Here is a 223,907-nt window from a genome sequence, read left to right as displayed (position 1 = left end):
GAGGCGCTCCTGGTCTGCCGGCCGGCCCACACGGTGATGCCGAGGGTCGCGGCGACGAACACCGCGAACAGGGTGATGATCAGGGGCCGGTGCTCGGTGGAGGCGGCGGCGAGCACGGTGTGCGCGGCGGGTGCCGGGTGGTTCATGCGTCGGCCTCCGTACGGGACTCCATGCGCTGCTTGATGGCCTCGGCCTTCGGGTCGAGCTTCGCGGCGGCGTGCCGCGAGTAGAGCCAGGCGATGAGGAACGTGGTGGCGAACTGGGCGAGGCCGAGGACGAGGGCCACGTTGACGTTGCCGAAGAGCCTGGTCCCCATGAAGTCGCCCGCGTAGTTGGAGAGCAGCACGTACAGCAGGTACCAGGCGATGAAGGCGATGGTCAGCGGGAAGGCGAACGAGCGGTAGGTGCGGCGCAGTTCGCCGAACTCCTCGCCTTCCTGGACCTCGGTGAACTGCTCCGTCGTGGGCTGGACGGGGCGGGGGTCGGTCTCCGCTCCGTCTCTCGGCGGCGGCGGTGCTTCGGTAGCCACGGAATCTCCTCGTGACGCGGGGGCGGACGGCTTGCTCAAGGGGGCCTCACCAGGGTGCGGAGACGGGGGTCCCGGACGGATCCCCTCCCCTGCACAACGGCACGGGGCGCGGTGCGAAGTGGTTCACGAGGGTGGATTTGTTTCGTCGGATCTTCATGAAGTCTTCTCAACTCATTGATGGGCGGGGAAGATCGGCGATAGCTTCACTCGTCATGCACCTGCCCGCGCGCAATCGGCGCCCGGGCAGTACATACGGATGATGTGGAGAACCCATGGCTCATCTGGGATCGAGGCGCGGCCGAGTACTCGCTCTGCCGGCCGGTCTCGCGCTCACGGCCTCGCTCGGCTTCCTGCCCTCCGGCGTCGCCTCCGCCGCGGAGCTGAGCGACGTGCCGGCGGCCGCCGTGGCCACGAACGGCCCGAAGCTCTCGTACGTCGTGAACGTCGACAACGCCCGCTGGGCGGCCGATTCGGTGCGCAAGGCCATCGCGGCCGCCGGCGGTGAGGTGGTCGTGTCCTACGACCAGATAGGCGTCATCGTCGTCCACTCGCAGAACCCCGACTTCGCGAAGACCATCCGCCAGGCGCGCGGTGTGGTGTCGGCGGGCGCGACCCGTACGGCTCCGCTGAAGGCGGCGGCCGACGACTCCCTCGCCGAGGGCGACCAGGCGCTGACCCCGGCCGAGATGAAGGCCGCCGAGGCCGCCGCGACGGACGGCCAGGACCCGTTCGAGCCGCTGCAGTGGGACATGCCCGCCATGAAGGCGGACAAGGCCCACAAGATCACCCTGGGCAGCAGGGACGTCACCGTCGGCATCATCGACACGGGCGTGGACGACACCCACCCGGACCTGGCGCCGAACTTCGACGCCGCCGCCTCCGCCAACTGCGTGAGCGGCGTGGCCGACACGACCCCCGGCTCGTGGCGCCCGAACAAGGGCGAGAGCGACCACGGCACGCACGTGGCGGGCACCATCGGCGCCGCGAAGAACGGCATCGGCATCACCGGTGTCGCGCCGGGCGTGAAGCTCGCGGGCATCAAGGTGGCGAACCCGGACGGCTTCTTCTACACCGAGGCCGTCGTCTGCGGCTTCGTGTGGGCGGCCGACCACGGCGTCGACGTCACCAACAACAGCTACTACACCGACCCGTGGATGTTCGCCTGCAAGAACGACGAGGACCAGAAGGCCCTCATCGAGGCGGTCACCCGCGCGACCCGCTACGCGGAGCACAAGGGCACGGTCAACGTGGCGGCGGCCGGCAACTCCAAGTTCGACCTGGCGGCCGACTCCATCACGGACACCACCAGCCCGAACGACACCACCGCGGTCAACCGCACCGTCGACCCGACGCAGTGCTTCGACTACCCGTCGATGCTGCCGGGCGTGGTGACGGTCTCCGCGACCGGTGCCAAGGGCCTGAAGTCGTCCTACTCCAACTACGGGTACGACGTCATCGACATCGCGGCGCCGGGCGGCGACCGCACCGAGTGGCAGACCCCGGACGCCCCGGCGGTCAACGGCCGCATCCTGTCGACCACGGTCGGCGGCGGCTACAACTACAAGGCCGGCACCTCGATGGCCTCGCCGCACGTGGCGGGCGTCCTCGCGCTGCTGAAGTCGACCCACCCGAAGGCCAGCCCGGCCGCCCTGAAGGCGCTGCTGTACGCGCAGGCGGACGAGCACGCGTGCACCGACCCGTACGACATCGACGGCAACGGCACCGTCGACGCGGTGTGCAAGGAAGGCGCCGACAAGAAGAACGGCTTCTACGGAGCCGGCATCGCGGACGCGCTGGCCGCGGTCCGCAAGTAGTCTCCCGCGGCTGTGACGAACCGCCCGTGGCACTGAGTGCCACGGGCGGTTCTACTGTGTGTCTATGGACGACACAGTGCACACGGGTACGGAGTTGTTGTGGTCGGCACTGGGCGGCGATCCCGCCCTGCTCGGCCGGGTGGCGTACGGCGGTCCCGCGGGGCTGCTCGGGGCGCGGCTGCCGGTGATGGACCTGGCCCGGGCGACGGTCGCGGTGGCCGGGCTCGCGGCGGTGGAGCACGCGGGGGCCCCGGGACGGGTGCGGGTCGACGACGGGGCGGTGGCCACGGCCTTCGTCAGCGAGCGGCATCTGCGGGTGGACGGGCGGGCGCCGGTGAACTTCGCGCCGCTGTCCCGGTTCTGGCGGGCGGCCGACGGCTGGGTCCGTACGCACGCCAACTACCCGCACCACAGGGCGGCGTTGCTGTCGGCGTTGGACATTGGATCCGACGTATTGGATCCAGGATCCGATGCGGTGGAGGCGGTGACGGCGGTGGCGGCGGCGATCGGCGAGCGGAAGGCCGTCGAGGTCGAGACCGCGGTGTACGGGGCCGGGGGCCTCGCGGTCGCCCTGCGCACACCGCAGGAGTGGGCCGCGCACGAGCAGGGCCGCCAGGTGGCCGCGCGCCCGCTGCTGACCCGGGAGCGGCTGGACGAGGCGGCGCCGCGGCATCCGGGCGGCCGCGAGGGGCGCCCGCTGCGGGTGCTCGACCTGACCCGGGTGATCGCGGGCCCGGTCGCGACGAGGACGCTCGCGCTGCTCGGCGCGGACGTGCTGCGGATCGACCCGCCGGCCAACCCCGAGCTGCCGGACCAGCACGCCGACACGGACATCGGCAAGCGCACCGCGGCCCTGGACCTGGACCGGCCGTCCGACCGGCGCGCCTTCGGCGAACTCCTCGACGCGGCCGACGTGCTGGTGACCGGCTACCGGCCCGGCGCCCTCGACCGCTTCGACCTGCACCGGCCGGGGCTCGTGACGGCCCGGATCTCGGCCTGGGGCGACTACGGGCCCTGGCGCGAGCGCCGCGGCTTCGACAGCCTGGTGCAGGTGGCGACGGGCATCGCGGCCGTGGAGGGCTCGCCGGAGCAGCCGGGCACCCTTCCGGCGCAGGCCCTGGACCACGGCACCGGCTATCTGCTCGCCGCCGCCGTGCTGCGCTCCCTGACCGAACAGCGCGAGCAGGGCGGCACCCGGGTCGTCCGACTCGCGCTCGCGCAGACCGGCCACTGGCTGACCCGGACCCTGCCGCGGTACGAGCCCGGCCGTCACCTCACGGAGACGGACGGCCCGCTCGGCCGGCTGCGCCACGCGCTGTCGCCGGTGTCGTACGAGGGCGGCCCGGCGGGCTGGTCGCGCCCGCCGGGCGTACAGGGCGGGGACGCGCCGGAGTGGCTTACGGCTTGACGAGGACCTTGAGGGCCGTGCGCTCGTCCATCGCGCGGTAGCCGCCGGGGACGCCGTCGAGGCCGACGGTCAGGTCGAAGACCGGGGAGGGGTCGATGGTGCCGTCGAGGACGTCCGGGAGCAGCTCGGGGATGTAGGCGCGGACGGGGGCGACGCCGCCGCGCAGGGCGATGTTGCGGTCGAACATGACCGAGAGGTCGAGGCCGGTGCCGGAGCCGTGCGGGACGCCGACGTAGCCGATGGCGCCGCCGTCGCGGGTGATGTTCACGGCGGTGCGCATGGACTGCTCGGTGCCGACGGCCTCGATGACGGCGTGGGCGCCGTGGCCGCCGGTGAGTTCGCGCACGGCGTCCTCGGCGGCCTCGCCGCGCTCGGCGACGACGTCGGTGGCGCCGAAGGCGCGGGCGATGTCGGTGCGGGCGGTGTGCCGGCCGAGCGCGATGATCCGCTCGGCGCCGAGCCGCTTGGCGGCGAGCACGCCGCACAGGCCGACGGCGCCGTCGCCGACGACGGCGACCGTGGCGCCCCGGCGCACGCCGGCGCCGAGGGCCGCGTGGTGGCCGGTGCCCAGCACGTCGGAGAGCGCGAGGAGCGCGGTGAGCAGGTGGTCGTCGGAGGCGGCGTCGGCGGGGAGCTTGACGAGGGTGCCGTCGGCGTAGGGGACGCGGACGGCCTCGCCCTGGCCGCCGTCGGAGCCGACCGAGCCCCAGAAGCCGCCGTTGGGGCAGGAGGTCTGGAGGCCCTCGGCGCAGTAGTCGCAGCGGCCGTCGGACCAGACGAACGGCGCGACGACGAGGTCGCCGGCCTTGAAGTCGCGCACCTCGGCGCCCGCCTCCTCGACGATGCCGAGGAACTCGTGGCCGATGCGCTGGCCGGGCTGCCGGGCGGACTCGCCGCGGTAGGCCCACAGGTCGCTGCCGCAGATGCAGGCGCGGACCACACGGACGACGACGTCCGTCGGCTCCTTGACCGCGGGGTCCGGCACCTCCTCCACGCGCATGTCGAAGGGGGCGTGGATGGTGGTGGCGCGCATGACGGACGTTCCTTGCTGTGCTCAGAGCCCCGCTGGGGCTGTTGTACGACGTTCACCGTACATCGTGCGCAGGGTTCCGGCCGTGAGCAGGTACTGCGCCACGATGTACGTCAGCATGACCCAGAAACCGGGCGCGGGCAGCTGGGGCCGGCCGGCGATGCCGGTGGCGATGAGCGTGTCGGACAGCAGGAACAGCGCGCCGCCCGCCCCGGCCGCCCCGCCGAAGGAGCTCGACCGGTACGCCGTCGTGGTGAGCAGCAGCGAGTAGCCGGCCACGGGAATCCGCAGGTCGGCGGGGAGATCGGGCCAGAGCGCGGCGACGGTGACGCCGAGCACGACGCCGTAGCCCAGACCGAGGAGCGGGGACGTCCGCCCGCGCCCGAAGAGGACCAGGTAGCAGACGTGTCCGGCGGCGAAGGCGGCCATGCCGGCGAGGAAGGCCCCGTCGGCGTTGGAGAGCAGCAGGACGTCGCCGGCCCAGCCGCAGAGCAGTGCGGCGAGCAGCGGCGCGGGGGCGCCCCGGCTGCCGGCGTACGCGGCGAGCAGCGGCATGAGGAGGGACTTGGCGACCGCGTGCCCCGGCTCCGCGCCGGCGAGCAGGGAGACCAGGTCGACGGCGGCGGCGAGGACGAAGGCGCCCAGGAGGACGCGCGGGACCCGGCTCACGCGGCTCCCTCCGGCGCGGCGCCGGGCGACGGGTCCTGCGGCCCCGGCCGCCAGCCCGGTCCCCGCAGCAGCCGTCCGGCCCGCTCGCCCCAGCCGCGCGCGGCGCGCAGGTCGCGGGCGATGGCGGCGTACTCGTGGGTGGCGACCCGCAGCGGGTTGTACGTGCCGATGTTCTTGGTGAGCCCGTAGACGGGCCGCTCGGTCTCGGGCACGAACGAGCCGAAGAGGCGGTCCCAGACGATCAGGATTCCTCCGAAGTTGCGGTCCAGGTAGCCGCCCTGGGAGGCGTGGTGGACCCGGTGGTGCGAGGGCGTGTTGAGCACGTACTCGAAGGGCCCCGGCAGCCTGCCGACCCGTTCGGTGTGGATCCAGAACTGGTAGACGAGGTTGACCGAGTAGCAGAAGGCCAGCGCCGCCGGGTGCACGCCGAGGGCGACGAGCGGCAGGTAGAACGGCCAGGACGTGAGGCCGGTCCAGGGCTGGCGCAGCGCGGTGGAGAGGTTGAACTTCCGGCTGCTGTGGTGGACCACGTGGCAGGCCCACAGGACGCGGATCACATGGTGGCCGCGGTGCTGCCAGTAGTAGCAGAAGTCCTGGGCGAGCAGCATCAGGAGGACGGTCCACCAGACGACGGGCACGCGCAGCGGCGTCAGCTCGTGGACGGCGGTGTAGATCGCCACGACCGGGATCTTCCACAGCGCGTCGAAGAAGAGGCTCCCGAGCCCCATCCCGATGCTGGTGGCGGCGTCCTTCGCCGCGTAGCCGGCGGCGTCCTCGTCCGGGTGGAGGCGGTAGCTGACCATCTCCAGGACGGTGAGCACGACGAACGCCGGTATGGACCAGAGAACGACATCGGGCAGACGGGGCATGCGGACGACGGTAGGCGCGGCGGGCGGGCACGGCTAGACGTCATTACTTACAAGTAAGAAAGACTGTTTGTCAGCAAGCGTTGGCGACTTCTCACAAGGGCTACACGCCCGCCGCGCCGAGCAGCGACCCCGCCGCGTAGGTCACCGCCATCGCCAGGGCGCCGCCGAGGACGTTGCGCGTGACGGCGCGGCCGGCCGGGGCGGCGCCGAGGCGGGCGGACCACCAGCCGGTGAGGGTGAGGGCGGCCAGGACGGAGACGACCGTGACCCAGAGCCGGTGGGCGGGCGGCGGCAGGACGATCGCGAGAAGCGGGAGCAGGGCGCCGACGGTGAAGGCGAGGAAGCTGGCGCCGGCCGCGTGCCAGGGGTTGGTGAGGTCGTCGGGGTCGATGCCGAGCTCCACGCGCGCGTGGGCGCGCAGGGCGTCGCGTTCGGTGAGCTGGACGGCGGCCTCGCGCGCGACGTCGGGGGTCAGGCCGCGGCGGGCGAGCAGGTCGGTGAGTTCGGCGAGCTCGGCCTCGGGCTGTTCGCGCAGTTCGCGGCGTTCCCTGGCGAGCGCCGCCCTCTCGGAGTCGCGCTGGGTGGAGACGGAGACGTACTCCCCCGCCGCCATCGACATCGAGCCGGCGAGCAGGCCGGCGAGGCCCGCGGTGAGCAGGGCGTCGCGGGAGCCGGTGGCGCCGGCCACGCCGACGACGAGGCCGGCGGTGGAGACGATTCCGTCGTTGGCTCCGAGCACGGCGGCCCGGAGCCAGTTGAGCCGGGAGCCGAGGCCGCCGCCGTGGGCCTCGTCGTGTGCGGGGACGGGGACGGGGGCGGGGGCTTCGGTCACCCCTGGAGGGTCGCACCCGGCGGGTCACCAGACGCGGACCGACCCGCCCTTCGCGAAGGCCGGGCTGGTGGCGCCGGCCGGGACCTCGGTGAGCGGACGGGCGATCTCCTCGACGGTCGGGCCGTGGACGGCGGCGAGGGTGTCGAGGTGGGCGAGGTCGAAGCCGTAGACGCGGGCGGCGTTGCCGCCCACCATGGCCGCGACCTCCTCCCGGGGCAGGCCGGCGTAGGCGATCCGCAGGCCCTCGCGGGAGTAGGGCGTGGTGCCCTCGTCGTGCGGGTAGTCGGTGCCCCACATGATCTTGTCGAGGCCGATCTCCTCGCGCAGCGGCACCTCGTGCGGCCGCATGAAGCTCGCGCCGACGAAGCAGTTGTCGCGCCAGACCTCGCTCGGCCCCCGGCCCATGGACTCGGCGAGCCCGACGCCGAACTTGGACTCCGCGGTCGGGGCCACGGGGGCCGAGGCCGCGACGAGCCGGCCGTGGTAGTAGTCCAGCATCCGCAGGACGCCGGGGATCCAGCCCGAGCCCTGCTCGGTGAGCACCAGCTTCAGCCCCGGGTGGCGCCGGAAGGCGCCGCCGAAGATCAGGTGCCACAGGGCCCGGTGCGAGAACCAGGTGGTCTCCACCATGAACACCGCCCGGGCGGCCGGTTCGTCGCCGAGCGGCGGCGAGGCGGAGCCGCCGTGGTGGTTGACCGGGACGCCGAGCTCGGCGCAGACCGCCCAGATCGGGTCGTAGGTCTCGGAGTACAGCTCCGGGACCGTCGAGCCGGGCGGGACGCCGGGCAGCAGGATGCCGCCGGTGAGTCCCGCCTCGCGGGTGCGGCGGATCTCGGCGACGGCCGCGTCCACGTCGTTGAGCAGGATCTGCGCCACGCCCGCGCGGCGCCCGGGGGCGTCCGCGCAGAAGTCGGCGAGCCAGCGGTTGTGCGCCTGGAGTCCGGCCCAGCGCCGCTCGTACTCGGCCCGGGTCGGCGGCTGGGCCATCAGGGACGCCTTGGGGAAGAACGGCGGGATGGTGTTGGGGAAGACGACCTCGGCGACGACGCCGTCCGCCTCCAGCTCGCTCAGGCGGCGCTTGGAGTTCCAGTTGCGGTCGGCGGTGTCGGCGAGCAGGTCCTCGTACGGGTTGACGTAGCCGGCCGCCCAGGCGTCGAAGTCGTCGTGATGGCGCTTGTCCAGGTACGGCTTGTAGTCGAGGAGGTCGGCGCCGGCGTGGCAGTCGGCGGAGATGACGGTGTAGCGGTCGGTGGCTTCGGGACTCATGGGTTCACCCCCAGGACCGGGAAGTCGTGGTCGGTGAGCCAGTGGCGGCCGACCTCGCGGGAGCGGGCCCAGGAGGCCTCGACGGCGGCCTGGTCGGCGGGCTGGCCGAGGTCGGCGGGAGTGGGGCCGATCCGCTTGGATATCGGATCCAGTATTCGGAGATCGAATCCGAAGACCTCCGCGGCGGCCAGCCCGAGGATCCGCCGCGTCTCCGCCACCGGGATGTCGTGGAAGGTGTTCCGCAGCCACGCCCGGGTGTTCGGCCAGGTGCCCTCCGGGTGCGGGAAGTCGGAGCCCCACAGGATGTTGTCGACGCCGATCTCGTAGCGCTGCGCCAGCTCCCGCCGCTTGGTGTTGGTCGCGCAGATGAACACCTGCCGGTCCAGGTACTCGCTCGGCGGCCGCTTCAGCTCCGCGAACGGGGACAGCTTCTTGCCGCCGTGCGCGCCCAGGTAGAGCCGGTCCATGAACCACAGCAGGTTCGGCAGCCACCAGCAGCCGGACTCGGCGATCCCGAAGCGCAGCCCCGGGTGCCGCTCGAACACCCCGGACCACAGCAGGAACCACAGCGGCCGGGCCGGCCACCAGGTCACCTCGGAGACGTAGATCCCGAGGTGGTCGCCGTACTCCTGGCGCGGCGCCGCGCCCGAGTGGGTGACCACGGGCATCCCGGTCTCGGCGGCCGCCGCCCACACCGGGTCGTAACGCCGGTCGTGGTAGGGCGGCTTGTCCACCCACATGGACGGGATCATCAGCGCGCCGAGCCCGGACTCCCTGGCCCGGTGGATCTCGGCGACCACCTCGGCCGGCTCGGCGGTGACGGGGAGCAGCGCCACCCCGCAGTGCCGGGCCGGGTTCTGCGCCACGAAGTCGGCGAGCCAGCGGTTGTGCGCCCGCGCGCCCGCCATGCCGAGCTCCGGGTCCTGGTCGCCGGAGAGCCCGAGGCCGACGCCGAAGGGCGCGGCGGTCTGGCTGTCGACGGCGTCCGCGTCGGGGAAGACGACCTCGGCGGCCACGCCGTCGCCGTCGAGCTCCTTCATCCGCTGCGCCGCGTCCCAGCCGCCGCGCAGCCCGTCCTCGTGGTCGGTGAACCACTTGTTCGCGAAGTCCTCGTTGCGCACCCCGAGCCGGGTCATGGCCTCGCGGCGGGCGCCCTGCCCGGCGAGGAACTCGTCGAAGGCGCGGTGGTGGCGGGAGTCGAGGTAGGGCCGGTACTGCTCGGTGGGCAGCCCGGCATGGCAGTCGGACGAGATGATCAGGTACGGGTCGTTCGAGTCGGTCATCACGGCCCCTCAGTCGAGGATGAAGCTCTCCAGGTACGACGGGTTGGCGCGGTCGAGCATCGACTGCGAACGCGCCCTGATCTGCCGGTCGCTGTGCTCGCTCGCCGGGAGCATCCAGAAGCGGTCCGCCCGGATCCCGTCGACGACGTGCCCGGCGACCTCCTCGACCGGCGTGAAGGCGACCTCGTGCCCGGCGTCCTTCATGGCGGCCTCCCACTGGTCGAGGCTGCGGTACGGGGTCCTGCGCGGCCGCTGCTTGGCGTACCGCTCCGGCCGGTTGCGGTGCGACTCCCACAGTCCGGTGCGCAGCATGTGCGGACCGGGGAAGAGCACGGAGGCACCGACCGGCGCCCGCTCCGCCTTCAGGTGCGCGTAGAGCGACTCGGTCATGGTGACGACGGCGGACTTGGTGACCGCGTAGACGGAGGCGGTGGGCAGCGGGGCGATGCCGCCGTCGCCGGAGGAGGTGTTGACGACGTGGCCGGGCCCGCCGGCCGCGAGCATCCGCGGCACGAACGCCTGGATGCCGTGGAAGACGCCCCACACGTTGACCGCGAAGGCCCACTTCCAGTCGTTGGGCTCGTGCTCCCACATGCGGCCCTCGGCCCCGGAGCCGACGCCCGCGTTGTTGCACAGCACATGGACGGCGCCGAAGGTGTCGTACGCGGCGTCGGCGAAGGCCCGTACGGAGCCGGCGTCGCTGACGTCGACGGTCCGGGCGAGGATCTGCGCCCCGCCCTCGATCAGCTCCTCGGCGGCCTTGGCCAGCGGCGCCTCCTCGACGTCGCCGAGGACGACCGCGAGGCCCTCGGCGGCGAAGCGGCGGGCCATGGCCAGTCCGATGCCGCTGGCGGCGCCGGTGACGACGGCGACCTGTCCCTCGCGCAGTTCCATCAGACGCTCCCCTTCGCGGAACCCTGGGGCGCGGAGCCCTCGGGCACGGAGCCCTCGGGCGGGGCGTCGAGGGCCTGCTGCGGGTCGTCGTAGCGCTGGTGGAGGTACGGCAGCAGGGACTCGGCGCTGACCCGTTCGACGACCCGGCCGCGCTGGTCGGTGGTCTTCTCGCCGATGGTGATCTCGACGAGCCGGCGCACCGGCAGATCGGCCACCGGATCGAACATCGACTCGCGCAGCACGACGTCGCCGGTGACCCGCTCCAGCCTGCGCACCTTCTCGTTGCGCAGGCAGTGCACGAGGACCGGGTCGCCGTCGAAGCCCGAGCCGTCGACCGCGGGCAGGAACTTGAAGTAGAAGTCAGTCTTCTCGGTGGGCTCGGGCAGCGGCAGCGCGCCGGAGACCGCGCCGCGCACCTCGACGAAGGCGATGCCGTGCCGGGCCAGGGAGGAGCGAACGACCATTCCGTCGCGCTCGACGAGGACCTCGCCGAGCTTCTTCGGCTCGCCGAAGACCTCGCGCCCACCGGTCAGGGCGCGTTCGTGGGTCATCGGCATGACCAGCGGGTACCAGCCCTCGGTGGCGCCGTGGGCGGCGGCGACGGCGACGGAGCCGGCGCCGAGCGGATAGCCGGGCAGGTCGACCTTGCTGATGTTGGCGCGGACCAGCGGGCGCGCGGTGGGCTTCAGCGGCGGCGGCAGGACGGCCGCGACCACGTCCGGGTCGGTCTCCCAGACGGCGACGACCCCGGTGGACCAGATGTCGGGGAGCCCGGCGCTCTTCTCGCGCGTCGCGGCCAGCTCCGCCGCGCTGCGCGCCCCGTACCGTACTCGTGCCATGACGTACCACCCTTCGGGAATGCGGGAAGGTATCGGCCTGTAACACAGTTACACCGACCCGCCCGAGGGGTAAAGAGCCGTGCACACACGGGAGTTGGGGGACTGATCGGATGGCACGCAGCGCGTTGACCCGCGACGAGGTCCTGGACACGGCGGCCGCCCTGGTCAGGGAGCACGGCCCGGCCGCCCTCACCATGCGCCGGCTCGCCGCCGAACTCGGCACCGCCGTCACCTCGATCTACTGGCACGTCGGCAACCGCGAGTCGCTCCTCGACGCCCTCGTCGAACGCACCGTCGCCGACCTCGGCACGCTGCGCCCGCACGGCGCCGGCCCGGCCGAGCGGATCGTCTCCGTCGCCCTGCTGCTCCGCCGCGCCCTGCGCGACCGCCCGCACCTGGTCGCCCTGGTCCACGAACGCGGCCTCACGGAACGCATGTTCCTGCCCGCCCAGCGCGCCCTCGTCCACGAGGCCCACGCCGCCGGCCTGCGCGGCGCGCGGGCCGCCGAACTCGTGCGCGCGGTCCAGTTCCAGGTCGTCGGCCACGTCCTCGTCGAGCGCAACCGCGAGCGCGCGCCCGCCCAGTCCCCCGCCGAGACCGAACTGTGGGCGGACGAGGCGACCGCCGGCACGGCCGAGCCGGACCCCGGGCTCGCCCGCGCGCTCGCCGCGCCGGTCGACACGGAGGCCCTGTTCGCGACGGTGGTACAGGCGCTGGTGGCGGGGCTGCTGCACCACGTGGCACCGCCGGCGAGGTGATGCGGAGGCACGCCGATGCGGACACACGTCGATGGGCAGGCACGTCGATGCGCAGGCACGTCGATGCGAGCCGGCTGCGGATCCGCCATCTGCCGGGCGGGCGGCGGGTGCTCCTCCCGCACGGCCGGGTCACCCATGCCTACGCACTGGACGACACCCGGGCGCCGCTGCCGGCCGCGCTCACCGCCGAGGTGTGCGCGCTCCTGGAGGCGGAGGCGCTGCGCCGGCTCGCGGCGGCGCCGCGCTTCGACGTGGCCGTGCTCGACGCGGACCTCGCGGGGCCCTTCCCTCCCCGGAGGGGAGGGACGCGGTGTACGACCCGCGGACGGTGCGGCAGCGCTACGACCTCACGGGCGACGCCGTCATCCATGTCCCCCCCTGATCGTCGACCTGGCTCGGCGCACCTTCCTGTGGACGGATCTGCATCTGCCCGCCGCCGAGGGCTTCCAGGACGTCGACGCGCACACCGCCGACCTGGGCCGGGTGGGCCGCGATCTGTACGGCTACTTCGCCGCGGGCCGCACCACCCTGTGGGACCTGGCGGTCTGGCAGGCGGCCGCCGGTACGGACGCGGTGACCGTGCTCCGGCGCGGGCGGGGTGCGCTGCCCGACGAGGTGTGGGAGTACCGGCGGGGCGACGGCGAGCCGGTGGCGCGCTTCGCGGACCGGATCCGGACCGGCGCCGCGCCCGAGCGCCGGCGCCCGGCCGACGACGACGGCGGCCCGGCGCTCGCCGCACGGGCCGCCGCGGGCCGGCACGCGTTCCTGGCGCTGCTCGACGGCGACGTCGTCCCGGCCGGGGCGACGGGCACGGTCTACCGGCTGCTGCCCGGCCCGGTGGACGGCTGCGGTCTCCAACCGGCCGCGGCCGGTGACCTCGTGGCCGCTCTGGGCTGGGGGATCGCGAAGGGCCGGGCGGCTGCCGGCCCGACCGGAGCCGACTTTTGGCCATGAACCGGACACCGGGGACCACGCTGTCGGTGCGGGCCCGTATTCTCAGTGACCATGCTCGACGACCGTACGACAGCAGCGACGTGGCCGGCCGCCTACCCACAGGGGTACGCGGTCGTCGACGTGGAGACCACCGGCCTCGCCCGCGACGACCGGATAGTGTCGGCTGCCGTCTACCGGCTGGACGCGCAGGGCAACGTGGAGGACCACTGGTACACCCTGGTCAACCCCGAGCGGGATCCGGGGCCGGTGTGGATCCACGGGCTGACCAGCGACATGCTGGCCGGCGCGCCGCTCTTCCCGGAGATCGCCGAGGAGTTCTCGGCCCGTCTCGACGGCCGGGTCCTGGTCGCGCACAACGCGATGTTCGACTGGCAGATGATCGCCCGTGAGTACGCGCGCGCCGAGGCCACCGCGCCGGTGCGGCAGCGGCTGTGCACGATCGCGCTGTCCAAGGAGCTGTCGCTGCCGCTGCCCAACCACAAGCTGGAGTCGCTGGCCGCGCACTTCGGCGTGGTGCAGCAGCGGGCGCACGACGCGCTGGACGACGCCCGGGTGCTCGCCGAGGCGTTCCGGCCGAGCCTGCACGCGGCCGCCGAGCGGGGCGTGCGGCTGCCGCTGCTCGAATGCCGTCCGCTGACCGAGTGGGCGTCGGCGCCCGCGCAGCCGCGGATCGGCTACCAGGCGTCGTACCGGACGAACGGCTGGCGGCCCTCGCGGAAGCGGCCGGCGTGCCCGCATCCGAACCCCGGACGTTACGAGTCGGACAAACCGCTCAAACAGGGCATGCGGGTGGCGTTCTCCGGCGACACCTCCATCGACCGCGAGCTCCTCGAGGACCGCACGGTCGAGGCGGGCCTGCACGTCGCGTCGAGTGTGTCGCGGCTCACCAGCCTGCTCGTCACCAACGACCCCGACGCGGCCACCTCCAAGACCGTCAAGGCCAAGTCCTTCGGCACGCCGATCGTCGACGAGGCCGCGTACACCCAGCTGCTGCGGGACGTGGCCCCGGCGGACGGGTGACGCACCCGCGGAAACCGGGCGTGCCGCCCGTTCTTCCGCCGTGCCTGGCGCCACCCTGTGGCGCATGGCACGTTGTGAGGTCTGCGGAAACGATTACGGCATGTCCTTCGAGGTGCACGCGCAGGGCGCGGTGCACGTCTTCGACTGCTTCGCCTGCGCCATCCACCGCATGGCGCCCATCTGCGAGCACTGCCGGGTCCAGGTCATCGGACAGGGCGTCGAGGTGGAGGGCCACTGGTACTGCGGCGGTCACTGCGCCCGCGCCGAGGGGAAGGTGGGCATCGTCGACAAGGTGTGAGTGCCGGGGCGGTGCGCCTACCGGCAAGCCGTGAGCGTCCACACCGTCCGGCGAAACGATCCTCCGGCCGCTCGCCGGCGACCGGAACCCCCTGCGGTCACCCCATGAGGCCAAGATGTACCGTCATGGGGTGTACCGCTTCCTGTTGTCCCGGCAGTGGGTGATCCTCACCCTCATCGCCGTCCTGCTCATCCCCGTGATGATCAAGCTGGGCTTCTGGCAGTTCCACCGGCACGAGAGCCGGGTCGCCCAGAACACCCTGATCGCGGACAACCTGGCGGCGGAGCCGGTCCCCGTCGAGCAGCTGACCTCACCCGGGCACACCGTGCCGCGCGCCGACTACTGGCGCCAGGTCTCCGCCACCGGCACCTTCGACACCGCGCACGAGGTCGTCGTGCGCCGCCGCACCTCCTCCGACGACAGCGTCGGCGTCCACGTCCTGACGCCGCTCGTCCTCGCGGACGGCAAGCTCGTCCTGGTCAACCGCGGCTGGATCCCGGCCGCCGACGACCAGCGCGCCTACCCGAAGGTGCCGCCCGCGCCGAAGGGCCGGGTCACCGTCACCGGGCGGCTGATGGCCGACGAGACCAGCGGCGCCAGCGGCATCAAGGACCTCAAGGGCCTGCCGGACCGTCAGGTCATGCTGATCAACAGCGCCCAGCAGGCCGCGCTGACCGGCCGCACCGTCCTCGGCGGCTACATCGAGCAGGCCGCTCCCGAGCCGGCCGGCGGCTCGCCCGAGCTGATCCCCGGACCCGACCACGAGTCGATCGGCCCCCACATGGCGTACGCCGTGCAGTGGTGGCTGTTCGCCGTCGGCGTGCCCGTGGGCTGGGTCGTCCTGGCCCGCCGCGAGCGGCGCGACCGGGAGGCCGCGGCCCGCGGCGCCGACGCCCCGGACGGAACGCCGGAACCGGCCGCCGCGGCCGTCTGACCCGCCGCGCTCCCGTTCCCTCCTGATTGACCGTCGCCGCTTCCGGGAACAGCCCAAAGCGTGACGCAACGTATCGACGACTACGCCCTCATCGGCGATCTCCAGACCGCCGCGCTCGTCGGCCGCGACGGGTCGATCGACTGGCTGTGTCTGCCCCGCTTCGACTCCGCCGCCTGCTTCGCCGCCCTCCTCGGCGACGAGAACAACGGCCACTGGCGCCTCGCCCCCAAGGGCGCCACGAGCTGCACGACCCGGCGCTACGCCGAGGACAGCCTGGTCCTGGAGACGTACTGGGAGACCCGTACGGGCACGGTCAAGGTCGTCGACTTCATGCCGCAGCGCGACCGGGCGCCCGACGTCATCCGGATCGTCGAGGGCGTCAGCGGCAGCGTGGAGATGAGCGGGGCGCTGCGGCTGCGCTTCGACTACGGCTCGATCGTGCCGTGGGTGCGCCGCGCCGACGGCCACCGGGTGGCGGTCGCCGGGCCCGACTCCGTATGGCTGCGCAGCGAGCCGCCGGTGAAGACGTGGGGGCAGCAGTTCGCGACCTGCTCCAGCTTCACCGTCGCGGCCGGCGAGAAGGTCGCCTTCGTGCTCACCTGGCATCCCTCGCACGAGCCGCGCCCGGATCTCGTCGACCCCTTCGAGGCCCTGGAGCAGTCGCTCGCCGACTGGCGCGAGTGGGCCGCCCGCTGCACCTACGAGGGCACCTACCGGGACGCGGTCGTCCGCTCGCTCATCACCCTGAAGGCGCTCACCTACGCCCCGACCGGCGGCATCGTCGCCGCGCCCACCACCTCCCTGCCCGAGGACCTCGGCGGTGTGCGCAACTGGGACTACCGGGCCTGCTGGCTGCGCGACTCCGCCTTCACCCTCGACGCGCTGCTCTCCACCGGGTACGTCGAGGAGGCGGCGGCCTGGCGCGACTGGCTGCTGCGCGCGGTGGCCGGCGACCCGGCCGACCTCCAGATCATGTACGGGCCGGCCGGCGAGCGCAGGCTGCCCGAGACGGTGCTGCCCTGGCTGCGCGGCTACGCCGACTCCGCTCCGGTGCGGACCGGGAACGCGGCCGTCGACCAGCTCCAGATCGACGTCTACGGCGAGGTGATGGACTCCCTGAACCGGGCGCGGGAGGCCGGCATCCCGGCCCAGCGGCACGCCTGGAACCTCCAGCTGAGCCTGCTCGGCTTCCTGGAGTCGACCTGGCGCGAGCCCGACGAGGGGCTGTGGGAGGTGCGCGGACCGCGCCGCCACTTCGTGCACTCCAAGGTGATGGCCTGGGTGGCGGCCGACCGGGCGGTGCGCACGCTGGAGGCCGATCCGTCGCTGCCGGGCGACGCGGCGCGCTGGCGGACGATGCGCGACGAGATCCACGCGGAGGTGTGCGTGAAGGGCTTCGACCCGGAGCGCAACACCTTCACCCAGGCGTACGGCTCGGCCGAGCTGGACGCGGCGACGCTCCTCATCCCCCGGGTGGGCTTCCTGCCGCCGGACGACCCGCGGGTGGTGGGCACGGTCGACGCGGTGCGGGCGGAACTGATGCAGGGCGGTCTGGTGCGCCGCTACTCGGCGCCGGGGGCGGGGCCGGCGCTGCGGGCCGGGCTGAGGACGGGGCCGCCGGGGCCCGGGGCCGGGGCGCCGGGGCCCGGGAGTGCGGTGGACGGACTGCCGGGCGAGGAGGGCACGTTCCTGGTGTGCTCGTTCTGGCTGGCGGACGCGCTGCGGCTGACCGGGCGGGTGAAGGAGGCGCGGGAGCTGTTCGAGCGGCTCGTGGGGCTGTGCAGCGACGTGGGTCTCCTCGCGGAGGAGTACGACCCGGTGGCGGGCCGGCAGCTGGGCAACTTCCCGCAGGCGTTCAGCCACATCGGCCTGGTGGGGGCGGCGCTGGCGCTGGACGCGGAGGACGGCGCGTAACGCACAAAGGGCCCGGCCCGCGTGACGCGGGCCGGGCCCCCGGGTGCGCTGAGGGTCACTCAGGCCGTCAGGCGGTGCCGTTCCTGCGCCTGCGCATCCACCACACCAGGCCCGCCCCGGCGACGATCACCGCCGCGGCGATGCCCGCGATGGTGCCGACGGGCGTGTCGGAGCCGGTGCGGGCGAGGTCGCCGCCCGGGCCCTTCGGTGTCTCGCCCGGCGCCGGGGTCTGGCCGTGCGAGGGCTGGGCGGTCGGGGTGCCCGGGTGGGTGGGCTGCCCGGTCGGCTTGGGCTCGGTGGGCTTGGGCGTCGGGGTGCCGCCGCTGGTGTCGCCGGAGGAGTCGCCGCCGAGGTAGAGGGTGTCGGTGTCGCGGTACGAGGTGTCGTCCGACTGCATCGACGTCCGGGTGGTGGTGTCGAGGGTGCGGTTCTCGGTGGTGAAGCGGGTCTTGCTGATGTTCTTCTTGGGCTGCCGGGAGAAGTCGACGCCGCCGACGATGTAGACCGTGACGCCGTGGTCGGTGTCGATGTCGTACGTGAACTCGCCCTCCGTGAAGATCTTCCGGTAGCGCTTGAAGAGCTCGTCCTTGTCCCAGTTCTGGTTGGGCGCGCGCAGCGGCCAGCGCTTGACGTCGCCGCTGTTGATGATCTTCCGGAAGTCGGACTCCTGCTTGGCGTCCTGCTGCCGGATCCACTCGGCGGCGACCCGGGAGGTGTAGACGCGGCGCAGGTCGGCGTACTGCGGTGCGGTGTTGATGATCTTCTCGACCTCGGGGACGATCATCGCGTCGACGACCTTCTGCGCGGCCTTGATCTCGGCGTCGCTCGGGTCGCAGATCGGCTCACCGGGACCGTGGGTGACGGTCTTCTGCGCGGTGGACTTCAGTGCCAGCGGGGCGTCGAGGATGTAGACGCCGCCGTCCTGCTCGCGCACCTGGGCGGGCTTGGGCTCGATCCAGTTCCGCAGGCCCGGCATGCACGGGTTGCCGTTCTGCTTGGGCAGGGCCGCCCAGTAGCGCTTGCCGAGCTCGGTCTTGGGGTCCATGGCCTTGTAGAAGTCGTGCTTCATCTGGAGGTCGGCCTCCAGGAGGACGCGGCCGGCGTCGGTGCTGGCGAACTTGGCGTCCATGACGCGGTCGGGCTCGTCCGGGTTCAGGTTGACCCAGAACTTGTCCGGCGTCAGCGCCAGCCAGGTGAACAGCGCGTCGGACGCGAGCTGCATCTTCTCCTGGCCGCCGTAGCCCGGGTTCTCGTCCGGGTCGGGCATCATGTCGGCCTTCATCGAGTACTGCATGCCCTTGCCCTTGGCGAGGCCGCCGACGTAGCGCAGTTCGAGGGTGGTGAAGTCGACGCCGCCCGGGCCTCCGCGCGGCAGGGTGCCGCGGGTGTCGAGCCGGCGGGCCTCGGCCTGGATCTGCCGGGCCTCGTTCAGGGTGCGGCCGGAGCCGTTGACGCGGTCGTTGAGCGGGCCGCGGGTGCCGCAGTTGCCGGCGGCCGCGAGCTGCGGCTGTCCGGCCGGGCCGCCCTGGCAGCCGGGCGCGAACCAGGTGTCGTAGCGCGAGTAGCCGCGGATCGGCTTGGTCTGCGGGATCGCGTTGTACTGCCGCTGGAAGCCGCGGACCTGGTTGGTCTTGCCGGGCCGCATCTGCTCGACGTCACGGTTGAAGTCGTCGATCAGCTTGCGCTGCCGGGCGTCGAAGTTCTTGGCGCCGGTGTAGCGGAAGGTGTGGTCGGGCATCGACTTCGCGATGACCCGGTCGTTGCCCAGCTGCTTCTTGGTCAGCGTGCTGTTGGACTTGAACTCGTTGAATTCCTTGGTGCGCTGGTTGTACGCGTCGTACTTGCGCGTGGCGACCTTGTTGCCGTTCTCGTCGAAGATGTCGACGTAGACCTCGCACAGCCAGTCGGGGCCGACCAGCTGGAAGTCCCGGACCAGGCGCGCCTCGAAGCCGGCGCCCTTGTTGAGGTTGATCTCGTTGCGGATGTACGTCTTGTCGAACCAGCGCTCGAAGCTCTGCGAGCGCTGCTTCTCCAGGTAGCGGGCGTAGATCTCCATGGCCTTGTCGGCGGGGTCACCCGTCGCCGCGGCCTGCTTCTTCCACGCCTCGACGTTCTTCACCGGGTCGCCCGGGACCTTGGAGAGCGCCTTCGCCTTCTCGGCCGCGGTGGGCGTCTTCAGTCCGTCGAACGCCTTGCCCGGGAGCGGGTAGTTGAAGTTCTTCGGGTCGCCGTTCCACTTGTCGAAGTTGGTGCCGGCGGTGGTGGGGAAGCCGGAGTTCGACGGGGTGCTGCCGTAGCTCTTGTTCAGGTGCTTGGTGTCGCACCGCTGACCGGTCCCCGGGCGCAGCTTGGCCGAGGTGGGGACGGCGGCGGAGTCGTGGACCGGGACACCGGGGAGTCCGGTGAGGGTGACGGCCCCGGCGAGACCGAGCGCGGCCGCGAAGCGCGCGACCAGCCGCCACCGCCGGGGTATGCGTATCTCCCTGTTCGTCATCCTGCTCTTCGCCCTGTTCAAATGTCGTGCCTTCCCTCGCTGTGGGGGCGTTGAGGGGGTGAGGGGGCGGCGCGCGAGGCCCCCGTGACGTTGGCGCCGCCCCGTTTCACCCTAGACCGCACGACCGTCAGACATGACAGGGTCATGCCCGTATCGGCGTGTCAATCCAGCGAAGAACCAGGCGAGTTGTCACACATCCGGAAGGAACAGCTCCTCCATGCGGAGGGTGTGCGACTCCGTGCGCCGGACCCGGAAGGCACTCACCCGGTGCCGCGGCCGGGTCCACGGGTCGGCGTCGCCCAGCGCCAGCGAGACGAGGTCGGCCCACTCCACCTGCTCCGGGTCGTCGTCCAGGTCGAGGTCGGCGCCCGCGAGCATCGCGTCCGTGATCCCGAGCGCGGCCGCCACCTCGTACGGATCCCCGGTCAGCTCCCACGGGTCCATGCCGGGCCAGCCGGACGCGTGGAACAGCGTGCCGTCCGGCAGCCACACGAGGTCCTCGGTGTGCGAGTCGCCTCGGTCGAACGACACCCGCCCGAAGATCCGCGCGTCCGGGAACCGTTCGCGCAGCCGCCCCGCCTCGCGGCGCAGCGGCTCGTCGTTGCCGTCGTCGGCGAGCGCGAGATCACTGACCCCGAGCACGCTCCCCCACGCCCCGGCCAGCACCACGTCGAGATCCGACCGCTCGGCCGGAAAGTGCGGCGTCTCGATCGCGGCGCGCTCCCCCAGCTCCGCGAGCACCTCCTCCACACTCCCGAAGGAGGCCGCGAACTCCCGTGCGCTCACGGGGTCGTTGGCCGCCAGGTCATGGACGTCCCGGGCGAACGGGGGCAGGAGGACGGTGAGATCGCAGCGACCGAGCGCACCGTGCACCGGGCGGTCGGACGGCGAGGACCAGTAGTCGGTGATGTCACTCATGGCGGACACGGTACGGGGGGTGGTGCTTGGGGTTCAGGGGTTCGAGGGCCAAGGGCCGGAGAGCCAGGGGTCCGGGTGTCCCAGGGCCGGCAGTCCGGGGTCCGGGTGCACGAGGACCGGGAGTCCCGGGTCCGGCAGTCCGGGGTCCGGCGGTGCCAGGACCGGGAGTGCCGGGTCCGGGAGCCCGAGGCCCGGCGGTGCCAGGACCGACGGTCCCAGGTCCCAGGCCCTGGTGTCCGATTCCGGCCCGGCGGCCCGGAACCTAGAATCGGGGCATGGATCTTGGGCTGAAGGACCGTGTGTACGTGGTGACCGGCGCGACGCGAGGGCTCGGCCGGGCCTCGGCGGAGGCGCTGCTCGCCGAGGGCGCGAAGGTGCTGATCACCGGGCGCGAGGAGAAGACGGTCGCCGACGCGGCCGCCGCCCTCGGCCCGGACGCGGCGGGCATGGCCGCCGACAACACCGATCCGGAGACCCCGGCCCGGCTGATCGCGGAGGCGCGGACCCGGTTCGGCCGGTTCGACGGCGTCCTCATCAGCGTCGGCGGCCCGGCGCCGGGCTTCGCCGCCGACAACACCGACGAGCAGTGGTCGGCCGCCTTCGACACCGTCTTCCTCGGCGCGGTGCGGCTCGCCCGCGCGGCGGCGGAGACGCTGCCCGAGGGCAGCGTCATCGGCTTCGTCCTGTCCGCCTCGGTGCACGAGCCGATCCCCGGCCTCGCCATCTCCAACGGGCTGCGCCCGGGCCTGGCCGGCTTCGCCAAGTCCCTCGCCAACGACCTGGGCCCGCGCGGCATCCGGGTGGTCGGCCTGCTGCCCAGCCGCATCGACACCGACCGGGTGCGCCACCTCGACGCCCTCTCGGGCGACGCGGACGCGGCCCGCGCGGCGAGCGAGGCGTCGATCCCGCTCCGCCGCTACGGCACGCCGGAGGAGTTCGGCCGCACGGCCGCGTTCCTGCTCTCGCCGGCCGCCTCGTACCTCACGGGCGTGATGCTGCCGGTGGACGGCGGGGCGCGCAGCGGCTTCTGACGGTTCGGATCGCCGGAGGCCGGGGAGATCGGCGCAGCCCCGGCCCGGTCCCTACACCACCCGGCGGGCCCGGTGCTTGACCGCCCGCAGCCGGGCCTCGGTCGGCAGGGCGGGCAGGCCCGTGGAAGTGCGGGCGTTGCCGAGCGCCGTGTCGGCGAGGGCACTGAGGGCACCGGCCGGGGAGGCGTACGGCTCCAGGAGCAGCGCGACCCGGGTACGGGGCGCGCCGCGCCGGCCGGTGAGCGCCACCCGGGCCCGGGCCACGCCCTCCTGGGCCGCCGCGTCCGCCTCCAGGACCGCCTCCAGGGACCGGCCGTGCACCACGGCCTCCTCGCCGTCGCCGGTCTCGACCACGACCTCGCGCAGCCGGGCCCGCCGGAACTGGGCGATCAGCCACCACAGCGCGAGCAGCACGACGAGTCCGAGCACGGCGATGACCACCGGCCACCACCAGCCCTCGGCGCGCCAGTGCTGCCGCTCGGCGCGGCTGAGCAGCACGTCGTCGGGGCCCGACCAGGGCCACCACGAGGGCAGGGACACCCCGAGACCGGCCACGAGCACCGCCCCGCCGCCCACGACCAGGAGCAGTCCGGCGAGGGCGAGCACGATGCGGTTGACGCGCCGCAGCACCCTGGTCACGGTGTCACCTCTTCCTGGGCGGCCGGGCCACCCGTACGGTCACGGCCGGCGGCCGGGCCAGGGCCAGTTCGTCGACGCCGGTGGCGAGAACCGCTTCGAGGTCGGCGCGCACCTCGTCCAGCTCGCGGAAGTGCGACACCGCCCGCACGGCCACCTTGGCGCGGCCCGCCTTGACGCGCACCGACTGCACGCCCGACACCTCGATCGCGCGGTCCCGCAGCGCGAGCGCCGCGGCCTCCCGGTCGAGTCCGGCCCGCACATCGGGGTGCCGGCGGCGCATCGGCAGCACGGCCCGCAGCCCCGGCGTGAGCGCAAGCAACAGCAACCAGATCCCGAGCACCACGGCGACGGACGCGCCGGCCAGCACCCACGTGTCGTCCAGCGGACGGGTCGCGAGGTCCTGGGCGAGGGAGCGCCGCCAGGCCATGGCGGTGTGACCGGCACGGACGGCGGCGACGTCGTACAGCAACAGCCCGGCGCCGCCGAGCAGCACGACGGCGAGTACGGCGGCGGGGATGCGCCGCACGGACCAGAAGCGCCGCACGGGCCCGGCCGCGCCGTCGGCCAGGACGGGCACGCCGTCCGGGGCCGCGGGGTCGGCGGGCGACCCGGAAGCGGGGCCGGACGGAGGGTGCGCGTGGGGCGGCGCCGGGGGCCCGGCCCCCGGTCCCGCCTCGCCCTGCGGCTCTCGTTCCTCCGTCATTTCAGCCGCCCCCGTCTGCGGTCGTGGCCGTGCCCGGCCGTGTACGCGGAGTGGAGGCGCTCGACGTGCACCAGGACCTCGTGGACCTCGATGCCGGCCAGTTCCTCCACGCGGTGGCGGACGCGTCCGCGCACCGCGCCGCACTGGCGGCCGATGTCGGCGGGGTAGTCGAGTTCGAGGCTCACCGAGACATGGGCGATGTCACGGTGGACGACCACCGAGGCGTGCGGGGGCGAGCCGTCCGCGGGGACGGCGTCGATCGCCTCCCGGGCCGCCTGCGCGGCGATCTTCGCGACGACCCGGTCGGCGACCGTGGTCGCGCCCCGGGTGGCCGCCCCCACCCGCTCCTTGACCAGCGTCGGCACCCCGGGTCACCGCCGCCGTTCGCCGCGCTCGCGGCCCCGGAAGAGGTCGCCGGGTTCCAGGTCCCCGTCGGCGAACCGGCCGACCACGAAGCCGATCGCGCCCAGCGCCGCGACCAGGACGAACGCGCCGAAGCCACCGAAGTACCCGGCGAATCCGAGCGCCATGCCGGCCACCAGGCCGATCACCGCCATGCTCATGTTGAGCCCTTGCCCTTCCGCTCGCGCCGACCGGGGCGGCTACTGGAGCCGCGACTCCGGCTCGTCTTCCTCTTCGTCCGGCAGCTTCACGTCGCTGACGGCGATGTTGACCTCGACGACCTCAAGGCCGGTCATCCGCTCGACGGCGGCGATGACGTTCTCCCGGACGGCGCCGGCGACGTCGGCGATGGAGACGCCGTAGTCGACGACGATCTCCAGGTCGAGCGCGGTCTGCACCTCGCCGACCTCGGCCTTCACCCCACGGGTGACCGATGTCGTCTTGCCGCCGCCGCCGGGGACGCGGTCGCGCATGGCGCCGAGGGTGCGGGACAGGCCGCTGCCCATGGCGTGGACGCCGACGACGTCCCGCGCGGCGAGGCCGGCGATCTTCTCGACGACGCCGTCGGCGATCGTGGTGCGCCCGCGGGTGGCGGGATCACCGCCGCCGCGTTTGATCACCGGGGTCTGGGTCTTCTGGTCGGAGCGCGTGGTGTCAGCCATAGCCGCCATATCCCTTCCGTTACCATTTCCCCTCTTTCGCCCACACTAAGGGCGCTTGCCCGCTCTCGCGTCAGGAATGCGGCAGGCTGGGGCAATGACGACGGCGGAGATGTGGCGCGTGACGGACCGGCTGCTGCCGCTCGGCGACGCGGCGGACGGCGCGTGGATCGCGGAGCGGGCGGTACGGGCACTGCTGACGGAGGCGGCTTCGGGGGTGTGGGGCGTGGTGCCGAAGCGCCCACGCTTCACCCTCGTGGGCGAGGCGGCGGACGGGGCCGGACGCGGGCACGCCGGCGGGGCCGCCAACCACGCCCCAGGCGAAGCCACGACGGCAGACGACACCACGACAGCCGGCGAGGCCGCGGACGCCTCGGCAGGGGGCGGCCCGGGCCGCGCCGCGGACGAAGCCGGCGGCGCGGGCGGGCGTCCCGCCACGGCCTCCGGCCTCGCCCCGGATTCGCCCTTCCCCGTACCGCCGGGCGGGCTGCCGCCCGGGCCGCTGCGCGTCACGCTGGACTTCGCGGCCGTGGCCGGCCGGCCGCTGCCGCAGCTCGCGGCCAGGCTGCGGGGCGCGCTCCTCGACGTGGCGGAGCGGGCGCTCGGGCTCACGGTCGCCGAGGTGGACCTGCGGGTGACGGAGCTCCTCGACGCGCCCCCGAAGCCGGCGGACACCACTGGGCCACCCGGGCGAACCTCGCCTCCGGCCCCCGACGACCCGGGCGCCCTCGCCGCGCTCGCGGTCCCGGGCGTGGCCGCACTCACGGACGCGTTCGGCGCCCCGCTCCGGCGTGACGCCGCCGGCCGGCTGCGGATCGAGGTGGCGGTGACGGCGGGGCACCGCGCGGTGGACGTGGCGCGGGCCGTCCGTACGGCCGTGACCGCCGCCGCCCCCGGGGCGACGACGGTCACGGTGCTGGTGTCGGAGGTCCGGTGAGCGAGGCCCGACGGGCTCCGGCTCAGTCGCCCAGGCCCGCCAGGTCGCGCAGGCGCCGCCCCTGCGCCGCACGCTCGGCGACGCGCTGCTCCTCGTACGAGCGGCCGGAGACGCCCTGGAGCAGCGCCTTGGTCTCGATGACCGCGTCGCGCGGCGCGGCGAGCAGGGCCGCGGCCAAGTCGCGCACGGCGGCGTCGAGTTCGGCCGTCGGCACGGCGATGTTGGCGAGGCCGATGCGCTCGGCCTCGTCGGCGTGGACGAATCGTCCGGTCGCGCAGATCTCGAGCGCGCGGGCGTAGCCGACCAGCGAGACGAGCGGGTGCGTCCCGGTGAGGTCCGGGACGAGACCCAGGCTGGTCTCGCGCATGGCGAACTGCACGTCGTCGGCGACGACCCGCAGGTCGCAGGCGAGGGCCAGCTGGAAGCCGGCCCCGATGGCGTGGCCCTGGACGGCCGCGATCGACACGAGGTCGCTGCGGCGCCACCAGGTGAACGCCTCCTGGTACTCGGCGATGGTCGCGTCGAGGTCCGCGTCGGACCCGCGCGCCATCTCCAGGAAGGACGGCTCTCCGTCGAAGCCCTCGGGCGTGAACGCCTGCCGGTCGAGGCCTGCGGAGAAGGACTTGCCCTCGCCGCGCAGGACCACGATCCGTACGCTGCCCGGGAGTGACCGGCCGGCTTCCGTCAACGCCCGCCACAGAGCGGGAGACTGGGCGTTGCGCTTCGCCGGATTGGTCAGGGTCACCGTGGCAACGGCGTCCTCGACGGTGAGCCGTACACCGTCCTTGTCGAAAACGAGCTCAGTGTGCTCGGAGTCGTCGAGCGTAGTCATGGGGCGCCTCCCGGTCACGGTGCAGCACTGCATCCGATGCTAAGTGACTGCACAGTAACCACCCGGTCGACCGCACGGTCGACCGGGTGGCCACCGAGAGACCCGGTAGGCCGGTCGAGCCGCCCCTGTCAGGCCGAGGCCGCCTTCTTGCCCCGTGTCGCTCCGCCGCGTCCACGCAGCGTGACTCCGGACTCACTGAGCATCCGGTGGACGAATCCATAGGAGCGACCGGTTTCCTCGGCCAGCGCCCGGATGCTCGCACCGGAGTCGTACTTCTTCTTCAGGTCTGCCGCGAGCTTGTCGCGCGCGGCGCCGGTCACCCGGCTGCCCTTCTTCAGAGTCTCGGCCACCCGTGCCTCCTCATGGGAAGTGCGCTCTGGACTTCTCATGATCACCCCTCCCGTCCGTCCTGGCCACCCATTCGACAAGGTCCGTGCCATTCGCTTGCCTCGGGCGGTACGCACCGTCACGACCGGAATTGATCGTTCCGGTGGGCTCGCCGACCGCCCGGAAGCCGCCGTGGCGGGGAAGTGCCAGGTCAGCGGCGCGCGTGGCGGAAAAACGCCACGCGGGCCCTGGCGGAAGGATTCCGCAGGGCCCGCGCAGGGGGTATGAGACGCACTCACTCAGATGAAGGATCACCCATGAGCCGAATGATCCAGCCCGACATGATCCGACCGCGGCCGGGAGACCACGGAGAGCGCCGGGAGGCGGTCAGGCCAGGGCGACCAGGTCCGCGTAGTCGGCGCCCCACAGGTCCTCGACGCCGTCCGGGAGCAGGATGATCCGCTCCGGGTCGAGCGCCTCGACCGCGCCCTCGTCGTGGGTGACGAGCACGACCGCGCCCTTGTACGTGCGCAGCGCGCCGAGGATCTCCTCGCGGCTGGCCGGGTCCAGGTTGTTGGTGGGCTCGTCGAGGAGCAGCACGTTCGCCGAGGAGACGACCAGGGTCGCGAGCGCGAGCCGGGTCTTCTCGCCGCCGGAGAGCACGCCGGCCGGCTTGTCGACGTCGTCGCCGGAGAAGAGGAAGGAGCCGAGCACCTTGCGCACCTCGACGAGGTCGAGGTCGGGCGCGGAGGAGCGCATGTTCTCCAGGACGGTGCGCTCGGGGTCGAGGGTCTCGTGCTCCTGGGCGTAGTAGCCGAGCTTGAGGCCGTGGCCCGGGGTGACCTCGCCGGTGTCGGGCTGCTCGACGCCGCCGAGCAGGCGCAGCAGCGTCGTCTTGCCGGCGCCGTTGAGGCCGAGGATGACGACGCGGGAGCCCTTGTCGATGGCGAGGTTCACATCGGTGAAGATCTCGAGGGAACCGTACGACTTGGACAGACCCTCCGCGGTGAGCGGGGTCTTGCCGCAGGGCGCGGGGTCCGGGAAGCGCAGCTTGGCGACCTTGTCGGAGACGCGGACCGCCTCCAGGCCGGAGAGCAGGCGCTCGGCGCGCTTGGCCATGTTCTGCGCGGCGACCGTCTTGGTGGCCTTGGCGCGCATCTTGTCGGCCTGCGAGTTGAGCGCGGCGGCCTTCTTCTCGGCGTTCTGGCGCTCGCGCCTGCGACGCTTCTCGTCGGCCTCGCGCTGCTGCTGGTAGAGCTTCCAGCCCATGTTGTAGACGTCGATCGTGGAGCGGTTGGCGTCCAGGTAGAACACCTTGTTCACCACGGTCTCGACGAGGTCCACGTCGTGGGAGATGACGATGAAGCCGCCGCGGTACGTCTTCAGGTAGTCGCGCAGCCAGACGATCGAGTCGGCGTCGAGGTGGTTGGTCGGCTCGTCGAGGAGCAGGGTGTCGGCGTCCGAGAAGAGGATGCGGGCGAGCTCGATGCGGCGGCGCTGACCACCGGAGAGGGTGTGCAGCGGCTGGCCGAGCACCCGGTCGGGCAGCCCGAGGGCGGCGGCGATCGTGGACGCCTCGGCCTCGGCCGCGTACCCGCCCTTGGTGAGGAACTCGGTCTCCTGGCGCTCGTACTGCCGCAGGGCCTTCTCGCGGGTGGCGCCGCTGCCGGTGGCGATGCGCTCCTCGTTCTGCCGCATCTTGCGGATCAGCACGTCGAGGCCGCGGGCGGAGAGGATCCGGTCGCGGGCGAGGATGTCGAGGTCGCCGGTGCGCGGGTCCTGCGGGAGGTAGCCGACCTCGCCGGAGCGGGTGATGGCGCCGGCGGCGGGCTGCCCCTCGCCCGCGAGGCACTTGGTGAGGGTGGTCTTGCCCGCTCCGTTGCGGCCGACGAGGCCGATGCGGTCGCCCTTGGCGACGCGGAAGGAAGCGGACTCGATGAGGACACGGGCGCCGGCGCGCAGCTCGATGCCGGAAGCGGTGATCACGGACAGACTCCAGGGCGGTGGGAAACGGCGGAAGGACGGCTGGGCGGAGCTTCGACGCCGCTAATGCACAAGGAGAATGGCCATGCGGCAAGTCTAACGGGCACGTGCAACTGGTTTTAGGCCACGCGATATACCTCACATGCACCACAAAAAGGGTGACAGACGGCGGATCCCCCGATACTCGGCAATGACGCGGAGGGCGGTGGGCATGCAGTTCGACGACGACGCCGATCTGGACACCTCGGAGGTCAAGGACGTCCGGGGCAGCCGTATTCCCGGCGGCCGGGCCACCGTGGGCGGCGGGATCATCGGCCTCGTCGCGCTGGTCCTCGGCCTGTTCTTCGGCGTGGGCCCCGAGGAGCTGGGCCTCTCCTCCACCGGCGACGAGCCCGCGTCCGCGACCTCCTCGTCGGCCGCCCAGGTCGCCCAGACGTGCAAGAAGGGCTCGGACGCCAACACCCGCGACGACTGCCGGATCGTGGCGGTCGTCAACAGCGTGCAGGACTTCTGGCGGAGCGAGTACGCGCGGCACGGCGGGCGGTACGCGGCCGCCTCGACCGTCGTGTTCAGCCGGCAGGTCCCGACCGCGTGCGGCACGGCGAGCTCGGCGGTCGGCCCCTTCTACTGCCCGGCCGACCGGCAGGTCTATCTGGACCTGGGCTTCTTCGACGAGCTGCGCACCACGTTCGGCTCCACCGGTGGTCCCTTCGCGCAGGCGTACGTGGTGGCGCACGAGTACGGCCACCACGTGCAGAACCTGATGGGCACGCTGGCCCGGGCCCAGGACGGCCGCACCGGCGCGAATTCCAACGCGGTCCGGGTCGAGCTCCAGGCCGACTGCTACGCGGGGGTGTGGGCGCGGCACGCGACGACCACGCCCGACGAGAAGACCGGCAGGCCGCTGCTCACCCGGCTCACGGAGCAGGACGTCCGCGACGGCCTGGACGCGGCGGCGGCGGTCGGCGACGACCGGATCCAGGAACGCTTCCAGGGCCGGGTGACGCCGGAGAGCTGGACGCACGGCTCGGCGGCGCAGCGGCAGCAGTGGTTCTCCACCGGCTACGGCAGCGGCGACATGGCGCGCTGCGACACCTTCCGGTGAGCGACGGACGGCCCGGAACGGTTCGGAACGGTTCGGGTCGGGTCGAACCCGGCCGGGACGGGCCGAGTAGATCCAGTCAGATCAGATCAGATGTGGTCAGAAAGGAAACGATCACGATGACCGACGCACCCGACATCTCCCCGACCCTGCTCTACGACGACGCGAAGGCGGCCGTCGCCCTCCTCACCGGCGCCTTCGGCTTCACCGCGGACGCCGTCTTCGAGGGCGAGGACGGCCGGGTCATGCACGCCGAGCTGTCCTACGGCAACGGGACGGTGATGCTCGGCAGCAGGGGCACGGGCAGCGCGTTCGACAAGGCGATGTCCGGCGCGGGTCCCGTTGGGGTGTACGTGCGCGTCGACGACGTGGACGCCCACCACGCCAGGGCGGCGGCGGCCGGCGCGGAGATCGTGATGCCGCCGACCGACCAGGACTACGGCGCCCGGGACTACATGGCCCGGGACGCCGAGGGCAACGTCTGGAGCTTCGGGACGTACGCCCCCGGCAGCTCCGCGTAGGTCGCCCGCGCGGATCCGCCCGCGCCGGTCAGGCGCCGCCCGTGTGGACCTGGAAGGCGGCGCGGCGCAGCGCCTTGGCCAGGGCCGGGTCGGGGTGCGCGGCGGCCAGGGCGACCAGGACCTGGACGGTGCGCGGATGGCCCACGGCCCGGACCTCGTCGAGCAGGGCCGGGACGGTGCCCTGGACCGCGGAGTCGAGGTGGCGGACGAGCAGCGTGCTCTCGCCGTGATCGGCGACGGCGGCCGCGGTGTCCACCCACAGCCAGGTGGCCTCCTCGCGGGTGAGCACCTCGGGCGCCTCGTCCGGGTCCGCGCCCTCGTACTCGGCGAGCCAGAGCAGCGCGTACGGGCGCAGGGACGGCTCCGCGAGGGCGGCGCGGACCTCGGGCTCGGCCGGGGCGCCGACGACCCGCAGCGCCTCGAAGGCGAGGCCGCGCAGCAGGGCGTCCTCGCCCCGGGCGACGGCGATCAGCTCGGCGACGGCGCTGGAGAGCGTCCGGGCGGCGAGCCAGGCGCGGTACTCGTCGCGGGCCGGGCCGGGGGTGAGCCGGGCGCAGCCGCGGAGCATGTCCTCGGCGGCCTGCTCGATGTTGCCGGCCGGGCTCTGGGCGGCGACGCAGATCTGTTCCAGCTTGACCCAGACCGCCCAGTTGCCGAGCGGGGTGAGGGTGGCCTGGCCGCCGTCGGGGCCGTCGCCGAGGGTGAGGGCGCCGACGTCGGCGAGGCCCGCCAGGGCCCAGTCGAGCAGCGCGGGCAGGCCCTCGGCGGGGTGCGGCGGCTCGGCGGGCTCGCCGGGCACGGCGGGGACCTCGCAGCGCTCCTCGCGGAGTTCGGCGACGCGCTGGCGCAGCAGGTCGAGCAGGCCGGTCACGGGGACGGGCCCGGCGGACAGCTGGAGCAGCGAGAGGACCTGGGGGACGGCCTCGACGACCTCGGCGACGGCGCCGGCCGCCACGTCCTCGGGCGCCGGGTGGGCGAGCGACCAGGCGTCGAAGAGCGCGACCCAGCCGCGCAGCACGGCGGAGTCGTCGCGGTCCCAGGCGGTCAGCCGCCAGCCGGGGCGGGCGGTGCCGCCGTGCAGCTCGACGAGCCCGGCGAGCCGCGCGCGGTCCCAGCCGGCCCGGACCTGTCCGGGGGTCAGATCGAGTGCGGCGGCGGCCTGTTCGCCGTCCGGGAGGGCGGGGAGTGCCGTCTCGGCCCGCCGGCCGGCCGCGGCCCAGCGGGCGATCCGCACCGCGTCGGCGAGCACGGCCCGGGCCTGCAGGGCGAGTTCCGCGCGGGGCGGGGTCCCCTCGGGCGGCCGGGGCGCCGGGCGGGTGCGCCGGGTCGTCACGGCCTTGCGCGCGGTGGCGAGCGGCCGCGGACGGACGAGTCGGAGTCTGGAGTTGCGCGCCAATGGTTCATCGGGCTTTCGAGACGTCACGGGGGCAGTCTTCCCGTTGACGGCCCGAAAGCCCAATCGGAATGCGGGGCGCCGCCGTACGGGCCCGGGATTCCGGGCCGGGAGGGCGGACGCGAGCCGTGGCGGCGCTCGGGGCGGGTTACACGAGCGGGGTCAGGAAGCGGCGCAGCGCCTCCTCGTAGCGGACCGGGTCCGCGTTCCACATGGCGGCGTGCGGGGCGTCGCGGACCGTGGTGAGGGTGACGAGCTCGGGGCGGAGCTCGGCGAGGCGGCGCGAGCGGTCCCAGGGGGCGAGGGTGTCGTCCGGGCCGTGGAAGAGCAGGGTCGGCACGCGCAGCCCGTGCGGGTCGGCGGCCTCCTGGAGCCGGTCGCCGTGGTAGCCGGTGCGGCCCTGGGCGGCGCGCACGGCGAGCGGGACCAGCGGGGCGGGGACGCGGTGGGCGGCGGCCAGGCCGCGCAGGGTGGCCTCCCAGTCGAGGACCGGGGAGTCGAGGACGAGGCCGCGGATCCGGTCGCGGACGCCGGAGCTCTCGGCGGCGTGCAGGGCCATCGAGGCGCCGGTGCCCCAGCCGAGCAGGACGACGCCGGTGGCGCCGCGTCGTACGGCGTAGCGGATGGCGGCGTCGGCGTCCCGCCACTCGGAGTCGCCGAGGTGGCCGAGTCCGTCGGGGGCCTCGGGCGCGCCGGCGTCGCCGCGGTAGGCGGGGACGAGGACCGGGACGCGCCTGCGGTGCAGGAAGGGGACGAGGTTGAGCGCGTGCTCGCGGGTGGTGCCGATGCCGTGCAGGGCGATCACCCAGGTGGTGCGCGGGCCGGGCACGACCCAGGCGGGCAGGCTGCCGAGTTCGCCGGGGATCTCGACGTCCTCGTAGGGCAGGCCGAGGGCGGTCCGGGGGGTGCCGCGGTGCAGTTGCGGGGTGAGCCTGACCCGGACGCCGGGGGCGAGGGCGCCGAGCTCGACGCGTTCGAGCCGGCGCACCACGGTGTCGGCGGTGTGCGGGACCCGGTCGAGCACCGGGCCGACGACGGCGTGCAGCCCGTCGGCCTCGATCCCGTACGTACCGGGGCGCAGCGCGGCGAGGCTGCGGGTGAGGCTGATCCGCTCCGGTCCCGTGGCGTGCACGGTGAGCCGGGGGTCGCCCGGGAAGGGGCGGCGGGAAGGCACGCGGAGGGCGGCGTCGCTGGCGTACCGGCCGGCCACGAGGGCGGCCGCGCCGAGACCGAGCACGGTGGTGACGGCCGCTGCCGTCGCGGTAACGGGGCGCACGGTCCCAGTGTCGGCAGCCGGGCCGCGCCCTGCCACCCGGCGGCGCCTCCCGGGGACTCCTTCGAGTGACGTGGGTCTCGTCCGCCGGGTCCTCCGTGGGGCTGAAGCGGTCCACGGGGCGATACGGGACGGAAGCGGCGGACGCTACGCGCGTTGCGTCGGGCCCGGAACGGCACGGTTTACCCGGGGTTGCACGGTGACCGCATCGTGGACAACAGGTCCGTCCGACGCATAAGCGGAATGCCCTGACCCCGGAACGGGACACCACTGCGCCCGACCCAGTTCACCTTCCGTTCACCCAGGTTGCTTACGTTCAACGCGCCACTGACGTCAAACGATTGCCTGGGTAAATGGAACACATCACGCTGCTGCTCGCCATTGTGGTCGTGACAGCTCTAGTGTTCGATTTCACGAACGGTTTCCACGACACCGCCAACGCGATGGCCACGACCATCTCGACCGGTGCACTCAAGCCCAAGACGGCGGTGGCCATGTCCGCCGTGCTGAACCTGGTCGGCGCGTTCCTCTCCGTCGAGGTCGCCAAGACGATCTCCAAGGGGCTCGTCGACGAGACGGGAATCCAGCCCGAAGTCATCCTCGCCGCGCTCGTCGGCGCGATCCTGTGGAATCTGGTGACCTGGCTGGTCGGACTGCCGTCCAGCTCCTCGCACGCCCTCATGGGCGGCCTCATCGGCGCGACCGTCGCCTCGATCGGCTTCAGCGGCGTCAACGGCGAGAGCGTCGTGACCAAGGTCCTCATCCCGGCGGTCGCCGCCCCGATCGTCGCCGGCATCGCCGCGACGATCGCCACGCGCCTGACGTACCGCATCGGCAAGGGCACGAACGACAAGGCCACGGAGAAGGGCTACCGGGCCGGTCAGATCGCCTCCGCCGGTCTCGTCTCGCTCGCCCACGGCACCAACGACGCCCAGAAGACGATGGGCATCATCACCCTCGCCCTGGTCGCCGGCGGCGTCCTCGCCCCCGGCTCCAACCCGCCGGTCTGGGTCATCGTCTCCGCCGGTGCGGCCATCGCGCTCGGCACCTTCCTCGGCGGCTGGCGCATCATCCGCACCATGGGCAAGGGCCTCACCGACCTCCAGCCGCAGCAGGGCTTCGCCGCCCAGACCAGCGCCGCCACGGTCATCCTGGCCTCCTCCCACCTGGGCTTCTCCCTCTCCACCACGCACGCCGTCTCCGGCTCCGTGATGGGCGCGGGCCTGGGCCGCAAGGGCGGTGTCGTCCGCTGGTCGACCGCCACCCGCATGTTCGTCGCCTGGGGCCTGACCCTGCCGGCCGCCGGCCTGGTCGGTGCCGGCGCCGAGTACGTCGCGCGGCAGGGCCAGTGGGGCGTCTACGTCGTCGCGGCCTTCCTGGTCGCCTCCTGCGCCGCCATCTGGCTCGTCTCGCGCCGCCAGGTCGTCGACCACACCAACGTCAACGACGTCGAGGACGCCCCCGCGGCCGAGGCCGAGAGCGCGGGCGTCGTGACCACCGCCATCGCGGCCGTCACCCCGCCGCCGGCCGGCTCCGTCGCCGCCGTCGCGGACGAGGACCTGAAGGCCACCATCCCCGCCCCGAACCCCGCGGACCCGGCCGCTCCGGCCGCCCCCGCCGCCGCGGTCTGACGGATCTCACGGAACTGGAAGCACGGACATGAAGATCGACTGGGCAGCTCTCGGCTCCGTCTTCGGAGTCAGCCTCGTGGTGACCGTCGCCCTCGTGGGCTTCTTCACCCTCGGCGTCGCCGGCCTCTCCAAGCAGGAGCGGGCCGCGGCCGGCGGGGGCTCGGCCCCGCTGGCCCGCACCGGCGCCTACGCCTGCTTCGCGCTCTGCGCGGCGGCCGTGGCGTACGGCATCTACCTGATCGTCGCCTGACCCGACGACCCCGACGGCCGGGCGGCCCGCACCTCGCGTGCGGGCCGCCCGGCTTTCGCGTACCGGTGCCGTGTTTGTGGTGCTTCGCACAGTGACGCGACGCAGGTCAAGGGTGAGTTGACGGCTGTTCGCGGAGCGTGGTGGACTGCCGAGGCCATTACGGCGGCAAGGAAGAGGAAGTCCGGTGCGATTCCGGCGCGGTCCCGCCACTGTGACCGGCCCCCACGGGCCGGGAGTCAGGAACTCTCGCCGCCGGTCACGTCGACCCAGGGCGCGGACCCTGAGTGAGGACACAGCGCCATGCCCGGCCGCGGCCCGAGCCCGTCCCGCACCACCGCCGTCTTCGCGTACGGAGCGGCCGCCGGCCTCGCCGCCGACCTGCTCGTCGGCGACCCGCGGCGCGGCCATCCGGTCGCCGCCTTCGGCCGCGCCGCCGCCGCCGTCGAGCGGCGCCTGCACCACGACCACCGCGCCTGGGGCGCCCTGCACACCGCCGTCTGCGCGGGCGGCGCCGTCGCGCTCGGCGCCCTCGCCGCCCGTACGGTACGGGGCGGCGGCAAGGCCTCCGTCGCCCTGACCGCGGCCTCCGTGTGGGCCGTCGTCGGCGGTACGACCCTGGGCCGCGAGGCCCGCGCGATCGGCGGCGCGCTCGCCGCCGGCGACCTGGACGTCGCCCGGGAACGGATGCCGCACCTGGTCGGCCGCGACCCGCAGGCGCTCGACGGGCCCGCGATGGCCCGCGCGGTCGTCGAATCGGTCGCCGAGAACACCTCCGACGCCGTCGTGGGCGCCCTCTTCTGGGGCGCGGTCGCGGGCGTGCCGGGCCTCCTCGGCTTCCGGGCGGTCAACACCCTGGACGCGATGGTCGGCCACAAGTCGCCGCGCTACCGCCGCTTCGGCTGGGCCTCGGCCCGCCTCGACGACCTCGCCGGCTGGCCCGGCGCCCGGCTCACCGCCGCGCTCGCCGCCGTCGCCGCCGTCCCCGGCGGGAATCCGCGGGGCGCGATTCGGGCCTGGCGGGCGGATGCCGGCAAGCACCCGAGCCCCAACGCGGGCCCGGTGGAGGCCGCCTTCGCGGGCGCGCTCGGCGTACGGCTCGGCGGCACCCTGTCGTACGGCGGCCGGATCGAACACCGGCCCGTCCTCAACGCGGACGGACGGGCCGTCGAGGTGGCCGACATCGAGCGGGCGGTCACGCTGTCGCGCCGGGTGACCTGGCTGACCCTGGCCGCCTGCGTGGGCGGCCGGACGATCATCAGTGCCGTACGCGGCAGGAAGCGGAGGGGCGCATGAAGGGCGGGGGGCTGCTCGTCGCCGGGACCACGTCCGACGCGGGCAAGAGCGTCGTCACGGCCGGCATCTGCCGGTGGCTGGTCCGGCAGGGCCTGAAGGTCGCGCCGTTCAAGGGACAGAACATGTCCCTGAACTCCTTCGTGACCCGGGAGGGCGCCGAGATCGGCCGCGCCCAGGCCATGCAGGCGCAGGCCGCGCGCGTGGAGCCGACCGCGCTGATGAACCCGGTGCTGCTCAAGCCCGGCAGCGACCGCTCCAGCCAGGTGGTCCTCATGGGCAAGCCGGTCGGCGAGCTCAGCGCCCGCGGCTACCACGGCGGCCGGCAGCAGCAGCTCTTCGAGCCGGTCCTCGGCTGCCTGGAGGAGCTGCGCGCCACGCACGACGCGGTGATCTGCGAGGGCGCGGGCAGCCCGGCCGAGATCAACCTGCGGCGCACCGACATCGTCAACATGGGCATCGCGCGGGCGGCCCGGCTCCCGGTGGTCGTGGTCGGCGACATCGACCGCGGCGGCGTCTTCGCCCAGTTCTTCGGCACGACCGCGCTCCTCGCGCCCGAGGACCAGCGGCTCGTCGCCGGCTACCTGGTGAACAAGTTCCGCGGCGACGTCACGCTCCTCGAACCGGGCCTCGACATGCTGCACGGCCTCACCGGCCGCCGCACCTTCGGCGTCCTGCCGTACGCCCACGGGCTCGGCATCGACGAGGAGGACGGCCTGCGCGTCTCGCTGCGCGGCACCGTCCGCGAGTCCGTCGTCGCGCCGCCCGTCGGCGAGGACGTGCTGCGGGTCGCCGTCTGCGCCGTACCGCTCATGTCCAACTTCACGGACGTCGACGCGCTGGCCGCCGAGCCGGGCGTCGTCGTCCGCTTCGTCGACCGCCCGGAGGAGCTGGCCGACGCGGACCTGGTCGTCGTGCCGGGCACCCGGGGCACCGTGAAGGCGCTGGCCTGGCTGCGCGAACGCGGCCTCGCCGACGCGCTCGCCCGGCGCGCCGCCGAGGGCCGCCCGGTCCTCGGCATCTGCGGCGGCTTCCAGGTCCTGGGCGAACACATCGACGACGAGGTCGAGTCGAAGGCCGGCCCCGTCGAGGCGCTCGGCCTGTTGCCCGTACGGGTCCGCTTCGCGCCCGAGAAGACCCTGGCCCGACCGGTCGGCGAGGCCCTCGGCGAGCACGTCGAGGGGTACGAGATCCACCACGGCGTCGCGGACGTACGCGGCGGGGAGCCGTTCCTCGACGGCTGCCGCGTCGGCGCGGTCTGGGGCACCCACTGGCACGGCTCCCTGGAGAGCGACGCCTTCCGCCGCGCCTTCCTGCGCGAGGTGGCATCGGCGGCCGGCCGCCGCTTCGTGCCCGCGCCCGACACGTCGTTCGGCACCCTGCGCGAGGAACAGCTCGACCGCCTCGGCGACCTGATCGAGGAACACGCGGACACGGACGCGCTGCTCCGGCTGATCGAGAAGGGCGCGCCGGAGGGGCTGCCGTTCGTGCCGCCGGGGGCGCCGTGAGCGCGCGACCGAGCCGCGCTGGGGCCGCCGGTGGCATCCCCGCGGGTGCGGGGAGCACGCCAGGACTCCGTCCACAGCCGGGCTCACGGCGGGATCATCCCCGCTCGCGCGGGGAGCACCGCGCCATAGTGGCCCGGCATGGCCACACAGACACTTTCGATCGCAGCAGTTCCCTCGAAAGGGGTATCGGTTAATGGCCTCCGTTCCCTATCCGTTCACCGCCGTCGTCGGCATGGACGACATGCGGCTGAGCCTGCTGCTCAACGCCGTCTCACCCGGCATCGGCGGTGTGCTGGTGCGAGGTGAGAAGGGCACAGCCAAGTCGACGCTCGTACGCGCCCTCTCCACCCTGCTGCCCACCATGGACGTCGTGGCGGGCTGCCGCTTCTCGTGCTCGCCGGAAGCGCCCGACTCGGAATGCCCTGACGGGCCGCACGAGCCCGCGGCAGGCGTCTCGCGTCCGACGCGCCTGGTCGAGCTGCCGGTCGGGGCGTCCGAGGACCGGCTCGTCGGCGCACTGGACATCGAGCGGGCGCTCTCGGAGGGCGTCAAGGCCTACGAGCCGGGGCTACTCGCGCAGGCTCACCGCGGCATCCTGTACGTCGACGAGGTCAACCTCCTGCACGACCACCTGGTGGATCTTCTCCTCGACGCGGCCGCCATGGGACAGTCGCACGTCGAGCGCGAGGGCGTCTCCGTGCGGCATGCCGCTCGCTTCCTGCTCGTCGGCACGATGAACCCCGAAGAGGGCGAGCTGCGGCCGCAGTTGCTCGACCGGTTCGGCCTGACCGTGGAGGTGGCCGCCTCCCGCGACCCGGAGCAGCGAGTGGAGGTCGTGCGGCGGCGGCTGGCGTTCGAGGACGACCCGGCCGGGTTCGTGGGCCGCTGGGCCGGCGAGGAGGCGGCGCTGGGGGAGCGGATCGTCGCCGCGCGCGAGCTGCTGCCGCGGGTGGTGCTGGGCGATGCCGCCCTGCTCCAGATCGCCGCGACGTGCGCCGCCTTCGAGGTGGACGGCATGCGCGCCGACATCGTCATGGCGCGCACGGCGACCGCGCTCGCCGCCTGGGCGGGGCGGACGGAGGTCACCTCCGAGGACGTACGGCAGGCGGCGCTGCTCGCGCTCCCCCACCGTCGCCGGCGCGCACCCTTCGACGCGCCCGGCCTGGACGAGGACAAGCTCGACGAGACCCTTGAGCAGTTCAAGGGCGACGACGAGCCCGATGACGAGCCCGAGCCGGACGGTCCGGGCGACGGAGGTCCCGGCGGGGGCGGCGGGGGCGGGGGCGGGATTCCGCCGCAGGGCGACGCGCCCGCGTCCGAGGAGTCCCCGGCTCCCGCGCCGGACAGCACTCCGGACGGTGCTCCGGACGGCGCGCCCGCACCGCAGAACGCCGGCCCCGGCGCCGGCGCCGGCGAGCGCGCCGCCGTGAAGGCCGCTGAGCCCTTCCGTACGAAGATGCTCAGCGTGCCCGGACTGGGCGAGGGCGCGGCCGGGCGCCGTTCCCGGGCCCGTACCGAGCACGGTCGGACCACCGGCGCGACCCGGCCCAAGGGCGCGCTGACCAAGCTGCACCTGGCCGCGACCGTGCAGGCCGCCGCCCCGCACCAGAAGGCGCGCGGCCGCGCCGGCCGGGGGCTGGTGGTGCGCCGGGACGATCTGCGGCAGGCAGTCCGCGAGGGCCGGGAGGGCAATCTGGTCCTGTTCGTCGTGGACGCGTCCGGGTCGATGGCGGCGCGGCAGCGGATGGGCGCGGTGAAGGGCGCGGTGCTTTCGCTGCTGCTCGACGCGTACCAGCGGCGGGACAAGGTCGGTCTGGTGACCTTCCGGGGCAAGGGCGCGGAGGTCGCCCTGCCGCCCACGTCGTCGGTCGACGCGGCCGCCGCCCGGCTCGAACTGCTTCCCACCGGCGGCCGTACGCCGCTGTCCGCGGGGCTGCTCAAGGCGCACGACGTGCTGCGCGTGGAGCGGCTGCGCGATCCCTCGCGCCGTCCGCTGCTCGTCGTCGTGACCGACGGCCGGGCCACCGGTGGCGGCGCGGACCCGGTGGCGCTCGCGGCGCGGGCCGCGCGGCTGCACGCCGCCGACGGTACGGCCGCGGTGGTCGTGGACTGCGAGTCGGGCCCGGTGCGGCTCGGTCTCGCCGGGAACCTCGCCCGTGAACTCGGCGGCACCGCCGTCACCCTGGACGAGCTGCGCGCCGACTCGATCGCCGGGCTCGTCCGTTCCGTACAAGGCAATCACTCCGCCAACCGCTCTGACGCCAGGAGGGCCGCGTAATGCCCAAGGGACAGCCGACCGTCGTTCCGGACGACGGTCTCACCACCCGTCAGCGCCGCAACCGGGCGCTGGTGATGGTGCACACGGGGGTCGGCAAGGGTAAGTCGACCGCCGCGTTCGGCATGGCGCTGCGCGCGTGGAACCAGGGCTGGCCGATCGGGGTGTTCCAGTTCGTCAAGTCCGCGAAGTGGCGGGTCGGCGAGGAGAACGCGCTGAAGGCGCTCGGCGAGACCGGCAAGGGCGGCACGGTCGTCTGGAACAAGATGGGCGAGGGCTGGTCCTGGATCCAGCGCGAGGTCGCCGAGGGCGAGCAGTCGCACGAGGAGAAGGCGCGCGAGGGCTGGGAGCAGGTCAAGCGGGACCTGGCCGAGGAGAAGTACCGGTTCTACGTCCTCGACGAGTTCGCGTACCTGCTGCACTGGGGCTGGATCGACACCAAGGAGGTCGTCGAGGTGCTGGCGAACCGTCCGGGGCAGCAGCACGTCGTCATCACCGGCCGCAACGCCCCGCAGGAGCTGGTGGACTTCGCGGACCTCGTGACGGACATGTCGAAGGTGAAGCACCCGATGGACGCGGGTCAGAAGGGCCAGCGGGGCATCGAGTGGTAGCACGTCTCGTCATCGCCGCCCCGTCCTCGGGCGCGGGCAAGACCACGGTCGCGACCGGTCTGATGGCCGCGTTCGCCGGCCGTGGTCTCGCGGTCTCCCCGCACAAGGTCGGCCCGGACTACATCGACCCGGGCTACCACGCGCTGGCCACCGGCCGCCCGGGCCGCAACCTGGACGCGTTCATGTGCGGTACGGGGCTGGTCGCGCCGCTCTTCGCGCACGGTGCGCGCGGGGCGGACCTGGCGGTCGTCGAGGGCGTGATGGGCCTGTACGACGGGGCCGCGGGCCAGGGCGAACTGGCGTCCACCGCGCAGGTCGCGAAGCTGCTGCGGGCGCCGGTCGTCCTCGTCGTGGACGCCTCCTCGCAGTCCCGGTCGGTCGCCGCGCTCGTGCACGGCTTCGCGTCCTGGGACCCGGAGGTGCGGCTCGGCGGGGTGATCCTGAACAAGGTCGCGACGGACCGGCACGAGGCGCTGCTGCGGGAGGCCCTGGAGGAGTCGGGCGTGCCGGTGCTCGGCGTGCTGCGGCGGGCGCCGGCGGTGGAGACGCCGTCGCGGCACCTGGGTCTGGTGCCGGTGGCGGAGCGGCAGGCGCAGGCGGTCGCCGCGGTGGCGGCGCAGGCGGAGCAGGTGCGGCAGGGGTGTGACCTGGAGGGCCTGCTGGCGCTCGCGCGGTCGGCGCCGCCCCTGCCGGACGAGGCGTGGTCGGCCGATGTCGTCGCACCGTCCGCCGGTGGTCCGGTCGCGCCCGCGGCCCGACCGGTGGTCGCCGTGGCCGGCGGGGCCGCCTTCACCTTCTCGTACGCCGAGCACACCGAGCTGCTGACCGCGGCGGGCGCCGACGTCGTCACCTTCGACCCGCTGCGCGACGAGGCGCTTCCCGAGGGCACGTCCGGGCTGGTCATAGGCGGCGGCTTCCCCGAGGTGTACGGGGAGCAGCTGTCCGCGAACGAGCCGCTGCGCGGGGCCGTCGCCGGGCTCGCCGCGTCGGGCGCGCCGGTCGCCGCCGAGTGCGCCGGGCTGCTCTATCTCGCGCGGTCGCTCGACGGGCGGCCGATGTGCGGGGTGCTGGACGCCGACGCGCGGATGTCGTCGCGGCTGACGCTGGGGTACCGCGACGCGGTCGCGGTGGGCGACAGCGCGCTGGCCGCGGCCGGGACGCGGATGCGGGGCCACGAGTTCCACCGGACGGTGATCGAGCCGGGCGCGGGCGCCCGGCCGGCGTGGGGGCTGCGGCAGCCGGAGACGCGCGTCGAGGGCTTCGTACAGGGTGGTGTGCACGCCAGTTATCTGCACACGCACTGGGCGGGGGCTCCGGAGGTCGCCGCCCGGTTCGTGGCGCACTGCCGGTGAGTTCAGCCGCCGGAGAGGCCCACGACGAGCCAGATGAAGGCGACGCCCGCCACCGTGCAGAGCAGGGTGGTGCGGGCGGGGTGTTCGTGGTGGGCCTCGGGCAGGATCTCGGCGGCGGCGAGGTAGAGCAGGGCGCCGCCGAAGAAGCCGAGATAGCTGCCGAGCAGTTCCACCGGGAGGGTGAACAGGGTGGCGAGGCCCGCGCCGAGGAGCGGGGCGAGGGCGTCGGCGAGGAGCATGGCGAGGGCCTTGCGGCGGTCGTTCCCGTAGAGCGTCGTGATCGTGTACGTGTTGAAGCCGTCGGCGAAGTCGTGGGTGATGACGGCGATCGCGACGGTGGCGCCCATGCCGCCGCTGACCTGGAAGGCGGCGCCGAGGGCGATGCCGTCCATGAGGCTGTGCAGCACCATGGCGGCCGCGGCGGTGAGGCCGACCTGCGGGACGCGGCCGCCTTCCTCGGCGCCGTGGGCGGCGCGGCGGGTGGCGAGGAGCCGTTCCACCACATGGGCGAAGAGGAAGCCGCCGACGAAGAGCAGCAGGGCCTGGGGAACGCCGAAGACCTTCCGGCCGGCGGCGTCGAGGGCCTCCGGCAGCAGGTCGAGTCCGACGACGCCGAGCATGAGGCCGCCGGCGAGGCCGAGGACGAGGTGGCGGCGGTCGGTGACGCGCTGGGCGGTCCAGCCGCCGAACAGCGTCATGAGGAACGCGCCGAGCGCGACGACTACAGCCATGGGCCCTTGCTATCCGATGCGCCCTCTCTCCCGCACCTCGGCCCGCGGGAGCCGGGCGTGGTGGTCGTCGGGGTCGGCGCCCGGTCCGGTGTCTCGGCGGGCGAGGTGCTCGCTCTGGTCGGGGCGGCGCTGCGGGAAGCGGGGCTGTCGGGCGCGGACGTGACGGCGCTGGCGACGCTGGACGTGCGGGCGGGCGAGCCGGGGATCGCGGGGGCGGCCGCGCTGCTCGGGGTGCCGGTGCGGGCGTTCGGGAGCGCGGAGCTGGCCGGGGTGGACGTGCCGCATCCGTCGGCGGTGCCGCTGGCGGCGACGGGAACGGCGTCGGTGGCGGAGGCCGCGGCGCTGCGCGGGGCGGGGCCGCCCGCGGCGGTTCTCCTGGTGCCGAAGCGCAAGAGCACGCGTGTGACATGCGCCATTGCCCGATCCGCACCATTTCGTCCGAACGAAGTCTCCCCAGCCGCACGCTTGTTGCCCGATACTCACGGGTAAATCGCTGACGAGCTCCACCCTTCCCCCACACGCGCCACCCACCCGCACCACCCTTCATCCCCTCCCCCCACACGACGGCGGCCATGGACATCCACACTTCCGCGGACAGTTCCGCTGACACGCACGACCTCAGACACCACGGCGACGCCGAGGTGCGCGACGAGAAGCTGACCGACCTCGCGGTCAACGTCCGGACGAACACCCCGCCGGCCTGGCTGCGGGAGCGGATCGCCGACTCGCTGACGGGACTCGCGGCCTATCCCGACGGGCGGGTGGCGCGGGCCGCGGTGGCCGAGCGGCACGATCTGCCGGCCCGTCGGGTGCTGCTCACGGCGGGCGCGGCGGAGGCGTTCGTGCTGCTCGCGCGGGCGCTGCCGGCGCGGCGGCCGGTGGTGGTGCATCCGCAGTTCACGGAGCCGGAGGCGGCGCTGCGGGACGCCGGGCACGAGGTGGAGCGGGTGCTGCTGCGCGAGCGGGACGGCTTCCGTTTCGATCCGGCGGCGGTGCCGGAGGACGCGGATCTGGTCGTGATCGGCAACCCGACCAACCCGACGTCCGTGCTCCACCCGGCGGCGGCGATCGCCTCGCTCGCCCGGCCCGGGCGGTGGCTGGTGGTCGACGAGGCGTTCATGGACGCGGTGCCGGGCGAGCGGGAGTCGCTGGCCTCTCGGACGGACGTGCCGGGCCTGGTGGTGCTGCGGAGCCTGACGAAGACCTGGGGTCTGGCGGGGCTGCGGATCGGCTACGTGCTGGCCGAGCCGGAGACGATCGCCGCGCTCGAGCGCGTCCAGCCGCTGTGGCCGGTGTCGACGCCCGCGCTGGTGGCGGCGGAGGCGTGCATGTCGCGGGCGGCGCTCGCGGAGGCGGAGGAGGCGGCACACCGGATCGGCGTGGAGCGGGCGCATCTGCTGGCGGGGCTGGCGGAGTTCGACGAGGTGCGGGCCGTCGAGGCGGCGGAGGGTCCGTTCGTGCTGGTGCGGATCGAGGGCGCGGACGCGGTACGGGAGCATCTGCGGGCGCTCGGTTTCGCGGCCCGGCGCGGGGACACGTTCCCGGGGCTCGACCGGCACTGGCTGCGGCTCGCGGTGCGGGACCGGGTGACGACGAACCGGTTCCTGCAGGCGCTGGACCAGGCGCTGTTGCTGCTGGGCTGAGGGCCCGGCGACCGGCCCGCGGCCGGCTGATGCCGCGATGCGGGTGAGGGGTGGTGCCGGGCCGGCACCACCCCTCGCCCGTCCCCTCGTTGTTCCCCCTCGGACCGGTCAGCCGCGGGCGCGGGCCCGGCCGCGCGCGAGGACGAGCGCGCCGCCGCCCACGCCGAGCAGCAGCACGGCGCCGCCGGCCAGGTACGGCGTCATGGAGCTGCCGCCGGTCTCGGCGAGGTTCTGGGTCGGGGTGGTGCCGCCGTTCTGCGTCGTCACGCCGGTGTCGTGGCTGGGCCGCCCGGACGGCTGGTGCGAGGGCTGCCCGCTGGGCTGGTGCGAGGGCTGCTCGCTCGGCTGGTGGCTCGGCTCGGTGCCGGCCGGGGTGGCACAGGTGGCCTCGGCGAGGGTGACCTTGCCCTTGACCTCGGCGACGCCGAGCTTGAGCGGGTTGACCTGCACGGACAGTTCGAGCGCGGTCGCGGCGGCGGTCCTGGAGGTGGTCGACGTGCGGGAGAGGTCGAGGACGACGTCGCCGACGCCCGGGACACTGACCTTGGTCCGGCCGCCGGTGGACAGGGTGGTCTTCTTGCCGAGCACGGTGACGTGGCCGAGCAGGTTGGACTCCGCGACCGGGCGCTTGCCGGCCTCGCAGACGGCCTTGGAGGTGACCTTCTCCAGCTCGATCAGGGAGAGCAGCGGGAGCCCGGGCACGTGGATCCGGGCCTTGGCGAGGTTGACGTAGCCCTTGGCCGTGCCGCCCTCCACGGTCGCCTCGGAGGTGGCGACGTCCGCCTTCAGGATGTCGACGGGGTCGCCGTCCTCCGCGCCCTGCACCTTCACGCTGAGCGCGGTCTTCTCGGCGCTGGCCGGGGCCTCGACCTCGTTGAGGGAGGCGCGCACGGGCACGCTCACCGTCTTGCCGAGCAGGTCGACGTCGAGGGTGGTGCGCAGGACGACGGCGGTGGCGTGGCCTTCGCCGCTCTCGGCCCCGTCGGCGTGGGCGGCCGGCGCGGCGAGGACCAGGGGCCCCACGGCGAGGGCGGCGACGGTGGCCGCGGCGGCGGAGCGGCGCACGGGACGGTGCGCCGGCCGGCGTGCGGGCAGGCGGAAGGTGTTGCTGTTCAAAACGGTGGAACCCCCACAAGAGACATGGCGTCGCCGGCCGCTCGCCACGGGGACTGTGGGTCGTTGCGGCTCCGGCGACTTGAGACACCGGAATCTTTACGCACTGTGGGTGAACTGGCAGACACCTGGCGTGAGTTCACTCCAAAGGGTGGTTTCCGTGCTCATTTTCGAATGAAAACGACACGGACGCCGCCACGAGCCCCGCGCGTCACGGCGCGGGCGGGCTCCGGGGCGCGCGCGACCGAAGAGCAACAACGACCCATGCCGGGCCGGAGTAACGAATCGTCAACGCCCCGCACGGCACCCTGCCGCACCCCTGATAGGTTAATTTAGGGCAGGCTAACCTAACCGAGCATGGGGAGTGCGGGAGCGCAGTGAGCATCGAGGTCTTCCGGGACGCGTACGGCGTCCCGCATCTGCGCGCCGCCGGACCGCGCGAACTCGCCCGCGCCCAGGGGCGGGTCACCGCCCTCGACCGGGCCTGGCAGCTGGAGGTCGAGCGGCACCGGGCCCAGGGCACCACCGCGGAGTTCCTCGGCGCGGCCGAGACCGGCTGGGACACCTTCGCCCGGCAGGCCCGGCTCACCGACACCGCGCGCCGCTGCCACGACCGGCTCGACGCGGAGACGGCCGCGTGGGTGCGGGCGTACGTGGCCGGGGTCAACGAGGGTCTGACCGAAGGGGCCGGGCGGGCACCCGAGTTCGCGGCGACGGGGCTCGCGCCCGGCCGCTGGGAACCGTGGACGCCGCTCGCCGTCTGGCTCTCCACCCACATCCTCTTCGCCGGCTTCCCCACCAAGCTGTGGCGCGAGGAGGTCGCCCGGCGCCTCGGCGAGCGGTGGACCGAGCTGTTCGCATCGGACGGCCCCGGCACGGCCGGCTCCAACGGCTGGCTCGTCTCCGGCGCCCGTACGGCGAGCGGCGCGCCGCTCGTGGCCGGCGACCCGCACCGGTTCATCGAGGCACCCGGCGTCTACCAGCAGATCCGCCTCGCCTGCCCCGACTACGACGTCCTCGGCCTCGCCGTCCCCGGCGTCCCCGGCCTCGCCCACTTCGGCCACGCCGGCCGGGTCGCCTGGGCCATCACCAACGCCATGGCCGACTACCAGGACCTCTACCGCGAGCACCTGCGCCGCCTGGCCGACGGCCGCGTCGAGGCCCTCGGCCCGGACGGCTGGGAACCGGCCACCGCCCACACCGAGACGATCCGGATCGGCGACACCACCGGGCCTGCCGTGACGGAGGCGTCCGAGGTGATCGAGGTGATCGAGACGGCCCGTGGCCCGGTGATCATCGGCGCGGACGGCCGGAGTGGGGGCTCCGGCGCGGGGACTGCGGACGGCCGGAGTGGGGGCTCCGGCGCGGGGACGACCGTCGGCACGGGAACGGCCGTCGGCACGGGAACGGCCGTCGGCACGGGAACAGGCGTCGGCACGGGAACAGGCGTCGGCACGGGAACAGGCGGGACGAGAACGGGTGGCACGGGAACAGGCGGGACGGGAACGGGCAGCGGCACGGCGGGCCGCGTCTCGGCCCCGGACGCCGAGCAGGCGATCGGTGCCGAGCGGGCCGCCGGCCCCGGACAGGCGACCGGCTCCGACTCCGCCGTCGTCCACGAGTGGGAGGCCGTCAGCCTGCGCTACCCGCCCCGCGTCACCGGCGAGCTGGGCTTCTCCGTGCTGCCGGCGCTGCTGCGGGCGCGGACCGTCGCCGACGTCGACCGGGCGCTCGACCGCTGGGTCGAGCCGGTGAACGTCGTGCAGGCCGCCGACGCCGACGGCGGCCTGCTGCACCGGGTGGCCGGGCACGTGCCGGTACGGGACCGGGCCAACGTCCTGCGGGTGGTGCCCGCGTGGGAGGCCGCGCACGCCTGGACCGGCCGGGCCGCCGCCATGCCCCGGGCCGCCGTCGACGGGCACGCGGTGATGGCCAACGCGCGCGGGCTCGCCGCGCCGCTCGGCGTCGAGTTCGCGCCACCGCACCGGGCCGAGCGCATCGCCGCGCTCCTCGGCGCCTCGGACGCCTGGACGCCGGACGCGATGGCCGCCGTGCACGCCGACACCGACAACCCGTCGGCCCGCCGGCTCCTGGACCGGGTCCGTGCCGCGGACGGGTCCGCCCTCTCCCCCGCCGCCCGCCGGGTGCGCGCCACGCTCCTCGCCTGGGACCGGCGGATGGCCGCCGACAGCACGGACGCCGGGCTCTACGCGGCGGTGCGCGGGGCGGTCGTACGGCGCCTGGCCGCGCACCCGGCGTTCGCGGAACTGCGCGAACCGGCCCCGTACCCCGCGCTGTTCCGGCCGTGGCTGGCGCTCGGCGCGCGGGTGGGCCTCGCCCTGGAGACGCTGCTCGTCACCGGGCCCGTACCGGACGCGGACGTGGCCGGAATCGTAGGGGCGGCGCTGGAGGAGGTCGCCGCCGGGGACGCGCCGCCCGCGTGGGGCGTCACGCACCGGCTCGCGCCCTGGCAGGCGCTGCCGGACCCGGACGACGAGCAGTGGCCGGGGCTCGGCGGCGACCACGACTGCGTGCTCTCCACCTCCAGCGTGCCCGGCTACACCGACCGCAGCGCCCGCGCGTCCGCCGCCCGCTACGTGTGGGACCTCGCGGACCGCGAGCGCAGCCGGTGGATCGTGCCGTTCGGCGCCTCCGGCGTGCCCGGCGACCCGCACCACCGCGACCAGCTGCCCCTGTGGCTGCGGGGCGAACTCGCCCCCGTCATCACCGACTGGAACGACCTTGTGAGGGAAGACCTTGAGCAGGACTGAGCACCCGCGGACCGCGCACCTACAGCACGTCGAGGGCTTCGGCACCGTCCGCGTCGACCGCATCGACCCGGACGCCGACGCGCCGCTCGTCCACCGCTGGGTGAACGAGGAGCGCGCCCGCTTCTGGGGCATGCACGGCACGACCGTCGAGCAGGTGCGGGACATCTACGCGCACCTGGACTCGCTCACCACCCACCACGGCTTCCTCGTCCACCGCGACGGCGAGCCGGTGGCCGTCTTCCAGACGTACGACCCCGAGGCCGACCGGATCTCCGAGTGCTACGAGGCCCGCCCCGGCGACATCGGCGTGCACCTGTTCGTCGCGCCCACGGCCGCGCCGGAACGGGGCTTCACCGAGGGGCTGCTCACGGTGCTTCTCGATTTCGCGCTGACCGGGCGCACCCGGATCGTCGGCGAGCCGGACGCCGCCAACGAGAAGGTGCTCGCCCGGCTGGCCCGGACCGGCTTCGAGCTCGGCCCGGAGATCACGCTGCCGGAGGTGGACCTGCCGGAGGTCTTCATTCCGGAGAAGAAGGCCCGGCTGGCCTTCTTCACGAGGAGCTAGCCAGGCGATCACACGGCCGTTGAAGAGGGCGCGGCTGGCCCTCTTCACGAGGAGCCGGCTAGGCGATCACGCGGCCGTTCACCACCACCCGGCGCGGCGCCGCCAGGACGCGGACGTCGGCGCGCGGGTCCTCGCCGTAGACGACGAGGTCGGCCGGGGCGCCCTCCTCCAGGGCGGGGCGGCCGAGCCAGGCGCGGGCGTGCCAGGTGGTGGCGGAGAGGGCGTCGAGCGCGGGAATGCCGGCCTTCGTCAGCTCCTCGACCTCGGCGGCGACCAGGCCGTGCGGCAGCGAGCCGCCCGCGTCGGTGCCGACGAAGACCGGGACGCCCGCGTCCCAGGCGGCGCGGACGGTGTCGTACCGGCGCTCGTACAGCCGGCGCATGTGGGCCGACCAGCGCGGGAACTTCTCCTGGCCGCCGTCCGCGAGGTGCGGGAAGGTGGCGATGTTGACGAGCGTGGGCACGATGGCGACGCCGCGCTCGGCGAAGAGCGGGATGGTCTCCTCGGTGAGCCCGGTGGCGTGCTCGACGCAGTCGATGCCCGCCTCGACGAGGTCGCGCAGCGAGTCCTCGGCGAAGCAGTGCGCGGTGACGCGGGCGCCGAGCCGGTGGGCCTCGGCGATGGCGGCCTCGACCTCGGGGCGCGGCCAGGACGGGGCCAGGTCACCGAGCCCGCGGTCGATCCAGTCTCCGACCAGCTTGACCCAGCCGTCACCGCGCCGGGCCTCGCGGCCGACGTACGCGACGAGCTCGTCGGGCTCGATCTCGTGGGCGTAGTTGCGGATGTAGCGGCGGGTGCGGGCGATGTGCCGGCCCGCGCGGATGATCTTCGGCAGGTCCTCGCGCTCGTCGATCCAGCGGGTGTCGGACGGCGAGCCGGCGTCGCGGATCAGGAGCGTGCCGGCGTCCCGGTCGGTCAGCGCCTGCTTCTCGGCCTCGCCCTCGTCGACCGGCCCGTGCTTGTCGAGCCCGACGTGGCAGTGTGCGTCGACCAGTCCGGGCAGCGCCCAGCCCTCGACGGTCAGCGTCTCCCCGGCCGGCCGCTCGAAGGTGATCCGCCCGTCGACGCACCACAGTTCGTCCCGTACGTCCTCCGGGCCGACGAGCACCCGCCCCTTCACATGCAGCACCACGTGATCGCTCATACCCGCACTCTACGAGCCGCCGCCCGGGGCCCGGGCGGCGGTCTTCGTCACGCCGCCGGGCCGCCCTACGGGCGCCAGTCGGCTTCCAGGTCGTGGGTGGCGGCGTGGGTGAGCTGGGTGAGCCCGGTGCCGTCGGCCCGTACCAGGAAGAGGTGCTCGGGATCCGCGTCGTCGGTGCCGCCCCGGGTGAAGACCAGCCGCCTGCCGTCCGGCGACCAGGAGGGGTTCTTGTCGTTGGCGCGGGCCGAGGTGATGCGATGCAGTCCCCCGCCGTCGGGGCGGACGACGTAGAGGTGCGCGAAGCCGGTGGCGTCCACGCGGCTGAAGACGATCCGGTTGCCGCGCGACCAGTCGGGCGCCCAGTCGTGGGAGCCGGCCAGGGTGACCGGCGTCTGGGCCAGGGTGGACAGTTTGATCCGCATCAGCCTGCTGTGTCCGGAGGCGTCGGCGCGGTTGAAGGCGAGGGAGGTGCCGTCCGGGGACCAGGAGGGGTGGAACTCGTCGGCGGCGGTGTGGGTGAGCCGGGTGGCGGGCGTGCCGTCGGTGTCGGCGACGTAGATCTCGCGCTGGGTGCCGACAGGCCTGGCGTAGGCGATCCGCGTGCCGTCCGGGGACCAGGCCGGGTCGGAGGCGCCCTTGGTGCCGGGCACGGACTTCAGGTCGGTGCCGTTGCTCTTCATCGTCCAGATGCCGTCGATCGCGCCACCGGCGCCGTAGCGGAGGAACGCCACCCGCTTGCCGTCCGGGGACCAGCTGGGCATCACGTCGCTGACGGTGGACGTGTGGGTGAGCTTGACGGGCGCGCCGCCGCTCGGGGAGATCGCGTACAGGTCCTCGACGGGCGCCGCGGCGCTGTAGCGGGCGAAGACGATCGGGTGGTCCATGACCACCGGCACCACCGCGGCGGGGCCGGCCGGCCCGGCCGCGCCCGCGTCGCCCGCGGCGCCGAGGGTCAGCGGCGCGGCGACGGCGAGCACGGCCGCGGCAACGGCCGCCCGGCGCCCCGGCCTTCGGCCGCCGGCGCCGACCCGCCCGGTTCCTGCGATTCGCACGGTTCGCGCGGTTCGCGAGGATCCGTCCGCCCGCTCGGCTCCCGCGGCTCTCTCGGCTCTCTCGGCTCTGCGGTTCATGGTGTCCACCCCGTTTCGTCCCGGCGGCCTCCCACGGCCGCTCCGGCCCGCAACATCCCACCGGCGGGGCTCCGGCGGAAGCGTCCGGACCCGGCGGTGCGAGCCCTGTGACACGCTCCGGACACCGCTGTCACAGCCGTCACGCGCACGGCACCGAGCGCTTACGCTGGCACGAGCTCCACCCCGATGTATGCGACACGCATTCGACACCGAAGAAGGCACCGCCGTGACCGTGACACACCCGCTCCTGGACCTGGCCCCGCTGACCGCCGCGCACTTCGCCTCGATCGAACGCCGGGTCGCCGCGCTGCTCTCCACCGAGCAGGACGTGGTGATCACCCAGGGCGAGGCGCTGCTGCCGCTGGAGGGCTGCATCCGCAGCGGGGCCCGGGCGGGCTCGACGGCGCTGAACATCGTCACCGGCCCGTACGGACAGACCTTCGGCAACTGGCTGCGCGACTGCGGCGCCACGGTCGTCGACCTGGAGGTGCCGTTCCACGCGGCGGTGACCGCGGAGCAGGTGGCGCGCGCCTTCGAGGAGCACCCGGAGATCGACTTCGTGTCGCTCGTGCACGCGGAGGCGGCGACCGGCAACACCAATCCCGTCGCGGAGATCGGCGAGGTCGTGCGGGCGCACGGCGCGCTGTTCTACCTGGACGCGGTGGCGTCGATCGGCGCCGAGCCGGTGACGCCGGACGCGTGGGGCGTCGACATGTGCATCATCGGCGCGCAGAAGGCGATGGGCGGCCCGGCCGGCGTCTCCGCGGTGTCGGTGAGCGCGCGGGCCTGGGAGCGCTTCGCCGCGAACCCGGCGGCGCCGCGCCGCTCGTACCTCTCCCTCCTCGACTGGAAGGAGCGGTGGATCGACGGCGGCCGCAAGGCGCTGCTGCACGCTCCGGCGCAGCTGGAGATGCTGGCCCTGGAGGCGTGCCTGGACCGCATCGAGGCCGAGGGCCTTGACGCTCTGATGGCCCGGCACGCGGCGGCCGCGGCGGCGACCCGCGCGGGCGCGCTGGCGCTGGGCGGCGGGATCGAGCCGTACGTGTACGAGGCGGCGGACGCGGCTCCGGTCGCGACGACGCTGCGCGCGCCGGCCGGGGTGGACGCCTCGGAACTGGTGGCGAAGGCGCTCGCCGCCGACCCGTCGCTGCCGCTGATCGCGGGTGGCGGGGCGCTGGCGAAGGAGATGATCCGGGTGAACCACTACGGGGTGGACGCCACCCCGGGCGCGGTGCAGTCCTCGATTGCGGCGCTGGGCGCGGCGCTCGCGGAGACGGGCCGCCCGGTGGACCTGGAGGGTGCGCGCCGCGCGGTGACGGAGGCGTGGGGGCGGTAGGGCTTCGCGGCCCATGCGGTTGGATCCAATGTCCGGGATCCAGGATCTCGGACATTGGATCCATGGTGCGGATCGTGGTTCGTGGATCTTGGATCCGAGTTCTTGGAGCCAGGATCCAATGTCTTCCAGGAACCCGGAGCCAGGATCCTGGACCTTGGATCCGGGAGCCGGGATCCGGGACCTTGGATCCAGCATCCGGGATCCAGGAGCCGGGAACCAGGACCTGCACCATGGATCCGGGATCCGGGATCCGGGATCCGGGATCCGGGATCCGCCGCCCCGCTTACAGCGACGGGTAGTCGGTGTAGCCGCGGTGGTCGCCGCCGAAGAAGGTGGCGGGGTCCGGGGTGTTGAACGGGCCGCCGGCCTGGAGGCGGGCCGGGAGGTCCGGGTTGGCGAGGAAGAGCGCGCCGAAGGCGACGAGGTCGGCGGTGCCGTCCTCGATCAGGGCGAGGGCGTCGGGGCCGGTCGGGCCCTCGGTGGCCGGGTTGAGGATGAAGGTGCCGGTGAACGCCTTGCGCAGGGCGAGGGTGAGTTCGCGGACCCCGGCCGTGGGCTCGGTGACGTGCAGGTACGCGAGGCCGAGGGGCTCGATGGCGGCGACGAGGACCGGGTAGAGCTCGTCGGTGTCGGTCTCGGCGATGTCGTTGTAGGTGTTGGCCGGGGAGATCCGCAGGCCGGTGCGCTCGGGGCCGACGGCGGCGGCGACGGCCTTGGCGACCTCGACGGCGAAGCGGATGCGGTTCTCGACGGAGCCGCCCCACTCGTCGGTGCGCCGGTTGGCGTTGTCGGCGAGGAACTGGTGGACCAGGTAGCCGTTGGCGCCGTGGATCTCGACGCCGTCGAAGCCGGCCTCGACGGCGTTGCGGGCGGCCTGGGCGTAGCCCTCGATCGTCTCGTGGATCTCGTCGACGGTGAGTTCGCGCGGGGCGAGGAAGTCCTTCATGCCGGGGCCGGCGAAGAGCTGTCCGGACGGCGCGACGGCGGAGGGGCCGACGGGGTGCAGACCGTTGCCGAGGACGTCGGGGTGGCCGATCCGGCCGGCGTGCATCAGCTGGGCGAAGATCCTGCCGCCGCGCGCGTGGACGGCGTCGGTGACCTCGCGCCAGGCGGCGATCTGCTCGGCGCTGTGCAGGCCGGGGGTGTCGGGGTAGCCCTGGCCGACGGCGGTGGGCTGGATGCCCTCGGTGATGATCAGGCCGGCGGTGGCGCGCTGCGCGTAGTACTCGGCGACCAGCGGGGTGGGGACGCGGCCCGCGGTCTCGGCCCGGCTGCGGGTCATGGGGGCCATGGCGATGCGGTTGGCGAGGCGGGTGCCGGCGAGGTCGACGGCGTCGAAGGCGGTGGTCATGGCGGTCCTTCCGGAGCGGGCGGGGGCAGTCGGGGCAGGTATGTGGTCGACCAACCATCTCATTACATTGGTCGGCCAACTATCTCCGCGGAAGTCACTGTAGCGCATTGTTTGGCTAGCCAAGATATTCTCTGGAGGAGAGAACACGCCCGAGGAGCCGAACATGCCCGGAACCGACCCCGCCTGTACCGTCCCGGCGGACCGCCTGCCGTCCGCCGCCCGCGGCGGCCCGGTCAGCCACGCCCTGTCCCGGGTGGCCCGGCTGCACCGGATCGCGGCCGGCCGGCTGCTCAAGGAGCTGGGGCTGCACCCGGGGCAGGAGTTCCTGATGATGGCGCTGTGGGACTGCGGGCCGGTCCGCCAGTCCGTGCTGATCGACCGGCTCGGGCTCGACCCGTCCACGGTCACCAAGATGCTCCAGCGCCTGGAGCAGTGCGGCTTCGTCCAGCGCCGGCCCGACCCCGACGACCGCCGGGCCGTGCTCGTCGAGCCGACGGAGAAGGGCGAGGAGCTGCGTACCGCCGTCGAGGGCGTCTGGCGCGACCTGGAGGAGCACTCCCTGACCGGCCTCGACCCCGCCGAGCGCGCCGGCCTCACCCGGCTGCTCGCCCGCCTGGAGGAGAACCTGTGCCGCGAGGCGGGCGACTGCGCGGGCCCGGACAGGTCCTAGCCGGCCCCGGGAGAGGCCCAGACCCTAGGCAGCGATGACCTCCAGGGCCCGGTCGACGTCGCCCGCCGAGTTGTAGAGGTGGAACGAGGCCCGCAGATTGCCCGCGCGGGCCGAGAGCAGCACGCCGGCGTCGCGGAGCGCCTCGGCGCGGTCACCGAGGCCGGGGACGCCGACGACCGTCGAGTCGTCCGCGACCGGGGTGTGGCCGAGCGCGGTGAGCCCGGCGCGGAAGCGGGCGGCGAGGGCCTTGTTGTGGGCCTCGATGCGCTCGATGCCGATCTCTTCGAGCAGGGCCAGCGACTGCGCCGCCCCGTGGTACGACATGAAGGCCGCGGGCTCGTCGAACCGCTTGGCCGAGCGGGCCAGTTCGCGCACCGGGCCGTAGCTGTTGACCCAGCGCTCCTCGCCGGTGACCCAGCCCGCGTGGATCGGCAGCAGCGCGTCCTGCGCCTCCTCGGTGACGGTGAGGAAGGAGGCCCCGCGCGGGCAGAGCAGGTACTTGTAGCCGCCGGCGACGGTGAAGTCCCACTCCCCCGCGCGCATCGGCAGCCAGCCGGCCGACTGGGTGGCGTCGAAGAGGGTGCGGGCGCCGTGCGCGGCCGTGGCGGCGCGGATCGCGGCGAAGTCTGCGGTGCGGCCGTCCTTGGACTGCACGGCGGAGAAGGCGACGAGCGAGGTCTCGGGCCGGACGGAGTCGGCGAGCCGCTCCAGGGGCACGAAGCGGGTCTTGAGGTCGCCGCGGATCGTGAACGGGGTGATGACGGAGGAGAACTCGTCCTCCGGGAACAGGATCTCCGCCCCGGCCGGCATGGACTGCGCCACCATGCCGACGTGGACGGAGACCGAGCTGCCGATCGCGACCCGCTCGGGCGTGACGTGCGCGAGCCGGGCGAAGGCGGCGCGGGCCTCGTCGACGATGTCGAAGCTGCCGGCGCCGTCGGCGCGGCCGGCCGCGGTCTCCTCGGCGAGGAGGGTGACGGCCTCGATCGTGCGGCGGGGCAGCAGCCCGCAGGCGGAGGTGTTGAGATAGGTCCGCGTGGGCGCGAACTCGGCGCCGCCGAGCGGGGCCAGGACGTCGGTGCTCTCCAGGGATTCCATGGCCTCAGCCTGGATTCCCCACGATCTCACGTCAATTGGCGACGATCATGGGGAATCCCCAAGCCCTGCTTATCCGCGCTGCTCGGCGGTGCTGCTCATCCGCGCCGCTTGTCCGCGCCACCTGTCCGCGCCGCTTGTCCGTGCCGCGCCTCCGTGCTGCTGGAGCGCGTGGCTCAGCAGTTGCCGCCGTCGACGTCACAGGCGGCCGCGTCGCCGCCGACCGGCTGCAGGGCACGGCCGGCCCACGCCTGCTCCAGGGCCTGGGTGAAGACCTCGGCGGGCTGGCCGCCGGAGACGCCGTACTTGCGGTCGAGGACGAAGAACGGCACGCCGTTCGCGCCCAGTTCGGCCGCCTCGGCCTCGTCGGCCCGGACGGCGTCGGCGTACGCGCTCTCGTCGGCGAGCACCGCGCGCACTTCGGCCTCGTCGAGACCGGCCTCGACGGCGAGCGCCACCAGGGTCTCCGGGTCGAAGACGGAGCGCTCCTCGGCGAAGTTGGCGCGGTAGGCGAGGTCCAGGAGCTCGTTCTGCAGGCCGCGGTCCTTGGCCAGGTGCAGCAGGCGGTGGATGTCGAAGGTGTTGCCGTGGTCGCGGCCCTCGGCGCGGTAGCCGAGGCCCTCGGCCTGAGCGTTGGAGGCCACGTGCGCCTCCATGGCGCGGGCCTCGTCGAGCGTGCGCCCGTACTTCTGCGCCAGCATGTCCAGGACCAGCGCGGTGTCGCCCTTGGCCCGGTGCGGGTCGAGCTCGAAGGAGCGGTGCACGACCTCGATCTCGTCGCGGTGGGCGAAGGCCGCCAGGCCCTTCTCGAAGCGGGCCTTGCCTATGTAGCACCAGGGGCAGGCGATGTCGCTCCAGATCTCGACGCGCATGGTGGTGTTCTCTCCTGGACGGTGGACGACGGTGCGGGCGGGGTGTTCCGTGACGGGAACGTCCCGGCCCGCCGGATTCATTCCGTCCCGGCCGCGAGTGTGAGCCGGAGCACGAGGTGGGCGCCGGAGCGGGGGGTGTCGGGGTCCGGGGTCCAGCCGTGGGCGGCGTAGAAGGACTGGGCGCGCCGGTTGTGCTCGTACACCTCCAGGCGGGCGGTGGTGACGCCGGCCGCGCGCCAGGCCTCGGTGCACGCCGTGTGGAGCGCGGTGCCGATGCCCGCGCGCCAGTGGGCGGGGCGGACGTGGAGCTGGCTGAGGGTCATGATCCCGTCGCGGATCCCGTACGCGGCGATGCCGACGATCTCACCGCCAGAGCCGCCGGAGCCGCCAGAGCCACCGGCACCGTCCGATCCACCGGTGCGGTCCGATCCACCGGTGCCGCCGGTACGGGCCACCAGTACGCGGCCCGCGTCGATCGCTCCCGCCCAACCCGCGCGGGAGCGGGCCAGCTCCTCGGGGCCCTCGAACGCGGCGTCCGGGATGTGGCCGCGGTAGTAGGTCGCGCGGGCCTCCGCGTGGAGGTCGGTGACGGTGTCGAGGTCCGTGGATATTGCGTATTGGATACGAATATTGGATCCGATCATGCTCCCTCAGGACGCGCCGGCCGGCACTGCGGTTCCGGTCAGCCTGCTGAAGGAGGCCCGGTACGCGCTCGGCGTCAGCCCGGTCCGGCGCAGCAGGTGCTGCCGCAGCGAGTCCGCGGTGCCGAGCCCGCAGCCCCGCGCCACCTGGTCCATGGGCAGCGAGGTCGTCTCCAGGAGCTCCTTGGCCCGCTCGACGCGCTGGTGCAGCAGCCACTGGAGCGGGCTGACCCCGGTCTCGGCGTGGAAGCGGCGGGAGAGGGTGCGCACGGAGACGCCGGCGTGCCGGGCGAGGTCGGTGAGGGTGAGCGGCTCGTCGAGGTGCGCCATCGCCCACGCGCGCGTGTCGGCGAAGGAGATCCCGCGCTCGGGCGGCAGCGGGGTCTGGGTGAACTGGGTCTGGCCGCCGGGCCGTACGGGCGCGACCAGGGCGAGCCGGGCCACCTGGTTGGCGACGGCGGCGCCGTGGTCGGTGCGGATGATGTGCAGGCACAGGTCGATGCCGGCGGCGTAGCCGGAGGAGGTGAGCAGCGGGCCGTCCTGGACGAAGAGCACGTCGTCCTGGAGGTCGACGGCCGGGTGGCGTTCGGCGAGCAGTCCGCTGTAGGCCCAGTAGGTGGTGGCCCGGCGTCCGTCGAGGAGTCCGGCGGCGGCGAGCGCGAAGGCGCCGGTGCAGATGGAGGCGATCCGGCTGCCCTGGGCGGCGGCCCGGCGCAGCGCGTCGAGGATGCGCGGGTCGGGGTCGCTGTACTGGCCGGTGCCCGCCAGGATCACCGTGTCGGCGCCGGCCACCGCGTCCAGGCCGTGCGGGATCCGCAGGTCGAGGCCGCCGGAGGTGGTGACGGGCCCCGGGTCCGTGGTGCAGATGACCGTCTCGTAGCCCGGGCCGCCGTCGACCTCGACCTTGGCGAAGAGCATCTCGGGGATGGCCAGGTTGAACATCGAGACGGGCGGGGCGGCGATGACGGCGACGCGCCGGACAGCGGACATGGCCAGAACCTCCGGTCGTATGGCATTCAGGCCACTACTCTACGGCCCCGGAGATCACGAGGCTGAGGACATGACCTCAACCGACCTCTCCCCGGCCCCCGTTGACACCCCGGCCACGGCCTCCGCACCACCCGCCCCGCGCCGCGGCCCGGGCCCCGCGCTCGCCGCCGCCATGCTGGGCTTCGCCGTCATCACCCTCGACACCTCCGTCGTCAATGTCGCCCTGCCCGCGATCGGATCCGATATCCAGACAGGGCTGACCGGACTCCAGTGGGTCGTCGACTCCTACACGCTCGCCTTCGCCGCGCTGCTGCTGTCCAGCGGCGCACTCGCCGACCGGATCGGCGCCGGCCGGGCGTACGCCTTCGGGGTCGTCGTCTTCACCCTCGCCTCCGCCGCCTGCGGCCTCGCGCCCGGCCTGCCCGCGCTGCTCGCGGCCCGTACGGTGCAGGGCGTGGCGGCCGCCGTGATGCTGCCGGCCTCGCTCGCGCTCGTACGGGAGGCGTACGGCGATCCGGTGCGGCGGGCCCGAGCGGTGTCGCTGTGGGCGGCGGGCGGCACGGTCGCCGTGGCGCTCGGTCCGGTGGCGGGCGGGGCGCTGACCACGGCGTGGAGCTGGCGGGCGATCTTCTTCATCAACCTGCCGCTCGGCCTGCTCGCGATCGCCCTGCTCACCCGGGTCGGCCGCTCGCCGCGGCGCCCCGCCCCGCTCGACCTGCCCGGCCAGCTCACGGCCGTGGTGGCGCTGGCGGCGCTGACCTTCGCGGCGATCGAGAGCGGTACGCGCGCGTGGTGGGCGCTCGGGATCGCGGTGGTCTTCTTCGCCGCGTTCCTGGTGATCGAGGCGCGGCGGAAGCACCCGATGGTGCCGCTGGGCCTGTTCCGCGACACCACGGTGGTGGTGGCGGTGACGGCGGGCTCGGCCAACACCGTCGCGTTCTACGGCATGGTGTTCGTCTTCGGCCTCTTCTTCCAGCAGGTCCTCGGCCTGTCCGCGCTGGGCGCGGGCCTGATGTTCCTGCCGATGACCGGGCTGCTCGCCGGCGTGAACGTGCTCTCCGCGCGGGTCGCGGCCCGCTACGGCGCCCGGCTGCCGATCGTCGTCGGCCAGGTCGTGTCGGTGGCCGGACTGCTCGCCCTGCTCGTGGTCGACGCGGACACCCCGAAGGCGGCGCAGGCGCTGCTGCTCGTGCCGCTGGCGCTGGGCTGCGGCTTCGCGCTGCCGCCGCTGATCGCCTCGATGCTGGAGGCCGTCCCGGCCGAGCGCGCGGGCACGGCGGCGGGCCTGCTGAACGCCATCCGGCAGACGGCGGGCGCGCTGGCCGTCGCGGTCTTCGGCTCCTTCGCCGCCACGGGCGTGGCCGGCGCCCTGCGCACCTCGCTCCTGATCAGCGCAGGGCTGCTGACGCTCACCACGCTGGCCTCGCTGAGGCTGCCGCGCCGCCGCCGGGAACGGCCCTAGGAGGCGCTTCGGTACTGGCCCGGCGCCATCCCGTACTCCCGCTTGAACGCCTTGGCGAAGGCGAACTCCGAGGCGTAGCCGAAGCGCTGGGCGACCACCCGCAGCGGCAGGTCGTCGTCGCGCAGCAGCCGTCCGGCGGTCGTCATCCGCCACCAGGTGAGGTACGCGAGCGGCGGCCGGCCCACCAGGGCGGTGAAGCGGCGGGCGAAGGCGGCGCGGGAGAGGCCGCCGAGGGCACCGAGTTCCTCGACCGTCCAGGGGCGGGCGGGCTCGCCGTGCAGGGCGCGCAGGGCGGCGGCGACGGCCGGGTCGGCGAGGGCGGCGGACCAGCCGGTGGTCCGGTCGGCGCGCTCGGTCAGCCACCAGGTGCGCAGCAGGTAGAGCAGCAGGGTGTCGAGGAGCGCGGGCACGGCGGCGTCGGATCCGGGCTGGGGCTCGGCGAGTTCGGCGCCGAGCAGTTCTACGGCGGCGCGCAGCCGCGGATGGGCGCCGACCCGGGCGGGGATGTGGACGTACGGGGGCAGCTCGGTGAGCAGCGGATGGGCGCGGGTCCGGTTCAGCTGGTAGGCCCCGCACAGCAGCAGGGTCTCCTCGGCGCCGACCGGTCCGCGGTCGGGCGGGGTGGGCCAGGAGCCGTCGGGCGCGGGCACGGCGTCGACGAGCGGGGTGTCGGGCCGGTCGGCGAGGCCGTGGCCGGTGCCGTGCGCGAACAGGACGACGTCGCCGGGGCCGAGCCGGACGGGCGCGCCGCCCGGGCGGTCCGGGCCCTCCGGGGGCAGCAGCCAGGCGGTGCCCTGGAGGATGACGTGGAAGCCGGCGCTCTGGCTGGCCGGGTAGCGGACGCCCCAGGGCGCGAAGCGGACCGTGCGGGAGGAGTGGGGGCGGCCGGTGCGCATGGCGGCGATGGCATCGCTCAGTACGTCCATGCCCGGCACCGTACCCCTTCCGCCGGGCGGCGAGACGATCGGACATATCCGGGAGCCGGTCGGACATGGATCGTCTCACCCGGCCCCGCCTACGGTCGAAGTCATGGGAAACAAGACGGCAGTTGAGATGAAGACCAGGACGGTTCTGTTCCACGAGCTCGGCGGGCCGGAGGTGCTGACGGTCGAGGAGACGGTGCTGCCGGCGCCCGGGCCCGGCGAGGTACGGGTGCGGGTGGAGGCGATCGGGCTCAACCGGGCCGAGGCGCTGTTCCGTTCGGGCGGCTACCACTACCAGGCGACGCTGCCGGGCTCGCGGCTCGGTTACGAGGCGGCGGGCGTCGTCGAGGAGGTCGGCGAGGACGTCACGGCGTACGCGCCGGGCGACCCGGTGCTGTCGGCGGCCAACTTCGACTTCGGGGTGCACGGGGTGTACGCGGAGCACGTGGTGCTGCGCGAGGAGCATCTGGTGCCGCGTCCCACGGGGGTGGACGCGGTCGCCGGTGCGGCGGCCTGGCTCGCGTACTCGACGGCGTACGGCGGCATGGTGGAGGCGGGCGGGCTGCGGCCCGGCGGCCATGTGGTGATCACCGGCGCGTCCAGCGGCGTCGGCACGGCCGCGATCCAGACCGCGCTGCGGATCGGCGCGGTTCCGATCGCCGCCACGCGGGGCGCGGCCAAGGCCGGGCGGCTGCGCGCGCTCGGCGCCGCGCACGTGATCACCACCGACGAGCAGGACCTGGTCGCCGAGGTGCGCCGGATCACCGGCGGCGAGGGCGCCGACGTGGTCTTCGACGCGATCGGCGGCCCCGGCTTCGCCCGGCTCGGCGGGGCGCTGCGCCCGGCGGGCACGGCGGTGCTCTACGGCTGGATGGACGCGCGCCCGGCCGAGGTGCCGATGCAGTGGCCGCTGACCGTGCGCGGTTACGCGAACGGCGCGGTGGTGCGGTCGGCCGAGGGGCGCGCCCGGATGGCCGGGTTCATCGGCTCCGGGCTGCGCGACGGCTCGCTCGCGCCGGTGGTCGCCGAGACCTTCGAGGGCCTGGAGGCGCTGCCGGACGCGCACCGGCTGATGGAGTCCAACAGCCACCTCGGCAAGATCGTGGTGCGGGTGTGAGAGCGGGGGCGGCCCGGACGGCGTGATCAGTCGCGCAGTTCGGGCGGGAGCAGGGCCTGCGGCGTCGACTGGTACGTGACCGGGCGCAGCCAGCGGTCGACGGCCGTGCCGCCGACCGAGGTGTACGGGGAGGTGGTGGCCGGATAGGGGCCGCCGTGGTGCTGGGCGTCGGCCACGGCCACTCCGGTCGGCCAGCCGTTGACGAGGATCCGCCCGGCGAGCGGGGTGAGCCGGGCCAGCAGGTCGGCGGCGTCGGGGTCGGCCGCGCCTTCCGTGCCGTCGGCCGTGCCGTCGGTCGTCTGCAGGGTGGCGGTGAGGTTGCCGGGCAGCAGAGCGAGGACCGCGTCGAGTTCTTCCCGGGAGGCGTAGCGGGCGACGACCGTCACCGGCCCGAAGCACTCCTCCAGGAGGGCCGCGTGGCCGCCTTGCGGCAGCAGGCCCGCGGCGAGCGTGAGGACTCCGGCGCTGACGGTGTGCTCGCCGCCCGCGCCGGGCGTGACGGGCGCGGTGACGCCGGGCAGCGCGGCCCGTTCCCGTACGCCGTCGACGAAGGCGTCGCGCATCCGGTGGTCCAGCATCACGCCCGGCTCGGTCTCGCTGACGGCCGCGGTGAGGGCGGCCACGAAACGGTCGCCGGCCGGGCCCGCGGGCGCCAGGACGAAGCCCGGCTTCGTGCAGAACTGGCCCTGCCCCTGCGTCATGGAGGCGGCGAGCCCCGCGCCGAGCTCCTCGGCGCGCGCCTCGGCGGCGGCCTCGGTGACGACCACCGGGTTGAGCGAGCCGAGTTCGCCGTGGAAGGGGATGGGTACGGGCCGGGCGGCCGCGGCGTCGAAGAGCGCCCGGCCGCCGCGCACCGACCCGGTGAAACCGGCGGCGGCGACCAGCGGGTGGCGGATCAGCTCCACGCCCGCGTCGAAGCCGTGCACGAGCGAGACCCCGTCCGTGGGCAGCCCGGCCCTGGCGGCGGCGCGGCGCAGCAGCGCGGCGCACAGCTCGGAGGTGGCCGGGTGGTCGGGGTGCGCCTTGACGACGACGGGGCAGCCGGCGGCGAGGGCGCTCGCGGTGTCGCCGCCGGGAACGGAGAAGGCGAGCGGGAAGTTGCTCGCGGCGTAGACGGCGACGACGCCGAGCGGGATCCTCATGCGCCGCAGGTCGGGCGTGGGCGGCGTGGTGGCGGGATCGGGCCGGGAGATCCGTACGCCGAGGAAGGCGCCCTCGTCGACGATGTCGGCGAAGAAGCGCAACTGGGCGGCGGTGCGGGCCAGTTCGCCGGTGAGCCGGACCGGGCCGAGCGCGGTCTCGGCGTCGGCGGCCTCCACGACCGCGTCGCGGGCCTCGTCGAGGAGGTCGGCGGCGGTGCGCAGCAGCAGGGCGCGGGCGGGCCGGTCGGCGAGCGCGCCGAGGGTGGCGTGCGCGGCCCGTACGGCCCGGTCGAGCTCCTCGCCGTCGGCCGTCACCGCGACCTGTTCGCGCTGCTTTCCCGTCCTCGGGTCCACGCTCCACACTGGTTCCGCCGTCGCCGCCACGCCGCCCACCTCGTTCGCTATTCTGAACAACGTCCCTGTACGTGAATACGTCAGGGACTCTAGGGACGGCCGAGCCGTCTCCACAAGGGGCTCGGGGCGCTTCGGGGAGAGGGGCGGCGATGACGGTCGGCGACACGGGTGGCGGGGGCCAGGTCAAGTCCGCGGTGCGGACGGTGGAGTTGCTGGAGTGGCTGGCCGGCCGGCCCGGCATGCACTCGCTCGCCACCGTCCAGGAGGCCGTCGGCTACCCCAAGTCCAGCCTCTACATGCTGCTGCGCACGCTGGTCGAGCTCGGCTGGGTGGAGACGGACGCGACCGGCACCCGCTACGGGATCGGGGTGCGGGCGCTGCTCGTCGGCACGTCGTACGTGGACGGCGACGAGGTGGTGGCCGCCGCCGGGCCCACCCTCGACCGGCTCTCCGACGACACCACCGAGACCATCCATCTGGCCCGGCTCGACGGAACCGACGTGGTCTATCTGGCGATCCGCCCGTCCCGGCACCATCTGCGGCCGTCCGCCCGCGTCGGCCGCCGGCTGCCCGCGCACTCCACCGCGCTCGGCAAGGCACTGCTCGCCACCCTCGGCGACGAGCGGGTGCGCGCGCTGCTGCCCGAGGCGCTGCCGGCGGTCACCGAACACACCGTCACCGACCGGGAGCTGCTGATCGAGGAGCTCGCGGGCATCCGCGAGCAGGGCTACGCGGTGGACCGCGAGGAGAGCACGCTCGGCCTGCGCTGCTTCGGCATCGCGATCCCCTACCGCTCCCCCGCGCGCGACGCGATCAGCTGCTCGGTGCCGGTGGCCCGGCTGACGCCGGAGCGCGAACGGATGGTCAAGGAAGCGCTGTTCGAGGCGCGCGACCGGCTCGCCCGGGCGACCCGCCGGCTCTAGCCGCACCGGCGGCGCCGGCCCTCGTCCGTACGGACGCCCCGACGGCTCCGGCGGCTCCGGCGGCTCCGGCGGCTCCGGCGGCTCCGGCGGCTCCGGCCGTACGGTCTCGCCCGGGCGACCGGCCGGCTCCCGTCCGACCCCGCCACACCGGCCCCCGTCCGGCCCCGCCCCACCGGCCTCCCGTCCAACCCCGCGACGTCGGCTCTCGTCCGGTCCGCGACGCCACCGGCCCCGGTCCCCTCGTCCGTGCGGACCGGGCGTCTCCCCCGCGCGGCGGAGGCACTTCGCCGTACGGCAGGACGTGCCGGGCCCGGTCGCGGCGCGAGGGTGAGGGCATGACGACATCCACCGCCCCCACCGCCCCCGCCGGGGCCCTCCGCCCGACGCTGCGCGTCCTCGCCATGGTCGCCTGCCTCCCGTACATCGGTCTGAAGGTCGCCTGGGTGGCCGGCAGCCGGGTCGGCATCCCGGCCGGCAGCGTGCTGCTCGACCATCCGACGCTGATGGCCGTCGCCAACGGCCTCTCCGTGCTCGCCGACGCGGTCGTGGTGCTGCTCGCCCTGCTGCTCACCCGGCCGTGGGGCATGCGGGTGCCGGCCTGGCTGCTCGCCTTCCCGATGTGGGCGGCGACGGGCCTGCTCGCGCCGATCATGGCGGGGTACCCGGGCCAGCTGATCGTCTCGCTCGTCGGCGGCGGGTCCGGGGCGCCCTCCCCGACGGGCAAGGAGCCCTTCCTCGACGCGTGGGTCTTCCCCGTCGTCTACGGCGGCTTCATCCTCCAGGGCCTCAGCCTCGGCACCCTCTTCGTCCTGTACGCCCGCGACCGCTGGGGCCACCTCTGGGCCGGGCGGCTCGGCGCACTGCCCGCCGGGCTCATGGGCCCGCGCACCCGGGCCGTCGCCGTGACCGGTGCCGTCCTCGCCCTGCTGCCGGCCGCGCTGCACACCCTGTGGGCCTGCGGCGTGACCTCGGGCCTGTCGCCCGCGTTCGCCGCGGAGTACGACAGCGACCACGCGACCGTCGACGTCGTACGCGCCCTGTTCCTCGTCCTCGCCGCCGCGATCACCCTGTGCCTGGCCCGGCGGCGGCCCGCCGGACTGCGGGTGCGGACGGCGCTCGCCGTGTCCTGGGTGTCGTCCGGCGCGGCCGGGTGCTGGGGCGCGTACATGACGCTCGTCTCGCTGCTGCCCATGGGCGAAGCCGCCAAAGCCCCCTCGGGCCAGATGATCACCACCTACGCTGGCGAGATGATCACCGGATTCCTGCTGGCCGGCTGCCTGGCCGTGGTCCTGACCCGCCGGGGCCGGACCGCATGAGACGCCTCGGGGGCGCGCTGTTCGGGCAGACGGCCCGGCGGCGCTGGCTCCATCTGATCCTGGGCGGCGCCCTGTTCATGCCGTACTGGCTGGTCGGCACCCTGGTCGTCGGCCCGTTCACCGGCGGCGGGGCGATGTTCGGCAGCAGCCTCGTCACCCAGCTCGGCGCGTACGCGGTGGGGCTGCCGCTCGTCGCCGTCACCGCGCTCTTCCCGCTCACCCGGCCGATGTCGGTGGCGGCGGCCCGCGCGCTGTGCGGGGTGCCGGCCGGGCGGTTCGCGGAGGGTCCCGCGCGCGGGCGGAGCGCCCGGGCGCGCACGGCCGGCTGGTTCACGCTGCACCTGGGCGCGGGCGCGCTGCTCAGCGGGGCCAGCCTGGCGCTGCCGCCGTTCGCGGTGTCCGTGGCGGCGCTGTCGTTCTCGGCGGAGCTGCGCCGCTCCGAGCTCGGCCGGCTGTGGGGCCTGGACCAGGACTGGCTGGCCCGGGCCGGGCTGCCGCTCGGGCTCCTGATGCTGCTCGCGCTCGTGGCCGCGGCGGCCGCCACCGGCGCGCTGCTCGCCGCCGCCGCGCCCCGGCTGCTCGGGCCGAGCCCGGCCGACCGGCTGGCCGCGGCGGAGCGGCGGGCCGCCGAACTGGCCGTGCGCAACCGGCTCGCCCGCGAGCTGCACGACTCCGTCGGGCACGCGCTCAGCGCCGTCACCCTCCAGGCCGGGGCGGCCCGCCGGGTGCTCGACTCCGGCGCCGACCCGGACTTCGTGCGGGAGGCGCTCACCGCCATCGAGGAGACCACCCGGCGCACGGTGGGTGAACTCGACGCCGTGCTCGGCCTGTTGCGCAGCGGCGAGGACGACGGCACGCTGCCCGCGCCCGGCCTGGAGGCGCTCGACGCGCTCGTCCGGGGCGCGGACGCGGGCGCCGCGCGGGTGGCGCTGACGGTGCGCGGGGAGCTGACGGGCCTGCCGGAGGCGGTGTCGCGGGAGGCGTACCGGATCGTGCAGGAGGGACTGACCAACGCCGTGCGCTACGCGCGCGAGGAGACGGTGACGGCGCGGATCGCGCTGTCGGGGGACGAACTGGAGATCACCATGGAGAATCCGCTGCCCGACGGCGGCCGCACCGCGCCGGTGGCCCGCCCGGACGGCGGGCGCGGCCTGCGCGGCGTCGCCGAGCGGGCCCGGCTGCTCGGAGGCACGGCCGAGGCCGGCCCGGTGGACGGCGTGTGGCGGCTCGCCGCCCGGCTGCCGGTCGGAGGCGCGCGATGACGGAGACGACGACGGACGCGCGGACGGTGGATCCGATCCGGGTGGTGCTCGCCGACGACGAGCGGATGGTGCGGACGGCGCTGCGGGTGATCCTGGACGCCGAGCCCGACCTCACGGTCGTCGGGGAGGCCGCGACCGGCGCCGAGGCGGTGTCGGTGGTGCGGGAGCTGCGGCCGGACGTGGTCCTGATGGACGTGCGGATGCCGGAGATCGACGGCATCCAGGCGACCCGGCACATCCTCGGCGGCGCGGGGGGCGACGGCGGCGCGGACGGGCCGCGGATCGTGGTCGTGACCACCTTCGAGAACGACGCCTACGTGTACGAGGCACTGCGCGTCGGCGCCGTCGGCTTCCTGCTCAAGCGGGCCGCGCCGGAGGAGCTGGTGAGCGCGGTCCGGCTGGTGGCCCGCACCGACTCGCTGCTCTACCCGGCTGCGGTGCGCGGCCTCGCCGCCGAGCACGCCCGCCGCAACCCGCCGACCGCCCCGCCCTGGGCCGCCCGGCTCACCGAGCGGGAGGCGGAGGTGCTGCGGCACATGGCGAAGGGCCTGGCCAACGCGGAGATCGCCGGCCTGCTGGGCGTGGGCCCCGCGACGGTGAAGACGCACGTGGCCGCCGTCCTCGCGAAGACGGGTGCCCGGGACCGCACCCAGGCGGTGATCGCGGCGTACGAGTCGGGGTTCATCACGCCGCGGTGAGCCTTGGGCACACTCCGTGCACACCGCATGAAGGTTCCCTGAGAAACCGAACACGTCCGGAACGCCGCTCGGTCATCCGTTCGTCCCGCATATGGGATGAACAAGACGATCAGGCGCGCCTCGGTCTTCGCGCTGCTCCTGGTGCTGGCCCTGCTCGGCTGGGCCACCTGGGTGCAGGGGTACGAAGGCAAGGCCCTCGCGAACGACAAGAAGAACCGGCGGAAGACCATCGCGCAGTACGCGCAGCCGCTGGGCAACATCGTCGTGGCCGGTTCGCCGGTCACCGGCTCGAAACGGACGGAGGGCGGCGACCTCGCGTACAAGCGCGACTACACCGACGGCAGGCTCTACGCGGCCGTCACCGGCTACAGCTCCCAGGCGTACGGGGCGACCCAGCTGGAGGGCATCTACGCCGACGTCCTCGACGGCACCGACACCCGGCTGACGAACCCGGTCGACGCGCTGACCCGCAAGCAGGCCGAGCCGGGCACGGTCGTCACGACGATCGACCCGGCCGTGCAGAAGGCCGGCTACAAGGCGCTCGGCGACAAGAAGGGCGCCGCCGTCGCCATCGACCCGAAGACCGGCCGGATCCTCGGCATGGTGTCGACCCCGTCGTACGACCCGTCGAAGATCGCCGGGCTCAAGGACGGCAAGGAGTGGCAGCGGCTGACCACGGACGAGGACAAGCCGCTGGTCAACCGGGCGCTGCGGCAGCCGCTGCCGCCGGGTTCGACGTTCAAGCTGGTCGTCGCGGCGGCGGCCCTGGAGGACGGCCTGTACGGCTCGGTGGACACGGCGACGCAGAGCCCGAACCCGTACACCCTGCCCGGCACCCGCACCGTGCTGCGCAACGAGAACGCGTCCGCGCCCTGCGAGAACGCGACGATCCGCACCGCGCTGCGCTACTCCTGCAACAATGTCTTCGCGAAGATGGCCGTCGACCTGGGCCAGGACAAGGTGAAGGCGATGGCGGAGAAGTTCGGCTTCAACGACAAGGAGCTGGACGTGCCGGTACGGGCCTACGCCAGCGGCTACCCGTCCGGCATGGACAAGGCGCAGACGGCGCTGAGCGGCATCGGCCAGTTCGACGTGACGGCGACGCCGCTGCAGATGGCCATGGTGTCGGCGGCGATCGCCCACGACGGTCTCATGGCGGCGCCCCACATGGTGTCCCAGGTCGTCGACGCCAACGGCGACGCGCTGCAGACGTACGAGGACGGCGACACCCGGCGGGTCGTGTCGTCCGGGACGGCGCAGCAGCTGCGCAGCGCGATGCGGACGGTGGTCGAGGAGGGCACCGGCACGAACGCGGCGATCTCCGGTGTGGAGGTCGGCGGCAAGACCGGCACGGCCCAGCACGGCGAGAACAACAGCAAGACGCCGTACGCCTGGTTCACCTCGTACGCGAAGGACCCGGCCACCGGCAAGGAGGTCGCCGTCGCGGTGATGATCGAGGACTCGGGCGCGGCTCGCTCGGAGGTCAGCGGCAACGGGCTCGCGGCGCCGGTGGCGCAGAAGATGATGAAGGCGGCGCTGAAGTGACGCACTGAAGTCACGTGCTGCTGAAGCGACGCGCTGAAGTCACGCGCTGAAGTGACGTAAAAGTGGGGGCCGATGAGGGATCGGCCCCCACCGCACGATATGCAGGTGTCCTGCCCATGCCTCGCGCATATGTTCGTGCTTCCCGGAGGACCCGCCGTGCGTCTGCCCCGTTCCCTGTCCGGCTGGACCATGGCCGTCTTCGGCGTCCTCGCCGCGGTCCTCGGCGTGGTGGGCCTGATCTCGCCCGACACGACGATCCGCCTCATGGGCCTCACGCCGATATCCGAGGCGAGCCGCGCGGCCGACGACCACACCCTCCTCTTCCTGACCGCCTCCTCCATGGCGGCGCTCAACATGGGCGTCTACTACGTCTTCGCCGCCCTCGCCGACTGGAAGTCCTTCTTCCGCTGGACGGTCCCCTTCCGCCTCCTCACCTGCACCGTGTTCACCCTCGCCGTCGTCACCGGCCGCGCCCCGGCCGGCTTCCTCGGCGTGGGCCTGTGGGAGGGCACGGGCGCACTGGTGACGGGTGCGGCGCTGTGGTTCGAGACGCGGCGGGCGGCACGGATCACGGCCTGAGCGTGCCCTCGCCCCACATTCGTGGACACCCCCGCCCGCTGATCGAGCGGCGGTCCTACGGAATGCCGTAGGACCGCATTAGGGCAGGTGACCGATCCGGCGCGGCCACCTCAGACGCCAGCCTGACGACATGCGTGTTCCTCTCTATCTGACCGCCGTGCTCGTGTCCGGCTTCGGCACGACCGCGATGTGGCTCGTCTCCGGGATCTGGGTCAAGTCGCTCACCGGCTCCGACAGCCTGGCCGCCCTCACCGCCTTCGCCCTGTGGGCGCCCGCACTGCTCGGGCCGCTGCTCGGCTCGCTCGTCGACCGGGTGCGCCGGCGGCCGCTGCTCGTCACCGTGAACCTGGCGATGGCGGCGCTGCTGCCCCTGCTGCTCTGGGTGGACCGGCCCGGGCGGGTGTGGCTGCTGTTCGTCGTGCTCCTGGCGTACGGGACGCAGGGCGCCGTCCATGACGCGGCGGAGGCCGCGCTCGCGGCGGGCGCGCTCGACCCGGAGCGGCTCGGGGAGCTCAACGGGCTGCGGATGACCGTCAACGAGGCGATGAAGCTGCTCGCGCCGCTCGTCGCGGCCGGGCTCTTCGCCCGCTACGGCGGCGGTCCCGTCGCCGTCCTGGACGCGGTCACCTTCGCCCTGGCGGCCGGAGTGTTCGCGCTCCTGCGGGTGCGGGAGGAGCCGCCCGCGCCGGAGCGGCGGCCCCGGGTCGCCGACGGCGTCCGGCTGCTGTGGGAGTCGCCGCTGCTGCGGCTGCTCGTCGGGGCCGGCGGCTTCACCATGCTGCTCGCGGGGCTCAACGGGGCCGCGATCTACGCGGTCGTCGACCGGGGGCTCGGCCACTCCCCGGCGTACGCGGGCGTGCTGTACGCGGTGCAGGGCGCCGGGTCCGTCGCGGCCGGGCTCACGGCGGGGCCGCTCCTGAAGCGGCTGCCGGAGCGGGCGCTCGCGGCGGCCGGGCTCGCGCTCTTCGCGCTGGGCGCTGCGGGGCGGGCGCTGCCGTACGACACGAGCGCCCTGGCCGCGAGCGTGCTCATCGGGGTGGGCCTGCCGTGGGTCCTGATCGCCGCGATGACGGCCGTTCAGCGCAACGTCCCGGCGGAGGCGGTGGGCCGGGCGGCCGGGACCGCGAACACCCTGGTCTTCGTGCCGAACGCGGTGGCCATCGCACTCGGCGCGGGCCTGCTGGCGGTGGTCGACGTACGGGTGCTGCTGCCGGTCCTCGGGGTGGCGGGGCTCGCCGGCGCGGCGCTGCTGGCCCGGGCGTGGACGCCGGGGCGCGGGGAGAAGAGCACAGGCCCGGCCGGACTATGCGGGGGAGCCGGCCGGGGCCCGGGTCGACGCGAGCTCAAAGGCACGCGGACAAGCCGACGATAGGCCGCGGTCAAGATCGCCGCGAGCCGCGAAGCGCGGCCAGTGTCCACAAAACGCGACGGATTCGATCTTCAGCTGGCCCTCAGTCGACGAAATCGGTCATGAGGAGGCGCGAAAAATGCGGATTCGGTCACTCTGCCAGCACCTCCCGTCACAGCCCGTCAGCCGCGCAGCGTCCGCGAGGGCGGCTCGCCGAACCGGGCCCGGTACTGCGCCGCGAACCGGCCCGGGTGGGTGAAGCCCCAGCGCCAGGCCACGTCGCCGACGGCCATCCCGTCCGGGTCGCCCGTCCGCAGCTCCTCGTGGACCCGCTCCAGGCGCACCTCGCGCACGAAGGCCATCGGGGACATCCCCACGTACTGGCGGAACGACTCCTGGAGCCGGCGCACGCTGACCCGGGCGAGGGCGGCCAGCTCGGTGGTGGTGAAGGGGTGCTCGGGGCGGGCCCGCACCGCCTCCATCACCCGTTTGACGGGCGCCGGCCGGGCCGGGCCCGCCGGCCGGTCGAGCTCCTCGCGCCAGGGATGGTCGGCGGCGAGCAGCAGGCCGTTGAGCAGCGCCTCCTGGAGCGGGCGGGCGACCAGTTCATGGGTGGCGAGGCCGTCGCCGGCGAGCGCCCCGGCCGCCACCTGGCGGGCGAAGGTCACCCAGCTCAGACCGGGGCCGCGGGTGATGTCGAGCCCGCCGCCGAAGCCGAGACGGCCGCCCGGCGGCCGGCCGAGCAGCGCCTCCAGGCGCTCCTCCAGGGCCTCCGCGCCGATCTTCACCGAGAGCACCCGGCAGTCCCCGCTCCACCGGTCGAGGAAGGTGTCCCCGGACGGGTCGAGCAGCACCGCCTCGTCGGCGGTCGCGACCAGCCGGCGCCCGCTGCCGCCCTGGCGCAGCTCCATGGTCCCGCTGAGCGGCGCGTTGATGTGGAACGCGCCGAGTTCACCGAAGCGCATCCGCACGTCCGCGCCGCAGCTCAGGTCGCCGATCATCAGCGGCCCGAGGCCGACGGTGTCGAAGCGCGCGGCGAACGGGCGTCCCTCGCGCGCGTCGATGACGTCCATGAAGTTCGCGTAGTAGCGCGCCTCGATCTCCTCGCGCGCCTCGTCCACGTCCACTGTCCGAAAAGAGCTCCCACCCACGAGTCGAAAGCGTAAGGGAACGGCAAAGGCATGCCGCTCGTTACCCCGGGCATGACCGCTATGACCCCCGGCTCGAACATCCCTCTCACCGCCGCTCGCGTGGCGGTGGACGTCGCCGCCCCGGTGCGGCTCGACGTCTCGGGCCTGCTGCTCGGCGCCAACGGCAAGGTGCGTTCCGACGACGACTTCATCTTCTACAACCAGCCGTCAGGCCCCGGTGTCACCTACCGCTCCGGCGGCGGCACGGCGCCCGACGCCATCCTGGTGGACACCTCCGCGGTGCCGTCCGGCGTCGAGAAGATCGTGGTGACCGCGAGCCCGGACGCCGCCGGCCAGACCTTCCAGGGCATCGAGCCCACCGCGACCCTGCGCGACGCGGACGACGGCAGCGTGCTCGCCACCTTCACCCCGCCGAGCCTCGCCACCGAGACCGCGCTCGTGGTCATGGAGATCTATCTGCGCAACGGGGCGTGGAAGGCCCGCGCGGTGGGCCAGGGGTACGCGAACGGGCTGGCCGGAATCGCCACCGACTTCGGCGTGAGCGTGGACGAGGAGCCCACGCCCGCCGCCGCCCCCGCCCCGGTCGCCCCGCCCGCCCCGGCCGCGCCGCAGGCTCCCGCCGCCCCGCCGTCGGCCCCGCCGGCCTGGCAGACCCCGCCCGCGCCGCCCGCCGCTCCCCCGGCCCCGCCGGCCGCACCGCCGGTCGGCACCGGGAAGATCAACCTGGACAAGGGCCGGGTCAGCCTGCAGAAGAACCAGACCGTGTCCCTGGTCAAGGGCGGCCGTCCGCTGCTCTCCACGGTCAAGATGGGCCTCGGCTGGGAGCCCGCCTACCGCGGCCGGGACATCGACCTGGACGCCTCCGTCATCGCGTACGGCCCGCAGCGCAACCACATCGACAGCTGCTACTTCGGCAAGCTGTCCATCCTCAACGGCGCCATCAAGCACTCCGGTGACAACCTGACCGGCGAGGGCGCGGGTGACGACGAGGTCATCGTGGTCGACCTCGGCCGGCTGCCCGCAGACACCACCGGCCTGGTCTTCACCGTCAACTCCTTCTCCGGCCAGAAGTTCACCGAGGTCGCCAAGGCGTACTGCCGGCTGCTCGACGGGACGACCGGCGAGGAGCTGGTCCGCTTCGACCTGACGACGGCGGAGCCGCAGACGGGCGTGATGATGGCCAAGCTCATCCGCCAGTTCTCCGGCGAGTGGGAGATGACGGCGATCGGCGACTTCGTGAAGTCCCGGACCGTGCGCGGCATGGTGAAGCCCGCCGCCCAGACCCTCTGAGGGGCCCGGCGGCGGGCAGGACCGCTGGGCGCGGCGGGAGCCGGCCCCGGCGGCGTCAGCGGCGGGGCTGGCGGCGCCAGGGGCCGGTGATCGCGAGCATGATGCCCGGCGTCTGGATGTTGGCGAAGAGGGTGTCGCCGTCGGGCGAGAAGGTCACGCCCGTGAACTCGCTGTCGTTGAGGTCGTTGCGGGCGATCGGGTAGGTGCGGCCGCTCTCGGTCGCGCCGAACAGGTGGTTGATGCCCTCGCCGTCCTCGGCGATGACGAGACCGCCGTACGGGGAGACGGTGATGTTGTCGGGGCCGTCGAAGGCGCCGTCCTGCTCCGGGGCGGCGTTGACGCCGAGCAGCACCTGGAGGGTGAGGGTGCGGCGCTTCGGGTCGTAGAACCAGACCTGGCCGTCGTGCGCGACGGGGCTCTCCTCGCGGGCGTACGAGGAGACGACGTACGCGCCGCCGTCGCCCCACCACATGCCCTCCAGCTTGCGGGCTCGGGTGATCTCGCCCTCGCCGAACTGCTTGCGCAGCGACGTCGTGCGGGCGTCGCGGTCCTCGACGTCGACCCAGTCCACGCCGTAGACGGTGCCGATCCTCGTCGCGCGGGAGAGGTCGTCGACGTACTGGCCGGCGGCGTCGAAGCACTTGGCCGCCTGGAGCCGGCCGGCGTCGTCGGCGAGCGCCCGGAGCCGCCCGCGGCCGTGCTCGAAGCCCTGCGGCGGCACCCAGCGGTAGAACAGCCCGTTGGGGCCGGCCGCGTCCTCGGTGAGGTAGGCGTGGCCACGCCTGGGGTCGATGACGACGGCCTCGTGGGCGTAGCGGCCGAACGCCTTGACGGGCTTCGGGTCGCGGCCCGCGCCCCGGTCGTGCGGGTCGACCTCGAAGACGTAGCCGTGGTCCTTGGTCATGCCGTTCTTGCCGGCCAGGTCCTCGGTCTCCTCGCAGGTGAGCCAGGTGCCCCAGGGGGTGCGGCCGCCCGCGCAGTTGGTGGAGGTGCCGGCGATGCCGACCCACTCGGCGACCGTGCCGTCGCGGTGCACCTCGACGACCGTGCAGCCGCCGGCCGCCGCCGGGTCGTAGACCAGGCCCTCGGTGAGCGGGACCGGGTAGGTCCACTTGGCGCGCGGGCCCTTGAGCTCGTGGTTGTTGACCAGGTACGTGGTGCCGCGCGGGCCGTCGAAGGCGGCGGTGCCGTCGTGGTTGGAGGGCGTGAACTCGCCGGACTCCAGGCGGGTGACGCCGCTGTGGGTCACCACCCGGTAGCTGAAGCCCTCGGGGAGGGCCAGGATGCCGGCGGGGTCGGCGACCAGCTCGCCGTAGCCGAGGGCGCGGCCGCGGCCCTGCTCGTCGCCCTGGGCGCTCACCTCGTGCTCGTCGGCGGCCAGCGCCTGCGGCGCGGTGGCGAGCACACCGACGGCACCGGTGAGGGCGAGGCCGGCGCCCGCCGCGGCGGACTGCTTGGCGAACTCTCTGCGGGTCTGGGACATGACGGTCTTCTCCCTGTCGTCACCTGACGGCACCTGGTGTCGCGGCACACGGTCGCGCCCCCGTATAAACGGGACTTGAACAGAAAGGCGATCCTCCATGAACCTGCCCGCGCACGGTAGGCGCGTACTGGTCAGCGGCGCGTCGCGCGGCCTGGGCCGGGCGGTGGCCCGGGCCTTCGCCGCACACGGCGACCGGGTGGCCGTCCACTACGGCTCCCGCGCCGACGAGGCCCGCGCGACCCTCGACTCGCTCGACGGCACCGGCCACACCCTGGTCTGCGGCGACCTCGCCGACCCGGCCGGGGCCGCCCGGGTCGCGGACACGGCGGCCGAGGCGCTCGGCGGCCTGGACGTCCTGGTCAACAACGCGGCCGTGAACCTGCCGCATCCTCCGGCGACGACGCCGTACGAGGAGTGGGCGGAGCTGTGGCAGCGGCACGTCTCCGTGAACCTGCTCGGCACGGCCTATCTCAGCCATCGCGCCGCGCACTGGATGATCTGGGGGTGCCCCCGTGCCCAAGGGGATGCGAGGGAGGGCACCGGCGGCCGCATCGTCAACATCGGCTCGCGAGGCGCCTTCCGCGGCGAGCCGGACCACCCGGCCTACGGCGCCACGAAGGCCGCCGTGCACGCGCTCGGCCAGTCGCTGGCCGTCGCCCTCGCCCCGCACGGCATCGCGGTGGCCTCGGTGGCACCCGGCTTCTTCGCCACGGAGAGGGTCGCCCCGCGCCTCACCGGAGCGGAGGGCGAGGCCATCCGGGCCCAGTCGCCGTTCGGCCGGGTGGCGGGCCCCGAGGAGATCGCGGCGGCGGTGCTGTGGCTGGCGTCCCCGGAGGCCGAGTGGGCCTCGGGGACGGTCCTCGACATGAACGGGGCGTCCTACCTGCGGACGTGAGCCGCTCCGGGGGCTCCGGTCAGCCCCGCGACCTCGCCTTGAACGCGGCCTTGCGGGCCTCCTTCGCCGAGGGCTTGTCGCGGTGCAGCCGGCCCATCGCGTCGAGGACGTCGGCGGTGGCCGGGTGGTCGACGCGCCAGACCTCGTCGAAGAAGCCGCCGTGACGGCCGGTCAGGCCCTCGATGAGGTCCTGGAGTTCCTCCAGGTCGCCGTCGGCGTCGAGGTGGGCGGCGATGGTGTCGACGGCCAGCCAGAAGATCATCGCCTCGGGCGGCGCCGGGATGTCCGTGGCGCCGCGCTCGGCGAGCCAGACCCGGGCGAGACCACCGAGTTCGCGGTCGTCGAGGACCTCCCGTACGGCCGGTTCGGCGTCCGGGCCGACGAGGGAGAGGGCCTGTTGGACGTGGAGCCGGCGCAGCGGGGCGCCGGCGTCGGCGCCCCGCGCGGCGGCGAGCAGCTCGCGGGCCGCGGTGGCGGCGTCACGGGCGGCGAGCCAGCCGGCGGTCTCGGCGCGGGCGGCGGCCTGCGGGTAGTGGGCGAGGCCGTCGAGGAGCACCTCGGCGCCCTTGCCGGCGAGTTCGCCGACGGCGGGGGCGGTGAGGCCGGCTTCCAGCATCCGGGCGCGGACGCCGTAGAGGCCGAGCGGCGTGAGCCGGACCATGCCGTAGCGGCTGACGTCCTCGTCGTCGAAGGGGGCGGCGGACTCCGCGCCCTGCTCGCCCTCCTCGACCATCAGGGCCTCGTCGACGGGCTGGTACTCGACGAGCCCGATCGGCTCCAGGATCCGGAACTGCTCGTCGAGCCGCATCATCGCGTCCGAGACCTGCTCCAGGACGTCGTCGGTGGGCTCGCTCATGTCGTCGGGGACGACCATCGAGGCGGCGAGCGCGGGCAGCGGCACCGGGCCCTCGCCGGCCCCGCCCTCGGAGACGGTCAGCAGGTAGAGGTTGCCGAGGACGCCCTCCAGGAACTCGGCCTCGCCCTCCGGGTCCCAGTCGAGGGCCTCGAAGTCGATCTCGCCGTCGGGGCCGACGAGCGCGTCGAGGTCGTCGATGTAGGGCGCGGCGGCGTCGGAGAAGACGGCCTCGAAGCCGTCGAGCCAGACGGCGAGGACGTCCTGCGGCGAACCGGCGGTGAGCAGGCCGAGGTTCTCGCCGACGGTGACGGTGCCGGCCTCCTCGCCGCCGTCGCCCCCCGGGCCCTCGTGGCCCGCGCCCTCGGCGCCCCCGGCATCCTCCGCGCTGTCCGCCTCATCGGCGTCGTCTGCGTCGTCTGCGTCGTCTGCGTCGTCTGCGTCGTCGGGATCGTGGATCTCGACGAGGCCGGTGTCGACGGCGACCCGCCACGCCTCGCTCGCGTACGCCTCGCCGTCCTCGTCGCCGGCCAGGCCGAGGGCCTCGGCGGCGGCGGGCAGTTGCTCCTCGACGAGCTCGCCGCCGGCGCCGACCCGGGTCTCGGGGCCGGCCCAGCGGGCGAGCCGCACGGCACGGGTGAGGAGGGGGGCGGCCAGGGCGTCCCGCGCCAGCTCCGCGTCCGAGGGCAGCCGAACGGGGGGAAGGGTCGGGTGGTCCGGTGCCATGTCGGGTGTTCTCCTCGGCGGCTGGGGGCACCTCCCGTGCCGTGGAGGCGACGGGGGCGGGCGGGGACGGGACGGTCGCGCGTCGACGCGGCCTTCAGCGTAGACGCATTCGGGGGGCGGTCCGCCGGTTCACCGGGGCGTCAGCCTTCGTACACCCGTCGACCCTTGACAAGTGTGCGTCTGTGCAACGAAATTGACGCGCGTAGATCTTTCGATCGTTCGTCCAAATCCTCCCGGAGTACCTTGATGTCTTCCTCCATACCGAGATCCGCCGCCGTCGCCGCCGTCGTCTCCGCCGCCCTCGCCGCCGGTCTGCTCGGTGGGACGGCCGCCTCCGCCGACGAGGCGGTGACCGCCGCCGCCGCGCCCGGCGCGGCCACCCCCGCCCGGATCCACGACATCCAGGGCACCACCCGCACCTCGCCGCTGGCCGGCAGGCAGGTGACCGGCGTGACCGGCATCGTCACGGGCGTGCGCACCTACGGCTCGCGTGGATTCTGGATCCAGGATCCGAACGCCGACGACAACCCGGCCACCAGCGAGGGCATCTTCGTCTTCACCAGCTCGGTCCCGACCGTCGCCGTCGGCGACGCGGTGAGCGTGGCCGGCACGGTGACCGAGTACGTGCCCGGCGGCCTGAACTCCGGCAACCAGTCGCTGACCCAGATCTCCAAGCCGGTCGTCACCGTCGCCTCCAAGGGCAACGCGGTCCCGGCCCCGGTCGAGATCTGGTCCGGCTCCGTCCCCGAGGAGTACGCCCCGGCGGGCGACCCGGCGGCCGGCGGCTCGGTCAACGGACTGACGCTCGACCCGGAGAAGTACGCCCTGGACTACTACGAGTCCCTGGAGGGCATGAACGTCAGCATCGGCTCCTCGCGCGTGGTCGGCGCCACCGACCCGTACTCCGAGCTGTGGGTGACGGTGAAGCCGTTCGAGAACGACAACGAGCGCGGCGGCACGGTCTACGGCTCGTACGACTCGCAGAACACCGGCCGGCTGCAGATCCAGCAGCTCGCGCCGATCTCCCAGCAGCCCTTCCCGAAGGCCAACGTCGGCGACTGGCTGACCGGCACCACCGAGGGCCCGCTGGACTTCAACCAGTTCGGCGGCTACACCCTGGTGGCCCGCACGCTGGGCGAGCGCGTGGACCTCGGCCTGGAGCGCGAGGTGACGGAGCGCCAGCACAAGAACGAGCTCGCGGTCGCCACGTACAACGTCGAGAACCTCGACCCGACGGACCCGCAGGAGAAGTTCGACGCGCTCGCCAAGGCGGTCGTCGAGAACCTCGCCTCGCCCGACATCGTCGCCCTGGAGGAGATCCAGGACGACAACGGCGCCAAGAACGACGGCACGGTCACGGCCGGCGAGACGCTGAAGAAGTTCACGGCGGCCATCGAGGCGGCCGGCGGCCCGGCGTACCAGTGGCGCTCGATCGACCCGCAGAACGGCAAGGACGGCGGCGAGCCCGGCGGCAACATCCGTCAGGTCTTCCTCTTCAACCCCGCGCGCGTGTCCTTCGTGGACCGTCCGGGCGGCGACGCCACCACCCCGGTCGGCGTCACCGGCGAGAAGGGCGACGCCCACCTCACCGTCTCCCCCGGCCGCATCGATCCGGCGAACACCGCCTGGGAGAACAGCCGCAAGCCGCTGGCCGGCGAGTTCCGCTTCCGCGGCCGCACGGTGATCGTGGTCGCGAACCACCTCACCTCGAAGGGCGGCGACGAGTCGATCGTCTCCCAGCACCAGCCGCCGAACCGTTCCTCCGACGCCAAGCGACTGCTCCAGGCGCAGGCCGTCAACGCCTTCGTGAAGGACATCGAGGCCGTCGACAAGCAGGCGAACGTGCTCGTGGTCGGCGACATGAACGACTTCGAGTTCTCCGGCACCACGCAGGCGATGACCGACGGCGGCGCGCTCTACCCGGCCATGCTGTCGCTGCCGGAGAGCGAGCGCTACTCGTACGTCTACCAGGGCAACAGCCAGGTCCTCGACCAGATCCTGACCAGCCCCGGCGTGCACCACTTCGAGTACGACTCGGTGCACATCAACGCGGAGTTCGCGGACCAGAACAGCGACCACGACCCGCAGGTGCTGCGCTTCCGCCCGTGAGGTGACGACGGGACGGCCCGTGGGCACGGGTGTGCGAGACTGCGGCCGTGATCCTGCGTCCCGCCACCCGTGCCGACCTGCCCGCCGTCCTCGCGCTCCTCGCCGACGAGGAGCGGGTGGTGGACCCGGCCTCGGTGACCGTGACGCCCGCCTACGAGAGGGCGTTCGCGGACATCGAGGCCGACGCGCGCAACGAGATGCTGGTGCTGGTGGACGACCGTGACGGGGAGCTCGTCGTGGGCTGTCTCCAGGCCACGTACATCCCCGGCCTCGGCAAGGGCGGCGCCGAGCGGGCCCTGATCGAGGCCGTGCGCGTCCGGGCCGACCGCCGCGGCGGCGGGCTCGGCCGCGAGCTGATGCGCCGGGCGGTCGCCAGGGCCGCGGCCCGTGGCTGCGGGCTCGTCCAGCTGACCAGCAACAAGTCCCGCACCGAGGCGCACCGCTTCTACGGCTCGCTGGGCTTCGCCCGCAGCCACGACGGCTTCAAGCTCACGCTGTGACGGCCCGCCGCCCCGGCGGTGCGTGACGGGGGCGACGGGCCGTCCGACAGAGCCGGGCTCGGTTGCCGGGGCTCAGTTGTGGCTGTGCAGGATCTCGTTGAGGCCGCCCCAGACCGCGTTGTTCGGGCGGGCCTCGACGGCGCCGGTGACCGAGTTGCGGCGGAAGAGGATGTTCGAGGCGCCGGAGAGGTCGCGGGCCTTGACGATCTCGCCGTCGGGCATGGTGACCCGGGTGCCGGCGGTGACGTACAGGCCGGCCTCGACGACGCACTCGTCGCCGAGCGCGATGCCGACGCCCGCCTCGGCGCCGATCAGGCAGCGCTCGCCGATGGAGATGATGACGTTGCCGCCGCCGGACAGCGTGCCCATGGTGGAGGCGCCGCCGCCGATGTCGGAGCCGTCGCCGACGACGACGCCGGCGGAGATGCGGCCCTCGACCATGGAGGTGCCGAGGGTGCCGGCGTTGAAGTTGACGAAGCCCTCGTGCATGACGGTGGTGCCGGCCGCGAGGTGGGCGCCGAGGCGGACGCGGTCGGCGTCGGCGATGCGGACGCCGGCGGGCGCGACGTAGTCGGTCATGCGGGGGAACTTGTCGATCGAGGTGACCTGGAGGTGCAGGCCCTCGGCGCGGGCGTTGAGCCGCACCTTCTCGATGTCGTCGACGGCGACCGGGCCGAGCGAGGTCCAGGCGACGTTGGCGAGCAGGCCGAAGACGCCGTCCAGGCTCTGGCCGTGCGGCTTGACCAGCCGGTGGCTGAGCAGGTGGAGGCGCAGGTAGGCGTCGTGCGCGTCGAGCGGCTTGTCGTCCAGCGAGGCGATGACGGTGCGGACGGCGACCACCTCGACACCGCGGCGGGCGTCCACGCCGAGGGCCTTGGCGGCGCCCTCGCCGAGGGCGTTCACGGCCGCGTCGGCGTCGAGCCGCTCGGTGCCGGCCGGGCCGGGCGCGTCGGTCAGCTCGGGGGCGGGGAACCAGGTGTCGAGAACGGTGCCGTCACCGGCGATGGTGGCGAGGCCGGCGGCGACGGCGCCGGTGGTGCGAGGAGCAGTGGTCATGACGGAAAACCTAACGGTCGGGGCCGGGCGCGGGCCAACCGGTCTCAGGAGGCGGTCGGCGCTTTGGGCGGTTTCACCGAGTGTCCGGCCCGCCCTTTCGGGTCTTCGTTCAGGATCCGGGCCAGCATCTCCCGGGCGTAGTCCTCGTCGTACGGAGCGCCGGTGAGCAGCACCTGGAGGCTGATGCCGTCCATGAGGGCGACCAGGGCGCGGGCGGTGGCGGGCCCGGTGCGCGGGGCGAGGGCGGAGACGACCTCCTCGGCCCATTCGGCGGCGACGGGGCGCAGCGCGGGGCGGCGCAGGGCGGCGAGGTAGAGCTCGTACTCCAGCTCCACGCCGGTGCGCTCGGCGGCCAGCCACTGCCCCATGAGCGCGGCCAGGCCGGCGGCCAGATCGGGCGCGGCGATCTCGGGGCCCTGCCGGAGGCGGGCGCCGAAGGTGCCGTTGACCCGGTGGAGCGCCGCGACGAGGAGTTCGTCGAGGGAGGCGAAGTGGTACGTGGTGGAGCCGAGCGGCACGTCGGCCTCGGCGGCGACGGTGCGGTGGCTGAGGCCCGCGAGGCCGGCCCGGCCGACCACCCGCAGGGCGGCGTCGACGATCCGCTCGCGCCGGTCGGGGTCGTGGCGGCGGGGGCGGGCCATCAGTGGGCGCCGCCGAGGTTGAGGGCGACGACGCCGGCGATGATCAGCACGATGCCGGCGATCTTGGCGGCGCCCAGGCTCTCGCCGAGGAAGAGGAAGCCGATGGCGGCGACGACCGCGGTGCCGACGCCGGACCAGATCGCGTAGGCGGTGCCGATCTGGAGGGTCTTGAGCGCCCGGGAGAGGAGCACGAAGGAGACGAGATAGCCGGCGCCGGTGAAGAGGGAGGGCCAGAGCCTGCTGAAGCCCTCGCTGTACTTCATCGAGGTGGTGGCGAATATCTCGGCCGCTATGGCGCCCGCGAGCAGTCCGTATCCCATGTGTACGAGTGTACGCATGCATGTGTACGCCCGTACGCAACCCCGGCCGATACGGTGTGCCCATGACATACCCTCCAGGACCGTACGGCTACGGCTATCCGCCTCCGCCGCCTCCGCCGCAGCCCGGCGTCATACCCCTGGCCCCGCTGGGCCTCGGCCAGCTCCTGACCGGCGCCTTCACCACGTACGGCCGCTACTGGAAGCCGCTGATCGGCGTCGCGGTGGCGGCGTACGGAGCCGAGGCGGTCCTGACCGGAGGCGGCTTCCTGATCGCCTACCAGGCGGTCAAGGACGACCTGGACCGGCTGACCCACATGACGCCGCACACCACCGACTTCGCCGACTTCCAGCCCCTGGTCCTCGCCTTCGGCGGCGTCTGGTTCGTCGCCCTGCTCGGCCTGGTCGTCACCGCCGGCCTGGTCGGCGCCGCCGCCCCGGCCGTGGTCCAGGAAGCGGTGCTGGGCCGGCCCGTCGGCTTCGTCACGATCTGGCGCCGCGCCTGGTCCCGGCTCGGCTCGGTGATCGGCGCGGTCCTGCTCTCGGCCCTGGCGTCGGTCGTCCCGATGGTGCTCTTCCTGGCCGGTTTCGCCCTGGTGATGGTCGGCATGATCACCGGCATCAACGCCTCCGGGTCCGACGCCGCGGCGTCGACGGGCCTGGCCGTGGCGGGCGGCGTGCTCCTGCTCGTCGCCGTGCTGACCCTCCCGCTCTGGCTGTGGCTCTACGTGAAGTTCAGCCTGGCCCCGGCCGTCGCCGTCATCGAGAACCAGGGCCCGGTGGCCTCGCTCCGCCGCTCCGCCGCCCTGGTCCGCGGCGACTGGTGGCGGGTCTTCGGCTACGGCCTCGTGGCCGCCCTGATCGTGGGCTTCATCAGCATGCTGCTGCAGCAGATCGTCTCGATGGGCAGCACGGTCTCGATGTCGTCCCTGTACGGCTCCGACGGGACCGCGACGCCCGGCGAGATCATCTCCGCCATGTTCGGCTCGATGATGATCCTGGGCTTCGTCCAGATGCTCCTGCAGGCCGTGTTCGCCCCGTTCCTGCCGCTGGTCAACGCGCTGCTCTACGTCGACCAGCGCCTCCGCAAGGAGAACCTGGGCCCGATCCTGGCCCAGCAGGCGGTCTGAGCGCTCCGGACGGCCGAGAGGGCCGCACCCGGTCGGGTGCGGCCCTCTCGTACGACGTGTGACGTGTGACGTGCGACCGTCAGACGTTGAAGCCCAGCGCGCGCAGCTGCTCGCGCCCGTCGTCCGTGATCTTGTCCGGGCCCCACGGGGGCATCCAGACCCAGTTGATCTTCAACTCGTTGACGATGCCGTCGGTCGCGGCCTTCGCCTGGTCCTCGATCACGTCGGTCAGCGGACAGGCCGCCGACGTCAGGGTCATGTCCAGCGTCGCGACGTTGGAGTCGTCGACGTGGATGCCGTAGATCAGGCCCAGGTTGACCACGTCGATGCCCAGCTCGGGGTCGACGACGTCGTACAGCGCCTCGCGGATCTCCGCCTCGCTCGCGGGCTTCATGGATACGGCCTCGGAGGCCGGCTTCACGATGGCCTCGGTGTTCTCGGTCATGCCGACTTCCTCACAGACTTCTGGTCGTCCCCGCCCAGGGCCTGGGCGGTCGCGTCCTTCCACGCCATCCAGCTGAGCAGCGCACACTTCACCCGGGCCGGGTACTTGGAGACGCCGGCGAACGCGACCGCGTCCTCCAGGATCTCCTCCATGGCGTCGTCCGGCTCGATCTGGCCCTTGGACTGCATCAGCTCCAGGAAGGTGCCCTGGATCTTCTGCGCCTCGCCCAGCTCCTTGCCGACGAGCAGCTCGTTGAGCACGGAGGCCGAGGCCTGGCTGATGGAACAGCCCTGGCCCTCGTACGAGACGTCCTCGATGCGCTCGCCGTCGTACTTCACCCGGAGCGTGATCTCGTCGCCGCAGGTCGGGTTGACGTGGTGCACCTCGGCGTCGCCGGGCCGCAAGCCCCGCCCGTGCGGATGCTTGTAGTGGTCCAGGATGACGTCCTGGTACATCGAATCCAGCTTCACAGGTCAGCCGCCCTATCCGAAGAAGTTACGGACGTGCTCCAGGCCCGCGACCAGGGCGTCGACCTCGGCCGGGGTGGAGTACAGATAGAACGACGCCCGGGTGGTCGCCGGAATTCCGTACCGCAGGCAGACCGGGCGCGCGCAGTGGTGGCCAACGCGGACGGCGATGCCCTCCTCGTCGAGGACCTGGCCCACGTCGTGCGGGTGGATGTCGCCGAGCGTGAAGGAGATCGCCGCGCCGCGGTCCTCGGCCGTGGTCGGGCCGATGATCCGCAGGTCAGGCACCTCCTGGAGGCGCTTGACGGCGTACTCGGTGATCGCGTGCTCGTGGCGCGCGATGTTCTCCATGCCGATCGCCGACAGGTAGTCCACGGCCGCGCCGAGGCCGACGGCCTGGGCGATCGGGGGCGTACCCGCCTCGAACTTGTGCGGGGCCGGCGCGTAGGTGGAGGAGTGCATCGAGACGGTCTCGATCATCTCGCCGCCACCGAGGAACGGCGGCAGGTCCTCCAGGAGCTCCTGCCGTCCCCACAGCACGCCGATGCCGGTCGGGCCGCACATCTTGTGGCCGGTGAAGGCCACGAAGTCGGCCTGCAGCGCCTGCACGTCGAGCACCATGTGCGGGGCGGCCTGCGAGGCGTCGATGCAGACGAGGGCGCCGACCTCCTGGGCACGCCGGATGATCGTCTCGACCGGGTTGATCGTGCCCAGCAGGTTCGAGACCAGCGTGAAGGAGACGATCTTGGTCTTCTCGGTGATGACCTCTTCGATGTTCGACAGGTCGAGACGACCGTCGTCCGTGAGGCCGAACCACTTCAGCTTCGCGCCGGTGCGCTGCGCGAGCAGCTGCCACGGCACGATGTTGGAGTGGTGCTCCATCTCCGTGATGGCGATCTCGGTCTCGTGGTCCACGCGGTAGGGCTCGTCGGCCCAGCCCAGCATGTTGGCCACGAGGTTGAGCGACTCGGAGGCGTTCTTGGTGAAGATCACCTCGTCGCGGCTCGGCGCGTTGATGAAGGCGGCGACCTTGTCGCGGGCGCCCTCGTACAGCGCGGTGGCCTCCTCGGCGACCGTGTAGACGCCGCGGTGCACGTTCGCGTTGTGCCGCTCGTAGTACGCGTTGAGCGCGTCGAGGACCTGGCGCGGCTTCTGCGAGGTCGCCGCCGAGTCCAGGTACACGATCTTCTTGCCGTCGTGGACCAGGCGATCCAGAAGCGGGAAGTCCTTGCGGATCGCCTCGGTGTCGAGGAGGCCGGTCAGCCCCTGATGGGCGGAAGTCACGCGGATGCGCCACCCTTCACGTACTTGTCGTAGCCCTCGTTCTCCAGCTGGTCGGCGAGCTCGGCGCCGCCGGACTCGACGATGCGGCCGTTCGCGAACACGTGCACGAAGTCGGGCTTGATGTAGCGCAGGATGCGCGTGTAGTGCGTGATCAGCAGGGTGCCGACCTCGCCGGTCTCGCGGACGCGGTTGACGCCCTCGGAGACGATGCGAAGGGCGTCGACGTCGAGGCCGGAGTCGGTCTCGTCGAGGATCGCGATCTTCGGCTTGAGCAGCTCCAGCTGGAGGATCTCGTGGCGCTTCTTCTCACCGCCGGAGAAGCCCTCGTTGACGTTGCGCTCGGCGAAGGCCGGGTTCATCTGGAGCTTCTCCATGGCCTCCTTGACCTCCTTCACCCACAGCCGCAGCTTCGGGGCCTCGCCGCGGACGGCGGTGGCGGAGGTGCGCAGGAAGTTGGAGACCGAGACACCGGGGACCTCGACCGGGTACTGCATGGCCAGGAAGACGCCGGCGCGGGCGCGCTCGTCGACCGACATCTCCAGGACGTCCTCGCCGTCGAGGGTGACGGTGCCGCCGGTGATCGTGTACTTCGGGTGGCCGGCCAGCGAGTACGCCAGGGTCGACTTGCCGGAGCCGTTGGGGCCCATGATGGCGTGGGTCTCGCCCTGCTTCACGGTCAGGTCGACGCCCTTGAGGATCTCCCGGGGGCCGTTCTCGGCCTCGACGGAGACGTGCAGGTCGCGGATTTCAAGCGTTGCCATGGGTGACTCAGGACTCCTGGGTGACGGAGACGAGCACATCGTCCCCTTCGATCTTTACGGGGTATACGGGGACGGGGCGCGTCGCGGGGAGGCCGGACGGCTTGCCGGTGCGCAGGTCGAACGCGGAGCCGTGCAGCCAGCACTCGATCTGGCAGTCCTCGACCTCGCCCTCGGAGAGGGAGACGTTCGCGTGCGAGCAGATGTCGTGGATCGCGTACACCTCGCCCTCGGTGCGGACGAGGGACACCGGCGTGCCGTCGAGTTCCACCCGCTTGGGGGTGTCCTCGTCCAGCTCGCTCAGCGCACAGGCGCGGACGAAGGCCATCAGACGGACGCCTCCAGCTCGGCCTCGATCTTGGCGATCAGGCGCTCCTCGACGTCCGCGATGCCGATCTGCTGGACCAGCTCGGCGAAGAAGCCGCGGACGACCAGGCGGCGGGCCTCGGTCTCCGGGATGCCGCGGGCCATCAGGTAGAAGAGCTGCTCGTCGTCGAAGCGGCCGGTGGCGGAGGCGTGGCCGGCGCCGGCGATCTCGCCGGTCTCGATCTCGAGGTTCGGCACGGAGTCGACCCGGGCACCGTCGGTGAGGACGAGGTTCCGGTTGAGCTCGTAGGTGTCGGTGCCCTCGGCCTTGGCCTGGATGAGGACGTCACCGATCCACACCGCGTGGGCGTCCTGACCCTGCAGCGCGCCCTTGTACGCCACGTTGGAGCGGCAGTGCGGGGTGTTGTGGTCGACCAGGAGGCGGTGCTCCTGGTGCTGGCCGGCGTCGGTGAAGTACAGGCCGAAGAGCTCGGCGTCGCCGCCGGGGCCGGCGTACTCGACGCGCGGGTGGAGGCGGACCACGTCGCCGCCGAAGGTCACGACGACCGACTTGAAGGTGGCGTCGCGACCGACCAGGGCGTTGTGCTGGGCGACGTGGACGGCCTTCTCGTCCCAGTCCTGGACGGAGACGACGGTGAGCTTGGCCCCATCGCCGAGCACGTAGTCCAGGTTGGCGGCGAGCACGCCGTCGCCGGTGTGGTCGATGACGACGACGGCCTCGGCGAAGGCGCCGAGCTCGATCACCTGGTGGCCGAAGGCGACCCCGCCCTGGCCGTGCACGGAGATCCGGATCGGCTCGGTGAGCACGGCCTCCTTGGCGACGGTGACGACGGACGCCTTCTCGAAGGAGGTGTACGCCTGGGCGGCGACGCGGTCGACCGGCTTGCCGGCCTTGCCGAGGCGCGAGTCGTCGCGGCCCACGGTCTCCACGATGACGCCCTCGGGGGCCTCGATCTCGACGCGGACGCCCTCGCCCGTGGCGACGGCGGTGCCGTCGTGCAGGCCGCGCAGGCGCTCCAGCGGAGTGAAGCGCCACTCCTCCTCGCGGCCGTGCGGGACGGGGAAGTCCGCGACGTCGAAGGACGGCGGGGCGCTCATGCGCGTGGCGACGGTGGACTCGGCGGCCACCGCGATCGAGCCGGCGGTGGTGGAGCCCGCCGGGATGTTCTGGGCGTCAGCCATGGCTGTCGTGTTGCTCTCTTCCTGCGTAAGAAATCGGTCGCTGCGTGCGGGTGGGGCGGGGCTCTAGCCGACCGCGCCTTCCATCTGCAGCTCGATCAGCCGGTTCAGCTCCAGCGCGTACTCCATCGGCAGCTCCTTGGCGATCGGCTCGACGAAGCCGCGCACGATCATCGCCATGGCCTCCTGCTCGGTCAGGCCGCGCTGCATCAGGTAGAAGAGCTGGTCCTCGGAGACCTTGGAGACGGTGGCCTCGTGGCCCATCGTCACGTCGTCCTCGCGGACGTCCACGTAGGGGTACGTGTCGGAGCGGGAGATCGTGTCGACGAGCAGCGCGTCACAGAGGACGTTCGACTTGGCGCCGGGGGCGCCCTCGCCGATCTCGATCAGGCCACGGTAGGAGGTGCGGCCGCCGCCGCGCGCCACCGACTTCGAGACGATGCTCGACGAGGTGTTCGGGGCCATGTGGACCATCTTGGCGCCGGCGTCCTGGTGCTGGCCCTCGCCCGCGAAGGCGATGGACAGGGTCTCGCCCTTGGCGTGCTCGCCCATCAGGTAGACGGCCGGGTACTTCATGGTGACCTTGGAGCCGATGTTGCCGTCGACCCACTCCATGGTGGCGCCCTCGTAGGCGACGGCGCGCTTGGTCACCAGGTTGTAGACGTTGTTCGACCAGTTCTGGATGGTCGTGTAGCGGCAGCGGCCGCCCTTCTTGACGATGATCTCGACCACGGCGCTGTGCAGCGAGTCCGAGGAGTAGATCGGGGCGGTGCAGCCCTCGACGTAGTGGACGTAGGCGTCCTCGTCGACGATGATCAGCGTCCGCTCGAACTGGCCCATGTTCTCCGTGTTGATACGGAAGTAGGCCTGGAGCGGGATCTCGACGTGCACGCCCTTCGGCACGTAGATGAACGAGCCGCCGGACCACACGGCCGTGTTCAGGGAGGCGAACTTGTTGTCGCCGACCGGGATGACGGTGCCGAAGTACTCCTTGAAGAGCTCCTCGTGCTCCTTCAGCGCGGTGTCGGTGTCGACGAAGATGACGCCCTGCTCCTCCAGGTCCTCACGGATCTGGTGGTAGACGACCTCGGACTCGTACTGGGCGGCGACGCCGGCGACGAGGCGCTGCTTCTCCGCCTCCGGGATGCCGAGCTTGTCGTACGTGTTCTTGATGTCCTCCGGCAGGTCCTCCCAGGACTCGGCCTGCTTCTCGGTGGACCGCACGAAGTACTTGATGTTGTCGAAGTCGATGCCCGACAGGTCGGAGCCCCAGGTCGGCATGGGCTTCTTGTCGAACAGCCGCAGACCCTTGAGGCGCAGCTTCAGCATCCACTCGGGCTCGTTCTTCTTCGACGAGATGTCGCGGACGACGTCCTCGGAGAGACCGCGCTTGGCGGTGGAGCCTGCCGCGTCCGAGTCGGCCCAGCCGTACTCGTACCGACCCAGGCCCTCGAGCTCGGGGTGGCTGATCTCGGTGGTCATGCGGGGTTCCTCCCGGCCGTGCTTGCAGATGCTGTGGATGGAGTGGTCTGTGGGGCGCCGTGCGGGATGAACGTCGTGCAGACGCCGTCACCATGCGCGATGGTGGCCAGGCGCTGGACGTGGGTCCCGAGGAGGCGGGAGAAGATCTCCGTCTCCGCCTCGCACAGCTGCGGGTACTGCTCGGCGACGTGGGCGACCGGGCAGTGGTGCTGGCAGAGCTGCTCGCCGACCGGCGCGTGACGCGCGGTGGCAGCGTACCCGTCGGCACTCAGCGCCTTGGCCAGTGCCTCGGTGCGCTGGTCCGGATCGGCGGACTCGACGGCCGCGCGGTACGTCTCGGCCTGGGCCTCGATCCGGTCGCGGGCGAAGGCGGCGACGGCCGCCTCTCCCCCGGCGTTGCGCTCGATCCAGCGCAGCGCCTCGACGGCCAGCTTGTCGTACGACTGGTCGAAGGCGTCGCGGCCGCAGTCGGTGAGCGAGAAGACCTTGGCGGGGCGGCCGCGGGTGCGGGTCCCGTAGACCCGCTTCTCGCGCGCCTCCACCACGTTGTCGCCCACCAGGGAGTCGAGGTGGCGGCGGACGGCGGCCTGGGTGAGGCCGAGCCGCTGGGCCAGATCGGCGACGGTCGAGGGGCCGTGGTCCAGGATGGAGCGCGCGACCCGGTTGCGGGTGGACCGCTCACCGGTCGCGAGTTCCTCCGTGGGAGCCTCACCGACGTTTTTCACAACGCCATTGTTGCGTAATTAATCACGGGCTGACAAGCGAGGTGCCCCGAGGCGGCGGTGCGGTGCGTCACGCAGGTAAGGCTTACCTGACCTGCGGAAACGATCATTCGTAGGACGAATCACGACCGGGTGACCAGCGGTTTCCGGCCGCTCACCCTCCGCCGGTCACCCCTCGGGGACCCGTACCGACCGCCCCGACGACTCCACGACGTGGACGAAGGATTCCGCGTTGCGGACAGCCGCCCCGCCCACGTCGTTGTTGAAGAACACGAACACGTCCGCCCCGTCCCGCCAGCTCCCCGCGATCCGCTCCGCCCAGCTCACCAGCGCCCGCCGCCCGTACGAAGGGAAGGGCCGGGCCCGGCCCTCGTGCAGCCGCAGATAGCCGAAGCCCGCGGTCCGCCACAGCGGGGCCACCGGCCGGCCGCCCCGGTCCGCCCAGCACAGCGCGGCGCCGTGGCGCGAAAGCACCTCCTCGGTCCCGTCCGTCCACCACGACTCGTGGCGCGGCTCGACCGCCACCCGCACCCCCTCCGGGAAGCGGGTCAAAGCCGCGTCGAGAAGACCGGTGTCCACCCGCAGGTTCGGCGGCAGCTGGAGCAGCACCGGCCCGAGCCGGTCACCCAGCGCCTCCGCGCGGCCCATCAGCCGCGCCACCGGCTCCGCCGGACCCTTCAGCCGTTTGATGTGCGTCAGATAACGGCTGGCCTTCACCGCCATCACGAAGCCCTCGGGCGTCCGCTCCCGCCACTCGGCGAAGGTCGCGCGCTCGGGCAGCCGGTAGAAGGCGTTGTTGTTCTCCACGGCCGCGAAGCTCCGCGCGTACTCCTCCAGCCAGAGCCGCTGGGGCACGCCCTCGGGATAGAGCACGCCCCGCCAGTCGCGGTACTGCCACCCGGAGGTGCCGACGAAAACCGTCATACCCGTCCTGTACCCCGCGGGGTCCCCCCCGTACGGAGCAGTCCTTAGACTTCCCGGCATGCGAAACGAGTCCGTCGAGCCCGCGGTCCGGGTACGGGGCCTGGTCAAGCGGTACGGCACCAAGACCGCCGTCGACGGCCTCGACCTCGACGTCCGCGCGGGCACCGTCACCGCCGTCCTCGGCCCCAACGGCGCCGGCAAGACCACCACCATCGAGACCTGCGAGGGCTACCGCAGGCCGGACGCCGGCACCGTCCGCGTCCTCGGCCTCGACCCGGTCGCCGACGCCGCCGCGCTGCGCCCCCGGATCGGCGTGATGCTCCAGTCGGGCGGCATCTACTCCGGTGCCCGCGCCGACGAGATGCTGCGCCACATGGCCCGGCTGCACGCCCACCCGCTGGACGTCGACGCGCTCGTCGAGCGCCTCGGCCTCGGCTCCTGCGGCCGCACCACCTACCGCCGGCTCTCCGGCGGCCAGCAGCAGCGCCTCTCGCTCGCCATGGCCGTCGTCGGCCGCCCCGAGCTGGTCTTCCTCGACGAGCCGACCGCCGGCCTCGACCCGCAGGCCCGCCACGCCACCTGGGACCTGGTCCGCGAACTGCGCGCCGACGGCGTCACCGTCGTGCTCACCACGCACTTCATGAACGAGGCCGAGGAGCTGGCCGACGACGTCGCCATCGTCGACGGCGGCCGGGTCGCCGCCCAGGGCAGCCCCGAGGAGCTGTGCCGCGGCGGCGCCGAGAACACCCTGCGCTTCACCGGCCGCCCCGGCCTCGACCTCGACTCGCTGCTCAAGGCGCTCCCCGACGGCACCGCGGCCGCCGAGACCACCCCGGGCGCCTACCGCCTCACCGGCACGGTCGACCCCCAGCTGCTCGCCACCGTCACCAGCTGGTGCGCGCAGCACGGCGTGATGCCCGACCGCCTCTCGGTCGAGCGCCACACCCTCGAAGACGTCTTTCTTGAGCTGACCGGCAAGGAGCTGCGCGGATGAGCACGGGTACGTACGCGCCGAAGCCGGGCGCCGCGCCGGTCGGGCGGATGATCGGCGCGCAGACCGCCCTGGAGACCAGGATGCTGCTGCGCAACGGCGAGCAGCTGCTCCTCACGGTGATCATCCCCTCCCTCCTGCTCGTGCTCTTCTCGACGGTGGACATCGTCGACACGGGCGCGGGCAAGGCCGTCGACTTCCTCGCCCCGGGCGTCCTCGCGCTCGCCGTGATGTCCACCGCCTTCACCGGGCAGGCCATCGCCACCGGCTTCGAGCGCCGCTACGGGGTGCTCAAGCGGCTCGGCGCCTCGCCGCTGCCCCGCTGGGCGCTGATGACCGCGAAGACGCTGGCCGTCCTCGTCACCGAGGTGCTCCAGGTGGTGCTCCTGACGGTGATCGCGCTCGCCCTCGGCTGGTCGCCGCACGGCAACCCCTTCTCCGTCCTGGTCCTGCTCGTCCTCGGCACCGCCGCCTTCTCCGGGCTCGGCCTGCTGATGGCCGGCACGCTGAAGGCGGAGGCGACGCTGGCCGCCGCGAACCTGGTCTTCCTGCTGCTCCTGGTGGGCGGCGGGGTGATGGTGCCGCTGGAGAAGTTCGGCGCCGCCGGTGACGTACTCGCGTTCCTGCCGATCTCCGCGCTCTCCGACGGGCTCCGTGACGTCCTCCAGCACGGCGCCGCGATGCCGTGGGGCGACGCGGCGATCCTGGCGGTGTGGGCGGTGCTCGGGCTCGGCGCGGCGGCGAGGTTCTTCCGGTGGGAGTAGGGGGTGTCTTGTCGGTCGGGCCGGATCAGGGAGCGGCGTCTGGTGCCGTGCATCGCAAGGCGGAGGAGGGAGCCATGGCGGAGCCGTGGCGACCGACGACAACGCGGCGAGGCGCGGTGCCAGACGCCGCGAGCCCGGTCTGATCGGCAAGACACCCCCCTAGAGCCCCGCGTAGCGGTTCGGTGACGTTTCGGGGCGACTCGCCCCGTAACCACCCCCTCGTGAAAGCGTGCACAAGCCCCCGCCTACGATGTGGGACGTGCAGACCCCCCTCGCCTTCATCGCCCAGCGCTGGACCCCGTCCCCCCGGACGCTCCGGCGCGCCGCGCTCTCCGCCGTCGTGATGAGCGTGCTGATCATCGTGACCGGCGGCGCGGTCCGGCTGACCGGCTCCGGCCTCGGCTGCGACACCTGGCCGAAGTGCACGGACGACAGTCTGATCGTCACCGCCGCGCAGGGCTTCCACGGTTACATCGAGTTCGGCAACCGCATGCTGACGTACGTCCTGTCGGCCGCGGTCGGCTGGGCGATCATCGCCGCGCGGTCCGCGAAGCCCCGCCGCCGCTCGCTCACCCGGCTCGGCTGGGCGCAGTTCTGGCTCGTCATGAGCAACGCCGTCATCGGCGGCATCACCGTGTGGATGGGCCTCAACCCGTGGACGGTCGCCGGCCACTTCCTGGCCGCGAACTCGCTCCTCACGGTGGCCGTCATCACCTGGCACCGCACCGGCGAGGGCGACACCGACCCCAAGCCGCGCGTGCCGCGCCCGGTCCGCAAGCTGTCCTGGGCGCTCGTGATCGTCTCCGGGCTGCTCATCGCGCTCGGCACGACGGTGACCGGCGCCGGCAAGCACGCCGGCGACAGCAGCGACGTGCCGCGCATGCCCTGGGACTGGACCGCCGCGGCCCACATCCACGCCATCGCCGCGTGGCTGGTCGTCGCCCTGGCGGTCGCCATGTGGCTGGTCCTGCGCGTCGTGGACGCCCCGGACGACACCCGGGCGCGCGCCCGTGACCTGCTGATCGTGGTCCTCGCGCAGGGTGCGATCGGCTACGTCCAGTACTTCACCGGCGTCCCCGAGCTGCTCGTCGCCGCGCACATGCTGGGCTCCTCCCTGATGTGGATCGCGGTGCTGCGCCTGGCGCTGAGCCTGCGCGAGCGTCCGGTCGCCGTCCCCGAGATCCCGGCCCAGGCCGACCCGGAGCTGGCCACCGCCTGAGGCGGCTCATCCCCGAGATCCCGGCCCAGGCCGACCCGGAGCCGGCCACCGCCTGAGGCGGGGCCTCAGCCCAGCCCGTACACGCGCCGCGCGTTCCCGGCCGCGATCATCTCCGCCACGCGCCGCGCGTCCGTACGCGACCACGCGCCGTCCGCGACCCAGTCGCCGAGGACGCGGGCGAGCGCGGCGCGGAAGACGTGCGCGGCCACCACGTGCAGTTCGGGCAGGCCGCGGGCGCCGCTGGAGAAGAGCAGTTTGCCGAAGGGGGCCTGCTCCAGCAGCTCGGCGAGGACGGCGGCCGCGCGGGCGCCGGTGCGGGTGACGACGGGGCCGAGGTCCGCGTAGACGTGCGGGAAGTGCGCGGCGAGCCGGGCGGCCCGGCGGTGGTACGGGGAGTCGTGCAGCAGGACCAGGTCCGCGCCGAGGCCGCCGGTGGCGGCGGCGAAGCCGGCCAGCGTGCCCGGGTCGCGGCCGCCGAGGCGCAGCTGGAGCGGCCGGCCCGTGCCGACGGCGACCCACAGCAGATGGCGCAGCAGCACCGGATCGTCCAGGGCCCCGCCGGCCGGGCGCCCGGCCAGCCAGCGTCCCGCCGCCCCGCGCGCCTCGCCGGGCCCGGGCGGCTCGGGAAAGGCGGCGAGCCCGCCCCGCAGTGCCGCCTCGGAGCTGAAGCCGACGGCGCCCGCGGCGGCGGCGTGGACGGCCTCGGTGAGCCCTGCCAGGAAGGTGTCGACCGTGGCGCGGCCGTCGGCGGTCCGCTCGGCGAGGAGTTCGAGCCGGACGATCTCGTGGGCGGCGGCGCCGCCGGTGGCGGCGAGTTCGGCGGGGCCGGTGAGCTCGCCGGGCGGCCCGGGCGGCCCGGTGTCGACGAGGTACGTGGTGATGCCGGAGGCCCGCAGCAGGCGCCGGCCGGATTCCAGGACGCCGAGTTCGCGGCGCCGCGCGAGATAGCGCGCGGGCGGGCAGTGCGGTTCGAGGCCGAGCAGCGGCGGGCACCAGCGGCGTACCGCGAAGCCGGTCTGGGTGTCGAAGAAGGTGGTGCCCGCGGCGGGCAGTGGGGGTACGCCCACGCGAGCTCCGCGGGCCGTGGGCGAGGCCGGGGCCAGATGGGTCTCGAAGGTGCCGAGGCCGAGCTCCGTGCGCAGCACCCCGTGGCAGTGCTGGTCCACCAGGCTCGGGGTGTCGATCATTCGGGGGCTCCCACGTGTGGACGGGCTTCCGCCCCTCCTAACGGGTGAGCCCCGCGCGAGGTTGTTGCCTCCCGGCGGACCGGTCAGCCGTTGGACGGGCCGCCGAGCTGGATGCCGGCCATGCGGGTCCACTCGTACGGGCCGGTGACGACCTTCGCGGCGAACTCGCCGTCGAACTCGTCGTGCAGCGTCAGGCCGGCCTTCTCGGCGGCCTCCTGGGCGATCGCGTAGCTGGGCGCCACCAGGTCGCCCCAGCCGCCGTCCTCGCCGACGAGGACGATCCGGGTGCCCGCCTGTCCGATGTGGGCGAGCTGGCCCTCGGCGCCGCCGTGCTTACCGGCGAACGCCTTGATCTCCTTGGCCAGCTTGGCCGCCTTGCGCTCCGCCTGCTTCGTGTCTGCCATGACAACGAGCCTACTCGCGGGTAGATCGACTGGCGACGGCCGGGGCACGTGGCGTGGGCCACGCACCCCGGCCGTCACCGGGAAGAACAGGGGGTCAGCGCAGGAAGGGGTCCACCGCGACCGCCACGAAGAGCAGCGAGACGTAGGTGATGGACCAGTGGAACAGGCGCATCTCCTTGAGCTTCGCGCCGGTCTGCTCCGCCTTCGCGCGGTTCAGCAGCGCGTGCGCCTCCCACAGCCACCAGCCGCCGGTGGCCAGCGCCACGGCCGTGTAGAACCAGCCGGTGTAGCCGAGCGGGGTGAGCAGCAGCGAGACGGCGACCATCACCCAGCTGTAGAGGACGATCTGCTTGGCGACGACCTTGTTGGAGGCGAGCACCGGGAGCATCGGCACGCCGGCGCGCGCGTAGTCCTCCTTCACCTTCATCGACAGCGGCCAATAGTGCGGCGGCGTCCAGAAGAAGATGACGAGGAAGAGGATGACGGCGGCCCAGGACATCGAGTTGGTGACGGCCGACCAGCCGATGAGCACCGGCATGCAGCCGGCGATGCCGCCCCAGACGATGTTCTGCGCGGTGCGCCGCTTGAGGATCATCGTGTAGATGACCACGTAGAAGAGCAGCGCGCCGAGTGACAGCCAGGCGGACAGCCAGTTGACGAGCAGGCCGAACCAGAGCGTGGAGACCACCGCGAGGGTGATGCCGAAGGCCAGGCACTCGCGCGGCGAGACCATGCCGGTCACCAGCGGGCGCTGCGAGGTCCGGTCCATCACCGCGTCGATGTCGCGGTCGATGTACATGTTGAGGGCGTTGGCGCCACCCGCGGACAGGTAGCCGCCGAAGCAGGTGGCGAGCACCAGCCACAGATCGGGCACGCCCTGTTCGGCGAGGAACATCACCGGAACGGTGGTGATGAGCAGCAGCTCGATGATCCGCGGCTTGGTCAGCGCCACGAATGCCTTGACGCGGGCCCCGAACGGCCGATGGCCCCCCGGGCTGGGAGTCAAGTGGACCCCGGCGGGTCGGGACTCGACGGCCGTCACGCACACCCCTGACAGAGAAATCCCAGCAAGCTCCCCGCGTGAAGAGGGGATGAAACTTGCGCGTACCACGCCACTGTAGACGTTGCCCATACGCCGATCTTCGCGGGGGTGGGTCGTGTTGGCGGGCCTCACCCGCGGGTGCGCCCCGGGTGCGCGCCGGGCGCGTCCCGAGCTGCGGACACGCGGTCGGGCGTGGCTCGGGAGGCGGATTCGCGCGGGCCCCGGCAGTCTTGCTGTGTGCGCTCATTTGAGGGGCATGGACACGAAAAGAGAGGCGATTTACAGGGGTAGGCTCGACATCGCCGGGACACCCTCAGTCACCGGCTCTCGACATGCGGAGAGGAGCCCTGACTCAGGGTGAGCACTAAGCCGACGACCACAGACCTCGAGTGGACCGAACTGGACCAGCGGGCCGTGGACACCGCCCGCATCCTGGCCGCCGACGCCGTACAGAAGGTCGGCAACGGCCATCCCGGCACGGCGATGAGCCTGGCGCCCGCCGCCTACACCCTCTTCCAGAAGGTGATGCGGCACGACCCCGCCGACCCGGAGTGGGTGGGCCGCGACCGGTTCGTCCTCTCCGCCGGGCACTCGTCCCTGACCCTCTACACCCAGCTCTACCTGGGTGGGTTCGGACTCGAGCTCGACGACCTGAAGTCCTTCCGTACCTGGGGCTCGAAGACCCCGGGTCACCCGGAGTACGGCCACACGGCGGGCGTGGAGACCACGACCGGCCCGCTCGGCCAGGGTGTCGCGAACGCGGTGGGCATGGCGATGGCCGCCCGCTACGAGCGCGGACTGTTCGACCCGGAGGCCGCCACCGGCGCCTCCCCCTTCGACCACCACATCTACGTGATCGCGGGTGACGGCTGTCTCCAGGAGGGCATCTCCGCGGAGGCGTCGTCGCTGGCCGGTCACCAGAAGCTCGGCAACCTGATCCTGCTGTGGGACGACAACCACATCTCGATCGAGGGCGACACCGAGACGGCCGTGTCCGAGGACACGATGAAGCGGTACGAGGCGTACGGCTGGCACGTCCAGCGCGTCGAGCCGCAGGCCAACGGCGACCTGGACCCGGCCGCGCTGTTCGCCGCGATCAAGGCCGCCGAGGCCGAAACCGAGCGCCCGTCGTTCATCGCGATGCGCTCGATCATCGCCTGGCCGGCCCCGAACGCGCAGAACACCGAGGCCGCGCACGGCTCGGCGCTCGGCGACGACGAGGTCGCGGCCACCAAGCGCGTCCTGGGCTTCGACCCGGAGCAGTCCTTCGAGGTCTCCGACGAGGTCATCGCGCACACCCGCTCCCTCGGCGACCGCGGCCGCGAGGCCCGCGGCGAGTGGGAGAAGTCGCTCGCCGCGTGGCGGACGGCCAACCCGGACCGTGCCGCCGACTTCGACCGCATCCAGGCCAACGAGCTGCCGGCCGGCTGGGCCGGGAAGCTGCCGGTCTTCGAGGCGGGCAAGAGCGTGGCGACCCGTGCCGCGTCCGGCAAGGTGCTGCAGGCGCTCGGCGCGGTGATCCCGGAGCTGTGGGGCGGCTCGGCCGACCTCGCCGGCTCGAACAACACCACGATCGACAAGACGTCCTCCTTCCTCCCGGAGGGCAACCCGCTGCCCGAGGCGGACAAGTACGGCCGGACGATCCACTTCGGCATCCGCGAGCACTCCATGGCCGCGGAGATGAACGGCATCGCCCTGCACGGCAACACCCGCATCTACGGCGGCACGTTCCTCGTGTTCTCCGACTACATGCGCAACGCGGTCCGCCTGTCCGCGCTGATGCACCTGCCGGTGACGTACGTGTGGACGCACGACTCGATCGGTCTCGGCGAGGACGGCCCGACCCACCAGCCGGTGGAGCACCTGGCCTCGCTGCGCGCGATCCCGGGTCTGAACGTGGTCCGCCCGGCCGACGCCAACGAGACGGCGATCGCCTGGCGCGAGATCATGCAGCGCCACACCAAGGTCTTCGGCAAGGGCGCCCCGCACGGTCTGGCGCTGACCCGCCAGGGCGTGCCCACCTACGAGTGGAACGAGGACGCGGCGAAGGGCGGCTACGTGCTGTTCGACGCCGAGGACTCCTCCGGGCAGAGCGCCGACGCCCAGGTCGTCCTCATCGGTACCGGTTCCGAGGTGCACCTGGCCGTCGAGGCCCGGGAGCAGCTGCAGGCCGCCGGCGTCCCGACCCGCGTGGTCTCGATGCCGTCGGTGGAGTGGTTCGAGGAGCAGGACCAGGCGTACAAGGACGCCGTCCTGCCGCCGTCCGTCAAGGCGCGGGTCGCGGTCGAGGCCGGTGTCGGCCTGACCTGGCACAAGTACGTCGGCGACGCCGGCCGCATCGTCTCGCTGGAGCACTTCGGCGCCTCGGCGGACGCGAAGGTCCTGTTCCGCGAGTTCGGGTTCACGCCGGAGGCGATCGTCGCCGCCGCGCGGGAATCCCTGGACGCCGTCGCGCGCTGACGCGATTACGTACGACTTTTTGGAGATGCAACTCTCATGACAGACGCTCTCAAGCGCCTCTCCGACGAAGGCGTCGCGATCTGGCTGGACGACCTGTCCCGCAAGCGGATCACGTCCGGCAACCTGGCCGAGCTCATCGACCAGAGCCACGTGGTGGGTGTCACCACCAACCCGTCCATCTTCCAGAAGGCCATCACCTCGGGCGACGGTTACGAGCAGCAGCTCGCCGACCTCGCCGCCCGCAAGGTGACGGTGGACGAGGCCATCCGCATGATCACGACGGCAGACGTGAGGGACGCCGCCGACATCCTGCGGCCGGTCTTCGACGCGACCCAGGGCCAGGACGGCCGGGTCTCGATCGAGGTCGACCCGCGCCTCGCCCACGAGACGACGGCGACCATCGCCGAGGCCAAGCAGCTGGCCTGGCTGGTGGACCGCCCCAACACCCTCATCAAGATCCCGGCCACCAAGGCGGGTCTGCCGGCGATCACCGAGGTCATCGGCCTCGGCATCAGCGTCAACGTGACGCTGATCTTCTCGCTCGAGCGCTACCGCGCGGTGATGGACGCCTACATGGCCGGTCTGGAGAAGGCCCGCGAGCGCGGCCTGGACCTGTCGAAGATCCACTCCGTGGCGTCCTTCTTCGTGTCCCGCGTGGACACGGAGATCGACAGCCGGCTCGACGCCCTCGGCACGGACGAGGCCAAGGCCCTCAAGGGCAAGTCGGCCCTCGCCAACGCCCGTCTGGCCTACCAGGCCTACGAGGAGGCGTTCGGCACCGAGCGCTGGGCCTCGCTCGACAAGGCGCAGGCCAACAAGCAGCGTCCGCTGTGGGCCTCGACCGGCGTGAAGGACCCGGCGTACAAGGACACCCTGTACGTGGTGGACCTGGTCGCCCCGGGCACCGTCAACACCATGCCGGAGGCCACCCTGGAGGCCACCGCCGACCACGGCGAGGTCACCGGCGACACCATCCACGGCACCTACGACGAGGCCCGCTCGGTCCTCGACGACGTGGCCGCCCTGGGCATCTCGTACGACGACGTCGTCCAGGTCCTGGAGGACGAGGGCGTCGACAAGTTCGAGTCCGCCTGGAACGACCTGCTGAAGTCGACCGAGGCGGAGCTCGCCCGCCGCTCACCCGCGGAGGCGTAAGCACCTTGAGCGCAGTCACCGGAGCCAACCCGCTCCGTGACGCCGCAGACCGACGGCTCCCGCGCATCGCGGGGCCGTCGGGTCTGGTGATCTTCGGTGTCACGGGCGACCTGTCCCGTAAGAAGCTGATGCCCGCCGTCTACGACCTCGCCAACCGGGGTCTGCTTCCGCCGGGCTTCTCCCTCATCGGTTTCGCCCGCCGCGAGTGGGAGGACGAGGACTTCGCCCAGGAGGTTCACGAGGCCGTCAAGCAGCATGCCCGCACCCCGTTCCGCGAGGAGGTGTGGCAGCAGCTGATCCAGGGGATGCGTTTCGTCCAGGGCGACTTCGACGACGACGACGCCTTCGAGCAGCTGAAGTCCACCATCGAGGAGCTGGACAAGGCGCAGGGCACGGGCGGCAACTTCGCGTTCTACCTCTCCGTGCCGCCGAAGTTCTTCCCCCTGGTCGTCCAGCAGCTCAAGAAGCACGGCCTGGCCGACCAGAAGAACGGCTCGTGGCGCCGTGCGGTCATCGAGAAGCCCTTCGGCCACGACCTGGCCTCCGCGAAGGAGCTCAACGAGGTCGTCCACGAGGTCTTCCCGCCCGAGGCGGTCTTCCGCATCGACCACTACCTCGGCAAGGAGACCGTCCAGAACATCCTGGCCCTCCGCTTCGCCAACACGCTCTTCGAGCCGATCTGGAACCGGTCGTACGTCGACCACGTGCAGATCACCATGGCCGAGGACATCGGCATCGGCGGCCGGGCCGGTTACTACGACGGCATCGGCGCGGCCCGTGACGTCATCCAGAACCACCTCCTCCAGCTGCTCGCGCTGACCGCGATGGAGGAGCCCGCCTCCTTCGACGCCGACGCGCTCGCCGCGGAGAAGACCAAGGTGCTCGGTGCCGTACGGCTGCCGAAGGACCTGGCCGAGTCCACGGTCCGCGGCCAGTACGCGGCCGGGTGGCAGGGCGGCGAGAAGGCCGTCGGCTATCTGGAGGAAGACGGCATCGACCCCCAGTCGAAGACCGACACCTACGCGGCCATCAAGCTGGGCATCGACAACCGCCGCTGGGCGGGCGTCCCGTTCTACCTGCGCACCGGCAAGCGGCTCGGCCGCCGGGTCACCGAGATCGCGGTGGTCTTCCAGCGCGCCCCGCACTCCCCGTTCGACCACACGGCGACCGAGGAGCTCGGCCGGAACGCCATCGTGATCCGCGTCCAGCCGGACGAGGGCGTCACCGTGCGCTTCGGTTCCAAGGTGCCGGGCACCCAGATGGAGATCCGGGACGTGTCGATGGACTTCGCCTACGGCGAGTCCTTCACCGAGTCCAGCCCGGAGGCGTACGAGCGGCTCATCCTCGACGTCCTGCTCGGCGACTCCAACCTCTTCCCGCGAGTGGAGGAGGTCGAGCTGTCCTGGAAGATCCTCGACCCGATCGAGCAGTTCTGGGACACGCACGGCAAGCCCGCCCAGTACGAGTCCGGGACCTGGGGCCCGGTCGAGGCGGACGAGATGCTCGCACGAGACGGCAGGAGCTGGCGCCGGCCATGAAGACCGACCTGACGGACACCACGTCCTCCAAGATCAACAAGGCGCTGGTGCTCGGGCGGCGGGCCATCGGCACCCCGGCCGTCGGCATGGTGCTCACCCTCGTCATCGTCACCGACGAGGAGAACGCCTACGACGCGCTGAAGGCGGCCAACGACGCGTCCCGCGAGCACCCCTCGCGGACCCTCGTCGTCATCAAGCGGGTCTCGCGCACTCCGCGGGACCGCGCCAACGCGCGGCTCGACGCCGAGGTCCGCCTCGGCGCCGACGCCAGCACCGGCGAGACGGTGGTGCTCCGGCTGTACGGCGAGGTCGTCGACCACGCCCAGTCGGTGGTCCTGCCGCTGCTCCTGCCGGACGCGCCCGTCGTCGTCTGGTGGCCGGTGAACGCGCCGAGCGACCCGGCGAACGACCCGCTGGGCGCGCTCGCCCAGCGCCGGGTGACCGACACGTACGCCGCCGAGCAGCCCATCCAGGAGCTGACCGCGCGCGCGGACGCGTACACCCCGGGCGACACGGACCTGTCCTGGTCCCGGATCACCCCGTGGCGGTCGATGCTGGCCGCCGCGCTCGACCAGGTGGTCTGCGAGGTCACCTCGGCCGAGGTCGAGGGCGAGGAGTTCAACCCGAGCGTCGAGCTGCTCGCCATGTGGCTCGCCGACCGGCTGAAGGTGCCGGTGCGGCGCTCCGGTTCGGCCGGGCCCGGGCTCACCTCCGTGCGGATGGAGACCAGCGCCGGACCGATCGTGCTCGACCGGCCGGACGGCTCGCTCGCCACGCTGTCGATACAGGGCCAGCCGGACCGCGCGGTGGCGCTCAAGCGCCGCGAGACGGCCGAGCTGATCGCGGAGGAGCTGCGCCGGCTCGACCCGGACGACACCTACGCGTCGGCCCTGCGGTACGGCCTGGAGCGGCTGGACGAGGAGGCGGCGACGACCGCTCCCGAGCCCGTCGAGCCGGTGGCCGAGACCGTCGTGGTCGTGGAGGAGGCCGCGGCTCCGGCCGAGGCCGAGCCCGCTCCGGCCGCGACGCCGGCCGGCAAGCCCGCTCCGAAGAAGGCCACGGCCAAGAAGGCGGCGTCGAAGTGAGCGCCCCTCAGCTGGTCGTGCACCGCGACAAGGAGCTGATGGCCGAGGCCGCCGCGGCCCGGCTCATCACCCGGATCGTGGACGCCCAGGCCGCCCGCGGCTCCGCCTCGGTGGTGCTCACCGGCGGCCGCAACGGCAACGGGCTGCTCGCCGCGCTGAGTTCGGCGCCCGCCCGGGACGCGATCGACTGGTCGCGGCTCGACCTGTGGTGGGGCGACGAGCGGTTCCTGCCCGAGGGAGACCCGGAGCGCAATGTCACCCAGGCCCGCGCGGCGCTGCTCGACAGCGTCCCGCTGGACCCGGCGCGGGTGCACGCGATGCCTGCCTCGGACGGCCCGTACGGCCGTGACGTGGAGGCGGCCGCCGACGCGTACGCGGCCGAACTGGCCGCGGCCGCCGGCCCCGGCGACCATGGCGGTGTGCCGACCTTCGACGTGCTGATGCTGGGCGTCGGCCCGGACACGCACGTGGCCTCGCTCTTCCCGGAGCTGCCGGCCGTCCGCGAGACGGAGCGCACGGTGGTGGGCGTGCACGGCGCGCCCAAGCCGCCGCCGACCCGGATCACGCTGACGCTGCCGGCGATCCGGGCCGCGAAGGAGGTCTGGCTGCTCGCGGCGGGCGAGGACAAGGCGAAGGCCGCGGCCATCGCACTGTCCGGCGCGGGCGAGGTGCAGGCCCCGGCGGCCGGTGCCTACGGGCGCTCGCGCACGCTGTGGCTGCTCGACGCGGCGGCGGCCTCGGAGCTGCCGCGCGACCTGTATCCGCCGGCTTCCGCCTGAGGCCGTCGACAGCACGTCACGGAGGCCCGGTTCACCTTTCGGTGGGCCGGGCCTCCGGCTTTTCGGGTACGGGCACCGATACGGGCACGGGCTCCAGGAACGGGGCGAGCAGGCCGGGTACGGCCTCGGCGGCGAAGCGCAGGCCCTCGCTCGCGCCCGCGTCGTACACCGCGTACGCGCCCTCGCCCGCGGCCGTCGTCGCGCTGAGCGTGAGCACCCCGGCGCGCCGCTGGAACCAGGACTGCTTGACGGTCCAGCCGATCACCCCGGCACGCTGGAGCGCGACCGTGGTGCGGCGCAGCGCGCCCGAACGGGTCACCAGATAACCGCCGCTGACGGCGTGTCCGAGGCTGCGGTAGGCGTCCTTGGCGAGCAGCAGGGCGAGCGGGGTGAGGACGACGGCGGTGCCGGCGGCGGCGTAGAACAGGACGGGGGTGAGCCAGGCGCCGAGGGCGGCGAGCGCCGCGGCCGGGCCGAGCGCGGTCCACAGCGCCCAGCGCAGCCGCCGGGCGCGGGCGGCCTTCGGGTGGGCGGTGAGCGGGGCGCCGGTGGGCGGTGCGCTCTCGCGCAGTACGTGGGCGGCGACCCGGCCGGCGGTGGCGCGCGGCACGGGCGGCAGCAGGTTCTTCAGGTCGGCGTGCTTGTCGTCGTCGTCCTGGGCGAGCCCGGTGGCGACGGCGTCGACGCGGGCGCCGCGGAACAGCCGTACGCCCAGGGGTTCGACCAGCGCGACGCCGCGCAGCCGCCGCTCCTCCAGGGTGACCGAGCGGGCGGTGAACAGGCCGCGGCGGACCCGGAGGGTGCCGCTCGGTTCGCGCTCCAGGCGGTAGTGGGCCCACATCTCGATCCAGAGGCCGAGGGCGCCGATCATGCCCACGAGCGTGGCGAGGGTCGCGAGCAGGACCACGCCGACGATCATCCAGGTCACCGAGACGCCCCGGAAGCGGTCGACCGTCCAGCCGATGACCTGCTCCTGGGCGCCGAACCAGTCGCTGACCTGCAACAGGCCCCAGGCGGCGCCGCCGCCGAGCAGCGGGGCGACGAAGGAGACCGGGGCGTAGCGGATCCAGCGCGGGTCGAGGGTGGCGAGGACGCCGTCGTGGGCGGGGTCCGCGGTGGCGCCGGCGGGGCGGGCGAGCAGCGTCCGGCGGAGGTGTTCGCCCTCGGCGCGGGTGACCAGGTCGAGCTTGAGGGTGGACTCGCCGTCGGTGTGCTCACCGGTGCCTATCCGGACCTGGACCAGGCCGAGGAGGCGGTGGAGGGGGTTGGCGGTGAGGTCGACGCTGCGGATGCGGTCGCGGGCCAGCGAGCGGCGTTTGACGACCAGGAGGCCGGTGTGGAGGTCGACCCGGTCGGTGCCGACGCGGTAGCGGGTGCGGCGCAGCCGGACCCAGTCGGCGAGGCTGCCGCCGCCGACGAGCAGCACCGCCCCGGCGAGGACCCAGGCCTGCCACGGGTGCCGGGCGCCGGAGAAGAGGCCGAGGAAGGCCGGCAGGGCCGGTCCCGCGGCGACGCCGGACAGGACGACGGCGCCGGCGAGCAGGGTGCGGGGCGCGAGCCGCCGCCAGTCGTCCACGGGGCCGGAGGGGCCGGGGGTGCTCATGTGGCGTCTCCGGGGGTGTCCCGGGTGATCGCGGTGAGCCGTTCGGCGAGTTCGGCGGCGAGCTCGTGGTCGAGGCCCGCGATCCGCAGGGCGCCCTTGGCGGAGGCCGTGGTGACGGTGACCGTGGCCAGCCGGAAGGTCTGTTCCAGCGGGCCGCGCACGGTGTCCACGGTCTGGATCCGGGACATCGGGGCGATCCGCCACTCCTGCCAGATCGCCCCGGTGCGCACGTACACGGCGTCCTCGGTGACCTCCCAGCGGTGCACCCGGAACCACCAGGAGGGGAGGAACGCGGTCTGGGCGAGCCCGAGGACCGCCAGGGCCGCGGCCGCGCCGAACAGCCAGTCCCTGGCGGGCTCGACGAAGGTGCCGAGCACGGCCAGGACGGCCACCGGCACGGCGCCGCCGAGCAGCAGCTGTGCCCGCCACCAGCCGACGGCACGCCGGTCGACGGCGTTGCGCGGCGGCCGCAGCCGGAGCTCCCGTACCACCTGATCCCCCGCGTTCTCCCCCCTCATCGCTCTACCGGCCGCGCAGCGAGCGGTAGACGGCGACGAGAGCGGCGGTGGAGGAGTCGAGCCCCTCGCCGCCCTTGCCCCCGCCGTCGGTCAGCACCGGCTCGATCCTCTTCGCGAGGACCTTGCCGAGTTCGACGCCCCACTGGTCGAAGGAGTCGATGTTCCAGACGGCGCCCTGGACGAAGACCTTGTGCTCGTAGAGCGCGATGAGCTGGCCGAGCACGGACGGGGTGAGCGCGTCCGCCAGGATCGTGGTGGTGGGGTGGTTGCCCTGGAAGGTCTTGTGCGCGACCAGCTCCTCCGGCACGCCCTCGGCGCGCACCTCCTCGGGCGTCTTGCCGAAGGCGAGCGCCTGGGTCTGGGCGAGGAAGTTGGCCATCAGCAGGTCGTGCTGGGCGACCAGGCCGGGGGCCAGGTCGTCGACCGGGCGGGCGAAGGCGATGAAGTCGGCCGGGATGACCTTGGTGCCCTGGTGGATCAACTGGTAGTAGGCGTGCTGGCCGTTGGTGCCCGGGGTGCCCCAGACGACCGGGCCGGTCTGCCAGTCGACCGGCTGCCCGTCGCGGGTGACGGACTTGCCGTTGGACTCCATGTCGAGCTGCTGGAGGTACGCGGTGAACTTCGACAGGTAGTGCGAGTACGGCAGCACGGCGTGCGACTGGGCGTCGAAGAAGGCGCCGTACCAGATGCCGAGGAGGCCGAGTAGGAGCGGGGCGTTCTCGGCCGGCGGCGCGGTGCGGAAGTGCTCGTCGACGAGGTGGAAGCCGTCGAGCATCTCGCGGAAGCGGTCGGGCCCGATGGCGATCATCAGGGAGAGTCCGATGGCCGAGTCGTAGGAGTAGCGGCCGCCGACCCAGTCCCAGAACTCGAACATGTTCGCCGTGTCGATGCCGAAGTCCTCGACCTTGGCGGCGTTCGTCGAGAGCGCCACGAAGTGCTTGGCGACGGCCTCCTGGCCGGCCCTCAGCTCGGTGAGCAGCCAGTTGCGGGCGGACGTGGCGTTGGTGATCGTCTCGATGGTGGTGAAGGTCTTCGAGGCGACGATGAAGAGCGTCTCGGCGGCGTCGAGGTCGCGGACGGCCTCGTGCAGGTCGGCGCCGTCGACGTTGGAGACGAAACGGAACGTCAGATCGCGCCGCGTGTAGGAGCGCAGCACCTCGTAGGCCATCGCGGGGCCGAGGTCGGAGCCGCCGATGCCGATGTTGACGATGTTCTTGATGGGCTTGCCGGTATGACCGGTCCACTCGCCCGCGCGGACCCGGTCGGCGAACGTGGCCATCTTGTCGAGCACGGCGTGCACCTCGGGGACGACGTCCACGCCGTCGACCTCGATCACCGCGTCGCGCGGGGCGCGCAGCGCGGTGTGCAGCACCGCCCGGTCCTCGGTGATGTTGATCTTCTCGCCGCGGAACATCGCGTCCCGCAGCTCGGCCACGCCGGTGGCGGCGGCCAGTTCGCGCAGCAGCGTCAGGGTCTCGTCGGTCACCAGGTGCTTGGAGTAGTCCAGATAGAGGTCGCCGACGCGCAGGGTGTACCCGGTGCCACGCTCGGCGTCGGTGGCGAACAGCTCGCGCAGGTGGGTGTCGCCCAGCTGTTCGCGGTGCTTGCCGAGGGCCGCCCACTCGGGCAGCTGGTTGAGCCTGGTGCGGCCTGCGTTGGTCATCTCGACATCGCCCATTTCTTCGTCTTGCTCCATGTACGGCGTGTGTGCCCCGCTACCACCAACCTAATTGATCGGACGCCGGAAACCCGTTCAGTGCCTCAGTGGCCGCCGCGGTGGAGGCGCCCGGCGTACCGCGCTTCGAGCAGCGCGTTGCGCTCGTGCCCGCCGGGCAGGTTGGCCGACACGTACACCGGCGGTTCGTGGCCCTCTTCGAGGAGCAGCGCGACGGCGTCCGCGACGACCATCTGGACGAGGAGCGAGGAGGTGAGCGTGGAGATCCCGCACAGCGCGCCGCCGTCCGGCAGCGGCAGCACGGCGTCGCCGGCGGGCGCGCCGTTGTCGAGCACGGCGTCCGCGAGGTCCGCGAGCCGCTTCCCGCTCGCGTGCAGCGCGGGCACGGCGCGCGTGTGCTCCAGGGAGGTGAGCGCGACGAGCCGGTGGCCCGCGCCGGTCGCCTTGAGGGCCAGGTCCACGACGGCGTTGTTCACCCCCGAGTTCGAGATGATCACGAACAGGTCGCCGGGGCGGGGCGTCGCCAGCGCGTAGAGCCGGTCGGCGAGCCCCGGGGAGCGTTCGAGCAGCGGGTCGTCGAGGATCGCCGGATCCTCGCCGCCCCTCAGTACGAGGTCCGCGAGCGCGATCCGGCTGGTCGGCACCAGCCCCCCGGCCCGCCCGGCCACTTCCAGCGCGGCGGCCTGCGAGTGCCCGGTCCCGAAGGCGTGGATCACCCCGTCGGCGGCGACGCAGTCGGCGAAGAGGCGGGCGGCGAGGGGCAGGGAGTCCTTGTTGGCGGCGATGACGCGGTCGAGGGCATGGCGGGCGTGATCGGCGAACCGGGCCGCGCCGAGGGGGTGTTGGGGCATGGGGTGCGGGCTCCTCTGATTGAGTGAACCGAACTCTCCTTGACTACTCGGCTCAATCAACCAGCGGGCCGGGACCGCGTCAAGGGGGCCCGCTGGCCGCCCGCCACCCCACCGGGCGCGCTCGCCGGGCCCGGCGCGGGCGAGCCGCCCCGTCACTCCCGCAGCCGCGCCAGCGCCACCGCGCCCGCCAGCCCGTCGCGCACCGGCGCCGGTACGAGGCCGAAGCCGGCCACGCGCGCGCCCAAGCGCCCCAGCAACGGCCCGTCCGGCCCCAGCAAGCCGCCCGTCACCACCAGCGGCTCGCCTTCGCGCGGCCCCAACGCCGCCACGATCGCTGCCAGTTCGTCCGCCGCCCGGTCCAGCAGGCCGGCCGCCACCGTGTCGCCCTCCGCCGCCGCGGTCACCACCAGCGGACTCAGTTCCGCCAGTCGCACCGGGTGCGCCGCGTACGCGAAGCACACCACCCGCTCCTTGGTCAGGCCCCCGCACAGCTCCCCCACCGGCCCCGCGAGCGCGGTCGCCGGCCCGCGCCCGTCGAGGCCGCGCAGCACCGCGCGCAGCGCCTCGCGACCCAGCCAGAAGCCGCTGCCCGCGTCGCCGAGCAGCCAGCCGTCGCCGTCCACCGCACGCACCATCCGCCGTTCCCGCACCCGGGCACCGGCCGCGCCCGTGCCCGCGATGAGGACGAGTCCGTCGGCGGGGGCGCCGGGTGCGGCCGCGAAGGCGATCTCGGCGTCGCCGTGGACCTCGACGCGGGCCGGGACGGCGCCGAGCCGGGCGAGGGCCGTGCGCAGGGCGGCGAGCGCGCGGTCGTGCCCGCCGCCGGGCCCGCCGCCGGCGAAGCCCGCGACCACCGAGCCGGCGCGCCTCACCCCCGCCGCGCGCAGCGCGTCGGCCAGGTGCCGTACGAGATCCGCGGCGGGCACGCTGAGCGCGTTGCCGGGACCTCCCGTGCCCTCGCCCACCGTCCGGCCGGTCGTCGCGTCGGCGAGCCGGGCACGGGTGCGGGTGCCGCCGGCGTCGATGCCCACCACGTAGTGAATCCGGGATTCGTCCATCACTCCGCATGCTGGTTGATAGATTCACCCGACCACAAGACCCGCGCCACCTGACCCGCTCCCGCGGATCCGCGTCACCTGACCCGCTCCCGCGGACTCGCTCCCCCAGACCGGCTCCCCCAGACCCGCCCCAGAAGAAGGCCCGCATGATCACCGCACTGATCCGCTCCGAACTCCCGCGGATGTCCGGCTCCTTGCGCAAGGTCGGCGCGTGGGTGCTCGCGGACCCGGCCGGGGTCGCCACGGTCTCCGCCGCCGAACTGGGCCGGCGCACCGGCACCTCGCAGGCCACGGTCACCCGCTTCTGCCGGGCGCTCGGCCTCGACTCGTACCAGGGGCTGCTGCTCGAACTCGCCCGCGAGCAGGGCCAGGAGGCCACGAGCGAGGAGCCCGGTCCGCTCGGCCCCGACGTCGGGCCCGACGACCCGCTCGACCAGGTCGTCGCCGCCGTCGCCCAGGCCGATCTGGGCGCCCTGCGCGCGACCGCCGAGCGGCTCGACCTGGACGCGCTGGAGCGGGCGGCACGCGCGCTCGCGCAGGCGCGGCGGATCGACGTGTACGGGGTGGGGGCCTCGGGCGTGCTCGCCCTCGAGACCCGGGCCCGGCTGTTCGGCATCGGGTGCGAGGCTCGCGCGTGGACCGAGGTGCACGCGGCGGAGACCTCGGCCGCGCTGCTCACGCCGGCCGACGCGGTGGTCGCGCTGTCCCACTCGGGCGCGACCCGGGAGGTCCTGGCGCCGCTGCGGCTGGCCGGCGAGCGGGGCGCGGCGACGGTGGCCGTCACGGGCGATCCGCGCTCACCGGTGGCCCGGGCGGCCGGCGTCCATCTCACGTCGACGTCGGCCGAGACCGGCTTCCGGCACGGCGGCTTCGGCACCCGGCACTCGGTGCTGCTGATCCTCGACTGCCTCTACGCGCGCGTGGCGCAGCTGACCTACTCGCGCGCCACGGCCGCCCTCGCGCTCACCGCGCACATCGCCGACGCCCACCGGCGATAGGCACCCCGGTACGACGAACGGGCCCTGCGCGCAGAGCCCGTTCACCCGGTCTTCAGATCTCGCCCCGCAGCTTCGCGAGCGCCTCGGCGAGGATCGCCTCGCCGTCCGCGTCGCTGCGCCGCTCCCGCACGTACGCGAGATGCGTCTTGTACGGCTCGGTGCGCGGCGGGTCCGGCGGGTTGTCCCGGTCCTGGCCGGCCGGGAATCCACAGCGCGGGCAGTCCCAGGTGTCCGGCACAGTTGCGTCACTGGCGAAGCTGGGCTGGGTCTCGTGCCCGTTCGAGCACCAGAAGGAGATGCGGAGACGCGGTGCTGACTCGCCGCGCTCGGCCTCCCCCATCGGCCCCGCCCCGACCCGGCTTCCCCGGATCGCGTTGCCACTTGCCACGGTCGTAACTCCCTGCGTGATGGTGCTCGAAGATGCCCCAGTCTACGTAAGGCCCAACGCGCGTCCAGTGATTGGAGTTACCCGTCCAACTTCATCAGCAGACCAAGTACGACAATGCAGGCGAACCAGAGCAGACCGACGACCACGGTGATCCGGTCGAGGTTGCGCTCGGCGACCGAGGAGCCGCCCACGGAGGACTGCATGCCGCCACCGAACATGTCGGAGAGGCCGCCGCCCTTGCCCTTGTGCATCAGCACGAGCAGCATCAGCAGCGCACTGAAGACGATCAGGGCGATCGAAAACCCCATAACCACGGCTGGACCAACTTCCTCGGACTTGTACGGACGGGGGCCGGGCATCGTACCTGGCCCGACCCCCGCAAGGGTACGACGGATCGCCTCCGCCGCTCTACATCATCACTGGTCGCGGAAGCGGACGATCTTCACGAACTCGTCCGCGTCGAGCGACGCGCCGCCGACCAGGGCGCCGTCGATGTCGGCCTTCGCCATGATCTCGGCGACGTTGCCGGACTTGACGGAGCCGCCGTACTGGATGCGGACCTTGTCGGCCAGCTCCTGCGAGTAGAGCTCGGCGAGCTTGCCGCGGATCGCCGCGCAGACCTCCTGCGCGTCGTCGGCGCCGCAGACCTTGCCGGTGCCGATGGCCCACACCGGCTCGTAGGCGATCACGATCGTCTCGGCCTGCTCGGCCGGGACGTCCTTGAGGCCGCCCTCGACCTGGGCGAGGGTGTGCGCGACGGCGTCGCCGGCCTCGCGGACGTCCAGCTCCTCGCCGACGCAGAGGATCGGCGTGATCCCGTGCGCGAAGGCGGCCTTCACCTTGGCGTTGCAGACCTCGTCGTTCTCGGCGTGGTACTGGCGGCGCTCGGAGTGGCCGACGGCGACGTAGGCGCACTTCAGCTTGGCCAGCATCGCGCCGGAGATCTCGCCGGTGTACGCGCCGGAGTCGTGCGCCGAGAGGTCCTGGGCGCCGTACTTGATCTTCAGCTTGTCGCCGTCGACCAGGGTCTGCACGGAGCGCAGGTCGGTGAAGGGCACGAGGACCGCGGTCTCGACGGCGTCGTGGTCCTTGTCGGTGAGCGCGAAGGCGAGCTTCTGGACGTGCGCGATGGCCTCGAGGTGGTTGAGGTTCATCTTCCAGTTGCCCGCCATCAGCGGGGTACGGCCAGAAGTAGTCGAAACAGTCATAAAGGGGTCAGTCCTCCAGTGCGACGAGGCCGGGAAGCTCCTTGCCCTCGAGGTATTCGAGGGAGGCGCCGCCGCCGGTCGAGATGTGGCCGAATGCATTCTCGTCGAAGCCGAGCAGGCGGACGGCCGCGGCCGAGTCGCCGCCGCCGACGACGGTGAAGGCCGACGAGTCGAGCAGGCCCTGGGCGACGGCCTTGGTGCCGTTCGCGTAGTCGGGGTGCTCGAAGACGCCCATCGGGCCGTTCCAGAAGACGGTGCCGGCGTCGGCGAGCTTGGCCGCGTAGAGCTCGCGGGTCTTCGGGCCGATGTCCAGGCCCTCCTGGTCCGCCGGGATGGCGTCCGAGGCGACGAGCCCGGGGTTGGCCGGGGCCTTGGTCTTCAGGTCCGGGAAGTCGGCGGAGACCAGGACGTCGACGGGGAGCACGAACTCGACGCCGCGCTCCTTCGCCTCGGCCAGGTACGCCAGGCAGGTCGGGATCTGGTCCTTCTGGAGCAGCGAGATGCCGACCTCGTGGCCCTGGGCGGCGAGGAAGGTGTAGGCCATGCCGCCGCCGATGAGGATGCGGTCGGCCTTCTTCAGCAGGTTGTCGATGACGCCCAGCTTGTCGGAGACCTTGGCGCCGCCGAGGACGACGACGTAGGGGCGCTTGACCTCGTCGGTCAGCTGCTTGAGGACGCCGACCTCGGTGGCGATGAGGTAGCCGGCGTAGTGCGGCAGCCGGCCCGGGAGGTCGTAGACGGAGGCGTGCTTGCGGTGCACGGCGCCGAAGCCGTCGCCGACGTAGACGTCGGCCAGCTCGGCCAGCTCGCCGGCGAAGGCGGCGCGCTCGGCGTCGTCCTTGGACGTCTCGCCGGCGTTGAAGCGGAGGTTCTCGACGACGGCCACCCGGCCGTCGGCGAGGCCCGCGACGGTGGCCCTGGCCGAGTCGCCGACGGTGTCGGTCGCGAAGGCCACGTCGGCGCCGAGCAGTTCGCCGAGGCGCCTGGCAGCCGGGGCGAGGGAGAACGCCGGGTCCGGGGCGCCCTTGGGACGGCCCAGGTGCGAGGCGACCACGACCCGGGCGCCGGCGTCGGCGAGCGCCTTCACGGTCGGGACGACGGCGCGGATGCGGCCGTCGTCGGTGATGGTGGTGCCGTCGAGGGGCACGTTGAGGTCGGCGCGGACGAACACCCGCTTGCCGGTGACGCCCTCGGCGAGCAGCTCGTCGATCGTCTTCATCTGTTTCTCTGACTCCTTGTTGCACGCGGTGGAGCACACGACACAGGGCTCGCACAGTGCGTCATCGCACTGCCCGAGCCCTGCTTCACATCGAAAGCCCGCTCAGAATCTTAGAGAGCTTAGAGCTGGCCGCCGACGAAGACGGTGAGGTCGACGAGACGGTTGGAGTAACCCCACTCGTTGTCGTACCAGCCGAGGACCTTGACCGAGTTGCCCTCCTGGACCATCGTCAGCGAGGAGTCGAACGTGCAGGACGCCGGGTCGCTCACGATGTCCGAGGAGACGATCTCGTCCTCGGTGTAGAACAGGATGCCCTTGAGCTCGCCGTCCGCGGCCTTCTTGAACGCGGCGTTGACCTCGTCCTTGGTGACCTCGCGGGAGAGCTCCACGACCAGGTCCGTGACCGAGCCGGTCGGGACCGGGACGCGCATGGCCATGCCGTCGAGCTTGCCCTTGAGCTGCGGGAGGACCAGGGCGGTGGCCTTGGCGGCACCCGTCGTGGTCGGGATGATGTTCTCCGCGGCGGCGCGGGCGCGGCGCAGGTCCTTGTGCGGGAAGTCCAGGATGCGCTGGTCGTTGGTGTACGCGTGGACCGTGGTCATCAGACCGCGGACGATGCCGAAGTTCTCGTCGAGGACCTTGGCCATCGGCGCGACACAGTTGGTGGTGCAGGACGCGTTGGAGATGACGTGGTGGTTGGCCGCGTCGTACTTGTCCTGGTTGACACCCATGACGATGGTGATGTCCTCGTCCTTGGCCGGAGCCGAGATGAGGACCTTCTTGGCACCGCCGGCGAGGTGCTTGGCGGCGTCCTCGCGCTTGGTGAAGATGCCGGTGGACTCGATGACGACGTCGACGCCGAGCTGACCCCACGGGATGTCGGCCGGGTTGCGCTCGGACAGCACCTTGATGGTGTGGCCGTCGACGGTGATGGTGTCGGCGGTGTGGGTCACCTCGGCCTTGAGGCGGCCCAGGATGGTGTCGTACTTCAGCAGGTGCGCGGTGGTCGCGGTGTCGCCCAGGTCGTTGACGGCCACGACCTCGATGTCGGCACCCTGCTCAAGGAGCGCGCGGAAGTAGTTGCGACCGATACGGCCAAAGCCGTTGATGCCTACGCGGATCGTCACGAACCGATCTCCTCGTTAGGTACGCCGGGTTTCAGACGCCCGGCGAGCTTCGTTTTTGGGATGTCCCCGACCGCTTACGACCCTACCTCTCCTGACGCCTTTGAGTGACATCGCGTGCGGCCGGATGCGCCCGGAAACCGCCTCGAAAAGGCCGACAACCCGGACTTACCCATAGGTATGGTCCGCCTCGGGACCTTGGTCCCGACTACGGAGGGTGACGAAAATCGGTGCTCGCCTGAGCAGCCCGATCAGCGTCGGAGCGAATTCAGCGCCTTTCTCAGCAGAGCCGCCCGTTCCGCCGCATTCGGGACGTGTTCAAGCCCGAAGCCGAGGAGGACGGTGTCACGGGTGGTGACCGCCGAACGGGAATGGAAGAGCGCCTCGGAAATGGTCCAGTCATTTCCGTTCCCGGGGCTTCCGGCGGGCGCTCCCGGTACGGACCAAGCGCCCATTCCGGTCTCGAATCCCTCGGTGCCGGAGGCCGCGCCGGCGTTCAGCGCGACGTCGTCGACGAACGCGCCCGTCTCTCCCGTGCTGGAGTCGGAGACGTACGAGATCGCCAGCTCGACCCGCTTGCCCGCGTAGGCGCTCAGGTCGACCCTGGCCTGCCGCCAGCCGTTGGAGGGGCCGGTGAAGGCGTTCCAGGCGCCGGTGGTGCCGGTGGTGGCGCAGGAGTCCTGGCCGACGGTGAGGTAGTGGGCGAGGAAGGGGTGCTCGCGGACGTAGAAGCCCTCGCCGCAGTCGGCGGGCGGCTCGGTGGAGGTGCCGCCGTTGGCGTCGGGCAGCGTGGTCCAGTCGTCCTGGCCGACGGTGTGGGCCTCGACGATCAGGTTGTCGTAGCCGGGCTCGGTGTCGTAGCTGACCTGGAAGGTCAGGTTCGGCCGCGAGGCGGCGGCGACGCCGGTGAGGTCCACGGTCCGGGCGAGCCGGCCGTAGGTGTCGTCGGAGTGGCTCAGGGCGGCGAAGCGGCTGCCCGCGTACGGCTCGAAGGGGGTGCGGATGCCGGGGTAGTCGCCCGCGGCGGCGCTGGACGCGAACTGCGGGAACTCCTTCGGCGTGAGGGTGTCGGAGGTGACGGTGTAGGCGCCCGCGTTGTCCAGCGGGTTGCCGTCCGCGCGCCCGAGGCCCGCGGTGGCGGCCCCGAGGCGGCCCGAGCCGCTGAAGGACGGCGGGGCGTTCAGGCCCGCGCGGTGGTAGGCGCCGAGGTAGTACTGGGCGAAGTCGTTGGACTCGGCCCGGCCGAGCTGGACGAGCCCGCCGGACTTCTCGCCCGCGTTGATCAGCTTGCCGCCCTCGTTGAGGTAGGCGCGGACGGCGAGCAGGGTGCCGCCGGAGGGCTGCTCGGCGCCGCTGTACCAGACGACGGTGCGGAAGTGGCTCAGCACGCCCAGCGGGTGCGGGGTGCCCTGGGTGGCGACGTCCCAGACGGCGGCCTTCCGGCCTGCCGCGGCGAGCGCCGCCACATAGGTGCCGGCGTTCCTCGCGGCGGTGGTGCCGCCCTCGTCGGCGAGGACGAGGACGTCGGCGCGGGGCCGCTGCGCCACGGTGTACGTGAACGGGGCGGACGCGGTCGGCCTGCCCTCGCTCGTGCGGGCGGTGTACCAGACCTCGACCTCGTCGCCGGGCCGGGCGCCCTCGACCTCGGCGCGGTACTCGTCGAAGTAGAGGTTGTCCGCGCCGCCGTAGGTCTCGCCGCCGCGCCAGGCCTTGAGCGCCTCGCGGTGGACGCGGCCGCCGTTGATCCGGTAGGCGAGCGTCTTGCCGCGCAGCGACTTGCGGGCGGTGACGGACACCTCCTGGCCGGCGCCGTTCGCGTACGAGGCGGTGAAGGCGCTCGGGGTGAAGTCGGGGGCCTCGATGCCGACCGGGGAGACCGGGCGGTCGGGGTGGGCGGTGGTCTCGGCGACGGCGAGCGCGAACGGGATGTTCTTCGCGAACTCGGCCTGGATCAGCTTCTCGTCGTCGGGGAAGTTGAAGACGGAGGCGCAGTCCGCCGGGTTCCAGGCGTCGTTCGGGTCCACGCGGGAGGCGGTGGCGCAGGTCGACATCTCCGGGGTGAACATCTGCATCCCGTTGACGTTGGCGGCGTGTCCGTCGGCCTCGCCGTTGGTGATGTAGAGCTCGGAGGAGACCTGGGAGCGGTAGCCGGGGATCGCGGGCTTCTGCGGGGTGCCGGCGAGCGCCTTGAGGGCCACGTCGTCGGGGGTGTCGGTGGCGACCTGCCAGCCCACGCCGTACAGCAGCAGCTGCGCGGCGGAGTGGTAGTTGATGCCGTAGCGGAAGCCGATGCGCTTCTCGAAGGCGTCGACGGCCCGGGTCTCCGGCTCGGACATGGCGCGGGTGCCGCGGTAGGTCTCGTCGGCCGGGTCGGGGGACGAGCCCTCGTTGTCGTAGCCCCACTTGTAGGCGAAGTTGCGGTTGAGGTCGACGCCGTCGCCGGGCCCGATCCGCCCGTCGCCGTCGTTGTCGCGCAGGTTCTTGCGCCACTGGCGGTTGGCGGGGTCGGCGTGGGTGAAGTCGTAGCCGTCGGGGTTGGCGGAGATCACGAACCACAGCTCGGTGGTGTCGACGATCCTCGTGAGCCGGGGGTCCTTGCCGTAGCCGTCGAGGTAGTAGTGCATCAGCCGCCGGGTCATCTCGGGGGTGATCCACTCGCGGGCGTGCTGGTTGGACATGTACAGGGTGGCGGGCCGGGACCCGTCCTCGGTCTGCCGCGCGCCCTTGGTGAGCTTGAGCGCGAGGATGTCCTGGCCCCTGACGGTCTTGCCGATGGAGACGACCTTGGTGAGGCCGGGGTGGGTCCGGGCGGTGTCCAGGATCTCCTGCTTGAGGCCGCCCTTGCCGCCGTACGGGCGGAAGACGCCGTCCCCGGCGGCCGCGACCCGCCGCTCGGCCTGCGCGGACAGCGTGTGCTCGCTGAGCGGGACGCCCTGCCGGCGCAGCTGCCCGGCCTGCCGGGCGGTGAGGTAGAGCTCGACGGTGGCGGAGCCCTTGGCGGGCACCTGTTCGGTCAGCTCGTGCGCGTCGGTGCCGGCCTCGAGGAGCAGCGGCACCTGCTGCTGGGTGACCGTCGCCCGGTAGACGGAGAGGGCGTCGGCGTCGTTCCCGTGGTTCGGCCGTGCTCCGGCGACGGGCGCCGCCACCAGACCCGCGATCAGCAGTGAAGCCGCGGCGAGGATCGATCTCGCTCCGCGTCTCATAAGCCCCCCTTGCTGTTGTCTGCCACGAAAGTGAACAGACGCCAGGCTCGTGGGGGCTCATACCCCTGTCAAGGGTGCGGACGGCGGGTCGGCCGAAGCCCGCCCCCGGGTACGCCAAACGGAACTGCCGGTACCTCAGAAAGGCACCGGCAGCGCGGAGTTGGGGCTTTTCGGGATCGGCCCGGGGCGTCAGCCGACGAGGCTGTCGTCCAGCTCCTCCGTCAGGTTGGACTCGGTCCCGGGGATGCCCAGGTCCTGCGCCCGCTTGTCGGCCATGGCGAGCAGCCGGCGGATCCGGCCGGCCACCGCGTCCTTGGTGAGCGGCGGGTCGGCGAGCGCGCCCAGCTCCTCCAGGGAGGCCTGCTTGTGCTCCATCCGCAGCCGTCCGGCGGCGGCCAGGTGCTCCGGCACCTCCTCGCCGAGGATCTCCAGGGCACGCTGCACGCGCGCGCCGGCGGCCACGGCGGCGCGGGCCGAGCGGCGCAGGTTGGCGTCGTCGAAGTTGGCGAGCCGGTTGGCGGTGGCGCGGACCTCGCGCCGCATCCGCCGCTCCTCCCAGGCGAGCACCGACTCGTGCGCGCCGAGCCGGGTCAGCAGGGCGCCGATGGCGTCGCCGTCGCGGACCACGACCCGGTCCACGCCGCGGACCTCGCGGGCCTTGGCGGCGATGGAGAGCCGTCGGGCGGCGCCGACCAGGGCGAGCGCGGCCTCCGGGCCGGGGCAGGTGACCTCCAGGGAGGAGGAGCGGCCCGGCTCGGTCAGCGAGCCGTGCGCCAGGAACGCGCCGCGCCAGGCCGCCTCGGCGTCACAGGTGGCCCCGGAGACGACCTGCGGGGGCAGGCCGCGGATGGGGCGGCCGCGGCCGTCCACCAGACCGGTCTGCCGGGCCAGCTGGTCGCCGCCGGCGACCACCCGCACCACGAAGCGCGAGCCGCGGCGCAGCCCGCCGGGGGCCATCACGATCAGCTCGGAGCTGTGCCCGAAGATCTCCAGGATGTCCCGCTTGAGCCGGCGCGCCGCCATCGCGGTGTCCAGCTCGGCCTCGATCACGATCCGGCCGCTCACCAGGTGCAGCCCGCCCGCGAACCGCAGGATCGACGAGACCTCGGCCTTCCTGCAGCAGGTCCGGGTGACGGGGAGCCGGGAGATCTCGTCCTTCACCGCTGCCGTCATCGCCATGGGCCGATCCTTCCATGCATCCGAAAAATACGGTCGTACGCGGCGGCCAACAGCTCCGGATCATGTTTCGGAGCACCGTCGGGCCTGGCCACCGGCGCCAGCTCGACCGCGGCGCCGAGCCGCTTGGCGGCTTCGGCGAGGGGCTCTCTCGCTGACGCGTCGGGCACGGCGGCCTCGTCGGCCAGCACCACGTCCAGGGCGAGTTTAGGGGCGTGTCGGGCCAAAACCTCCAAATGACGCTGCGGGGAGAAGCCCTCGGTTTCTCCGGGCTGCGGCGCGAGGTTCAGCGAGAGCACCCGGCGGGCCTTGGTCTCCATCAGGGCGTCGAGGAGCTCGGGCACGAGGAGGTGCGGGATCACCGAGGAGAACCAGGAGCCCGGACCCAGCACCACCCAGTCCGCGTCCAGGACGGCGGCGACCGCCTCCGGCACGGCCGGCGGGTCGTTCGGCACCAGGTGCACCGACTGCACCTCGCCGGGCGTGAGCGCCACGGTGGCCTGGCCCCGTACCGTGTCCACGTCGTGCGGGCGGGCCGGGTCGTGGCCCCTGACCAGGGCCTGGAGCTCCAGCGGCACCGCGGACATGGGCAGTACCCGGCCCTGGGCGCCGAGCAGCCGGCCGACCAGGTCCAGGGCCTGCACGGGGTCGCCGAGCTGCTCCCAGAGGGCGACGATCAGCAGGTTGCCGACGGCGTGGCCGTGCATCTCGCCCTGGGACTGGAAGCGGTGCTGGATGACCCGGGCCCAGGTCTGGCCCCAGTCGTCGTCGCCGCACAGCGCGGCGAGCGCCTTGCGGAGGTCGCCCGGCGGCAGCACGCCCAGCTCCTCGCGGAGCCGGCCGCTGGAGCCTCCGTCGTCGGCGACGGTGACCACGGCGGTCAGGTCGCCGGTGATCCGGCGCAGGGCGGCGAGGGAGGCCGACAGGCCCATGCCGCCGCCGAGCGCGACGACCTTGGGCTGGGCGCCGCGCCTGCGGAGCGTACGGACGGAGAGGGTGGACGTGCGCCGGCGGTACGGCTTCACTCGCGCCCCATGTCACGGTGGACGACGACGGTCTCGACGCCCTCCGATGCCAGGCGGGCGGCCAGCTTCTCGGCGGTGGCGACCGAGCGGTGCTTGCCGCCGGTACAGCCGACGGCGATGGTCACGTAGCGCTTGCCCTCGCGGCGGTAGCCGGCGGCGATCAGCTGGAGCAGCTCGGTGTAGCGGTCCAGGAACTCCTTGGCGCCGGGCTGGTTGTAGACGTAGTTGGCGACCTCCTCGTTGAGGCCGGTGAAGGGGCGCAGCTCGGGGACCCAGTGCGGGTTCGGCAGGAAGCGCATGTCGACGACGAGGTCGGCGTCGACCGGCAGTCCGTACTTGAAGCCGAACGACATCACGGTGGCCCGCAGCTCGGGCTCCTCATCGCCGGCGAACTGGGCGTCCATCTTGGCCCGCAGTTCGTGCACGTTGAGGCTGGAGGTGTCGATCACCAGGTCGGCGTCGCCGCGCAGCTCGCGCAGCAGGTCGCGCTCGGCGGCGATGCCGTCGACGATGCGGCCGTCGCCCTGCAGCGGGTGCGGGCGGCGGACCGACTCGAAGCGCCGGACGAGGGCCTCGTCGGAGGACTCCAGGAAGACGATCCGGCGGGTGACCTGCTGGGCGTCGAGGGCCGCGAGGGAGTCCTTGAGGTTGTCGAAGAACTGCCGGCCGCGGACGTCGACGACGACCGCGATCCGCGCCACGTTCCCCTGGGAGCGGGCGCCGAGCTCCACCATGGTGGGGATCAGCGCGGGCGGCAGGTTGTCGACGACGAACCAGCCGAGGTCCTCCAGGCACTTCGCCGCGGTGGACCGGCCGGCGCCGGACATGCCGGAGATGATCACCAGTTCGGGGATGGCCGCGTCGGCGGTGCCGTTCTCGCCGTTGTTCTCGCCGGCGGGCTCTGGGGTGCCCGTTTCCATGTCCGGTGCTCCGTCTTCGTACTCGTTGCGCTGGTCGTTCTCGCTGTGCTGGCCGTGCTCGGTCATGCCGTGGTGCCCCCGTCGTCTTCCATGATCTCTCCTGTGGCCGTGTTCACGGCGGGCGCGGCCGGGGCGGCCTGCGCGAGGGCCACCGCCACGGCCTCGGCCGTCTTCCGGCCCATGCCGGGGACCTCGCAGATCTGCTCGATTGTCGCCTGCCGGAGCCGTTTGACCGAGCCGAAATGCTTGATGAGCGCCTGTTTGCGCGTCTCGCCCAGGCCGGGGACGGCGTCGAGCGGGCTGGTGCGGATGCGTTTGGTCCGCTTGGACCGCTGGTAGCGGATGGCGAAGTCGTGAGCCGCGTCACGTACCCGCTGGAGGAGGTAGAGGCCCTCGGAGGAGCGGGGCAGCACGACCGGGTCGTCGTCGCCGGGCAGCCAGACCTCCTCCAGGCGCTTGGCGAGGCCGCAGACGGCGACGTCGTCGATGCCGAGCTCGTCGAGGGCGCGCCGGGCGGCCGCGACCTGCGGCTGCCCGCCGTCGACGACGACGAGCTGCGGCGGGTAGGCGAAGCGCTTGGGCCGCCCGTCGTCCTCGGCGGCCGCGGGGGCGTCGGTGAGGGTGTCGGCGGCGTCGCCGGGCACCTCCCCGTCGCCCCATTCCCCCGTCTTCTCCTTCTCCAGGAGGTAGCGCCTGAAGCGGCGGCTGATCACCTCGTGCATGGACCGGACGTCGTCCTGACCCTCGCCGTGCCAGATCTGCGTGTCTCCGACACGGCCCTTGATCTGGAAGCGGCGGAACTCGCTCTTGCGCGGCAGCCCGTCCTCGAAGACGACCATGGACGCCACGACGTCCTCGCCCTGGAGGTGCGAGATGTCGAAGCACTCGATGCGCAGCGGCGCCGAGTCCAGGTCCAGGGCCTCGGCGATCTCCTCCAGGGCCCGGGAGCGGGTGGTCAGGTCGCTGGCGCGCTTGGTCTTGTGCAGCACGAGCGCCTGCTGCGCGTTGCGCGCGACCGTCGCCATCAGGTCCTTCTTGTCGCCGCGCTGCGGGATCCGCAGGGACACCTGGGACCCGCGGCGGCCGGAGAGCCAGGCGGTGACGGCCTCGGTGTCCTCCGGCAGGGCGGGGACCAGGACCTCCTTGGGGACCGCGTCGCCGCTCTCCTCGCCGTACAGCTGCTGGAGGGCGTGCTCGACGAGCCCGGCCGTGTCGACGGCCTCGACCTTGTCGGTGACCCAGCCGCGCTGACCGCGCACGCGTCCGCCGCGCACGTGGAAGATCTGCACGGCGGCCTCCAGCTCGTCCTCGGCGAGCGCGATCAGGTCGGCGTCGGTGGCGTCGGCGAGCACCACGGCGCTCTTCTCCATGGCCTTGCGCAGCGCCTCTATGTCGTCGCGCAGCCGGGCGGCCCGCTCGTACTCCATGTCCTCGGCCGCCAGCGTCATCTGCTTCTCCAGGCGGCGGATGTACGTGCCGGTGCGGCCGGTCATGAAGTCGCAGAAGTCGTCGGCCAGTTCGCGGTGCTCCTCGGGCGTGACCCGGCCGACGCAGGGCGCCGAGCACTTGCCGATGTAGCCGAGCAGACAGGGCCGGCCGGCCGAGGCGGCGTTGCGGAAGACGCCCGCGGAGCACGTGCGGACCGGGAAGACCCGCAGCATCAGGTCGACGGTCTCGCGGATCGCCCACGCGTGCGCGTACGGCCCGAAGTAGCGCACGCCCTTCTTCTTGTGGCCGCGCATGACCTGGACGCGCGGGAACTCCTCGTTCAGCGTCACGGCGAGGTAGGGGTAGCTCTTGTCGTCCCGGTACTTGACGTTGAACCGGGGATCGAACTCCTTGATCCAGGAGTACTCCAGCTGCAGCGCCTCGACCTCGGTCGACACGACGGTCCACTCCACGGAGGCGGCCGTGGTCACCATCGTCGCCGTGCGCGGGTGCAGGCTCGCGAGCGGCTGGAAGTAGTTCGCCAGCCGCTGGCGCAGGGACTTCGCCTTCCCGACGTAGATCACCCGGCGGTGCTCGTCGCGGAACTTGTAGACCCCCGGCGAGTCGGGGATCTCTCCCGGCCTGGGGCGGTAGCTGGAGGGGTCGGCCATGGTCCCCACCCTACTGGCGGGGACCGACACTCAGGCCGACACTCGGGCCCCTCCCGCTCGTTGGCCGGACATGACGAACGAGGGTTCAGGGCGACTGGCGGACCGGGTGTGCGTGATCACCGGCGCGGCCAGCGGGATCGGCCGGGCGACGGCGCTGCGCTTCGCGGCGGAGGGCGCCCGGGTGGTGGCGGCGGACGTGGACGAGGAGCGGCTCGGCACGCTCGGCGACGGCTTCGTGACGGTGACCGGCGACGTCGCGCGGGAGGCGGACGCCCGGCGGATGATCACCACGGCGGTGGAGCGCTTCGGCCGGCTCGACGTGCTGGTGGCGAACGCCGGCGTGATCCCGCTGCTCGACGTGGTGGAGGCGAGCGCCGCGGACTTCGACCACGTGATGGCGGTCGACGGCCGCGGCATGTTCCTGACCTGCAAGTACGCGATCGAGGCGATGCGCGGTGGCGGAGGCGGCGCGATCGTGTGCACCTCCTCCGTCTCGGGCGTGGCCGGCCAGGCCAGGCAGGCGGTCTACGGTCCGGCCAAGTTCGTGGCGACCGGCCTGACCAAACACCTGGCCGTGGAGTGGGCCCCGCACGGCATCCGCGTCAACGCGGTCGCCCCCGGCACGATCGAGACCGAACGCGTCGCCGCCGTCCGCCACGAACCCGGCGGCCCCGAGTACCTGGAGACGGTGTCCCGGGCCCACCCGATGGGCCGCTTCGGCCGCCCGGAGGAGGTGGCCGCGGCGATCGTGTTCCTGGCATCGGACGAGGCGTCGTTCGTGACGGGGGCGGTGCTGCCGGTGGACGGCGGATATCTGGCGCAGTGAGAAGGGGGCGAAGGGCCGGGGCCAGCGTGCAAGTCCTGGGGAGGGGCCGGTGCGGGGGCGCGGGCCCGGGGTCGGGGCGGCGTGCGGGGGCGGCGGAGGGGTGTGCGGCGAGCCCTCCCCCGCCCTCGTCTTTCCGCTGGGCGGAGGTGCCACAGGCCGGGCCCGGCCGCTCGCGGCGCCTCCGCCCCGCTCGCCGTCAGGCCGTCCCGGTCCCGCCCCGGCGGCGGAGTGCCGCCGCGGCGACCAGCCCCAGGGCGAGAACGGCGCCCGCGCCCGCCAGGACGGGGGCCAGGGCGGAGCCCGGCTCGTCATGGACGGCGAGCGGGGCGGGGGCGGCCGCGCGGGCGGGGGGCGCGGACGTGTCGTAGCCGCCGGCCGCGCCCCTGCGCGCGTACGCCGAACCGGGCAGCTTGTCGCCGTACGCCCGGACGACGCGCTCCCGGTAGGCGGCGAGCGTGGTGCCGTTCCGCCCCACGGCCCGCACCGCGTCCTCGTCCAGCGGCAGCACCTTCGCGCCCTTCTGCACGTACCAGGCGTCGATCTGCGGCTCGCGGAAGACCAGGCCGCCGGGCAGCGCCCGCCGCCCCTGCTCGCTGTAGCGCCGCTCGTCGTCGCCGGTGGCGATGTTCACCACCTGCCAGCCGCCGTCCGCGCCGCGCACCGTCCACAGCGAGGCCGTCCGCCCGTCGGCGGCGACGGCCGTGCCGGCGTAGAACTCGACCCGGGCCACCGGCGCTCCCGGCTTCCCGGCGACGAAGTCGGGCGACAGGATCCGTACGGGAACGGAGGCTCCTACGACACGGGGCCGCCCCGCCGCGCGGGCCAGACCGTCCCGGGCGAAGAAGCGGGCGACGGTGTCGAGCGTCTGCGGCGCGGCGGCCGCCCGCTCGGGGGTGGGCGCGGTGGGCAGGGGCGCGGCACCGGCGGGGACGGCGCCGAGTGCGGTCAGGGCGGAGGCGCCGAGGAGACCGGTGGCGGCGGCTCGCGTCCACGGGTTCCGTACGCTCATCGTCGTCACGCCCCGATCCGGTAGAGCGAGTGGGTCCAGGAGAACGAGCCGTTGTTCACGTACCAGGCGTGCGAGGCCCAGTTGTAGCGGTCGCTGCTCGGCCACGGATCGCCCCAGTAGACCCAGCTGTTGGCGTCGTCGTAGCCGTAGAGGACGTGCATGTGGCCGCCGCCGCTCGCCCATTGGATCCGGGTCTCGACGGGCCGGTTCGCGTTGATCTCGCTCTGCACGGTCGAGTAGCGCAGCCATCCGTCCACGTACGAGCCGGGGTTGATGCCCGCCCAGCTCAGGCCGGTCTGCACGTTGGAGAGGTTGGCCTGCCAGTTGGGGCAGTCGTAGCCCTGCTGACGGTTGAAGGCGGCGTTGCAGAACTGGTTCTGGGAGTAGGAGCGGCCGTAGTAGGTGGCGATGGTGTTCCCGGCGCCGGCCCAGCACCAGTTGCTCTTCTGCTGCGCCTGCATGGTGATGTCCAGGCGCTTGTACGACAGGGTGCCGGCGTTCTCGGCCGCCGGCCCGCCGGCCGTCGGCGGTGCTGCCGTCGGCGGTACGGCGGTCGCCGGCGCGGCGGTCGCCGGCGCGGCGGGGACGAGCCACAGGGCGGCGGCCGCGGCCAGCGCCGCCAGGATCGGCTTGCTTGTGCGCATCGCGTTCCTCCCGGGGTGGGGATGTGGGGAGTCGGAGGAGAGGAGCGCGTCCGGACGCTGCCAGGAGCATCGGGCGTTGTCCGGAGCGGGTCAACACGCTTCAATGCGGGGTGACGGCGCGCTGTGAACGGTGTGACCCGCGTGTGAACAGCCGTCCCCGGCCCACCTGCCCACTCGCCGTCGGCGGCAGCCGCTCCGCCACCCCCACCGTGAACGTTCACTGAGGAGTCCTCGTGGGCCAATCCGAGGCCGATCTGGTGCAGTTGCTGCACACCGGCCCGTTCCATCTGGCGCTGCGCACCGCGCTCGCCGTGCGCGGGCTGCCGCTCCAGCGGGTCCAGCACCATCTGGCGCACCGGGGCGTCAAGGTCGGCGTGACGAGCCTGAGCTACTGGCAGCAGGGCGCCCGCCGGCCGCAGCGGCCCGAGTCGATGAAGGCGGTGCGGGCCCTGGAGGAGGTGCTCCAGCTGCCCGACAACTCGCTGCTGCGGCTGCTCACCGACGCCGTGGCCGCCCGCACCGACGTGGAGCGCCCGGCCACCCGCTCGTACCGCTCGCTCGTCGAGGTCTCGGGGGCGGTGGAGGAGCTGCTCGCGGAGCTGGAGTGCCCTGCGGACGGCGGGCTGCACACGGTGGGCCACCAGGAGCGGGTGCGGATCGGGGCGGGGCGCGAGCTGCTGGGCCGGGACTCGCAGCAGGTGGTGCGGGCGCACCGGGACGGCGTCGACCGCTATCTGGCGATCCACCGGGGCGACCCGGGCTGCGAGGTGTCCCGGGTGGTGGTGCGGGCTGCGGAGAACTGCCGTACGGGACGGGTGCGGCGGCACGCCGGCACCGGGGTGGTCGTCGCCGAGCTGCTCTTCGACACCCGGCTGCGGGCCGGGGACACGTACCTCTTCTCGTACGGCTTCGAGGACGGTACGGGCGGGCCGAGCCGGGAGTACGTGCGCGGGTTCAGCTTCGCCGGCGGGCAGTACGTGCTCCAGGTCCGCTTCGACGAGGCGGCGCTGCCGGTGCGCTGCCGGCGGTTCGCGCAGGCGTCGGCGGGTGCGCCGCGCGGCGGCCGGGCCGAGCTGACGCTGAGCGGCCGGCACCGCGCGGTGCACCTGGTGGAGCAGGGGGTGCGCCCCGGGATCCTGGGGATCGACTGGGACTGGGCGTGAGATCGGGCCGGTGGGCCTGCCGGTGACACGCCAGGGGGGTGTGACGACTGAGGGCGTCACGCCTGGGGGCGTGCCGCCCCGGGCGTGTCACGTCTCGGGGCGCGGCGCCTTGGGCGGGTCACACCTCGGGAGTGTGTCGCCCCGGGCGCGTTACGCCTTGGGGCCGGCGATCAGCCGGCCGTTCTCGACGCGCACCGGGACCTCGGGCAGCGGCACCGTCGCCGGGCCCTGGACGGCCTGGCCGGTGGCCACGTCGAAGCGGCTGCCGTGGCAGGGGCAGTTGCCGTGGTTGTCCTCGATCTTGTCGAGGAGGCAGCCGGCGTGGGTGCACTGGGCGCTGAACGCCTTGTACTGGCCCTTGGCCGGGCAGTGCACGAGGACCCGCTGCTCGCGGTAGAGCTTGGCGCCGCCGACGGGCACCTCGTCGGGCGCGCCGAGCGTGACCGGGGCGGTGGGCGTGGGGTTCTCGGCGTGGCCGAGCTTGGAATCGGTGGAGCAGGCGGCGACACCCAGCCCGGCGGCCCCGGCGAGGGCGGCGCCTTTCAGTACGGTGCGGCGGGGGGTCTGGCCGGACATGAGCGCTCCACGGGGACGGGGTGACGGTTCCGGCATCCGACGATACCGGCGGAGTTTCGCTCCCTTTCGCGCGGGTCTGTCGCCAGGTCCGTCGCGGGTTCCGTCCCCGGCCCGTCGCCGGTTACGCCCCCGGCCCGTCGCCGCCCCGCCGCCGGGTCCGTGAGCTGTCGCACGGGGGTGTCGGGCCGGGCGGGCCATGGGTTACGTTCCGGTACGTGATCGTCGTCGCCGGTGAGTCCCTGATCGACCTGGTCCCGGACGGGGCCCCGGGCCCGCTGTCCCCGCTGCTGCCCCGGCCGGGCGGTGGCCCGTACAACACGGCCGTCGCGCTGGGCCGGCTCGGCGCGGACGCCGCCTTCTGCTCGCGGGTGTCGACGGACGCCTTCGGCGAGGCGCTGCTCGCGGGGCTGCGGTCCGCGGGCGTGGCGACCGGGCTGGTGCAGCGCGGTCCGGAGCCGACGACCCTGGCGGTGGCCTCGGTGGGCCCGGACGGCTCCGCGCGCTACGGCTTCTACGTGGAGGGCACGGCCGACCGGCTCTTCACGCTGCCCGAGCAGCTGCCGGAGGGGGTGCGGGCGGTCGCCTTCGGGACCTGCTCGCTCGCCCTGGAGCCGGGCGCGAGCGCGTACGAGGCGCTGCTGCGGCGCTCGTACTGGCAGGGCGCCTTCACCCTGCTCGACCCGAACATCCGGCCGGCCCTGCTTCCGGACCCGGCGGCCTACCGGGAGCGCTTCGCGACCTGGCTGCCGTACGTGTCCCTGCTGAAGCTGTCGGAGGAGGACGCCGACTGGCTGGACGGCTCTCCGCGGGAGTGGCTGGCCGCGGGGCCGGACGCGGTGGTGCTGACCCGGGGCGGCGCGGGCATGACGGTCTTCACACGCTCCTTCGAGGTGTCCGTGCCGTCGGTGCCGGTGCGGGTGGTCGACACGATCGGCGCGGGCGACACCGTGAACGCGGCCCTGCTGCACGGCCTGGCGGACCGGCCGCCGGCCGCCCTGGGCCCGGAGGACTGGCGCGAGCTGCTGTCGTTCGCCGCCCGCGCGGCGGCGGTCACCTGCACGCGCGCGGGCGCGGAGCCTCCGTACGATCACGAGCTGGCCGGCCTGAGCGAAGGCTGAGCGGCCCCTGACTGCGACCGCCGAGCGACGCCAGGCCGACGGCCGAGCAGGCCTACCCGACGGCCGAGGGTGCCTACCCGACGGCCGAGCAGGCCTGGCCCACGGCCGATCGGGCCTACCCGACGGCCGAGGAGGCCTGACCAACGCCCGAGGGGGCGCCCGCCTGCTCGGCGGGCGCCCCCTCGGGCCGGATCGGTGACCGTCAGGCCTTGCGGGCCCGGGCGGTCGTCTTCTTCGCGGCGGTCGTCTTCGCAGCGGTCTTCTTCGCGGGCGCCGCCTTCTTCGCCGGCGCCTTCTTGGCCGCGGTCTTCTTGGCGGTGCGCGCGGCCGGGACCGAGGCCGCGGCGTCGCTGACGCGGCCGCCCAGGATCTCGCGGAGGAACTTGCCGGTGTGGCTGGCCGGGACCGAGGCGACCTCCTCGGGCGTGCCCTCGGCGACGACGAGACCGCCGCCGCTGCCGCCCTCGGGGCCCATGTCGATGATCCAGTCCGCGGTCTTGATGACGTCCAGGTTGTGCTCGATGACGATCACCGAGTTGCCCTTGTCGACCAGCCCGGACAGGACCTTGATCAGCTTCGAGATGTCCTCGAAGTGGAGGCCCGTGGTCGGCTCGTCCAGGACGTAGACCGTGCGGCCCGTGGAGCGCTTCTGCAGCTCGCTCGCGAGCTTGACGCGCTGGGCCTCGCCGCCGGAGAGCGTCGGCGCGGACTGGCCGAGCCGGACGTAGCCCAGGCCGACCTCGGTGAGCGTGCGCAGGTGGCGGGAGATGGTCGGGACGGCCTCGAAGAAGTCCAGGGCCTCCTCGATCGGCATGTCCAGGACCTCGGCGATGGACTTGCCCTTGTAGTGGACCTCCAGGGTCTCCCGGTTGTACCGGTCGCCGTGGCAGACCTCGCACGGGACGTAGACGTCCGGGAGGAAGTTCATCTCGATCTTGATGGTGCCGTCGCCGGAGCAGTTCTCGCAGCGGCCGCCCTTGACGTTGAAGGAGAAGCGGCCGGGCAGATAGCCGCGGACCTTCGCCTCCATCGTCTCCGCGAAGAGCTTGCGGACGTGGTCGAAGACGCCGGTGTAGGTCGCCGGGTTGGACCGCGGGGTACGGCCGATGGGCGACTGGTCGACGTGCACGACCTTGTCGACGAGGTCGTCGCCGTCCACCCGGGTGTGCCGGCCGGGCACCGACTTGGCGCCGTTCAGCTCGCGCGCGAGGTGGGTGTAGAGGATGTCGTTGACCAGCGTCGACTTGCCGGAGCCGGAGACTCCGGTGACGGCGGTGAGGACGCCGAGCGGGAAGGAGACGTCGATGTCCTGCAGGTTGTTCTCGCGGGCGCCGTGCACGGTGAGGCTGCGCGAGGGGTCCACGGGACGGCGGATGTGCGGCGTGGTGATGGACCGGCGGCCGGACAGGTACTGCCCGGTGATCGACTCCTTGTTGGCGAGCAGCTCCTTCAGCGGTCCGGTGTGGACCACCTTGCCGCCGTGCTCGCCGGCGCCGGGGCCGATGTCGACGATCCAGTCGGCGACCTTGATGGTGTCCTCGTCGTGCTCGACGACGATGAGCGTGTTGCCCATGTCGCGCAGCCGGACCAGGGTCTCGATGAGACGGTGGTTGTCGCGCTGGTGCAGGCCGATGGACGGCTCGTCGAGCACGTAGAGCACGCCGACCAGGCCGGAGCCGATCTGGGTGGCGAGCCGGATGCGCTGGGCCTCGCCGCCGGAGAGGGTGCCGGCGGCCCGGTTGAGCGAGAGGTAGTCGAGGCCGACGTCGACGAGGAAGCGCAGCCGCTCGTTGACCTCCTTGAGGACCCGCTCGGCGATCTTCTTGTCGCGGGCGTTGAGGGTGAGCCGGCCGAGGAACTCGGCGCAGTCGCTGATCGACATCGCGGAGACCTCGGCGATGGACTTCTCCATCACCGTGACCGCGAGGACGATCGGCTTCAGGCGGGTGCCCTCGCAGGTGGGGCAGGGCACCTCGCGCATGTAGCCCTCGAAGCGCTCGCGGCTGGAGTCGCTCTCGGCCTCGCTGTGCCGCCTCTTCACGAAGGAGACGGCGCCCTCGAAGGCGGGCGTGGTGTAGGCCCGCTCGCGGCCGTACCGGTTGCGGTAGCGCACCTCGACCTGGGTCTTGTGGCCGTGCATCAGTGCCTTCTTGGCGCGCTGCGGCAGTCCGGCGTACGGGATGTCGGTGCGGAAGCCGAGGGCCTGGGAGAGGCCGCCGATGAGCCGGCCGAAGTACTCCTTGGTGTGGCCGTGCGACCAGGGGTGGATGGCTCCCTCGTCGAGGGACTTCTCCTCGTCGGGGACGACCAGCTCGGGGTCGACCTCCATGCGGGTGCCGATGCCGGTGCAGTCGGGGCAGGCGCCGAAGGGCGAGTTGAAGGAGAAGGAGCGCGGCTCCAGCTCCTCGAAGGACAGGTCGTCGTACGGGCAGTAGAGGTGCTCCGAGTACATCCGCTCGCGCTCGGGGTCGTCCTCGGCGAGGTCGACGAAGTCGAGCACGACCATGCCGCCGGAGAGCCCGAGCGCCGTCTCGACGGAGTCGGTGAGCCGGCGCTTGGCGCTGTCCTTCACGGTGAGGCGGTCGACGACCACCTCGATGGTGTGCTTCTCCTGCTTCTTCAGCGTCGGCGGCTCGCTGAGCTGGATCGTCTGCCCGTCGACCCGGGCGCGGCTGTAGCCCTTGGTCTGGAGGTCGGCGAAGAGGTCGACGAACTCGCCCTTGCGCTCGCGGACGAGCGGCGACAGCACCTGGAAGCGGCTGCCCTCGGGCAGCTCCAGGACCTTGTCGACGATGGCCTGCGGCGACTGGCGGGAGATCGGCCGGCGGCACTCGGGACAGTGCGGCTTGCCGATGCGGGCGAAGAGCAGCCGGAGGTAGTCGTAGACCTCGGTGATCGTGCCGACGGTCGAGCGCGGGTTGCGCGAGGTCGACTTCTGGTCGATGGAGACGGCGGGCGACAGACCTTCGATGAAGTCGACGTCCGGCTTGTCCATCTGGCCGAGGAACTGACGGGCGTAGGAGGAGAGCGACTCGACGTACCGGCGCTGCCCCTCGGCGAAGATCGTGTCGAACGCGAGGGAGGACTTGCCCGACCCGGACAGCCCGGTGAAGACGATGAGCGAGTCACGGGGGAGGTCGAGCGAGACGTTCTTGAGGTTGTGCTCGCGAGCGCCACGGACGATGAGACGGTCGGCCACGCCGGTCCGCACCTTTCTTGAGAGAGCGGATGTGCCTGAACACCCAACAACCAAGGATGCCGGATGCTTCCATCGAGCCTATAGCACGCACATTCGATTTCCGGCCGTCGGTCACCGTCTTCACCCGAACGAGTGGCGGCGCCCAGGCCGTCACCCCGGCCTTCGCCCAGGTCGGAGCCCGGGAGGCCTGGCCGGACCGGCCCGGGAGCCCCTAGGGTCGGCGCCATGATCGATCATCTGCGTGACCTGGCCTCCGTGCGCGAGGCGACCGACCGGCTCCTCGCCGCCGTCTCCTCCTGGGACAACGCGGCACTCGCCGAGCCGTCACGGCTTCCGGGCTGGACCCGGGGCCATGTCCTGGCCCACGTCGCCCGCAACGCCGACGCCCTCGTGAACGTCCTCCACGGCCTGCCGATGTACCAGGACGGCGCCACCCGCGACGCCGACATCGAGCGCGACGCCGGCCGGCCGCTCGACGTCCAGCTCGCCGACCTGCGCGCCACCGCCGACCGCTTCCAGGCCGTCACCGAGGAGCCCGCGGACTGGAGCCGCACCGTCGAGCTGCGCAACGGCGTCACCGACAGCGCCTCCCGGGTGCCCTTCCGCCGCTGGGTCGAGGTGGCCCTGCACCACGTGGACCTGGGCGCCGGCTACGAGCTCGCGGACCTCCCGGAGGACTTCCTGCTGCGGGAGATCGACTTCCTCGCCGACCGCTGGTCCGGCCGGTCCGACGTGCCCCCGGTGACGCTGCGCTCCGCCGACGGCCGGGACCTCGGCACCACCGGCGGCACCGAGGGCGGCCCGGTCACCGTGGAGGGCTCGCTCGGCGACCTCCTCGGCTGGCTGGCCGGCCGCGGCGACAAGGGCGCCGCGCTGGTCACGAAGGGCGGCCCGCTGCCCGAGCTCCCGCCCCTGTAGCCGCAGTTGCCGCCCCGCCCGCCGGTGGCCGGGGCTAGGCTGAGCCCATGACGTACAGCGGAGCGGTGAAGGTCGGCGGACCGGCGGACGTGCACGAGCTGAGCGACCTGATGATCTCGAAGGTCGCGGTCGGCCCGATGGACAACAACGCGTATCTGCTGCGCTGCCGGGCGACCGGCGAGCAGCTCCTGATCGACGCGGCCAACGAGCCCCGGACCCTGCTCAACCTGATCGGTGACGACGGCATCACGGCCGTCGTCACCACCCACCAGCACGGCGACCACTGGCAGGCCCTGGCCGAGGTCGTCGCCGCCACCGGCGCCACGACGTACGCGGGCGCGTACGACGCCGACGGCATCCCCGTTCCGACCGACGTCCGCGTCGAGGACGGCGACACGGTCAAGGTCGGCCGCGTCGAGCTGACCGCCCGCCGCCTGGTAGGCCACACCCCCGGATCGATCGCCCTGGTCTACGACGACCCGCACGGCCACGCGCACGTGTTCACCGGCGACTGCCTCTTCCCCGGCGGCGTCGGGAACACCTGGAAGGACCCCGAGGCGTTCGCGAGCCTCCTCCACGACGTGGAGACCAAGCTCTTCGACGCCCTCCCCGACGAGACCTGGGTCTACCCCGGCCACGGCGGCGACACCACCCTCGGCGCCGAGCGCCCGCACCTCGCGGAGTGGCGCGAGCGCGGCTGGTGACGCACGGCCGGTGACGGCCGTGCGCGGGTGGTGACCCTCCGGTCACCACCGCGCGCCCCCGTAACCCGCACGGCGGGCGGGTAGTTGGCGCCACATGCACCACAGTCACCCTCCGTCGCCGCCCACCGCCCGCCCGTCGCCGTCGATGGGCCGGCTCGCCGCGGCCTCGCTCGTCGGCACGGCCATCGAGTTCTTCGACTTCTTCGTCTACGGCACGGCCGCCGCACTCGTCCTCGGCCCGCTCTTCTTCCCGTCCTTCTCCCCCGTCGCCGGCACCCTCGCCGCCTTCGGCACCTTCGCGGTCGGCTTCCTGTCCCGGCCGCTCGGCTCGGTCGTCTTCGGTCATGTCGGCGACCGGCACGGCCGCCGCCCGGTGCTCTTCGCCTCGCTGCTGCTCACCGGCTCCGCCACGGTCGCGGTCGGCTGCGTCCCCACGTACGAGTCGATCGGCGTGGCCGCCCCCGTCCTGCTGCTCGTGCTGCGCTTCCTGCAGGGCCTCGGCCTCGGCGGGGAATGGGGCGGCGCGGTGCTGCTGACCGCCGAGCACGCCCCGGAGGGGCGGCGGGCGCTGTGGGCGAGCTTCCCGCAGATCGGACCCGCGGTCGGCTTCCTGCTCGCCAACGGGGTGATGCTCGCGCTGACCACCGGCCTGAGCGACGCCGAGTTCCGCGCCTGGGGCTGGCGGGTGCCGTTCTGGGCGGCCGGCCTGCTCGCCGCCGCCGGACTGCTGCTGCGCTCCTCGCTCGCCGAGACCCCGCAGTTCGAGGCCCTGGCCGCCGAGGGCCGCCGCGCGAGCGCCCCGCTCACCGAGGTGATCCGCGGGCACTGGCGGCTCGTGCTGCTCACCGCGGGCGCGCTGGCCGTCGGCTATGCCGTCTTCTACACGGTCTCCACCTGGGCCCTGACCTACGGCACGGAGCACCTCGGCGTCTCCAGCGCGGTCATGCTCACCTGCGTGATGGCGGCGGTCGCGATCAAGGGCGCGGTGACCCCGTTCGTGGCGCTGCTCGGCGACCGCTTCGGCCGCCGGACCATGTGCCTGGCGGGCTGCACGGCCTCCGCGCTGTGGATGTTCCCGATGGTCGCGCTGCTGCACACCGGCCGACCGCTGCTGATGTTCCTCGGCTTCCTCGGCTCGCTGCTCGCGTTCATCTCGATGTTCGCGGTGGTCGCCGCGTACCTGCCGGAGCTGTACGAGCCGCGGGTGCGCTGCACGGGCGCGGCCGTCGGCTACAACCTGGCGGGCGTCCTCGGCGGCGCGCTCACCCCGATCGTGGCGACGGCGCTCTCGGAGGGCCGCGCTGGCCCGCCGTGGGGCGTGGCCGCGTATCTGACGGTGGTGGCGCTGGTGAGCCTGGGCTGCTTCGCGCTGCTCCCGGAGACGCTGCCGGCCCGGGTGGCGGTGCGGGAGCCGGAACCGGAGCCCGCTTAACGGCGAAAGGGGCCGGTGCGCGCGGTGGTGAACCGCGCGCACCGGCCCCTTCGGGGTCGTACGGGTCAGGCGTCGACCGCGCTCTTCTCTGCCTCGGCCGTCTCGGCCGCCTCGCGCCGCTCCTGCTTCCTCGTGGCGAGGAGGCTGGTGATCGTGGTGACGATCAGGACGCCGCAGATGACGGCGAGCGAGAACGGGATCGAGATCTCGGGGACGTGGACGCCCGACTCGTGCAGGGCGTGCAGAACCAGCTTCACGCCGATGAAGCCGAGGATCACCGACAGGCCGTAGCTGAGGTGGACCAGCTTCTTGAGCAGGCCGCCGATCAGGAAGTACAGCTGGCGCAGACCCATGAGGGCGAAGGCGTTGGCGGTGAAGACGATGTACGGGTCCTGGGTGAGACCGAAGATCGCCGGGATGGAGTCGAGCGCGAACAGCACGTCGGTCGTGCCGATCGCGAGCATGACGACCATCAGCGGGGTCAGCACGCGCTTGCCGTGGTCACGGATGAAGAGCTTGGTGCCGTGGTAGCGGTCGGCGACGCCGAACTTCTTCTCGATGGACTTGAGGAGACGGTTCTCCTCGAACTCTTCCTCCTCCTCGTCCGCGCGCGCCTCCTTGATGAGCTTCCAGGCGGTGTAGATCAGGAAGGCACCGAAGAGGTAGAAGACCCAGGAGAAGCTGGTGATGATCGCGGCTCCGGCGGCGATGAAGATCGCGCGGAGCACCAGGGCTATGAGCACGCCCACGAGCAGCACGCGCTGCTGGAGGTGGGACGGCACGGAGAACTTCGCCATGATCAGGACGAAGACGAAGAGGTTGTCGACACTGAGCGACTTCTCCGTGATGAATCCGGCGAAGAACTCGCCGGACGCCTGGCTGTTGCCGAAGACCAGCAGGCCGAGACCGAACAGTCCGGCGAGGACGATCCAGACGACCGTCCAGATGCCGGCCTCCTTGACCGACACGTCGTGCGGCTTGCGTCCGATGAAGAAGTCGACCGAGATGAGGGCGGCCAGACCGAGGATGGTCAGCACCCACAGGGTCACAGAAACGTCCATTGCGCCTCCGGCGTCGTACGGCTCGCGAGGAGCCTGCTCGTTGCCGGAGGTCTCTTCCACCCGGGGCGGCGGCACATCGCCGTCCACGGGCCGGCGCCCCGGGATCAGGTGTCTGACCTGTCCGTATTGACGGGTACGCCGCGTATAGGGAGTACTCCCCTCCGCTGCCATGAGAGTACCGAAGAACCAAGAAAAGGTAAAGAGAAGGGTAAAGCCAACTCAAAACAGCAGGTCAGAGCCCATCGGGTCCCCATTGCCCACGTCCGTCGGCCACCTGGGCGAGCACCTGCCGCAGCACCCCGCCGCCCGCCGGGAAGACCGGCGGCTCGTACGTCCACGCGTGCCCGACCCACGGGTCGGCGAGGTGGTCGTCGGGCACCGGCGTGAGCCGCGTCAGCGAGCGCCACAGCGGGTCGAGCACCGGCCCGTACGCCGCCGCGTCCGCGCGGTCCGCGACCATCATCAGATGGGTGCCGACCGCCGGGCCCTCGTCGGCGAGATAGCGCAGCCGGGTGACCGCGCGGTCGTCGAAACCGTGCGGGAAGTCATGCACGATCAGCAGCTCCTCGGCGGTGTCCAGGCCGGGTGGCAGATCCTCGGAGGCATCGGCCCGCGCCGCCATCTGCAGCAGGTCGACCCGCTCGGTGAGCTGCGCCAGGACCGCCGAGACCCCGGCCGCGCCGGCGGCCGGCGGCCCCTCGATCACACCCGCCTCGACGAGCGGTGCGAACGCGGCCGCGCCCGCTCCGGCCGCGTCGATCACCCGCACCCGGAAGCGGTGCGCCGGGTGCACGGCGAGCAGCCGGACGGCGTGCGCGACGGCGCACTCCAGGGCGGCCCTGCGCAGCTCGGCCTCGTCGAGCAGCGCGGCGTCCACCGAGTGGCCGCGCCCCGAGTCCACCCAGAGGCCGCGGGCGAGCGGCAGCCGGGCCAGGAACGGGATGCGCAGCCCGGTCCGCTCCGGGAGGTGCAGATCGCCGAGCCGGACGGCCATCGGCGCCTCCATGGGCACGCGGTACGCCTGCCAGACCGGGCTGTCCCAGCGGGCGTAGGCCGGCGGCAGCGCGGGCTCGACCACCTCGGACTCGGCGGCCAGCTGGGCGAGGTCGCGGTCCAGGGCCTCCCGGGCGCGGGCGGTGAGCTCGTCGTGCTTCGCCCTGGCCTCGGCCCGGGCGGCGTCGCCCGCGCCGCCGATCCGGGCGCGGGGGTCGGACAGGACCCGGTCGAGCTCCTGGTCGAGCCGGGACTCGGCGAACTGGCAGGCGCTGCGGTACGCGGCGGTGGTGCGGGCCAGGTCCTCGAACATGCCCCACACCTGGTTGTAGAGCCGCTCGTCCATCGTCCAGCCGGTGGCGTCCCCGGCGACGGGTGCCGGGTGCGCGGCGGGGCCGGCGTCCGGCGCGGGCGGCACCGTCGCCGGGGCGGGCCCGGGCGACGGGCGGCGGCCGGGGTGGGTGTAGTCGATGGGGCCGGTGCTCGCGGACGGCGGCTGCGGGACCGGGCCGGGAGGGGCGGCCGGCGCCGGGGTGGGCGTGGAGGCCGGGGCCGGGGTGGGCGTGGAGGCCGGGGTCGGGGTGGGCGTGGAGGCCGGGGTCGTCCGGCGGGCCCGGTCGGTCTCGGGGAGGCGCGGCGGCGGCGCGGCGACGGAGCGGGCGAGGCCCTGGGCGACGGCCTCCAGGACCGTGCCGGCGAGTTCCCCGGGGTCCGGGAGGCCCTGGTCGGCGAGGAGGGCGGCCAGCCCGCCCTCGTACCCCTGGCCGACGGCCCGGACCTTCCAGGCGCCCTGGCGGCGGTAGAGCTCCAGGGCGATCACCGCGGTCTCGCGGTCGAGGCCGGTGACCGTGTAGTCGGCGACGCCGCTGCCGTCGGGTGCGGCGACGGTGACGACGGGGGCGGCCGTGGCCCCGAAGCGGGCCGGGCCGCCGGCGCCGACGGGCAGCGCGAGGAGGACGCAGACCCGGTGGACGGTGTCCCGGACGGCCTTCAGGTCGACGGCGAGGCGGTGCCGGTCCGCGGCCTGCCGGGGCACCTCGATCCCGGGCAGCGCGGCCGCGCCGGGGTGGGCGACGGCCTCGGGGCCGGCGATCCGGCCCTGCTCGTCGCCGAGGGTGACCGCGGCGAGGACCGGATGACCGGCCGAGACCCGGATCTCCAGGCGGGTGTGGGGCAGGGGGTGGTTCTGCCCCCGGACCAGCTCGGCGGTCATCTGTTCCGTCTCTCCGTATGCAGGTGTGCCTGGTGCGGCGGGTGTGCGCTGCGGCCGCGTGCCGGACCGGCGCTTACAGGACCGGGAAGATCGCCGGCATCAGGTCCTGGAAGGTGCGGCCGTTGGCCGGGTTGCCGATGGCCGTCATCGACCAGCCCGAACCGACCCGGTGCACCTTGGCCATGATCTGCGCCGTGTACGGGCCGCCGCCGTTGAGCGTGTAGCGGGCGAGCTCCTGGCCGTTGGTCTCGTCCACGAGGCGGCAGAACGCGTTCTGCACCTCCTGGAAGGTCTGGCCGGTGAAGGAGTTCACCGTGAAGACGATCTGGTCGATGTGCACCGGGATCCGCTGGAGGTCCACCAGGATCGCCTCGTCGTCGCCGCCCTGGCCGACGCCGCCCACCAGGTTGTCGCCGGTGTGGCGGACGGAGCCGTCGTCGCTGACCAGGTGACGGAAGAAGACCACGTCGATGGGCTGCTTGTCGGCGAAGAGGACGGCCGAGGCGTCCAGGTCGATCTCACGGGTGCGCGAGCCGAACAGGCCGCGGCGGGGCGCCGCCTGCCAGCCCAGGCCCATCCGCACGGAGGTCAGGCTGCCTCCGCCCTGCTTCTCCAGACTGATGGCCTGTCCCTTGGACAAGTTGACCGTCACGCGCTGCCCCTCTCATCGGTGTGTTCAGCACCCTACGCAGGGGCACTGACAACCTGCCCCGACGGGCCCGGTTTTGTGTCGGTCTTGCAACACACCGGGCCACGTCCGGGGCCCCCGCCCGGAGCACCCGTCAGGCCAGGCCGGCCTCCTTCATCTGGCGCAGCTCCTTCTTCAGTTCGGACACCTCGTCGCGCAGCCGGGCCGCGACCTCGAACTGCAGCTCCGCGGCGGCGGCCTTCATGCGGTCGGTCATCTCCTCGATGATCCCGGCCAGTTCGGTCGCCGGACGGTCGCCGAGCTCCATGGTCGCGCCCGCCTTGACGCCCTTGCCCCGGGGCGCGTGCGCGGCGAGCGAGGGCACGGGGGCCTTGGCGCCCTTGCCGTCCTTCGACTTGCGGTAGCCCGAACCGAGCAGCTCCTCGGTGTCGATCTCCTCGCGCGCGATGGTGGCGACGATGTCGTTGATCTTCTTGCGCAGCGGCTGCGGGTCGATGCCGTTGGCCTTGTTGTAGGCGATCTGCTTGTCGCGGCGTCGGTTGGTCTCGTCGATGGCCTGCGCCATCGCCGGGGTGATCGTGTCGGCGTACATGTGGACCTGGCCGGAGACGTTGCGGGCGGCGCGGCCGATGGTCTGGATCAGCGAGGTGCCGGAGCGCAGGAAGCCCTGCTTGTCGGCGTCCAGGATGGCGACCAGGGACACCTCGGGCAGGTCGAGGCCCTCGCGGAGCAGGTTGATGCCGACCAGCACGTCGTACTCGCCGGCGCGCAGCTCGCGCAGCAGCTCGATGCGGCGCAGGGTGTCGACGTCGCTGTGCAGATAGCGGACCTGGATCCCCAGCTCGAGGAAGTAGTCCGTGAGGTCCTCGGCCATCTTCTTCGTGAGCGTGGTGACGAGCACCCGCTCGTCGCGCTCGGTGCGCAGCCGGATCTCGTGCACCAGGTCGTCGATCTGGCCCTCGGTGGGCTTGACGACGACCTCGGGGTCGACGAGGCCGGTCGGGCGGATGATCTGCTCGACGAAGCCGTCCCCGCGCGACAGCTCGTAGGTGCCGGGGGTGGCGGACAGATAGACGGTCTGGCCGATCCGCTCCTGGAACTCCTCCCACTTCAGCGGGCGGTTGTCGAGCGCCGAGGGCAGCCGGAAGCCGTGGTCGACGAGGGTGCGCTTGCGGGAGGCGTCGCCCTCGTACATGGCGCCGATCTGCGGCACGGTGACGTGCGACTCGTCGATGACGAGCAGGAAGTCCTCGGGGAAGTAGTCGAGGAGGGTGTTGGGCGGGGAGCCCGGCAGGCGGCCGTCGAAGTGCATCGAGTAGTTCTCGATGCCGGAGCACGAACCGATCTGGCGCATCATCTCGATGTCGTACGTGGTGCGCATGCGCAGCCGCTGGGCCTCCAGGAGCTTGCCCTGCTTCTCCAGCTCCGCCAGGCGCTGCTCCAGCTCGGCCTCGATGTCGTTGACGGCCCGCTCCATGCGCTCGGGTCCCGCGACGTAGTGGCTGGCGGGGAAGACGTACAGCTGCCGGTCGTCGCTGATGACCTCGCCGGTGAGCGGGTGCAGGGTGGAGAGCGCCTCGATCTCGTCGCCGAACATCTCGATGCGGACGGCGAGCTCCTCGTACACCGGGAAGATCTCGATGGTGTCGCCGCGGACCCGGAAGGTGCCGCGGGCGAACGCCACGTCGTTGCGCGTGTACTGGATGTCGACGAAGCGGCGCAGCAGCTGGTCGCGGTCGATCTCGTCGCCGACCTTGAGGGAGACCATCCGGTCCACGTACTCCTGCGGCGTGCCGAGGCCGTAGATGCAGGAGACGGAGGCGACCACGATCACGTCGCGGCGGGTCAGCAGCGAGTTGGTGGCGGAGTGGCGCAGCCGCTCGACCTCCTCGTTGATGGAGGAGTCCTTCTCGATGTACGTGTCCGACTGCGGGACGTACGCCTCGGGCTGGTAGTAGTCGTAGTACGAGACGAAGTACTCCACCGCGTTGTTCGGCAGGAGCTCGCGGAACTCGTTGGCCAGCTGGGCGGCGAGCGTCTTGTTCGGCGCCATCACCAGGGTGGGGCGCTGGAGCTTCTCGATCATCCAGGCCGTGGTGGCCGACTTGCCCGTGCCGGTGGCGCCGAGCAGCACGACGTCCTTCTCGCCGGCGCGGATGCGCCGGTCCAGCTCGGCGATGGCCGCCGGCTGGTCGCCGCTGGGCTGGTAGGGGCTGACGACCTCGAAGGGCGCCACCGTACGTTCGATCTTGGAGACTGGCCGCATGCCCCCACCGTACGACTCGGCACTGACAGCCGGGGTGTGATCGCCGGGGAGGCGCCGGGCGGGACCCGGGGCGGCCGGTCGTCACGGGCCTTCGCGTCACCTGTCGCGCGCGACCCGTCCGGCGTCGCCGGTCCCGCTCCACCGGTTCCCGCGTCACGGGTCCCGCTTCACCGGTCCCGCGTCACCAGTCCTGCGAGCGGTAGGCGTCGCGGTGCACCGGCCGGCGGCCGCCGCGGGCCGCGGGGCGGGCGGAGGAACGGTAGGCGGGCTCGCCGTAGGCCGGCACGCGGCGCGGGACGGGCACGCCGGGCGCGCCGTGGCGGTAGCCGCCGCGGGCGGTGGGCCGCTGCCAGTCGGGCTCGCCCATGACGAGCAGCGGGTCGAACATGACCACGACGGCGGCGAGCAGCAGGAAGACGCCGGGGCCGACCAGCATGGGCAGCAGCAGCGAGGTGGCGCTGTCGCCGGCGCCGGCGGCGGCGGGCATGTCGTGCAGTTCGACGTGGACCGCCGCCATGGCGGTGTAGTGCATGCCGCTGACCGCGAGCCCCATGACCAGGCTCGCGCCGAGGCTGGCCATGAAGCCGTGCACGGAGACGGCCGCCCAGAGGGCGGAGGTGGCGGCCACGACGGCGATGACCACGGAGAGGGCGACGGTGAGGGTGTCGTACTCGATCTGCCCGTGCAGCCGCATCCCGGCCATGCCCAGGTAGTGCATGGTGGCGACGCCCAGGCCGGTGATGGTGCCGCCGGTGACCAGGGTCAGCGGGGTCGCTCCGCGGTAGCCGACGATGAAGATGCCGATGCCGACCATGACGATGGCGACGGCGAGGCTGGCGAAGGTGATGGGGCGGTCGTAGCTGATCGGCGCGTGCTGGACGGAGAAGCCGATCATGGCGATGAAGTGCATGGTCCAGATGCCGGTGCCGATGGAGGTGGCACCGAGCGCGAGCCAGCCGGCCTTGAAGCTGTCGTGGTGACGCAGCGATCTGGTGGTGCAGCGCAGTCCGAGCGCGCCGCCGAGGCAGGCCATGAGGAAGGCCGCCACCGGTGTGACCAGGCCGTAGCTGAATCCGTCGACCGTGCCCTGCATGAGCGTCCGTCCTCCACCCCTGGTGCAACGTCGTCCGAAAACAGTCGGTACCGCTGAGTAGTGCTAACGGATTATGGCGCCCGCCGAGGTCCTTGGGCCATGCGGTCCTGGAATTGCCCGCCCCGGGTGTCGGTGCCGGGCCGTATGGTGATCGGCATGGGACAGGAGAAGCCGGGGGCGGAGCGGCCCGCGGCGCGCGTGGAGTGGACCGTGGTGCCGAGCGGCATCGGTCCCCTGCTGCTCGCCGCGACGGACCGGGGCCTCGTGAGCGTGAACTTCCACGCCGACGGGCGGGTGCTGGAGCGCATCCTGGAGCGGCTCGCGGCCGGGCTCGGCGCGGAGCTGGTGCGGTGCGAGTCAGGGCGGCTGGCCGAGCCGATACGCCAGATCCGGGCGTACTTCGACGGGACCCTGCAGAGCTTCGACGTCAAGCTGGACTGGTCGCTGGTGACCGGATTCAACCGTCAGGTGCTGCGCGAGCTGGCGGACGGCGTCCCGTACGGGACGGTGGTGGCGTACGGGGACCTGGCCCGCCGCGTCGGGCAGCCGTCGGCCGCGCAGGCCGTCGGCGCTGCGATGGGATCCAATCCGCTGCCGGTCGTGGTGCCGTGCCACCGGGTGGTCGAGAGCGACGGCGGGATCGGGGGCTTCGGCGGCGGTCTGGAGACCAAGCGAAAGCTGCTCGCCCTGGAGGGCGTGCTGCCGGAGCCGCTGTTCTGAGCCGGTGAGCCGCGGAGCCGGTGGGTCGCTGAGCTGCTGAGCTGCTGAGCTGCTGAGCTGCTGAGCTGCTGAGCCGGAACGAGCGTCGCCGGAGCAGGACTGCCCGAGCGCTCCGTGTCGGGCGGTGGGCCGTTCGGCGCCCTGGCGTTCCCACAGTGTGGGAACGCTGGCACTATGCGTAAGTGACCAACAGCTCCAGCGCCCCTGACGCCGTACTGTCGACCGCGATATCCGACTCCGCCCCCGTCTCCCCCGAGCGGCTCCCGGCGCTGCGGCGCCGCATCCAGGCCGTACTCATCGCCACCCAGATCCTCGGCGGACTCGGCATCGCCATCGGCGTCGCCCTCGCCGCGGTCCTCGCCAAGGAGGTCAGCGGCACGGAGGCGCTGTCGGGTCTCGCGTCGACGGCGTCGGTCGCCGGGCCCGCCCTGCTCGCGATGCCGCTCGCCTCGCTGATGGGCCGGCGCGGCCGGCGTGCCGGACTCGTCCTCGCGTACCTGGTCGGCGCGCTCGGCGCGGGAGTCGCGGTGCTCGGCGCCGTCATCGGCAGCTTCCCCGTGCTGCTCCTCGGCCTCGTCGGCTTCGGGGCCGGCTCCTCGGCCAACCTCGCGGCCCGGTTCGCCGCCGCGGACCTCGCCGAGCCCGACCGCCGGGCCCGCGCCATCTCCACCGTCGTGTGGGCCACCACCATCGGCGCCGTCCTCGGTCCCAACGTCGCCGCCCCGGCGGGCGAGAGCGTCGCCGGCCTCGGGATCCCCGTCGCCGCCGGCCCCTTCGTCTGGGCGTCCGGCGTGTTCGTCGTCTCCGCCGTCATGGTCGCCCTGCTGCTGCGTCCCGACCCGCTGCTCACCGCTCGCGCCCTCGCCGGCCCCGAGGATGCCGCGGCGGCCGACAGCCGCTCCCTCAAGGCCGGTCTGCGGGCCGTACGGGAGTCCTCCCGCGCCCGGCTCGCCCTGGTGACCGTCGCCGGCTCGCACACCGCGATGGTGTCGATCATGTCGATGACCCCGGTCGCGCTCAGCCACCACGGCGCGGACATCCGGCTGATCGGTTTGGTGATCAGCGGTCACATCGCCGGCATGTACGCCTTCTCGCCCGTCATGGGCTGGCTCTCCGACCGGCTCGGCCGCCTCTCGGTCATCGGCCTCGCGGTCGCGCTCATCTCCGTGGCCGCGCTCCTCGCCGGAACGTCCGGCCCCAGCCACGGCCAGACAGCGCTCGGCCTCTTCGTCCTCGGTCTCGGCTGGTCCGCCGGCCTCGTCTCGGGCTCGGCGCTCCTCACCGACTCCGTCCCCCAGGCCGCCCGCGCCGCCGTCCAGGGACTCTCCGACTTCATCATGAACACCTCGGCCGGGCTCGGTGGCCTCGCCGCCGGTCTGATCGTGTCGCAGGCGGGCTACGGCTGGCTGAACCTGGCCGGAGCGTGCCTGCTGGTGCCGATGACGGTGCTCGCGGTGCGGACGGGAGTGCGTCGGGGCTGAGGCGCGTCGGGATCCAACATCCGGGAGCTCGGACATTGGATCCCGGAGGTTGGATCCCGGATGCTGGATCCCGAACACAGATCCCGATCGCTCAGAGGCTGATGTGGTACGCCTTGCGCAGCGTCTCGTGGACGGTCCAGGTGGTGCGGTCGCCCTCGCGCAGCACGCAGGCGTCACCCGGGCCGACCTCCAGGGTCTCGCCCCCCTCGACCTCGACGGTGGCACGGCCGCTGACGACGACGAAGAGCTCGTTCGCCTCGGTGTCGGTGACGACGCCGGGGGTGATCTGCCAGATGCCGCGGATCTGCTTGCCGTCGGCGGACTCCCACAGGACCTTGCCGGTCACCTCGGGCGTTCCCGAGACGATCTGGGCGGGGTCGAGGGGCTCGGCTTCGAGGTCGGCGTCGGGGATGTGGACGGCGAAGGAGGGCTGCTCGTGAGTGGTCATGGGCGGTGACTGTAGCGGGACCCAAAGGCCGTTCCGGCACAGGGACGGCATGGAATGAATGACTCCGTTTCACCTCCCCACCAGCGCACTTCATCAGTCCATGGACGCGACGGAATCCGCAGGAGGGGTTTGCCGCGCGGGCACGGCGGGAGCGGCGGACCGCCGGCGCGCGAGGGGGTCGCGGGGCACCGATTCCGCAGCCGCCGGGGCGCACGCCCGCGCGTCGGCGGATTCGGCGACCCGGAGGGAAGCGGAGGGGCGTTTTCCGCTCCGGCGCGCTGAAAACCGCGCCGCGGCGGACGGCGACGGCGGGGGTCGCCGCTGGTCGCACGCGGCGCCTTTGGTGGGCCCAATGATGCTCGCGGGAGCGGCGTCACGCCCCCTGACAGACGGGCCCTGGAGCGTCACACTCCCCATCGGGCCACTCCCCCCGAGTCCCCACGTCTCCCCCACTCCGGACAGGAGAGTGCGATGCCGGCCATCCCCACCCCGCTCCGCGCGACCGTCCTCGCGGCGGCGGCCCTGCTGACCGCCGCCACGACCGCCCCCGCCACGGCGGCCACCGCCACGGCCGCCTCCGATCCCGCGCCGGGCGCCGCGTACAAGACCGCCCACGACACCCTCGGGCCGCAGCGGCTCACCCCTGACCAGCGCCGGCTGGCCGCCGCCAAGCAGACCGAGGCGGCGAGAACGTACGAGAACGCGCGCGCCCCGCAGACCTCGGGCGTCCTCGCCGGGTACAAGCTGTCCGGCGGCATCCAGCAGTCCCAGCAGACCTCCTACTGGTGCGGCCCGGCGACCCTGGTCATCACCCAGTCCGCCCACGACGAGGTCGGCGGCCGCTCGCAGCAGGACGCGGCGACGCTGCTCAGGACGACCACCTCGGGCACGGCGTGGTACGGGATCAACATCAACGTGCCGAACCCCACCGGCTACCCGATGGCCGACGCGCTCAACTACCGCCTGCCGGGCGCCGGTTACGTTCCCAACGCACTGCCGTACACCCCGACGGCCGCCGACAAGACCGCCTTCAGGCAGCACATCACCCACAACACGGACAACGACTACGCCATCGCGGGCAACGCCTGGGAGGTACCGGGCGGACCGCATCTCGTGGGTCACCCCAACGTCGAGATCTTCCACTGGGTGACCATCGACGGCTACAACACCGACACGGCGGCCGGTGAGGTCGACTACCTGGATCCGGTCGGCGGAGTGAGCACCAGCGTCATCTCGTGGGCGGGATCGGTCCCGAGGTCCGCGCACATCTCCTCCGACACCCTCACCACCATCATGGGCGGCCGTGGCTACGTCTGGTAGGTACCGCCGCTCCCTGTTCCGCGTGGGCGCCCTCCTGTCGGTCCTGACGGGCGCCCTCGTCACGGGCTGCACGACGGACGGCGGCGCGGACGGGCCCGTACGGACGACGGCGCGGGCGGCCGGGCCGGCCTGCGAGGTACCGCTGCCCGCCGCGTGGCGCCACGCCTTCGCCGCGGGCGCGTACCGGCCGCCGGCCGGGTCGCGTCCGGTCCTGGCGGACGCCGGCCCGGGGTGGACCGCCGTCCAGCTCAGCGGCGCGGACGGGCGCCGGGCGGTCCTGGTCCGGGCGGGCGAGGCCGCGCCCCGCACCCTGCTGAGCTTCACCGACCCGGTCGAACACCAGTTGCTCGCCGCCGACTTCGACGGCCGCCGGTGGGGGGCCTTCGCGGTCCTCGAAGGCCGGACCCTGGACAGCCCGTGGAGCCTGTACGGGTGGGACGCGGCCACCGGCCGGGCACGGCGGCTCGCCCACGCCGACCGGCCGGGCCCGCTCCCCCGCCCGGTCGTCCACGACGGCACCGTGATGTGGGCGCAGGGCACCGGCTCCGGCAAGGCCACCGTCTTCGCCGCGCCGGCCGGCGGCGGGCACGCGCGCGCGTGGCACACGGGCGTGCTCGACACACCGTTCGCCGCGGGCGGGCTCCTGGTGTGGCGCGAGGCGTTCGGCGGCGAGACCCGGCTGACGGCCGTCTCGCCGGCCGACGGGCGCCCGGCGGCGCTGCCCGCGCCGGTCGCCGGGCTGCGCGAGGTGCGCGCTCTCGTCTCCGACGGCAGGACCTGGGCGTGGGTGGCGGGCGAGAGCGCGCCCCGCCTGATGGTGTGGCGCGCGGGCGAGGCCCGTCCGACGGCCGCCGTGGCCGGCGCGCCCGCCGCGGACGGCATGGACCAGCTGCGGATCGCCGGGCGCCTGGTCGTCTGGCGCACACCGGAGACCTCGTACGCGCTCGACCCGGGCTCGCGCGCGTACACGGCGATCACGCCCGCGTACGGGTACGCCGCGGCCTCCGGAACCGGTCTGGCGCTCGCGTACAGCCTCGGCGACGCCAAGGCGGACGGTGCGCGGACCGTGATCCAGACGGTCGACGCGGCCCGGCTGCCCCGGCTGCCGGGCTGTGGCTGACGGCCGTGGCCGATGTCCGCCGCCGAGGTTTGCCGGACGCGGCCGTGCGCCAGACATCGAACATGCCCACACAGGTGTCCGAAGAGGTCCGGGAGGCGCTCCACGAGGGGCGTCCCGTGGTCGCGCTCGAGTCGACGATCATCGCCCACGGCCTGCCGCGTCCGCGCAACCTGGCCGTGGCGCACGAGCTGGAGGCCCTGGTGCGCGACGGCGGCGCGGTGCCCGCCACGATCGCGGTGGTCGACGGCACGGCCCGGATCGGCCTGGACGAGGCGGCGCTGACCCGGATCGCGGACGACCCGTCGGTGCGCAAGCTCGGCCACCGCGATCTGGCGCCGGCGCTCGCGGCCGGGGCGACGGGCGCGACGACGGTCTCGGCGACGGCCTGGCTCGCCGACTCCGCCGGCCTGCGGGTGTTCGCGACCGGCGGGCTCGGTGGAGTGCACCGGGAGTGGACCGAGACGCAGGACGAGTCCGCGGATCTGAGGCTGCTCGCCCGGGTCGGGATCACGGTGGTGTGCGCGGGCGTGAAGTCGATCCTCGACGTGCCGGCGACGCTGCAGCGTCTGGAGACGCTGGGGGTGACGGTCGTCGGTTTCGGCACGGACCGGTTCCCCGGCTTCTATCTGTCGTCCTCGGGCGAGCCGGTGGACTGGACGGTACGGACCCCGCAGGGCGTGGCGCGGGTGATGCGGGCCCAGGACGAGCTGGGCGGGCCGCGCGCGGCGCTGATCGTCGGGAACCCGGTCGCCGCCGATCGGCAGCTGGATCCGGAGCTGCACGACCGGGTGCTCGCGCAGGGGCTCGCGGCGGCGCGCGAGAAGGGCATCACGGGGCAGGCCGTGACCCCGTTCCTGCTCGACTATCTGATGGTGCACACGGACGGGGCGTCGCTGGAGGCGAACCTGGCGGCGGTGCGGGGCAACGTACGGCTCGCGGCACGGATCGCGGCCGCCTACCGCGACCGCCCGTGACCGGGCCGGGCGCGCTGCTGGTCGTCGGCGACGTCGTCACGGACGTCGTCGCCCGGCACCGTACGCCGCTCGCGCCCGCGACCGACACGGCGGCGGAGATCCGCACGCTGCCGGGCGGCGCCGGGGCGAACGTGGCGTGCTGGGCCGCGCGTTCGGGCTGCGCGGACGTGCGGATCCTCGCGCGGGTCGGCGCCGACGCGCTGGCGTGGCACGCCGGGGAGCTGCGCCGGGCGGGCGTACGACCGCTGCTCGTCCGGGATCCGCAGGCGCCCACGGCGGCGGTGATCGCGCTGGTGGGTCCGGACGCGGAGCGCACGTTCCTGACGGACAGCGGGGCGGCGCTGCGGCTCGCGCCCCACGACTGGGCGCCGGAGCTGCTGGCCGGGGCCGCCCGGGTGCACCTGTCCGGGTATCTGTTCTTCGCCGCCGCGAGCCGGGAGACGGCCGGGCGGGTGCTGCGGGACGCGCGGGCGGCGGGTGTGCCGGTGAGCGTGGACCCGGCCTCGGCAGGCTTCCTGAAGGAACTGGGCCCGGAGTCCTTCCTCGCGGCCGTGGCCGGCGCGGAGTGCCTGCTGCCGAACGCGGACGAGGCCCGCCTCCTCACCGGCCGCACCGACCCGCTCCACGCGGCGGCCGACCTCAGCCGCCGCTTCCCGCTGGTCGCCGTCACCCTGGGCGCCGAAGGCGCGGTCGTCGCCGCCGACGGCCGCGTGACCGCCCGGGTCCCGGCCCCGCCGGTCCGCCCGGTGGACTCCACGGGCGCGGGGGACGCCTTCACCGGCGCCTTCCTGGCCGCCCGTCTCGCGGGCGCGGACCCTGGCCACGCGGCCGCCGCGGGCTGCCGGGCCGGTGCTGTGGCCGTGACCGGGGTGGGCGGGCGGCCCGCTACTGCCTGAAGCCCGTCCAGGCCGGCCGGCGCGGGTCGTCCACGCGCACGACGGCGTCGGCGGCGTCGGCCGGGCCGACCTCCTGCTCGTAACGCGCGAAGGCGGGCAGGGCCCACGGCTCCTCGGTGCGCCGGGCCAGCGCGCCGGGCGAGAGCCGCAGATGGACCTTCACGTCGAAGGGGAACCAGTGGCCGAGCAGGAACGGGCCGTGGAGCACGAGGACCCCGCCGGGCGGCAGCGGTACGGCGGGGCTGCGGGTGGCCCGGTCGGTGACGGGGTCCCACAGGTCGGGCAGCACCCGCCCGCTGCCACCCGGCTCCAGCGGACCGAACACCTCCCGCCACAGCGCGCCGGTGTCGAACCAGCCGTCGTAGTACGCGTCGGGGTCCTGCTTCCCGTACTCGAAGCGCAGCGACGCCGGACGCAGAAACCCGCCGGTGCCGACCACGAGCACGGACCGGCCGCGCAGCCGCAGCACGTCGGCGACCCGCTCGGCGAACTCCGCGCCGGGGGCGGCGGGGGCACCGTCGATGCCGACCTTGAGCCAGTCGCCGCCGTCGCCGGGCGCGGCCCGGTCGACGCGGTCGGCGACGGTGTCGGCGAGCCGCTCCCAGGTGATCGCTTGGAATCGCATCCGTCCCATCCTGCCGCATGGATCCCGGACATCGGATGCTGGAGTTTGGACGCCGGATGATGGATGTCGGATCCAACCTCCACGGTCGTGGATCCGGGACGTTGGATCCGAATATTGGATCCCGGACGTCGGATCCAATATGCGTGATCCCGGATCCCTGATCCGTGATCCCGGATCCCGGATCCCGGCTTGACCTTGCCGCTGGCGGCAGGGTTCGACGATCTCCCCATGAACGTCAGCAAGCAGGAGCAGAACAAGCACCGCGTCGTCGTGGTCACCGGCGCCGGCACCGGCATCGGCCGCGCCACCGCACGCGCCTTCGCACGCCGGGGCGCCACCGTCCTCGCCGTGGGACGCAGGCCGGAGCCGCTCGACGAGACGGCGGCGGGGTGTCCGGGCATCCGGCCGCTGGTCGCGGACGTCACCGCGCCCGGCGCGCCCGAGGAGATCGTCGGCGCGGCCGTGGCGGCGTACGGGCGGCTCGACGTGCTGGTCAACAACGCGGGGATCGCGACCGGCGGTCCGCTCGGTTCGCTCGGCCGGGAGGTGATCGGCCCGCTGCTGGAGACGAATCTCGTCGCCCCGGTGCTGCTCACCCAGGCCGCGCTGGAGCCACTGGCGGCGGCGAGCGGGGTGGTCGTGAACGTGACGACGGCGGTCGGGCAGCGCGGCTGGCCGGGCAACTCGGTGTATCCGGCGACGAAGAGCGCCCTGGAGACGCTGACCCGCAGCTGGGCCCTCGAGCTGGCGCCGCGCGGGATCCGGGTGGTCGCGGTGGCGCCCGGGGCGGTCGACACGCCGATCGGTGAGCACCGGGGGCTCACGCCGGAGCAGCGCGCCGCGGTGCGGGAGTGGCAGCTGGCGCACACGCCGCTGGCGCGGGTCGGCCGTCCGGAGGAGGTGGCGTGGGCGATCGAGGCGCTGGCGTCGCCGGAGGCCGGGTTCGTCACGGGCACCGTGCTGTCGGTCGACGGAGGTGCTCTCGTGGCGTGAGGCGACGTGATACGACTGCGCGGGGAGGTGGGGTCCTTGCGCATCGGTGAGCTGGCGCGGCGGACGGGGACGACGGCGCGCGCCCTGCGCCACTACGAGGAGGCGGGGCTGATCTCGTCGGTGCGCGCGGACAACGGATACCGGGTGTACGACGAGGGCGCGGTGGTTCGTGTATCCAATATCCGATATCTGCTGGGCGCGGGGCTGACGTTGGAGGACGTGGCGGCGTTCGCGGCCTGCCTCGACGGGCACGTGCCCGCGGCGGAGCCCTCCCCGCGCGGTCTCGCGATCGCCCGTGAACGGCTCGCGGTCCTCGACGCGCGGATCGCGGCGCAGACGGAGGCCAGGGACCGGCTCGCCGCCGCCCTGGCCTCCCACGGACGAGCTCGGCCGGCCGCGTCCGCCGCGCGGGCCGGGGCGGGATCGCCGACCGCCGCCGGCGCGCCCTCGGGCAGCGGACAGGCCACGTAGAACGCTCAGGGAACGGGGACCTCGGCCGGTTCCCGGAGTTCGACGCGGCCCGACTCGACCGCCTCCGCTAGCGTCAGTTCACCGGCTACCAGGGCCCGGCAGGTCGCCGCGTCCGTGCGCAGCCGTACGTCCGCGTCGGCCGCCGGCCCGTCCCCGTAGGCGACGCCCTCGGACGAACCCCGCCCGCCGTCGCCGGCCCGTACGTGGAACTCCCCCTCGTCCAGGGTGACCTGGACGACCTTCGCGCCGAGCCCCTCCAGGACGCCGAGGAGCGGGATCGCGAACCAGTGGGCGCGGACGGCGTCGGTCGGCCGGGGCTCGTCGAGGGCGGGCGCACCCCAGGCGGCGAGGGCACGCAGGACCGGGAGCAGGCCGCGGCCGCGGTCGGTGAGCTCGTACACGTACGCCGAGGCGGGGGGCGGCAGACGGCGGCGGGTGACGAGTTCGGCGCCCTCCATGTCCTTGAGCCGGCCGGCGAGCATGTCGGTGCTGACGCCCGGGAGATCGGCGTGCAGATCGGTGTAGCGGCGCGGTCCGGCGAGGAGCTCACGGACGATCAGCAGCGTCCAGCGGTCCCCGACCGCGTCGAGGGCGCGGGCTGCGGCGCAGTACTGGTCGTAGCTTCGGCGGCGGGCCTGCCGCGGCGGACGTGACTGTGCTGACTGAGCTGGCATGCGACGCAGTCTAGACATGTTGTTGGACTTTCCAAGCTCGAACTTGGTAAAACCAAGCATCAACACTTCTGGGGAGGTCGGCACATGGAGTTCCGGCAGTCGAGCAAGCTCAGCGAGGTCTGCTACGAGATCCGCGGCCCGGTCATCGAGCACGCCAACGCCCTGGAGGAGGCGGGCCACAGCGTGCTCCGCCTCAACACCGGCAACCCCGCGCTCTTCGGCTTCGAGGCGCCCGAGGAGATCGTCCAGGACATGATCCGGATGCTTCCCAAGGCGCACGGCTACACCGACTCCCGCGGCATCCTCTCCGCCCGTCGCGCGGTCGCCCAGCGCTGCCAGTCGATGGGCCTGCCGGACGTCGACGTCGACGACATCTACCTCGGCAACGGCGTCTCCGAGCTCATCTCCATGGCCACCCAGGCCCTCCTGGAGGACGGCGACGAGGTCCTCATCCCGGCCCCCGACTACCCGCTGTGGACCGCCGTGGTGACGCTCGCCGGCGGCAAGCCGGTGCACTACCTGTGCGACGAGTCGGCCGACTGGTACCCGGACCTCGACGACATGGCGTCGAAGATCACCGACCGGACCCGTGCCGTCGTCGTCATCAACCCCAACAACCCCACGGGCGCGGCCTATCCGAAGGAGATCGTCGAGGGCATCCTCGACCTCGCCCGGCGCCACGGCCTGATGGTCTTCGCCGACGAGATCTACGACCAGATCGTCTACGACGACGCCGTCCACTACCCGGCCGCCTCGCTCGCCCCCGACCTCGTCGTGCTCACCTTCGGCGGCCTGTCCAAGACGTACCGGGTGGCCGGGTTCCGCTCCGGCTGGCTGGTCGTCACCGGCCCCAAGGAGCACGCCAAGAGCTATCTGGAGGGCCTGGACATGCTGGCCTCCATGCGGCTGTGCCCCAACGCGCCCGCGCAGTACGCCATCCAGGCCGCGCTCGGCGGCCGGCAGTCCATCCACGAGCTGACCGCACCGGGCGGCCGGCTGCGCGAACAGCGCGACCGGGCCTGGGAGAAGCTCAACGAGATCCCCGGCGTCTCCTGCGTCAAGCCGAAGGGCGCGCTGTACGCCTTCCCGCGCCTCGATCCGGCGGTGTACCCGATCCACGACGACGAGAAGTTCGTCCTCGACCTGCTGCTGCGCGAGAAGATCCAGGTCGTGCAGGGCACCGGCTTCAACTGGCCGCGCCACGACCACTTCCGCATCCTCACGCTGCCGTACGTGGACGATCTGGACGCCGCGATCAGCCGCATCGGCCGCTTCCTCGCCGGATACCGCCAGTAGCCGCCCTCGGATTACCTCCCTCCTGCGATGATCTGACGGATCGTCGCAGGAGAACGGTCGTCACGAGGGAGGAGCGGAAGCGTCATGGATGCGGCCCTGATAGCCGTCGTCGGAACCCTGCTGGGAGTCGTCGCCACCCATTGGTTCCAGGGCCGGGCCGCAGAGCGCACGGCCTCGCTCGCCCGGACCGAGCAGCTGCGCCAGGAGCGCATCTCGACCTACAGCGCCTTCGCGGGCGCCGTCGTGGACTACCGGCAGAGTCAGAACGACCGCTGGTTCAAGGCCCACCTGGATCCCGGCTCGGAGGAGGCGGAGCAGTCGCGGTTCGCCTCGTACCGGCAGCGCACCACCGCCCGGCAGGCGCTCTTCCGGGTGCAGCTCATCTGCGACGACGCGCGCGTGCGGCAGCTCGCCGAGGCCGCGTTCCAGGTGACCCACTGCATGCACGAGGCCGCGGACGACGCCGAGCGCACACGGCGCTCCGACGAGGCGAAGGAAGCCCTGGCCGTGTTCGTCGCGGCGGCCGCGCCGGGCGTGCGCTGAGCGCGAACCGGCACGAGGGGCGTGCGTCAACGGACTGTGCGCGCCCCGGCGTACGCGACCGGGGCACCCGGCCCGCGCCGGGTTCACGCCGGGGCATCGGCCGCGCCCCGTACGGGTAGAAGACCGTCGTGGATCTCGTCGCCCCGGTCGTGGTCGAACCGCTCAGACGGCGCCGCTGCTCGGAGTGCCACCAGGGGCCGCTGGAGCGGATGATCGTCGAGTTCAACGCGCCGGTCTGCCTGGACTGCGCCGATCTCGGCCATCTCGTCTTCCTGCGCCGCGGCGACACCGCCCTCACCCGCCGGGCCCGCGAGGGCAGTTCGCTGTGGGCGGTGGTGGTACGGCACAACCGGCGGCGCACCCGCTACGAGCGCCAGGGCCTGCTCGTCGAGGAGCGGGCGCTGGTCCGGGCGGAGGCGGCCTGCCTCGCGGACGCCGAGGCGCGGGCGCGGCGCCGGGCCAGGGACGCGGCGCGCCGAGCGGAGCGGGACGCGGAGATCACCGCGACCCTGGAGGCGGAGATCCTGCGGCGCTTCCCGGGCTGCCCGGCCGACCGGGCGGCGGAGATCGCCGCCCACGCCTCGGCCAAGGGCAGCGGGCGGGTGGGCCGCACGGCCGCCGGCCGGGCGCTCGACCCGGGCGCGGTCGCGGCAGCGGTGCGGGCCGCCGTCCGGCATGTCGACACCGACTACGACTCGCTGCTCATGACCGGGGTGCCACGGCACCAGGCCCGGGCGAGAGTCGCGCCCGCCATCGAGACGGTCCTCCGGGCCTGGCGTGCGGGCTGAGGGGCGCGGCGACGCGGCGCCCTGAACTCAGCCCTGTCCGACGCGCGGGCCGTACGGCGGGATGACGGCGGAGCCAAGGGCGCCGGGGCAGCCCTGGTGGGACGCCCCGGCCGGCCGGCTCAGCCCTGGTCGGCCGACGCGCGCCGGGCCCTGCGGTAGAGCAGCGCCCCGCCGAGGAGCAGCGCGGCGCTCGCCGGGGCGGCGAAGCCGAGGGAGTCCGATCCGGTGCTGGCGAGCGAAACCGGCTCGGAGTGCGGGCGCGGGGCCGGCAGGTGCCCGCCGGTGCTCTTGGCGGGCACCTGGGGCTCCGGGGCCGGCGGGCGAGGGGTCGGGATCTCGGGGTGCTCGCACTCCTCCTGGGACTCGTTGACCGAGGTGTTGCCGGTGGCGGCGTTGCCGATGCCGACGACGTTGACCGAGTTGCCGCTGAGGTTCACGGGCAGGTCGATCGGCAGCTGCAGGCCGTTGCCGGAGAGCACGCCCGGGGAGCCCGCGGTGTGGCTCTCGGCGGTGGCCCCGCCGCCGTTGGACGCGCCGCCGCCGCGCGTCCCGCTGCCGGATCCGGTGTCGCGCGGGGTGCCCGGCAGGTCCTTGTGGGCCGGTCCGCTGTCCGCGGAGTCGCCGCCCGCGGACTCGGTGGAGCGGTTGGCACAGCTGTTGCCGGCCGCGGGGTTGAGCAGTCCGACGACGTTGACGGTGTTCCCGCAGACGTTCACGGGGACGTGCACCGGCAGCTGAACCGCGTTGCCGGAGCCGACCCCCGGCGAGCCGACGGCGGCACCCTGTGCCGCGGAGTCGGCGTGGGCGGCGCCCGCCGAGAGCGCCAGCGCGCCACCGGTGACCAACAGTGTGGCCAGACCACTTCGGCGAATCTGCCTCATGGCTTCCTGCCTTCCGGATGTCTTCACGGGCACTCGCCCGTACCCGAAATAACGCCATCCATGACGTGCCCGGATCCGCAGCCCGACGTGTTTCACTCCATCGAGGGAGTGTGAACGGGGCGGATCATGTCCCGGCGTCGGTTGTTGGCAGTGGGTTACGGTGACACGCGGGTGACCGGAGCGGGCCGGGAGAGGGCGCGGACGAGGCCCGGAGGAAGTCCGGAGGGGACGAGGTGTCCGTGGGGCGGGAGTGGCTGCGGGTGCCGGTGGGCCGGGACGCGGCGCGCTGGCGGACCAGGGAGCCCGCTCGTACGGTGCTGTTCGTCGTCCACAACGTCACCTCGGCCACCCGGCTGCTCGACGTGCTGCCGCTCTTCGACGACGCCCTCGACCTGCAGACGCTCGCGACCTGTACGGGTTCCTCGCCGTTCCTGGCCGGGGTGCCTGAGCTGCTCGACCGGGCCGGCCTGCCGGTGGTGCCGTGGGAGCAGGCGAAGGAGCTGGCCGCGAGCGGAGCCGTCGACCTCGCGGTCAGCGCGAGCTACGGCGGAGAACTCCAGGCGTTCCAGGGGAAGTTGACCATCCTCTCACATGGCGCCGGATACAATAAGAGGCTGGCGACACCGGACACCGGACACCGGACACCGGACACCGGGCTCGGGGCGTGGGGCGGGAACGGCGGTGCTCCCGTCTTCGGCATGGACCCGCAGTGGCTGCTCCACGAGGGCAAGCCGCTCGCCGCGGCGACCGTGCTCTCCCATCCCGAACAGCTCGACCGGCTGCGGCGCGCCTGCCCCGAGGCCGCCGGGACCGCCGTACTCGCCGGTGACCCCTGCTTCGACCGGATGCTCGCCCTCCGCCGCCGCCGCCCGGCGCTGCGGCGGGCGTTCGGGGCCGGTGACGGGCGCCGGCTCGTCGTCCTGAACTCCACCTGGGGCCGCGCCTCCCTCGCCGGCTCGGACGCCTTCCCGGCCCTCCTGCGGGAGTTGACGGAGACGCTGCCGGTGGACGAGTACCGGCTGTGCGCGGTGCTGCACCCCAACATCTGGTACGGGCACGGGCCCGGCCGGGTCCGCGCCTGGCTGCGCCGGGCCGCCGACTCCGGAGTCCTCCTCGTCGACCCGCTCGACCACTGGCGGCAGGCCGTCGCGGCGGCCGACTGCGTCATCGGCGACCACGGCTCCGTCACCTACTACGCCGCGGCCCTCGGCCTGCCGGTGCTGCTCGGGACCTTCCCCCACGACGAACTCGACCCGGCCTCCCCCGTCGCCGCGCTCGGCCGGGCCGCTCCCGCGCTGCGTCCGGGAACTCCGCTGCGGGCCCGGCTGGACACGGTGATCGACGGTCATGTGCCGGGGCGTCACGACGGGTTCGCGGCGGCGGTGACCTCGGACCCCGGCGCGTCGGCAGAGCTGCTGCGGACACTGTTCCACCGTCTGCTCGCCCTTCCCGAGCCCGCACGCCCGGCCCGGCTGCCGTCGCTTCCCGTCCCCGAAGGGACGGAGAACCCGCGGGTGACCGTTCCGGTCCGGGTCCTCACCACGGTCCGGGACGCCCCGGGCGGCCCGCCCGAGGTCGCGGTCACGCGTTACGCCGATCCGGTCGCCGAGCCGGAGGTCCCCGTGGCGGAGGACGCGCACACGGTCGTCGACGACGGCACCGCCGACGAGGGGCGGCTCGCGCTCGCGGACGTCGTCACCGACCCCGGCCGGGCCGGCGAGCCGCCGGGCCCGCGCGCCGCGGAGCTCCTCGCCCAGCGCCCGTACACCGCGCTCGCCGCCGTCGCCACGGGCCCGGGCCGCTGTCTGGTCCGCGACCGGGACGGCACGGCCCTCGAACTGACCGCGCTCCCCCGCCCGGACGGCTTCCCTGACCCCTGCGACCCGTTCGCGTACGCCTCGGCCGTCCACGCCTGGCGCGCGAGCGGACGGCCGCTGTCGGAGCTCGCCGCCGCCGGTGTCCTCGTCGTGGCGACGGGCGCGACGCGCCACCGGGTCGCCGTACGGCCCGCTACCTGAGCGCCTCCCGTTCGGCGCGCAGAGCGGCCGCCTGGGGTGCGCCGAGGCGCTCGTACCGCTCGATCGCGTCGGTCAGGAAGCTCCGGCGCTCCTGCGTGGTCGCCGCGGCCCGGGCACGCAGCGCCGCGAGGGCCGCCTCCTGGACCGGGACCCGCTCACCGGCCATCCGCTCGGCCGCGTCGGCGAGGACCCGGGCGGCGCGCTCGCGGTCGCCGGCCGCGAGGGCCGCCTCGCCGAGGCTGGTGAGCACGCGGGCCTCGTTGTACGGGTCGGGCAGCGCGGCCATCAGCTCCCGGGCCCGCTCCAGGGTGGCGACGGCGTCCGCGTGCCGGCCCTGACCGGAGAGGGCACGGCCCAGGTGGTGGGCGAGGAGCGCGCGGGCGCGGGGGTCCTCGGTGAGCGTCCCGGCGGTGCGGAAGGAGTCGGCGGCCTCCTCGTGGCGGCCCTGGGCGAGCCGGACCAGGCCGATGGATTCCCGTGCCGTCGCCTCTCCCGTACGGAAGGCGGCGCGCCGGTCGGCCTCGGCGGCGGCGATGAAGGCCGCCTCGGCCTCGGCGTACCGGCCGAGCTGGTGGAAGGCGAAGCCGAGCTGGGTGTGCATGCGGCCCTCGGCGCCGGGCGGCGCGGGGCAGCGGGTGACGGCCGCGATGCCGAGGCGGTGGGTCGCGATCCACTCCTCGTGGAAGCCCTGCCGGAAGAACAGGCTCCAGAGCGCCTCGCAGAGCTGCCAGGTGAGGTCGTCTAGTCCGTACGCGTCGGCGGTCCGCACGGCCTCGACGAGGTTCTCCCGCTCGGCGAGCTGCCAGTCGGTCGCGGCGCCCGGGGTGGCGGGGACGCCGGGGCCCTCGGGCAGCCGGTCGTAGACGGGGCCGAGGCGCCAGCGGCCGGGCATGACGCGGGCGTCCGCGGCGGCGGCCATGGCCAGGTGGTGGCGCAGCAGCCGCCCGACGGCCGCGGCGGACCGGCCGGGCCCGTCGGTCTCCAGGGCGCGGCGCTCGGCATGGGCGCGGAGCAGGTCGTGGTAGCGGTAGCGGCCGGACTCGTACTCCTCCACGAGGTGGAGCGAGGCCAGCTCCTCCAGGAGCTCGGCGGCCCGCTCGGCCGTGACCTCGGCCAGCGCGGCGGCGGCGGGCGCGGTGAGCCCGGACCAGCGGCGCAGTCCGCCGAGCCGGTACAGCCGGGCCGCGTCGGGCGTGAGGTCCTGGTAGGAGGTGTCGGCACCGGCGGTGACGGGGTCGCGGCCCTCGGCGCCGCCGGTGCCGTGGGCGTCCGCCGCCGGCGTGGCCATGTCGCGCTCCAGCTGCTGCCAGGTGAGATGGGTCCGCACGGCGAGCCGCTCGCCGGCCATGCAGAGGGCGAGCGGGAGGCCGCCGCAGCGCCGGGCGACGGCTGCCGCGCCGGTGCGGGCGTGGGTGCCGTCGCGGCCGGACAGCCGGGTGAGGAGGAGCGCGGAGTCGGCGGGGCCGAGCGGGGTGAGGGCGAGGCGGTGGGCGCCGGTCTCGCGGGTCAGGCCGTCGAGCCGGCGGCGGCTGGTGACCAGGGTGAGCGAGCCGGGGCCGGTCGGCAGCAGCGGGAGCACCTGGGCGGCCGAGTGCGCGTTGTCGAGCACGGTGAGCAGCCGGCGGTCCGCGGTGAGCGTGCGGAACCAGTCGATCTGCTCCTGTTCGTCGGCCGGCACGTACTGCGGGGCGACGCCGAGGGCCCGCAGGAAGCGGACGAGGATCGCGGAGGGTGTGGCGGCCGTGGCGGTGGCGTCGCCGCGCAGGTCGGCATGGAGCTGGCCGCCGTCGAAGCGGTCGCGCAGGCGGGCCGCGAAGTGGAGCGCGGTGGCGGATTTGCCGATGCCGCCGGTTCCGGTGAGCAGGACCACGCGGGGAGCCGGGTCGTCCTCGGCGCCGTCCAGGAGGGCGGTGAGCCGGTCGAGTGCGTCGCGGCGGTCGGTGAAGTGGCGGGTGGCGGGCGGGAGTAACCGGGGTGGCGGGCTGCCCGGGACGATCGCCGGGACGACGGCCGCCACGGTGAGCGTGTCGATCCGCCCGGCCTGGACGACGGTTCCGTGGACGGTGCCGCCGACGTCGTTGCGCACGACGGGGTCGCGGGTCATGACCGGGAGCCGTCCCGGGTGTCGCTCCCGGCGGTGCCGCCGGTGCCGCCCGTCTGGTGGGCGGTCATCCGGCCTACGGTGCCGGCCTGGATGAAGAGGCCGTGACTCCCCCCGTTGACGGTGTTGTTGACGATGAGGGTGGCGCTCTGCTCGCCGCCCAGCTCGTCCAGGATCGCGCGCAGTTCCGCCGCCGACTCGGGGTCCGCCAGCAGGCTGCGCCGCATCCGGGCCCGCCACTCGACCTGGGCCTCGCCCCGGGCCTCGGCCGCCGCCTCCGCGTCGCCGCTCTGCTGGGCGCGGAGCACCTCGTCGCGGGCGGCCTGGAGTTCGGCGCCCACCGCCTCCTCGTCGGCGCCGGAGCGCGCCGCGAAGTACGCGGCGATCCGGGTGCGGGCCCGCTCCCAGCCGTCGCTCACCATCTGCTGTACGAGGGCGGTCGCCCCCGTCGTCGCCAGTGCCACCAACTCGGCTTCCACCAGGCCCCCTTCGAAGCTCCGTGCGTCCGCGTCCAGCCTATCGGTCACCTGCCGAGCAGGTCGGTGATCACTCCCACCGGGTCGGCGTCCGGGGTGCCGCGCGGCCACCAGTCCTCGCGGTCGGCGTCCGACTCGTACCCGTACCAGAGCCCGTCGCGGCCGAGGCGGAGCTGGAGGGTGCGGGTGGACAGCTGGTTGCGCCAGGGGCGGAAGGCGGGGAGGTCGGCGGCGAGCAGGGCGGGTCTGGCCCGGTCGAAGGGGCCGGCGGGCGGGTCCCAGGGCTCTTCCAGCACGGCGAGTCCGGCGGGTCCGCCCTGGCGCCAGGCGGCGACGGCGCGGGCGAGGTCGGTCGGGGTGCGGTCCAGGGCGTGGGCGAGGTCGCGGTAGAGAGCGCGGGTGGAGGCGGTGAGGCCGGAGCCGGGGTGCGCGGCGGCCAGCCGTACCGCGTCCTGCCAGGGGGTGAGGGCGGCGACCGGGTCGTGTCCGGTGGTGAGGAAGGCGTGGGCGCGGGCGGCGGCCTCGGTGGCGAGGAGGTCGAGGGCGAGCGGGTCGGGCGCGTCGGGGTCGGCGGGGAAGACGGCGGGGCGGCCGGGATGCGCGGGTGCGGGCAGGGGCGGCGGCAGGGGCGGGAGGGTGTGGCCGGTGGTGGGGGCGAGCACGGTGCGGGCCGGGACGCTCGGCAGGTCGGGGCCGGCCGCCGGGCCGCTGCCGGTGCGCTCGGCGGCGGCGCGGGTGGCGTTGCGGCGGGTGAGGGCGGCGAGGATCTCCTGTTCGCCGCGACCGCGCATCAGGAAGAGGACGAAGGGGTCTTCGTCGAGGAGGCGGGCGGACTGGTAGCAGAGGGCGGCGGCGTGTTTGCAGGGGTAGCCGTCGTCGGGGCAGGAGCAGTCGGGGACGAGGTCGCCGGGCGCGGGCAGGAGGCCGGTGACGGCCTCCAGGGCGTGCGGGACGTCCTTGTCGAGAAGGGCGGCGATGTGCTCGGGCCGGGCTGCGGCCTCGTCGAGGACCCGCTCCCAGTCGTCGTCGCCGAGGGTCCGCAGCCGGATCTCGGTGCGGTACGGGCGGGGGCGGCTGCCGTGGACGTAGGCGACGACGCGGCCGGGGGTGACGGTGATGGCGTCGACGTGGCCGCGCTGGGCGTACGCCTTGCCGCGGGCGAGCCGGGCCGGGTCGAGGGCGGTGTCCTCCAGGGCGTCCACCCAGGCGTTGCCCCACCAGGTGGCGGCGAAGCGTCCGTCGGGCGCCGTGTGCGGGGCGAGCTGGGGGAAGGTGCGGCGCCGGTCGTCGTGGCGGGGCAGGGCGCCGGCCCGGGGCGCGGGACGGCCGGGGAGGCGGGGGGTCATGCGGGCCTCCTCAGCGAGACCAGGTCGGCCAGTTCGCGGTCGGTGAGCTCGGTGAGGGCGGCCTCGCCGGAGCCGAGGACGGCGTCGGCGAGGGCCCGCTTGGCGCGCAGCATCTCGGCGATGCTGTCCTCCACCGTGCCCTCGGCGATCAGCCGGTGGACCTGGACCGGCTGGGTCTGGCCGATGCGGTAGGCGCGGTCGGTGGCCTGTTCCTCGACGGCCGGGTTCCACCAGCGGTCGTAGTGGACGACATGGCCGGCCCGGGTGAGGTTGAGGCCGGTGCCCGCGGCCTTCAGGGAGAGCAGGAAGACGGGGACCTCGCCGTTCTGGAAGCGGTCGACCATCCGCTCGCGCTCGGCGACGGGCGTGCCGCCGTGCAGCAGTTGGGCGGGGATGCCCCGGCCGGCGAGGTGGTCGGCGAGGAGCCGCGCCATCGACACGTACTGGGTGAAGACGAGGACGGAGCCGTCCTCGGCCAGGATCGTGTCGAGCAGTTCGTCGAGGAGGGCGAGCTTGCCGGAGCGGCCGGCGAGCCGTGGGGCGCGGGTCCCGGCCGCGTCCGGCCGGGTGCCCTGCGGGGCCTGTTCGGCCGCTTCCTTGAGGTACTGGGCGGGGTGGTTGCAGATCTGCTTGAGCGCGGTGAGCAGCTTCATGATCAGTCCGCGGCGGGCCATGCCTTCGGCGCCCTCGATCTGCGCCATGGTCTCGCGCACCACCGCCTCGTAGAGCGACGCCTGTTCGCGGGTGAGGGGGACGGGGTGGTCGGACTCGGTCTTGGGCGGCAGCTCGGGGACGATCCCGGGGTCGGACTTGCGGCGGCGCAGCAGGAACGGCCGGACGAGTCGGGCGAGGCGCTCGACGGCCTCCTGGTTGTCGAGCTCCTCGCTGTTCTCGACGGCGCGGGCGTGCCGGGCGCGGAACGCCTTCAGGGGGCCGAGGAGGCCGGGGGTGGTCCAGTCGAGGAGCGCCCACAGCTCGGAGAGGTTGTTCTCCACGGGGGTGCCGGTGAGCGCGACGCGGGCGGGGGCGGGGAGCGTGCGCAGTGCCTTGGCGGTCGCGGAGAAGGGGTTCTTGACGTGCTGGGCCTCGTCGGCGACGACCATGCCCCACCGCTGCTCGGCGAGCCGGGGCGCGCTGGTGCGCAGGGTGCCGTAGGTGGTGAGGACGAAGCCGCCGTCGAGCCCTTCGAGGGTGCGGCCGGTGCCGTGGAAGCGGCGGACGGGAACGCCGGGTGCGAAGCGCTGGATCTCCCGCTGCCAGTTGCCGAGGAGCGAGGCCGGGCAGACGACGAGGGTGGGGTGGCGGTGGGCGCGGCGCAGGTGCAGGGCGATGAGGGTGACGGTCTTGCCGAGGCCCATGTCGTCGGCGAGGCAGCCGCCGAGGCCGAGGGAGGTCATGAGGTCGAGCCAGGCGAGGCCGCGGAGCTGGTAGTCGCGCAGGGTGGCGTCGAGTCCGGGCGGCGGCGGGATGTCCTCGGGGCCGGCGAGGAGCCGGTCCCGGAGGGTGGCGAGGGCACCGACGGGGACGGCGGGGACGGTCTCGCCGTCGATGTCGGCGGTGCCGGTGAGGGCGACGGCGAGCGCGTCGACCGGTTCGAGGAGGCCGAGTTCGCGCTTGCGGGCCTTGCGGACGAGGTCCGGGTCGACGACGACCCACTGGTCGCGCAGGCGCACCACGGGCCGGTGGGCCTCGGCGAGGGCGTCCATCTCGCGGGTGGTGAGCGGGTCGCCGTCGAGGGCGAGCTGCCAGTTGAAGCGGAGGAGTTCGACGCTGTCGAGGAAGCCGCTGCCGTCGGTCGCGGAGCCGGGCGCGGTGCGGGCGGGGCGGACGACGGCGGAGGCGGTCAGCGAGCGGGCGAGGTCGCGGGGCCAGTGGACGACGACCCCGGCGTCGGCGAGCCGGGCGGCGGCGGGGCCCAGCAGCTCGTACAGCTCGTCCTCGGAGAGCGCGAGGGTGTCGGGCACCTCCCGTTCGAGCAGGCGGCCGAGGGGCGGCCAGACGCGGGCGGCACGGCGCAGGGCGAGGACGGCGTCGATCCGGGCGCGGGGGCCGAAGTGCTCGTCGCCGTCCCCGGCCCAGAGGGCGGCGGCGTCGATGACGAGGGTGGGGTCGGCGAGGCTGTGCACCTGGAGGAGGGCGGCCGCGGCCTGCCGCCGCTCGACGCCGCCGTCGTCCACTCCTTCGGCGGGCTCGGAGATGTCGAAGAGCTCGTGGGCGGAAAGATCGAGGCGCAGCGAGACCCGCACCCCGGCGTCCATGCCGGCGGCGGCCTCGGCGGCCCAGGCACGCGCGCGGGGCAGCCGGTGGGGCTCGCGGGCGGCGAACGGCGCGCCGACGGCGTGCGGCGCGGCCGGAGTGCGGGGCAGGGTGTCGGCGACGGCGTCGAGGAAGGCCCGCACCAGCGCCTCCGGCTCGGGCAGCCGCAGCGGGCCGCGGCCGGGCACGGGCGTGGCGTGGGCCTCGTACGGCATGGCGGCGGCGATCCCCCGCAGATGCGCGATGTCCTCGGCGTCGAGCGGTCCGGCCCGCCAGGCGTCGTGGTCGTCGGCGGTGAGGCCGGGAAGGAGCCGGGCCCGGGCGACGAGCTGGAGCGCGTGCAGGGCGGCGGCGCCCCAGCAGGCGGCGGCAGGGTGCGCCGCCGGATGCCGGCGGGCGGCGACCAGGGCGGGCAGGGCGTCGGCGACGGGCAGGATCACGGCGGGCACGGTCCGGCTGCGCGCTCCCGTGCCGTGCCGCCGCACGACGGTCAGCTCGCCGTGCTCGGCGGAGCCGGGCAGTGCGCCCGCGCCGTCCGCGCCGGGCCGGGCGTCCGGTCCGGCGGACGGCGCGGCCCCAATCCCGGCTCCGGCTCCGGCTCCGGCTCCGGCTCCGGGCAGCGGGCCGCCGTCCGGGGCCCAGAAGGCGACACGGCCCTCGCGGGGCAGGGCGGCCGGCACGAAGACGGCCGCGAGACCGCACAGGGCGCTCCAGGTGTGGGTCACGGCGCTGCTCACCTCCCGGTCCGCGACGGATTCCGACTGGATCTCCGACCTTACGGGTGAGGTCTGACAATGCCCCTCGCGGCGCCTTCCCCCGGGCGGCCCAGCCGTACGTGACAGGCCGCGCGGGAGGGGGCAGGGTGGCGGGCAACAGGCTTCCCGCCCGTGCCCGCCCGCCCGACCCGCTCGGCCCGCACCGACCTGCCCCGACAGATGAGGATTCCGCATGTCCGTTCACCGGCGTCTCACCATCGCCACCGGGACCGTCCTGCTCACCTTCGCCGTCGCGGGCTGCTCCGGGCTCGGCCGCAGCGCGGTGGGCACGATCTCGTACGAGACCGGACGCGAGCTCGCGGTGACGGTCACCAGCCCCTCGGTGAACGGCTGCCACCGGCTGGCGCCGTCGGGGGTGACGAAGATCGAGAACGCGTCGATGCTGGACCTCAGGCTCTACCGGACCCGCGACTGCACGGGTGAGCACAACATCTACCTGCCCAGCCGGAGCGGCAACGAGATCGTGCCGGGCACGCCGCCCTGGCGCAGCTACAGCGTCGTCCACTGACCCGGGTCAGCGCGGCCTCCCCGGCGCGGCCACGGGGCGGGCGAGCACCCATGTGCCGTCGTCGGTCAGAGCGGCGTCGACGGCGAGCCCGGCCTCGGCGAGATGGCCTTCGAAATCCTCGCGGGTCAGCGGCCGGGACAGGAAGGTCTGGGTCCAGCGCGCGTCCGGGAAGACGTACTCGGCGTGGACCGAGTTCACGCCGTCGCCGACCGGTTCCGCCGACACGATCCGTACGGTGTAGCCGCCCGGGTCGTGGCGCTCGCGCGGCACGTCCAGGTGCCAGTCAGCGCCCTCGCGCTGGATCAGGACGCGGCCGTCGTCCTTCACATGGCGACGGCAGGTCTCCAGGAGGGCCTGCCGGGTCCGGTGGTCGGCGGTGTGCACGAGGAACGAGCCGAGCACGACCGCGTCGAACCTGCGCGGCAGGTCCAGCGTCTCGATGGGGCTGCGGACGGTCTCGACGCCCGGGGCGCGCTCGCGGACCGCGGCGAGCATCTCCGCCGACTCGTCCACGGCCGTCACCGCGAAGCCGCGTTCGGCGAGCGGCACGGTCACCCGGCCCGCGCCGCTGCCCAGCTCCAGGAGCGCGGCGCCGGCCGGCACGGCGGCCGCGATGACGTCGGGTTCGCTGCCGACCGACAGCCGCCGGTACAGCTCGACGGCGCAGCCGTCGGGGGTGATCGGCCCGGGCCCGGTGCCCTGGTGGCCGTGGCGCATGGGGTCGGTGCCGTGATCCCCGTCTTCGCTCATGCCCTCTCACGTCCTCTCGTCGGGCCCCGGTGGGTCTTCGGGCCTTCTTGGGCTTTCTCGGGTCTTCTCGGGCCTTTTCGGATGGTGCGTCGCGGGTAGATGCTGGATGTGCCCTCGGGGGATCCCTGACCCGGGAGATGCGATCTCATGCGTACGGGCAGTGAACCGGCGACCGCGCGCAGCGCGCTGCGGCTGCGTTTCTGGCTGAGCCTGTGGGGCCTGCTCTGGGCCGCCTTCGGGACGACCGTGTTCTCCCTGGTCGAGCGGCCGGGCTGGGCGGCCGCCTGCGCGGTGCTGTTCGTGGTGGCCGCCGTGGACCTGGGCATGGTGACGCACCACCTCCGGCAGGGCCCGCACTGGCAGCCGGGACGTGACATCCCTCCGTACGAGCCGGACCACGGCGGCAGGGGACGGCGGCCGGGGACGGGGGCCGGTCCGCGGCCGTGAACCGAGGGGGCCGGGGGCCGGGGCGGCTGCGGCTGTGGGGCGCGGGCGGCGGGTCATCCGGCGACGGCGGTGGGAGCGGATCGGAGCAGCGGGCCGTGGCGCCGGGTCTACTCCTCCGGCGAGCCGGGGTCGGCCGGTCCGAAGCGGGCCGCTTCCAGGTACTCCGGCTTGGGGTCGAGCGCGGCGGCGAGCCGGAAGTGGCGGGTGGCCTGCTCGTCGCGGCCGGAGCGCTGGTAGGTGCGGGCGAGCGCGAAGTGGGCGAACGCGTTGTCCGGCTCCCGCTCCAGGACCAGCTCGAACTCCAGCTCGGCGGGACGGAGTTGCGCGGCGGCGAAGAAGGCGCGGGCGCGCAGCAGCCGGGCCGCTGTGTTCTCCGGGTGGGCGGCGATCACCGAGTCGAGCAGCTTGACCGCGCCTCTCGGGTCCCGCGCGGCGAGCAGGTGCTCGGCGGCGCGGAAGTCGATGACGTGGGTCTCCGGGTTCCTCTCGGGCACGGCGGCTTCCTTCCCTCGCTCCGGCAGTTCAACAGCGGGCACGGCGACCGCATTCCGCGGAGCACCACCCCCTGGTGGGGTATTTCCTCGCGGACCCCATCCCTACCCCCGTCGCCGGACTCGGGACGCGCCGGAACCGCGCCGAACCCCTTGCCGCCGCTAGGAGTTGCCCGCCGCGCGCTGCCGGAGCTCCTCCCACACCTTGCGCACCTGGGGCTCCAGCGCCTCCAGGGGGCCGTCGTTGTCGATGAGGAGGTCGGCGACGGCACGGCGCTGGGCGCGGGTGGACTGCGCCGCCATCCGGGCCCGGGCCTCGTCCTCGGTCATCCCTCGCTGCCGGACCAGCCGGTCGAGCTGGGTCTCCGGGGCAGCGTCCACGACGACGACCAGGTCGTAGAGGGACGCGAGGCCGTTCTCGGTGAGGAGGGGGACGTCATGGACGACGACGTCGTCGGGGCCGGCCTGGCCCTCCAGCTCGGCGGAACGGGCGCCGACGAGCGGATGGACGATGGCGTTGAGGGCGGCGAGGCGCGCGGGATCGGCGAAGACGATCGAGCCGAGCTTGGGCCGGTCGAGCGTGCCCTGCGGGGTGAGGATCTCCGGACCGAACTCCTCGACGACGGCCGCGAGCCCGGGCGTGCCGGGCTCCACCACCTCGCGGGCGATCCGGTCGGCGTCGACGAGGACGGCTCCGTACGAGACGAGCAGCCGGGACACTTCGCTCTTGCCGGCGCCGATTCCGCCAGTCAGGCCGACGGTAAGCACGACTACCCCTCCAGGCTTCATCCCCGCGCAAGCAGGGAGCAATGACCAGCGCCGATGCCGCCAGTCAGGCCAGCCGGATCATCCCCGCCGGCGACGGGGAGCATGGCCGGTCAGGCAGCCTAGCAGCCGGTCCGACGGCTAGGCGTCGCCCTCCCGTTCCGCGAGGAAGCGCTCGAACTCGCGGCCCAGCTCGTCCGCGGAGGGCAGGTCGACGGGCTCGGCGACGAGGCTGCCGCGGGTCTCGGCGCCGGCCACGGCGTCGTACTGGTGCTCGAGGCCCTGGACGAGCGCGGTCAGCTCCTCGTCGCCCTCGCCGATCTGGCGCTCGATCTCCGTCTGAGTGCGCCGGGCCTCGGTGCGCAGGGCGTGCGCGACGCCGGGCAGGACCAGGCCGGTGGCGGCGGTGACGGCCTCGAGGGCGGTCAGGGCGGCGTCGGGGTACGGGGAGCGGGCGACGTAGTGCGGGACGTGGGCGGCGACGCCCAGGGTGTCGAAGCCCGCTTCGGTGAGGCGGAACTCGATCAAGGACTCGGCACTGCCGGGCACCTGCGCCTCGTCGAACGGGCTGCGGTGGCCCGGCATGAGGTCGACGCGGCTGCCGTGCGGGGTGAGGCCGACCGGGCGGGTGTGCGGCACGCCCATGGGGATGCCGTGGAAGTTGACGGCGAGGCGGACGCCGAGGCGCTCGACGATCTGGCCGACCGCGGCGGCGAACCGCTCCCACTCGACGTCGGGCTCGGGCCCGGAGAGCAGCAGGAAGGGCGCGCCCGTGGCGTCCTGGACGAGGCGGACCTCGATCGCCGGGGTCTCGTAGGCGGTCCAGCGGTCACGGCGGAAGGTCAGCAGGGGGCGGCGGGCCCGGTAGTCCACGAGGCGGTCGTGGTCGAAACTGGCCACCAGCTGGTGCGGCAGGGTGTCGAGCAGCCCGTCGACGATCTGCTCGCCGGTCTCACCTGCGTCGATGTAGCCGTCGAAGTGGTAGAGCATGACCAGCCCGGCCGACTCCTGCGCCAGGGCCATGTCCACGACGGCCAGACCCTTCTGGTCCCATTCGTACAAATCCTGGGGATCAAGCACGATTTCCGCTCCTCCTCGCGTTCTTCAGCGACAACACCACCCGGCACACCGCCATTCCCCGTACCCCGGATTTCCGTGTACCGCGGATTTCCACGCGGCAGCGGACGGTGACCGGAAAACGAACGAGGCCCGCCTCCCCGAAGGGAGACGGGCCTCGACGCTAGCTACTGGAGCTCAGCGGTGAGCCGATTCAGCTCTGGCCGCCGGCCAGCTTCTCGCGCAGGGCGGCAAGCGCCTCGTCCGACGCCAGGGCGCCGGCGGTGTCGTCCGACTCCGAGGAGTACGAGCCACCGGTCGGCGCGGCGGCCGGAGCGGCGGCGCCACCCTCGGCAGCGGCGGCCTCGTCGGCCTCGCGGGACTTGATGACCTGCTGCTGGTGCTGCTCGAAGCGCTGCTGCGCCTCGGCGTACTGGCGCTCCCACTCCTCGCGCTGCTTCTCGTAGCCCTCGAGCCAGTCGTTGGTCTCGGGGTCGAAGCCCTCGGGGTAGATGTAGTTGCCCTGGTCGTCGTAGGACGCGGCCATGCCGTACAGGGTCGGGTCGAACTCGACCGACGCCGGGTCGGCACCGAAGGACTCGTTGGCCTGCTTGAGGGACAGCGAGATCCGGCGACGCTCGAGGTCGATGTCGATGACCTTGACGAAGATCTCGTCGTTGACCTGGACGACCTGCTCCGGGATCTCCACGTGGCGCTCGGCCAGCTCGGAGATGTGGACCAGACCCTCGATGCCCTCGTCCACGCGGACGAACGCACCGAACGGAACCAGCTTGGTGACCTTACCCGGGACGACCTGGCCGATCTGGTGGGTACGGGCGAACTGCTGCCACGGGTCCTCCTGCGTCGCCTTCAGCGACAGGGAGACACGCTCGCGGTCCATGTCGACGTCGAGAACCTCGACGGTGACCTCCTGGCCGACCTCGACAACCTCGGACGGGTGGTCGATGTGCTTCCAGGACAGCTCGGAGACGTGAACGAGACCGTCGACGCCACCCAGGTCCACGAAGGCACCGAAGTTGACGATCGAGGACACGACGCCGGAGCGGACCTGACCCTTCTGGAGGGTCGTGAGGAAGGTCTGGCGGACCTCGGACTGGGTCTGCTCGAGCCAGGCGCGGCGGGACAGGACCACGTTGTTGCGGTTCTTGTCCAGCTCGATGATCTTCGCCTCGAGCTCCTTGCCCACGTAGGGCTGGAGGTCGCGGACGCGACGCATCTCGACCAGGGAGGCCGGGAGGAAGCCGCGGAGGCCGATGTCGAGGATGAGACCACCCTTGACGACCTCGATGACGGTACCGGTGACGATGCCGTCCTCTTCCTTGATCTTCTCGATGGTGCCCCAGGCGCGCTCGTACTGGGCACGCTTCTTCGAGAGGATCAGGCGGCCTTCCTTGTCCTCCTTCTGGAGAACCAGGGCCTCGATCTCGTCGCCGACCTTGACGACCTCGTTCGGGTCGACATCGTGCTTGATCGAGAGCTCGCGGCTCGGGATGACACCTTCGGTCTTGTAACCGATGTCGAGCAGGACCTCGTCCCGGTCGACCTTCACGATGACGCCGTCGACGATGTCGCCGTCGTTGAAGTACTTGATCGTCTCGTCGATCGCGGCGAGGAAGGCTTCCTCGTTACCGATGTCGTTGACCGCAACCTGCGGGGTGGTGGCGGTGGTCTCGGTGCTGCTCGTCATGTGGGAAAGGGCTCCGGTTACGGACAGAAAGTCGTAGGTACTGCTACGCCGAGAGCCCGTATCGCACTGAAGAAGCCGGACAGCCAATGAAGCGCCTTCCCGCCGAACGGGGGGCGCCTCGAAAACCGAGGGGACTGCAACAGGTGCGAGCGCGGCCTGCTCCGTCTGAGGCGCGCAGGCCCGCAGCGCAACCTTTAGCATACGGGGGCAGCCGGACAGGGTCAATGCGCGAAGCGCACACCCGGGGCGGATCGCCTCATACCCGGCACAACTCGTGTCAGCCCAGGCCATCCTGGCCGCGGGAAGCCGTGCCGCGTTCTACGCGCGCGGCTCTGAGCGCAAACTACATCGACGGGCGAGATGAACCAAGAGTACGGACACGAAGACGAACCCGAGGACGACGCCGAGGCCACCCGGCGTGACGCCGGGGACGCGGAGAGCAGCCGCGCGAGCCGGGGCTGGTGGGACCGGAACGCCGACGAGTACCAGACCGATCACGGAGCGTTCCTCGGCGACGACCGGTTCGTCTGGGGCCCGGAGGGGCTCGACGAGGCCGAGGCGGGGCTGCTCGGGCCGGCCGCGGCGCTGAAGGGCCTCGACGTCCTGGAGATCGGCGCGGGCGCGGCGCAGTGCGCGCGGTGGCTGGCGGCGCAGGGGGCCAGGCCGGTGGCGCTCGACCTCTCGCACCGGCAGCTCCAGCACGCGCTGCGGATCGGCGGGGACGTGCCGCTGGTGGAGGCGGACGCGGGGGCGCTGCCGTTCCTCGACGGCTCCTTCGACCTGGCCTGCTCGGCGTACGGCGCGGTGCCGTTCGTGGCCGACCCGGTACGGGTCTTCCGCGAGGTGCACCGGGTGCTGCGGCCGGGCGGCCGGTGGGTGTTCTCGGTGACGCACCCGATCCGCTGGGCGTTCCCGGACGAGCCGGGGCCCGAGGGCCTGTCGGTCGCGGCCTCGTATTTCGACCGGACGCCGTACGTGGAGCAGGACGAACGGGGGCGCGCTGTCTACGTCGAGCACCACCGGACGATCGGCGACCGGGTGCGGGACGTGGTGGCCGGCGGCTTCCGCCTCGTCGACCTGGTCGAACCGGAGTGGCCGGCCTGGAACAGCCAGGAATGGGGTGGCTGGTCGCCGCTGCGGGGGAACCTGATCCCGGGCACGGCGATCTTCGTCTGCGAGCGCATCGACGCGTAGGCGCCCGCGCATATAGGGGAGTGGGTGGGGCCGGCCGCCGGGGAGGGCTGCGGCGCCCGGCTCGCCCTGGCAGGGCCGGCTCGGCTCTGCACCGCCCGGCTCGGCTCGGCTGATTAGTACTACTGATCGGCGGGCCTGTGGACGACGTGACGCGGCTGGTCGGCCCGGCGTACGAGACTTGCCATGTGATCCGAAACGACGCTCTCGACCGTCTTCCCGTCCGCCATGCCGTCCCCGAGCTGCTGACCGCGCTCGAGGAGCGCGGCACTGCGGTGCTGCACGCCCCGCCGGGGACCGGCAAGACCACGCTGGTCCCGCTGGCGCTCGCGGGGCTTATAGGGGACGGGCCGGAGCGCCGGGTGCTGGTCGCGGAGCCGCGCCGGATGGCGGTGCGGGCCGCGGCCCGGCGGATGGCGTGGCTGCTCGGCGGGGAGGTCGGCGGGGCCGTCGGATTCTCCGTGCGCGGGGAGCGCCGGGCAGGGCCCGCGACCCGGGTCGAGGTGGTGACCACGGGTGTCCTGCTGCAGCGGCTCCAGCGCGATCCGGAGCTGGCCGGAGTGGACGTGGTGCTGCTCGACGAGTGCCATGAGCGGCATCTGGACGCGGACACGGCATTGGCGTTCCTGGTGGACGTGCGGGCGACGCTGCGGCCGGAGCTGAAGCTGATCGCCGCGTCGGCGACGAGCGACGCGAAGGCGTGGGCGGATCTGCTGACGGTCCTGGACGGCAGTGGTCCGGCGCCGGTCGTGCGGGCCGAGGGCCGGATGCACGGCTCGGCGATCCACTTCGCGCCACCGCCGGCCGGGGTACGGCCGGCGCACGGCACCTGGGTGGATCCGGCGCTGCTGCGGCATGTCGCCGCGACGGTCCGGGAGGCCCTGGAGCGGCACGAGGGCGACCTGCTGTGCTTCCTGCCGGGGACGGGGGAGATCGCCCGGACGGCGGGGCTGCTCGCGGATCTGGACGCCGAGGTGCTCCAGCTGCACGGGCGGGCGCCTGCGGCGGTGCAGGACGCGGTGCTGCGGGGCGGCGAGCCGGGCGGCCGGCGGCGGGTGGTCCTCACGACGTCGGTGGCGGAGTCGAGCCTGACCGTGCCCGGGGTGCGGATCGTGGTGGACTCCGGGCTCGCGCGGGAGCCGCGGATGGACCACGCGCGGGGTCTGGGCTCGCTCACCACGGTGCCGGTGTCGGTGGCGGTCGCCACGCAGCGCACGGGCCGGGCGGGCCGTGAGGGCTTCGGGACGGTGTACCGCTGCTGGTCCACGGCGGAGGACGCGCGTCAGGCGCGGTTCCCCTCCCCCGAGATCAAGGTCGCCGATCTGACCGACTTCGCGCTGCGCGCGGCCTGCTGGGGCGATCCGACGGCGGCCGGGCTCGCGCTCCTGGACGCGCCGCCGGCCGGGGCGATGGCGGCGGCCCGGGCGGTCCTGATGGCCGTGGGCGCCGTGGACGAGGTCGGCCGGGCGACGGACCGGGGGGTGCGGATGTCCCGGCTCGGCCTGCATCCGCGGCTGGCCCGGGCGCTGCTCGACGGCGCCGCCGAGGTGGGGGTGCGGCGGGCGGCGGAGGTGGTGGCGCTGCTGAGCGAGGAGCCGCCCCGGGAGTACGGGGACGATCTGGCGGCGGCCTGGCGGGAGGCACGCCGGGGCGGCGACGGATACGCGGCGCGCTGGAAGGCGGAGGTGCGGCGACTGGAGCGCGCGGCCGGCGGGGACACCCGGGCCGGTGGGGAGATCGGGGCCGGTGGGGCGTCGGGGGCCGGTGGGGCGTCGGGGGCCTTGAGCGAGGACGCGGTGGCGGGTCTGGTGACGGCGCTCGCCTTCCCCGAGCGGGTGGCGCGGGCCCGGGAGCAGGGCGGCCATCTGATGGTGTCGGGGACGGGGGCGCGGCTCTCGGAGGGCTCGCGGCTCGGCTCGCCGGCGTGGCTCGCGGTCGCGGTGGCGGACCGGACGGCGCAGAGCGCGACCGCGCGGGTGCGGCTCGCGGCCGTGGTGGACGAGGAGGTGGCGCGGCGCGCGGCGGGGCATCTGCTGCGGGCGGGCGAGGAGGTCCACTGGGAGGACGGGGACGTGGTGGCCCGGTCGGTGGAGCGGCTGGGTGCGGTGGAGCTGACGGTCCGCCCGCTGCGGGAGGAGGCCGATGCCGGCCTGGTCCGGGAGGCGCTGCTCGACGGGCTGCGCCGGGAGGGCACGGCGCTGCTGCGGTGGAGCCGGGAGGCGGCGGAGCTGCGGCAGCGACTGGCGTTCCTGCGCCGGGAGCTGGGCGAGCCGTGGCCGGATGTGGCGGAGGCGGCGCTGCTCTCGCGGGCCGGGGAGTGGCTGGAGCCGGAGCTGTCCCGGGCCCGGCGGCGGGCGGATCTGGGCCGGATCGACGCCGGGGAGGGCCTGCGGCGGCTGCTGCCGTGGGCGTCGGGCGAGGCGGGGCGGCTCGACGAGCTGGCGCCGGAGCGGATCGAGGTGCCGAGCGGTTCGCGGATACGGGTGGACTACGGCGGGGAGCGGCCGGTGCTGGCGGTGAAGCTCCAGGAGATGTTCGGGCTCGCCGAGACGCCCCGGGTGGCGGGGGTGCCGGTCCTGGTGCATCTGCTCTCCCCCGCCGGGCGGCCGGCGGCGGTGACCTCGGACCTGGCCTCGTTCTGGCGGGACGGCTATCGCGCGGTGCGGGCGGAGCTGCGGGGCCGCTATCCGAAGCATCCGTGGCCGGAGGATCCCGCGGCGGCGGAGCCCACCCGGCACACCAGTGCCCGGCTCAGGCGGGAGCGGTGACGGGGGCCGGTTCGGGGCGGGCGTCCGGGGCCCGTCCGCCGCGGGAGCGGGCTTCGAGCCAGAGGGAGAGGGCGAGCAGGAGGAGGGCGAGGACGGTGAAGCCCCAGGGCAGATAGGAGACGAGCAGGAGCACCATGAGCCGGTTGGACTTGACCAGGTCGACGACGCTCGCGATGTAGTCCTCGCGCATCTTCACGTGGCCGGCGAAGACGGTGATCGTGTCCTGGCCCATCAGGGCGCGGGCGTTGCGGAGCTCTTCCTTGTGGATCTCCTCGCCGTTGACGGGGGCGCCGGTGACGGGGTCGACCCAGAACATGCGCTTGGTGGTGTACCAGCGGGTGAGGCCGGTCTTGGCGAGGACGTCGGGGGTGATGCCCTGGACGGGCATGGCCTTGGGCATGGGGACCTTGGTCCAGGGGATGGTCTGCTCGAAGTAGTAGACGTCCAGGCCGCGGAAGGTGCGGGTGCCCTTGTAGTGGATGGGGGCCGAGGTGCGGGTCTGGGCGTCGAAGTACTGGTAGTCCCGCTTCTCGGTGAGGAAGGGCCACTTGAACTCGATGCCCTCGCGGCGGACCGGGTCTCCGTCGACCATCTCGCCGGTGGCGTGGACGGGGTCCTGGGTGTGGGCGTCGAAGACGTAGCGCTCGGGGATCTTGGAGACCATCTTGCCGTCGGGGCCGGTGACGTAGGAGAGCGAGTCCCAGACGACGACGTCGCGGCCGGCGTCGCGCTCGATCTTCTTCGACTCCTCCACGTTGCCCTTGAGGGTCTGGATGATCGTGATCTTGTCGACCTTCTCGGCCTTGAGGGTGGAGTAGTTGAGCAGGGTGGCGGGCTTCGCCTCCAGGACGGTCACCTGGTACTGGTTCGGCGGGATCTTCGCGAGGCGCGGGAAGGCGTACCAGCGCAGGGTGGGGGCCATGGCGGCGAAGAAGACGGCGAGGGCGAGGAGGACGAGGCTGGCTCGGCGGCGCATGGCGGCCCCCTACTTCTGCGGGCCGGGATCGGCGGTCAGCAGGGGCCGGGGCGAGGTGGGTCCGTCGGGCGGCAGGTCGACGAAGGAGACGAGCAGCACGAACAGGAGGACGGGAACGAGTCCGATGGCGGCGGCAACTAGGGCACGCAAGGTCGGCCTCCCGGCGCTCGATCTGATACATCGTCAGGGCGGGGGCACCGTAGCAACGCGGCCGTGAGATGAGAACACGTCGTACCCGGAACGCCCTCCGGGCGCCGGGCGCGCACAGGGCGCCGCCCCCGTGTCCGGCGGGGACACGGGGGCGGCGCGGGGTGAACGTGCGGCGGGCCGTCAGGCGCTGGGCGTGGCCTTCGGGGCGCCGGTGGCGGTCGACTGCGACGGCGAGGGCGCGGTGGACGGCGTGGCGGGCGCGGACGGGGTCTGCGACGGGCTCGGCGTCGTGGGCGACGGGGTCGGCGTCGTGGGCGACGGCGTCGGGTCGGTGGCCGGGGCGCTGACCTTGAGCTGGACGGCGAGCGTGCCGCCGCCGGGCGCGGTGAGCTTCAGCGTGAAGCCGCCGGCCTTGTCGCCCGCGAAGATCTCCGGGAGCTTCAGGACGCCGTCGGCGTCCGTCTTCAGACCGGTGAGCGTGCGGACGGCGGTGCCGTCGGCGGCCTTGAAGAAGGGGCCGTCGGTGGCGGGCTTCGGGTCGTCGGCCGAGGTGACGAAGGTGGCGGTGACGGCGACACCGGAGGCGGTCGCGCCGCCTGCGGTGGCCTTGACCCGCACCTCGTCGACGAAGGTGCCGCCGGTGGTGGCCGCGAGCTCCTTCTCGTCGACGCGGGCGAGCTTGTCGGCGCGGCGCTCGGTGACGGTCGCCTTGAACGAGAGCGCGTTCAGGCTGCGGCCGACGACGGTGGCGCTGACGGTGAAGTCACCGGTCTGCTCACCGGCCTTGAGCTCCGGGGTGGCGGCCTTGCCGCTGCTGCCGGTGACGGCGGTGATCTCGCGGACGCCGCCGAGGGCGAAGCGGGTGTCGGTGCCGTCGCCGATGCGGAAGCGGACCTTGACGCCGGCGACGGGCTTGCCGGCGGTGTCGAGGGCCAGGACGGTCGGCCGGGTGGTGAAGGTGGTGCCCGCGGTGGCCGTGAGGGTGCCGGAGGCGGCGTCCTTGATCCGCACCACGGTCAGCGCCGGGTCGGTGGTGGGCGGCGTGGGCGGCTTCGGGGTGCCGGGCTTCGACGGGTGCGGCTTCGGGGTGCCCGGGTGGGCCGGCGTGACCGGCGGCGTCGGGACGGTCCGGCCGGGCGTGCGGCCGCTGCCCCGGTTGTCGCTGCGGTCGACGGGGAGGACACCGGTGCCGTCGGGCACCTGGTGCGTACCGCGCTTGTAGTACTCGAACCAGGACAGCACCGTGCTCAGGTACTCGTTCGAGTGGTTGTAGCTCAGGATGGCCCGGTCCAGGTCGGCCTTGACCGCGAGGTTGCGGTCGTTGGCGCACAGGTACAGGCCGGCCGCCTGGGCGGCGTCGTAGATGTTGCTCGGGTCCTTCTTCCCGTCGCCGTTGGCGTCCTGGCCCCAAGTGGCCCAGGTGGACGGGATGAACTGCATCGGGCCGATCGCCCGGTCGTGGACCCGGTCGCCGTCGTACGCGCCGCCGTCGGTGTCCGAGATGTTGGCGAAGCCGACACCGTTCAGGACCGGGCCGAGGATCGGCGAGGTGGTGGTGCCGTTGGCGTCGACGCGGCCGCCGCGCGCCTGACCGGACTCGACCTTGCCGATGCCGGCGAGGAGCTGCCAGGGCAGGTTGCAGCCGGGGTCCGTGGACCGTATCGACTCCTCGGCGCGCTTGTAGGCGGCGAGGACGCTCGCGGGTATGCCGGCCTCGGCGGGGCCGGTGGTGATGGGCACGTTGGGGGTCGGCGCGCCCGGCTGGTTGGGCGTGTTGAGCGTGGGCAGATCGGTGAAGTACGGCGAGTCGCCGGAGGCGGAGCCGTTCGGGGGCGTGGTCGCGTCGCCCGCTCCGATCGGCGTGTCACCGCTCGCGTTGTCTGCGGGCGGCGGCGGAGTGCCCGGCGCCTGCGACGCCGCGAGCGCGGCGACGGCCGCGGCGACGATCGCACCGCTGGTGGCTCCCCTGCGCAGCCGGCGGCCCAAGTGCGCTGCCATGTGTGGTCCCTCCCCGTATCCCGCTTCCGCGCTCCCCGCGCGGGTCCGACCCGCCGAACCCTATGCCAACTCCCGGCACACCGACACCGTGCCCTGACCGTGTTTCACGGTTTCGTCACCACTTGGCCGTCCGCGCCTTCTCCCTCGGAGGGTGCTGAATACTGGGGGCACTTCAGGATCTGGGGGGATTTCCGTGCCGTTCACGCTCAGCCATGCCGCCGCGGTGCTGCCGGGCATCCGTCGCGGCGGCACGGGACGCGGACCCCTGGTGGCCTCGGCGCTCGTCGCCGGTTCCTTCTCTCCCGACATGACGTATTTCGCGGCGAGTGCGGTACCCGACGCGATGTTCTTCGGTGACGTCACGCACGCGCCGCTCGGTGTCGTCACCGTCGACGTGCTCATCACCGCGGCGCTGGTGGCCCTGTGGCTGATGGTGCGTGAGCCGCTCCTCGCACTGCTTCCCCGGAGGTGGCGCGGCCGGGTGTACGAGGCGGTCCGCGGGGAGCCGTGGCGCCGGCGGCGGCCGGCGGCGCTGGCCGGGTGGTTCGTCGTCTCGGCCGTGATCGGCGCGACGACGCACATCGTGTGGGACGCGTTCACCCACCTCGACCGCTGGGGCACCCGGGTGATCCCGCTGCTGAGCGAGGTGGTGGGCGGCTTCCCCGTCTATCTGTACGCGCAGTACGGGGGTTCGGCGCTGGCCCTGGTGGCGCTCACCTGGTTCACGGTTCGGGCGCTTCGCGCGGTGCCCGCGGACACGCCACTGCCCGCGCGCGTGCCGGCGGCGGACCGGCGCGGGCGGATGCTCGCGGCGGCGGTGATCGGGGCGGGTGTACTGGGCGGGGCGGTGCACCGGGTGGTGCGGTGGTACGCGTACTGGGGCCGGATCGACACGCCGCTCGACGTGATTCCGACGCTGTGTTTCGGCGCGGGAGCGGGGCTGATGGCAGGGGTGGTGGTGTACGCGGCGGGGGTGCGGCTGCTCGGTGGCCGAGCGGGAGGCCCGGTCGCGGATCCCGTTTCCGAGCACTCCCGTACGGGGTCGCGCTGACCCTTCGGTGAGGGCGCCGCGCCGTCACCGCCCCGGCGGGACGACGGCCCGCACGAGGGTGGGACGAGCGGGGCGGCACCGCGCAGCGCGGTCCCGCCCCGCTCCGTCTCTCAGTGCGCCGCCGAGTCCCAGTCCCTGCCCACGCCCACCGAGACGTCCAGCGGGGCGCGCAGCTCCACCGCGTTCGCCATCCGCTCACGGACCAGGGTCTCGACCTGGTCGCGCTCGCCCGGGGCCAGTTCGAGGACGATTTCGTCGTGGACCTGGAGGAGCATGCGGGAGGCGAGGCCGGCCTCGGTGAGGGCGCGGTCGACGTCGAGCATGGCGACCTTGACGATGTCGGCGGCGGTGCCCTGGATGGGGGCGTTGAGGGCCATGCGCTCGGCGGCCTCGCGGCGCTGGCGGTTGTCGCTGTTGAGGTCCGGCAGATAGCGGCGGCGGCCGAGCATGGTCTCGGTGTAGCCGGTGGCGCGGGCCTCGTCGACGACGCGGCGCAGGTAGTCGCGGACGCCGCCGAAGCGCTCGAAGTAGGTGTCCATCAGACCGCGCGCCTCGGCGGGGTCGATGCCGAGCTGCTGGGAGAGGCCGAAGGCGGAGAGCCCGTACGCCAGGCCGTACGACATGGCCTTGATCTTGCGGCGCATCTCCGCGTCGACGGCGGTGCGCTCGACGCCGAAGACCTGCGAGGCGACGGTGGTGTGCAGGTCCTCGCCGGAGGCGAACGCCTCGATGAGGCCCTCGTCCTCGGAGAGGTGGGCCATGACGCGCAGCTCGATCTGGCTGTAGTCGGCGGTCATGAGGGCCTCGAAGCCCTCGCCGACGACGAAGCCGTGGCGGATGGCGCGGCCCTCGTCCATGCGCACCGGCACGTTCTGCAGGTTGGGGTCGGTGGAGGACAGCCGGCCGGTGGCGGCGACCGTCTGGCTGAAGGTGGTGTGGATGCGGCCGTCGGCGGCGACGGTCTTGATCAGGCCCTCGACGGTGGAGCGGAGCCGGGCCTGCTCGCGGTGGCGGAGCATGATGACCGGGAGCTCGTGCTCGGTCTGGCCGGCGAGCCAGGCGAGGGCGTCGGCGTCCGTCGTGTAGCCGGTCTTGGTCTTCTTGGTCTTGGGCAGGTTGAGCTCGCCGAAGAAGACCTCCTGGAGCTGCTTGGGCGAGCCGAGGTTGAACTCGTGGCCGACGGAGGCGTGGGCCTCCTTGACGGCCTGCTGCACGGCTCCGGCGAACTGCTGCTCCAGGGCCTCCAGGTGGTCGCGGTCGGCGGCGATGCCGTGCCGCTCCAGACGGGCCAGGAGGACGGAGGTGGGCAGCTCGACGTCGTGGAGCAGCTCCTTCGCGCCGACCTCGGCGAGCTTGTCCTCGAAGGCGGTGCCGAGGTCGAGGACGGCGCGGGCCTGGGACATCAGGGCCTCGGCCTCGGCGGTGTCCTCGGCGCCGAAGGCGAGCTGGCCGTCGGAGGCCGCCGCGGGGGCGAGCTCGCGGCCCAGGTATTCGAGGGAGAGCGCGTCGAGGGCGAAGGAGCGGCGGCCGGGCTTGACCAGGTAGGCGGCGAGCGCCGTGTCCATGGTGACGCCGGCGACGCTCCAGCCGTGCTCGGGGAAGACCCGCATGGCGCCCTTGGCGCTGTGCATCACCTTCGGGCGCTCGGGGTCGGCGATCCAGGCGGCCCACGCCCGCTCGTCGGCCTCGTCGAGCTCGCTCGGGTCGAACCAGGCGGCGGCTCCCCCGGCCGAGGCGAGGGCGACCTCGGCGACGCTGCCGGTGCCGAGGGCCCAGGTGTCGACGGTGGCGATGCCGAGCGGCTGCCCGCCGTGCTCGGCGAGCCAGCCGGCCAGCTCGCCGGAGCCGAGGACGGTGAAGTCGAGCTCGACGCCGGGGGCAGGGGCGGGGGCGGCCTCCTCGGCGGCGCCGGGGTCGACGGCGAGGAGCCGCTCGCGCAGCGAGGGGTTGCGGATCTCCAGGGTGTCGAGGAGGAAGGCGAGGGCCTTGCGGTCGTACGGCTCGCGGGCGAGGTCCCGGGCGTGCTTCGGCAGTTCGACGTCGCGGACCATCTCGGTGAGGCGGCGGTTGAGCTTCACCGACTCCAGATGGTCACGGAAGTTCTGGCCTGCCTTGCCCTTGACTTCCTCGGCGCGCTCCACCAGCTCGGCGAAGGAGCCGAACTGGTTGATCCACTTCGCGGCGGTCTTCTCGCCGACGCCGGGGATGCCGGGCAGGTTGTCCGACGGGTCGCCGCGCAGGGCCGCGAAGTCGGGGTACTGCGAGGGCGAGAGTCCGTACTTCTCCTGGACCTTCTCCGGGGTGAAGCGGGTCAGCTCGGAGACGCCCTTGGTGGGGTAGAGCACGGTGGTGTGGTCGGTGACCAGCTGGAAGGAGTCGCGGTCGCCGGTGACGATCAGGACCTCGAAGCCCTCGGCCTCGGCCTGGGTGGCGAGGGTGGCGATGATGTCGTCCGCCTCGAAGCCGTCGACGGCGAAGCGCGGGGCGTGCATGGTGTCGAGCAGCTCGCCGATGAGCTCGACCTGGCCCCGGAACTCGTCGGGGGTCTTGGAGCGGGTCGCCTTGTACTCGGGGAACTCCTCGGAGCGCCAGGTCTTGCGGGACACGTCGAACGCGACGGCGAAGTGCGTGGGCGCCTCGTCGCGGAGCGTGTTCGCCAGCATCGACGCGAATCCGTAGATCGCGTTCGTCGGCTGCCCGGTAGCGGTGGTGAAGTTCTCCGCGGGCAGTGCGAAGAACGCCCGGTACGCCAGGGAGTGCCCGTCCATGAGGAGCAGGCGCGGGCGGTTCTCTTCGGTCATATCGGTCTTCTTCGCTGCTGTCTCGGCCACGGGACGATCCTGCCACGCGCCACTGACATTCCCGTCCACGTCCGCACACGGAGGCGGACGGCAGACCGGGCGTGGTCCGGTGTCGGTGCCGCGTGACAGGATCGGAGTCGTACGACACAGGTTCCGCTCAAGGGAGAGCGTGATGGTCAGCAAGCCGCCGGTCGGCGACCCGGTCCAGGACGCACCGCGGGTCGAGGCGCCGCAGCACGCCGCCGCCGGCCTGCCCGCCGTCGCGCACACACTGCGGATCGCCCAGGCGCAGATGGGTGTGCGGCGCACCGCGCAGACCCTGCTCAAGGTCAACCAGAAGGACGGCTTCGACTGTCCCGGCTGTGCCTGGCCGGAGGCGGACAAGCGGCATGTCGCGGAGTTCTGCGAGAACGGGGCGAAGGCGGTCGCCGAGGAGGCGACGCTGCGCCGGGTGACGCCGGAGTTCTTCGCCGCGCACCCGGTGGCGGACCTGGCCACCCGCAGTGGGTACTGGCTGGGCCAGCAGGGCCGGATCACCCAGCCGATGCTGCTGCCCGAGGGCGGGACAGCCTACGAGCCGGTGTCGTGGGAGCGGGCCTTCGCGATCATCGCGGAGGAGCTGACCGCGCTCGGCTCCCCCGACGAGGCGCTCTTCTACACCTCGGGCCGCACCAGCAACGAGGCCGCGTTCCTGCTGCAGCTCTTCGCCCGCGAGTTCGGTACGAACAACCTGCCGGACTGCTCCAACATGTGCCACGAGTCCTCGGGCTCGGCGCTCAACGAGACGATCGGCATCGGCAAGGGCAGCGTCTCCCTGGAGGACCTGCACCGGGCGGACCTGATCGTGGTGGCCGGCCAGAATCCGGGGACGAACCATCCGCGGATGCTGTCGGCCCTGGAGAAGGCGAAGGCCGCGGGCGCCCGGATCATCTCGGTGAACCCGCTGCCGGAGGCCGGCCTGGAGCGGTTCAAGAACCCGCAGACGCCGCAGGGCATGCTCAGGGGCGCCGCGCTCACGGACCTCTTCCTGCAGATCCGCATCGGCGGCGACCAGGCGCTGTTCCGGCTGCTCAACAAGCTGGTCCTGGAGACTCCGGGCGCCGTCGACGAGGACTTCGTCGCCGCGCACACGCACGGGTACGAGGAGTTCGCGGCGGCCGCCAAGGAGGCCGACTGGGACGAGACGCTCGAAGCGACCGGGCTGTCCCGGGCGGAGATCGAGCGGGCCCTGGAGATGGTGCTGGCCTCGGAGCGGACGATCGTCTGCTGGGCGATGGGCCTCACCCAGCACAAGCACTCGGTGCCGACCATCCGCGAGGTGGTCAACTTCCTGCTGCTGCGCGGCAACATCGGCCGGCCGGGCGCCGGGGTGTGCCCGGTGCGCGGTCACTCCAACGTGCAGGGCGACCGCACGATGGGGATCTTCGAGCGGCCGTCGGCCGCCTTCCTGGACGCCTTGGACAAGGAGTTCGGGATCGTCTCGCCGCGCCACCACGGCTTCGACGTGGTGCGCTCGATCGAGGCGCTGCGGGACGGCGAGGCGAAGGTGTTCTTCGCGATGGGCGGCAATTTCGTCGGCGCCACCCCGGACACCGAGGTCACCGAGGCGGCGATGCGCAACGCGCGCCTGACGGTGCACGTGTCGACGAAGCTGAACCGCTCGCACGCGGTCACGGGCAGGCGCGCGCTGATCCTGCCGACGCTCGGCCGCACGGACAAGGACGTGCAGAAGAGCGGCAAGCAGGTGGTGACGGTCGAGGACTCGATGGGCCTGGTGCACGCCTCGCGCGGCAACCTGCCGCCGGCGAGCCCGCAGCTGCTGTCGGAGCCGGCGATCGTGGCGCGGATGGCGCGGGCGGTGCTCGGCGCGGGCTCGGCCACGCCGTGGGAGGCGTTCGAGGCGGACTACGCGGTGATCCGCGACCGCATCGCGCGCGTGATCCCCGGCTTCGAGGACTTCAACGCGCGCCTGAAGGCGAACCCGGGCGGCTTCGCGCTGCCGCACGCGCCGCGCGACGAGCGCCGCTTCCCGACGGCCACCGGCAAGGCGAACTTCACGGCGGCCCCGGTCGAGTACCCGAAGGTCCCGGAGGGCCGGCTGCTGCTGCAGACGCTGCGCTCGCACGACCAGTACAACACCACGATCTACGGCCTGGACGACCGCTACCGCGGCATCACGGGCGGCCGCCGGGTGGTCATGATCCACCCCGAGGACGCGGCGGAGCTGGGCTTCGCGGACGGCTCGTACGCGGATCTGGTGAGCGAGTGGACCGACGGCAGCGAGCGGCGGGCGCCCGGCTTCCGGGTGGTGCACTACCCGACGGCCCGTGGCTGCGCGGCGGCGTACTACCCGGAGACGAACGTGCTGGTGCCGCTGGAGTCGACCGCCGACATCAGCAACACCCCGGCGAGCAAGTCCGTGATCGTGCGTCTGGTTCCGCGGGAGGCCGCCGGCTGATCACAGCGGGCGGACGGTAGGAGGGCCGGTTCCGGAGCGACCGGCCCCGGCGGGGTGTTCGTACCTTCCACTCCCACGTCGCGCGCGAGGCCGTCGGCCGGACAGGCCGGGGACCGCTCATGCCCGGCTCGCGGCGTGACCTGCGCGACACCCCCTGGACCCGGTACCGGTTCCGTCTGGAACAATCACGATCCGCCTAAGCGTTTGCTCAGGAAGATCAGACGTGAGCAGCACGAAGCACGACGACGAACGGAGCCGGGTCATGGGTGAGCAGCAGCACGTGAAGTTCCCGCAGGAGGTCATCGACGAGTACGCCTCGCTCGGCGTGGACCTGCCGGCGCTCTTCTCGGCCGGACACCTGGGCAACCGGATGGGCGTGCAGATCCTGGAGGCGTCGGCGGACCGGGTGGTCGGGACGATGCCGGTGGAGGGCAACACCCAGCCGTACGGGCTGCTGCACGGCGGCGCCTCGGCGGTGCTCGCCGAGACCCTGGGGTCGATCGGCTCGATGCTGCACGGCGGCGTCTCCCGGATCGCCGTGGGCGTGGACCTGAACTGCACGCACCACCGCGGGGCGCGCAGCGGTCTGGTGACGGGTGTGGCGACGCCGGTGCACCGCGGCCGGTCCACCGCCACGTACGAGATCGTGATCACCGACGAGCAGGACAAGCGGGTCTGCTCCGCGCGGCTGACCTGCATGCTCAAGGAGGTCGGCGCACAGGACGCCCACAACCTCCCGGCGGCCGCCCGCCTCGACGGCGCCGGCGCCTGACCCGTACGCCCCGAGGTGTACGAGCACCTCCTCCGCGGCCCCGGACGGCAGCACCGTCCGGGGCCGCTGCGTTCTTGAACTCCCCTTTCCTCACCGGCTCTTGTCGGGGCCGGAAGGCAGCGGCTTCACTGGCGGTCCACTCACACGACGAGGGGATCCCCTTGACCGCGATACGCACCACCACCGTGGCGACCGCCGTGACCGCCGCCGTCTGCGCCGCCGTGCTCGCCACCGCGATCCCGTCCGCCGCGATCAACTCGTACAACGCCACCCCGGCCCCCGAGCGCACCGAGGTGGGCGCCCTGGTGGCGACCTGGGACGACGACGGCGACCCGGGCACCCCGGACCGGGTGGACTGGGTCTGCTCGGGCACCATGATCGACGCGGACACCTTCCTGACCGCGGCGCACTGCACGACCGACTGGCCCGAGAACGTGCGTTTCTACGTCTCCCTCGACCAGGACGTGCAGTCCGGCCTGGACCGGGCCGCCGCCGAGCACCCGGGCGACCCGGCCGCCGTGGCGCGGGCCGTCGCCGTCGAGGGGACCGCGCACAGTCACCCCGCGTACCCGGGCCCGGCGTCCGACCGGCACGACATGGCGGTGATCGAACTGCCGGCGGCGAAGATCGCGGAGCGCTGGAGCTTCACGCCCGCGAGCCTGCCGGCGGCGGGCGCGCTCGACGCGCTGGGACCGCAGGGGCTGAACGACACCGACTTCACCGTCGCCGGTTACGGCACCGAGGAGGCGCAGCGCGGACCGGGTGGTCAGACCCATCCGGGCGGCGGGGTCCGGATGAAGGCGCCGGTGTCGTTCAACGCCCTGAACAACGCCTGGATCCGGCTCGGGATGACGGCGCCGCAGGGCAACGGCGGTGCCTGCTACGGGGATTCGGGCGGTCCGAACTTCGCGACGCTCGACGGCCGGCGCACTCTGGTGGCCACCACGATCACCGGCGACACGCCCTGCTACGCCACCAACGTGGTCTACCGCCTGGACACTCCGGGTGCCCGCGACTTCCTGAAGACGTACGTCCGCCTGCCGTGATCCGCATGCCGGTCGCCCCGGTCAGGGCCGCGCTCGTCGCGGCCCTGGCCGGCTGTGCGCTGGTCATGTCCGCCGGTTGCGAGCGGGCGCCCAAGTCCCCTGAGCCGCAGGCGAGTTCGCCGGCGGACGTGTGCACGAACCTGGTGTCGTACTGGGTGAAGGAGGCGCTCAAGGGCAGCAAGTGGGCCGGGCTCGACTGGGAGCAGAAGGGGATGTCGAACGAGCAGTACGAGATCCATGACGCGGTCCTGGTCGGGGCGCGGGCGGAGGAGAGGCGGGCGGGCCGCGAGGCGGCCTTCGCGTACACGGACCGGGAGACGCGGCGGCGCTGCGAGGCGGCGAAGGGGGCGACGGGCAGCTCCGAGAACTGGCGTCCGCCGGACGAGCAGAAGACCCTCCCCCGGACTCCGTCCGCGGCCACCCCCGGGCGTCCGACCGTCGGATCCCGGCCATCGCCGACGTAACGCAGCGTGACCTTTTCACCAGATGGGACACGCGGCGGAACGGAACGCTCCGGTCAGCGATTCCGTCCGCTGGCCCACCGGCCACTGTCCGATATCCGGACACCCTCCCAAGGGGCCCGTCAGGACCGTGATCTGCTCAAGCCCCTTAGCGGAACTGCACGTTCTCAGCATGTGAACACCGCCGTACCGACCGTTGTGCCCGGGTTTGCCCATGGCCTGCACACCGTCTCCGCCCGTCGGCATAACAAGACAGTCACATCCTGACCTCGGCGCTCCCTGTCCTTCCCCACCTGCGCCTAGAGTCACGGCCAGTCACCGCGCCGCCGGGCGCTTCCACTGCACGGCCCTGCTCCACCCAGTACGGCCCGGCATCGAAATCGGCACCTCTCGCTTCACAGCTCCACGGCACCGCCTCAGCTCGAGGGGGCCGAGCCAGGGAAAGGATCCTTCGTGCGACACCGTTCTTTGCTCATCCTCACCAGCGTGCTCACCACGGGAGCGCTCACCCTCACCGCCTGCGGTTCGCGCGACGAGGGCAAGGGCGGCGGCGGCGACAACGCCGGCGGCACGACCACCGTCGTGATCGGTGTGGACGCGCCGCTCACCGGTTCGCTCTCCGCCCTGGGCCAGGGCATCAAGAACTCCGTGGACCTGGCGGTGCAGACCGCCAACAAGAACAAGGAAGTCCCGGGCGTCACCTTCAAGATCGAGGGCCTCGACGACCAGGCGGTCCCGGCCTCCGGCCAGGCCAACGCCACCAAGCTGGTCGGCAACAAGGACGTCGTCGGTGTCGTCGGCCCGCTGAACTCCGGCGTCTCCCAGCAGATGCAGGGCGTCTTCGCCTCCGCCAACCTGGCGCAGGTCTCCCCCGCCAACACCAACCCGTCGCTCTCCCAGGGCGACAACTGGGGCAAGGGCGAGTTCAAGCGTCCCTTCAAGACCTACTTCCGCACCGCCGCCACCGACGTGGTCCAGGGCAAGTTCGCCGCCCAGTACCTCTTCAAGGACGCCGGCAAGAAGAAGGTCTTCGTCGTCGACGACAAGCAGACCTACGGCGCCGGCCTCGCCACGATCTTCTCCGACGAGTTCAAGCGCCTCGGCGGCCAGGTCGTCGGCACCGACCACGTCACCGTGAAGGAGACCGACTTCTCCTCCACCGCCGACAAGGTCAAGGCCTCCGGCGCCGACTCCGTCTACTTCGGCGGCCAGTACCCCGAGGGCGGTCTGCTCTCCGACCAGATCAAGAAGACGGGCGCCAAGATCCCCACCATGGGTGGCGACGGCATCTACGACCCGGCCTTCATCAGCGCCTCGGGCGAGGCCAACGACGGTGACCTGGCCACCTCGATCGGCTACCCGGTCGAGAAGCTCCCGACCGCCAAGAAGTTCATCGAGGACTACAACGCGGCCGGCTTCAAGGACCCGTACGCGGCCTACGGCGGCTACTCCTACGACGCCGGCTGGGCGATCATCCAGGCCGTCAAGGCCGTCGTCGCGGCCAACGGCGGCAAGGTCCCGTCCGACGCCCGCGCCAAGGTCACCGAGGCCCTGGGCAAGGTCTCCTTCGACGGTGTGACCGGCAAGGTCTCGTTCGACGAGTACGGCGACACCACCAACAAGCAGCTCACGGTCTACAAGGTCGTGGGCGGCAAGTGGACCGACGTCAAGAGCGACACGTTCAACCAGTAAGACCCGTCCCGGCCCCGGGCCGGGAGCCCCGCACGAACTGAACCACGACCGCGCGAGGGCGCAAACAGCGCCCTCGCGCGGTGTCATATCCGACAAGCTCATCGGAGGCCCGCGGTGAACGAACTGCCGCAACAGCTGGCCAACGGTCTGGCCCTCGGTGCCCTTTATGGCCTCATCGCCATCGGGTACACCATGGTCTACGGCATCGTCCAGCTCATCAACTTCGCCCACGGCGAGATCTTCATGATCGGGGGCTTCGGCGCCCTCACCACCTACTCCGTTCTGCCGAGCGGAACGTCCCTGCTGGTGGCGATCCCGCTCATGATCGTCGGTGGCGCGATCGCCTCCGTGGCCGTCGCCACCGCCGCCGAACGGTTCGCCTACCGGCCGCTGCGCAACGCGCCCCGGCTCGCCCCGCTGATCACCGCGATCGGCCTGTCCATCGCGCTGCAGCAGCTGGTCTGGCAGTTCTACCCGGACGCCAAGAAGGCCGTCAGCTTCCCCGAGTTCCCGGGTGAGGCCTTCGAGATCACCAAGAACCTCTCGATCCAGCGCGCCGACCTCTTCGTCCTGGTCCTCGCCCCGCTGTGCATGCTCGCCCTCGGCCTCTTCGTCTCCAAGAGCCGCAGCGGCCGCGCCATGCAGGCCACCGCGCAGGACCCGGACACCGCGAAGCTGATGGGCATCAACACCGACCGCATCATCGTGATGGCCTTCGCCATCGGTGCCGCGTTCGCCGCCGTCGCCGCCGTCGCCTACGGCCTCGACAAGGGCCAGATCAACTTCGAGATGGGCTTCATCCTCGGCCTCAAGGCGTTCACCGCGGCCGTCCTCGGCGGCATCGGCAACATCTACGGCGCCATGGTCGGCGGCGTGGTCCTCGGCATCGCCGAGTCCCTCTCGATCGCCTACATCGAGGACATACCCGGCATGCAGCAGCTCGGCGGCGGTGCCTGGTCCAACGTGTGGGCCTTCGTCCTCCTCATCGTGGTGCTCCTCGTGCGGCCGCAGGGCCTGCTGGGCGAGCGCGTCGCGGACAGGGCGTGAGCAGCATGACGACCGAGAACATCACCGCGCCCGTGGCCGAGACCACGGCCAGGCCCACCGCTCTGCTGTGGGCGATCGTCGCCGGCTCCGCCCTGACCGTCGCCTCCGCCTTCCTCGCCTGGACGTGGACCGCGGAGTTCCCCGGCGACCTCACGATCTACGGCAACCCCGCCCCGCTCCAGCTGCTCACGCTCGTCGGAGCCGTCCTCACCGGTCTGTTCGCGCTCTCCGCGCTCGGCGTCAAGGGCCTCGGCTGGCTGACCCCGGCCGGCGCCCGCAAGCCGCTGTGGATCATCGCCCTGGGCACCTTCGCCACCACCCTCTTCACGGCGGTCGCGATCATCGTGGAGCTGGGCCACCTGGTGGACCTGGAGCCCGGTGCCGTCGTCGCCGTCGTGGCCGCGGCCGTTCCGGCGGTCGCCGCGTACAAGGTGCCCGACGACACCCGCAAGGCCGCCCCGGCGAAGAAGCTGGCGTCGTGGGCCGAGATCCTGATCATCGTCGCCGTCTTCACCGTCGGCCTCCTGGTGGTCACCTTCGGCATCGACACCGACGACAACGAGCCGCAGCTCTTCGTCGCGTACCTGATCCTGGTCGGCTTCTCCGCCACGGCGCTGGTCAAGTCCGGGCTCACCACCCGCCTTTCGCAGATCACGGCGCGCAACCGCCAGGTCACGGTCACCGCCAGCCTCGTCATGGCGATCGCGTTCCCGTTCCTCCAGCAGAGCGGCGACACGTACACGCTGATCGCGGTCAACATCCTGATCTTCGCGACCGTCGCCCTCGGCCTGAACATCGTCGTCGGCCTCGCGGGTCTGCTCGACCTCGGTTACGTCGCGTTCCTCGGCGTCGGCGCGTACACCGCGGCCCTGGTCTCCGGCGCCACCTCCTCCGCCTTCGGCGTCCAGTTCCCCTTCTGGGCCGCGGCCCTCACCGGCATGGCCGCCTCGCTGGTCTTCGGTGTCGTCATCGGCGCCCCGACGCTGCGGCTGCGCGGCGACTACCTCGCCATCGTGACCCTCGGCTTCGGTGAGATCTTCCGCATCGCCATGGGCAACCTGGACGGCACCTCGGGCCCGCAGATCACCAACGGCCCGAACGGCATCCCGAACATCCCGCAGCTGGAGTTCTTCGGCTACAACTTCGGCGAGTCGCACACCGTGTTCGGCATCGAGCTCGGCGCCTACGCCAACTACTACCTGCTCATGATCCTCATCATGGCGCTGGTCGTGGTCGTCTTCTCCCGAGCGGGCAACAGCCGCATCGGCCGTGCCTGGGTCGCGATCCGCGAGGACGAGACCGCCGCCACCGCCATGGGCATCAACGGCTTCCGCGTGAAGCTCGTCGCCTTCGCCCTCGGCGCGGCTCTCGCCGGCCTCGCGGGCACGGTGCAGGCGCACGTCAACACCACGGTCGTGCCGGAGAACTACGTGTTCGCCGGTCCCGTCCCGCCGAACTCCGCGTTCCTCCTCGCGGCCGTCATCCTCGGCGGCATGGGCACCATCACCGGTCCCATCGTCGGCTCCGCCCTCCTCTTCCTCATCCCGGCCAAGCTGTCGTTCCTCCAGGACTACCAGCTGCTCGGCTTCGGCATCGCGCTGATCCTGCTGATGCGCTTCCGCCCCGAGGGCCTCATCGCCAACAAGCGGGCGCGACTGGAATTCCACGAGAACGACGACCAGCTCGACGTACCGGAGCAGCGGCAGCCCGCGGAAGCGGACTCGGCGGCCGCCGGCACGGCGAAGGCAGGGGCGTGAACGGCATGACGACCACCACCACCGAGAAGGCGACGGCCACCGGGGCCACCGTCCTCGACGCCAGCGGTGTCACCATGCGCTTCGGCGGTCTGACCGCCGTGCGCGGGGTGGACCTGACCGTCCGCGAGGGCGAGATCGTCGGTCTGATCGGCCCCAACGGCGCCGGCAAGACGACCTTCTTCAACTGCCTGACCGGTCTGTACGTCCCGACCGAGGGCCAGGTCAGCTACAAGGGCACGGTGCTCCCGCCCAAGCCGCACCTGGTCACCCAGGCCGGCATCGCCCGCACCTTCCAGAACATCCGGCTCTTCTCCAACATGACGGTCCTGGAGAACGTCCTCGTCGGACGGCACACCCGGACCAAGGAGGGCCTGTGGTCCGCGCTGCTGCGCGGCCCCGGCTTCAAGCGCGCGGAGGCCGCCTCCCGCGAACGGGCCATGGAGCTCCTGGAGTTCGTGGGCCTGGCGAACAAGGCCGAGCACCTGGCGCGCAACCTGCCGTACGGCGAGCAGCGCAAGCTGGAGATCGCCCGCGCGCTCGCCAGCGACCCGGGTCTGCTGCTGCTCGACGAGCCGACGGCCGGCATGAACCAGGCCGAGACCCGCACCACCGAGGAGCTCGTCTTCGCGATCCGCGACCGCGGCATCGCGGTCCTGGTCATCGAGCACGACATGAAGTTCATCTTCAAGCTGTGCGACCGGGTCGCCGTCCTCGTCCAGGGCGAGAAGCTCGTCGAGGGCACGGCCGAGGTCGTCCAGGGCGACGAACGCGTCGTGGCCGCGTACCTGGGCACGCCGTACGAGGGCGCGCCGGGCGCGGCCGAGGTCGCCGAGGTCGAGGCGGCGGAGGCCCACGCGGCCGAGGAGGCCGGCGAGGCGGCCCAGGCCGAGGCAGCGGAGGCCGAGGAATCCGAGGCCGCTCCGGCCGCGGAGGCCGAGGAAGCCACGGAAGCCGCAGAGGCCGCGGAGCCGGAGGCCACCCCGGCCGACTCCTCCGACGACACCTCCGCGGAGGACGCCGCCGACGCGGACAACGCCGACGAGGCCGAGGAGGCCGACGAGGCCCCCGCTCCGGCGGCCGAGGCGGGCTCCGCCGAATCCGCCGAATCCGCGGGCACCGCCGGCAGCGCGGACAGCACCACCGAAGGAGACTCCAAGTGACCGCACTCCTCGAAGTCGAGGACCTCAGGGTCGCCTACGGCAAGATCGAGGCCGTCAAGGGCATCTCCTTCTCCGTCGAGGCGGGCCAGGTCGTCGCCCTCATCGGCACCAACGGCGCCGGCAAGACCACCACCCTGCGGACCCTGTCCGGGCTCCTCAAGCCCAGCGCGGGCAAGATCACCTTCGACGGCGAGGTCCTCAACGACGTCCCCGCCCACAAGGTGGTCGCCCGGGGCCTCGCGCACTCCCCCGAGGGCCGGCACATCTTCCCCCGGCTCACCATCGCGGAGAACCTCCAGCTGGGCGCCTTCCTGCGCAGCGACAAGGACGGCATCGAGCGGGACGTGCAGCGGGCGTACGACCTCTTCCCGATCCTGGGCGAGCGTCGCAAGCAGGCGGCGGGCACGCTGTCCGGCGGTGAGCAGCAGATGCTGGCGATGGGCCGGGCGCTGATGTCCCAGCCGAAGCTGCTGATGCTCGACGAGCCGTCGATGGGTCTCTCCCCGATCATGATGCAGAAGATCATGGAGACGATCGACACGCTGAAGTCCGAGGGCATGACGATCCTGCTCATCGAGCAGAACGCGCAGGCCGCCCTGTCCCTCGCGGACTACGGCTACGTGCTCGAGGTCGGCAAGATCAAGCTGTCCGGCACCGGCCAGGACCTGCTCGTGAACGACGACGTGCGCAAGACGTACCTCGGCGAGGAGTAGGACCCACGGATACGAGAAGGCCCGCCCCGCATCGCGCGGGGCGGGCCTTCTCGTCGTGGGAACGTACGTACGCCTCGTGCGGACGCCTACTGCTCCTTGGCCTTCGCGGCCTTCTTCTCCTCGGCGTCCTCGATGACCGCCTCCGCGACCTGCTGCATCGACAGGCGGCGGTCCATCGACGTCTTCTGGATCCAGCGGAACGCGGCCGGCTCGGTGAGCCCGTACTGCGTCTGCAGGATCGACTTGGCGCGGTCGACGAGCTTGCGGGTCTCCAGGCGCTGGCTGAGGTCGGCGACCTCCTGCTCCAGGGCGCGCAGCTCGGCGAAGCGGGAGACGGCCATCTCGATGGCCGGCACCACGTCGCTCTTGCTGAACGGCTTGACCAGGTACGCCATGGCGCCGGCGTCCCGGGCACGCTCGACGAGCTCGCGCTGGGAGAAGGCGGTGAGCATGAGGACCGGGGCGATGGACTCGCCGGCGATCTTCTCGGCGGCCGAGATGCCGTCGAGGACCGGCATCTTCACGTCGAGGATGACGAGGTCGGGGCGGTGCTCCCGGGCCAGCTCGACGGCCGTGGCCCCGTCGCCGGCCTCGCCGACGACCGTGTAGCCCTCCTCCTCCAGCATCTCCTTGAGGTCGAGGCGGATGAGGGCCTCGTCCTCGGCGATGACGACGCGGGTCGTCAGCGGCGGGACGTGGGACGCGGTGCCGGCGTCGTCGTCGGCGGCGGGCTGGGGCGACTCGGGGGAGGTCACGCGGGCTCCTCGTTCAGGGCCTCGTTCCGGGGGAATCGAGGCGGATACAGCTCCCCATGAGCGTACCCACCTCCTGTAAGGTAGGGCTACGGCGGGTGACCGCCGCCCTTCGTTTCGAAGGTGGGCCCCGGTAGCCCAGCGGTAGAGGCAATGGTCTCAAACACCATCTAGCGTGGGTTCGAATCCCACCCGGGGTACATTAACGCGATTTCCAAGGTCACGTTCCGAGAGGGTCACCGATGTGGTGGACCCGGACCAGGTTGGTGGAGCCCGCGACGCCGGGCGGTGAGCCGGCCGTGATGACCACGATGTCCCCCTTCTCGCAGCGGCCGATCCTCAGCAGCTCCTCGTCCACCTGGGCGACCATGGCGTCGGTCGAGTCGACGTGCGGGCCGAGGAAGGTCTCGACGCCCCAGGTGAGGTTGAGCTGGGAGCGGGTGGCCGGGTCCGGCGTGAAGGCGAGCAGCGGGATCGGCGAGCGGTAGCGGGAGAGCCGCTTGACGGTGTCACCGGACTGGGTGAACGCGACCAGGAACTTCGCCCCGAGGAAGTCGCCGATCTCGGCGGCCGCCCGGGCCACCGCGCCGCCCTGGGTGCGGGGCTTGCTGCGCTCGGTCAGCGGCGGCAGGCCCTTGGCGAGGATGTCCTCCTCGGCCGCCTCGACGATCCGGCTCATGGTGCGCACGGTCTCGATCGGGTACTTGCCGACGCTGGTCTCGCCGGAGAGCATCACGGCGTCGGTGCCGTCGATGACGGCGTTGGCCACGTCGCTGGCCTCGGCGCGGGTGGGGCGGGAGTTGTCGATCATCGAGTCGAGCATCTGGGTGGCGACGATGACCGGCTTGGCGTTCCGCTTGGCGAGCTTGACGGCCCGCTTCTGCACGATCGGCACCTGCTCCAGGGGCATTTCGACGCCGAGGTCGCCGCGGGCGACCATGATGCCGTCGAAGGCGGCGACGATCTCGTCGATGTTCTCGACGGCCTGCGGCTTCTCGATCTTGGCGATGACCGGGACCCGGCGGCCCTCCTCGTCCATGATCCGGTGGACGTCCTCGACGTCCCGGGCGCCGCGGACGAAGGAGAGGGCGATGACGTCGGCGCCGGTGCGCAGGGCCCAGCGCAGGTCCTCGACGTCCTTCTCGGACAGGGCGGGGACGGAGACGGCGACTCCGGGCAGGTTGAGGCCCTTGTTGTCGGAGATCATGCCGCCCTCGACGACGAGGGTGCGCACGCGCGGCCCTTCGACGCCGGTCACCTCGAGCGTGACGCGACCGTCGTCGACGAGGATGCGCTCGCCGGTGGTGACGTCCGCGGCGAGGCCGGCGTAGGTGGTGCCGCAGCAGTGGCGGTCGCCCTCCATCGGCTCGACGGTGATGGTGAACTCGTCGCCGCGTTCAAGGAGTACGGGGCCCTCGCGGAAGCGGCCGAGGCGGATCTTCGGGCCTTGAAGGTCGGCGAGGACGCCGACGCTCCGGCCGGTCTCCTCGGCGGCCTTGCGGACGTGCCGGTAGCGCTCCTCGTGCTCGGCGTATCCACCGTGGCTGAGATTGAATCGGGCCACGTCCATTCCGGCCTCGATCAATGCCTTGATCTGGTCGTATGTTTCGGTGGCGGGCCCAAGGGTACAAACGATTTTTGCTCGGCGCATAAGGCGAGCCTAGGGCTTACCGATGGGTAGCGAAGGGGCCCGGCATGACGACTCAACAACCTTTCCGTGAAAGGTTGTTGACAAGACTTGAATGTGTGCGCGGGGCTGCTCCAATGAGCGGATTACGGCCCGAAAAACCGTTCGCCCCACAGGGCGGCCGGAATGCCGTCAGAGCACGGGCGGCGTCATCGTGAACCGTGCCGCGACCTCCGCCGTGACCGTCTGGCGCTGCGGTTCCAGATCCAGCGGAGCGGGTGCTTCCACCGACTCGGCCGCGAAGGCCATCCGCATGCCGCCACCGCCGGGCCCGCCGTACGGAGCTCCCGCGCCGAGACCGGTGTCGGAGAGTTCGAGCAGCGCGACGAGCGAGGAGCCGAGCGCCTCCGCGTACTCCCGGGCCCGGCGCACCGCCTCCTTCACCGCCTGCCGGCGCGCCTCCGCGTACGCCGGCGAGTCCGGGCGCAGCGACCACCAGGGGCCGTCGACCCGGGTCCACTCCAGGTCGGCGAGGCGGGTGGTCAGCTCTCCGAGCGCGGTGAAGTCGGTCAGCTCGGCCGTCAGGTGCACCCAGCCCTGGTAGCCGCGGACCCGTTCGCCGCGGCCGTGCCGGGCGCCTTCCGGGGTGATGGAGAGGGCGCCCGTCTCCAGGGTGGCGACGGCGTCCCCGTACGACTTGACCAGGGCGATCGCCTCGGCGTTACGGCCCGTCAGGGCGGCGAGCACCGAGGCCCGGTCGGTGCCGCGGGCCCGTACCGCCACGCCGATCCGGGCGAGTTCGGGCTCCACTTCGAGGCGGCCCTCGCCGCGGACGGTCACCTGAGGCGTCTCGGGGGTCGGGTGCGGCTGTGTCATACCGAACACTTTCCCACTCCGTAACCCTAAAGGGCTGTTGCGACAGTGCGGTCTGAGCCAGAATCTACGCGCGTTGTGCGCCAGTGAAGGCGCCGGCGCCGCAGATCAAAAGGGGAGAAACACACATGCCGCTGAACCGCAGGACGTTCCTGGAGCGCTCGGCCGCCGCCGGTGCCGCCGTGGCGCTGACCGGGGCCGTCGCCGCCCCCGCCGAGGCCCAGGAGGGCACCGCCGCCCTCGACCGTCCGCGCCCGCGGAAGCGGTACTCGTTCACCGTGATGGGCACCACCGACCTGCACGGGAACGTGTTCAACTGGGACTACTTCACCGACAAGGAGTTCGACGACAAGGCCCACAACGACGTCGGCCTCGCCAAGATCTCCACCCTGGTCAACCAGGTCCGCGCCGAGAAGGGCGAGGAGAACACCCTCCTCATCGACGCCGGTGACACCATCCAGGGCACCCAGCTGTCGTACTACTACGCCAAGGTCGACCCGATCACCAAGGCCGGCGGCCCGGTCCACCCGATGGCCCAGGCCATGAACGCGATCGGCTACGACGCCGCCGCGCTCGGCAACCACGAGTTCAACTACGGCATCCCGGTGCTGCGCAAGTTCCAGGAGCAGCTCGACTTCCCGCTGCTCGGCGCCAACGCGCTCGACGCGAAGACGCTGCGGCCGGCCTTCCCGCCGTACAGCCTGCACTGTCTGCGCACCCCGCACGGCCGTGACGTGACGGTCGCCGTGCTCGGTCTGACCAACCCCGGCATCGCCATCTGGGACAAGAACAACGTCACCGGCAAGATGGTCTTCCCCGGCCTGGAGGAGCAGGCGGCGAAGTGGGTGCCGAAGCTGCGCTCGATGGGCGCCGACGTCGTCATCGTCTCCGCCCACTCCGGTTCCAGCGGCACCTCGTCCTACGGCGACCAGCTGCCGTACATCGAGAACGCGGCCGGGCTCGTCGCCGAGCAGGTGCCCGGCATCGACGCGATCCTCGTCGGTCACGCGCACACCGAGATCCCCGAGTACCGGATCAAGAACAAGGAGACGGGCAAGGACGTCGTGCTGTCCGAGCCGCTCAAGTGGGGCCAGCGGCTCACCCTGTTCTCCTTCGACCTGGTGTGGGAGAAGGGCAGCTGGATCGTCGAGAAGGTCGGCGCCCAGGTCCTCAACTCCAACACGGTCGCCGAGGACCCGGAGATCACCGGGCTGCTCGCGGACGAGCACAAGAAGGTCGTCGCCTACGTCAACCAGGTGATCGGCACCTCGACCGCCGCCATGACCACGGCCGACGCGCCGTGGAAGGACGAGCCGATCATCGACCTGATCAACGTCGTCCAGGCCGAGACCGTGAAGGCGGCCCTCGCGGGCGGCGCCTACGCGAACCTGCCGGTGCTCTCGCAGGCGTCCTGCTTCTCCCGGACCGCCCGCATCCCGGCCGGCGAGATCTCCATCAAGGACGCCGCCGGGCTCTACCCCTTCGAGAACACCCTGGAGGCCCGGCTGATGACGGGCGCCCAGCTGAAGGACTACCTGGAGTACTCGGCGAAGTACTACGTCCAGACCCCGGCGGGCGCGCCCGTCGACACCGCGAAGCTGACCAACGCGGACAACACCCCGGACTACAACTACGACGCCGTGTCGGGCCTCACGTACGACATCGACATCGCCAAGCCGGCCGGCCAGCGGATCGGCAACCTGTCCTTCCAGGGCAAGCCGCTCGACCCGGCCGCGCAGTTCGTGCTCGCGGTGAACAACTACCGCGCGAGCGGCGGCGGCGCGTTCCCGCACGTGGCCAAGGCGCAGCAGCTGTGGTCCAACTCGGACGAGATCCGCAACACGATCATCGGCTGGGTGAAGGCGAAGGGGACGGTCGACCCGGGCACCTTCGCGTCGGTGGACTGGAAGCTGACCCGGGACGGCGTGCCGGTGTTCTAGTCACCCCTCATTGCTGTACGAGAGGCGTCAGCTTCCGGTCCTGGGCCGGAATGCCCGGCGCCTCTCGCGCGTCCAGGCCGAAACTCGTGAAGGCGGTGCGGCGCGGCAGCGGGTACGGCTCCTTGCCCGTGACCGCGTTGAGGATGACCGCGCTGCGCCAGGCGGCGAGGCCCAGGTCGGGGGCGCCGACGCCGTGGGTGTGCCGCTCGGCGTTCTGGACGTGGACGGCGCCGGTGACGGAGTCGTCGAGGACGAGGCGGTACTCGGCGTCGATCCGGGGCCGGCCGTCGGCGTCGCGCCGCACGTACGGGTCGAGGCCGGCCAGCATCCGGTCGACGGGGCGCTCGCGGTAGCCGGTGGCGAGGACGACGGCGTCGGTGGTCAGCCGGGAGCGGCTGGACTGCTGCGCGTGCTCCAGGTGCAGCTCGATCCGGGTGGTGGCGACCCGGCCGGCGGTGCGGACCCGGACGCCGGGGGTGAGCACCGCGTCCGGCCAGCCGCCGTGCAGGCTGCGGCGGTAGAGCTCGTCGTGGATGGCGGCCATCGTGTCGGCGTCGATGCCCTTGTGCAACTGCCACTGGCGGGGCATGAGTTCGCCGCGGACCCGCTCGGGCAGGGCGTGGAAGTAGCGGGTGTAGTCGGGGGTGAAGTGCTCCAGGCCGAGCTTGGAGTACTCCATCGGGGCGAACGCCTCGGTGCGGGCCAGCCAGTGGATCCGCTCCCTGCCGACGGGACGGGTGCGCAACAGGTCGAGGAAGACCTCGGCGCCGGACTGGCCGGAGCCGATGACGGTGACGTGCTCGGCCGCCAGCAGCGCGTCGCGGTGCGCGAGGTAGTCCGCGGAGTGGATCACCGGCACGCCGGGCGCGTCGGCGAGCGGGCGGAGCGGTTCGGGGACGTACGGCTCGGTGCCGACGCCGAGGACGACGTTGCGGGTGTAGGAGCGGCCGAGCGCGGCGGCCTCGCCGTCGGCGTCGAGCTGGGTGAAGTCGACCTCGAAGAGGCGGCGCTCGGGGTTCCAGCGGACGGAGTCGACCTGGTGGCCGAAGTGCAGGCCGGGGACGAGCTCGCTGACCCAGCGGCAGTAGGCGTCGTACTCGGCGCGCTGGATGTGGAATCTCTCGGCGAAGTAGAAGGGGAAGAGCCGGTCGCGGGAGCGGAGGTAGTTGAGGAAGCTCCACGGGCTGGCCGGGTCGGCGAGGGTCACCAGGTCGGCCAGGAACGGGACTTGGAGGGTGGCGCCCTCGATGAGCAGCCCGGGGTGCCAGTGGAAGGCGGGCCGCTGCTCGTAGAAGGCGGTGGCCAGGGAGCCGGGGACGCCGTGGGCGAGGGCGGCGAGGGAGAGGTTGAACGGGCCGATGCCGACGCCCACCAGGTCGTACGGGCGGTCAGGGTCGTGCGGGGGGCGGGTGGTGTCGCCTTCGGCGGTGGTGCCGTCGGCATTGCCTTCGGTGGGGCCGGTGCTGCCGGTCATCGGTCGGTGCTGCCTTCCACGAGGGTGATGATCTCTGCCAGGTCGCCGGGGGTGGCGTGGGGGTTGAGAAGGGTGGCCTTCAGCCACAGCCGCCCGTCGGCCGCGGCCCGGCCGAGCACGGCGCGGCCCTGGGTGAGCAGGGTGCGGCGGATTCCGGCGACGGCGGCGTCGGACGCGTCGTACGGGCGGAAGAGGACGGTCGTGAGGGTGGGGCGGGCGTAGAGCTCCAGGCCCGGGGCCTTCTCGACCAGGTCGGCGAGGTGTCCGGCGAGGTCCATGCAGGCGTCGACGAGCCCGCCGAGGCCGTCGCGGCCGAGGGCACGCAGGGTCACGGCGGTCTTCAGGACGTCGGGGCGGCGGGTGGTGCGCAGGGAGCGGCCGAGGAGGTCGGGGAGGCCGGCCTCGGTGTCGTCGTCGGCGTTGAGGTAGTCGGCGGTGTGGGTGAGGGCGGAGAGGTCGGCGCCGTCGCGGACGGCGAGCAGGCCCGCGGCGGCCGGCTGCCAGCCCAGTTTGTGCAGGTCGATCGTGACCGTGCGGGCCCGGTCGAGTCCGGCGAGGAGGCGGCGGTGGGTGTCGCTGAGGAGGGCCGGGCCGCCGTAGGCCGCGTCGACGTGGAGGTCGGCGCCGCCGTGCGCGGCGCAGAGGTCGGCGATCTCCGGGAGCGGGTCGATCAGTCCGGCGTCGGTGGTGCCGGCGGTCGCGGTGACGAGGAGCGGGCCGGGGAGGTCGGTGAGTGCCTCGTCGAGGGCGACCGGGTCCATGGTGCCGCCGGGCGCGGGGACGACGACGGGTTCGGGCAGGCCGAGCAGCCAGGCCGCGCGGTGGAAGGAGTGGTGGGCGTTGGCACCGACGAGGACCCGCACGGTGCCGTGTCGGGCGTGGCGCTCGCGGGCGAGGAGCAGGGCGAGCTGGTTGGACTCGGTGCCGCCGGTGGTGACGAGCGCGTCGGGCGCGGGCGCGTCCGGGTAGGTCACGGTGGCGAGGGTCGCCGTGACCAGCGCTTCGAGGGCGGAGGCGGCCGGGGCCTGGTCCCAGGAGTCCATGGAGGGGTTGAGCGCGGACGCGGCGAGGTCGGCGGCGGCGGAGAGGGCGAGCGGCGGGGTGTGCAGGTGCGCGGCGCACAGCGGGTGGGCGGGGTCGGCGGCGCCGGCGGCGAGCGCGCGCACGAGGGTGCGGAGGGCTTCCTCGGCGCCGGTGCCGGTCTCGGGGAGTACGGCGCCGAGGGCGTCGCGGACCTGGTGGGCGACCGCGCCGGGCCCTCCGGCGGGCAGCGGCCCGCCGCGGGCCTCGGCTCCGTCGCGCAGGGCGTCGAGGACGGTCAGGAGGAGGGGGCGCAGGGCGTCGGGCCCGGGGACGCCTCCGGCGAGGGGTGCGGCACGCATGGACGACAGGGTGCCGGGGGTGGGGGCGGCCTGTCCTGGGAGTGGCGCGGAGTGACCCGAACGAGGGACGGGCGCGGTATTCCTCCGCGCTCGTTCAGATCACCTCCAGGTTCGCCATCATGCCCATGTCCTCGTGTTCCGCGTTGTGGCAGTGGAAGAGGTAGCGGCCTCGGTAGGCGTCGAAGCGGGTGAGGATTTCGGCGGACTCGCCGGGGCGCAGCGAGATCGTGTCCTTCAGGCCGGCGTCGTGCGGGAGGGGGGCCTCGCCGCCGCGGGAGAGGATGCGGAAGCCGCTGAGGTGGAGGTGGACGGGGTGGTGGACGTCGGCCACGAGGCGCCAGACCTCGGTGTCGCCGTGGCGGACGGTGACGTCGGTGCGGGTGGGGTCGAAGGCGCGGCCACCGATGAGCCAGCCGTGGGTGCCGCCGTCGCCCGTCCGGCCGGCGCGGAAGGCGAAGTCCCGCACGCGGACCGCGTCTTCGCGGCGCCAGGCGGGCAGGTCGGTGGAGAGCACGCGCGGGACGCGGCTGGTGTCGGCGGCCTTGCGGGCGACCCGGAAGGCCATGACGTCCCGGGTGCGGCCGGAGCCGAGCCGGTTGACGAGCCGGACGAGGGTGCCGACCGGCATCCGGGAGAAGTCGACGACCAGGTCGTAGCGTTCGGCGGGGGCGACGGGCAGGGACCGGTGGGTGACCGGCCCGGCGAGCAGGCCCTGGTCGGCGCCGATCTGGAGGAAGTCGTACGAGCGGCCGTCGCCGGCGTCCTCGAACGCGAGCTCGTAGTGCCGGGCGTTCGACCCGTTCAGGACGCGCAGCCGGTAGCGGGCGGCGTCGACCTCGTGGACGGGCCAGGGCGCGCCGTTGACGAGGATGACGTCGCCGAGGACACCGGCGGCGTACGGCTCGCGCACGCCGGGGCGGTCGCGCAGGGCCGGGTCGAGGGAGGGGTAGTCGAGGCTGCCGTCCTCGGCGAAGGCGCGGTCGGCGATCATCAGGGGCAGTTCGCGCGGGCCCGAGGGCAGGCCGAGGGCGTCCTCGGCGTCGTCGCGGACGATGTGCAGGCCGGCGAGGCCGCGCCAGATCGCGGGGGCGGTGAAGTCCATCCGGTGGTCGTGGTACCAGAGCAGCGCCGGGCGCTGGTCGAGCGGGAAGGTGTAGTCGCGGGTGACCTCGGTGGTGACGGCACGCGGGTCGTGCGCGCTCATGCCCGCGCCCATGTCCATGCCGTGGCCCGGCATCCCGTGGCCCCCGTGCGCGCCGTCGCCCCGCGCACCGTCGCCCCGCGCCCCGGGGCCCGCCCGGTGCCAGCCCTCGGGGACGACCAGGTCCGTCGGGTAGCCGTCCGACGCCGCCGGGGTGCGCCCGCCGTGGAGGTGGACGACGGTCGGCACGGGCAGTTCGTTGCGGTGGGTGACGGTGACGGGCCGGCCCCGGCGCGACTCGATCGTCGGGCCGGGGAAGGTGCCGCCGTACGTCCACAGCCGGGTCCGGACACCGGGCAGGATCTCCGCCGTGACCTCGCGCTGGGTGATCGCGTACCGGTCGGCGCCGCCGGTCCGGCCGACCGGTGCGAGCACGGACGGGATCGGCAGCGGCACCTGGAAGGGGCGCGGGAGCGGTACGGCGCTGCGCAGTTCGGCGCCGGTGGCCGCCGGGCGGCGGGACAGCGCGGCCGCGGCGGACAGCCCGGTGACGGCCATCACCCCCAACGCGCCGCCGATGCCCAGGATCTGGCGCCTCGTCATCTCCTCGCCGTCACGCATCGGCGGCCTCCCGCCGGACGAGCGGACGTGCCCACACCGCCACGAACAGCAGGGCCGCGGCCACGATGGTGAACACGCCGAGCGGGATGTGCAGCCACAGGGCGCCGGCCGTCCCGGCGACGTACTGCACCGTCTCGGCCACCGCGAGCGCCAGCGTGCCGAGGAACGGCCAGGCCCGGCGCAGCCGCACCCACAGCACGACCGCCACGACCAGCTGGACCAGGCACAGCGAGGTGACGGCGTCCGCGCCCGCCGCGTGCATGCCGAGACCGTCGAAATCGCCGCTCAGGTACACCCCGGCGAACACCGGCTGGCCGAAGACCGCCACCACGTGCGCCGTGACGGCCGCCCGCCACACCCCCCGAAGCATGAAGCTCCCCTCCCTCTCGAACGGACACCTCGACGCTATGCGCCGGCCGCTACCCTGTCCAAGATCAATACCGCTATGGCGCCATGCCCCGGGAGACATGATGGATCTCCACGCCCTCCGTCAGTTCGCCGTCGTCGCGCGCCTGGAGCACCTCAGCCGCGCCGCCCGGGAACTCCGGGTCGCCCAGCCCTCGTTGAGCCGCACCATCGCCCGCCTGGAGCACGAGCTCGGCACCCCGCTCTTCGACCGGGCCGGGCGCCTTCGGCTGAACGACGCCGGGCGGCTCTTCCTCGGCCATGTCGAACGCGCGCTCGGCGAACTCGACGCGGGGCGGCGGGCGCTGGCCGAGCGGGCCGGCGACGGGTTCGGCACCGTACGGCTCGCGTCGGAGACCTTCCTGACCCTGACCGGTCCGCTGGCCGCCTTCAAGCGGGCCCATCCGTCCGTCGAGGTCGAGCTGCACCAGATGGAGGCCGAGGAGATGGCCCGCCGGCTGCGCGCACAGGAGGTCGACCTGTGCGTGGCCTCGCAGCCCGTGCCGACCGAGGGCCTGGAGGCGGTGCGGCTGCTCGACGAGCCGGTGTGGGTGATCACCCCGCTCGGCCATCCCCTCGCGCCGCTCGCGGACGGCGGCGCGGTCTCCGTCACCGACCTCGCCGACGAGCCCTTCGTCACCACCCGGGAGGGCCACTGGCAGCGCCGGCTGCTCGACCGGCTGTTCGCCGACCACGGGCTCCCGTCCCCGCGGATCGTCTGCGAGGGCGACGAGCCCAGCGCCACCGCGATCCTGGTGGCCGCCGGGCTCGGCCTCGCCCTCATCCCCGACATGGCCCGCCGCAGCGCCACCCGCGCCCCGGTCGCCTGGCTGCGCGTCGACAGCCCGGACTGTCTGCGCACCCTCACCCTGCTGCGCGGCGCCACCGGGAGGCCGACGAGCGCGGCGCGCCTGATGCACGCCACGCTCACCGGCTGGGACTGGACGGCGGGACCGGTCTAGGTCCGGGGCCGTCTAGGTCCGGGGCCGGGCCCCCGGGGTCAGCCCCGCACCCGCAGCGCCCGGCGCAGGTCGTCCAGCTGGTCGACGAGCTTGCGGCGGAGGGCCGGGATCATGTCGTCGTCGGCGAGGTGACGGTCGCCGAGGGCGAGGGAGTCGGCGTCGACGGCGTAGTGCGGGAAGGCGGAGCGGCCCGCGGCCTCGGCCATGGCGGGGCCGCGGCGGGCGGACATGGCGATGGCCGCCGGATAGAAGCGGGCGACGAAGTCGCCGGTGAGGGCGGCCTGTTCGGGCTGCCAGAAGCCCTGCGCGGTGGCGGTGAACAGGTAGTTGGAGAGGTCGTCGGAGTCGAACATGGCCGCCCAGGCGGCCTCCTTCGCCTCCGGCGTCGGCAGCGCGGCGCGGCAGCGGGCCGCGCCCTCCTGGCCGGTGGCGCTGGGGTCGCGCTCCAGCTCGGCGGCGACGGCGGCCTCGTCGGTGGCGCCGAGGACGGCGAGCCGGGCGAGGATCCGCCAGCGCAGCTCCGGGTCGAGCTCGGGGCCGCCGTGGACGGTGCCCTCGGCGAGCCAGGAGGCGATCTTGTCCGGGGTGGAGGCGCTGTCGATGCAGGTGCGGACGGCGGTGAGGCGCAGGCCGGGGGCCTCGCCGTCCTCGGTGCGGCGCAGCAGGTCGCGGGCGATGCCGCTGATGGTGGCGAGGGCGGCGGGGCGGTCGGCCGCGGCGACGTAGCGGTCGGCGATCTGCGTCCGGGCGAAGCCGAGCACGCCCTGGACGAGGGCGAGTTCGGTCTCCTCGGGCAGGTGGGCCGCGGCGGTCTGCAGGTAGTCGGCGGGCGAGAGTTCGCCGTCGCGGACCATGTCGCGCAGGGCGTTCCAGACGACCGCGCGGGTGAGGGCGTCCGGGATCCGGGAGAGGGAGCGCAGCGCGGTCTCCCGCGACACCTCGTCGAAGCGCATCTTGGTGTACGTGAGGTCGTCCTCGTTGAGGACGACGAGCGCCGGGCGCGGGCCGTCGAGGGCGATCGGGGCCTCCTGCGGCACGTCGGCCCAGATCCGCTCGCGCGACACCAGGTCGCCGGCCGCGTCGCGGTCGTAGACGCCGACGGACACCCGGTGCGGGCGGCTGCCGTCGCGGTCGACGGTGAGCCGCCACGTGCGGCCCTCGCCTTCCAGGCGCGGGGTGAGGACGTCGACGCCGGTGGTGCGCAGCCACTGGTCGGCCCAGCCGTGCACGTCGCGGTCGGTGGCGGCGGCGAGGTTGTCGATGAAGTCGGCGAGGGTGGCGTTGCCGAACTTGTGGCGCTTGAAGTGGATGTTGATGCCGGCGAGGAAGTCCTTCTCGCCGAGCCAGGCGACCAGCTGGCGCAGCGCGGAGGCGCCCTTGGCGTAGGAGATGCCGTCGAAGTTGAGGAGCGCGGAGGCGGTGTCGGGGACGGCGTCCGGGTCCGGCGCGACGGGGTGGGTGGAGGGCCGCTGGTCGGCCTCGTAGCCCCAGCTCTTGCGGGTGACGCCGAAGTCGATCCAGGTGTCGGCGAAGCGGTCGGCGCACGCCTCGTTGACGGTCTGGTAGCCCATGTACTCGGCGAAGGACTCGTTCAGCCAGATGTCGTCCCACCAGCGCAGGGTGACCAGGTCGCCGAACCACATGTGCGCCATCTCGTGGGCGATGACCATGGCGCGGGTCATCCGCTCGGTGTCGGTGACGGCGGAGCGGAAGACGAACTCGTCGCGGAAGGTGACGAGTCCGGGGTTCTCCATGGCGCCCGCGTTGAACTCGGGCACGAACGCCTGGTCGTAGGAGTCGAAGGGGTACGGCTCGTCGAACTTCTCGTGGAAGCGGTCGAAGCACGCCTTGGTGACGTCGAGGATCTCGTCGGCGTCGGCGTCGAGGTGCGGCGCGAGGGAGCGGCGGCAGTGGATGCCGAAGGGCAGTCCGGCGTGCTCGGTGCGCACGGAGTGCCAGGGGCCGGCGGCGACGCAGACGAAGTAGGTGGAGAGCAGCGGGGTGGTGGCGGCCTTCCAGCGGCCGTCGGCCTGCTGCTCGGTGATGCCGTTGGCGAGGACGGTCCAGCCCTCGGGGGCGGTGACGGTGACGTCGAAGACGGCCTTGAGGTCGGGCTGGTCGAAGGCGGCGAAGACGCGCTGGACGTCCTCCATGAACAGCTGGGTGTAGACGTACGCCTCGCCGTCGGTCGGGTCGGTGAAGCGGTGCATGCCCTCGCCGGTGCGCGAGTAGCGCATGGTGGTGGCGAGTTCGAGGGTGTGCTCGCCCTCGGCGAGGGTGAGCGGGAGGCGGTTGCCGTCCAGGGCCGTGGTGTCGAGCGGTTCGCCGTCGAGGACGGCGGAGTGCAGGGTTTCCGGCTTGAGCTCGACGAAGCTGTCCCCGGCGGCCCGGGCGGTGAAGCGGATGCGGCTGGTGGACCGGAAGGTGTCGTCGCCGGTGGTGAGGTCGAGGTCCACGGCGTAGTGGTGGACGTCGAGGAGCTGGGCACGGGTCTGCGCTTCGTCGCGCGTCAGTACGGACATGCGCCCATGCTGCCCGATGGTCATCGCCCCGGGGAGGGGCGTTCACCAAGAGCTCAGGAGATCCCGCGGGAGATCGCCCGGGAGATCGCCCGGGAGTTCGCCCGGACGGTCCGTCAGGCGAGTCCGGTGCCGTCCAGGTGCGCGAAGGCGGCGGTGATCCGCGGCCGGTCGTAGCCGGCCGGTCCCTTGGCGCCGCTGGAGAGCAGCGCGTGCAGGAGCAGCCGGGCCTTGGCTGGGGCGAGCGGTCCGGCCGGGACGAGGCCGTGGTGCAGCAGGTCGTACTCGGAGCCGGGGCCGCGGTAGGTGTGCGAGAGGGTCGCGCCGGAGCCCGTACGGGAGGCGAGGACGACCGGGATGCGGGCGGCGAGCCCGGCGAGCGGTTCGACGAGCCGGGCCGGGACGTGCCCGGCGCCGAAGGCGGCGACGACCAGGCCGTCGTACCGGTCCGCGATCCCGTCGAGGAGGTCGCCGGTGTCGCCGAGGGAGAGGGTGAGCAGGGCGACGCGGACGGCCGGGTCGATGCGCAGCGGGCAGATCCGGCTGGGCACGGCCGGGCGCAGCAGGATCCGCGGCTCGCCCTCCACGACGGCGCCGAGCGGGCCCGCGCCGGGCGAGGTGAAGGTGGCGATCGACGTGGTGTGGGCCTTGTGGGCGAAGCGGGCGGCGTGGATCTCGTCGGCGAGGACGACGAGGACGCCGAGCTCGCGGCAGCCGGGGTCGGCGGCGACGGCCAGGGCGGCGGCCAGGTTGGCGGGGCCGTCGGCGCCGGGCAGGTCGGGGCGGCGCATGGCGCCGGTGACGACGACGGGTTCCTCGGTGGTGCAGAGCAGGTCGAGGAGGAAGGCGGTCTCCTCCAGGGTGTCGGTGCCCTGGACGACGACGACGCCGGAGCCGGCCGCGACGGCCTTGCCGACCTCGTCGGCGAGCGCGGTCAGGTCCTCGAAGGTGAGGGAGGAGCTGGGCACCCGCCGGAAGTCGCGCAGCTCGACGTCGACGCCCTCGGGCCTGACGCCGAGCTCGGCGAGCACTTCGGTGCCGCTCATCCGCGCGGCGTCGCCGCCCCGCGCGGAGATCGTGCCCCCCAGGGTGAATACGGTGACGCGACCCATACCGGTTCCCCGTTCCTCGGCGTGCTTCGTCGCTCGGCTTGTTCGGTCAGCGTGCTTGTCGGCCTGCGTGCTTGTCGGCCTGCGTGCTTGTTCGGCCTGCGTGCTCTCGTCGGTCAGCGTGCTTCGTCGGCGATCGTCTCGTGGTGGCGGATGACCTCCGCGATGATGAAGTTCAGCAGCTTCTCCGCGAACGCCGGGTCCAGTTTCGCGCTCCCGGCGAGTTCCCGCAGCCGGGCGATCTGGCGGGCCTCGCGGGCCGGGTCGGCGGGCGGCAGGTCGTGCCGCGCCTTGAGGACGCCGACCTGCTGGGTGCACTTGAAGCGCTCGGCGAGCATGTGGACCACCGCCGCGTCGATGTTGTCGATGCTCTCGCGCAGCCGGGTCAGCTCGGCCCGTACGGACTCGTCGATGTCAGTGCCTGGGGTGGTGTCGCTCATGAGGGGCGAGCCTATCCGGATCCGGTGAGGATGGTGGGCGGGTGTTCGGAATCCGGAACGGTGGTGGACCAGCCTCCGGGAACGATCCTGCCCTGCTGCTCGCGGAAGCGGACCGGGGCGGTGCCGACCCGGCGGGTGAACAGCCGGGAGAAGTAGGCCGGATCGTCGTAGCCGACGCGGCGGGCGACGGCGGCGACGGGCAGGTCGGTGCCGGCGAGGAGTTCCTTGGCGCGGCCGAGCCGGACGGTGAGCAGATAGTCCTTGGGGCTGCATCCGGCGGTGCGGCGGACGGCGGTGCGCAGCTCGGCGGGGGTCATGCCGTGCCGGGCGGCGTGCTCGGCGACCGAGAGCCGGGCGAAGGCGTCACGGGCGAGGGCGGCGAGGACGGGGTCGCCGTCGGCGTTGGTGTCGGCGCGGGCACGGCGCAGGGCGACGAGGAGTTCGTGGACGGCGGCGCCGGTCTCGACCTCCAGGAGCGGGTTGCCGGGGCGGGCGGCGCGGGCGATGCGGCCGACGACGGCGCGGGCGGGGGCGGCGTCGGCGAGCGGGACGACGGGCCGGTCGGGTTCGATGTAGCCGAGCTCGGTGTAGGTGGCGGTGGCGGGGCCGGAGAAGTCGACGAAGGACTCGTCCCAGCCGGTGGCGGGGTCGGCGGAGTAGTGGTGCGGCACGCCCGGGGTGAGCCAGATCAGGGCCGGGGCGGTGACGGTGGTGCGACGGCCGTCGGGGCCGCGGTACCAGCCGCTGCCGGAGCTGACGACGACGGCGACGTGGTGGTCGAGGGTGCGCGGGCCGACGGTGGGCAGGGCGCCGTGCTGGAGTCCGACGCCGAGGCAGACGAGGCCGAGGCGGTCGTGGACGGGTCCGGGCGTGAAGTAGCGCATCCAGGTGTGGTACATCGCGCCGCTGTCCTTCCTGCCCCGTCCCGAACGTCCAAACTGCGACGATCTTTGTCCATGGACCGGTCCGCCGCCAGAGGCGAAGGTGAGCCACATGAGCGAGTTCGTGGTGGGTGACGAGGACTTTCTTCTCGACGGGCGGCCGGTGCGGCTGCTGTCGGGCGCGCTGCACTACTTCCGGGTGCACGAGCAGCAGTGGGAGCACCGGCTCGGGATGCTGCGCGCGATGGGCCTCAACTGCGTCGAGACGTACGTGCCGTGGAACCTGTACGAGCCGGAGCCGGGCCGCTACGGGGACGTGGCGGCGCTCGGCCGCTTCCTGGACGCGGTGGCACGGGCCGGCCTGTGGGCGATCGTGCGCCCCGGGCCGTACATCTGCGCCGAGTGGGAGAACGGCGGGCTGCCGCACTGGCTGACGGGGCCGCTCGGTCGGCGCGTGCGGACGGCCGACCCGGAGTACCTGGGCCACGTCGAGCGCTGGTTCCGGCGGCTGCTGCCGCAGGTCGTGGAGCGTCAGGCCGGGCGCGGCGGTCCGGTGCTCATGGTGCAGGTGGAGAACGAGTACGGCAGTTACGGCACGGACGCCGGGTATCTGCGCCGGGTGGCGGACCTGCTGGTGGCGTGCGGGGTGGAGGTGCCGCTGTTCACCTCGGACGGCCCGGAGGACCACATGCTGACGGGCGGTTCGGTGCCGGGGGTGCTCGCCACGGCGAACTTCGGCTCGGGCGCGCGCGAGGCGTTCGCGACGCTGCGGCGGCACCGGCCGGCCGGTCCGCTGATGTGCATGGAGTTCTGGTGCGGCTGGTTCGACCACTGGGGCACGGAGCACGTGGGCCGGGACGCGGCGGACGCGGCGGCGGCGCTGCGCGAGATCCTGGAGTGCGGGGCCTCGGTCAACGTCTACATGGCGCACGGGGGTACGAGCTTCGCCGGCTGGGCAGGGGCGAACCGGTCCGGGGTGCTGCACCGGGGGGCGCTGCGGCCGACGGTCACGTCGTACGACTACGACGCGCCCGTCGACGAGGCGGGGCTGCCGACGGAGAAGTTCTGGCGCTTCCGCGAGGTGCTCGCCGACTACGCGGAGGGGCCGCTGCCCCCGGTGCTGGAGCCGCCGGCGCGGATCGGGGCGCCGGCGTCGGGCGCGGTGACCGGCTGGGCGCCGGCGGCCGCGGTCCTGGACGTCCTCGGCGACGAGGAGACGGACGCGCCGGTGCCGCCGACCTTCGAGGAGCTGGGCGTGGACCGGGGCCTGGTGCGCTACCGCTTCGAGGTGCCGGGACCGCGGCAGCCGTATCCGCTGGGTGTGACGGGGCTGCGGGACCGGGCGACGGTGTACGTGGACGGGGTCCGCGCCGGGGTCCTGGACGAGGAGGACGCGGAGCTGCCGGAGCCGGTCGCGGGGCCGGCGGTGGTGGACCTGTGGGTGGAGTCGCTGGGCCGGGTCAACTACGGGCCGCGGCTCGCCGAGCCGAAGGGCGTCACGGGCGGGGTGCGGCACGAGCGCCAGTATCTGCACGGGGTGCGGGCTCGGGGCCTGCGCCTGGACGCGTTCGAGCCCGCGGCGGTGGCGAAGGTGCCGTTCGGGGAGGTGCCCGTGGGCTCCGGGCCCGGCCTGTACACGGCCGCGCTCACGGTGCCGGCTCCCGGTGACGCGCGGCTGCGCCTGCCGGGCTGGTCGCGCGGCTTCGTCTGGGTGAACGGCTTCTGTCTGGGCCGCTACTGGAACGCGGGCCCGCAGGAGGCGCTGTTCGTGCCGGGGCCGGTGCTGCGGCCGGGGGCGAACGAGGTGTGGGTCCTGGAGCTGGAGGGCGGGGCGGGGGGCGCGGTGGAGCTGGGGTGACGGGGTGCCCCCGGGGCGGACCGTCCGGATCGGTCCGCCCCGGGGGCGTGAGCGCGAGTGAGCCGAAGGGGCGCGTGGGTGTCGAAGGCGAGAGTGCGCGGAGGCTGCGAGGAACCAGCGGACCAGAGGAACCGGCGGAACCAGCTGTCGAGCACGACGGCCGTCGGCACGCGCAGAAGCGCCCGGGGGGTGAACCGAGCCGCTACAGAGCAGCCGCGGCCGCGCGGATGTCCTTGGCGAAGGTGGACACCTCGGAGTAGACGCCGGGGTAGCCGGGCCGGGCGCAGCCCTCGCCCCAGCTCACGATGCCGACCTGGATCCAGGCGCCGTTGTTGTCCTTGCGGAACATCGGGCCGCCGGAGTCGCCCTGGCAGGTGTCGACGCCGCCCTGGTTGAAGCCGGCGCAGATCTCGTCGCCGGGGACGAGGGAGCTGCCGTACGCGGACTGGCAGTCGGCGTCGGAGACGAACGGGACGGTCGCCTTGCGCAGGTAGCGCTGCTGTCCGCCGCCCTCGGTGGTGGCGCCCCAGCCGGCGACGGTGAAGGTGCCGTTGTTGTAGGCGGTGGTGTCGGCGATGTTGAGGTTCGGCAGGCTGGTGATGGGCGAGGCGAGCTTGATGAGGGCCCAGTCCTTGCCCTGCCCGCTGTAGCCGGGGGCCTGGTAGACCTTGGTCGAGCGGACCTTGATGGCGCTGGCCGACTGGAGGTCCACGACGCCGGCGGTGGCGGTGATGCTGGTGTTGGCACCGGAGCCGCTGACGCAGTGCGCGGCGGTGAGGACGACCTGAGGGGAGATCAGGGAGCCGCCACAGCCCATGGAGAGCCTGACCATCCAGGGGAACTCGCCCTGGGCGGCGCGGGTGCCGCCGACGACCGGCGCGGGCGCGGCGGACGCGGTGGTGGGCTGGAGGCTGAGCGCGGCGAGGGCGACCGCGCCGGTCGCGGCGAGCTGCTGCAGGACGCGGACCAGCCGGTTCTTCTTCTGCTGCATACCACTGCCTTCTTTCATGGGGGGGTGATCTTGATGGCATGAGCCCGTCAAGACGTTCCGGATTATGAGGAGCGCCCGACAGGCGTCACAAGCACGCCTTTTCGGCCAGATGGGCAGATGGAGGACGAGGAGCACGCGGAGCCCCCGGCCGTACCCTGGACGGCAGGGGGTGGTCGGGCATGCCGTACGTGCCGCACAGCGATGCAGTCTCCCGCGTCGTCCGCGGGTTCCCGCACCTCGACACGGTCCGGGCGTCGATCACCGCCCTCTACCGGCGGCTCTCCCCCGACGGCGTCCGGCGCTACGAGCTGAGCCTCCCGGCCTCCGACGTCGCCGTCGACGCCCTCGGCGCGGCCGAGGACGGTCTGCACCTCGGCGCCCAGCGCGCCGCCCGCGCCCTGGTCCGGCACCTGCGGCTGCCGGAGGCCCGGATGGTGGTGGCCTTCCGCGCGATGGAGCACGCCGGCAGCGTCGAACTGTCGGCGGGCCCCGAGTACTTCGTCGAGCTCAACGACCGCTTCCGCGTCCACCGCCAGGACATCGGCGCCGTCCTCGCCCACGAGGTCACCCACGTCCTGCTGCACCGTCTCGGCCTGTCCTTCCCCACGACCGCCGAGAACGAGATCCTCACCGACGTCGTCACCACCTACCTCGGCGCGGGCTGGCTGCTCCTCGACGCCTTCCGGCAGGACCGGCTGACGGGGCAGAAGCTCGGCTATCTCACGCCGGAGGAGTTCGGCTACGTGCTCGCCAAGCGGTCCGAGGTGTTCCACGAGGACCCCTCGCCGTGGTTCACCAGCCCGGTGGCGTACGAGGCGTGGCAGCGGGGCCGCGAGGAGGCCGCCCGCGACTGGCGCCGGCCGCCGCTCGCGGGCGCGGGCCGGGTCGCCCGGCGGCTCGCCCGGGGCGGGGACGGCGTCTTCCCGTGCCCGGTGTGCGGGCAGCGGCTGCGGGTGAGCGGGGCCCGGCGGGTGAAGGCCCGCTGCGGGGTGTGCCGGACGGTCCTGGAGTGCGCGCCGTAATCCCCGAGGGCCGTGATCCCCGAAGAGCGTGGGCATTTGCGCCATTCGGGTCGTTCGGGTGAGGGTCGGCGCATGAGCAAGCTGTTCGACGCGCTGTGGACCGGGGACGACGACGGGGTGGTGCGGGCCCTGCGGGAGGGCGCCGGCCCCGAGGAGCGCGACGCCGACGGTGAGACCCCGCTCTACCGCGCGGCCGTCGGGAACCAGCCGGTCGCCGTCCGCCTGCTGCTCGCCGCCGGCGCCGACCCGGGCCGCCCGAGCGGCGCGGACGAGGGCGACCTGCCGCTGTGCGGGGCCGCGTGCGGCGGCCACACCGAGGTCGTCCGGGCGCTGCTCGCGGCCGGTGCGGACCCGGACCAGGAGGAGGCGTACGCCTACACCGCGCTCGCCTGGGCCGTACGGCTCGGGCACACCGGGGCCGCGCGGGCCCTGCTCGACGCCGGAGCCGATCCCACGCGGCCGGGCCCGGACGGGCTCGACCCGCTGACCGCCGCCGCCCGGCGCGGCTCGGCCTCGCTCGTCCGGGCCCTGCTCGACCACGGCGCGGGGCGCGATCCGGCGGCCGTCACGGCGGCGCTCGCCGAGGCGCGGCGGTGGATCGGCGCCGACATGGCGGCGGTGCTGCGGCGCGGGCTCGTGGAGAGCCGGGGCGCCGGGGAGACGTACGAGGCGGTGGTGCGGCGGGTGCCCGAGGACGGCGGGATCACCGTGGTCGTCGAGCTGTTGCGGGAGGACGGCGCGCCGAGCCACGGCGACGAGCGCCAGACCTCCCACGCCGCGATCGCCACCCTCCTGGAGGGCGCCCTCGGCGAGCCCGCGCCGGCCGGGGAACTCGCGGAACGCGCGCTGCGCTGCGGCGTACCCGGCCACGCCGACTGGACCACCGCCGTCGCCGCGCTCGCGGCCCGGCCCGCCGAGGCCGCCTTCGTCACCGCCACGGCCTGGTGCGCCGGCCCGGAGCCGCTGCGCCGCGCGCTGGGCGCCCAGGTGCTCGCCGCGCTGCCCGGGTACGCGGCGAGCGCGGTGCCGGTGCTGCGCCGCCTCGCCGCGGAGGTCGCCTCGGGCGAACGCGAGCCGGAGCGGGAGCCCGCGCTGTCCGTCGTGACCGCGCTGGGGGCGTGCGGCGACGGCGGCGCCGTACCGGTACTGCTCGCCCTCGCCGGGCATCCGGACGCGGAGGTGCGGCGGCAGGTGGGCGCCGCGCTCGCCGGCCTGGTGCCCGCCGGCGACACGGCGGCGGTCGCGGCACTGGTGGGCCTGAGCCGGGATCCCGATCCGCGGGTGCGGGACTGGGCGACGCTCGCGCTCGGCGAGCTTGCCGACGACACACCGGTGGTGCGGGAGGCCCTGGCGGCGCGGCTCGCCGACCCGGACCCGGAGACCGCCGCCGAGGCCGCCCGCGGCCTGGCGATCCGTCAGGATCCGCGTGCGGTGGACGCCCTGGCCCGGATCCTGGCCGACGGCGACCCGGAGGGCCCGGCCCGCGAGACGGCCCTGGCCGCCCTGGAACACGTGCCGGATCCGCGGATCAGGACCCGTCTGGAGTGGACCGCTCCCCGGTGCCGCTGACGGATGCCGTGCCGTCGGGGGCGGGCCGGGGGCGAGGTGCGGGGGGAGCGCGGGTGTCCGCCGGCCGGGAAAGCGGCGCGGGGCGCTCACCGGGCGCTTCGCGTGCCCCTTCACGCCCCCACCAGGGGTGATTACGGAGAGTAGCGACCGGGGTACGTTTCGTCATGCCCACCGTCGGCGAGCGCCGGCAACCGGCGGGCAGTCGCCACCACCTCAGGAGAGGCCATGTCCCACATCACCGGTACGGTGCAGACGCTGTCTCCCCCGGTCACCGTAGGGCCCGCTTCGGGAGCCCCGCCGACCTCGCCCGGCACCTGGGAGTTCGACTTCCCATGGGTCCCCGCACCCTCCGGCACCAAGCTGGTCGTCCTGCACTTCAGCGGGGTGAGCCTGCCGGCGAACAACCGCCTGGAGGTCGACCTCGGCTACGGGAAGGACGTGTTCACGTCCGCCGACGGGCCGGAGTTCTGGAGCCGCCCGGTGAACGTGTACGCGTTCCCGGCGGGCCGGGTGCCGATCCGTTACGTGACGGACGGCGCGACCACGGGCGGCGCGACCCTCGACAGATACGCGCGCGGGGAGCGGCACGCGGGCAAGCAGGATCCGACCGCGTTCTCCAACAGCGACCCGTTTCTCGGCGAGGCGGTCTACACGGAGCCGAAGTACGACCCGTTCTGGTTCTGCCGCACGCCGCCGAACTGGGAGAACGCGGCGTGCGCGACACCCGCGGCGGACGTGCGCGCCCGGGTGGCGAAGAGCGTCGGAATGATCATGATGGTCAGCGGGGCCGAGCTGTCGACGTGCTCGGTGACGCTCATCGAGCCGAACGTGGTGCTGACGGCCGGCCACTGCCTGGAGGACGTCGCGGCGGAGGCCGCCTCGGCGTCGGTCACCTTCGACTACGCGACGGACTGCGCCGGCAACCGTCCGCCGGGGTACGCGGCGCGCTTCCACAAGGTGGTGAAGGTCCTCGGGCACACCTACGACCCGAACACCGGGGTGGACTACTGCCTGCTCCAGCTGAAGGTGCCGGCGGCGGGCCTCGGCATCCCGCCGATCCCGGTCCGGCCGGACCTGCCGGTGGCCGGCGAGTCCGTCTTCGGCGTGCACCACCCCAACGGCGCGGTGAAGAAGCTGTCGCCGCCGCACGCCTCGTTCGGCGCGCTCAAGACGGCCTCGCCCCAGGCGCTCGACGTCGACTTCGACGTGTCGGGCGGCAGTTCGGGCTCCGGGCTCTTCGACTCCTCCGGGAGGATCGTCGGCATCCTCTCCAACGGCAGGGCCTGTCTGCTGCACTACTACCCGACGTCCAGCATGCTGGGCCAGCTCGCCAACCCACCGGGGCCGCAGGTGAACCGCGACGTGATGGTGGTCGTCGACCGCTCCGGCAGCATGCAGGACAAGTCCGGGACCGGCCGCGACCGCACCAAGATCGAGGAGGCCAGGGACGCGGCCTCGCTGTTCGTGCGACTGGTCCGCGCCGGGACCGGGAACCGGCTCGGCCTGGTGTCGTTCTCCACGACCGCGAGCTCACCGGTGGACTTCGCGCTCGCCCCGGTCACCGACGCCACCAAGAACACGCTCACCGGGCCGGCGCCGTTCACCGGCGGCGTGGTCGGCGGGCTCACGCCGGGCGGCGCGACCACCATCGGCGGCGGACTCGCGGCGGCGCGCGGCCAGTTCCCGGCACCCGGCACCAACCCGCGCTCGGTCCTGCTGCTCACCGACGGCCTGCAGAACACGCCGCCGATGATCGCGGACGTGGAGGGCTCCCTGGCCGGCATCGACGTCAACGCGATCGGCTTCGGCACCGAGACCAGCCTCGACGGGGCGCTGCTCACCCGGCTCACCCAGGACCACGACGGGCTGTACACGCGGGCGGGGAACGGCCTCGCCCTGAAGAAGTTCTTCGGCCTCGCCTTCGGCAACATCTTCGAGGCGGGCGCCCTGATGGACCCCGAGGCCGACATGCCGGCCGCGATCCGGCGCAGCGACCCGATCCCGTTCCACGTGTGCGGGGAGGAGGCGCTGACCGTCATCGTCGGCTGGGACAACCCCGACGGCGAGCTGCAGATCTCGCTGCGCACCCCGGCCGGCGACTACGTCTCCGCGTCGTCCACCTCCGGTCTGACGTGGTGCTTCGTGCGGGTGCCGCTGCCGTACGGGCAGCAGCGCGACGGCCAGTGGACGGTGCAGGTGTACCGGCCGGGCGGCGGCGAGATCCCGCCGCCGGGCGTGGACCTGCGGTACTTCGTGCAGGTGGTGGCCTCGGGCGGGCCGCGGCTCGACCCGGTGCGGATGCCGGCGCGCCTCTACACCGGCGACGTCGTCAATCCGAAGGTCTTCCTGCACTACGGGGAGGGCGGCAGCCCGCCCGGCGGCCGTGTCGACGTCACGGTCACCCGGCCGACGTCCGGCGCGGGCAACCTGCTCGCCCAGGCGGGCCTCGGCGCCGCGGTGAGCGTCGGCGGCGACACGATCCCGCCGCGCCAGGCGACGCTGCGGGCCCTGGAGAAGGCCGCCGGGAAGCCGCTGTTCACCTACGCCACCGACACCTTCCCGCTCTTCGACGACGCGGCGCACACGGACGGCGCCTTCGAAGCGGCCGGCCTGTTCGGCAATCCGCTGCCCGAACTGCTCACCATGGAGGGCAACTACACCTTCCACGCCACGGCGGTGTACGGGGAGGGCTGCGCGTCCAGCCGCGAGGCGCAGTGGACGGTGCACGTCGACGTCTCCGTGGACCCCGGCCAGACCGGCGTCACGGTCGCCGGCGGGCCCGACGGCGGCACGCTCACCCTGGTCCCCCGCGACCGCTACGGGAACCAGCTCGGCCCCGGCCGCTCCGACGCGCTCCCGGTCAGCGCCGCCCCGGGCACCACGGTCACCGGGCCGGTGCGGGACAACGGCGACGGCAGCTACACGATCCCCGTCACCTGGGTCCCGGGCACTCCGGGCGCGCCGGGGGTCATCGTCTCCCAGCCCGGCCGGCCGCCGGTCCTGATCCCGGGCACGCCCCTGACCCCGGGCGGCGGCGACGCGTGCGACTGCCTGCACACCCTGCTGCGCACGCTGTGCCGCTGCCTCGTCCGCCCGCCCCACGACCACCCCTGCGGCGACCACCCGCACGGACCGCACGACCCGCATGACCCGCACGGACCGCACCGTCCGGATCGCCCCCACGACGGCCAGGACCAGGACCACCCCCGGCCGCGCCCGCACGAGGGCGGGAGCGGCGGATGCGGTGGATGCGGCGGGCGCGGTGGCGGCAAGGGCTGCTGCGGCGACAGGAAGTAGGACAAGGGTCCGCCCCCGGGGCCTGGTGGCCCCGGGGGCGGGTTCCGGCAGCGTCGCGCTCGTCAGGCGGCGGCGACGGCGTGGCGCGGGAGGCGGAGGGCGAGGAGGGCGGTGACCAGAGAGGCGGCGACCACCCAGGGCAGGGCGTCGGCCAGGGAGAGACCGGTGAAGTAGAGCGTGCCGATCGACGCCGCGCCCAGCGCGCCGCCGAACTGCTGGGCCGTGGAGAAGACTCCGGACGCGCCGCCCGCGAGGGTGGAGGGGACGGCGGACAGGACGATGTCGACCAGGGGGACGATCAGGAAGCCCAGGCCCGCGCCGGCGAGGAAGAGGCCGGGGGCCATCGGCCAGGCGGCGGTGTGGACGGGGGCCGCGGCGTGGGTCATGGCGTACCAGGTCCAGCCGTAGCCGCCGGCCATCAGCAGGGCACCGGCCGCGAGGACGAACCGCCCGGCCTTCAGCGCGAGCGGCACGGCCACCGGAGCGGTGACGAAGCCACCGGCCGAGAAGGCGACCATCAGGACGCCGGCCTGCAGCGGGGTGTAGCCCTGGCCGCCCTGCAGCCAGATCACGAAGACCAGGAAGAAGCCCTGCATGCCGAGGGAGAAGAGGAGTTGGACGGCGAGACCGTAGGAGAAGGCGGCCAGGCGGAAGGCCCGGCCGGGCAGCACGGACCCGCGCACACCCAGGGCGGCGACGGCCGCCACGCCGCCGGCGAGCAGCAGCCAGCCCCACAGCGGCCAGCCGTTGCTGCGGCCCTGGACGAGCGGGAGGACGATCGCGACGAGTCCGGCGGCGAGGACGAGGCTGCCGAGGAAGGGCGGCCGGGCCGCGGCCCGCTCGCGGGTGGCGGGGACGAGGACGACCGCGGCGGCGAGGGTGAGCACGGCGACGGGGACGTTGACGAGGAAGACCGCGCGCCAGCCGAGCCCGAAGAGGTCGGCGTCGGTGAGCACGCCGCCGAGCAGCAGCCCGACCGCGGAGGCGAAGCCGGCCACGGCGCCGTACACGCCGAAGACCTTCCCGCGCTCCCGCCCCTGGAAGAGGCTGTGGAAGGAGCCGAGCACCTGTGGCATCAGGACCGCCGCGGCCACGCCCTGCACGGCGCGCGCCGCGACCAGCTGGGCGGGGGTCTGGGCGAGGCCGCAGGCGAGGCTGGCGAGGCCGAAGCCGGCGGTCCCGGCGAGGAAGAGGGCCTTGCGGCCGTAGCGGTCGCCGAGCCGCCCGGCGACGATCAGGGTGGCGGCGAAGCCCAGCAGATAGGCGGAGATCGTCCACTGCAGGGCGCTCGCGGAGGCGCCGATGTCGCGGCCGATCGACGGCAGGGCGACGTTGACGATGGTGCCGTCGACCAGGTCCATCAGGGCGGCGGCCGTCATCACGTAGGCAGCGGCCCAGCGGCGCGGATGGGGCGCCTCTGCGGCGTCCGGCGGGGCGGTGGTGAGCGTGGTCATCGCGGGCTCCTCGGAACGGCTCGGATTTATTTCGTTCGGCCAAACGAAATAGTTCCACGCACACCACCGCCCCGCAAGTCTTTCGTTCGGCCGAACTAAATAAATATTGCTAGGCTTCCCCCATGACCACCGCGAAGAGGAGCGACAGCGGCGTGCTGAACAGCCGGGCCGAGATCATCGCCGCGCTCAACACCGCGGGCCGTGACAACAGCGCGGCCTCCGTCGCCTTCCACTCCGCCGTGGCGGCCAGGTACGACCTCGGGGCGAGCGAGACCAAGACGCTCGACCTCCTCGAACGGCACGGTGCGCTCACCGCGAAGGAGCTGGCCGAGCGCTCCGGGCTCGCCCCCGCCTCCATCACCGGGCTCGTCGACCGCCTGGAGCGCAAGGGCTTCGTGCGCAGGGTGAAGCACCCGACGGACAAGCGCCGGGTGCTGGTGGAGCCGCGACCCGAGAAGCTCGCGGAGTTCGCACCCCTGATGGCCGACTGGTCCCGCGAAGTGCACGAGCTCTACGAGGAGTTCACCGACGATGAGCTGCGCGTCGTGCTGCGCTTCCTGGTCGGCGCCTCCACCCGGCAGCGCGAGGCCACCCGCCGCCTCACCCGCTAGCGGGCGCCCTGCCGGTCACGCCGGCGAGGCGTCCCCGGAACCGTAGACGGGCCGCGGCACCTCCGCCTGCGCGAGCAGCTCGAGCGCCGCCTCGCCCGCCTCGGCCGCAGTCCAGCGGGCGCCCTTGTCGGCGGTGGGGCCGGGGCGCCAGCCCTCCATGACCGTGAGCCGGCCGCCCTCCGCCTCGAAGACCCGCCCGCTCACCCCGGCGGAGGCGGCCGAGCCGAGCCAGACGACCAGCGGCGAGACGTCCTCGGGCAGCGCGGCGAGCCCCGCGAAGGCCTGCTCGGTCATCCGGGTCCGGGCGGCGGGCGCGATGGCGTTGACCTGGACGCCGTACCGGCCCATCTCGGCCGCCGCGACCAGGGTGAGCCCGACGATCCCGGCCTTGGCGGCGGCGTAGTTGCCCTGCCCGACGCTGCCGAGCAGCCCGGCGCCGGAGGTGGTGTTGACGACGCGTGCGGCGACCGGGCGTCCCGCCTTCGCCTCGGCGCGCCAGTGCGCCGCGGCCTGCCGCAGCGGCAGGAAGTGGCCCTTCACATGGACCCGCAGGACGGCATCGAAGTCGTCCTCGCCGAGGTTGACGAGCATCCGGTCGCGCAGGAAACCGGCGTTGTTGACGAGGGTGTCGAGCCGCCCGAAGGCGTCCAGGGCGGTCCGCACGAGCGAGGCGGCGCCCTCCTCCGTGGCGATGTCGCCGCCATGGGCGACGGCCCGCCCGCCGGCCGCGCGGATCTCCTCGACGACCCGGGCGGCCGGGCTCCCGGGGCCGGGCCGGCCGTCGAGGCCGACGCCGAGGTCGTTGACGACGACCCGCGCCCCCTCGGCGGCGAAGGCCAGGGCATGGGCGCGGCCGAGGCCCCGGCCGGCGCCCGTCACGATCACCACGCGTCCGTCGCACAGACCCATGTCAGTTCTCCTTCTTCACGGTCGAGTTGTTGACGGTCGCGGCATCGAGGAAGGCGGGGCGCTCCCCGCCGCCGTGCACGAGCAGCGAGGCTCCGGAGACGTAGCCGGCCCGTTCGGAGGCGAGGAAGACGGCGGCCTCGCCGATGTCGGACGGTTCGGCGAGCCGGCCGAGCGGCACGGTGCGGCCGACGGCGGCGATGCCGTCCGCGTCGCCGTAGTGCAGGTGGGACAGCTCGGTGCGGACCATGCCGGGGACCAGGGTGTTGACCCGGACCTCGGGGGCCCATTCGACGGCCATGGAGCGGGCCAGGCTCTCCAGGCCGGCCTTGGCGGCGCCGTAGGCGGCGGTGCCGGGCGAGGGGCGGGTGCCGCTGACGCTGCCGATCATGACGACCGAGCCGCGGGCCGCGCGCAGCAGCCCGTAGGCGGCGAGGGAGACGGTCAGCGGGGCGGTGAGGTTCAACGCGACGACCCGCGCGTGCCGTTCGGCCTCGCTCGATCCGCCCTCGCCGAGCAGCCGGTACGGGGTGCCGCCCGCGTTGTTGACGAGGGTGTCGAGCCGCCCGTACCGCTCGGCGACCCCGGCGAAGAACGCCGCCACCTCGTCGGGCCGGCGCAGGTCGAGGGCGTGGAACGCGGCCTCGCGGCCGCCGTCCGCGACCGGTCCGTCCGGCGGTCTGCGGGCGCAGACGACGACCTCGGCCCCGGCCCGCAGGAAGGCCCGGGCGATGCCCGCGCCGACCCCGCGGGTTCCGCCGGTGACGACGGCGACCCTCCCGTCCAGCTCCATCGGCTGCTACCTTCCTCCCATTGCACCTAACAAACGTTTGGTGGAAAGGTAGCTGATCCGCTCATGGGTGTCTCCACCTCACGCCCGGACAAGGGCATCGCACTCGTCACCGTCGACTTCCCACCCGTCAACGCCCTTCCCGTGCACGGCTGGTACGAGCTGGCCGACGCCGTCCGCGCCGCCGGGCGCGACCCGGAGACCCGCTGCGTCGTGCTCGCCGCCGAGGGACGCGGCTTCAACGCGGGCGTCGACATCAAGGAGCTCCAGCGCGACCCCGGCCACGGCTCACTGGTGGCCGTCAACCACGGCTGCGCGGAGGCCTTCGCGGCGGTCTACGACTGCGAGGTGCCGGTCGTCGCCGCGGTCGGCGGCTTCTGTCTGGGCGGGGGCATCGGGCTCGTCGGCAACGCGGACGCGATCGTCGCCTCCGACGACGCCGTCTTCGGCCTCCCCGAGCTCGACCGGGGCGCGCTCGGCGCCGCCACCCATCTCGCCCGGCTGGTGCCGCAGCATCTGATGCGCGCGCTGTACTACACCTCGCGCACCGCCACCGCGCGGGAGCTGCACGCGCACGGCTCGGTGTGGCGGGTGGTCCCGCGCGACGGGCTCCGCGCCGCCGCCCTGGAGCTCGCGGCCGAGATCGCGGCGAAGGACGGCACCCTCATCCGGCTCGCCAAGGCCGCCATCAACGGCATCGATCCCGTCGACGTGCGCCGCAGCTACCGCTACGAGCAGGGCTTCACCTTCGAGGCCAACCTGAGCGGCGTCGCCGACCGGGTCCGCAACGGCTTCGGAAGGGACGGTGCGGACCGGTGACCGACAAGACCATGACGCCCGAGGACGTGGTGGCCCGCCTGCGCTCCGGGATGACGCTGGGCATCGGCGGCTGGGGCTCCCGGCGCAAGCCGATGGCCCTGGTCAGAGCGCTACTCCGATCCGAGATCACCGATCTCACCGTGGTCTCCTACGGCGGCCCCGACGTGGGCCTGCTCGCCGCCGCCGGCCGGATCCGCCGCCTCGTCGCACCCTTCGCGACCCTCGACTCCATCCCCCTCGAACCGCACTTCCGGGCCGCCCGCGAGCGCGCCGCCTTCGAGCTCACCGAACTCGACGAGGCCATGTTCATGTGGGGCCTGCACGCCGCCGCCAACCGGCTGCCGTTCCTGCCCGTGCGGGCCGGCCTCGGCTCCGACGTGATGCGCGTCAACCCGGGCCTGCGGACGGTCACCTCCCCGTACGAGGACGGCGAGGAGTTCGTCGCCGTGCCCGCGCTCCGCATGGACGCCGCCCTCGTCCACCTCAACCGCGCCGACCGCCTCGGCAACGGCCAGTACCTCGGCCCCGACCCGTACTTCGACGACCTGTTCTGCGAGGCCGCCGACACCGCGTACGTCTCCTGCGAACGGATCGTCGAGTCCTTCGGCCCGGACACCGTGCCGCAGTCCCTGCTCGTCTCCCGGCACAGCGTCACCGGCGTCGTCGCGACCCCGAACGGCGCCCACTTCACCTCCTGCGTCCCCGACCACGACCGCGACGAGCCCTTCCAGAAGCTCTACGCGACCACCCCCTGGCCCGAGTTCGCCGAACGCTTCCTGTCCGGCAAGAGCGAGGACGACTACCAGGCCGCCGTGCGCGCCTGGCGCGACGAGCGGACGGAGCAGCCGAAGTGACCACGGAGACGACCCCGGAAGCGGCCCCGGACCCGACCGTCACCCGCGCCGAGTACTGCGTGATCGCCTGCGCCGAGGCGTGGCGCGACAACGGCGAGGTGCTCGCCAGCCCCATGGGCCTGATCCCCGCCCTCGGCGCCCGCCTCGCCAAGCGGACCTTCTCCCCCGACCTGCTCCTCACCGACGGCGAGGCGATGCTCGTCGGCCTCGACGGGCGGCCCGAGGGCTGGCTGCCGTACCGCAGGCACCTGACCATGGTCACCGGCGGAAGACGGCACGTGATGATGGGCGCCAGCCAGATCGACCGCTACGGCAACCAGAACATCTCCTGCATCGGCGACTGGCAGCGGCCCGCCCGCCAGCTCCTGGGCGTGCGCGGCGCACCCGTCAACACCCTCAACAATCCGGTGAGTTACTGGATCCCCAGGCATTCGCCGCGCGTCTTCGTCGAGCGCGTCGACATGATCAGCGGCGTCGGCTACGACCACGCCACCGGCCCGTACCACCACCTGCCCCGGGTCGTCACCGACCTCGCCGTGCTCGACTTCGCGACGCCCGACCACCGGATGCGGCTCGCGTCCGTGCATCCGGGCGTGAGCGTGGCGGACGTCCGCGCGGCGACCGGCTTCGAGCTGGCCGTCGAGGGCGAGGTGCCGACGACGAGGGAGCCGAACGCCGAGGAACTGCGCCTGATCCGCGAGGTCGTCGACCCGCAGGGTCTCCGGAACCGCGAGGTCAGGGGCTGATGGAGACCGCCGGCATGGAGACCGCGTTCACCAGGCTCGTCGGCGTCCGCCACCCCCTCGTCCAGACCGGCATGGGCTGGGTCGCCGGGCCCCGGCTCGTCTCCGCCACCGCGAACGCCGGCGCGCTCGGCATCCTCGCCTCCGCCACCATGACCGTCGACGAACTGCGCGCCGCGGTACGGGAGGTGAAGTCCCGCACCGGCCGGCCCTTCGGGGTCAATCTGCGCGCCGACGCGGGCGACGCGCGCGAACGGGTCAGGATCATCGTCGAGGAGGGCGTCCGGGTCGCCTCCTTCGCGCTCGCGCCCTCCCGCGCGCTGATCGCCGAGCTGAAGGACGCCGGTGTCGTCGTCATCCCGTCCATCGGGGCGCGCCGGCACGCCGAGAAGGTCGCCGCGTGGGGCGCGGACGCGGTCGTCGTGCAGGGCGGCGAGGGCGGCGGGCACACCGGCGAGGTGGCGACGACGGTGCTGCTGCCGCAGGTCGTGGACGCCGTCGGCATCCCGGTGATCGCGGCCGGCGGCTTCCACGACGGGCGCGGCCTCGTCGCCGCGCTCGCCTACGGCGCGGCGGGCGTCGCGATGGGCACCCGCTTCCTGCTCACCTCCGACTCGACCGTGCCCGACGCGGTCAAGGCGAAGTACCTGGCGGCGACCGTCAAGGACGTCACCGTCACCACCGCCGTCGACGGCCTGCCGCACCGCATGCTGCGCACCGAGATGGTCGCCGCACTCGAAAAGGCGGGCCGGGTACGGGCGTTGGCACAGGCCGTGCGCCGGGCGGCGGGCTTCCGCAGGCTCTCCGGGCTCTCCTGGCCGGCGATGGTCCGGGACGGTCTCGCGATGCGCCACGGCAAGGACCTGTCCTGGAGCCAGGTCCTGCTCGCCGCGAACACCCCGATGCTCCTGAAGGCCTCCATGGTCGAGGGCCGCACCGACCTCGGCGTCATGGCCTCCGGACAGGTCGCGGGGGTGATCGAGGACCTGCCGAGCTGCGCGGAACTCGTCACCCGGATCATGTCCGAGGCCGCGCACGTGCTCCGTACCCTTCCCTCCTCGTAAGGGAGTCAGCCATGCCGCTGCCGAGACACCCGCTGCCGGGACGCGCGCTGTCCAGACGCGCCCTGCTGAGCACCGCCGGCGCCGCCGGTCTCCTGGCGCTCGCCGCCCCGCCCGCCCTGGCCCGGCCCCGTTCCCGGCCCGGGACCCCCACCGCGAACGCCATCCGCCTGATCCCGCTCCAGGGCGCGGTCAACGTCCGTGACCTGGGCGGTCACGGCACGTACGACGGCAGGCGGGTCCGGTACGGGCTGGTGCACCGCGGCGACCACCTCGGCAAGCTGACCGACGCCGACGTGGCCGTGCTCGGCGGGCTCGGCCTCGGCCGGGTGATCGACTTCCGGATCCCGCTGGAAGTGCGGTATGACGGCGCGGACCGGCTGCCGGCCGGCGTCCTGGGCGTCTCCCGGCCGGTCACGGACAACGGCCTGTACGGGCAGCTGCTCGCCGCGATCGGTTCGCGCGACCCGGTCCGGCAGGAGCAGATGCTCGGCGGCGGCCGGGCGGCGGCCTTCATGACCGAGGTGTACCGCACCTTCGTCACCAGCGCCGCCAACCGCGAGCAGCTCGGCACCACCCTGCGCGAACTGGCCGCACCCGGCGCCGCCCCGGTGCTCTACCACTGCACCTCAGGCAAGGACCGCACCGGCTGGGAGAGCTGGCTGCTGCTCACCCTGCTCGGTGTGCCCGAGCGCGCCGCCACCGACGACTACCTGGCCTCCAACACCTTCCGCGCCGCCTACGACGCCCGGGTGCGCGAGGGCCTGAAGCAGAGCGGCATGATGCAGGACCCGGACCTGATCGTCCCGCTCCAGGAGGTCCGCCAGGAGTACCTGGACACGGCCCTCGCCGAGGTCCGCGCCGGCTACGGCGGCCTGTTCCGCTACGTGACGGAGGGCCTGGGCCTGGACCTGCGCACGCTGGCCGCGCTGCGCGAGCGCCTGGTCGGCTGACCGGTCCCGTACGTACGGGCGCGGCCCGCAGCGGGCCGCGCTCGTACTCGTACTCGTACTGGCACTCGTACTCGCACGCGTACGAGTACGCGCCCTACAGCCGCTCGATGATCGTCACGTTCGCCTGGCCCCCGCCCTCGCACATCGGCCCCGTCCCCTGTCCGGCCCCCCTCGCACCGCTCGGCCCCAGGGGCCTCCCGGGCTTCGGGAGCCTGCGCCGGCCTCCGGCCGGACGGTCGGTGGTCGCCGCCGGCCGTCGCCGTCAGAGCCGCTCGATGATCGTCACGTTCGCCTGACCCCCGCCCTCGCACATCGGCCCCGCCCCCTGTCCGGCCCCCTCGCACCGCTCGGCCCCAGGGGCCTCCCGGGCTTCGGGAGCCTGCGCCGGCCTCCGGCCGGACGGTCGGTGGTCGCCGCCGGCCGTCGCCG

At 73.3% G+C, this 223,907-nt stretch carries 200 protein-coding genes, 1 tRNA gene and 1 riboswitch (1 of these 202 cut by a window edge); of the genes, 94 read left to right on the top strand and 107 right to left on the bottom strand.

The features are described from left to right. Both ACFYU9_RS31600 and ACFYU9_RS31595 read right to left on the bottom strand, forming a co-directional pair. Positions 1-146, bottom strand: partial view of a cation acetate symporter gene (locus ACFYU9_RS31600; protein WP_389216871.1) — the 5' end (the start) only. 1,492 nt of this gene lie to the left of the window's left edge; 146 of the gene's 1,638 nt are visible here — the first part of the coding sequence; its start codon is at positions 144-146; the stop codon falls past the left edge of the window. Beyond that, positions 143-529 carry a DUF485 domain-containing protein gene (locus tag ACFYU9_RS31595; protein ID WP_389216869.1) on the bottom strand — a complete coding sequence of 129 codons (387 nt, stop codon included), beginning with the start codon at positions 527-529 and terminating at the stop codon, positions 143-145. Before ACFYU9_RS31595 ends, ACFYU9_RS31600 begins: the two co-directional genes overlap by 4 nt. A gap of 272 nt (positions 530-801) precedes the next feature. Here ACFYU9_RS31595 and ACFYU9_RS31590 point away from each other — a divergent pair, with 272 nt between their 5' ends. Further along, positions 802-2,343, top strand: coding sequence for a S8 family serine peptidase (locus tag ACFYU9_RS31590; protein ID WP_389216866.1), 1,542 nt, complete (start codon positions 802-804; stop codon positions 2,341-2,343). 64 nt (positions 2,344-2,407) lie between these two features. After that, positions 2,408-3,751, top strand: coding sequence for a CoA transferase (locus tag ACFYU9_RS31585; protein WP_389216863.1), 1,344 nt, complete (start codon positions 2,408-2,410; stop codon positions 3,749-3,751). Here ACFYU9_RS31585 and ACFYU9_RS31580 read toward each other — a convergent pair. From ACFYU9_RS31580 to ACFYU9_RS31545, 8 genes are all read right to left on the bottom strand, one after another. Further along, positions 3,741-4,784 (bottom strand): zinc-dependent alcohol dehydrogenase family protein, encoded by a 1,044-nt coding sequence (locus tag ACFYU9_RS31580; RefSeq protein ID WP_389216861.1) that lies wholly within the window; start codon positions 4,782-4,784, stop codon positions 3,741-3,743. The two genes, ACFYU9_RS31585 and ACFYU9_RS31580, sit on opposite strands and share 11 nt — an antisense overlap. A gap of 21 nt (positions 4,785-4,805) precedes the next feature. Continuing rightward, positions 4,806-5,450 carry a lysoplasmalogenase gene (locus ACFYU9_RS31575; protein WP_389216858.1) on the bottom strand — a complete coding sequence of 215 codons (645 nt, stop codon included), beginning with the start codon at positions 5,448-5,450 and terminating at the stop codon, positions 4,806-4,808. Continuing rightward, entirely contained in the window at positions 5,447-6,319 is an 873-nt protein-coding gene (locus ACFYU9_RS31570; RefSeq protein ID WP_389216855.1) for a sterol desaturase family protein, read from the bottom strand. Before ACFYU9_RS31570 ends, ACFYU9_RS31575 begins: the two co-directional genes overlap by 4 nt. 100 nt (positions 6,320-6,419) lie before the next feature. Then, positions 6,420-7,151, bottom strand: a complete 732-nt coding sequence (locus ACFYU9_RS31565) for a VIT family protein (RefSeq protein WP_389216852.1) — start codon at positions 7,149-7,151, stop codon at positions 6,420-6,422. Between the two features lie 24 nt (positions 7,152-7,175). Continuing rightward, positions 7,176-8,417: an amidohydrolase family protein gene (locus ACFYU9_RS31560; protein ID WP_389216849.1), complete on the bottom strand. Its 1,242-nt coding sequence runs from the start codon at positions 8,415-8,417 to the stop codon at positions 7,176-7,178. After that, on the bottom strand, positions 8,414-9,700 hold the full coding sequence (locus ACFYU9_RS31555) for an amidohydrolase family protein (protein ID WP_389216846.1): 1,287 nt from the start codon (positions 9,698-9,700) through the stop codon (positions 8,414-8,416). Before ACFYU9_RS31555 ends, ACFYU9_RS31560 begins: the two co-directional genes overlap by 4 nt. A gap of 9 nt (positions 9,701-9,709) precedes the next feature. After that, positions 9,710-10,594, bottom strand: coding sequence for an SDR family NAD(P)-dependent oxidoreductase (locus ACFYU9_RS31550; RefSeq protein WP_389216843.1), 885 nt, complete (start codon positions 10,592-10,594; stop codon positions 9,710-9,712). Next, positions 10,594-11,433 (bottom strand): acetoacetate decarboxylase family protein, encoded by an 840-nt coding sequence (locus ACFYU9_RS31545; RefSeq protein WP_389216841.1) that lies wholly within the window; start codon positions 11,431-11,433, stop codon positions 10,594-10,596. The genes ACFYU9_RS31550 and ACFYU9_RS31545 overlap by 1 nt, the downstream gene beginning before the upstream one ends. A 110-nt stretch (positions 11,434-11,543) precedes the next feature. Here ACFYU9_RS31545 and ACFYU9_RS31540 point away from each other — a divergent pair, with 110 nt between their 5' ends. From ACFYU9_RS31540 to ACFYU9_RS31515, 6 genes are all read left to right on the top strand, one after another. After that, positions 11,544-12,191, top strand: a complete 648-nt coding sequence (locus ACFYU9_RS31540) for a TetR/AcrR family transcriptional regulator (RefSeq protein ID WP_389216837.1) — start codon at positions 11,544-11,546, stop codon at positions 12,189-12,191. 483 nt (positions 12,192-12,674) lie between these two features. Further along, a complete protein-coding gene (locus tag ACFYU9_RS31535) occupies positions 12,675-13,145 on the top strand; it encodes a hypothetical protein (protein WP_389216834.1) in 471 nt (156 codons plus the stop codon). A 45-nt stretch (positions 13,146-13,190) separates the two neighbouring features. Then, on the top strand, positions 13,191-14,165 hold the full coding sequence (locus ACFYU9_RS31530; protein ID WP_389216832.1) for a DEDDh family exonuclease: 975 nt from the start codon (positions 13,191-13,193) through the stop codon (positions 14,163-14,165). A gap of 64 nt (positions 14,166-14,229) precedes the next feature. Continuing rightward, entirely contained in the window at positions 14,230-14,463 is a 234-nt protein-coding gene (locus ACFYU9_RS31525; RefSeq protein ID WP_389216829.1) for a hypothetical protein, read from the top strand. Positions 14,464-14,593: 130 nt separating this feature from the next. Beyond that, entirely contained in the window at positions 14,594-15,397 is an 804-nt protein-coding gene (locus ACFYU9_RS31520; RefSeq protein ID WP_389217023.1) for an SURF1 family protein, read from the top strand. A 60-nt stretch (positions 15,398-15,457) separates the two neighbouring features. Then, positions 15,458-17,311, top strand: coding sequence for a glycoside hydrolase family 15 protein (locus tag ACFYU9_RS31515; RefSeq protein WP_389216826.1), 1,854 nt, complete (start codon positions 15,458-15,460; stop codon positions 17,309-17,311). A gap of 67 nt (positions 17,312-17,378) precedes the next feature. On the opposite strand, the gene ACFYU9_RS31510 is transcribed toward ACFYU9_RS31515, so the two are convergent. Both ACFYU9_RS31510 and ACFYU9_RS31505 read right to left on the bottom strand, forming a co-directional pair. After that, on the bottom strand, positions 17,379-19,805 hold the full coding sequence (locus ACFYU9_RS31510) for an LAETG motif-containing sortase-dependent surface protein (protein WP_389216823.1): 2,427 nt from the start codon (positions 19,803-19,805) through the stop codon (positions 17,379-17,381). Positions 19,806-19,994: 189 nt separating this feature from the next. Next, entirely contained in the window at positions 19,995-20,723 is a 729-nt protein-coding gene (locus ACFYU9_RS31505) for a DUF6333 family protein (protein WP_389216820.1), read from the bottom strand. A 275-nt stretch (positions 20,724-20,998) separates the two neighbouring features. Between ACFYU9_RS31505 and ACFYU9_RS31500 the strand changes: the two genes are divergently transcribed. Beyond that, positions 20,999-21,754 (top strand): SDR family oxidoreductase, encoded by a 756-nt coding sequence (locus ACFYU9_RS31500; RefSeq protein WP_389216818.1) that lies wholly within the window; start codon positions 20,999-21,001, stop codon positions 21,752-21,754. A 51-nt stretch (positions 21,755-21,805) separates the two neighbouring features. On the opposite strand, the gene amaP is transcribed toward ACFYU9_RS31500, so the two are convergent. Genes amaP through ACFYU9_RS31475 form a run of 5 tightly spaced genes read right to left on the bottom strand, consistent with a single transcriptional unit; the run spans position 21,806 to position 24,160 of the window. Further along, a complete protein-coding gene (gene amaP, locus ACFYU9_RS31495) occupies positions 21,806-22,393 on the bottom strand; it encodes an alkaline shock response membrane anchor protein AmaP (protein ID WP_389216816.1) in 588 nt (195 codons plus the stop codon). 4 nt (positions 22,394-22,397) lie between these two features. After that, positions 22,398-23,096: a DUF6286 domain-containing protein gene (locus tag ACFYU9_RS31490; protein WP_389216813.1), complete on the bottom strand. Its 699-nt coding sequence runs from the start codon at positions 23,094-23,096 to the stop codon at positions 22,398-22,400. Then, positions 23,093-23,461 (bottom strand): Asp23/Gls24 family envelope stress response protein, encoded by a 369-nt coding sequence (locus tag ACFYU9_RS31485; RefSeq protein WP_389216810.1) that lies wholly within the window; start codon positions 23,459-23,461, stop codon positions 23,093-23,095. Before ACFYU9_RS31485 ends, ACFYU9_RS31490 begins: the two co-directional genes overlap by 4 nt. Before the next feature lie 6 nt (positions 23,462-23,467). Continuing rightward, complete coding sequence (locus ACFYU9_RS31480; RefSeq protein WP_389216807.1) at positions 23,468-23,659, bottom strand: hypothetical protein; 192 nt, start codon at positions 23,657-23,659, stop codon at positions 23,468-23,470. A 39-nt stretch (positions 23,660-23,698) separates the two neighbouring features. Then, a complete protein-coding gene (locus tag ACFYU9_RS31475; protein ID WP_389216804.1) occupies positions 23,699-24,160 on the bottom strand; it encodes an Asp23/Gls24 family envelope stress response protein in 462 nt (153 codons plus the stop codon). 94 nt (positions 24,161-24,254) lie between these two features. Here ACFYU9_RS31475 and ACFYU9_RS31470 point away from each other — a divergent pair, with 94 nt between their 5' ends. Next, a complete protein-coding gene (locus ACFYU9_RS31470; RefSeq protein WP_389347032.1) occupies positions 24,255-25,094 on the top strand; it encodes a hypothetical protein in 840 nt (279 codons plus the stop codon). A gap of 22 nt (positions 25,095-25,116) precedes the next feature. Here the strand turns inward: ACFYU9_RS31470 and ACFYU9_RS31465 are convergent, their stop codons facing one another. The 3 genes from ACFYU9_RS31465 to ACFYU9_RS31455 all read right to left on the bottom strand — a co-directional run bounded on the left by ACFYU9_RS31465 (position 25,117) and on the right by ACFYU9_RS31455 (position 28,239). Next, positions 25,117-25,926, bottom strand: a complete 810-nt coding sequence (locus tag ACFYU9_RS31465) for an enoyl-CoA hydratase/isomerase family protein (protein WP_389216798.1) — start codon at positions 25,924-25,926, stop codon at positions 25,117-25,119. A gap of 128 nt (positions 25,927-26,054) precedes the next feature. Further along, positions 26,055-26,276 carry a helix-turn-helix domain-containing protein gene (locus tag ACFYU9_RS31460; protein ID WP_006123601.1) on the bottom strand — a complete coding sequence of 74 codons (222 nt, stop codon included), beginning with the start codon at positions 26,274-26,276 and terminating at the stop codon, positions 26,055-26,057. Positions 26,277-26,640: 364 nt separating this feature from the next. Then, complete coding sequence (locus tag ACFYU9_RS31455; RefSeq protein WP_389216795.1) at positions 26,641-28,239, bottom strand: ABC-F family ATP-binding cassette domain-containing protein; 1,599 nt, start codon at positions 28,237-28,239, stop codon at positions 26,641-26,643. 208 nt (positions 28,240-28,447) lie between these two features. Here ACFYU9_RS31455 and ACFYU9_RS31450 point away from each other — a divergent pair, with 208 nt between their 5' ends. Both ACFYU9_RS31450 and ACFYU9_RS31445 read left to right on the top strand, forming a co-directional pair. After that, entirely contained in the window at positions 28,448-29,341 is an 894-nt protein-coding gene (locus ACFYU9_RS31450; protein ID WP_389347030.1) for a neutral zinc metallopeptidase, read from the top strand. A 116-nt stretch (positions 29,342-29,457) separates the two neighbouring features. Then, a complete protein-coding gene (locus ACFYU9_RS31445; RefSeq protein ID WP_389216789.1) occupies positions 29,458-29,859 on the top strand; it encodes a VOC family protein in 402 nt (133 codons plus the stop codon). Between the two features lie 28 nt (positions 29,860-29,887). Here the strand turns inward: ACFYU9_RS31445 and ACFYU9_RS31440 are convergent, their stop codons facing one another. Then, positions 29,888-31,282, bottom strand: coding sequence for a hypothetical protein (locus ACFYU9_RS31440; RefSeq protein ID WP_389216786.1), 1,395 nt, complete (start codon positions 31,280-31,282; stop codon positions 29,888-29,890). A 118-nt stretch (positions 31,283-31,400) separates the two neighbouring features. Beyond that, on the bottom strand, positions 31,401-32,528 hold the full coding sequence (locus tag ACFYU9_RS31435) for an alpha/beta hydrolase (RefSeq protein WP_389347028.1): 1,128 nt from the start codon (positions 32,526-32,528) through the stop codon (positions 31,401-31,403). A gap of 350 nt (positions 32,529-32,878) precedes the next feature. On the opposite strand from ACFYU9_RS31435, the gene ACFYU9_RS31430 reads away from it, so the two are divergent. From ACFYU9_RS31430 to ACFYU9_RS31400, 7 genes are all read left to right on the top strand, one after another. Further along, positions 32,879-34,156, top strand: a complete 1,278-nt coding sequence (locus tag ACFYU9_RS31430) for an anion permease (RefSeq protein WP_389347026.1) — start codon at positions 32,879-32,881, stop codon at positions 34,154-34,156. Positions 34,157-34,184: 28 nt separating this feature from the next. Further along, complete coding sequence (locus ACFYU9_RS31425; RefSeq protein WP_389216778.1) at positions 34,185-34,406, top strand: hypothetical protein; 222 nt, start codon at positions 34,185-34,187, stop codon at positions 34,404-34,406. A 124-nt stretch (positions 34,407-34,530) separates the two neighbouring features. Then, positions 34,531-34,675, top strand: a riboswitch (cobalamin riboswitch). Positions 34,676-34,706: 31 nt separating this feature from the next. Beyond that, entirely contained in the window at positions 34,707-35,699 is a 993-nt protein-coding gene (locus ACFYU9_RS31420) for a cobalamin biosynthesis protein (RefSeq protein WP_389347024.1), read from the top strand. Then, the gene (locus ACFYU9_RS31415) at positions 35,696-37,204 is read left to right on the top strand and encodes a cobyric acid synthase (protein WP_389347021.1); all 1,509 of its coding nucleotides are present in this window, start codon (positions 35,696-35,698) and stop codon (positions 37,202-37,204) included. Before ACFYU9_RS31420 ends, ACFYU9_RS31415 begins: the two co-directional genes overlap by 4 nt. Before the next feature lie 193 nt (positions 37,205-37,397). Continuing rightward, entirely contained in the window at positions 37,398-39,482 is a 2,085-nt protein-coding gene (locus tag ACFYU9_RS31410; protein ID WP_389347019.1) for a putative cobaltochelatase, read from the top strand. Next, positions 39,482-40,090 carry a cob(I)yrinic acid a,c-diamide adenosyltransferase gene (cobO, locus tag ACFYU9_RS31405; protein ID WP_389216766.1) on the top strand — a complete coding sequence of 203 codons (609 nt, stop codon included), beginning with the start codon at positions 39,482-39,484 and terminating at the stop codon, positions 40,088-40,090. Before ACFYU9_RS31410 ends, cobO begins: the two co-directional genes overlap by 1 nt. After that, positions 40,084-41,442, top strand: a complete 1,359-nt coding sequence (locus tag ACFYU9_RS31400; protein WP_389347017.1) for a cobyrinate a,c-diamide synthase — start codon at positions 40,084-40,086, stop codon at positions 41,440-41,442. The genes cobO and ACFYU9_RS31400 overlap by 7 nt, the downstream gene beginning before the upstream one ends. 2 nt (positions 41,443-41,444) lie before the next feature. Here the strand turns inward: ACFYU9_RS31400 and ACFYU9_RS31395 are convergent, their stop codons facing one another. Next, complete coding sequence (locus ACFYU9_RS31395) at positions 41,445-42,173, bottom strand: ZIP family metal transporter (RefSeq protein ID WP_389216760.1); 729 nt, start codon at positions 42,171-42,173, stop codon at positions 41,445-41,447. 57 nt (positions 42,174-42,230) lie between these two features. On the opposite strand from ACFYU9_RS31395, the gene ACFYU9_RS31390 reads away from it, so the two are divergent. After that, positions 42,231-42,662: a cobalamin biosynthesis protein gene (locus ACFYU9_RS31390; RefSeq protein ID WP_389347014.1), complete on the top strand. Its 432-nt coding sequence runs from the start codon at positions 42,231-42,233 to the stop codon at positions 42,660-42,662. 83 nt (positions 42,663-42,745) lie between these two features. Next, on the top strand, positions 42,746-43,816 hold the full coding sequence (gene cobC / locus ACFYU9_RS31385; protein ID WP_389347012.1) for an Rv2231c family pyridoxal phosphate-dependent protein CobC: 1,071 nt from the start codon (positions 42,746-42,748) through the stop codon (positions 43,814-43,816). 108 nt (positions 43,817-43,924) lie between these two features. Here the strand turns inward: cobC and ACFYU9_RS31380 are convergent, their stop codons facing one another. Continuing rightward, a complete protein-coding gene (locus ACFYU9_RS31380) occupies positions 43,925-44,932 on the bottom strand; it encodes an SCO1860 family LAETG-anchored protein (protein WP_389216751.1) in 1,008 nt (335 codons plus the stop codon). Between the two features lie 374 nt (positions 44,933-45,306). On the opposite strand from ACFYU9_RS31380, the gene ACFYU9_RS31375 reads away from it, so the two are divergent. Together ACFYU9_RS31375 and ACFYU9_RS31370 are read left to right on the top strand one after the other, a co-directional pair. Beyond that, on the top strand, positions 45,307-47,700 hold the full coding sequence (locus ACFYU9_RS31375; protein ID WP_389347010.1) for a penicillin acylase family protein: 2,394 nt from the start codon (positions 45,307-45,309) through the stop codon (positions 47,698-47,700). Continuing rightward, positions 47,687-48,265 (top strand): GNAT family N-acetyltransferase, encoded by a 579-nt coding sequence (locus ACFYU9_RS31370; protein WP_389347008.1) that lies wholly within the window; start codon positions 47,687-47,689, stop codon positions 48,263-48,265. Before ACFYU9_RS31375 ends, ACFYU9_RS31370 begins: the two co-directional genes overlap by 14 nt. Before the next feature lie 58 nt (positions 48,266-48,323). Here the strand turns inward: ACFYU9_RS31370 and ACFYU9_RS31365 are convergent, their stop codons facing one another. Together ACFYU9_RS31365 and ACFYU9_RS31360 are read right to left on the bottom strand one after the other, a co-directional pair. Next, positions 48,324-49,409: an amidohydrolase family protein gene (locus ACFYU9_RS31365; protein WP_389347006.1), complete on the bottom strand. Its 1,086-nt coding sequence runs from the start codon at positions 49,407-49,409 to the stop codon at positions 48,324-48,326. Positions 49,410-49,474: 65 nt separating this feature from the next. Beyond that, positions 49,475-50,461: a hypothetical protein gene (locus ACFYU9_RS31360; protein ID WP_389347004.1), complete on the bottom strand. Its 987-nt coding sequence runs from the start codon at positions 50,459-50,461 to the stop codon at positions 49,475-49,477. 310 nt (positions 50,462-50,771) lie between these two features. Between ACFYU9_RS31360 and ACFYU9_RS31355 the strand changes: the two genes are divergently transcribed. Continuing rightward, positions 50,772-51,875: a pyridoxal-phosphate-dependent aminotransferase family protein gene (locus ACFYU9_RS31355; RefSeq protein ID WP_389217020.1), complete on the top strand. Its 1,104-nt coding sequence runs from the start codon at positions 50,772-50,774 to the stop codon at positions 51,873-51,875. 283 nt (positions 51,876-52,158) lie between these two features. Here ACFYU9_RS31355 and ACFYU9_RS31350 read toward each other — a convergent pair whose 3' ends face one another. Continuing rightward, complete coding sequence (locus ACFYU9_RS31350) at positions 52,159-53,226, bottom strand: alkene reductase (protein ID WP_389347002.1); 1,068 nt, start codon at positions 53,224-53,226, stop codon at positions 52,159-52,161. Between the two features lie 163 nt (positions 53,227-53,389). On the opposite strand from ACFYU9_RS31350, the gene ACFYU9_RS31345 reads away from it, so the two are divergent. After that, positions 53,390-53,896, top strand: a complete 507-nt coding sequence (locus tag ACFYU9_RS31345; protein ID WP_389216734.1) for a MarR family winged helix-turn-helix transcriptional regulator — start codon at positions 53,390-53,392, stop codon at positions 53,894-53,896. Between the two features lie 24 nt (positions 53,897-53,920). Here ACFYU9_RS31345 and ACFYU9_RS31340 read toward each other — a convergent pair whose 3' ends face one another. The 4 genes from ACFYU9_RS31340 to ACFYU9_RS31325 form a co-directional block, all read right to left on the bottom strand. Then, positions 53,921-54,994 (bottom strand): aminotransferase class V-fold PLP-dependent enzyme, encoded by a 1,074-nt coding sequence (locus ACFYU9_RS31340; RefSeq protein ID WP_389216731.1) that lies wholly within the window; start codon positions 54,992-54,994, stop codon positions 53,921-53,923. Positions 54,995-55,167: 173 nt separating this feature from the next. Next, positions 55,168-55,863: a DsbA family oxidoreductase gene (locus tag ACFYU9_RS31335; RefSeq protein ID WP_389216728.1), complete on the bottom strand. Its 696-nt coding sequence runs from the start codon at positions 55,861-55,863 to the stop codon at positions 55,168-55,170. Positions 55,864-55,940: 77 nt separating this feature from the next. Continuing rightward, a complete protein-coding gene (locus ACFYU9_RS31330; protein ID WP_389347000.1) occupies positions 55,941-56,507 on the bottom strand; it encodes a GNAT family N-acetyltransferase in 567 nt (188 codons plus the stop codon). 6 nt (positions 56,508-56,513) lie between these two features. Next, positions 56,514-57,494 (bottom strand): GlxA family transcriptional regulator, encoded by a 981-nt coding sequence (locus tag ACFYU9_RS31325; protein WP_389346998.1) that lies wholly within the window; start codon positions 57,492-57,494, stop codon positions 56,514-56,516. Between the two features lie 70 nt (positions 57,495-57,564). Here ACFYU9_RS31325 and ACFYU9_RS31320 point away from each other — a divergent pair, with 70 nt between their 5' ends. Further along, positions 57,565-58,956, top strand: a complete 1,392-nt coding sequence (locus tag ACFYU9_RS31320; protein ID WP_389346996.1) for an MFS transporter — start codon at positions 57,565-57,567, stop codon at positions 58,954-58,956. Here the strand turns inward: ACFYU9_RS31320 and ACFYU9_RS31315 are convergent. Next, a complete protein-coding gene (locus tag ACFYU9_RS31315; protein WP_389216716.1) occupies positions 58,953-59,882 on the bottom strand; it encodes an AraC family transcriptional regulator in 930 nt (309 codons plus the stop codon). The genes ACFYU9_RS31320 and ACFYU9_RS31315 overlap by 4 nt on opposite strands. Before the next feature lie 103 nt (positions 59,883-59,985). Between ACFYU9_RS31315 and ACFYU9_RS31310 the strand changes: the two genes are divergently transcribed. Beyond that, positions 59,986-60,996, top strand: a complete 1,011-nt coding sequence (locus tag ACFYU9_RS31310) for a zinc-dependent alcohol dehydrogenase family protein (protein WP_389346994.1) — start codon at positions 59,986-59,988, stop codon at positions 60,994-60,996. Positions 60,997-61,022: 26 nt separating this feature from the next. Here ACFYU9_RS31310 and ACFYU9_RS31305 read toward each other — a convergent pair whose 3' ends face one another. Next, positions 61,023-62,522, bottom strand: a complete 1,500-nt coding sequence (locus tag ACFYU9_RS31305; RefSeq protein ID WP_389346992.1) for an aldehyde dehydrogenase (NADP(+)) — start codon at positions 62,520-62,522, stop codon at positions 61,023-61,025. A 119-nt stretch (positions 62,523-62,641) separates the two neighbouring features. On the opposite strand from ACFYU9_RS31305, the gene ACFYU9_RS31300 reads away from it, so the two are divergent. The 7 genes from ACFYU9_RS31300 (at position 62,642) to ACFYU9_RS31270 (ending at position 70,187) form a co-directional block, all read left to right on the top strand. Beyond that, positions 62,642-63,415 (top strand): IclR family transcriptional regulator, encoded by a 774-nt coding sequence (locus ACFYU9_RS31300; RefSeq protein ID WP_389216710.1) that lies wholly within the window; start codon positions 62,642-62,644, stop codon positions 63,413-63,415. A gap of 335 nt (positions 63,416-63,750) precedes the next feature. Further along, entirely contained in the window at positions 63,751-64,731 is a 981-nt protein-coding gene (locus ACFYU9_RS31295) for a hypothetical protein (protein ID WP_389346990.1), read from the top strand. Next, positions 64,728-65,993, top strand: a complete 1,266-nt coding sequence (locus ACFYU9_RS31290; protein WP_389216705.1) for a sensor histidine kinase — start codon at positions 64,728-64,730, stop codon at positions 65,991-65,993. Before ACFYU9_RS31295 ends, ACFYU9_RS31290 begins: the two co-directional genes overlap by 4 nt. Next, complete coding sequence (locus ACFYU9_RS31285; protein ID WP_389346988.1) at positions 65,990-66,691, top strand: response regulator; 702 nt, start codon at positions 65,990-65,992, stop codon at positions 66,689-66,691. The genes ACFYU9_RS31290 and ACFYU9_RS31285 overlap by 4 nt, the downstream gene beginning before the upstream one ends. Positions 66,692-66,787: 96 nt before the next feature. After that, positions 66,788-68,236, top strand: coding sequence for a peptidoglycan D,D-transpeptidase FtsI family protein (locus ACFYU9_RS31280; protein ID WP_389346986.1), 1,449 nt, complete (start codon positions 66,788-66,790; stop codon positions 68,234-68,236). 189 nt (positions 68,237-68,425) lie between these two features. Then, the gene (locus tag ACFYU9_RS31275; RefSeq protein ID WP_389217014.1) at positions 68,426-68,815 is read left to right on the top strand and encodes a hypothetical protein; all 390 of its coding nucleotides are present in this window, start codon (positions 68,426-68,428) and stop codon (positions 68,813-68,815) included. Between the two features lie 130 nt (positions 68,816-68,945). Further along, a complete protein-coding gene (locus ACFYU9_RS31270) occupies positions 68,946-70,187 on the top strand; it encodes an MFS transporter (RefSeq protein ID WP_389216696.1) in 1,242 nt (413 codons plus the stop codon). 158 nt (positions 70,188-70,345) lie between these two features. Here ACFYU9_RS31270 and ACFYU9_RS31265 read toward each other — a convergent pair whose 3' ends face one another. Then, positions 70,346-71,284, bottom strand: coding sequence for an AraC family transcriptional regulator (locus ACFYU9_RS31265; protein ID WP_389346984.1), 939 nt, complete (start codon positions 71,282-71,284; stop codon positions 70,346-70,348). 90 nt (positions 71,285-71,374) lie between these two features. On the opposite strand from ACFYU9_RS31265, the gene ACFYU9_RS31260 reads away from it, so the two are divergent. Further along, entirely contained in the window at positions 71,375-72,604 is a 1,230-nt protein-coding gene (locus ACFYU9_RS31260; RefSeq protein WP_389347077.1) for a TerD family protein, read from the top strand. 55 nt (positions 72,605-72,659) lie between these two features. Here ACFYU9_RS31260 and ACFYU9_RS31255 read toward each other — a convergent pair whose 3' ends face one another. Beyond that, positions 72,660-74,087: an alkaline phosphatase PhoX gene (locus tag ACFYU9_RS31255; protein WP_389346981.1), complete on the bottom strand. Its 1,428-nt coding sequence runs from the start codon at positions 74,085-74,087 to the stop codon at positions 72,660-72,662. 97 nt (positions 74,088-74,184) lie between these two features. Here ACFYU9_RS31255 and ACFYU9_RS31250 point away from each other — a divergent pair, with 97 nt between their 5' ends. Further along, on the top strand, positions 74,185-74,982 hold the full coding sequence (locus ACFYU9_RS31250; protein ID WP_389216687.1) for an SDR family NAD(P)-dependent oxidoreductase: 798 nt from the start codon (positions 74,185-74,187) through the stop codon (positions 74,980-74,982). A 19-nt stretch (positions 74,983-75,001) separates the two neighbouring features. On the opposite strand, the gene ACFYU9_RS31245 is transcribed toward ACFYU9_RS31250, so the two are convergent. Next, complete coding sequence (locus tag ACFYU9_RS31245; RefSeq protein WP_389346979.1) at positions 75,002-76,561, bottom strand: hypothetical protein; 1,560 nt, start codon at positions 76,559-76,561, stop codon at positions 75,002-75,004. Between the two features lie 246 nt (positions 76,562-76,807). Here ACFYU9_RS31245 and ACFYU9_RS31240 point away from each other — a divergent pair, with 246 nt between their 5' ends. Together ACFYU9_RS31240 and ACFYU9_RS31235 are read left to right on the top strand one after the other, a co-directional pair. Then, complete coding sequence (locus ACFYU9_RS31240) at positions 76,808-78,670, top strand: endonuclease/exonuclease/phosphatase family protein (protein WP_389216683.1); 1,863 nt, start codon at positions 76,808-76,810, stop codon at positions 78,668-78,670. Positions 78,671-78,717: 47 nt separating this feature from the next. After that, positions 78,718-79,170 carry a GNAT family N-acetyltransferase gene (locus tag ACFYU9_RS31235; protein WP_389216681.1) on the top strand — a complete coding sequence of 151 codons (453 nt, stop codon included), beginning with the start codon at positions 78,718-78,720 and terminating at the stop codon, positions 79,168-79,170. 72 nt (positions 79,171-79,242) lie between these two features. Here ACFYU9_RS31235 and dapD read toward each other — a convergent pair whose 3' ends face one another. The 3 genes from dapD to ACFYU9_RS31220 are packed head-to-tail and all read right to left on the bottom strand — an operon-like array spanning position 79,243 to position 81,187. Then, positions 79,243-80,226, bottom strand: a complete 984-nt coding sequence (gene dapD / locus ACFYU9_RS31230) for a 2,3,4,5-tetrahydropyridine-2,6-dicarboxylate N-succinyltransferase (protein ID WP_389216678.1) — start codon at positions 80,224-80,226, stop codon at positions 79,243-79,245. Positions 80,227-80,270: 44 nt separating this feature from the next. Next, the gene (locus ACFYU9_RS31225; protein ID WP_389346977.1) at positions 80,271-80,867 is read right to left on the bottom strand and encodes a TetR/AcrR family transcriptional regulator; all 597 of its coding nucleotides are present in this window, start codon (positions 80,865-80,867) and stop codon (positions 80,271-80,273) included. Next, positions 80,867-81,187 (bottom strand): DMT family transporter, encoded by a 321-nt coding sequence (locus ACFYU9_RS31220; protein ID WP_389216672.1) that lies wholly within the window; start codon positions 81,185-81,187, stop codon positions 80,867-80,869. Before ACFYU9_RS31220 ends, ACFYU9_RS31225 begins: the two co-directional genes overlap by 1 nt. Before the next feature lie 62 nt (positions 81,188-81,249). On the opposite strand from ACFYU9_RS31220, the gene ACFYU9_RS31215 reads away from it, so the two are divergent. Further along, positions 81,250-82,314, top strand: coding sequence for an oxidoreductase (locus ACFYU9_RS31215; RefSeq protein WP_389346975.1), 1,065 nt, complete (start codon positions 81,250-81,252; stop codon positions 82,312-82,314). A gap of 79 nt (positions 82,315-82,393) precedes the next feature. Here ACFYU9_RS31215 and ACFYU9_RS31210 read toward each other — a convergent pair whose 3' ends face one another. From ACFYU9_RS31210 to ACFYU9_RS31170, 9 genes are all read right to left on the bottom strand, one after another. After that, positions 82,394-82,759, bottom strand: coding sequence for a metal-sulfur cluster assembly factor (locus tag ACFYU9_RS31210; protein ID WP_389216666.1), 366 nt, complete (start codon positions 82,757-82,759; stop codon positions 82,394-82,396). After that, a complete protein-coding gene (gene sufU, locus ACFYU9_RS31205) occupies positions 82,756-83,229 on the bottom strand; it encodes a Fe-S cluster assembly sulfur transfer protein SufU (RefSeq protein WP_389216663.1) in 474 nt (157 codons plus the stop codon). Before sufU ends, ACFYU9_RS31210 begins: the two co-directional genes overlap by 4 nt. 12 nt (positions 83,230-83,241) lie before the next feature. Further along, the gene (locus ACFYU9_RS31200) at positions 83,242-84,510 is read right to left on the bottom strand and encodes a cysteine desulfurase (RefSeq protein WP_389216660.1); all 1,269 of its coding nucleotides are present in this window, start codon (positions 84,508-84,510) and stop codon (positions 83,242-83,244) included. After that, entirely contained in the window at positions 84,507-85,271 is a 765-nt protein-coding gene (sufC, locus tag ACFYU9_RS31195; RefSeq protein WP_389216657.1) for a Fe-S cluster assembly ATPase SufC, read from the bottom strand. Before sufC ends, ACFYU9_RS31200 begins: the two co-directional genes overlap by 4 nt. Positions 85,272-85,278: 7 nt before the next feature. Then, on the bottom strand, positions 85,279-85,596 hold the full coding sequence (locus ACFYU9_RS31190; protein WP_389216654.1) for a bifunctional 3-phenylpropionate/cinnamic acid dioxygenase ferredoxin subunit: 318 nt from the start codon (positions 85,594-85,596) through the stop codon (positions 85,279-85,281). Further along, a complete protein-coding gene (gene sufD / locus ACFYU9_RS31185; RefSeq protein ID WP_389346973.1) occupies positions 85,596-86,777 on the bottom strand; it encodes a Fe-S cluster assembly protein SufD in 1,182 nt (393 codons plus the stop codon). Before sufD ends, ACFYU9_RS31190 begins: the two co-directional genes overlap by 1 nt. A 63-nt stretch (positions 86,778-86,840) precedes the next feature. Further along, entirely contained in the window at positions 86,841-88,256 is a 1,416-nt protein-coding gene (gene sufB / locus ACFYU9_RS31180) for a Fe-S cluster assembly protein SufB (RefSeq protein ID WP_389216648.1), read from the bottom strand. Continuing rightward, on the bottom strand, positions 88,253-88,981 hold the full coding sequence (locus ACFYU9_RS31175; RefSeq protein WP_389216646.1) for a helix-turn-helix transcriptional regulator: 729 nt from the start codon (positions 88,979-88,981) through the stop codon (positions 88,253-88,255). The genes sufB and ACFYU9_RS31175 overlap by 4 nt, the downstream gene beginning before the upstream one ends. Positions 88,982-89,146: 165 nt before the next feature. Continuing rightward, positions 89,147-89,902: a DUF72 domain-containing protein gene (locus ACFYU9_RS31170; RefSeq protein ID WP_389346971.1), complete on the bottom strand. Its 756-nt coding sequence runs from the start codon at positions 89,900-89,902 to the stop codon at positions 89,147-89,149. 58 nt (positions 89,903-89,960) lie between these two features. Here ACFYU9_RS31170 and ACFYU9_RS31165 point away from each other — a divergent pair, with 58 nt between their 5' ends. The 3 genes from ACFYU9_RS31165 (at position 89,961) to ACFYU9_RS31155 (ending at position 92,876) form a co-directional block, all read left to right on the top strand. Beyond that, positions 89,961-90,896, top strand: a complete 936-nt coding sequence (locus ACFYU9_RS31165) for an ABC transporter ATP-binding protein (RefSeq protein ID WP_389346969.1) — start codon at positions 89,961-89,963, stop codon at positions 90,894-90,896. Next, positions 90,893-91,657 (top strand): ABC transporter permease, encoded by a 765-nt coding sequence (locus ACFYU9_RS31160; RefSeq protein ID WP_389216637.1) that lies wholly within the window; start codon positions 90,893-90,895, stop codon positions 91,655-91,657. Before ACFYU9_RS31165 ends, ACFYU9_RS31160 begins: the two co-directional genes overlap by 4 nt. A gap of 250 nt (positions 91,658-91,907) precedes the next feature. Continuing rightward, entirely contained in the window at positions 91,908-92,876 is a 969-nt protein-coding gene (locus tag ACFYU9_RS31155) for a heme A synthase (protein ID WP_389217008.1), read from the top strand. A gap of 65 nt (positions 92,877-92,941) precedes the next feature. Here ACFYU9_RS31155 and ACFYU9_RS31150 read toward each other — a convergent pair whose 3' ends face one another. The 3 genes from ACFYU9_RS31150 to ACFYU9_RS31140 form a co-directional block, all read right to left on the bottom strand. Continuing rightward, a complete protein-coding gene (locus ACFYU9_RS31150) occupies positions 92,942-94,063 on the bottom strand; it encodes an amidohydrolase (RefSeq protein WP_389216635.1) in 1,122 nt (373 codons plus the stop codon). A gap of 83 nt (positions 94,064-94,146) precedes the next feature. After that, entirely contained in the window at positions 94,147-94,467 is a 321-nt protein-coding gene (locus tag ACFYU9_RS31145) for a hypothetical protein (protein WP_389216632.1), read from the bottom strand. Positions 94,468-94,561: 94 nt separating this feature from the next. Further along, on the bottom strand, positions 94,562-95,509 hold the full coding sequence (locus tag ACFYU9_RS31140) for a heme o synthase (RefSeq protein WP_389216629.1): 948 nt from the start codon (positions 95,507-95,509) through the stop codon (positions 94,562-94,564). A 357-nt stretch (positions 95,510-95,866) separates the two neighbouring features. On the opposite strand from ACFYU9_RS31140, the gene tkt reads away from it, so the two are divergent. The 5 genes from tkt to pgl are packed head-to-tail and all read left to right on the top strand — an operon-like array spanning position 95,867 to position 102,526. Next, positions 95,867-97,969 carry a transketolase gene (gene tkt / locus ACFYU9_RS31135; RefSeq protein WP_389346967.1) on the top strand — a complete coding sequence of 701 codons (2,103 nt, stop codon included), beginning with the start codon at positions 95,867-95,869 and terminating at the stop codon, positions 97,967-97,969. Positions 97,970-98,005: 36 nt separating this feature from the next. Beyond that, entirely contained in the window at positions 98,006-99,124 is a 1,119-nt protein-coding gene (tal, locus tag ACFYU9_RS31130; RefSeq protein WP_389216624.1) for a transaldolase, read from the top strand. A 5-nt stretch (positions 99,125-99,129) separates the two neighbouring features. After that, on the top strand, positions 99,130-100,662 hold the full coding sequence (gene zwf / locus ACFYU9_RS31125; RefSeq protein ID WP_389216621.1) for a glucose-6-phosphate dehydrogenase: 1,533 nt from the start codon (positions 99,130-99,132) through the stop codon (positions 100,660-100,662). Next, positions 100,659-101,747 (top strand): glucose-6-phosphate dehydrogenase assembly protein OpcA, encoded by a 1,089-nt coding sequence (gene opcA / locus ACFYU9_RS31120; RefSeq protein ID WP_389216618.1) that lies wholly within the window; start codon positions 100,659-100,661, stop codon positions 101,745-101,747. Before zwf ends, opcA begins: the two co-directional genes overlap by 4 nt. Beyond that, entirely contained in the window at positions 101,744-102,526 is a 783-nt protein-coding gene (gene pgl, locus ACFYU9_RS31115) for a 6-phosphogluconolactonase (protein WP_389346965.1), read from the top strand. Before opcA ends, pgl begins: the two co-directional genes overlap by 4 nt. 31 nt (positions 102,527-102,557) lie before the next feature. On the opposite strand, the gene ACFYU9_RS31110 is transcribed toward pgl, so the two are convergent. From ACFYU9_RS31110 to ACFYU9_RS31090, 5 genes are all read right to left on the bottom strand, one after another. Continuing rightward, complete coding sequence (locus ACFYU9_RS31110; RefSeq protein WP_389346963.1) at positions 102,558-104,129, bottom strand: PH domain-containing protein; 1,572 nt, start codon at positions 104,127-104,129, stop codon at positions 102,558-102,560. Continuing rightward, positions 104,126-104,647 (bottom strand): PH domain-containing protein, encoded by a 522-nt coding sequence (locus tag ACFYU9_RS31105; protein WP_389346960.1) that lies wholly within the window; start codon positions 104,645-104,647, stop codon positions 104,126-104,128. Before ACFYU9_RS31105 ends, ACFYU9_RS31110 begins: the two co-directional genes overlap by 4 nt. Positions 104,648-104,651: 4 nt before the next feature. Beyond that, positions 104,652-106,310: a glucose-6-phosphate isomerase gene (pgi, locus tag ACFYU9_RS31100; RefSeq protein WP_389347074.1), complete on the bottom strand. Its 1,659-nt coding sequence runs from the start codon at positions 106,308-106,310 to the stop codon at positions 104,652-104,654. Between the two features lie 98 nt (positions 106,311-106,408). Continuing rightward, positions 106,409-107,173: a sugar isomerase domain-containing protein gene (locus ACFYU9_RS31095; RefSeq protein WP_389216606.1), complete on the bottom strand. Its 765-nt coding sequence runs from the start codon at positions 107,171-107,173 to the stop codon at positions 106,409-106,411. A gap of 152 nt (positions 107,174-107,325) precedes the next feature. Next, complete coding sequence (locus ACFYU9_RS31090) at positions 107,326-108,231, bottom strand: N-acetylglucosamine kinase (protein ID WP_389346958.1); 906 nt, start codon at positions 108,229-108,231, stop codon at positions 107,326-107,328. Between the two features lie 146 nt (positions 108,232-108,377). Here ACFYU9_RS31090 and ACFYU9_RS31085 point away from each other — a divergent pair, with 146 nt between their 5' ends. After that, on the top strand, positions 108,378-109,229 hold the full coding sequence (locus ACFYU9_RS31085) for a MurR/RpiR family transcriptional regulator (protein WP_389216600.1): 852 nt from the start codon (positions 108,378-108,380) through the stop codon (positions 109,227-109,229). A 52-nt stretch (positions 109,230-109,281) separates the two neighbouring features. On the opposite strand, the gene ACFYU9_RS31080 is transcribed toward ACFYU9_RS31085, so the two are convergent. The 10 genes from ACFYU9_RS31080 to uvrC all read right to left on the bottom strand — a co-directional run bounded on the left by ACFYU9_RS31080 (position 109,282) and on the right by uvrC (position 121,591). Further along, on the bottom strand, positions 109,282-109,617 hold the full coding sequence (locus tag ACFYU9_RS31080) for an RNA polymerase-binding protein RbpA (RefSeq protein ID WP_362533382.1): 336 nt from the start codon (positions 109,615-109,617) through the stop codon (positions 109,282-109,284). Between the two features lie 77 nt (positions 109,618-109,694). Further along, entirely contained in the window at positions 109,695-109,925 is a 231-nt protein-coding gene (gene secG, locus ACFYU9_RS31075) for a preprotein translocase subunit SecG (protein WP_030205174.1), read from the bottom strand. Positions 109,926-110,033: 108 nt separating this feature from the next. After that, positions 110,034-110,789, bottom strand: coding sequence for a triose-phosphate isomerase (gene tpiA, locus ACFYU9_RS31070; protein WP_389347072.1), 756 nt, complete (start codon positions 110,787-110,789; stop codon positions 110,034-110,036). 43 nt (positions 110,790-110,832) lie between these two features. Next, positions 110,833-112,044 (bottom strand): phosphoglycerate kinase, encoded by a 1,212-nt coding sequence (locus tag ACFYU9_RS31065; RefSeq protein ID WP_389216597.1) that lies wholly within the window; start codon positions 112,042-112,044, stop codon positions 110,833-110,835. A gap of 119 nt (positions 112,045-112,163) precedes the next feature. Beyond that, complete coding sequence (gene gap, locus ACFYU9_RS31060; RefSeq protein WP_389216594.1) at positions 112,164-113,171, bottom strand: type I glyceraldehyde-3-phosphate dehydrogenase; 1,008 nt, start codon at positions 113,169-113,171, stop codon at positions 112,164-112,166. A gap of 248 nt (positions 113,172-113,419) precedes the next feature. Next, positions 113,420-116,371, bottom strand: a complete 2,952-nt coding sequence (locus tag ACFYU9_RS31055) for a M14 family zinc carboxypeptidase (protein ID WP_389346956.1) — start codon at positions 116,369-116,371, stop codon at positions 113,420-113,422. Between the two features lie 189 nt (positions 116,372-116,560). After that, positions 116,561-117,550, bottom strand: a complete 990-nt coding sequence (gene whiA / locus ACFYU9_RS31050) for a DNA-binding protein WhiA (protein ID WP_030205188.1) — start codon at positions 117,548-117,550, stop codon at positions 116,561-116,563. Further along, entirely contained in the window at positions 117,541-118,572 is a 1,032-nt protein-coding gene (yvcK, locus tag ACFYU9_RS31045) for a uridine diphosphate-N-acetylglucosamine-binding protein YvcK (protein ID WP_389216588.1), read from the bottom strand. Before yvcK ends, whiA begins: the two co-directional genes overlap by 10 nt. After that, positions 118,569-119,558, bottom strand: coding sequence for an RNase adapter RapZ (rapZ, locus tag ACFYU9_RS31040; protein ID WP_389216585.1), 990 nt, complete (start codon positions 119,556-119,558; stop codon positions 118,569-118,571). Before rapZ ends, yvcK begins: the two co-directional genes overlap by 4 nt. Next, complete coding sequence (gene uvrC / locus ACFYU9_RS31035; RefSeq protein ID WP_389346954.1) at positions 119,555-121,591, bottom strand: excinuclease ABC subunit UvrC; 2,037 nt, start codon at positions 121,589-121,591, stop codon at positions 119,555-119,557. The genes rapZ and uvrC overlap by 4 nt, the downstream gene beginning before the upstream one ends. A gap of 70 nt (positions 121,592-121,661) precedes the next feature. Between uvrC and ACFYU9_RS31030 the strand changes: the two genes are divergently transcribed. Beyond that, positions 121,662-122,417 (top strand): SDR family NAD(P)-dependent oxidoreductase, encoded by a 756-nt coding sequence (locus ACFYU9_RS31030; RefSeq protein ID WP_389216579.1) that lies wholly within the window; start codon positions 121,662-121,664, stop codon positions 122,415-122,417. A 196-nt stretch (positions 122,418-122,613) separates the two neighbouring features. Here the strand turns inward: ACFYU9_RS31030 and ACFYU9_RS31025 are convergent, their stop codons facing one another. Both ACFYU9_RS31025 and ACFYU9_RS31020 read right to left on the bottom strand, forming a co-directional pair. Continuing rightward, a complete protein-coding gene (locus ACFYU9_RS31025) occupies positions 122,614-123,426 on the bottom strand; it encodes a hypothetical protein (protein ID WP_389347070.1) in 813 nt (270 codons plus the stop codon). A 5-nt stretch (positions 123,427-123,431) separates the two neighbouring features. Then, positions 123,432-124,070 carry a papain-like cysteine protease family protein gene (locus tag ACFYU9_RS31020; RefSeq protein WP_389346952.1) on the bottom strand — a complete coding sequence of 213 codons (639 nt, stop codon included), beginning with the start codon at positions 124,068-124,070 and terminating at the stop codon, positions 123,432-123,434. 233 nt (positions 124,071-124,303) lie between these two features. Between ACFYU9_RS31020 and ACFYU9_RS31015 the strand changes: the two genes are divergently transcribed. Continuing rightward, a complete protein-coding gene (locus ACFYU9_RS31015; protein WP_389346950.1) occupies positions 124,304-125,233 on the top strand; it encodes a hypothetical protein in 930 nt (309 codons plus the stop codon). Between the two features lie 150 nt (positions 125,234-125,383). Here the strand turns inward: ACFYU9_RS31015 and ACFYU9_RS31010 are convergent, their stop codons facing one another. Next, positions 125,384-125,809 (bottom strand): Rieske (2Fe-2S) protein, encoded by a 426-nt coding sequence (locus ACFYU9_RS31010; RefSeq protein ID WP_389216572.1) that lies wholly within the window; start codon positions 125,807-125,809, stop codon positions 125,384-125,386. A 215-nt stretch (positions 125,810-126,024) separates the two neighbouring features. Here ACFYU9_RS31010 and ACFYU9_RS31005 point away from each other — a divergent pair, with 215 nt between their 5' ends. Then, positions 126,025-126,927, top strand: a complete 903-nt coding sequence (locus tag ACFYU9_RS31005) for a carbohydrate kinase (protein WP_389216569.1) — start codon at positions 126,025-126,027, stop codon at positions 126,925-126,927. A gap of 11 nt (positions 126,928-126,938) precedes the next feature. Then, entirely contained in the window at positions 126,939-127,067 is a 129-nt protein-coding gene (locus ACFYU9_RS31000; RefSeq protein WP_389347068.1) for an alanine-zipper protein, read from the top strand. Positions 127,068-127,129: 62 nt separating this feature from the next. On the opposite strand, the gene uvrA is transcribed toward ACFYU9_RS31000, so the two are convergent. Then, on the bottom strand, positions 127,130-130,126 hold the full coding sequence (uvrA, locus tag ACFYU9_RS30995; protein ID WP_389346948.1) for an excinuclease ABC subunit UvrA: 2,997 nt from the start codon (positions 130,124-130,126) through the stop codon (positions 127,130-127,132). A gap of 225 nt (positions 130,127-130,351) precedes the next feature. Between uvrA and ACFYU9_RS30990 the strand changes: the two genes are divergently transcribed. The 3 genes from ACFYU9_RS30990 (at position 130,352) to ACFYU9_RS30980 (ending at position 133,180) form a co-directional block, all read left to right on the top strand. Further along, positions 130,352-131,044 (top strand): maleylpyruvate isomerase family mycothiol-dependent enzyme, encoded by a 693-nt coding sequence (locus tag ACFYU9_RS30990; RefSeq protein ID WP_389346946.1) that lies wholly within the window; start codon positions 130,352-130,354, stop codon positions 131,042-131,044. A 47-nt stretch (positions 131,045-131,091) separates the two neighbouring features. Then, positions 131,092-131,748, top strand: a complete 657-nt coding sequence (locus tag ACFYU9_RS30985) for an MBL fold metallo-hydrolase (protein WP_389216561.1) — start codon at positions 131,092-131,094, stop codon at positions 131,746-131,748. Positions 131,749-131,893: 145 nt separating this feature from the next. Then, positions 131,894-133,180 carry an MFS transporter gene (locus ACFYU9_RS30980; protein ID WP_389216996.1) on the top strand — a complete coding sequence of 429 codons (1,287 nt, stop codon included), beginning with the start codon at positions 131,894-131,896 and terminating at the stop codon, positions 133,178-133,180. A gap of 65 nt (positions 133,181-133,245) precedes the next feature. Here ACFYU9_RS30980 and ACFYU9_RS30975 read toward each other — a convergent pair whose 3' ends face one another. The 5 genes from ACFYU9_RS30975 to ACFYU9_RS30955 all read right to left on the bottom strand — a co-directional run bounded on the left by ACFYU9_RS30975 (position 133,246) and on the right by ACFYU9_RS30955 (position 140,455). Beyond that, positions 133,246-134,241: a TerC/Alx family metal homeostasis membrane protein gene (locus tag ACFYU9_RS30975; protein ID WP_389216558.1), complete on the bottom strand. Its 996-nt coding sequence runs from the start codon at positions 134,239-134,241 to the stop codon at positions 133,246-133,248. 232 nt (positions 134,242-134,473) lie between these two features. Beyond that, positions 134,474-136,447 carry a TerD family protein gene (locus tag ACFYU9_RS30970; protein ID WP_389346944.1) on the bottom strand — a complete coding sequence of 658 codons (1,974 nt, stop codon included), beginning with the start codon at positions 136,445-136,447 and terminating at the stop codon, positions 134,474-134,476. Between the two features lie 73 nt (positions 136,448-136,520). Further along, complete coding sequence (locus tag ACFYU9_RS30965; protein ID WP_389216552.1) at positions 136,521-137,099, bottom strand: TerD family protein; 579 nt, start codon at positions 137,097-137,099, stop codon at positions 136,521-136,523. A 130-nt stretch (positions 137,100-137,229) separates the two neighbouring features. Then, positions 137,230-139,362 (bottom strand): excinuclease ABC subunit UvrB, encoded by a 2,133-nt coding sequence (gene uvrB, locus ACFYU9_RS30960; RefSeq protein ID WP_389216548.1) that lies wholly within the window; start codon positions 139,360-139,362, stop codon positions 137,230-137,232. Between the two features lie 181 nt (positions 139,363-139,543). Further along, positions 139,544-140,455 (bottom strand): MHYT domain-containing protein, encoded by a 912-nt coding sequence (locus ACFYU9_RS30955; protein ID WP_389346943.1) that lies wholly within the window; start codon positions 140,453-140,455, stop codon positions 139,544-139,546. Between the two features lie 156 nt (positions 140,456-140,611). Here ACFYU9_RS30955 and ACFYU9_RS30950 point away from each other — a divergent pair, with 156 nt between their 5' ends. Both ACFYU9_RS30950 and ACFYU9_RS30945 read left to right on the top strand, forming a co-directional pair. Continuing rightward, positions 140,612-141,175 carry a methylated-DNA--[protein]-cysteine S-methyltransferase gene (locus ACFYU9_RS30950; protein ID WP_389216542.1) on the top strand — a complete coding sequence of 188 codons (564 nt, stop codon included), beginning with the start codon at positions 140,612-140,614 and terminating at the stop codon, positions 141,173-141,175. Between the two features lie 215 nt (positions 141,176-141,390). Beyond that, positions 141,391-142,656, top strand: a complete 1,266-nt coding sequence (locus ACFYU9_RS30945) for an MFS transporter (RefSeq protein ID WP_389216993.1) — start codon at positions 141,391-141,393, stop codon at positions 142,654-142,656. Positions 142,657-142,747: 91 nt separating this feature from the next. Here the strand turns inward: ACFYU9_RS30945 and ACFYU9_RS30940 are convergent, their stop codons facing one another. Continuing rightward, complete coding sequence (locus ACFYU9_RS30940) at positions 142,748-143,104, bottom strand: cupin domain-containing protein (RefSeq protein ID WP_389216539.1); 357 nt, start codon at positions 143,102-143,104, stop codon at positions 142,748-142,750. 471 nt (positions 143,105-143,575) lie between these two features. Between ACFYU9_RS30940 and ACFYU9_RS30935 the strand changes: the two genes are divergently transcribed. The 4 genes from ACFYU9_RS30935 to ACFYU9_RS30920 all read left to right on the top strand — a co-directional run bounded on the left by ACFYU9_RS30935 (position 143,576) and on the right by ACFYU9_RS30920 (position 147,414). Next, positions 143,576-144,424: a hypothetical protein gene (locus ACFYU9_RS30935; protein WP_389346941.1), complete on the top strand. Its 849-nt coding sequence runs from the start codon at positions 143,576-143,578 to the stop codon at positions 144,422-144,424. After that, complete coding sequence (locus tag ACFYU9_RS30930) at positions 144,408-145,544, top strand: hypothetical protein (RefSeq protein ID WP_389346939.1); 1,137 nt, start codon at positions 144,408-144,410, stop codon at positions 145,542-145,544. The genes ACFYU9_RS30935 and ACFYU9_RS30930 overlap by 17 nt, the downstream gene beginning before the upstream one ends. Before the next feature lie 62 nt (positions 145,545-145,606). Continuing rightward, positions 145,607-146,518 carry a pseudouridine-5'-phosphate glycosidase gene (locus ACFYU9_RS30925; protein ID WP_389346937.1) on the top strand — a complete coding sequence of 304 codons (912 nt, stop codon included), beginning with the start codon at positions 145,607-145,609 and terminating at the stop codon, positions 146,516-146,518. Then, positions 146,515-147,414 (top strand): carbohydrate kinase family protein, encoded by a 900-nt coding sequence (locus tag ACFYU9_RS30920; protein ID WP_389346935.1) that lies wholly within the window; start codon positions 146,515-146,517, stop codon positions 147,412-147,414. Before ACFYU9_RS30925 ends, ACFYU9_RS30920 begins: the two co-directional genes overlap by 4 nt. Here ACFYU9_RS30920 and ACFYU9_RS30915 read toward each other — a convergent pair. Further along, positions 147,404-148,039, bottom strand: coding sequence for a uridine kinase (locus tag ACFYU9_RS30915; protein WP_389346933.1), 636 nt, complete (start codon positions 148,037-148,039; stop codon positions 147,404-147,406). The two genes, ACFYU9_RS30920 and ACFYU9_RS30915, sit on opposite strands and share 11 nt — an antisense overlap. Before the next feature lie 228 nt (positions 148,040-148,267). On the opposite strand from ACFYU9_RS30915, the gene ACFYU9_RS30910 reads away from it, so the two are divergent. Together ACFYU9_RS30910 and ACFYU9_RS30905 are read left to right on the top strand one after the other, a co-directional pair. Continuing rightward, positions 148,268-149,032 carry an SDR family NAD(P)-dependent oxidoreductase gene (locus ACFYU9_RS30910; protein WP_389346931.1) on the top strand — a complete coding sequence of 255 codons (765 nt, stop codon included), beginning with the start codon at positions 148,268-148,270 and terminating at the stop codon, positions 149,030-149,032. A gap of 36 nt (positions 149,033-149,068) precedes the next feature. Continuing rightward, positions 149,069-149,503 (top strand): MerR family transcriptional regulator, encoded by a 435-nt coding sequence (locus ACFYU9_RS30905; protein WP_389346929.1) that lies wholly within the window; start codon positions 149,069-149,071, stop codon positions 149,501-149,503. Between the two features lie 5 nt (positions 149,504-149,508). Here the strand turns inward: ACFYU9_RS30905 and ACFYU9_RS30900 are convergent, their stop codons facing one another. Beyond that, positions 149,509-150,177: a winged helix-turn-helix transcriptional regulator gene (locus ACFYU9_RS30900; protein WP_389216515.1), complete on the bottom strand. Its 669-nt coding sequence runs from the start codon at positions 150,175-150,177 to the stop codon at positions 149,509-149,511. Between the two features lie 84 nt (positions 150,178-150,261). On the opposite strand from ACFYU9_RS30900, the gene ACFYU9_RS30895 reads away from it, so the two are divergent. From ACFYU9_RS30895 to ACFYU9_RS30885, 3 genes are all read left to right on the top strand, one after another. After that, the gene (locus ACFYU9_RS30895) at positions 150,262-151,473 is read left to right on the top strand and encodes a pyridoxal phosphate-dependent aminotransferase (RefSeq protein WP_389346927.1); all 1,212 of its coding nucleotides are present in this window, start codon (positions 150,262-150,264) and stop codon (positions 151,471-151,473) included. Between the two features lie 84 nt (positions 151,474-151,557). Beyond that, positions 151,558-152,016, top strand: a complete 459-nt coding sequence (locus ACFYU9_RS30890; protein WP_389216509.1) for a hypothetical protein — start codon at positions 151,558-151,560, stop codon at positions 152,014-152,016. 128 nt (positions 152,017-152,144) lie between these two features. Further along, the gene (locus ACFYU9_RS30885) at positions 152,145-152,804 is read left to right on the top strand and encodes a DUF2293 domain-containing protein (protein WP_389216506.1); all 660 of its coding nucleotides are present in this window, start codon (positions 152,145-152,147) and stop codon (positions 152,802-152,804) included. A 119-nt stretch (positions 152,805-152,923) separates the two neighbouring features. Here ACFYU9_RS30885 and ACFYU9_RS30880 read toward each other — a convergent pair whose 3' ends face one another. After that, positions 152,924-153,685, bottom strand: coding sequence for a chaplin (locus tag ACFYU9_RS30880; protein ID WP_389216503.1), 762 nt, complete (start codon positions 153,683-153,685; stop codon positions 152,924-152,926). Between the two features lie 233 nt (positions 153,686-153,918). Here ACFYU9_RS30880 and ACFYU9_RS30875 point away from each other — a divergent pair, with 233 nt between their 5' ends. Next, a complete protein-coding gene (locus ACFYU9_RS30875; RefSeq protein ID WP_389346925.1) occupies positions 153,919-155,703 on the top strand; it encodes a hypothetical protein in 1,785 nt (594 codons plus the stop codon). Here the strand turns inward: ACFYU9_RS30875 and ACFYU9_RS30870 are convergent. From ACFYU9_RS30870 to ACFYU9_RS30855, 4 genes are read right to left on the bottom strand one after another with little or no spacing between them, the layout of a single operon-like run. Beyond that, complete coding sequence (locus ACFYU9_RS30870) at positions 155,696-157,807, bottom strand: tetratricopeptide repeat protein (RefSeq protein ID WP_389346922.1); 2,112 nt, start codon at positions 157,805-157,807, stop codon at positions 155,696-155,698. The two genes, ACFYU9_RS30875 and ACFYU9_RS30870, sit on opposite strands and share 8 nt — an antisense overlap. Next, complete coding sequence (locus tag ACFYU9_RS30865) at positions 157,804-158,283, bottom strand: hypothetical protein (protein ID WP_389216495.1); 480 nt, start codon at positions 158,281-158,283, stop codon at positions 157,804-157,806. The genes ACFYU9_RS30870 and ACFYU9_RS30865 overlap by 4 nt, the downstream gene beginning before the upstream one ends. Positions 158,284-158,327: 44 nt before the next feature. Continuing rightward, entirely contained in the window at positions 158,328-159,626 is a 1,299-nt protein-coding gene (locus ACFYU9_RS30860) for an SWIM zinc finger family protein (protein ID WP_389216492.1), read from the bottom strand. After that, positions 159,623-162,619, bottom strand: a complete 2,997-nt coding sequence (locus tag ACFYU9_RS30855) for a DEAD/DEAH box helicase (protein ID WP_389346920.1) — start codon at positions 162,617-162,619, stop codon at positions 159,623-159,625. The genes ACFYU9_RS30860 and ACFYU9_RS30855 overlap by 4 nt, the downstream gene beginning before the upstream one ends. 211 nt (positions 162,620-162,830) lie before the next feature. Here ACFYU9_RS30855 and ACFYU9_RS30850 point away from each other — a divergent pair, with 211 nt between their 5' ends. Then, complete coding sequence (locus tag ACFYU9_RS30850) at positions 162,831-163,166, top strand: hypothetical protein (protein ID WP_389216487.1); 336 nt, start codon at positions 162,831-162,833, stop codon at positions 163,164-163,166. Positions 163,167-163,172: 6 nt separating this feature from the next. Here ACFYU9_RS30850 and ACFYU9_RS30845 read toward each other — a convergent pair whose 3' ends face one another. Continuing rightward, positions 163,173-163,883, bottom strand: coding sequence for a class I SAM-dependent methyltransferase (locus tag ACFYU9_RS30845; RefSeq protein WP_389347066.1), 711 nt, complete (start codon positions 163,881-163,883; stop codon positions 163,173-163,175). 180 nt (positions 163,884-164,063) lie between these two features. Between ACFYU9_RS30845 and ACFYU9_RS30840 the strand changes: the two genes are divergently transcribed. Beyond that, complete coding sequence (locus ACFYU9_RS30840; RefSeq protein ID WP_389216484.1) at positions 164,064-164,363, top strand: DUF6343 family protein; 300 nt, start codon at positions 164,064-164,066, stop codon at positions 164,361-164,363. A gap of 107 nt (positions 164,364-164,470) precedes the next feature. Here ACFYU9_RS30840 and ACFYU9_RS30835 read toward each other — a convergent pair whose 3' ends face one another. The 4 genes from ACFYU9_RS30835 to rpsA all read right to left on the bottom strand — a co-directional run bounded on the left by ACFYU9_RS30835 (position 164,471) and on the right by rpsA (position 168,383). Beyond that, on the bottom strand, positions 164,471-164,857 hold the full coding sequence (locus tag ACFYU9_RS30835) for a tetratricopeptide repeat protein (RefSeq protein ID WP_389216481.1): 387 nt from the start codon (positions 164,855-164,857) through the stop codon (positions 164,471-164,473). A 159-nt stretch (positions 164,858-165,016) separates the two neighbouring features. Further along, entirely contained in the window at positions 165,017-165,622 is a 606-nt protein-coding gene (gene coaE / locus ACFYU9_RS30830; RefSeq protein ID WP_389346918.1) for a dephospho-CoA kinase, read from the bottom strand. 138 nt (positions 165,623-165,760) lie between these two features. Then, positions 165,761-166,699, bottom strand: a complete 939-nt coding sequence (locus ACFYU9_RS30825) for a PAC2 family protein (RefSeq protein ID WP_389216476.1) — start codon at positions 166,697-166,699, stop codon at positions 165,761-165,763. 190 nt (positions 166,700-166,889) lie between these two features. Continuing rightward, positions 166,890-168,383 (bottom strand): 30S ribosomal protein S1, encoded by a 1,494-nt coding sequence (rpsA, locus tag ACFYU9_RS30820; protein ID WP_389216473.1) that lies wholly within the window; start codon positions 168,381-168,383, stop codon positions 166,890-166,892. Between the two features lie 360 nt (positions 168,384-168,743). Here rpsA and ACFYU9_RS30815 point away from each other — a divergent pair, with 360 nt between their 5' ends. Together ACFYU9_RS30815 and hrpB are read left to right on the top strand one after the other, a co-directional pair. Further along, the gene (locus ACFYU9_RS30815) at positions 168,744-169,577 is read left to right on the top strand and encodes a class I SAM-dependent methyltransferase (protein ID WP_389346916.1); all 834 of its coding nucleotides are present in this window, start codon (positions 168,744-168,746) and stop codon (positions 169,575-169,577) included. A gap of 185 nt (positions 169,578-169,762) precedes the next feature. Next, positions 169,763-172,342 (top strand): ATP-dependent helicase HrpB, encoded by a 2,580-nt coding sequence (gene hrpB / locus ACFYU9_RS30810; RefSeq protein ID WP_389346914.1) that lies wholly within the window; start codon positions 169,763-169,765, stop codon positions 172,340-172,342. On the opposite strand, the gene ACFYU9_RS30805 is transcribed toward hrpB, so the two are convergent. From ACFYU9_RS30805 to ACFYU9_RS30795, 3 genes are all read right to left on the bottom strand, one after another. Continuing rightward, a complete protein-coding gene (locus tag ACFYU9_RS30805; RefSeq protein WP_389216464.1) occupies positions 172,326-173,318 on the bottom strand; it encodes a DUF3068 domain-containing protein in 993 nt (330 codons plus the stop codon). The genes hrpB and ACFYU9_RS30805 overlap by 17 nt on opposite strands. A gap of 9 nt (positions 173,319-173,327) precedes the next feature. Continuing rightward, the gene (locus ACFYU9_RS30800; RefSeq protein WP_389216461.1) at positions 173,328-173,468 is read right to left on the bottom strand and encodes an SPW_0924 family protein; all 141 of its coding nucleotides are present in this window, start codon (positions 173,466-173,468) and stop codon (positions 173,328-173,330) included. Between the two features lie 180 nt (positions 173,469-173,648). Further along, positions 173,649-175,466: a lytic transglycosylase domain-containing protein gene (locus tag ACFYU9_RS30795; RefSeq protein ID WP_389346911.1), complete on the bottom strand. Its 1,818-nt coding sequence runs from the start codon at positions 175,464-175,466 to the stop codon at positions 173,649-173,651. A gap of 193 nt (positions 175,467-175,659) precedes the next feature. Here ACFYU9_RS30795 and ACFYU9_RS30790 point away from each other — a divergent pair, with 193 nt between their 5' ends. Next, complete coding sequence (locus ACFYU9_RS30790; protein ID WP_389216456.1) at positions 175,660-176,517, top strand: DUF4184 family protein; 858 nt, start codon at positions 175,660-175,662, stop codon at positions 176,515-176,517. A 110-nt stretch (positions 176,518-176,627) separates the two neighbouring features. Here ACFYU9_RS30790 and polA read toward each other — a convergent pair whose 3' ends face one another. Continuing rightward, positions 176,628-179,348, bottom strand: a complete 2,721-nt coding sequence (gene polA, locus ACFYU9_RS30785; RefSeq protein ID WP_389346909.1) for a DNA polymerase I — start codon at positions 179,346-179,348, stop codon at positions 176,628-176,630. A 142-nt stretch (positions 179,349-179,490) separates the two neighbouring features. Here polA and ACFYU9_RS30780 point away from each other — a divergent pair, with 142 nt between their 5' ends. From ACFYU9_RS30780 to ACFYU9_RS30740, 9 genes are all read left to right on the top strand, one after another. Beyond that, the gene (locus tag ACFYU9_RS30780) at positions 179,491-181,776 is read left to right on the top strand and encodes an FdhF/YdeP family oxidoreductase (RefSeq protein WP_389346907.1); all 2,286 of its coding nucleotides are present in this window, start codon (positions 179,491-179,493) and stop codon (positions 181,774-181,776) included. A 262-nt stretch (positions 181,777-182,038) separates the two neighbouring features. Further along, positions 182,039-182,548 (top strand): PaaI family thioesterase, encoded by a 510-nt coding sequence (locus tag ACFYU9_RS30775; RefSeq protein WP_389216987.1) that lies wholly within the window; start codon positions 182,039-182,041, stop codon positions 182,546-182,548. Positions 182,549-182,709: 161 nt separating this feature from the next. Then, a complete protein-coding gene (locus ACFYU9_RS30770) occupies positions 182,710-183,594 on the top strand; it encodes a trypsin-like serine protease (RefSeq protein ID WP_389346905.1) in 885 nt (294 codons plus the stop codon). Positions 183,595-183,599: 5 nt separating this feature from the next. Further along, positions 183,600-184,058: a hypothetical protein gene (locus ACFYU9_RS30765; protein WP_389216445.1), complete on the top strand. Its 459-nt coding sequence runs from the start codon at positions 183,600-183,602 to the stop codon at positions 184,056-184,058. Between the two features lie 450 nt (positions 184,059-184,508). Further along, positions 184,509-185,747 (top strand): branched-chain amino acid ABC transporter substrate-binding protein, encoded by a 1,239-nt coding sequence (locus ACFYU9_RS30760; RefSeq protein WP_389216442.1) that lies wholly within the window; start codon positions 184,509-184,511, stop codon positions 185,745-185,747. Positions 185,748-185,861: 114 nt separating this feature from the next. Then, positions 185,862-186,794: a branched-chain amino acid ABC transporter permease gene (locus ACFYU9_RS30755; protein WP_389216439.1), complete on the top strand. Its 933-nt coding sequence runs from the start codon at positions 185,862-185,864 to the stop codon at positions 186,792-186,794. 5 nt (positions 186,795-186,799) lie between these two features. Beyond that, positions 186,800-188,551: a branched-chain amino acid ABC transporter permease gene (locus ACFYU9_RS30750; protein WP_389347064.1), complete on the top strand. Its 1,752-nt coding sequence runs from the start codon at positions 186,800-186,802 to the stop codon at positions 188,549-188,551. Positions 188,552-188,556: 5 nt separating this feature from the next. Further along, on the top strand, positions 188,557-189,711 hold the full coding sequence (locus tag ACFYU9_RS30745; RefSeq protein ID WP_389346903.1) for an ABC transporter ATP-binding protein: 1,155 nt from the start codon (positions 188,557-188,559) through the stop codon (positions 189,709-189,711). Beyond that, on the top strand, positions 189,708-190,424 hold the full coding sequence (locus ACFYU9_RS30740) for an ABC transporter ATP-binding protein (RefSeq protein ID WP_389216430.1): 717 nt from the start codon (positions 189,708-189,710) through the stop codon (positions 190,422-190,424). Before ACFYU9_RS30745 ends, ACFYU9_RS30740 begins: the two co-directional genes overlap by 4 nt. An 86-nt stretch (positions 190,425-190,510) precedes the next feature. On the opposite strand, the gene ACFYU9_RS30735 is transcribed toward ACFYU9_RS30740, so the two are convergent. Further along, positions 190,511-191,179 carry an ANTAR domain-containing response regulator gene (locus tag ACFYU9_RS30735; protein WP_389216427.1) on the bottom strand — a complete coding sequence of 223 codons (669 nt, stop codon included), beginning with the start codon at positions 191,177-191,179 and terminating at the stop codon, positions 190,511-190,513. A gap of 124 nt (positions 191,180-191,303) precedes the next feature. On the opposite strand from ACFYU9_RS30735, the gene ACFYU9_RS30730 reads away from it, so the two are divergent. Continuing rightward, a tRNA-Leu gene (locus ACFYU9_RS30730) sits at positions 191,304-191,376 on the top strand. A gap of 20 nt (positions 191,377-191,396) precedes the next feature. Here ACFYU9_RS30730 and pyk read toward each other — a convergent pair. Next, entirely contained in the window at positions 191,397-192,827 is a 1,431-nt protein-coding gene (gene pyk, locus ACFYU9_RS30725) for a pyruvate kinase (RefSeq protein WP_389346902.1), read from the bottom strand. A gap of 168 nt (positions 192,828-192,995) precedes the next feature. Then, entirely contained in the window at positions 192,996-193,679 is a 684-nt protein-coding gene (locus ACFYU9_RS30720) for an SIMPL domain-containing protein (RefSeq protein ID WP_389346901.1), read from the bottom strand. A 125-nt stretch (positions 193,680-193,804) separates the two neighbouring features. Here ACFYU9_RS30720 and ACFYU9_RS30715 point away from each other — a divergent pair, with 125 nt between their 5' ends. Beyond that, complete coding sequence (locus tag ACFYU9_RS30715) at positions 193,805-195,616, top strand: bifunctional metallophosphatase/5'-nucleotidase (protein ID WP_389346898.1); 1,812 nt, start codon at positions 193,805-193,807, stop codon at positions 195,614-195,616. Between the two features lie 7 nt (positions 195,617-195,623). On the opposite strand, the gene ACFYU9_RS30710 is transcribed toward ACFYU9_RS30715, so the two are convergent. From ACFYU9_RS30710 to ACFYU9_RS30695, 4 genes are all read right to left on the bottom strand, one after another. Then, positions 195,624-197,090, bottom strand: coding sequence for a lysine N(6)-hydroxylase/L-ornithine N(5)-oxygenase family protein (locus ACFYU9_RS30710; protein ID WP_389216415.1), 1,467 nt, complete (start codon positions 197,088-197,090; stop codon positions 195,624-195,626). Then, on the bottom strand, positions 197,087-198,472 hold the full coding sequence (locus ACFYU9_RS30705) for a pyridoxal phosphate-dependent decarboxylase family protein (RefSeq protein WP_389346896.1): 1,386 nt from the start codon (positions 198,470-198,472) through the stop codon (positions 197,087-197,089). Before ACFYU9_RS30705 ends, ACFYU9_RS30710 begins: the two co-directional genes overlap by 4 nt. A gap of 94 nt (positions 198,473-198,566) precedes the next feature. Next, entirely contained in the window at positions 198,567-200,234 is a 1,668-nt protein-coding gene (locus tag ACFYU9_RS30700) for a multicopper oxidase family protein (protein WP_389346894.1), read from the bottom strand. Further along, a complete protein-coding gene (locus ACFYU9_RS30695; RefSeq protein ID WP_389216406.1) occupies positions 200,227-200,604 on the bottom strand; it encodes a hypothetical protein in 378 nt (125 codons plus the stop codon). The genes ACFYU9_RS30700 and ACFYU9_RS30695 overlap by 8 nt, the downstream gene beginning before the upstream one ends. Positions 200,605-200,701: 97 nt before the next feature. Here ACFYU9_RS30695 and ACFYU9_RS30690 point away from each other — a divergent pair, with 97 nt between their 5' ends. Further along, on the top strand, positions 200,702-201,601 hold the full coding sequence (locus tag ACFYU9_RS30690; RefSeq protein ID WP_389216403.1) for a LysR family transcriptional regulator: 900 nt from the start codon (positions 200,702-200,704) through the stop codon (positions 201,599-201,601). A gap of 38 nt (positions 201,602-201,639) precedes the next feature. Here the strand turns inward: ACFYU9_RS30690 and pepN are convergent, their stop codons facing one another. From pepN to ACFYU9_RS30670, 4 genes are all read right to left on the bottom strand, one after another. Then, on the bottom strand, positions 201,640-204,123 hold the full coding sequence (pepN, locus tag ACFYU9_RS30685) for an aminopeptidase N (protein WP_389346892.1): 2,484 nt from the start codon (positions 204,121-204,123) through the stop codon (positions 201,640-201,642). A gap of 113 nt (positions 204,124-204,236) precedes the next feature. Further along, positions 204,237-205,232: an asparaginase gene (locus ACFYU9_RS30680; protein ID WP_389216398.1), complete on the bottom strand. Its 996-nt coding sequence runs from the start codon at positions 205,230-205,232 to the stop codon at positions 204,237-204,239. A 113-nt stretch (positions 205,233-205,345) separates the two neighbouring features. After that, on the bottom strand, positions 205,346-205,669 hold the full coding sequence (locus ACFYU9_RS30675) for a chorismate mutase (protein WP_389216395.1): 324 nt from the start codon (positions 205,667-205,669) through the stop codon (positions 205,346-205,348). Positions 205,670-205,680: 11 nt separating this feature from the next. Continuing rightward, positions 205,681-206,568 carry a helix-turn-helix domain-containing protein gene (locus ACFYU9_RS30670; RefSeq protein WP_389216392.1) on the bottom strand — a complete coding sequence of 296 codons (888 nt, stop codon included), beginning with the start codon at positions 206,566-206,568 and terminating at the stop codon, positions 205,681-205,683. A 94-nt stretch (positions 206,569-206,662) separates the two neighbouring features. Here ACFYU9_RS30670 and ACFYU9_RS30665 point away from each other — a divergent pair, with 94 nt between their 5' ends. Then, the gene (locus ACFYU9_RS30665; RefSeq protein WP_389346889.1) at positions 206,663-208,408 is read left to right on the top strand and encodes a beta-galactosidase family protein; all 1,746 of its coding nucleotides are present in this window, start codon (positions 206,663-206,665) and stop codon (positions 208,406-208,408) included. A 202-nt stretch (positions 208,409-208,610) separates the two neighbouring features. Here ACFYU9_RS30665 and ACFYU9_RS30660 read toward each other — a convergent pair whose 3' ends face one another. After that, positions 208,611-209,399 carry a S1 family peptidase gene (locus tag ACFYU9_RS30660; protein WP_389216386.1) on the bottom strand — a complete coding sequence of 263 codons (789 nt, stop codon included), beginning with the start codon at positions 209,397-209,399 and terminating at the stop codon, positions 208,611-208,613. A 179-nt stretch (positions 209,400-209,578) separates the two neighbouring features. Here ACFYU9_RS30660 and ACFYU9_RS30655 point away from each other — a divergent pair, with 179 nt between their 5' ends. From ACFYU9_RS30655 to ACFYU9_RS30645, 3 genes are all read left to right on the top strand, one after another. Next, positions 209,579-210,421 (top strand): hypothetical protein, encoded by an 843-nt coding sequence (locus ACFYU9_RS30655; protein ID WP_389346887.1) that lies wholly within the window; start codon positions 209,579-209,581, stop codon positions 210,419-210,421. A gap of 72 nt (positions 210,422-210,493) precedes the next feature. Next, positions 210,494-211,990, top strand: a complete 1,497-nt coding sequence (locus ACFYU9_RS30650; RefSeq protein ID WP_389346885.1) for an ankyrin repeat domain-containing protein — start codon at positions 210,494-210,496, stop codon at positions 211,988-211,990. Between the two features lie 225 nt (positions 211,991-212,215). Further along, a complete protein-coding gene (locus ACFYU9_RS30645; RefSeq protein WP_389346883.1) occupies positions 212,216-215,287 on the top strand; it encodes a trypsin-like peptidase domain-containing protein in 3,072 nt (1,023 codons plus the stop codon). Positions 215,288-215,349: 62 nt separating this feature from the next. Here the strand turns inward: ACFYU9_RS30645 and ACFYU9_RS30640 are convergent, their stop codons facing one another. Further along, positions 215,350-216,741 carry an MFS transporter gene (locus ACFYU9_RS30640; protein ID WP_389346881.1) on the bottom strand — a complete coding sequence of 464 codons (1,392 nt, stop codon included), beginning with the start codon at positions 216,739-216,741 and terminating at the stop codon, positions 215,350-215,352. A 122-nt stretch (positions 216,742-216,863) separates the two neighbouring features. On the opposite strand from ACFYU9_RS30640, the gene ACFYU9_RS30635 reads away from it, so the two are divergent. After that, positions 216,864-217,352 carry a MarR family winged helix-turn-helix transcriptional regulator gene (locus ACFYU9_RS30635; protein ID WP_389216372.1) on the top strand — a complete coding sequence of 163 codons (489 nt, stop codon included), beginning with the start codon at positions 216,864-216,866 and terminating at the stop codon, positions 217,350-217,352. Positions 217,353-217,367: 15 nt separating this feature from the next. Here the strand turns inward: ACFYU9_RS30635 and ACFYU9_RS30630 are convergent, their stop codons facing one another. After that, positions 217,368-218,261: an SDR family oxidoreductase gene (locus tag ACFYU9_RS30630; RefSeq protein WP_389346877.1), complete on the bottom strand. Its 894-nt coding sequence runs from the start codon at positions 218,259-218,261 to the stop codon at positions 217,368-217,370. 1 nt (position 218,262) lies between these two features. Next, entirely contained in the window at positions 218,263-219,051 is a 789-nt protein-coding gene (locus ACFYU9_RS30625; RefSeq protein WP_389216367.1) for an SDR family oxidoreductase, read from the bottom strand. A 63-nt stretch (positions 219,052-219,114) separates the two neighbouring features. On the opposite strand from ACFYU9_RS30625, the gene ACFYU9_RS30620 reads away from it, so the two are divergent. From ACFYU9_RS30620 to ACFYU9_RS30600, 5 genes are read left to right on the top strand one after another with little or no spacing between them, the layout of a single operon-like run. Then, positions 219,115-219,867: an enoyl-CoA hydratase family protein gene (locus tag ACFYU9_RS30620; RefSeq protein ID WP_389346875.1), complete on the top strand. Its 753-nt coding sequence runs from the start codon at positions 219,115-219,117 to the stop codon at positions 219,865-219,867. After that, the gene (locus ACFYU9_RS30615; RefSeq protein ID WP_389216361.1) at positions 219,864-220,721 is read left to right on the top strand and encodes a CoA transferase subunit A; all 858 of its coding nucleotides are present in this window, start codon (positions 219,864-219,866) and stop codon (positions 220,719-220,721) included. Before ACFYU9_RS30620 ends, ACFYU9_RS30615 begins: the two co-directional genes overlap by 4 nt. Then, a complete protein-coding gene (locus tag ACFYU9_RS30610) occupies positions 220,718-221,467 on the top strand; it encodes a CoA-transferase subunit beta (protein ID WP_389346874.1) in 750 nt (249 codons plus the stop codon). Before ACFYU9_RS30615 ends, ACFYU9_RS30610 begins: the two co-directional genes overlap by 4 nt. Before the next feature lie 14 nt (positions 221,468-221,481). After that, positions 221,482-222,528: an NAD(P)H-dependent flavin oxidoreductase gene (locus ACFYU9_RS30605; RefSeq protein ID WP_389347062.1), complete on the top strand. Its 1,047-nt coding sequence runs from the start codon at positions 221,482-221,484 to the stop codon at positions 222,526-222,528. A gap of 11 nt (positions 222,529-222,539) precedes the next feature. Then, positions 222,540-223,478: a tyrosine-protein phosphatase gene (locus ACFYU9_RS30600; protein WP_389346872.1), complete on the top strand. Its 939-nt coding sequence runs from the start codon at positions 222,540-222,542 to the stop codon at positions 223,476-223,478. The last annotated feature ends 429 nt before the right edge of the window (positions 223,479-223,907 follow it).

Origin of the sequence: Streptomyces sp. NPDC004327, from assembly GCF_042873935.1 — a bacterium.
Classification (GTDB): domain Bacteria; phylum Actinomycetota; class Actinomycetes; order Streptomycetales; family Streptomycetaceae; genus Streptomyces.
The sequence above is the reverse complement of the archived record's forward strand: the minus strand, read 5'-3'. Positions and strand labels throughout refer to the sequence as shown.

What these genes read in the sequence shown, in the direction of transcription:
- ACFYU9_RS31590 (WP_389216866.1), top strand. Translation starts at nt 802, where the DNA reads ATGGCTCATCTGGGATCGAGGCGCGGCCGAGTACTCGCTCTGCCGGCC.
- ACFYU9_RS31585 (WP_389216863.1), top strand. Translation starts at nt 2,408, where the DNA reads ATGGACGACACAGTGCACACGGGTACGGAGTTGTTGTGGTCGGCACTG.
- ACFYU9_RS31580 (WP_389216861.1), bottom strand. Translation starts at nt 4,784, where the DNA reads ATGCGCGCCACCACCATCCACGCCCCCTTCGACATGCGCGTGGAGGAG.
- ACFYU9_RS31570 (WP_389216855.1), bottom strand. Translation starts at nt 6,319, where the DNA reads ATGCCCCGTCTGCCCGATGTCGTTCTCTGGTCCATACCGGCGTTCGTC.
- ACFYU9_RS31560 (WP_389216849.1), bottom strand. Translation starts at nt 8,417, where the DNA reads ATGAGTCCCGAAGCCACCGACCGCTACACCGTCATCTCCGCCGACTGC.
- ACFYU9_RS31555 (WP_389216846.1), bottom strand. Translation starts at nt 9,700, where the DNA reads ATGACCGACTCGAACGACCCGTACCTGATCATCTCGTCCGACTGCCAT.
- ACFYU9_RS31550 (WP_389216843.1), bottom strand. Translation starts at nt 10,594, where the DNA reads ATGGAACTGCGCGAGGGACAGGTCGCCGTCGTCACCGGCGCCGCCAGC.
- ACFYU9_RS31545 (WP_389216841.1), bottom strand. Translation starts at nt 11,433, where the DNA reads ATGGCACGAGTACGGTACGGGGCGCGCAGCGCGGCGGAGCTGGCCGCG.
- ACFYU9_RS31540 (WP_389216837.1), top strand. Translation starts at nt 11,544, where the DNA reads ATGGCACGCAGCGCGTTGACCCGCGACGAGGTCCTGGACACGGCGGCC.
- ACFYU9_RS31525 (WP_389216829.1), top strand. Translation starts at nt 14,230, where the DNA reads ATGGCACGTTGTGAGGTCTGCGGAAACGATTACGGCATGTCCTTCGAG.
- ACFYU9_RS31510 (WP_389216823.1), bottom strand. Translation starts at nt 19,805, where the DNA reads ATGACGAACAGGGAGATACGCATACCCCGGCGGTGGCGGCTGGTCGCG.
- ACFYU9_RS31505 (WP_389216820.1), bottom strand. Translation starts at nt 20,723, where the DNA reads ATGAGTGACATCACCGACTACTGGTCCTCGCCGTCCGACCGCCCGGTG.
- ACFYU9_RS31500 (WP_389216818.1), top strand. Translation starts at nt 20,999, where the DNA reads ATGGATCTTGGGCTGAAGGACCGTGTGTACGTGGTGACCGGCGCGACG.
- ACFYU9_RS31490 (WP_389216813.1), bottom strand. Translation starts at nt 23,096, where the DNA reads ATGACGGAGGAACGAGAGCCGCAGGGCGAGGCGGGACCGGGGGCCGGG.
- ACFYU9_RS31480 (WP_389216807.1), bottom strand. Translation starts at nt 23,659, where the DNA reads ATGAGCATGGCGGTGATCGGCCTGGTGGCCGGCATGGCGCTCGGATTC.
- ACFYU9_RS31475 (WP_389216804.1), bottom strand. Translation starts at nt 24,160, where the DNA reads ATGGCTGACACCACGCGCTCCGACCAGAAGACCCAGACCCCGGTGATC.
- ACFYU9_RS31470 (WP_389347032.1), top strand. Translation starts at nt 24,255, where the DNA reads ATGACGACGGCGGAGATGTGGCGCGTGACGGACCGGCTGCTGCCGCTC.
- ACFYU9_RS31465 (WP_389216798.1), bottom strand. Translation starts at nt 25,926, where the DNA reads ATGACTACGCTCGACGACTCCGAGCACACTGAGCTCGTTTTCGACAAG.
- ACFYU9_RS31450 (WP_389347030.1), top strand. Translation starts at nt 28,448, where the DNA reads ATGCAGTTCGACGACGACGCCGATCTGGACACCTCGGAGGTCAAGGAC.
- ACFYU9_RS31445 (WP_389216789.1), top strand. Translation starts at nt 29,458, where the DNA reads ATGACCGACGCACCCGACATCTCCCCGACCCTGCTCTACGACGACGCG.
- ACFYU9_RS31430 (WP_389347026.1), top strand. Translation starts at nt 32,879, where the DNA reads ATGGAACACATCACGCTGCTGCTCGCCATTGTGGTCGTGACAGCTCTA.
- ACFYU9_RS31425 (WP_389216778.1), top strand. Translation starts at nt 34,185, where the DNA reads ATGAAGATCGACTGGGCAGCTCTCGGCTCCGTCTTCGGAGTCAGCCTC.
- ACFYU9_RS31420 (WP_389347024.1), top strand. Translation starts at nt 34,707, where the DNA reads ATGCCCGGCCGCGGCCCGAGCCCGTCCCGCACCACCGCCGTCTTCGCG.
- ACFYU9_RS31415 (WP_389347021.1), top strand. Translation starts at nt 35,696, where the DNA reads ATGAAGGGCGGGGGGCTGCTCGTCGCCGGGACCACGTCCGACGCGGGC.
- ACFYU9_RS31410 (WP_389347019.1), top strand. Translation starts at nt 37,398, where the DNA reads ATGGCCTCCGTTCCCTATCCGTTCACCGCCGTCGTCGGCATGGACGAC.
- cobO (WP_389216766.1), top strand. Translation starts at nt 39,482, where the DNA reads ATGCCCAAGGGACAGCCGACCGTCGTTCCGGACGACGGTCTCACCACC.
- ACFYU9_RS31395 (WP_389216760.1), bottom strand. Translation starts at nt 42,173, where the DNA reads ATGGCTGTAGTCGTCGCGCTCGGCGCGTTCCTCATGACGCTGTTCGGC.
- cobC (WP_389347012.1), top strand. Translation starts at nt 42,746, where the DNA reads ATGGACATCCACACTTCCGCGGACAGTTCCGCTGACACGCACGACCTC.
- ACFYU9_RS31365 (WP_389347006.1), bottom strand. Translation starts at nt 49,409, where the DNA reads ATGAGCGATCACGTGGTGCTGCATGTGAAGGGGCGGGTGCTCGTCGGC.
- ACFYU9_RS31350 (WP_389347002.1), bottom strand. Translation starts at nt 53,226, where the DNA reads ATGACCACCGCCTTCGACGCCGTCGACCTCGCCGGCACCCGCCTCGCC.
- ACFYU9_RS31345 (WP_389216734.1), top strand. Translation starts at nt 53,390, where the DNA reads ATGCCCGGAACCGACCCCGCCTGTACCGTCCCGGCGGACCGCCTGCCG.
- ACFYU9_RS31340 (WP_389216731.1), bottom strand. Translation starts at nt 54,994, where the DNA reads ATGGAATCCCTGGAGAGCACCGACGTCCTGGCCCCGCTCGGCGGCGCC.
- ACFYU9_RS31335 (WP_389216728.1), bottom strand. Translation starts at nt 55,863, where the DNA reads ATGCGCGTCGAGATCTGGAGCGACATCGCCTGCCCCTGGTGCTACATA.
- ACFYU9_RS31330 (WP_389347000.1), bottom strand. Translation starts at nt 56,507, where the DNA reads ATGATCGGATCCAATATTCGTATCCAATACGCAATATCCACGGACCTC.
- ACFYU9_RS31325 (WP_389346998.1), bottom strand. Translation starts at nt 57,494, where the DNA reads ATGTCCGCTGTCCGGCGCGTCGCCGTCATCGCCGCCCCGCCCGTCTCG.
- ACFYU9_RS31320 (WP_389346996.1), top strand. Translation starts at nt 57,565, where the DNA reads ATGACCTCAACCGACCTCTCCCCGGCCCCCGTTGACACCCCGGCCACG.
- ACFYU9_RS31315 (WP_389216716.1), bottom strand. Translation starts at nt 59,882, where the DNA reads ATGGACGTACTGAGCGATGCCATCGCCGCCATGCGCACCGGCCGCCCC.
- ACFYU9_RS31310 (WP_389346994.1), top strand. Translation starts at nt 59,986, where the DNA reads ATGGGAAACAAGACGGCAGTTGAGATGAAGACCAGGACGGTTCTGTTC.
- ACFYU9_RS31300 (WP_389216710.1), top strand. Translation starts at nt 62,642, where the DNA reads ATGACGGTCGGCGACACGGGTGGCGGGGGCCAGGTCAAGTCCGCGGTG.
- ACFYU9_RS31295 (WP_389346990.1), top strand. Translation starts at nt 63,751, where the DNA reads ATGACGACATCCACCGCCCCCACCGCCCCCGCCGGGGCCCTCCGCCCG.
- ACFYU9_RS31290 (WP_389216705.1), top strand. Translation starts at nt 64,728, where the DNA reads ATGAGACGCCTCGGGGGCGCGCTGTTCGGGCAGACGGCCCGGCGGCGC.
- ACFYU9_RS31285 (WP_389346988.1), top strand. Translation starts at nt 65,990, where the DNA reads ATGACGGAGACGACGACGGACGCGCGGACGGTGGATCCGATCCGGGTG.
- ACFYU9_RS31280 (WP_389346986.1), top strand. Translation starts at nt 66,788, where the DNA reads ATGAACAAGACGATCAGGCGCGCCTCGGTCTTCGCGCTGCTCCTGGTG.
- ACFYU9_RS31275 (WP_389217014.1), top strand. Translation starts at nt 68,426, where the DNA reads ATGGCCGTCTTCGGCGTCCTCGCCGCGGTCCTCGGCGTGGTGGGCCTG.
- ACFYU9_RS31270 (WP_389216696.1), top strand. Translation starts at nt 68,946, where the DNA reads ATGCGTGTTCCTCTCTATCTGACCGCCGTGCTCGTGTCCGGCTTCGGC.
- ACFYU9_RS31260 (WP_389347077.1), top strand. Translation starts at nt 71,375, where the DNA reads ATGACCCCCGGCTCGAACATCCCTCTCACCGCCGCTCGCGTGGCGGTG.
- ACFYU9_RS31255 (WP_389346981.1), bottom strand. Translation starts at nt 74,087, where the DNA reads ATGTCCCAGACCCGCAGAGAGTTCGCCAAGCAGTCCGCCGCGGCGGGC.
- ACFYU9_RS31250 (WP_389216687.1), top strand. Translation starts at nt 74,185, where the DNA reads ATGAACCTGCCCGCGCACGGTAGGCGCGTACTGGTCAGCGGCGCGTCG.
- ACFYU9_RS31245 (WP_389346979.1), bottom strand. Translation starts at nt 76,561, where the DNA reads ATGGCACCGGACCACCCGACCCTTCCCCCCGTTCGGCTGCCCTCGGAC.
- ACFYU9_RS31240 (WP_389216683.1), top strand. Translation starts at nt 76,808, where the DNA reads ATGTCTTCCTCCATACCGAGATCCGCCGCCGTCGCCGCCGTCGTCTCC.
- dapD (WP_389216678.1), bottom strand. Translation starts at nt 80,226, where the DNA reads ATGACCACTGCTCCTCGCACCACCGGCGCCGTCGCCGCCGGCCTCGCC.
- ACFYU9_RS31225 (WP_389346977.1), bottom strand. Translation starts at nt 80,867, where the DNA reads ATGGCCCGCCCCCGCCGCCACGACCCCGACCGGCGCGAGCGGATCGTC.
- ACFYU9_RS31220 (WP_389216672.1), bottom strand. Translation starts at nt 81,187, where the DNA reads ATGGGATACGGACTGCTCGCGGGCGCCATAGCGGCCGAGATATTCGCC.
- ACFYU9_RS31215 (WP_389346975.1), top strand. Translation starts at nt 81,250, where the DNA reads ATGACATACCCTCCAGGACCGTACGGCTACGGCTATCCGCCTCCGCCG.
- ACFYU9_RS31210 (WP_389216666.1), bottom strand. Translation starts at nt 82,759, where the DNA reads ATGACCGAGAACACCGAGGCCATCGTGAAGCCGGCCTCCGAGGCCGTA.
- sufC (WP_389216657.1), bottom strand. Translation starts at nt 85,271, where the DNA reads ATGGCAACGCTTGAAATCCGCGACCTGCACGTCTCCGTCGAGGCCGAG.
- ACFYU9_RS31190 (WP_389216654.1), bottom strand. Translation starts at nt 85,596, where the DNA reads ATGGCCTTCGTCCGCGCCTGTGCGCTGAGCGAGCTGGACGAGGACACC.
- sufD (WP_389346973.1), bottom strand. Translation starts at nt 86,777, where the DNA reads ATGGCTGACGCCCAGAACATCCCGGCGGGCTCCACCACCGCCGGCTCG.
- sufB (WP_389216648.1), bottom strand. Translation starts at nt 88,256, where the DNA reads ATGACCACCGAGATCAGCCACCCCGAGCTCGAGGGCCTGGGTCGGTAC.
- ACFYU9_RS31170 (WP_389346971.1), bottom strand. Translation starts at nt 89,902, where the DNA reads ATGACGGTTTTCGTCGGCACCTCCGGGTGGCAGTACCGCGACTGGCGG.
- ACFYU9_RS31165 (WP_389346969.1), top strand. Translation starts at nt 89,961, where the DNA reads ATGCGAAACGAGTCCGTCGAGCCCGCGGTCCGGGTACGGGGCCTGGTC.
- ACFYU9_RS31160 (WP_389216637.1), top strand. Translation starts at nt 90,893, where the DNA reads ATGAGCACGGGTACGTACGCGCCGAAGCCGGGCGCCGCGCCGGTCGGG.
- ACFYU9_RS31155 (WP_389217008.1), top strand. Translation starts at nt 91,908, where the DNA reads ATGTGGGACGTGCAGACCCCCCTCGCCTTCATCGCCCAGCGCTGGACC.
- ACFYU9_RS31150 (WP_389216635.1), bottom strand. Translation starts at nt 94,063, where the DNA reads ATGATCGACACCCCGAGCCTGGTGGACCAGCACTGCCACGGGGTGCTG.
- ACFYU9_RS31145 (WP_389216632.1), bottom strand. Translation starts at nt 94,467, where the DNA reads ATGGCAGACACGAAGCAGGCGGAGCGCAAGGCGGCCAAGCTGGCCAAG.
- tal (WP_389216624.1), top strand. Translation starts at nt 98,006, where the DNA reads ATGACAGACGCTCTCAAGCGCCTCTCCGACGAAGGCGTCGCGATCTGG.
- opcA (WP_389216618.1), top strand. Translation starts at nt 100,659, where the DNA reads ATGAAGACCGACCTGACGGACACCACGTCCTCCAAGATCAACAAGGCG.
- ACFYU9_RS31110 (WP_389346963.1), bottom strand. Translation starts at nt 104,129, where the DNA reads ATGAGCACCCCCGGCCCCTCCGGCCCCGTGGACGACTGGCGGCGGCTC.
- ACFYU9_RS31105 (WP_389346960.1), bottom strand. Translation starts at nt 104,647, where the DNA reads ATGAGGGGGGAGAACGCGGGGGATCAGGTGGTACGGGAGCTCCGGCTG.
- pgi (WP_389347074.1), bottom strand. Translation starts at nt 106,310, where the DNA reads ATGACCAACGCAGGCCGCACCAGGCTCAACCAGCTGCCCGAGTGGGCG.
- ACFYU9_RS31095 (WP_389216606.1), bottom strand. Translation starts at nt 107,173, where the DNA reads ATGCCCCAACACCCCCTCGGCGCGGCCCGGTTCGCCGATCACGCCCGC.
- ACFYU9_RS31090 (WP_389346958.1), bottom strand. Translation starts at nt 108,231, where the DNA reads ATGGACGAATCCCGGATTCACTACGTGGTGGGCATCGACGCCGGCGGC.
- ACFYU9_RS31085 (WP_389216600.1), top strand. Translation starts at nt 108,378, where the DNA reads ATGATCACCGCACTGATCCGCTCCGAACTCCCGCGGATGTCCGGCTCC.
- secG (WP_030205174.1), bottom strand. Translation starts at nt 109,925, where the DNA reads ATGGGGTTTTCGATCGCCCTGATCGTCTTCAGTGCGCTGCTGATGCTG.
- tpiA (WP_389347072.1), bottom strand. Translation starts at nt 110,789, where the DNA reads ATGGCGGGCAACTGGAAGATGAACCTCAACCACCTCGAGGCCATCGCG.
- ACFYU9_RS31065 (WP_389216597.1), bottom strand. Translation starts at nt 112,044, where the DNA reads ATGAAGACGATCGACGAGCTGCTCGCCGAGGGCGTCACCGGCAAGCGG.
- ACFYU9_RS31055 (WP_389346956.1), bottom strand. Translation starts at nt 116,371, where the DNA reads ATGAGACGCGGAGCGAGATCGATCCTCGCCGCGGCTTCACTGCTGATC.
- whiA (WP_030205188.1), bottom strand. Translation starts at nt 117,550, where the DNA reads ATGGCGATGACGGCAGCGGTGAAGGACGAGATCTCCCGGCTCCCCGTC.
- rapZ (WP_389216585.1), bottom strand. Translation starts at nt 119,558, where the DNA reads ATGACCGAGCACGGCCAGCACAGCGAGAACGACCAGCGCAACGAGTAC.
- uvrC (WP_389346954.1), bottom strand. Translation starts at nt 121,591, where the DNA reads ATGGCCGACCCCTCCAGCTACCGCCCCAGGCCGGGAGAGATCCCCGAC.
- ACFYU9_RS31030 (WP_389216579.1), top strand. Translation starts at nt 121,662, where the DNA reads ATGACGAACGAGGGTTCAGGGCGACTGGCGGACCGGGTGTGCGTGATC.
- ACFYU9_RS31025 (WP_389347070.1), bottom strand. Translation starts at nt 123,426, where the DNA reads ATGAGCGTACGGAACCCGTGGACGCGAGCCGCCGCCACCGGTCTCCTC.
- ACFYU9_RS31020 (WP_389346952.1), bottom strand. Translation starts at nt 124,070, where the DNA reads ATGCGCACAAGCAAGCCGATCCTGGCGGCGCTGGCCGCGGCCGCCGCC.
- ACFYU9_RS31010 (WP_389216572.1), bottom strand. Translation starts at nt 125,809, where the DNA reads ATGTCCGGCCAGACCCCCCGCCGCACCGTACTGAAAGGCGCCGCCCTC.
- ACFYU9_RS30990 (WP_389346946.1), top strand. Translation starts at nt 130,352, where the DNA reads ATGATCGATCATCTGCGTGACCTGGCCTCCGTGCGCGAGGCGACCGAC.
- ACFYU9_RS30985 (WP_389216561.1), top strand. Translation starts at nt 131,092, where the DNA reads ATGACGTACAGCGGAGCGGTGAAGGTCGGCGGACCGGCGGACGTGCAC.
- ACFYU9_RS30980 (WP_389216996.1), top strand. Translation starts at nt 131,894, where the DNA reads ATGGGCCGGCTCGCCGCGGCCTCGCTCGTCGGCACGGCCATCGAGTTC.
- ACFYU9_RS30975 (WP_389216558.1), bottom strand. Translation starts at nt 134,241, where the DNA reads ATGGACGTTTCTGTGACCCTGTGGGTGCTGACCATCCTCGGTCTGGCC.
- ACFYU9_RS30970 (WP_389346944.1), bottom strand. Translation starts at nt 136,447, where the DNA reads ATGACCGCCGAGCTGGTCCGGGGGCAGAACCACCCCCTGCCCCACACC.
- uvrB (WP_389216548.1), bottom strand. Translation starts at nt 139,362, where the DNA reads ATGCGGCCAGTCTCCAAGATCGAACGTACGGTGGCGCCCTTCGAGGTC.
- ACFYU9_RS30955 (WP_389346943.1), bottom strand. Translation starts at nt 140,455, where the DNA reads ATGCAGGGCACGGTCGACGGATTCAGCTACGGCCTGGTCACACCGGTG.
- ACFYU9_RS30950 (WP_389216542.1), top strand. Translation starts at nt 140,612, where the DNA reads ATGGGACAGGAGAAGCCGGGGGCGGAGCGGCCCGCGGCGCGCGTGGAG.
- ACFYU9_RS30940 (WP_389216539.1), bottom strand. Translation starts at nt 143,104, where the DNA reads ATGACCACTCACGAGCAGCCCTCCTTCGCCGTCCACATCCCCGACGCC.
- ACFYU9_RS30935 (WP_389346941.1), top strand. Translation starts at nt 143,576, where the DNA reads ATGCCGGCCATCCCCACCCCGCTCCGCGCGACCGTCCTCGCGGCGGCG.
- ACFYU9_RS30925 (WP_389346937.1), top strand. Translation starts at nt 145,607, where the DNA reads ATGCCCACACAGGTGTCCGAAGAGGTCCGGGAGGCGCTCCACGAGGGG.
- ACFYU9_RS30915 (WP_389346933.1), bottom strand. Translation starts at nt 148,039, where the DNA reads ATGCGATTCCAAGCGATCACCTGGGAGCGGCTCGCCGACACCGTCGCC.
- ACFYU9_RS30910 (WP_389346931.1), top strand. Translation starts at nt 148,268, where the DNA reads ATGAACGTCAGCAAGCAGGAGCAGAACAAGCACCGCGTCGTCGTGGTC.
- ACFYU9_RS30900 (WP_389216515.1), bottom strand. Translation starts at nt 150,177, where the DNA reads ATGCCAGCTCAGTCAGCACAGTCACGTCCGCCGCGGCAGGCCCGCCGC.
- ACFYU9_RS30895 (WP_389346927.1), top strand. Translation starts at nt 150,262, where the DNA reads ATGGAGTTCCGGCAGTCGAGCAAGCTCAGCGAGGTCTGCTACGAGATC.
- ACFYU9_RS30890 (WP_389216509.1), top strand. Translation starts at nt 151,558, where the DNA reads ATGGATGCGGCCCTGATAGCCGTCGTCGGAACCCTGCTGGGAGTCGTC.
- ACFYU9_RS30880 (WP_389216503.1), bottom strand. Translation starts at nt 153,685, where the DNA reads ATGAGGCAGATTCGCCGAAGTGGTCTGGCCACACTGTTGGTCACCGGT.
- ACFYU9_RS30870 (WP_389346922.1), bottom strand. Translation starts at nt 157,807, where the DNA reads ATGACCCGCGACCCCGTCGTGCGCAACGACGTCGGCGGCACCGTCCAC.
- ACFYU9_RS30860 (WP_389216492.1), bottom strand. Translation starts at nt 159,626, where the DNA reads ATGACCCCCCGCCTCCCCGGCCGTCCCGCGCCCCGGGCCGGCGCCCTG.
- ACFYU9_RS30850 (WP_389216487.1), top strand. Translation starts at nt 162,831, where the DNA reads ATGTCCGTTCACCGGCGTCTCACCATCGCCACCGGGACCGTCCTGCTC.
- ACFYU9_RS30845 (WP_389347066.1), bottom strand. Translation starts at nt 163,883, where the DNA reads ATGCGCCACGGCCACCAGGGCACCGGGCCCGGGCCGATCACCCCCGAC.
- ACFYU9_RS30840 (WP_389216484.1), top strand. Translation starts at nt 164,064, where the DNA reads ATGCGTACGGGCAGTGAACCGGCGACCGCGCGCAGCGCGCTGCGGCTG.
- rpsA (WP_389216473.1), bottom strand. Translation starts at nt 168,383, where the DNA reads ATGACGAGCAGCACCGAGACCACCGCCACCACCCCGCAGGTTGCGGTC.
- ACFYU9_RS30815 (WP_389346916.1), top strand. Translation starts at nt 168,744, where the DNA reads ATGAACCAAGAGTACGGACACGAAGACGAACCCGAGGACGACGCCGAG.
- ACFYU9_RS30805 (WP_389216464.1), bottom strand. Translation starts at nt 173,318, where the DNA reads ATGCGCCGCCGAGCCAGCCTCGTCCTCCTCGCCCTCGCCGTCTTCTTC.
- ACFYU9_RS30795 (WP_389346911.1), bottom strand. Translation starts at nt 175,466, where the DNA reads ATGGCAGCGCACTTGGGCCGCCGGCTGCGCAGGGGAGCCACCAGCGGT.
- ACFYU9_RS30780 (WP_389346907.1), top strand. Translation starts at nt 179,491, where the DNA reads ATGGTCAGCAAGCCGCCGGTCGGCGACCCGGTCCAGGACGCACCGCGG.
- ACFYU9_RS30775 (WP_389216987.1), top strand. Translation starts at nt 182,039, where the DNA reads ATGGGTGAGCAGCAGCACGTGAAGTTCCCGCAGGAGGTCATCGACGAG.
- ACFYU9_RS30765 (WP_389216445.1), top strand. Translation starts at nt 183,600, where the DNA reads ATGCCGGTCGCCCCGGTCAGGGCCGCGCTCGTCGCGGCCCTGGCCGGC.
- ACFYU9_RS30750 (WP_389347064.1), top strand. Translation starts at nt 186,800, where the DNA reads ATGACGACCGAGAACATCACCGCGCCCGTGGCCGAGACCACGGCCAGG.
- ACFYU9_RS30745 (WP_389346903.1), top strand. Translation starts at nt 188,557, where the DNA reads ATGACGACCACCACCACCGAGAAGGCGACGGCCACCGGGGCCACCGTC.
- pyk (WP_389346902.1), bottom strand. Translation starts at nt 192,827, where the DNA reads ATGCGCCGAGCAAAAATCGTTTGTACCCTTGGGCCCGCCACCGAAACA.
- ACFYU9_RS30720 (WP_389346901.1), bottom strand. Translation starts at nt 193,679, where the DNA reads ATGACACAGCCGCACCCGACCCCCGAGACGCCTCAGGTGACCGTCCGC.
- ACFYU9_RS30715 (WP_389346898.1), top strand. Translation starts at nt 193,805, where the DNA reads ATGCCGCTGAACCGCAGGACGTTCCTGGAGCGCTCGGCCGCCGCCGGT.
- ACFYU9_RS30710 (WP_389216415.1), bottom strand. Translation starts at nt 197,090, where the DNA reads ATGACCGGCAGCACCGGCCCCACCGAAGGCAATGCCGACGGCACCACC.
- ACFYU9_RS30705 (WP_389346896.1), bottom strand. Translation starts at nt 198,472, where the DNA reads ATGCGTGCCGCACCCCTCGCCGGAGGCGTCCCCGGGCCCGACGCCCTG.
- ACFYU9_RS30700 (WP_389346894.1), bottom strand. Translation starts at nt 200,234, where the DNA reads ATGCGTGACGGCGAGGAGATGACGAGGCGCCAGATCCTGGGCATCGGC.
- ACFYU9_RS30695 (WP_389216406.1), bottom strand. Translation starts at nt 200,604, where the DNA reads ATGCTTCGGGGGGTGTGGCGGGCGGCCGTCACGGCGCACGTGGTGGCG.
- ACFYU9_RS30690 (WP_389216403.1), top strand. Translation starts at nt 200,702, where the DNA reads ATGATGGATCTCCACGCCCTCCGTCAGTTCGCCGTCGTCGCGCGCCTG.
- pepN (WP_389346892.1), bottom strand. Translation starts at nt 204,123, where the DNA reads ATGTCCGTACTGACGCGCGACGAAGCGCAGACCCGTGCCCAGCTCCTC.
- ACFYU9_RS30680 (WP_389216398.1), bottom strand. Translation starts at nt 205,232, where the DNA reads ATGGGTCGCGTCACCGTATTCACCCTGGGGGGCACGATCTCCGCGCGG.
- ACFYU9_RS30675 (WP_389216395.1), bottom strand. Translation starts at nt 205,669, where the DNA reads ATGAGCGACACCACCCCAGGCACTGACATCGACGAGTCCGTACGGGCC.
- ACFYU9_RS30670 (WP_389216392.1), bottom strand. Translation starts at nt 206,568, where the DNA reads ATGTACCACACCTGGATGCGCTACTTCACGCCCGGACCCGTCCACGAC.
- ACFYU9_RS30665 (WP_389346889.1), top strand. Translation starts at nt 206,663, where the DNA reads ATGAGCGAGTTCGTGGTGGGTGACGAGGACTTTCTTCTCGACGGGCGG.
- ACFYU9_RS30660 (WP_389216386.1), bottom strand. Translation starts at nt 209,399, where the DNA reads ATGCAGCAGAAGAAGAACCGGCTGGTCCGCGTCCTGCAGCAGCTCGCC.
- ACFYU9_RS30655 (WP_389346887.1), top strand. Translation starts at nt 209,579, where the DNA reads ATGCCGTACGTGCCGCACAGCGATGCAGTCTCCCGCGTCGTCCGCGGG.
- ACFYU9_RS30650 (WP_389346885.1), top strand. Translation starts at nt 210,494, where the DNA reads ATGAGCAAGCTGTTCGACGCGCTGTGGACCGGGGACGACGACGGGGTG.
- ACFYU9_RS30645 (WP_389346883.1), top strand. Translation starts at nt 212,216, where the DNA reads ATGTCCCACATCACCGGTACGGTGCAGACGCTGTCTCCCCCGGTCACC.
- ACFYU9_RS30640 (WP_389346881.1), bottom strand. Translation starts at nt 216,741, where the DNA reads ATGACCACGCTCACCACCGCCCCGCCGGACGCCGCAGAGGCGCCCCAT.
- ACFYU9_RS30635 (WP_389216372.1), top strand. Translation starts at nt 216,864, where the DNA reads ATGACCACCGCGAAGAGGAGCGACAGCGGCGTGCTGAACAGCCGGGCC.
- ACFYU9_RS30630 (WP_389346877.1), bottom strand. Translation starts at nt 218,261, where the DNA reads ATGGGTCTGTGCGACGGACGCGTGGTGATCGTGACGGGCGCCGGCCGG.
- ACFYU9_RS30625 (WP_389216367.1), bottom strand. Translation starts at nt 219,051, where the DNA reads ATGGAGCTGGACGGGAGGGTCGCCGTCGTCACCGGCGGAACCCGCGGG.
- ACFYU9_RS30620 (WP_389346875.1), top strand. Translation starts at nt 219,115, where the DNA reads ATGGGTGTCTCCACCTCACGCCCGGACAAGGGCATCGCACTCGTCACC.
- ACFYU9_RS30605 (WP_389347062.1), top strand. Translation starts at nt 221,482, where the DNA reads ATGGAGACCGCGTTCACCAGGCTCGTCGGCGTCCGCCACCCCCTCGTC.
- ACFYU9_RS30600 (WP_389346872.1), top strand. Translation starts at nt 222,540, where the DNA reads ATGCCGCTGCCGAGACACCCGCTGCCGGGACGCGCGCTGTCCAGACGC.